A 192,282-nucleotide genomic window follows, 5' to 3' on the forward strand; every position below is an offset into this window, starting at 1 on the left:
TCAACTACCTGGCCCTGGTGCAGGTGGCGCTCATCTTCTCCTACCTGCGCCACCTGCATCCATCAGACACGGCCTAGGTCCCCTACCCCTTCGAGTGCGTTCTTGACCTCCTCCGAGACAATGAACGCCGTCTTGAACTTCTTCAGCCGGAAGACGTGCGCGCCCTCGGTCTTCAACGGATCGATGCGCAGTCCGTAGATCCAGTTGTACTCCCCAGGGTAGTCAGTGGAGGGATCGTCCTCGTCATAGTGATGCACCTCCCGGCATCCTGCCTCGTCTATGGCATCAACCACCTTGATTGCATTGACGACAAAGTACCGCTCGGACTCTCCCTCCACCGTCACCGGAAACAGTTGGACGTCATCGGGAGCCAGTGTTTGGAAGACGTTCGCGAGTGCTTCGCTGACGATAGGCGTGCGTTCAACCCCTCCAAAGACAAAAGCGCGCTTCGTGCCCGGATGTGAAACCTGAGATTTGATGGAGCCAGGGTCTGGAAGGACATGCCCATCTGTGAACAGCCAAGGTTCGTCGAACTCTTCGCCGGATGTCCGCGTGGGCGTCTCAATGAGCCATCGAGGCATGTCAGCCAAGCCAACCCAATAAAAGTTCCGTTCCACCCTACCCTCCTACTTCACGATGAAGCTGCGCAATTCCGAGCCCGGCGTAAGCAACTCGTCTGCAATCTTCGCGAGTTCCTTCCGCAAGCTGGCCCGGCAGCTCTCCGTCGTTCTGCACCGCCCAACAGAACGCTCAAGACGAGTCATCACCTGATTGTGATAGAATTCGGGGTGAGGCCCCTCGTGCCCATTGAGCCGCACCTTGTTTGCTGCATCCTCAAGGGTCATCCCAGCCTTCTTGAAAATCCTCTCGCACTCTGGCGTCCAAGGACCGCCTGAAGCAGGCGAAATCGGGTTCCTGCTCGTGCAAATATGGTGAACCGGCCCCCCCAGCATCGCCCGGAAACCGCCCCTCTCCGTACATCGCAAGAGTCGCAGCAGCCCCCGGAGCCAGCGCCACGTTGAGCACTCCAGCGGCGGGCATCGCGATGGACGACACCCCACCGTTCAGCGCCGCTCCGAGCTGGAATCCCGCCTCTGCCTCCGCGCGAAGTGCCGCCTGGGAGAAGCCCGGGAGCTTGGGCCCTTGGGACGCCATCGCGCTCTTTCCGCCCAGGGCCGCAGTGACGAGGAGCACCAGGACGCGCGTGCCGTTCGTGCCGAGCACCTTCCCGAAGCGATGGCCGATGTCCTGTAGCTCGATGACGCTCGTTGCCCTCCCCGCATCATCCCACAGCCGGACGAAGCCCCGTCCAATCTCCCAGACCGGCACAATGCCCAGGTAGGCCACCATCGCCGCCGTCAGCGCCATCGCGATGACCTTGGTGACAGGCTCGGGCAAGGTCATCGTGAGAAGAACGCTCAGGGCCGCCGTGGTCACCATGGCCTTGAGCGCGGCCGGGTTCAGCATCTTGCCGAGTTCACCCTCCACAGCCCCCCCACACGGCATCGAGAGCGAAGGACAGGGCCATGAGCGTCCGGTCCTTCCGCGAGAACGTGAGCCCTGTCCCGCCCACCAGGGACAGGCACCCGTCCGAGTCGGGGCAGATGCGTGCGTACAGCGACTCGGGCGAACTCCCCGAGCCTGAGTCCGCGAGGCCACTGGAGGATGCAAGCAGCGATCTGGATCGCACCCAGCCTCGTTCATCCGCCTCGTCGGCTTCCCGAAAGGCAACGTCCATCCGCATGTCGAGGATGAGCCGCGCAAAGGCAGACTTGAACTCCGCCTCGTTCACCTCGACCGGGTCAACGTCCTCCGACTCGTGAGTGACTCGCTGACCAGTCCCAACATCGATTTGGACAACACGCGTGGTCGCGCATCCCGACACAAGCAACAGCAGAGACACCACCGCAATCCACCTCATGGAATCCCCCCGTGGGTGCCCCCGGGAATCAGCGGGCATGGAATCCTGACTCCGAGGCCTGACAGCTTCCCTGAGGCCGGGAGGCGCGACTCGAACCTCCGCCCCGGGTCCGCGGCGCGGCACGGTCATCAAGCCCATCCGGGAGCTTGAATCGCTCGCCCGTCGCCACCGCCCGGCCTGAATCGGTGGGGCCCCGCGAGCCGCGCGTCACATCAGCGCCGCGGGCCTTGCCGGAGAGGACGGAGCGCGCCGAAAAGAAAAAGGGCTTGGGTGCCAGAAGCACCCAAGCCCTTGATTTCCTGGAGCCGACATCCGGATTTGAACCGGAGACCTACTGATTACGAATCAGTTGCTCTACCAACTGAGCTATGTCGGCGCACCGAAAGCGGCGCGTAAGTACCACCCGCATCCGGGCCCGGCAAGCAGTTTCTCCGCGCCCACCGCCAACCCGGTCGCCGCCCCCGCTTCTTTCACCCAGAAGCCCTGACATGCATGACACAGCGCATCTGTCGGGGTGACACACCGCGTCGGCTAAGTACCCGACTTTTCTCTATTATTTGGAGAAATGGGGCGGCTCCGCAGCGGTTGAACTCGCGGGGCGGCTGTGCACATAAGGGCCCGGCTTTCCCCAGCGGCCCCCATTCCAGGTGGGCCCCCAAGGAGCACGTTCCATCATGGCCAGCGAAGAGACTTTCATGCGCGCCCCGGCCCCTACGCCCAAGCGCACCATCTACACGGAGGCGATGGAGATCTTCCACTTCGCGGCGGATCTCATCGGCCTGGACAAGCGGGTGCGTCTGGAGCTCGAAGAGCCCGACTACGAGCACATCTTCTATGTCACCGCGAAGCTGAAGGACCGCCTGGTCCCGCTCCTCCCCGAGGAGGCGAAGTCCTTCGCGGACCTGTCCGTCACCCAGGTGCGCAACCCCGAGGGCCTGGAGCGCCTGGCCAACGGCAACATCATCCTCAACGGCCGCGCCCTGCTGGGCTCCGACGTCGCCATCCGCCACGGCCACCTGCGCCTGCCGGACGGGCTCGTCTACCAGCTGGTCCCCGGTGAGTCGCAGCGCTTCAAGGCCTACCGCGTCCAGCACAACCAGGCCCGCGGCCCCTACAAGGGCGGCCTGCGCTACCACCGCGAGGTCTCCCTGGATCTCTTCAAGGCGCTCGCCGCGGAGATGACCTGGAAGACGGCCATCGCGGAGGTGCCCTTCGGCGGCGGCAAGGGCGGCATCCAGCTGGATCCGCGCGAGTACGGCCGCGAGGAGATCGAGGCCATCACCCTGCGCTTCATGTACCGGCTCAAGAGCCTCATCGGGCCGAACATCGACATCCCGGCGCCGGACGTGGGCACCAACCCGGAGATCATGGCGCTGCTCTACCGCCAGTTCTCCGACGGTGAGCGCGAGCGCCACAACCTGCGCGGCATCGTCACCGGCAAGGACGTGCGCATCGGCGGCTCCGAGGGCCGCGGCAAGGCCACCGGCCAGGGCGTCGCCTTCTGCATCGAGGACTACTACGCCGACCGCGGCGAGAGCGTGAAGGGCAAGACCTTCGTCATCCAGGGCTTCGGCAACGTGGGCAGCCACGCCGCCATCATCCTGGGCAACATGGGCGCCCGCCTGCTCGCGGTGAACGACGCCGACGGGTCCATCTTCAACGGCGACGGCATCGACGTGAACGCCCTGGCCGCCTACGTGGCGGACCCCAAGAACCTCAAGCGCTCCGTCGTGGGCTTCCCCGGCGCCCAGCGCATCGAGAAGAAGGACCTCTGGGACGTGCAGGCGGACATCCTCGTCCCCGCCGCCCTGGGTGGCGAGATCACCGCCGACGTCGCCGAGCGCCTCAAGGTGAAGCTCATCGCCGAGGGCGCCAACGGCCCCACCACTCCGGAGGCCGACCGCGTCCTGCAGAAGCGCGGCATCGAGCTCATCCCGGACATCATCGCCAACGCCGGCGGCGTGACGGTGTCGTACTACGAGTGGATCCAGAACAAGCGCATGGAGCGCTGGAGCGAGGCGGAAGTCGATCAGCGCCTCGAGCGCGCCATGAAGCGCAACTACCGCATCATCCGGGACATCTCGCGCAACCAGCCGCGCAAGACGGAGATGCACGACAGCCGCCCGTACTGCATCGGGAAGACGGTGGACAGCCGCTGCGCCGCGATGATCCTCGCGCTCAAGCGCATCGAGGCCCACTACCTCCTCGAGGGCTTCTCGCAGTAACCGGCGCGTCCCAACCGCCGTCACACGCCCGGGGCACGGTGTCTTCCCTCACGAGGGGAAGGGCCGTGCCCCGCGGTCTTTCAGTGCATCACCCGCTCGCGGTCCACCAGCAGCAGCGGCGCGTCATCCATGGTCTCGTAGGCCACGATGCGCAGCCCCACCCCGCGGCTGTTGCCCGGCCGCCCGTCCTTGCGGCCGAAGGCCAGCGCCACCTGGTAGCGGACCTCGCACAGGCACGTCATCTCCGTGCCGTCCTCGCCCGCGAACGTCACCTTCAGCTTCTCGCCCAGCCCCAGCGAGTCGCGCACCTCGATGAACATGCCCCGCGCGCTGATGTTGCGGCCAATGCCCCGCATCATCCCGTCCTGCGTGGACAGATACACGGTGAAGATCTTGTCGAAGCGCAGGTGGGAGCGGCGTTCCTGGGGCTGCGTGTTCATGCGGGGAGGGCTCCGAAACAGGGGGTGACAGGGGCAAACTACACGGTAGCCAGATGTAGGCAACTTCTTCACCTACATCCACTCTGACACACCATGCCATACGCATGGGAAAGCGCTGCCCCCGGCGCGGCGGGAGTGGCAGCATCCGAGGGGCCGTCATCCCCCTATTTCCCGGGAGTTCCTCTCCGTGAACCGCATCCTGGCCGCCGCCTTTGCCCTCCTTGTGCCCACGCTCGCCCTGGCCGACGTGGACTCGCGCTTCGCGAAGCTGCGCGACGAGTCCGAGCCCCTGGGCGGGCTGGGGGCCTTCCTGGAGAAGTACGTGGGCGAGTGCGACGGGGCGCTCGTGGAGCCGCAGTGCAAGTCCCAGGCGGAGGCCTTCCGCAAGAAGTACACGGGCAAGCGCCTCTACATGATCATCACCGAGGACGACGCGACCATGCTGGCCGCGGGCGACTTCAACCCCAGCAGCAACGACTACACCATCAACATCACGCCCTTCTTCGGGGGCGGGAAGTACGCGCTCACCCACGGGGCGCCGAAGAAGACGGACTCGCAGGGCAACCCGGTGCTGAACCTGCTCACGGTGAGCGGCACCGCGCCGAGCATGTGGAACGGTGGAACCTTCCAGCGGGTGTTCACCTCCCGGGGCGTGCGCGCGCAGGTCGTCTTCACGCCGCAGAGCGTGTGGACGCTGCCCAAGAAGGGCGGCGGGAAGATCTCCGGCGTCAACGCCCGCATCGAGGCCATCCTCGTGACGGAGGGGCGCACCGGCGGACAGATGGGCCTGTGGATCAACGGCAAGGACGCGGCCGCCAAGTAGCGCGGCCCCGCGGGCAGGCTCAGCGGGCGATGGCGATGTACTGGAGCGCGTCGCCCCGCTGCACCCGCAGGAGGATGCTGGCCCCGGCGCTGCCCCGCTCCAGGGCGGCCTTCACCGCGGCGGCGTCCTTCACCCGGCGGCGGTTCACCTCCGTGACGACGTCGCCCGCGCGCAGGCCGGACTGCTCCGCCGGGCTGCGCGGCACCACACCGGACACGAGCGCGCCCAGGAACGCCTCGTAGCCCAGGGGCGCGGCCACCTCCGGCGTCAAATCCCGCAGCACCAGCCCCAGGTCGTTCGCGTTGCTGCCGCCCCGGTTGGCCAGGCCCTCGGTGGCCTCCTGCGCGGGCCGGGCGACGAGCCGGACCGACACCTCCTGGGTGCCCCCCTCGCGCAGCAGCGTCAGCTTCGCCTCCGTGCCCGGAGCCAGGAGCGCCACCTTGCGCAGCAGCTGGAGGTAGCTGCCAATGGGCCGGCCATTCACCGCCACCAGCCGGTCGCCCGGGCGGATGTGCGCCGCGGCGGCGGGGCTGCCCCGGTAGACGTCCTTCACCACCGGCGCCGTGGCGGTCGCGTCCGCGCCGTCCTCGTTGATGACGACGCCCAGCCACCCGCGCTCCAGCTTGCCGTTCTCCCGCAGGTTGGGCAGCAGGTCCTTCACCAGGTTGATGGGCACCGCGAAGCCGATGCCCTGCCCCTCGCTGATGATGGCGGTGTTCACGCCAATCACCTCGCCCTTCATGTTGAAGAGCGGGCCGCCGGAGTTGCCCGGGTTGATGAGGGCGTCCGTCTGGATGAAGTCGTCGAACTGGCCCACGCCTAGCACGCGCTCCTTGGCGGAGATCATCCCGTGCGCCACCGAGTGGTCCAGGCCGAACGGGTTTCCAATGGCCACCACCCAGTCCCCCACCTCCAGCCCGTCCGAGTCCCCCAGGAACACCGCCGGCAGGCTCCCCAGCCCCGCCCCGTTCAGCCGCAGGAGCGCCACGTCCGTGGACGCGTCGCGGCCCACCACCTCCGCGGGGAACTCGCGGCCGTCCGCCAGGCGCACGGACACCTGCTGCACGGGCACCTCGCGGGGGCCGTCCTTGCTGGCGGTGACGCCGCCCGGGTCCAGCACCGGGCCCTGGGCGTTGGCCACCACGTGGTTGTTGGTGACGACGAGTCCGTCGGGCGTCAGCACGAAGCCAGAGCCGGTGGAGCGCTTCACCGCGCCCGCCACCGCGCCGGGGCCCACCGTGGTGATGTTCACCACGCCCGCCTCCACCGCGCGGATGAGCGGCGCCAGCGACGTGGGGGGCGTGAAGCGCGGCAGGCCCGAGTAGCCCGCGGGGCGCTCGCGCCAGAGCGAGGACACGCCCGGGGTGGCGGGCTCGCTCGCGGGCAGCGGGGCGGCGAAGTAGGCGATGTGCTCGCGAACGCGGGCCTGGAGCCAGGGCGTGAGCGGATCCTCGGCGGCCCCCGCCACCGGGGCGAGCGCCACCACGCAAAGGATGCTGAGCAGTCGGACGGACACGGGGTGGCAGCTTACACGGCGGGCCATGACGTCAAGGCCCAACAGACCGGCGGCCACGCCCCTTCCCCGCTCACGCCCACCCGGACCCGGGCGGGCGCGGAGGCGGGGGCCCTCAGGCCTGGGCCGGGGCCACGTACCGGGCCACCTTCACCCGGGCGGGACGGATGACGCGGTCCTTCAGGCGGTAGCCCGCGCGGAACTCGGCGACGACCTTCTGGTCGTCGTCCTGCACGGGCGTCACCTCCATGTCCGCCGCCTCGGCCACGTTCGGGTCGTAGGGGCGGCCCATCACCTGGATGCGCTCGATGCCGGTGGCCTGCGCCTTGGACAGCAGGCTGTCGCGGATCATCCGCACCCCCTGGGCCAGGGGCGAGGCGTCCTGGTGGCTGGCGGCCATCGCCAGGTCCAGCTCGTCGATGGCCTCCAGCAGCGTGCGGGCCACGTTGCCGCGCTCCACGTCGAGCATCCGCTCGCGCTCCCGCGTCAGCCGCTGCTTGAACTCCTCCCGGTCCTTGGTGAGGTCCTGGAGCCCCCGCGCCAGCTCGTTCACCCGGCGACGGGCCGCCTCCAGTTCCTGCTGGAGCCGCGCCACCTCGCCGTCCTGCTCGGCTTCGGCCGGGGCCTCGGCGGAGACCACTTCAGCCTCCTCGGTGGTGTTGGCGGAGGCCTTCGCCTCCGGGGTTTCGTCGCTGCTGGGATTTCCGGCCATTGTCGAACCTGCGCAGGGGTTGAAGGAAGCGGACCTCGATGAGCGGCGCGAACGTAACCGCGAGGGCGGCCCTGTCAACGCGCCTAGTGATTGGACGGAGCCGAGGGCGGTGCCTCGGCCATGAAGCCGTGATCGACCTGCCCCGTCACCTCATCGATGATTTCCACCTGCGCGGCTCGGAGGGAGTAGTAGAGAAGCCACCGCTCGGCGGCCGTCAGCGTCCCCGGAGGCAGCGCCTCCTCGATCTCCTGCACCGTGAGCCGGCCATCCTTCAGGCCCTTGGCGAACAACGACTTCCGCGCGACGTAGCTCTTCCCAATCCGGTTCTCCACGGCGACGCCTCCTTGTCGACCAAAAGTAATTTCGCCCACCGGCCACCGCAGGCTGGCGGTGGATCCGGTGGGCGAAGGACTGCCCGGAGAGCAGGCAGGCGCCCCTCTAGGAGTCGAGCTTGCCTTCCGCGTGCTGCGTCGGCGGAACGGTGGGCTCCGACTCCGTGCCGCCCACCGGGTGCGCGGAGATAACGGTGCGCGCCTCCGGGTGCAGCAGTCCGCGCTGCGCGTACACCTTGGGCCCCAGGATGGTGATCATCGCCTCCTCCTCGATGACCTCCGTCGCCAGCAGCCGCGCGGCCAGAGCCTCCACCTTCTCGCGGTGGATGTTGAGGACCTCACGGGCGCGGTCCAGCGCCTCGGAGACCATCTTGCGGACCTCGTCGTCGATCATCCGCGCCGTCTGCTCGGAGTAGCTGCGCGACTCCGGCAGGCCCGCGGACCGCAGGAAGCCCGGCCCCTGCTCACCGCTCAGCGCCACCGGCCCCAGGGTGCTCATGCCGTAGTCGCGGACCATCATCTTGGCGATCTCCGTCGCCTGCTTGATGTCATTGGAGGCGCCCGTGGAGACCTCGCCGATGAAGATCTCCTCCGCGGCGCGGCCCCCCATCATCCCCGCCATCTTGTCGCGCAGCTCGTCCAGCGACATGAGGTAGCGGTCCTCCAGCGGCAGCGACATGGTGTAGCCCAGCGCCGCCAGGCCTCGCGGGATGATGGACACCTTCGTCACCCGCTCCGCGTACGGCAGCATCCAGCCCACCACCGCGTGGCCCGCCTCGTGGTGCGCGACGATCTCCTTCTCGCGCTCGTTCATGCGGCGGTTCTTCTTCTCCAGCCCCGCCACCACGCGCTCGATGGCCTCCTCGAAGTCCGCCCGCATCACCGCGTCGCGGTTCTTGCGCGCGGCGAGCAGCGCCGCCTCGTTCACCACGTTGGCCAGGTCCGCGCCAGCGAAGCCCGGCGTGCGCGAGGCGATCTGCTTGAGGTCCACGTCCGGGCCCAGCTTCACGCCCTTGGCGTGGATCTCCAGCACCCGCTCGCGGCCGCGCTTGTCCGGGCGGTCCACCAGCACCTGCCGGTCGAAGCGGCCCGGGCGCAGCAGCGCGCTGTCCAGGATCTCCGGGCGGTTCGTCGCCGCCAGGATGATGAGGCCCGCGCGGCTGTCGAAGCCGTCCATCTCCGCGAGCAGCTGGTTGAGCGTCTGCTCGCGCTCGTCGTGACCGCCGGCCACGCCCGAGTTGCGGCTCTTGCCAATGGCATCCAGCTCGTCGATGAAGATGATGCACGGCGCCTTGGCCGTGGCCTGGGCGAAGAGGTCGCGGACCCGCGCCGCGCCCACGCCCACGAACATCTCCACGAACTCCGAACCGGAGAGGTTGAAGAAGGGCACGCCCGCTTCACCCGCGACCGCGCGCGCCAGCAGCGTCTTGCCGGTGCCCGGAGGCCCCACGAGCAGCACGCCCTTGGGGATGCGTCCGCCCAGGCGGCGGAACTTCTCCGGCGTCTTCAGGAACTCGACGATTTCGCGAAGCTCGTCCACGGCCTCGTCCACGCCCGCGACGTCCTTGAAGCCCACGCCGGTGTCGTTCTCCGCCTGCACCTTCGCGCGCGTCTTGCCGAAGCTCATGACGCTCTGGGGGCCCTGGCCCATGCCGCCGGACATCCGGCGCATCATGAAGCTCCAGAAGAGGATGAGCAGGCCCATGGGAATGAGCCAGATCCACAACACCTCGCTGAAGCTGGACTGCGGCACGGCCTCGAACTGGATGCCCTTCTGCTCCAGGAGCGGCACCAGCCCCTCGTCGCCGGGGACGCGGTAGGCCATCCACGGCAGGGCGCTGGGCTCGCTGCGCAGCGTTCCGCGCTCGCCCGGGGGCGGTTGGGCGTTGTCCTTGAGGAAGCCCTTGACCCACTCGTTGGAGATCTGCACGCGGCTGAACTGGTTGTTCTCCACCGCGTCGCGAAGCTGGCTGTACGACACACGGCGGACGCCCGCGTCCTGAAACACGTTCCGGAACAGCAGGAACCCCAGGACGAGCAGGAGGATGTAGCCCAGTGGTGAGCCGAACTTGAACCCACCTTTCGTGGGTGTTGGCTTGTCGCTCTTCTTTCCGCGCGGGCCCATCCCCGGCGGCAGGTCCTGTGGCTTCATCGTCGGCACGCTCGCCCTCCCCCTCCCCCGTACACACCGACACCATGTCGTGTGACGGTTCCCTCAGCCGGCCAAAGATGGTCACCCCCGCCAAGCCGTCAACCGCAGGGCGTGACAGGGCGACGACGAAGGCGTGCCGGACTGTCCACTCAGCGGCAGTCCACGCGCACCAGGGGCTCCCCTGTGAACTCACTGCCCAGCAGATAGCCGCGGCCGTCCTGGAGAAAGGTGACGGCCTCCGCCTGGGCCTGGCTCGCGCCGGGGACCTCCACCACCTGCGCCTGGATGAAGTCCTCCAGCCGCTTCGCGCCCGGGCGGCGCAGCTCCCAGACTCGGGTGTACGTGCGCACCAGCAAGCGCTCGCCCGAGGGGTGCAGCGCGGCGGCGGTGGCCAGGCGGTCCACGTCGTCGGGCACGCGCAAGGTGCCCAACCTGGTGGCCGTGCCCGTCGCGCCTGGCTTCAGGCCCTCCACCGCGTAGAGGTCGCCCAGCGAGGCGCGCGTCTTCGTCAGGATGGCGATGCGGCCGGAGCGCTCGTCGATGATGAGCGACTCCGCGTCGTGCGCGCCGTCCGCGTACGTGAAGGCAAGCGTCTCCACCGGGAGCGTGGCATCCACGAGGGTCTGGGGCTCCGCCACGCGGAACAGGCGCACTTCCTTGCGCCGCTCGAAGTTGTCGCCGGTGTCCGCCAGGTAGACGCAGGGGGTCTTGTCCCCCGGCGCGCACGGGCCCACCGCCACGTCCTCGATGTCGCGCGGATCCGCGCCAGTGAGCGTCAGCGTGGCCTTCACCGCGCCGGTCTCATCCAGGGCGAACAGCGCGAACGCGTTGTTGGAGTCGTTGTGAGCCCAGAAGATGCCCGGGTGGAGCTGGCTCGCGGCCAGCCCCGACAGCTCGGGCACCTGCCGGGGCACGGTGCCCGTCTTGCGCCCCTCCGCGTAGAGCACGCAGCCCTCCATCCCCAGGGCGGGCACCTGGAGCATCCCGGCGTCCGGCGCGTTGGCGGCGGTGGGCGTGGGGCGGGCGCTGGAACAGGCGGCGGACAGGAGGAGGCCCGCGACGGCGAGCAGGCGCGAAGACGGGCGCACGGTCAGTGGTCCAGGTCCAGCAACCGGGCCAGCGTCTTGGCGTCCGCGTCGGGGAAGCGGTACTGCCCCATCTCCTCCAAGGACACCCAGCGGTGGTCGTGCACGCGCAAGTGGTGGATCTCCGCCTCCGGCCGGCTCAGGCGGCAGCGGAACACCCGGAAGTCGATGTCATAGGTCGGGTACTCGTGATGGGTGTGCATCACCTGCTCGAGCACCTCGATCTGAACCCCCATCTCCTCCTGGAGCTCCCGGGCGAGCGCCACCGCGTCGTGCTCCCCCTCCTCCACGCGACCGCCAGGGAACTCCCACATCAAGGGGAGCGACGCGGTGGGGGGACGCTGGGTGATGAGGTAGTGACCCATCTCGTTCTGGAGCATCGCGCCGACGACTCGCACGTGACGACGGGTCATTCACTTCTCCTCGATTGGGGTCCCAAAGATGGACGACAGGGAGCGGCGGCCTAACACAGGCCCCGCCCGGCGCCAATGCGCAAGGCCCCCTTAGCAGGCAGCGTGCGCATGCCCGGGACGCGCGGCCACCCCCATTCCACCCCACCCTCCAGGGTAGGCCGGAGCCTTCCACGCGTCGGGAGCCCGCGCGGGAATGGGGCCGCGGCGGGGACCGGGCCTGGGGGTGGCGAGCTGTTGGGGACTTCACGCCTGGAGGGATCCGCCCCCTGGGGGGCCCACCGTCCATGAGGGGTGCGTGTGGGATTCAAGTGACGCGAGGGCCGGATGGCGCCATGCTCGGGGAATGACACAGAGTCGGAGAGAGCGGGCCGAAGCGCTTGGCGCGGCGCTGAAGGCAGCGCGGCAACAAGCGGGGCTCTCCATGGAGGAAGTCGCCGAGCATCTGGAACTGGGCGTGGAGGTCCTCGCCCGCGTCGAGCGAGGGGTGATGGTCCCCACCATCCCCACGCTGAGCCGGCTGTGCGCCCTGATGAAGCTGGATCCAGACAGCCTGCCAGACCTGCCGGAGCTGAGTGACTGACACGCCTGGCGGGCCGCCCTCCGGCCCGCCGGCGTGTCGCCCGCGCCTCAGCCCAGCCGCCCCATCAGGTGCGGCTTCCCCTCCTCCGACATCACCCGGAACGCCACGCCCGCGGACTCGCGAGCTGTCTGGAACGTCACGCGGGATGGAAGGAAGAGGGGCTTCTTGAACTCACACTCCAGGGCCAGCGCGTCCGCGTGGGCCACCTCGCCCAGCTCCGCCACGCAGCGCGCGAGCGTCCACATGCCGTGCGCGATGGCGCGAGGAAAGCCAAAGGGCTTCGCGCTGAGGCCGGTGAGGTGGATGGGGTTGTAGTCGCCGGAGGCCCGCGCGTAGCGGCGCCCGGTGTCGGCGGGAATCGCCCAGGGGGCGGGCCGGCTGGAGGCGAAGCGCGCGTCGACGGGCGGAGGCGCCTTGCGCGGGGCCTCCGCGTCCTTCTTCACGGCGTGACGGCGCAGCAGGGTGCTGACGGCCTGCCACAAGAGCTCCCCGGAGTCCTCCGCCTCCACGCGCGTCAGGAGGTCGAACTCCTGGCCCGCGGGCACCTCCCGCAGACCGTCGAAGCGGCAGGACACGGTGAGCGCGGCGGTGTCCGGCAGGCGGCGGTGCTGCTGGATGCGGTTGCGCACGTGAACCGTGCCCAGCACCGAGTACGGGAAGTCGGGCAGGCCCAGCAGGCCCAGGTGCAGCGGCGTCGCGAGCACCTGGGGGTAGGTCAGCGGCAGGAAGCCGTCGGCGTCGAAGCCGCACACGGCGCGGTAGCGCTCCAGCAGCACGGGGGACGCACGGCAGCCGTGCGCCCGCAGGGTCATGGCCGGAAGGGTCGTGCCCCGGGTCTTCCCGAAAGGAAGTGCCGCGCGCAGGAGCGCGGCGGGCATCGCCGGGAGCGAGTGCAGGTCGAAGATGGGAGCGGACATGGGGGGGATTCTCCGCCACCTGTCCGCTCCCCACGCGCGAAAAATCGGCTCAGCGGATCGCGAAACCCCAGGTGTAGGGAACGCCGCGATACTGGCAGGTGGTGCCGTTGCTCCTCGCCTCCACCTGCCCGGCGCGAACCAGACCTCAGCTCTTGAGCCCGTGGCGGCGCAGGAGCCGGTAAAGATAGACGCGGTCCATGTCCGCCGCCGCGGCGGCCTGGGAGACCTTGCCTCCGTGCAGCCTGAGGAGCGCTTCGATGTAGTCGCGCTCGAAGGCCTCCAGCGCCCGGCGACGGGACTCCGCGTACGTCAGCGAGGCGTCGACGGCGCGGGGGACCGGCGGCGACAGGGACCCCGCGTCGGGGGCCGGAGGCGGCAGCGCACTCTGGAAGACGAGGCAGCGCTCCAGATGGTTGCGCAGCTCACGCACATTGCCTGGCCACGCGGCGTGCTGGAGCCGGGTGAGGAAGTCCGGCGCCGTCAGCGTCGCCATCTGCTCGGGCGTGGCGCCCAGCCCCGCGAGGATGCTCTCGACGATGAGCGGGATGTCCTCCGGCCGCTCCCGCAGGGAGGGAATGGGGATGCCCACCACGGCGAGGCGGAAGTAGAGGTCCGCGCGGAAGCGGCCCTCCCGCACCTCCGCGCGCAGGTCGCGGTGCGTGGCGGCGATGACGCGCACGTTGACCGCCTGATAGGTGTTGGAGCCCAGCCGGCGGATCTCCCGGTTCTCCAGCACGCGCAACAGCTTGGGTTGCAGCTCCGCGGGCAGCTCCCCAATCTCATCCAGGAAGATGGTGCCGCCGTCGGCCTCCTCGAACGCCCCCACGCGCCGCTGGATGGCACCGGTGAAGGCCCCCTTCTCGTGGCCGAACAGCTCGCTCTCCAGGAGGTTGGCCGGGAGCGCGCCGCAGTCCACGACGAGGAAGGGCGCCCTCGCGCGCGCGCCCTCGCCGTGGATGGCGAGCGCGGCGCGGCTCTTCCCCGTGCCCGTCTCCCCTTCCAACAGCACCGTGGCGTTGCTGGCCGCGGCGCACGCCATGCGCTCGAAGCTGGCCCGCGCCGCGGCGGACGTGGCCACCAGCTCCCCGAACGCCGTCCACTCCGGCAGCGCGTCCTTCCGTGGCGACAGGAGGGTCCCCGTGCGCTCTGGGCGTGCCGCCGGCTCCGCCCCTGTTGGCTTTCCCGAACGCACCTCGCCGTGCTCCACCTCCGGGCCCGTCCGCGAACCCGAAAGCGACGCGTCATGCTCCGCGAGCGCCCCCGGCTCCGTCGGCGACCGCGGGCCCCCCGGATGGAGTCCCGCGGGCGACAGTCCATGCCCCTCCACCGGCTCCACGACGACCTCGGTGGGGGCGTCGTCGCGCGGACCCCGACGCGGCGGCAGGTAGCCCAGGCTGGAGCCGGTTCGCGCCTGTGCCCGCGACTGACGCCACCGCACCCCGTCCACGAGTGTCCCCGGACGCTCCTCCTGAACCCGCGCGCGCGCGCCCTTGCGCTCCGCCTTCACCTCGCAGTGGAAACGTGACACGGCGGACTCCTCGTTCGACAGGTTCATGGACCGGGGCACGATGCGTCGCGACAGCGCTCAGTAGGCGCGCAGGATCTTCAGGCGCCAACCCTGCGGCCACAGCTCGTCGTAGCGGCCGCGGTAGCTGCTGTAGCTGGCGTCGTACCACTGGGTCTCACCCGTGGTGCCCGGCTTGAAGACCGCCGTATAGAAGACCTGGCCGTTGACCACGTACGGCTCCAGCATCTTCAGGCGCCAGCCCTGCGGCCAGAGCGAGTCATACGTCGCGCGGTACGACGCATACGTGGCGCCGTATGTCTGGATTTCGCCCTCCGTGCTCGGGCGCCACACGGCCGTGTAATACGTCTGCCCATTCACCACGTAGGGCTGGATCAGCTTCAGGCGCCAGCCTTGCGGCCAGAGCGAGTCATACGTCGCGCGGTATGAGGCATACGTGGCGCCGTACGTCTGGAGTTCGCCCTCCGTGCTCGGGCGCCACACGGCCGTGTAATACGTCTGCCCGCTCACCACGTAGGGCTGGAGCAACTTCAGACGCCAGCCCTGCGGCCACAGCTCGTCGTACTTCGCCTTGTAGGTCGCGAACGTGGCGCCGTAGAGCTGGATCTCGATCTCCGTGCTCGGGCGCCACACGGCGTTGTAGAGCACCTGCGTGCCCACCACGTAGGGCTGCAGCGTGTGCAGGCGCCAGCCCTGCGGCCAGAGCTGATCATACTTCTCGCGGTAGTCCGCGTACGTGCGGGCGTAGACCTGGATCTCCGACTGCGTGCTCGGCTCCCACACCGCGGTGAAGGTGCCCGGGAGGTTGGGCACGCCCACGTCCGTGTACTGGGTGATGCGGCAGGCGGAGGTGTCGGGCAGCGGCACCTCGGTGCGGCGCAGCGCGCAGGCGCGGATGGCCGCGGCGGAGCTGGCGTTGGCGGCGTCGTAGTACGTGGAGCCCGGCGTCATCCAGATGGGTGAAGCGGGCGAGTGCGGGTTCTTCGCCACCTCCGACGTCGCGGTCGCGCGGATGCCCAGATCCAACGCCACGCCATCGTCGTCGCCGAACTGGTTGCTGGTGCCCATGCGGTGGCAGCCCAGACACGCATTGCCGGCGACCTCCACCTTGAAGGCCTTCCACGACGCGAAGTCCGCGCCGATGAAGCGATAGGGCTGGTCGCGGTTGGCGCCATAGTCCCCCGCGCCCGGCAGCTTGTTCACGCCGGTGAGCTGCGTCAGGTACGGCGAGCGGACGAAGGGGCCGTTGTCATGGCAGCGCACGCAGCGGATGCCCGCGGTCTGGGTGGGCGTCAGCCAGTTCCACACCCCCGTGCCCTTCGAGGGCGCCTTCACGGCCGCGCCGTAGAGCGTGCCCAGCGCCTGGTAGAAGCAGGTGGCGCCGGTCTTCTTCTGGGTCTGGATGACGGCGATGTCGCCGTAGTAGTTCGTCGCCTGCCCTTGCTTGCGGCAGTGCGCGACGATGGCCACGTCCGCCGTGTCCACCAGCACCTGGAAGCGGCTGCCCGGATCACACTCCTGGTTGAGCCGGTTGGGCCGGTCACACTTGCCGTTGACGTGGTTCGTCGTGGGGACGAGCGTGCCCAGATCGCAGTTGAAGTCTGGCACCGTGGCGCCGATGGCCGCGTCGCACCTGGCCGCGTACTGCTCCAGCGTGTCCGACAGGGCCGACGACTGCTGCGCGAGGACGGGCTCGCTGGACGGCGAGAGGAGCCGGTGCTCGGCGTTCATCCCAGCGCCCTCACCGCAGCCCCCCAGCCCGACGGTCACGGCAAGGCCCAGCAGCGCCCATGCGGCGCGCAATGGAGTCTTCATGATGGATGCCTCTCGCTTCCCTGGAGACACGGCGCGCGGCGCGCGTGGAGGCATGCATCCCGTCAGCGGACGGATGGATCTGGCTCCAGGGCCCCCGCCCCGGACGTGTTCCCGCACCCCTCATCCGCCTTTACGCCGGGGCTTCCAGATATTCCCGAGCAATTCCCCGAGCCATTTCCGCGGGTCAGCGCACCGTGAGGTCCACCACGAACTCCGCGGCGGAGTCCCCTTCACAGGCGGCCGTCACCACGTCAGGGCGCTCGTCACCCACCCAGAGGCCCAGCACGTCGTACACCAGCCACTGCGCCAGGGACCGGGACGCGCCCTGCACCGCCTCGCGGGGCACGCCAGACAAGGCGCCCTGCGTGTCCATCAAGGCCCGCGCCAGCCGCGCGGGCACCACCCAGCACTCGGAGCGCACGAAGGCGGGCACCAGGAAGAGGCAGAACGCGGCCTCGGTGTGCGCGAGCAGCGCGTCCAGGCGCTCGCGGCCCAGACGGAAGCCGGGCAGCCACTGGCCCTCCCCGCGCTGCTCCAGCTTCGCCACTGGCACGCGGACGACGCGCCGGGTGCGCACGAAGCCCTCGCGCTCCACCGACACGACGATGGCCACCTCCGCGGCCCCCTCGCGGGGCGGCGAGGGCTGGCGGCGGACGGCCATCGCCAGGGACAGCGGCGGGGACCTCCCCGGGCCCAACAGGGATTCCAGGTCCACCCGCACGCGCTCCAGCTCCGAGCGCAGGCCTTCCAGCAGGTCCGCGACCAGCTCCGAACACTCCTCGCGGAAGCGCTCCGGGTGGCGCTGGGCGGCCTCCGCTTCCACGCGGCCCACCGCGCCCACGAGCAGGTCCTCCAGGTCGCGGTCGCGCAACCACGTGCGGCCGCCCACGGGCACCGCGCGCGTCGCGTGCAGGTGGCGGAGGGAGGCGGTCAGCGTCGCGGGCTCCGTGGCCTCCACCGGCGCGGGGGACTTCCCCTGCCCTGCCCCGGCCTGGAGCCAGGACTGGAGCGCGCGGGCGCGGAAGCGGGCCCGAGGCGACGGGTGCTCCAGCATGCGGCGCACCAGCCGCCGGTCCGTGGCGGTTCGCACCAGGGCCAGCGTCGCCAGCTCCGCCTCCGAGGAGGCCTCGTCCGGCGCGCACCACAGCAGGAACTCGATGGCCGCCTTGCGCAGCACGGGCTTCTTGCCCATGCGCTGAGCCACCTCCGCCCGCCACGCCACCAGTCCGTCCAGGCCAGGACGCGCGGCCGTGCGGAAGCGCGGCCACATCTCCGCGCACTCCTCCGCCAGCCACACCAGGTGCGTGAAGCCGGGCAGCGCCGCCAGCTTCGCGCGGGCGCGGGTGCGCCGCTCGAAGGCCTCCGGCACGCCCCTCCGCACGGACGCGCGGAACAGCCGCTCCTCCAGCCACAGCAGCGCGAGCGCCAGCGCGGGCTCGTTCTTGCGCATCGTGCCGTGGCAGTGGTCCAGCACGAAGCGCGCGTGGCCCAGGTCCGCCGCCGCCTCGAAGTCGCTCTGCACGAGCGCGCCCAGCGCCCCGCGCAGTCCGTCCACCGGGGGCGCGTCGAAGAGCGTGAGCAGGTCGCAGAGGTTCTCCACCACCGCGGGCGGCCCCCCCACTTCCACGGTGCGCGCCAGGAGGAGCCCCGCGCGCGAGCACCAGTCCGGCTCCTTGCGCCCGTTGGGGTAGCACGCGAGGAAGCCGCGCATGCCGCTGCGTCCGTCCGGCGACGTGGCCAGCGCGAAGAGCCGCTCGCCCAGCACCTCGCTCGCCTCTCGCCACGGGACACGGGCGGCGCGGGTGCGGATGAACTCGGAGAGCCGGTCGCGCCCCTCCTCGCGCGTGTCCGGCAGGAGCGCGCGCAGCTGCTCCAGGAGCCCCACTGACTTCGGCCCCGCGCCCAGCACCTGCTTGAGGTCCACCTCCACCGCGTCCTGGAAGCGCAGCGCGCGGCCGTCGAAGGTGCACGGCACGCCGCGCACCAGCGCCGACAGCGCGTCCGGGTGGCGCTTCAGGTAGCGCGTGAGCACGGTGGACAGGGCCGCGTCCGTCTCACGCTGGATGCGATCCGCGCCCTCGGAGTCCCCCGCCTCGCGGAGCGCGCTCACCGCGTCGTGCTGCCGCGCGAGCAGCTGTTTCAACAGGCCCGGGGGCGGCTCCGCGTAGGGCCAGAGCAGCTCACTGCACGTGGAGAGGAGGAACAGCAGCTCGCCCGGGGTGCGCTCCCCGGGGGACAGCCGCTCCCACGCGGCGGCCTGGGCCCGCGTGCGCTCCTCCAGCGAAGCACCGCGTACCCAGCGGGCGAAGTCGTCGCGCCAGTCCGCGCTCGACGCCACGGCCTCCTGGGGCGACGCGGCGGCGACGCGCGCGTGCAGGGCCTGGAGCGAATCCGGCCAACTGGCTTCAACCGACGGCGACATGGGATCTCGACCAGCCTACCTGAACCTCGCGATGGCTCCGAGCGTGGGTCACTTCGAGGCGGGACACCGGGCCAGAGGAGCGTGCCCCCGGCGTCAGCCCAAGTCCCTCACGCCGGCTGCACGAATGTGCCTCCGCGAAGCGGGACCCGGAGCCAGCGCGGTGATAGCCCGCTCCCTTCCAGCGGCTGCACGCATGTGCCCCCATGAAGCGGAACCCAAAGCCAGCGCGATACAGGCCTGCGGCATCCCGGCGGCCGCCCGCAGGTGCCCCCGCCAAACGGAACCCGAAGCCAGCGCGATGCTGGCCTGCCCCCTTCCAGCAACGGCGCGCATGTGCCCCCATGAAGCGGAACCCGGAGCCAGCGCGACGAAGGCCTGCGGCCTCGCGGCGCGTCCAAGCACGGGCCCTCGCGGGCCCAGCGCCCAGGGCATGCGGACACATCGGCCTCACCCGGGCCTCGTGGCCGTGGCGGGAACCAGGGCCCCGGCCTCCGGAGTCGGCGCCACGGTGATGACGACGGACTTCGACGTGGGCGTGCGGCTCTTCTCCGCGAAGCTGTCCACAGGCACCAGCACGTTCGCCTCGGGGAAGTACGTGGCCGCGCACCGGCGGGGGATGTTGTACGGCACCACCAGGAACTCGCGCGCCACGCGCGTCTCACCCTGGAAGTGGCTGGTGAGATCCACCCGCTGCCCGGCCGTCAGTCCCCGCGCCTTCACGTCCTCCGGATGGAGGAACACCACGCGCCGCCCCTGGCGGATGCCCCGGTAGCGGTCGTCCAGCCCATACACGGTGGTGTTGTATTGATCATGCGAGCGCAGCGTCATCATCAACAACTGCCCCGGCTCCAGCGCGATGCGCGGCATCGTGTGCACGGTGAAGTGCGCCTTGCCGTCGCGCGTCGGGAAGCGACCCTCGCGAGGACCATTGGGCAGCGCGAACCCGCCGGGCTCCCGCACGCGGCGGTTGAAGTCGTCGAAGCCCGGGATGCAGCGCTGGATGAGCTCGCGCACGCGATCATAGTCCTCCACCAGCGCGAGCCACGGCACCTGGGAGCGCGCCCCCATCACCGCATGCGCCAGCCGGGCCACGATGACGGGCTCGCTGAGCAGGTGCTTGGACGCGGGCGCCACCGCGCCGCGCGACGCATGCACCATCCCCATCGAGTCCTCCACCGTGACGAACTGCCGCCCCGCGGCCTGCACGTCGTGTTCGGTCCGCCCCAGGCACGGGAGGATGAGCGCGCGCTTGCCGTGGACCAGGTGCGCGCGGTTGAGCTTGGTGGAGACGTGTACCGTGAGCCGCGCGCGCCGCAGCGCCCGTGCCGTGAACTCCGTGTCTGGCGTGGCGGACAGGAAGTTGCCCCCCAGCGCGAAGAACACCTTCACCTGACCGTCGTGCAGGGCCTTGAGCGTCCCCACCGTGTCCAGGCCGGTGTGCCGCGGCGGAGCGAAGCCGAACTCCCGGGCCAGCGCGTCCATGAACTCCGGCTTCGCGTGCTCCCAGATGCCCATGGTGCGGTCGCCCTGCACGTTGCTGTGGCCCCGCACGGGGCACACGCCCGCCCCCGCCTTGCCGATGCTGCCGCGCAGGAGCGTCAGGTTGACCACCTCCTGCACGTTGCCCACCGCGTTCCGGTGCTGGGTGAGCCCCATGGCCCAGCAGAAGATGGTGCGCTCGGAGCGCGCCAGGATGTCCGCCGCCGCTTCGAGCTGCTCGCGCGGCACGCCGCTCTGCTCCACGACGTCGTCCCATGACACCGTGGCCAGGTTCGCCGCGTACGCGTCGAAGCCCGCCGTCCGCCCCTCGACGAAGGCCCGGTCCACCACCGTGCCCGGCGCCTTCGCCTCGCGCTCCAGCAGCGCCTTGCCCAGCCCCTGGAGCAGCGCGACGTCGCCGTTGATGCGCACCTGGAGGAACAGCTTGTTGAGCGCGGTGCCCGGACCGAACAGGTGCAGCACCTCCTGCGGGTGCTTGAAGCGGTTGAGCCCTGTCTCCGGCAGCGGGTTGACGCTGACGATTTCACAACCCCGGCGCGCGGCGGCCTGGAGCGCCGTCAGCATGCGCGGGTGGTTGGTGCCCGGGTTCTGCCCGATGACGAAGATGGCCTGCGCGTGGTCGAAGTCCTCCAGCGTGACGGAGCCCTTGCCAATGCCCAGCGTCTCCGTGAGGCCCGTGCCGCTGGACTCGTGGCACATGTTGGAGCAGTCCGGCAGGTTGTTGGTGCCGAACTGCCGCACGAACAACTGGTAGAGGAACGCGGCCTCGTTGCTGGTGCGCCCGGATGTGTAGAACGCCGCCTCGTCGGGCGAACCCAGCGCGTTCAGCTCCTCCGCCACCAGCGCGAACGCCTCCTCCCATGACAGGGGCTCGTAGTGGGTGGCGCCCTCCCGCAGCACCATCGGGTGCGTCAGCCGCCCCGCCTTGCCCAGCCACAAGTCGGACTGCTCCGCGAGCCGGGCCACGCTCCACTGGCGGAAGAACTCCGGCGTCACGCGCTCGCGCGTCCCCTCCTCCGCCACCGCCTTCGCGCCGTTCTCGCAGTACTCCTGCACCGACCGGTGCGACGGATCCGGCCACGCGCACCCCGGACAGTCGAAGCCATCCTGCTGGTTGATCTTCCAGATCAGCTTCCCGCCGCGCCACGGGCCCGCTTCGCCCAGCACATGCTTGAGCGCGCTCAGCACCGCCGGCACGCCGCCCGCCACCGTCTTCACCGGGCCCACATCCGGCGGCTGGACCTCCAGCGGCGGCTGGGCCGAGCGCACCGCCAGGGCATCCCCGGCCCCGTCCCCGTCGTCCTCTCCCTGTCGCGGCGCCTGATCCATGTCCCACCTCTTCTTACGAAAGCGGACTCTACCGCGCCTCCGCCGCCCCGACAGGCCAGGGGCGGAGCCCGCCCCTCCAGGCATCACCGCCAGGCAGCTACTACAAGTTCTACGACACCAGCGGTGTGTTCCACGTCAGCGCCTCAGTGGACGCGCGCAAGGACTGCTGACGCGGGGCGTCCAGCCGCTCCCTGGCAGGCGAGCCTGCACGGCGTCCCCCCGCGGCCCCGGGGGTTCGGTTAGGGTGCCCGCCCGGGCGCCCCTTTCACGCGCCTCTATTTCCAGGAGCCTTCCGCATGTCCCGCATCATCCGCGCCTCTCGCGGCACCACGCTCTCCTGCAAGGGCTGGGTCCAGGAGGCCGCGCTCCGGATGCTGATGAACAACCTCGATCCGGAGGTGGCCGAGCAGCCCGGCGACCTGGTCGTCTACGGCGGCACTGGCAAGGCCGCCCGGGACTGGCCTTCGTTCGACCGCATCGTCTCCAGCCTCCAGAGCCTCACCGACGACGAGACGCTGCTCGTGCAGTCCGGCAAGCCCGTGGGCATCCTGCGCACGCACCCGGACGCGCCGCGCGTGCTCATCGCCAACTCCAACCTCGTGGGCCACTGGGCCAACTGGGAGCACTTCCACGAGCTGGAGAAGAAGGGCCTGATGATGTACGGCCAGATGACGGCCGGCTCGTGGATCTACATCGGCACGCAGGGCATCCTGCAGGGCACCTACGAGACCTTCGCCGCCGCGGGCCGCTTCCACTTCGGCAGCGAGGACCTGGCGGGCCGGCTCGTCCTCTCCGGCGGCTTGGGCGGCATGGGCGGCGCGCAGCCCCTGGCCGCGACCATGAACAACGCCGTGTTCCTGGGCGTGGAGATCGATCCGCACCGCGCGCAGCGCCGCGTGGAGACCCGCTACCTGGACGTGGTGGCGAAGGACATTGACGAGGCGCTGGCCCTGGCCAAGGACGCCCAGGCGAAGCGCGTGGGCCGCTCCATCGCCATCATCGGCAACGCGGCGTCGGTGTTCCGGGAGCTGTACCGGCGCGGCATCAAGCCGGACCTCGTCACGGATCAGACGAGCGCGCATGATCCGCTCAACGGCTACATCCCCACGGACCTGTCGCTGGAGGCCGCGGCGGAGCTGCGCAAGCGCGACCCCGAGGGCTACGTGAAGCGCGCCCGCGAGTCGATGATCATGCACGTGCAGGCCATGAACGACTTCCAGGCCGCCGGCAGCCACGTGTTCGACTACGGCAACAACCTGCGCGGCCAGGCGAAGGTGGGCGGCATGCAGAACGCCTTCGAGTTCCCCGGCTTCGTGCCCGCGTACATCCGCCCGCTGTTCTGCGAGGGCCTGGGGCCCTTCCGCTGGGTGGCCCTGTCCGGGGACCCGGAGGACATCCGCCGCACGGACCGCGCGGTGCGCGAGCTGTTCCCGCAGAAGGCGTCGCTCAACCGCTGGCTGGACATGGCCCAGGAGCGCGTGGCGTTCCAGGGCCTGCCGGCGCGCATCTGCTGGCTGGGCTACGGCGAGCGCGCGAAGGCGGGGCTCGCCTTCAACGAGCTGGTGCGCAAGGGCGAGGTGAAGGCCCCCATCGTGATTGGCCGCGACCACCTGGACTGCGGCAGCGTGGCGTCGCCCAACCGCGAGACGGAGGCCATGAAGGACGGCTCGGACGCGGTGGCGGACTGGCCCATCCTCAACGCGCTGGTGAACGCGGTGAACGGCGCCTCGTGGGTGTCGTTCCACCACGGCGGCGGCGTGGGCATGGGCTACTCGCTGCACGCGGGCCAGGTCATCGTCGCGGACGGCACGCCCGAGGCCGCGCGCCGCATCGAGCGCGTGCTCACGTCCGACCCGGGCATGGGCGTGCTGCGCCACGCGGACGCGGGCTACCCGGAGGCCATCGACGTGGCGAAGGAGCGAGGCGTGCGCATCCCCGGCCTCACCGCCTAGAGTGCGCCGGATGCCAGTTCGCGTCCGAGCAGTCGTTTCGACAGCGGTGTGCGGTGTACTCGCGGGCTGCACCCCCACCACCGCCGGGCCCATGGTGATGCGCATGGGCCCGGGCATGCCCCGTGAGAACTACTTCCAGCTGGGCCTGCGCGCGGGCCCCCGCCTCAACGCCCCGCAGCTCGCGGAGCGCGGGGAGGAGGACCCCTTCGAGGGCGACGCGAAGCCCTTCGTCAGCGAGCAGTGGGGCATCGACCTGGACGGCTCCGTGACGGTGCCCGTGAGCGAGCGGCTGTCCTGGCACCTGGGCCTGCAGGGTGAGTTCGTCGGCCTGCCGGCGCCCGCCTACGGCATGTACACGGGGCTGTCGTATTACATCGGCTCGCGGACGGTGGGCCTGGCCCCGGCCCTCTCCTTGAGGGGCGCGTCGGACTTCGGCCTGGGCGACCGGAACAGCACCAGCAGCCTCTTCGGCCTGGAGGCCACCTGCGCGTTCACCGTGCAGCCAGAGGACGGCATGTCCCTGGGCCTGGTGCCGTTCATCAGCGCGCACCAGGCGCTGGTGAATCCCGGCTCGCAGGTGACGACCTATTTCTACGGCGCGGTGGTGGCCGCGCAGTTCAAGTTCGGCGAAAGCCGCACGAGGCTGGAGCTGTCCGGTGGCTATGGCCGGGCCCACTCGGGCGGCACATCCTGGAACGCGCCCGTCGCGGGCGTGCGCGGAGGACGGTGACCATGGAAGCCCTGGACCTGTGGGTGCGCAACGCCTCCGAGGTGCTCACCGTGGAGGGCACCCACCGCGAGCCCGCGGAGCAAGCCCTCACCCCCCACCCCGGCGCGGGCCTTGGCCTGCGCGCGGGCCGCGTCGCCTTCGTGGGCCCGGAGGCGGCGCTGCCCCGGGGGGCGCTCACGGACGCGACGGAGATCATCGACGCCGAGGGCGGCTTCGTGGGCCCGGGCTTCGTGGATCCGCACACGCACCTGGTCTTCGCGGGGGAACGCTCCGCGGAGTTCGACCTGCGCAACCAGGGCGCCACGTACCTGGAGATCGCCAAGGCCGGCGGCGGCATCGTCAACACCGTGAGCGCCACGCGCGCCGCGAGCGAGGAGGAGCTGGCCCGGCTCGCCCTGCCCCGCATGGAGCGGCTGCTCGCGCAGGGCGTGACGACGGCCGAGGTGAAGAGCGGCTACGGCCTGTCGCTCCAGGACGAGCTCAAGATGCTGCGCGCCGTGCGCCGCCTGGGGGCGCTGTCCCCGCTGGAGCTGGTGCCCACGCTCCTGTGCGCGCACGCCGTGCCCGTGGAGTACCAGGGCCGCCGGGGCGACTACCTGGACCTCTGCATCAACGAGATCCTCCCCGCGGTCGCCCGCGAGGGGCTGGCCCGCTTCTGCGACGTCTTCACCGAGGAGAGCGCCTTCACGGTGGAGGAGTCGCGCCGGCTGCTCCTGGCGGCCAAGGCGCTGGGCCTCACCCCGCGCCTGCACGCCGATCAGCTCACCGCGTGCGGAGCCTCCGCGCTCGCCGCGGAGGTGGGCGCCGCCAGCGCGGACCACCTGGAGCAGGTGACGGACGAGGGCATCCGCGCGCTCGCCGCCGCGAACGTCACCGCCGTGCTCGTGCCCACCTCCACCCTCTTCCTGCGCATGCGCCCCTATGCGCCCGGCCGGAAGCTGCGCGACGCAGGGGTCAATATTGCTTTGGGTTCAAACGTGAACCCTGGTTCTTCCATGACGGAGAACCTGGCGCTGGTGCTCGGGCTCGCCTGCCTGGAGAACGGCCTGTCAGCCGCGGAGGCTTACTGGGCCGCCACGCGAGGGGCCGCACAATGCTTGGGGTTGCAACAGCAGGGGCGACTGGCCGTGGGTGATGCGGGCGACCTGGTTGTCTTCGGGTGTCGCGGTTACCGGCATCTGCCTTATCATCTGGGGGTCAGTCACGCGCGAGTGGTGGTGAAGGGTGGACGGGTGGTGTTTCGCGCGCGGATGAATGTCTGTCCCTGAGTGGGTGCCGCTGAACAACGGGCATCGTCCGAGGGGGCAGGTGGAACTTCCCTCGTGGGCCGGCCGTTGTAGAAATCAGCTGCCACCATGTGCCGATTATTTGGTTTCAGATCCGCTGTCCCCGCTGCTGTCCATACCGCCCTGGTGACGGAGAGGAATTCCCTCCTCATCCAGTCGCGTGAGCACAAGGACGGTTGGGGCATCGCCACGTACGGTCCGGAGTCCTCGCCCCTCGTCGCGCACGGCGTGGGTCCCGCGCACAGCGACCCTGACTTCGAGCGGGTGTCGAGCCAGGTCTCCGCGCGCACGGTGGTGGCGCATATCCGGCTCGCGAGCGTGGGGGCGGTGGAGCTGCGCAACTCCCACCCGTTCCATTTCGGCCGCTGGTCCTTCGTGCACAACGGCACGCTGCGCGAGTTCGCGAAGCACAAGGCCGCCGTGGAAGCGCTCATCCACCCGGAGCTGCGCTGCAACATCAAGGGCACCACGGACAGCGAGCGCTGCTTCTACCTGTTCCTGTCGCGGCTCTCGGCGCGAGGACCGCTCGACGGAGTGGTGAGCGTGGAGGCGATGGCGCAGGCGCTCGCGGAGACGATGACGCTGGTGTCCGCGCTGACGGACGTGCCGGGGAGCCGTGAGCCGAAGGAGCGCTCCGCGATGAACTTCCTGGTCACGGACGGCGAGGCGATGGTGGCCACGCGCCGCAACCGCACCCTCTTCATCTCCTCCGGCCTGGGCGGCTGCCCCGAAGCGCTCCGCACCCCGAGCACGCGGGTGCCGCTCCAGCAGTTCCTCATCGCCAGCGAGTCGCTGTGCGGCGGGCCGTACTGGGTGCCCGTGGAGGAAGAGGACGTGGTGGGCGTGGACTCCAGGCTCGTCTTCCACCGCTGGAGCGTGCAGACGCTGGCGGATGCCGTGCTCCCCGCGCGGCCCTCCGTGGCCTGAAGCGGGCCCTCTTCAGCCCAGCCACGCGTCGAGCAGCGCGGCCGGACGCGCGCCGAAGGCCTCCACGTCGAGGCTCCGCGCGTCCTCCCCCACATGGCGGAGCGTGACGCGCAGGAAGTCGCGCGGCGCGGCCTGGGGGATGCGGTCCAACCACTCCACCAGCATCGCGTGGTCGCCGCCCACCAGGTCCAGGAAGCCGGTGGCGTACAGCTCGTCGTAGTCCGTCAGGCGGTACAGGTCCGCGTGGTACAGCGGGATGCGGCCCTCGTACGGGTACACGATGGCGAAGGTGGGGCTCGCGACCTCGGAGCGCGCCACGCCCGCCCCTTCCGCCACGCCGCGCACCAGGTGCGTCTTGCCGGCGCCCAGCTCGCCCACGAGCCCCACGAAGTCCCCGGGCTGGAGCAGCCGCCCCAGCTTCACGCCCAGCTGGTGCGTCTGCTCCGGGGACGGGGACACCTGGCGCCGCGAACGGGTGGGCTCGCCGCTCATCGGCCCCACCGCACCCAGACCTCGCCCAGGCCCTTGTGGAGGTCCGTGGCGATGAGGCCCATCAAGCCGCGCTTCTGGGCCACCAGGTCCCCCGCCAGCCCATGCGCGTACACGGCCGTCCACGCGGCCTTCGGCAGCGGGATGCCCTGCGCGAGCAGCGCGCCGCACACGCCCGACAGCACATCCCCGGTGCCGCCCGTGGCCATGCCCGCGTTGCCGGTGGGGTTGATGAACACGCGGCCGCTGGCCTCCGCGATGAGCGTGCGCGAGCCCTTGAGGACCACCGTGACGTTGAGCGACGTGGCCATGTTGAGGGCCACGCCCACGCGGTGGGCCTGGACGTCCTTGGTGGTCCGCCCCCACAGCCGGGCCATCTCCCCGGGGTGGGGCGTGAGCAGCACGGGCCCCTTCGCCCGCCGCAGCACCGTGAGGTCCTCGGCCACCGCGTTGAGCGCGTCCGCGTCCAGCACCGCGGGCATCTCCAGCGACGCCAGCAGGTCGCCAATCAGCGCGCCCGTCTCCGGGCCCCGGGGGATGCCGGGCCCCATCACCAGCGCGTCCTTGCCCTCCAGCGCGGCCTTGAGCGCCGCCAGGTCGCCCTTGCCCAGCGGCCCCTCTCCAGGCAGCGGGATGCCCATGATCTCCGGCGAGTGCGCCATCACCCACGGCAGCGCCTCCGCGCGCGTGGCCACGGTGACGAGCCCCGCGCCGCTGCGGAGCGCCGCCAGGGCCACCATCGCCGCGGCGCCCGTCTTGCCCGGGCTGCCCGCGACCACCAGCACGTGGCCGTAGGTGCCCTTGTGCGAATCCGCGCGGCGCTTCGGAAGCGCTTCACGCGCGTCCTTCTCCTCCACGCGGAACAGCTCCGGGCCGGACACCGCGCGCGAGGACTCGCCGCCCAGGCCGATGTCCACGCGCCGCACGTCGCCGCACAGCGACGCGCCCGGCTCCAGCTCATGCGCGGGCTTCACGAAGCCGAAGGCCACCGTGACGTCCGCCTCCACGCACGTGGGGAAGGGCTCCGCGGTGTCGCTCTGGAGGCCTGACGGCACGTCCGCCGCCACCACCTTCGCCCCGGCGCGCCGCCACCGCGCCACGGTGGCGATGGCGTCCGCGAAGGCCCCTTCCGGCGCGCGCTTCAGGCCGGTGCCGAAGAGGGCATCCACCACCACGTCGCCCGGGCCCGCCTCCGGCAGGGCCTCGAAGGCCCGGGGAGACTCACCGAAGCCCTCCAGCGCCTGGAGGTTGCGCTTCGCCTCGGGCGTGAGCTTCGCGCTGTCGCCCACCAGCGACACCACCACGCGCCCGCCGCCCTCCAGCAGGAAGCGCGCGGCGACGAGCCCGTCCCCGCCGTTGTTGCCCGGCCCGCAGAGCACCGTGAAGCGCCCCCCTGGCCCCGCCACGCTCCGGGCGGCCTCCGCGAGCGCGCGGCCCGCGTTCTCCATCAACAACCCGGACGGCATCCCATGGCGGTCCTGGGCGGCCGCTTCGGCTTCACGCATCTGGACGGCGGTGAGCACGCGCTGCATGGCTTCCAACCTCCCCTACTTCGTCTGGAGCACCACCGTGGCCGCTGCCACGCCGGCATCATGGGTGAGCGCGAGCATCGCCTCCCACCCCCGCGCTTCCATCACTTCACGGGCCACGCCGGAGAGCACGAAGCGCGGCGGACCGCCCTCGCGCACGACCTCCATGTCCCGCCACTTCACGCCCGGAGGCACGCCCATGGCCTTCACCAGCGCCTCCTTCGCCGCGAACCGCGCCGCGTACGCGCTGGCCGCGTCATGCCGCGGGGCGCAGTAGGCCCGCTCGCCGTCGGTGTAGACGCGCGCGAGGAACGCCTCCGCGCGCGGTCCGGCGAGGATGCGCTGGATGCGTTCGATGGAGCAGAGATCCAACCCCAGGCCGACGATGGACATGGCGGGCTACCCCGGGTCGCGCATCAGTTCCAGCATCTCGCGCACCGCGCGCTCGAAGCCCACCAGCACGGCCCGCGCCACGATGGCGTGACCGATGTTGAGCTCGTCGATCTCCTGGATGCGCGCGATGGCCTGCACGTTGTCGTAGTTGAGCCCGTGGCCGGCCGCCACGCCCATGCCCAGCTTCGCGCTCGCCTTGGCCGCGTCCACGATGCGCGCCAGCTCCCGCGCGCGCTCCTTCTCGTTGCGCGCCTCGCAGTAGCGGCCCGTGTGCAGCTCCACCCGGTCCGCGTTCACCTTGTGGGACGCGCGCACCTGATCCAGGTCTGGGTCGATGAACAGCGAGACGGCGATCTCCCCGTCCTTGAGGTTCTTGATGATCTTCGCGATGGACTCGCGCTGGCCCGCCACCTCCAGGCCGCCCTCGGTGGTGAGCTCCTCGCGGCGCTCCGGGACCAGCGTCACCACGTCCGGCTTGTATTCGTAGGCGATCTTCACCATCTCCGCGGTGGCGGCCATCTCCAGGTTGAGGAGCGTCTGCACCGTGTCGCGGAGGATGCGCAGGTCCCGGTCCTGGATGTGGCGCCGGTCCTCGCGCAGGTGGATGGTGATCTGCCGGGCGCCGGCCAGCTCCGCCATCGCCGCGGCCGTCACCGGATCCGGATACACGGTGCGCCGCGCCTGCCGCAGCGTCGCCACGTGATCCACGTTGACACCCAGTCGCTGTCCCATCGTCCCGCTCCTTGCGCTGGCGCGGTGCGGGATTGTCCGGGGCCCGGGCCCGCGCCGGCCCCTCTATTCGTGGCCGGCGTCCGGAAGTCAACCGCTGTCGCTACCCGTTGAGCGCCTTGGAGAGCGCCTCGACGATCTCCCGGGCGTACGCCTCGTTGCGCGTCGCGTCCTCGCCCTCAATCAGGACGCGGGCCTTGGGCTCGGTCCCGGAGAAGCGCACCAGCACCCGGCCGGCGTTGCCCAGCTTCTGCTCCACGTTCTTGATGGCCTTCATCACCGTGGGCAGCTCGCCCAGCTCGCGCTTGTGCTTCACCACGACGTTGAGCAGCGTCTGGGGCACCGGCTGGAAGATGGAGGCCAGCTCGCTCAGGGGCTTCTGCTGGCGGCACATCACGGCCAGCAGCTGGAGCGCCGCGAGCGTCCCATCGCCGGTGGTGGTGTGGTTCAGGAAGATGAGGTGGCCGCTCTGCTCGCCGCCCAGGCTGTAGCCATTGCGGCGCATCTCGTCCACGACGTGCCGGTCGCCCACGCGCGTGCGGGCCACCTTCACGCCCCACTGCGACACCGCGCGCTCCAGGCCGATGTTGCTCATCACCGTGGCGACGAGCGTCTTCTTCTTCAGCTCCTTGCGCGCGACCAGCTCACCCGTGCAGATGGCCATGATGGCATCGCCGTCCACGACGCTGCCCTTCTCGTCCACGACGATGAGGCGGTCCGCGTCGCCGTCCAGCGCGATGCCCAGGTGGGCGCCGTGCTTCACCACCGCCTTGGCCAGGCCCTCCGGGTGGAGCGCGCCGCACTTGTGGTTGATGTTCTTGCCGTCCGGGGACACGCCCAGCGCGATGACCTTCGCGCCCAGCTCCTCCAGCACCGACGGCGCCGTGCGGTACGCCGCGCCGTTGGCGCAGTCCACCACGATGGTCATCCCCTCCAGCGTCAGCTCGCGGGGGAAGGTGGCCTTCAGGTAGACGATGTAGCGGCCCCGCGCGTCCTCCAGGCGGATGGCGCGGCCAATCTTGGTGGCCGTGGGGCGGATGTTGTCGATCTCACCGCTGGAGACCAGCTCCTCGATCTTGGCCTCCGTCTCATCCGGCAGCTTGAAGCCGTCGCGCCAGAAGAACTTGATGCCGTTGTCCTGGTACGGGTTGTGGGACGCCGAAATCACGGCGCCCGCGTCCGCGCGCATGGACGTGGTGAGGTTGGAGATGCCGGGCGTGGGCAGCGGGCCCACCTGCTCCACGTCGACGCCCATGGAGATGAGGCCGGCGGACAGGGCCTGCTCCAGCATGTAGCCGGACAGCCGCGTGTCCTTGCCCACAATGACGCGGTGGCGGTGCGGGCCGTTGCGGATGAGGTACGCGAGCGCCCGTCCGAGCTTCATCGCGACCTCGGCCGTCATCGGATAGACGTTGGCGACGCCGCGGACGCCGTCCGTGCCGAACAGCCGCTCCGTCTTCGGTGCTTCCTTGGGGGGCATGTCCATCCTGTACGCCATGTGTGCCGCTCCACCTTTCCCATTGCCGGAAGGGCTCCGGCCACTCACGTCCGGGGGCTTATACCCCGTCCGGCACGTGGGCCCGAAGCTAGGGATGCGGTGCCCCCCAGGCAAGCACCCGTGCGGGCGCGCCTGGAGCCTCCCGGACATCCGAGCTTGCGCGCGTCAGCCGCCGTACAGGTCCCCGCCACCCCGGGCCCAACGGATGGCCTCCGCCACCGCCAGCGCGTCGCGCGCCTCCGCCACGTCGTGCACCCGGACGACGTCCGCGCCCCCCATCACCGCCATCGCCGCCACGGACCCCAGCGTGGCCGCCAGCCGTTCGGTGGGGCCCTTGCCCCCCGTCAGCGTCCCCAGGAACGACTTGCGGCTGGTGCCCACGAGCAGCGCCTGTCCCAGCCCGCGCAGCTCCTCCAGACGCCGCAGCAGGAAGAGGTTGTGCTCCAGCGTCTTGCCAAACCCGATGCCCGGGTCCAGGAGGATGCGCTCGCGCGGGATGCCCGCCTCGGTGGCCTGGAACATCCCCTCCTCCAGGTAGTCCATCACCTCGCCCACCACGTCCTCGTAGTGGGGCATCTGCTGCATCGTCCGGGGCATCCCCTGGGTGTGCATCAGGCAACAGGCGGCGCCCGCGGCGGCCACCACCCCGGCCAGCGCCGGGTCGAAGTGGAAGCCGGTGACGTCGTTGATGAGGTGCGCTCCGGCCTTCAGCGCCGCCTGGGCCACCGGGGCCTTCATCGTGTCCACGGAGATGGGCACGGTGGAGCGGGCCCGCAGCCCCTCCACCACCTGGAGGACGCGCGCGGTCTCCTCCTCCACGGACACCGGGAGGGAGCCCGGCCGGGTGGACTCGCCCCCCACGTCGAGGATGTCCGCGCCGGCGTCCACCAGCTTGAGCCCGTGCTCCACCGCGCGGGCCGCGTCCAGGAACTGCCCCCCGTCGGAGAAGCTGTCGGGCGTCACGTTCACCACGCCCATGAGGTACGTGCGCGTGCCCCACTCGAAGCGACGGCCGCTCAGCGTCAGCGCCGGCAGGGGCGCGGGCGAGAGCACCTCCTCCAGGGCGCGCGCCAGGCCGTCCGTCCGAGGGGACTTGCGGGCCAGCGAGATGAGCCGGTCGAACTGCTGGCGGCTGCCGGACAGGAGCACCTCGCCGGGATGGTCGCGGTGGAGCCCCGCGGTCCAGGTGGGCAGCTTCTCCCGCTCCTTGGAGCCATGCGGCGGCACCAGCTCCTCCTCATAGGAGGGCCGGCCCCCGGTGACGAGCACGTGCGCATGGCCCAGCTCGCGCGTCAGGTGCTCGCGGTTGCGGGGAGACAGGTTCAGGCGGCGGAGGACGAGGGACAGGTCGTCGGGACGATCACGGGCGATGAGGCGGGCGCGCAGCACGGTCAGGACCCCTTCAGAGCGTGAGGGCGGCGAGCGGTCAGTGTCGCCGCTTCTCCGGGTCCAGGGAAGATGGCTTGCGCACCGGCGGGCGACGCCAGCGGCGCCGGCCCCCCATGAAAAAGGCCCTCCCCGCTTGAGCGGAAAGGGCCTTCGTCACTTCAGGGAGAACCGGAGGGCGCTCAGGCCTTCTTCGGCTCCATGTTGGGCAGCCCCTCGAGCGCGTCGAGGATCTTCCGCTTGTCCTTCTTCTCCGTCGGCTTCGGCGTGGAGCTGATGCGCGGCGCCGGACGCTCGCGGGTGAGCTGGCCACCCTGGAGGATGATGTTCACGTCCTCGGCGTCGAGCGTCTCGTACTCCACCAGCGCGTCGGACACGCGCTGGAGCACGTCCAGCTTGTCCGTGAGCAGCTGCTTGCCGTGCGTGTAGCAGCCCACGACGATGCTGCGGACCTCCGCGTCGATCTGCCGGGCGGTGTCCTCGGAGTAGTCCTTGGACGCGTTGAAGTCGCGGCCCAGGAAGACCTCACCGTCGCTCTTGCCGAACGCCAGCGGGCCCATCTTCTCGCTCATGCCCCAGCGGCACACCATGGCGCGCGCCGTCTCGGTCGCCCGCTCGATGTCGTTCGCCGCGCCGCTGCTCATCTCGTTGAACATGAGCTCTTCGGCGATGCGGCCACCCATGGCCATGGTGATCTGGTCGAGGATCTGCTTGCGGTAGCCGTTCACCTTGTCCTCGGTGGGCAGGCTCCAGGTGACGCCCAGGGCCTGACCGCGCGGGATGATGGTGACCTTGTGCAGGGGGTCGCACCCGGGCAGCAGCTTGGCGAGGAGCGCGTGGCCGGCCTCGTGGACGGCCGTGTTCCGCTTCTCCTTGTCGGTCATGATCATGGACCGGCGCTCCGGCCCCATGAAGACCTTGTCCTTCGCCTGCTCGAAGTCCGCCAGGTCCACGCGCTCCTTGTTCTGGCGCGCGGCCATCAGGGCCGACTCGTTGACCAGGTTCTCCAGGTCCGCGCCCGTCATGCCGGGCGTCCCGCGGGCGATGACCTCCAGCTCCACCTCCGGGGCCAACGGCACGCGGCGGGTGTGCACCTTCAGCACGCCCAGGCGGCCCTTGAGGTCCGGACGGGGAACGATGATGCGGCGGTCGAAGCGGCCCGGGCGCTGGAGCGCCGGGTCCAGCACGTCCGGACGGTTGGTGGCGGCGATGAGGATGACGCCGTCGTTGGACTCGAAGCCGTCCATCTCCACCAGCAGCTGGTTGAGCGTCTGCTCGCGCTCGTCGTGACCGCCGCCCAGGCCCGCGCCACGGTGGCGGCCCACGGCGTCGATCTCGTCGATGAAGATGATGCAGGGGGCGTTCTTCTTGCCCTGCTCGAACAGGTCGCGCACGCGGCTGGCGCCGACGCCCACGAACATCTCCACGAAGTCCGAGCCGGAGATGGAGAAGAACGGGACGCCCGCTTCACCGGCCACCGCGCGGGCGAGCAGCGTCTTGCCCGTGCCCGGAGGCCCCATCATCAGGACGCCCTTGGGGATGCGGCCGCCCAGCTTGGTGAACTTCTTGGGGTCCTTGAGGAAGGCGACGATCTCCTCCAGCTCCTCCTTGCACTCGTCCACACCCGCCACGTCCGCGAACGTGACCTTGTTGTGACTTTCGCTGAGGAGCTTCGCCTTCGACTTCCCGAACGTCATCGCCTTGCCGCTGCCGCCCTGGAGCTGGCGCATGAAGAAGATGAAGAACAGGAACAGGAAGACGACCGGCATCCACTGCCCGAGGATGGTCAGCCAGAGGCTGTTCTGCTCCTCGCGCTCGTACTTCACGTCCACGCCGCTGGCGCGGAGCTGGTTGAGCACCGCCACATCCGGCGCGGGCCCCGTCGTCCGGAACTTGTCGTTCGAATCGCTGAACGTGCCGGAGTAGGTGTTGCCCTTGACGGAGACGGCCCGGACCTTCTTCTCCTCCACCTTGGTCAGTAGCTGGGTGAAGGTCGGTTCCTGCACCTGCTCGTTGCCTTGCGAGAAGAAATTGTAGAAGGCGACGAAGAGGACGATCAGGATGACCCAGAGCCCGATGGTCTTGTAGGTCGAACGCACGTTTCAGCTGCCCTTTCGGTACTCGGCGGGATGAGGGCCGTGCCAGGAGAATCCCCGGCGAGGTTCGTCATGTGCCCGGCGCCCGCCCGTATGCAGGCCAGCGACGGACCGTATCAGCAACAGTAAAAAGCCCTCAACTATTTAGGGGTCCGCGACCATCCCCCGTTTTGAAGCATCGACTCTATAACGGAGGGGTCTTCGGTTCGCTTGCGGCCAGAGGGACGGCCCACAGCGTCTGTCGGGAAGCCACCGCGTCTGGACGTGACTCCAGCCCCGGTCCGGCGAAGCGCGGCGGAACGCCCGGAAGCCACAGCGGCTCCCCGCGCGCATCCACCACCACCGGTTGCCCCTCCCGTGCCTCCGTGGGGACGCGGGCGTCCACCAGCACGTCCTGCACCTTGCGGTGCCCCGAGCGCGTCCGGATGCGGTCCCCCGGCTTCCGGGAGCGCACCGTGAGCGGCCAGGCCGTTTCCCCATCCAATCCCAGGGCCAACACACCCGGGGGCGCGGAACCTTCCGCCACCTGGAAGCGCCAGGCGCCGAAGGTCCCCTCCGCGCCCGGCCCGGAGAGCTCCAGCGCCTCAGGAGCCGCTCGCGCCCCGGGCGGCACGCAGCGCACCCGCCCACCGGTGGCCCTGAGCAGGAAGCCGCCGCTCAGCGTCGCGACACCCCCTCCGCGCACCGCCTCACCACAGCGCTCCAGCGTGGCGTGGTCCACCCGCACGCCCGCTCCTCCCAGCAGCCGGGCGAGCACGCGGCGAAGCAGCGGCGGCTCCAGGGCGCGCAGCCCCACGGCGTCCAGCCCGCCCCCTGGCAGCGCCAGCCGCTCCCAGGACGCGTCCGCCCAGCTGGCGAGGAGCGCCTCGTCCTCGGCGGCGAGGCGCGCGAAGGTGGCCAGGTGCGCCACGGTGCTGAAGCCCGCGGCCCGGTGGAGCGCGGGCAGCACGTCCTGGCGCACGCGGGTGCGGAAGAAGGACGGGTCCGCGTTCATTGGATCGCTCACGAACCCGACCCCCTCGGTGGCCAGGAAGGCGAGCACGTCCGCGCGCGAGCACGTCAGCAGCGGCCGGAGGAGCGTGGGCGCGCGAGCGTGGACGCCCCGGGCGCCCCGGAGGGCTGTCCCTCGGGCCAGGCGCATCAGCAGCGTCTCCGCCTGGTCCTCGAGCGTGTGGCCGGTCGCCACCGCGTCCAGCCCGCGCTCCAGGCGCAGGACCTCCAGGGTCGCGTAGCGTGCCTCGCGGGCGCGGGCCTCCACGCCCGCCCCGGGCGACAGCGCGAGCCTGCGGACATGGCAGCGCAGGCCCAGGCGTGCGGCCAGTCCGGTGACGCACGCCACCTCGTCCGCGGCCTCCTCCCGGAGGCCATGGTGCACCGTCGCCACCTCCACGCGCATCTTCAGGGTGTCGCGGACGCGGGCGGTGCCCACGAGGAGCGCGGTGGAGTCCGCGCCTCCGGAGACGGCCAGCAGCACCGAGCGCGAGGCGAGGCCGTGCTCCGCATAGGAGCGGGCGAGCGCGGCGGGCAGCGGGGGAAGTTCAGGGGACGCGCGGGGCATGGCGACTGCGGTGGAATGGAGGAGCGGGAGGCCGGGTTACAGAGTCGCGGTGGCAGGAAGGCGTGGGGATGGATTCCATGATCCCCACAACGGATGGACGCGGGGCGGAAATAGAACGGCGCCTCACGGTTGTTGGCTGGACGTTCTGGACTTCATGACGTTGGGCCTAGGGGTCCCCCCCCTCCCCCTCTGGGCCCACGGGGCCGCTTGGAGATTCGCTCCTGGCGGTCCCTCTTTCCGAAACGCCCCGGCTTCCCTCGTGGAGGCCGGGGCGTTTGCTTTTTTCGCGCGCCACGCTCTTTTTCACCGGCACACCGCACGTCCGCGCCATGCAATGTCGGAAGCGGAGCGTTCAGCCCGCGTGCGCACGAACGAGTGCTCCGAAACCGTTGACCCTTCAGGGAGTCTGTCGGATAACCGCTCCGGTGTGTTCAGGTCGTCACCTCGAATCCGCCCCGGAGACCCAGGTATGGCAGGCACCGACAAGCGCAAGCAGTCGCTGTACTTCCCCGAGGAGATGCTGAAGGAGATCCAGGAGGAGGCGAACCGGCAGGACCGTTCGCTCTCGTGGGTGGTGCAGCAGGCCTGGAAGATCGCTCGCGACCGCATCAAGTCGTTCCCCGCGGTGAACGACGTCACTGGCGATGAGCGCCAGGACCCGCGCGAAGAAAGGCCGTAGTCAGGCAATGGCCACCACGGATCATCGCAAGCAGTCACTCTATTTTCCCGAGGACATGCTGGAAGAGATCCAGCGCGAGGCGACGCGGCAGGACCGTTCCCTGTCGTGGATCGTCCAGCAGGCGTGGAAGGTCGCCCGCACCGACATCCGTCGGATGCCCTCGGTCAACGACGTGTTGGGCCCCCTGCCGCCACGGCCGGCGGCCCCCGTGGCGTCTGCCGCCGCTGCCGCTCCCGCGGCGGTGGTGGCCAGCGCCCCGGCCTCCTCGGACGAGCCCTCCAAGACGTAAGGGCCCTTCCGCCCCCGGCCCCGGAAGTCCGCACCCGCGTGGAGTCAGCGCGGCGCGGGCCGGGAGGGCCGGGCACAGTTGTCGAAGATGACGCGCGGGGCTTCCTTCAGCGCCTGGACCGGGCTGGGGTAGGTGCTCTTCATGTACGCCGCCGTGATGTTCGCGTCGGTGCCGCCCAGCTTTCGCGCCTGCACCGGGTTCCTGTCGGGGTCCTGTCCCGCGTTGCCCAGGATGCCACCGTAGCCGTCGCCCCCCTTCAGCAAGAACGTGGACATCGCCACGCGGTAGCGGATGGACGCGTCGTCACGCGCGGGCAGGGACACGGCGCGGCCCTTCACGCGCAGCTCCTTCACGCGCTGACCCGCGGGCCGCGCGCAGTCCACCCGCAGCGTGGTGCCGTCGGACACGTGGAGGAAGGCGCCGGACGGCGACACGATGGCCTGCCCTTCCACGGCCAGCGTCTCCACGGCGTGTTCGAACAGGGCCACGAGCTGCTTCTCCGTGAGGTCCACGGTCACGACGAGGTTCTCGAAGAGGATGACCTCGTGGAGGACGCCGTCGGTGAGCGCCCCCGGGCGCAGCGACGTGCGGGTGACGCACAGGCCCTCGTCGCGCAGCGAGCCGCCGTTGATGATGCCCAGCTCGGTGGGCTTCGCGGCGCCGTCCTCGGCGTGGAGGAAGGCGTCCGCGGCCAGCTGTCCCAGCGCGTTGTTGTCGTGGCGGGTGAACGCCTTGTCCAGGAGGACCTCCTCGCCCAGGTAGCCGACGACGGCGTCGGGGTCGTCCACCAGGGGGGCGCAGGAATCGTTGTAGGCGAGGCACCCGGGCAACAGCGTGAGCCCGGCGAGCGCGGCGGCGAGGAAGCGGCGGTCCATCAGTAGAAGGCCCTCAGCGTGAGGTAGCCGGACACGCCCTCGCGCGGCAGGAGCGCGGTGATGCGGTCGGGGCGGGGCACGTCGTCGCGCAGGTCGTGGTCGAAGAGGTTCTGCGCGAACAGCGTCACCTCGAAGTGGTCCCAGATGGGTTCGGTGCGCAGCTGCGCGGTGATGAGGCTGTAGGCGGGAATCTTGTAGCGGCGGATGAGCTCCAGCGTGGAGCGGCTGTTGTTGCGGCGCTCGGCGCCGGAGCGCACCACCACGTCCAGGTTCACCCAGTCCCCCAGGGGCATGGACACGCCCGCGTTGAAGCGCGCCTGGGGCACGTCGGTGAGCAGCCGGGCCTGGTCCGGCAGCTCCAGGTCCTGCGCGCGCGACAGGCTGGCGTTGACCCACGCGGCGGCGCGCTTCGACGCTTCCAGGCGGGCCTCGGCCTCCACGCCGTACACGCGCACGCCCAGCTCGCGGTTGCGCAGCGGGACGATGTTGCCGCTGGTGTCCACCGGCGTGATGGGCGACGCGAAGTTCTGGAGGAACGCGTTGGCGCGCACGCGCACGCGGGTGTCGCCAGCGGCCTGGACCAGGTCCGCGCCCAGCTCGAAGGTGTCCACGGTGGTGGGCTGCAGGAGCGGGTTTCCCTCGAAGCGGCCCTGGTTGTAGTCGGTGTCGGGGATGCGCTCGACCAGCTCCTGGGGCGTGGGCGGGCGGAAGGCGCGGCCGTAGAGGGCCTTGAGCACGAGCGCGTCCGTCGCGGCGATGACCAGGCCCACGCGCGGGTTGACGCGCACCACCGTCTTGCGGCCGTCGAGCACGCCCTGGTCGTTCACGTCGGGCAGCTGGGTGGCGTCCACACGCAGGCCGAAGGTGAGCGTGAGCGCGGAGAGCAGGGTCCACTGGTCCTGCGCGGACACGCCCAGGTTGAGGCGGCGGGAGGCCGCGCCATCGGCGAGCTGGGTCAGGTCCACGAGGCCCTCGGGCGCGGCGGGGCTGGGGCGCAGGCGGCCGTCGAGCGTGTAGTTCGTCGTGTAGTCGTAGCTGGCCAGGGACTGCTGTTCGGCGACGAAGCCGAGGGTGAGGTGGTTCTCCTTCGCGAGCGCGAGGTCCGCGTCCACGGAGGCCGTCACCGTGCGCACGGTGACGCTCGTCTCCTCCTGGAGTCCCTGCGGGAACAAGCGATCCGCGCCCTCGCCGGTCCGGAAGCCCCTGGGCGTGAGCTGGAAGCGGCGGTCGGTGGACTGTTGATCGAAGCCCAGCCGGGCCCGCACCTGCCCTCCGTCGGACAAGGGCCGGTCCCAGGTGAGGTCGGCGAGGAGCACGTTCCAGGACAGCGCCGAGTCATTGCCCACGGTGTCGAACAGCCCCACGAGGGCATCGCGCTTCTCCGCGAGGTAGCGCGCGCTGACCCCCACGCGTCCGGCGCTGTCCAGGCCGTAGGACACGCCCGCGCCGGCATTGACGAGGAAGCGGCCGTCGCTCGTGCGGCCCGCGGGGTCATCCACGTCACGCAGGCCCTGGTCCACGGCTTCGGCGTCGAGCGCGTCGTGGTCGATGATGAGCGAGTCACCCTCCTGGGTCCACAGGTCCAGGTCCGCGAAGAGGCGCAGATCGCCCGAGGTATGCGCGGCGGCCAGGTGGCCGTCGGTGGAGAGCGCGAGCCGGCCATCATCGCGAGGGACGCCGCCGGTGGTGATGGCACCGCGCACGCCGTCGGCGTGGTTCATCACCAGGTTGACGACGCCCTGGAAGGCGCCGGCGCCGTAGATGGCGGAGCCGGGCCCGCGGATGACCTCGATGCGCTCCAGGTTCTCCACCGGGAGGTTCATCAGCGCCTTGCCGTCGAAGAAGTTGTTGAGGCGGTGGCCGTCCAGGAGGAAGAGCACCTCCGCGTCGTTGCGCAGGCCCCGGATGGCGGTGCGGTGGAAGCCCTGCACGTCGCGGCTCACGGACACGCCCGGCACGACGTCCAGCACGTCCGCCACCGTGCGGGCGCCGAGCGCGCGCATCTGCGAGCGATTGAAGGAGGCACCGATGGCCGGCACGGTGCGGACGGCTTCCTCCTGGAGTGTCGTCACCGCGAGCACGTCCTCGGCGCTGTAGAGCGCCAGGTCGTCCTCCATCGACGTGCGGCCAGAGGCAGCGGGTTCGCGGGAGGAGGCAGGCGCACGGGCTGTGCCACCCCGGGTGTCCGGAGGAAGGTCCGCGTTGAGCGCGGCCATCGCGTCGTCCGAGTCCGATGCGCGGGAGGTTCGAGAGGAAGACCGCGCGTCCGAGCGGGCCGGGGCGCGCGCGTCGGCCGCATCCGGGCGCACCGTGGAACGAGCATCCCCTGCCTCCACGCGAGCCGAGGAACGCGCGTCAGGGGTCTCCGGGCGGGTCGAGGAGCGTGTATCCGCGCCGCTCGTGCGGCCCGAGGCGCGCGGGTCGGCTGCCTCCGGGCGGGTCGCGGAGCGTGTATCCGCGCCGCTCGTCCGGGCCGAGGCGCGCGGGTCGGAAGCCTCCGAGCGAACCGTGGAGCGCGCGTCCCCTCCCTCCGCGCCGTTTGACGTCCGCGCGTCGGTGGTTCCCGCGCGGGTCGTGGACCGCGGATCGGTCGCTTCCGTGCGCGTCGAGGAACGCGAGTCCGGACCGCCAGGAGAACGGGGGTCCGTACCCTCCGTGCGGCTTGCTGCGCGTGGGTCGGACGCATCCGGGCGGGGCGCCGCGCGGACCTCCGTGGCGTCCGTGCGTGAGCCGCCCCTCGCACCGGACATCCCCGTGGTCACCGGGGCCTGGGCGCCTCGTGGACCCGAGGCCCCCTCGCTGTTCTCCGCCCCGCCCGAGGGCGGAGAGAAGGCATCGATGTTGGGCGCGGACCGCGAGTCCTCACCGGCCCCCCTGCGTCCACCTGACGAGGCGCGGACGGCCGGTGGCTCCGGGGCCTGCGCTCCAACGACGACCCGCGCGGGCCGGAGCGCGGACATGAAGAGCGGCGTGCGCTCGCCATTCAGCATCGAGGCCTCGACGAAGTACTCCACGCCGGGCGGCACCATGTGCTCTGCCGGAATGACGGCGCGGTACAGGTCCCCGTACTGCCGCTCCATCACGACCTGGATGTACGGCTCTCCGGGACCTCGGTAGCGGACGAAGACCTCCAGCACCTTGCCGCCGTCCACCAGCGTCGCGTCCAGTTGGAGGGGCTGACGAACCTCCGCGCGCGGCGGTGACGCGTGCAGCAGCGCAGGCTCCTGCGCGTGAACGGAGGCCGCGACGAACACCACGGCGCAGAGGATGAGCGTGCGAGGAAGTGCGGTCCGCAAGATTGACAGCGATGGTCCGTTGCAGGGCCATGCGAGTCAAGCAACACACCCGTTCGCTTCCCGCTGATTTTTTGCCGGCCCTGCGAGCGCATGCGACGGTGCCTCCCGCTCCATGCGCGCGTCGCTTGCCCTTCACCTCGCCCTCTTCCGTCGCCAACGCGCCCAGATTGCCCGGGTGGTCGAAGGCCGCACCGAAGCCTTCCGCGCCTACGAGGCCCGCTACCGCCGGCGCACGAGCGCCTATCAGCGCGTGGTGCCCCTGACCCACGTGCACCAGCGCATCGCGGCGTCGGACCTCGTCTACGTCGGTGACTATCACACGCTGCCCCTCGCGCAGCAGACGTACCTGGACCTCGCCGAGCGCGCCCTCGCCTCCGGACGCCGCGTCGTGCTGGCGCTCGAGTGCGTGGAGGGCCGGCACCAGGCGGCCCTGGACGCGTACCTCGCGGGGCGCATGCCGGAGCGCACGCTCCTGTCACGCCTGGGCCATGGCCCTACCCCGGGCTTCGGTCCCGGCGCCGGCATCCGCGCCGTGCTGAGCTTCGCGAAGCGCCTCAAGCTCGAGGTCGCCGCCATCGACCGTCGGGCCCAGGGAGAGCGCTCGCTCGCGCTGCGCGACGCCTTCGCCGCCGAACGCATCGCCCGCGTGGCCCGAGCGGAGGACGTCCCGCTGGTGATGGTGCTGGTCGGCCAGTTCCACGCCGCCCCCTGTCACCTGCCCGCGCAGGTGGAGCGCGCCCTGGGTGACGCCCACCCGCGCCGGAGCCTCGTCGTGTACCAGAACGCGGAGGGCCTCTGGTGGCGGCTCGCGCGAGAGGGCCGGCTGGGCGACGCGGAGGCCGTGGAGCTGGCGGACGGCGCGCTGTGCCTGATGAACGCCTCGCCCGTCCTCTGTCAGCAGAGCTTCCTGGACTACCTGGAGGCCGAAGGCGACGACGCGCCCCTCCTGGACCGCAGCGCCGCGGAGCGCTTCCGCGAGATGGCGGAGCTCATCGGCCGGCTCGCCGGCGTGCCCGTGGGCCGCGAGCTGGACTCCGTCGAAGTGACCACGGCCGCGGACGGAGACGTGCTCGCGCGCATCCGCCGGCGCGGCCGCTTCACCCAGGCGGAGCTGTCCCAGCTGCGCAAGCACATCCTGTCGCGTGAGAGCGGCTACATCCCGCGCGCGCGCACGGCCTGGCTTGCGTCGCTGTCGCTCAACCACGCCGCGGAAGAAGCCGCCCACTTCGTGCGCCACTGCGCCGTGGGCGACGCCATGGACGCCCCCCGCGGCGCGTCCGAGGCCTTCTACGCACGCTGCCTGGAAGAGGCCCTGGGCTTCTTCGGCTCCAAGCTGGTCAACCCGCGCCGCACCTGCCCCACGGTCGCGGAGTGGGCGAAGCGGTTCGGTGAGTCCAGGGGCCTGGAGCGGCAGACCGCCGCCTTCGTCCTCGCCCACAAGGCCACGGAGTCCGAGGCCCCCGACGAGGCCGTGAAGCTCCTGCCCCTGCGCCGCGACCGCCTCTTTCACGGCGTCAGCCACGCGCTCGGCTACCTGCTGGGCGACAGCCTCTACCGGGCCTTCGACGCCGGACAGGTGGACACCGCCGACATCCGCGCCCTCTTCCGCGACCCGCTCGACGATCCCCGGGCCGCGTACCTCGCCTGGGCCGCACGCCTTCGCGGCGTCTGATCCACCCCCTCCGCCGGGGAGCACTCCCCGGCAACGCCGACGGTCCACGAGCAGCACGACCGCCGGCGGCGGGAGCACGGCGCGACTCAGGCCTTGTTGACGATCGTCTTGGGCGGCAGCTTGAGCACCTGGCCCACCTTGATGTGGTCCGGGTCCTTGAGCTGGTCCTTGTTGGCCTCGAAAATCTTCGTGTACAGCTTCATGTCACCGTAGATGTCACGGGCCAGCTTGCTGAGCGTGTCGCCGGACTTCACGGTGTGCACGCCGTAGGGCTCGGCATGGGTCACGGTGAGCATGACCATGACCTCGTCGTTCCACTTCGGGTGCTTCGCCTTGATCTGATCCCACATGCGATCGCGGTCGAAGGCGTGTTCGACCGAGCCCTTGATGATGAGCTTGCCGTTCTCCTCGCGGGTCTCGATCCGCGCGCCCACGTTCTTCGCCACGTCCAGCACGTCCTGGTAGTCGCTCTGCAAGGCCATCGCGTCCTCCTGGGGGACACGGGGGACATGCGGTCGCGACTGGCAGCCCCCGTGAGGCCGCGAACTCTAGGCCCGGGGCCCGGGGGGCCTGACGGGCGCGGGCGACAGGGCTGGTGGAAGCTCAACAGTGCGGCGTCAGGAGCTGTTCACAGCACCACGTCCGAGCCCTCCTCCGTCTCGGACTTCAGGGCCTCGGGCGGAGCGAAGGTGCCGTCCGGACGCAGCTCACGCAGGACCTCTTCGCGGCTCAAGCGCACGGCGCGGATGGTGCCGTCGGTCGACAACGCGTAGACGCAGTCCTGGTCGGCCGCGCCCACGAACAAGCCGCCCAGGGACGGATAGAGCATCACCAGCGCGAGCTCCGTCTCCAGCGGTCCCGGGAAGAGCACGTGGGCGTGCGCGGAGAACGGTGGCCGCTCCCCGTCCGGGTCCGGCGCGACGGACACGGGGATGAGGCCCTGGTGAAGCGGCAGCTCCTGGAGCTTCTGGCGGCCGTCCTTGCTGAAGCGGAAGCGGAAGTCGCCGCCCAGCAGGTACAGGTTCGAGTCGTCGAAGCCCTGGAGCACATACACGGTGATGCCGTCGTCCTCCTCCACCACGACGGGGTTGAGCTGCTTGCGGCCGTGCACCTGGAAGACGCGCTCACAGGCGGTGCTCACGGCGCGAGCCAGGGCCTCCATGCCCTCGGGGAGAGATTCGACGGGGAAGTCCTCCATCTCACCGGAGAACTCGATGGGCGCGCGGTACGCATACGCCGGGACGAACACGTCCTGGGGGTTGAACCGGCCGAACACGGAGTACCAGGCGTTGCCGCGCGGCACGGTGAAGAACCAGTTCATCCGCGTGCGGTCCAGGTCCGGGCGCGTGAGCAGCAGGTCCGTGGCGCGGATCGCGCCCTGCTCGGACTCGACGATGTAGCGCGCGCGCTTCTGCACTCGCTGCAGCTCCGCATCCGCCACCAGCACCACCGGCGGCGCGTCCACGTCCACGTCCGGAGCCGACGCCGGGGCCTGCGTCACCGGCCCTTGCGTCGCGCCGGAGTGCGCACGGCAGCCTGCGATCAGGGCCACGACGGCGACAAGGAGACTGCGAAGCATGGGGACTCCCACGGGACGAAGGGGCCCACCCAGTCTGTGCTGGCCAGGGCCCTCCCGTCACGTCCCCCGTTCACGGCGGGACCTCAGGCGCCCTGCTGCGTGGGCGCCAGCGCGGCCTTGATCTTCTCGTGCAGCGCGCGGCGGCGCTCCTTGAACTGCGCGCGGGTGGCTTCATCCACCTGCCCGTTGCTGGAGGCGCGCGCGGCCTTCATCTCCTCGTGCAGCTGGCGCGCCTCGGCCTTGAAGCCATCCGCCTGGGCCTGCGTCAGGCGGCCCTCCGCCACCTGCTTATCCAGCCGGTGCTCCATGCGGCCGAACTTGTGGCCCCCGTGCCTGCCCCCCTGCCCTCGCTCGCACTGGCCCGCCTGCTTGGGCGCGGACTGCGTCGTCGGGGCGGTCTGGGCGAACACGGGCACGGCGAACAGCAGCGAGGCGACGGCGGTACCGCGAAGAATGGACTTCAGCGACATGGTGGTGGACTCCAGGTTCGGGTCAGGAGCGCGCTGGAAGCAGCCGTGCAGGCCTGCTCCCATCGCCCTCTGACACTCGAAACCCCGGAGCCCCCCAAAGGTTAAAGCGCGCTCCGGACGCCGAGCGGCCTACTCGCAGTCATCCATGCTGTAGTTGAAGTCCTGGCGCGGCGTGTGGCCCGGGTCCTGGTTGATGGCCGCGATGCTCAGGTCCGTGTACGACACCGTCTGCGTGCCGCCGATGACCATCTGCGTGCGCTGCACGCGCGTGGTGGACAACACCACCTTGCCCGTCGTGCCGTTCGGCTCGATGCGGAAGCAGTTCAGGATGCGCGGATCCACCGTGGACCGGTTGCACTGCGTGTACTGCCCCAGCACCACGCGCTGCTCGTACGTGCAGCGACAGTCCCAGGGGTCATACGCCTCGCGCACCGTGGCCGCCTCGTACCCCGTCGCCGTCTGGACGACCTCCAGGTAGCTGCCGTCCCGAGGCTCCGTGCAACGCAGCACCGTGTCGCCCACCGCGCGCTGCTTCACCTCCGCCAGCTCCGGCGCCACCGCGACCTGAGCGCCCGCCTCGAGGGCATTCAGCGGATCGCGCGAACCCGCGCCTTCACAGCCCAGGCCCAACATCGACACGCCCGCCAGCAACACCGCCGAAATACGCAGGAACCGATTCATGGATGACTCCTACAAAGGGGGGGATGTCCGGTTGGACCCGGACAGCACTCCTGTAGGCTTTTTCGGCTCCCAAGCGCAACGCACTTCTGCGTCACGAACGTGGGGCCCCCTTCACCGCGCGCGTGGCCATGAAGGTGGAGAGGAACGTGGAGAGCAGGTCCTTCTCCTCGTACCGGTCCTCGAAGAGGTGGGTGAGCACGAAGCCCGCGTCCAGCTGACCTCCCAGTTGATCCTCCAGCGAGTGGCCCACGCACAGCGGCTCGCCCTTGTCCGTGTAGCGGCGGCGCTCCTCATTGGAGAGGCTGGTGAAGTCCGAATACGGCATCGGGTACTTGAGCCGCATGACGCCCTGCTCCTCCTGCGCGGGGTCGAAGAGGTAGCGGACCGGGTTGCACAGGCCCGACAGCAGCACGCCGCCCGGGCGCAGCACGCGGTAGGCCTCGCGCCACACCGGCCGCACGTCGTCCACGAAGCAGTTGGAGCACGGGTGGAAGATGAGGTCGAAGCTGCCGTCGGCGAACGCGGAGAGGTCCTTCATGTCGCCCTCCACGAGCTTCAGCTCCAGCCCCTCGCGCTCGGCGACCTCGCGGTCCTGTCTCAGCTGCGCGGGGGAGTTGTCGAACACGGTGACGTGCGCGCCCGCCGCCGCGAGCACCGGGCACTGCTGGCCGCCCGCGCTCGCCAGGCCCAGCACGTCCCGACCGTTCAGGTCCCCGAACCACGCGCGCGGGACGGGTTTCGTGGGCGTGAGCACCACGCTCCAGTCTCCCCGGCGCGCGGCGGCGATGACCTCCGGCGACACCGGCACCGTCCACCGGTTGCCCCGGCCCACCTCGCGGTCCCACGCCTCGCGGTTGTACGCCCGCACGTCCATCTCAGCCTTCATGCAGCACCCGTCCTTCCATGCCTCCCGCCACGGTGACGACTTCCCCCGTCACGTGGCCGGAGATGCGATCCGACGCCAGCGTCACCACGACGCGCGCCACGTCCTCTGGCTGCCCCACCTTGCGCAGGGGCATCGTCCGCGTGACGCGGCCGACGAACTTCGGGTCGTCCAGCTTTTCGCGGTGGCGGTCCACCGCCGTCCAGCCCGGGCACACCACGTTGACGCGGCCCATGGGCGCGATGCGGTGCAGCTCGTTCTTCAGGCTCTTGACGAAGCCGCTCGCGAGCGCGCCCTTCGCCACGGCGTAGTCGGTGTGGCCCGCCTCCCCGAAGAGGCCCGCGGTGGAGCTGATGATGACGATGTTGCCCGTGCCCGTGGTCTCCACGTGGCGCAGGAACGCGCGGCAGCTGAGGAACACGCTGTCCAGGTTCTCCGCCAGCGTGCGGCGCCAACGCTCCAGCGACAGCTTCCACACCGGCTCGTCGGGCGCGGGCCACACGCCGGTGTTGCACACCAGCACGTCCAGCCGGCCCAGGTCCTTCACCGCCTGGGGCACCAGCGCGTCCACGTCCGCCTCCACCGTGAGGTCCGCGCGCACGGACGTGCCGCCCACCTCGCGCGCGAGCGCCGCCGCCTTCTCCTGGCTGCGGTGGTAGTGCACCGCCACCTTCGCGCCCTCGCCCGCGAACGCCCGCACCAGCGCGGAGCCGATGCCACCCGCGCCGCCCGTCACCAGCACACCCTTGCCCTGCAGCTCCGTGTCCATCGCTTCGCGACTCCTCGTGGGCTCCCGTCAGGCCGGGAGGAATGCGCGGCATGATGCCCGAGCCCGCCGGGGCGGACAGGGAGGATCCGGAGGAGTGTCGTGGGAGACGCCGCTCGCGGGGGAGCGTGACGAAATCGCCGGAGCGAACCTGACGGCGATGGGTGTCAGCCGAGCGGCGCGAGCGGGCGGACGTGCGGCTACCGCGGTGGCAGCCGGGCGCGGAGGCCGGCGACGAGCAGCTCCAACCCGAAGGCGAAGCGGCGGTCGAAGTCGCGATCCAAGATGGCGTCCACCGCGCCCGCCGCGTGGGGGTAGCGGGCCGCAGCGAGATCCCGCAGCGCCACCTCCCGCGCCTTCACCTCCGAGTCCTGTGCGATGAAGCCCTGCTCCTCGATGGTGAAGCCCAGCACGTAGTCGAGCGCGGTGAAGGCCGCCCAGCTCGCCTCCTGAGGCCCGAGCCCCGCCCGGCCCAGGGAGCCGATGACGGTGTCGGCGACACGCAGCGTGTGCTCGGACACGACGAGGGTGCCTGCGTAGACGCGCGCACCGTCTCGGTGGGACCTGAACGCGCGCCGCAGCTCCTCCGCCACGGTGCGCACCACCGGCTCCCACGGCGTCTCCGCCGTCAGCGTCGTCGCCACGTCTCGCACCAGCGAGTCCGCCATCGCGTCCAACAGGGCCTGCTTGCCCGGGAAGTGCCAGTACAGCGATGGCGCCTGGATGGAGAGCGCCTTCGCGAGCACGCGCATCGTCAGCCCCTCCAGGCCGTGCTCATCCAGCAGCGCCCACGCCGCCTCCACCACTCGCTCCCGCTGGATTCGCATGCCCCGCTCCACCCTCTCTGACTTGACAAACTAACACCGTTAGAAGATCCCTAACAACGTTAGTTTGACGCCTTCGGGCAGGAGGTCGGTCATGGCGGAAGTCCTCGAGGTAGCAGTGGTGGGAGCAGGCCCCACCGGGCTGTGGCTCGCGTGCGAACTGGCGCTGGCGGGGGTCCGGGTGGAGGTGTTCGAGCGGCGCGCGGAGCCGGTGCGAGAGTCGCGGGCCCTGACGCTGCACCCGCGTTCGCTGGAGGTGCTGGCGCTGCGAGGGCTGGAGGGGCGGTTCCTGGAGCAGGGACGTCCGCTGCCCACGGGCCACTTCGCGATGCTGGACACGCGGCTGGACTTCAGCGTCCTGGACACGCGCTTCCCTTACACGCTGTTCATCCCGCAGGCGGTGACGGAGGCGCTGTTGGAAGCGCGGGCGCGGGAGCTGGGCGTGGCCGTGCGGCGAAGCCACACCGTGGAGGCGCTGCGCCAGGAGCGCGACGGCGTGGAGCTGGAGGGCGCTGGGGACACAGGCGCGTTCCGGATCCGCGCGCGCTTCGTGGTGGGCGCGGATGGAGCCCGGAGCGCGGTGCGGAGGCTCGCGGGGATCCCGTTCCCGGGGACGGACGTGACACGCACGGCGATGTTGGGGGACGTGACGCTGGGAGCGCCGCCTTCGCAGCCCGCCATCGGCATCTCGAACGCACGGGGAGGCGTGATGGTGGTGCCCATGGCCCCGGGCATCCACCGCATCGTCGTCAATGATCCGCTCCGGGAGCAGGTGCCGCTGCGCGAGCCCGTCACGCTGGAGGAGCTGCGGGACAGCGTCACGCGCATCACGGGCAGGGACTTCGCGATGAGGGAGCCCCGGTGGCTGTCGCGCTTCGGCAACGAGACCCGGCTCGCGGAGCGCTACCGCGAGGGCCGCGTGCTGCTCGCGGGGGATGCCGCGCACATCCACTTCCCGGCCGGGGGCCAGGGCCTCAACGTCGGCCTGCAGGACGCGATGAACCTGGGGTGGAAGCTCGCGGCGGTGGTGAAGAACGGCGCACCGGAGGCCCTGCTGGACAGCTACTCGCGCGAACGCCGTCCCGTGGGTGAGGCGCTCCTGACCAACACGCGGGCGCAGACCGCGCTGATGGGCGCCACGGAGGAGACGCTGGCCCTGCGCTCGCTGCTGAGTGACCTGCTCCGTGAGCCCTGGCTGAACCGCCAGCTCGCGAACAACATTGGAGCCCTGGACGTAGGCTACGCGCCGCTGGAGGTCCCCGCGCCAGAGGTGGACACGCCCCTGCTGCCCGGCTGGAGCGGCCGCCGGCTGGCCGACATGCCCCTCCCGCAGGAGGACCGCGCGGAGGTGCCGCTCTACGCGGCGCTGCATGCCGGCCAGTGGCTGCTGCTGGGCCTGGGCACGGACAGCTCACGCCCCCTGCCCCGCTGGGAGCCCGGCTGGCGGCCCCCCGTGACACGGCTGCGGACACGAATCCCCGCCGCACGCGAAGACCTCCAGGGCCTGGGGGGAATGCTGGTGCGCCCCGACGGGCACGTCGCCTGCGCCTGGGCCGCGTGAGGCCTCCAGGAACACGAAGGCCCGGGGCGTCGTCCGCTCCCGGGCCTCGCGTAGATGCGCCCGGGCTCAGCCCAGGCGCAGCAGCTGCCGGGCCTGCTCCGGCGTCGCGGGCTCACGGCCCGCGGCGCGGGCGCGCTTCGCGGCCTCCGCCACCAGCTCGAAGTTGCCCTTCGCGAGCACGCCCTTGGACAGGTAGATGTTGTCCTCCAGGCCGACGCGCGCGTTGCCGCCGCGCTTCGCGGCCTCGTCCACGAACGGGAGCTGCTGGCGCCCCACGCCCGCCACCGTCCAGGAGCTCCCCTCCGGCAGCGAGGCGATCATGAAGTCCAGCACCTCCGGCCGCGCCTGGAGCGTGCCCGGCACGCCCAGCACGAAATCGAAGTGCGCCGGCAGCTCCACCAGCCCCTCCTTCGCCAGGTAGCGCGCCTCGTCGATCATCCCCACGTCGAAGCACTCCAGCTCCGGCTTGAGGCCAATCGCGCGGATGCGCTTCGCGATGTCGCGCACCAGCGGCCTCGGGTTCCAGAACACCTCTTCCCCGAAGTTGACCGTGCCCGTGGTCAGCGTGGCCATGTCCGGCTTGTCCGCGCCGGTGAGCGTCAGCCCGCCGCACCGCTCGTCCACGCCCATGCCTACCGCGCCTCCCGTGGACACCTGGACGAGCACGTCCGTGCGCTTGCGGATGGCGCGGATGGCCGCTCGGAACAGCTCCGCGTCCTGCGACGGCTTGCCGTCCGCCGTGCGCACATGCAGGTGCACCATGGCCGCGCCCGCCTCACGGCACTTCGCCGCGTCCTCCGCGATCTCCTCCGCGGTGATGGGCAGGTGCGGCGTCTGCTCGCGCGTCGTCTCCGCGCCCACCATCGCCGCCGTGAGGACCATGGGCCGGCTCATCGCTGCCCCCGCTGCTTGTCCTTGGGGACCACGCACGTGCCCGTCGCCCGGCACACCACCACGGCCTCCGGCAGCACATCCGCCGCCGAGTCATTCACGTCCGGACGCGGACGGATGACCTTGCGCGCCTCGAAGCGCATCTTGCGGGACGTGTTGCCCGCGCTGAGGATCTCCCCTTCCGCCTCGATGAAGTCGCCCGCGTACACCGGCGCCAGGAACTCCACGGAGTCGTAGGCGCGAAACAGGCCCTCGTCGCCGTCCGAGCGGATGCACAGCTCCGTGGCCACGTCCCCGAACAGGCCGAGCATCCGCGCCCCGTCCACCAGGTTGCCGCCGTAGTGCGCGTCATGGCTGCCCATGCGCAGCCGCAGAACCGCCTTCACGCCAGTGCTCACGTGGGTTCTCCCTGGTAGTGGGAGTCCTGGGACTCCGTGCCCTCTTTCTTCATCACCGCGTGCACGATGTAGTTCGCCACGTCCGACGGCTTGGTGCCCGGCCCGAAGCCCGCGTCGAAGCCCAGCTCCAGCGCCAGCTTGTGGTCCACGCGCGGCCCGCCCAACAGCAAGAGCGTCTTGCCGTGGATGCCGGCCGCCTTCGCCGCGTCGATGAACTGGCGCGAGTTGTCCTTGTGCACGTCGCGCTGCGTGACGACCTGCGACACCAGGATGGCGTCCGCGTGCTTCGCGGTGGCCTTCTTGATGAGGTCCTCGTTGGGCACCTGGCTGCCCAGGTTGAAGGCCTCGAAGCCCGGGTAGCGCTCCAGGCCGTAGTCGCCCGCGTAGCCCTTCATGTTCAGGATGGCGTCAATGCCCACCGTGTGCGTGTCCGTCCCGGTGCACGCTCCGAACACGACGATGCGGCGGCGCACCTTCTCCTTGATGAGCGCGTTGAGGTCGTCGAACCCCATCTTGCGCACCACCACCTCAGGCACGTCGATCTCCGCGTAGTCCAGGGCCACGCTGGAGCGGGCGTAGACGACGAAGAAGGTGTACTGGTCCGCCGCGCGTTCGGCGGCCGCCACCTTCACGTCCGTGAAGCCCATCTTCTTCGTGAACTGGGCGGCGGCCTCCTTCGCCTTCTCCGACAGCGGCACGGGCAGCGTGAACGACAGCTGCACCATCCCGTCGTCGCGACGGTCGCCGTAGGGGCGGATGATCTGCTTGCTCGGCTTCACCATCGAACTACCCCTTCTTGGGCGGCGTGAACGACACGCTGGTGCCCACCTTCTCGGCGACCTGGGCGAAACGGTCCTTCTTGCCCTGCTCCATGTAGAAGACCACCGACCACGTCGTCTTCCCGTTGCACCCCACGTACGTCACGGTGTCCACGTTGCCGCTGCCGTCCGGCGCCGCGTCCGTGTCCGTCTTCGTGGCCGCCGGCTGGCCGCCCACCTTCATCATGGTCCAGCCGTCGCCGCCGATGTTCGCGAGGATCTTCGTGCGGCACAGCTCCGCCCGCATGCCCGCGGTCTGCACCGTGCCCACGTCCACCAGGAAGTAGGCGTCACCGGAGGGCGCCAGGAACTTCTCCGTGCCGTCCATGTTGGAGCGCGTCCACGCCGCCGGAGCCTTCAGCGCGATGTTCTTCACCGTCACGCTGCTCAACGCATCCGCGCTGCCGCCCGCGGACAACATCACCGCCACAAAGGTACTCAGGATCATGACGCCTCCAGCATTTCCAGGAACGGGTTGAAGTAATCCGGCGCCTTCTCCAGCACGCCGTCCAGGCCCTTGCCACCGGTCTCCTCGCGCTTCACGTCACCGAAGCGCCCCTTGCCGATGGCGGCCACCATGCCCTCCGAGTGGCACTCGCGCAGCAGCTCCTCCGCCTTGGCGAAGACCTCGCGCGCCCGGTTGGCGATCTTCCCGTCCTCGCGGACGGTGAACTCCTCGTCGATGCCGCGCGCCGCGCGGTGGATGTACGACGCGGACTTGAGCGCCACGTACCGGTCCGCGAGCAGCGGTGTGTGCATGGCCTCCGTCATCATCCCGAGCAGCTGGATGCCCTGCCGCGTCCAGATGGCCACCAGGTCCGCCATCACGTCGTACGCGTGGCTGAAGAAGATGTCCGTCTCCTTGTGCTTCGTGGGCGGCATGTACTTGAGCGGCGCGTCCGGGAAGCAGCGGCGCACGAGCATCGCCTGGGACAGCTCCAGCAGGAGCGTGTCGTCCCGGTACGGATCGATCTCGTACGAGTGGCCAATGCCCAGCTGCCAGTCCTTCAGGCCCGCGCGCTTGGCGAAGGACTCGTTGATGAACTGGCTGGCGATCACGGTGTGGGCCGCGTCGTACGCGTCCGCGGTGGTGATGTAGTTGTCCTCGCCGGTGTTGATGATGATGCCGGCCAGGGCGCAGATGCGGCGGCTGAAGTACTGGTCGATGAACGTCCGGCGCATGTTGATGTCCCGGAACAGGATTCCGTACATCGCGTCGTTGAGCAGCATGTCCAGCTTCTCGTAGGCCGCGCAGAAGGCGATCTCCGACATGCAGAGGCCGGACGAGTAGTTGGTGAGCTGGATGTAGCGCTTGAGCTTGCGGCTCTCGTCGTCCAGGGCCTCGCGCATCACGCGGAAGTTCTCCTGGGTGGCGTAGGTGCCGCCGTAGCCCTCCGTCGTCGCGCCGTGGGGCACGTAGTCCAAGAGCGACTGCGCCGTGGAACGGATGACCGCGATGACGTCCGCGCCCGCCTGGGCCGCCGCGCGGGCCTGATCCACGTCGTCGTAGATGTTGCCGGTGGCCACGATGACGTACTTGTGCGGCGCGGGCGACATGGGGAACTGTTCGCGCAGGGCGTTGCGCTGGGCGATGCGCGCCTTCAGCTCCGTCATCGCCGCCCGGGCCTCCGCGCGCACCTCGTCGCGCAGGTTCGCCTCCATCTCCGGCGACAGGGGGCCCATCTTGTCCATGGGCAGCGCGGTGAGGCGCTCCACGGCCTCCAGCGGGCTGCGGGCGCCCAGTTGCAGCGCCCGGCCATACCAGTACGCGGCGCCCCGGTTGAGCACCCCGGCGGACTTCAGCTTGTCCACCATCAGGTTGGTGAGCGGCACGCCGCGCGCGCCCGCACCGGAGATCCCAAAGAAGCGCAGCACGGTGCGCTCATTGGAGACGGTGGTGTTGTGTTGGATGAGGTCGAAGATCGGATTGACGATCTCGGCCGCCAGCTTGCGCGCCTCGGCAATCCGCGCGTCGTCGATAAACGGGCCTGACATGCGCGCACCCTACCCGAGCCCCGCGCGCTTCGGCTCAAGAACCCGGGGCCTCCGCCCGCCAGGGGACGATGCCGCACCGCGCCTCTTGGATGGCGAGACGCATCACGCCGCGAGAGTGCGCCCCGCGCCCCGGGCGACCCCACCGAAACTTCGTTGCAGGCGCGAGTACCGAAAAATCAGGCACGAGCACCGAAAAAGCGAGGGTGCCTCCCACCCAAATGACGGTGAAAACACCGCCACGTCGGTGACAGCGGCCACACTCAACATGCCAACTTATTGAAATAACTGAAAATGAGTACGCGGCATGGGACGTGCTCTGTGGCTGCCCGCGGTCCCCGCAACCCAAGGAGTCCCCTTGAACCGACGCTCCCTGCTGCTCGCGATCCTGCTGTCTGGCACTCCCGCCCTGGCCGCCGGCAATCCTCCTCCCATCACCACCGACTCTGGCGCGCCCCTGGGCACGAACCAGAACTCCAAGACCGCGGGCCCTCGGGGCGGCGTGCTCCTGGAGGACTTCGCCCTCATCGAGAAGCTGGCGCGCTTCGACCGCGAGCGCATCCCGGAGCGCGTGGTGCACGCGCGCGGCGTGGGCGCCTACGGCACCTTCGAAAGCTACGGTGACTTCTCCGGCCTCACGCGCGCCTCCGTCTTCTCCCAGAAGGGCAAGAAGACGCCGATGTTCGTGCGCTTCTCCACGGTCATCCACCCCAGCGGTTCACCGGAGACGCTGCGCGATCCGCGCGGCTTCGCGCTGAAGTTCTACACGGACGAGGGCAACTGGGACCTGGTCGGCAACAACCTGCCCGTGTTCTTCATCCGCGACGCCATCAAGTTCCCGGACATGGTGCATTCGCTGAAGCCGTCCCCGGTCACCAACCGGCAGGACCCGAACCGCTTCTTCGACTTCTTCAGCCACCAGCCTGAAGCCACGCACATGATCACCCAGCTCTATTCGGACCTGGGCATCCCGGCGAGCTACCGGCAGATGGACGGCAACGGCGTGCACGCGTTCAAGTTCGTCAACGCCAAGGGCCAGGTGAAGTACGTCAAGTTCAACTGGAAGTCGCAGCAGGGCGTGAAGGGCCTCACCGTGGAGGAGGCCACGAAGCTGGGCGGGCAGGACTTCCAGCACGCCACGCATGACCTCTACACGAACATCCAGGCCGGCAAGTTCCCCTCGTGGGAGCTGAGCGTGCAGGTGCTGGATCCCAAGGACCTGGACGGCTTCTCGTTCGATCCGCTGGACGCGACCAAGGAGTGGCCCAAGGACAAGCTGCCGCCGGTGAAGCTGGGCAAGTTCACCCTCAACAAGATGCCGGACAACTTCTTCGAGGAGACGGAGCAGTCCGCGTTCTCCCCGGGCGTGACGCCGCCGGGCATCGAGCCGTCCGAGGACCGGCTGCTGCAGGGCCGCCTCTTCTCCTACGCGGACACGCAGCGCTACCGCATTGGCGCCAACTACCTGTCGCTGTCCGTGAACCACGCGCGCAGCGCGGTGAACAACAACAACCAGGGGGGCGCGCTGAACAGCGGCAACACGAAGTCGGACGTGAACTACGAGCCCAGCATCACGAACGAGACGTCGGACACGCCCTCCGCGCTCCTCTCCAGCGCGCCCCTGTCCGGCACCACGCAGCAGCGGGCCATCGACAAGACGGACAACTTCTCCCAGGCGGGCGCCTTCTACGCGGCGCTCGACGCGGGCGGCAAGGAGCGGCTCATCCAGAACCTGGCCGGCGACCTGGGCCAGGTGCGCGACGCGAAGGTCCGCGCGCGCATGGTCGGCTTCTTCTACACGGCCAACGCGGACTACGGCACGCGGCTGGCCAAGGCCGTGAACGTGAAGGTGGACGACGCGAAGGCCGCCATCGCGCCGCTCGCCACGCGCGACCAGCCGTGACGTAGCCCCGGGGCCCCGGAGGTCCTCCGGCGGCCCCGCCCTCCCCCTTCTTCCCGCCCCCGTCCCCGGTCCCCTTTCGGGACGGGGGCCCCTGGAGACGCCCTCATGCTTCGCAAGCTGCTGCTGGGTTCGTTGGGTCTGTTGACGCTGGTGTGCACGCTGCTCGTCGCCGCGTGGATGTCCCTGCGCGCACCGGCGGCCCCCACCGGACGACTGCTCGCCACCAGCGACGCGGAGCGCTACCTGCTCGCCGCCGCGCGCGAGGGAGAGACGGACATCGTCACCGGGCTCGTCAAGGCCGGCACGCCCGTGGAGGCCCGCGACAACCGCGGCTTCTCCCCCCTCATCCTCGCCGCCTACCACGGCCACACGGACACGGTGAGGGCGCTGCTCGCCGCCGGGGCCGACGCGTGCGCGGGCGACAACCGGGGCAACACCGCCCTCATGGGCGCCGCCTTCAAGGGCTACGCGGACGTCGTGAAGCTCCTGAACGCCCAGCCCTGCGCTGTGGACCAGACCAACCGCCTGGGCCAGACCGCCCTGATGTTCGCCGTCCTCTTCGGCCGCACCGAGGTCGCCGACGCGCTCCGCCACCGCGGCGCCTCCCCCTCCCTGCGCGACACCAGCGGCCGCTCCGCCGACGACTGGGCCCAGACCCAGGTCCCCGCGGCCCCCGTCGCGCCCGCCTCCACCCCTACGGCTCAGGTGCGCTGAAGTCCGACATCTGAAATCCCCGCGCGCCTGCTGGGTGCCTCTCACACCAGCCGTTCTTGCTGGGTGATTTCCCATCCACTGAGGTTTCGTGATTCGCTAGTGGGATGGGATTAGTCGGGTTAATACGGGAATTGCCATTCATACAAAAATACCGCATTTTTCCACTTAGGCTTGACTCGCCTGGGGGGTCCGGCCGCATAACATGCCGCGTCCTTCCAGGAGCGCAGGGATGATCAGCCATCGGGCAATGCCAGTGCGTGGGTGGGTGGGTCTGACCCTCGTGGTGATGTTGAGCGGTTGCGATTTCGGCGGGGGGCCGGACAAGCCGGAGGTGCCGCTCACGGCGCCGGAAGCCCCGAAGCAGGTGGTCGCGCAGCCGGGGGATGCGTCCGCGTTGGTGACATGGTCGGTGCCCCCCAGCGACGGTGGCAGCCCGCTGCTCTACTACGTGGTGCGCTGCGTGCCCGAGTGCGGCGGCGCGCTGGTGAAGGTGCCGGACACGCAGGCGATGGTGCGGGGCCTGAACAACGGCCTCACCTACGTCTTCAAGGTCGCGGCGGTGAACGCGATGGGCGAAGGCACCGCCTCGGTGGAGACAGACCTGGTGACGCCGCAGGCGGGGATGAGCATCCCGAACCCCACGGCGCCGGGACAGCCGCGCTCGGTGGTGCCCACCGCGGGCAATGGCCAGGCGTACGTGAGCTGGCTGGCGCCGGCGAGCTACGGCGGCCGGCCGCTGTCGTACTTCAAGGTGATGACGGAGCCGAGCGGCCGGGTGCAGCGCGTGGACGCGCCCGCGTCGGGCATGCTCATCGACGGCCTCGCGAACGGGACGGCGTACACCTTCACCGTCTGCGCGGCCAACGAGGTGGGAGAAGGCCCGTGCGTGCGCACGGCCTCGGCGGTGACGCCGCGTCCCGGGGGCGCGCCCGCCAGCTGGGTGATGGGCTACTGGGTGGGCTACCAGCGCGACCTGTACCCCGTGGACGCGGTGGACATGTCGCTGCTCACGCACGTGGTGGTGGGCCGCATCCGTCCGCGCATCGACGGCACGCTCTATACGGACTTCGACGTGGACGCCATCGAGGGTCCCAAGATGGCGAAGGCGCTGGCGCAGCGCGCGCATCAGGCCGGCAAGAAGGCGCTGCTGATGCTGGGCGGCATGGGTGAGTACGACGGCTTCAAGGCGGCGACGGAGACGCTGGAGAAGCGCCGCAACCTGGTGCGCAACATCATCAACGTGATGCGCGAGCTGGAGTTCGACGGCGTGGACGTGGACTGGGAGCCCATCCTCCTGCCGCAGGACAGCGCGCCGGTGCTGGCCCTCCTGGATGAGCTGCGCGCCGCGGATGAGAAGATCATCCTCACGGTGCCCGTGGGCTGGGTGAACTCCAACTTCACGCTGGGCAAGGTGGACGCGGAGTTCCACCGCCAGCTGGCGGCCCGCGTCGACCAGATGAACGTCATGGCCTACAAGATGAGCGGCCACTGGGGGCAGTGGGAGAGCTGGCACTCCAGCGCGCTGTTCGGTGAGAACTCCGGCCACCCCAGCTCCGTCGCCAGCTCCGTGCAGGCGTTCCTGGACGCGGGCGTCCCGCCGCAGCGCCTGGGCGTGGGCATCGGCTTCTTCGGCACCTGCTGGCAGGGCGTCACGGAGCCGGGCACGCCGCTGGACGGGCGGCCGGACGTGAAGGAGGAGCAGAGCGACAACGCGATGAGCTACGCCAACATCCAGTCGCTCTACTACTCGCCGGAGGCGTACCGCTGGGATGAGCGGGCCAAGGTGCCCTACCTCTCCTTCCCCACCGCGTTCGGCCCGCAGTCGTGCAACTACATCTCCTACGAGGACATCCCGTCCGTCACGGAGAAGGGCCGCTGGGCGCGCGAGAAGGGCCTGGGAGGCGGCATCATCTGGACCATCAACCAGGGCCACTTCCGGCAGGCCCTGGCAGGCCAGCAGGACCCGCTGATGCGGGCCACGCACACGGCCTTCCTCCAGCCCTAGACGTAGCGGGACTCGAAGAGCTGGCGCAGCGACGGTTCCGTGCGCAGGAGCTCCAGCGTGAGGGTCGCGTGGCCGGGCACGTAGCCATTGCCCACGAGCATGGTGACGTCCTTGCCCACGCCCTCCGCGCCCAGGGCCGCCGTGGTGAAGCTGGTGGCCATGGAGAAGAAGATGACCGTGCCGCCGTCCTTCACGGACAGCAGGGACGCCATCTCCGTGTTGCCCACGCTGGCGCAGTTGACGACCAGGTCGCAGAGCTGACCGTCCGTCGCCTTCCGCACGGCCTCCATCACGTCCACGCCCTGGGTGGCATCCACCTTCAGCGCCTCGTCGCACAGGCCGATGGCGGACAGCGCGTCCAGCGCCTTCTGGGAGATGTCCAGCGCGAGCAGCCGGCCGCGGCTCTCCAGGCTGCGGCGCGCCTGCGCGAGGCACAGGGCCCCGCTCTTGCCCGCGCCCAGCACCGCCACCGTCATGCCCGGGCGCACGTGGCGCGCCACCAGCGCGGGCGCGCCGCACACGTCCAGCGCCGCCAGCGACAGCGTGTCCGGCATGTCCTCCGGCAGCTTCGCGTAGATGCCGCTCGCGAAGAGCAGCGCGTGCCCCCGGATGTCCACCCGGTCGATGTCCACGTGCACCGCCTTCACCTCGTCGATGACGAGCGGCGTGAGCGTCAGGCTCACCAGGGTGGCGATGCGGTCCCCCGGCTTGAGCACGCCGTTGGCGGGGTGCTTCGCGCCCAGCTCCTTCACGCGGCCAATGAGCATCCCGCCCGAGCCGGTGACGGGGTTCTGCATCTTGCCGCGCTCGCGCACGATGTCCTGGATGCGCCCCGCGATGCGCGCGGGGTCACCGCCCACGTCGTCCTTGATCTGCTTGAAGGACGCCGCGTCGATGTTGAGGCTCTCCACGTCGATGAGCAGCTCCGCCTCGCGGCACGGCAGCGAGGGGTCCAGCTTGCGCGCGCGCTGCGGCAGTACGCCCTTCTCACCGACGACGCGCGACAATCCGTACGAATCCGTTCCCATGGCCTTCCCCCATCAGTCCTGCGTCAGGCGCGGCACCAGCACCGCGAGCGACCGCTCGAAGCGGTACGACACGCCCGAGTGCCCGTCCTCGAACTCCTCGTGCACCACGTCCACGCCGCCGCCCTTGAGGTCGTCCGCCACCATGCGCGTCCCCCAGCGCAGGTTGAACTCGTCGCGGGTGCCGGCGTCCAGATAGACGGTCTTCAGCTTGCGGAAGGAGTCCAGGAACTTGGGCACGAAGCGCACCGGGTCGTGCACCAGCCACCGGTTCCACACGTCCAGGCGCAGCCTCGCGTTGTGCTGTTCGAAGGGCAGCTCCAGGTTGAGCGGCTCGCCCTTCTTCGGCGAGTACGCCGCCGCCATCGCCAGGATGTTGATGACCGGGAAGTCGTCGCCGCGCACCTTGGTGTCGCGCGCGCGCTGACGCAGCTCCGTCACCCAGGACTCCACGCCGCCCGCCTTCAACAGCGCGGCGGCCGCCTTGGGCAGGTCGGGCATGTAGGAATACTCGAAGTAGGAGTCCGGCGCGTGCGCGCCCACCAGGGAGAAGACCTCCGGGTGGTAGCGGCCCATCACCAGCGCGCCGTAGCCGCCGGAGCTGTGGCCCACCACCGCGCGCGAGGCCGCCTTGGGCAGCGTGCGGAAGGTGCGGTCCACGAACCCGACGACGTCCTTGACCAGGTAGTCGCGGTAGCGGCCGATGGCGTCGCTGTTCACCCACTGGCTGCCGCCCAGCTTCGTCCACGCGTCCGGGAACACGCCGATGACGGGGGGAATGGCGCCCTGTTCGATGAGCGCATCCAGGCGGTCCGGCACGGAGGGCGAGAAGCCGGACGCGTTCGTCCAGGAGCCGGCGCCGTTGCCGAAGGCGTGCAGGAAGTGGACGACCGGGTAGCGCTGGGTGCCCTCGGCGTAGCCCGGCGGCAGGTACACGGTGAGCCGGCGGCGGGCCGGATCTCCCAGCGGATTGTTCTCCAGCGCGGGCGACTGCACTTCGCGCGTCTCGAGCACTCCCTTCATCGCGGTCTCTCCTGGTCGCCGTGCGCCGCGCGGTTCACGCGCTGGAGCCCGGATGCTTGCCGAACAGCTTCATCACCTGTTGCAGGTCCTCCCACGCCTTGCGCTTCTCCGCGCTGTTGCGCAGCAGGTAGGCCGGGTGGAAGGTGGGCATGAGCCGGATGCCCTCGTATTCGCGCCACGCGCCCCGCATGCGGGTGATGGGCGTGGTGTCGCGCAGCAGCGTCTGCGCCGCGAACTTGCCCAGCGCGACGATCACCTTCGGCTGGAGCGCGAGCAACTGGGAGCGCAGGAACGGTTCGCACGCGGCGATCTCGTCCGGCTCCGGGTTGCGGTTGCCCGGCGGGCGGCACTTCACGACGTTGCAGATGTAGACGTCATCGCGGGTGAAGCCCATGGCGCCGATCATCTTGGTGAGCAGGTCGCCCGCGGCGCCCACGAAGGGCACGCCCTGGATGTCCTCGTTCTCACCGGGGCCCTCGCCCACGAACACCAGGTCCGCGCGCGGGTTGCCGGAGCCGAACACGATGTTCTTGCGGCCCGTGCACAGCTTGCAGCGGCGGCAGTCGCCCAGCTCGCGGCGGATCTGATCCAACGTGGGGCGCTCGCCCTCCACGACGCCGGGCAGCGCGCCGCTGGAGCGGGGCGTCGTCCGGGGCACGTCCAACAGCATCCCCGGGGACGGCGCTGGCGCGGCGCGCGGGGCTCCCTCGTCGGCGGCCAGGGGGCGCGAGGCCATCACCGGAGGCGGAGCGGGGGGCGGGGGGCGGGGGGCGCCCAGCGGCTGCTTCATCGCGGCGTGCAGGGTGTCGCGCGAGGGGGACTCCACCGGGGGCCGGGGTGCCGGGGGGGCGACGGCCGGCTCGGGGGGCCGGGCTCGGGCGATCATCGAGCGCACCGACGAGGCGGCCGCGCGCTGCTGCTGGAGCTCGGCGGCGACCCTCGCGTCCACGAGGAGGGCGCGGCCACCGGTCTCCTCCTGCCAGAGGAGGTGGCGGCGCACGTCCTGGAGCACGTCGGCCAGCTCCTGCGCGGAATCGAGCGTGTCGTCGGTCACGGTGTTGGATCGGTAGCGGAGGGGCCGCCCCGGCGCAAGGAAGCAGCCAGGGAAGTTGCCTGTACGCTTAGCCCAGGGCCGGGTCCTCCGCCACCTTCCGAGCACAAGGGCGGCCTCTGGTCGAATCAGGACACACCCCAGGCGAACCACCTTTGCCTCCGGGAGGCCGCGCGGGAGAAGGTCCGGCGGCACGCACATGCCCTCTTTCCCAGGAGCACCGTGGATATGATCAAGGTGGCCATCGTCGTTGGTAGCACGAGGCCGGGCCGCAAGGCGGACACCGTCGCCCGGTGGGTCCATGACATCGCGAAGAAGCGCACGGACGCCACGTATGAAGTGGTCGACATCCAGGACTTCCAGCTGCCGCTGCTGGACGAACCGGCCCCCCCGTCGATGGGCAAGTACACGCAGGCGCACACCCAGAAGTGGGCCGCGACCGTCGCCGGGTATGACGCGTACGTCTTCGTCACGCCCGAGTACAACCACGGCACGTCCGGCGCGCTGAAGAACGCGCTCGATTTCGTCTACGGCGAATGGAACAACAAGGCTGCGGGCTTCGTGGGCTACGGCAGCGCGGGCGGTGTGCGCGCGGTGGAGCAGCTGCGCCTCGTCGCCGCGGAGCTCCAGCTCGCCACGGTGCGCGCGCAGGTGCAGCTGTTCCTCTCCACCGACTTCGAGCACTACACCATCTTCAAGCCGGACCCGGCCAAGGAGAAGTCGGTGAACACGCTGCTGGATCAGGTCGTCGCCTGGGGCACCGCGCTGCGGACGGTGCGCGTGAAGCCGTAGCCCTCAGGTGTCCTGGCGGGCCCGCTCCGAGGCGGCCCGCCGCAGCACCTCCGCCGTGTCGGGATCCGCCGGGAAGAACGACTCGATGGCCAGCTCCGCGAGCGTGATGTCCACGGGCGTGCCGAACACAGTGGTGGTGCTGAACAGGGACAGCCGCCCCAGCGACGTACGCACGCGCAGGGGCACCACCACGCCCGCGAAGTCGCGGGCCTTCGCGTCGCCAGGGGCCTCCGGCACCGGGTAGCCGCGCAGCTCCTCCAGGAGCGCCGCGAGCGTGGCGTCCGCGGTGATGTCCACCTGCCGGTGCAGCCGCATGAGGACGTGGTCGCGCCACTGCCGCAGGTTCTCGATGCGCGGCGCGAGGCCGGAGGGGTGCAGGCTCAGGCGCAGGACGTTGACCGGCGGCTGGAGCATCTCCGGGGCCACGTCCGCCAGGAGCGCGCCCACCGCGCGGTTCGCGGTGACGAGCGTCCAGTGCCGGTCCACCGCGAGCGCCGGGTACGGCTCATGGCCCGCGAGAACCAGCTCCACGGCCTCGCGCGTGGCGCGCAGCGCGGGATCATCCAGGGGGCGCTCGGCGAAGACGGGCGCGAAGCCCGCCGCCACCAGGAGGCCGTTGCGATCTCTCAGGGGCACGTCCAGCTCCTCCGCCAGGTGGAGCAGCATCTCCCGGCTGGGCTGGGAGCGGCCGGTCTCCAGGAAGCTGACGTGACGGGTGGAGACCTCCGCGCGCAAGGCGAGGTCCATCTGGCTCAAGCCCCGCCGCTGCCGCCAGCCGCGCAGCAGCTCTCCCACGGGACGGCTCTGCTGAAGGCTCGTCATGGCGGTGAAGATAGGGGGCCCACGTCAGCGCTTCCATTCCCTCGGAGGTAATCGACAGCGCGCGGGCCGGCTCGCATCTTGACGCTCAGCGACGGACGGCCTCGCGGCCCACTCCGCCGTCTCCACCTCTTCGCGAAGGAACGCGTGCCATGAGCCACAAGAACATGTCGGGAAGCCTGTTGCGCCGTGCGCTGCTGCTGGATGGTGTCGCCAGCGGGGCCATGGGCCTGTTGATGGCGGTGGCCGCGGGCCCCATGGGTCCGCTGCTGGGCCTGGAGCCAGGGCTGCTGCGCGCGGCGGGGCTGGGGTTGATTCCCTTCGCCCTGATGCTCGGGTTCCTCGCGTCGCGGGCCACCCTGCCCGCCTGGCCGGTGTGGTTCGTGGTCGCCGTGAACGCGCTGTGGGTCGTGGACAGCGTGCTGCTGATCACCCACGGCCCGACGGCGCCGACGGGGCTCGGGGTGCTGTTCGTCACGGCCCAGGCGCTGGCGGTCGCGGCGTTCGCGGCGCTGGAGTACGCGGGGCTGCGGCGCGGCGACACCGCGGCCCTGGCCTGAGCGGGCTCAGGGGCCGCGCGGTGGCGCCCCACGTCGCGCCGCGCGGGCCCTGCGTCAGCCCATGCCCACTTCGCTGAAGTAGTCCAGGAACGCTCGGATGCGCGCCGGGAGGTGCTTCGCGGGATCGAGGAACACCGCGTGGAAGACCACGGTGTCCCCCGGATTGCGATCCTCCAGCACCGCGACGAGCCGCCCCGCCTTGACGTCCTCGCGCACCTGGAAGGCCGCGATTCGCGCGAGGCCTGCCCCCGCGAGCGCCAGGGTCCGCAGCGCTTCGCCGTCGCTGGCCGACAGCGTGCCGGAGGTGGGCACGCTCACCCCGGCGCCCCGTTCGACGAGCGGCCACTGCTCGAGGGCGGGCGTGTGGCTGGCCGCGATGCGGGTGTGTCGTTGCAGGTCGGCCACCGTCTTCGGCGTGCCCACGCGCTTCAGGTAGGCCGGCGCGCCGATGATGATCTTGCGCGTCTCCCCCAGCCTGCGCGCGATGAGGTTGGAGGACTTGAGCGGGCCCGCGCGGATGGCCACGTCCGCGCGCTCCTCGAGCAGATCCACCACCTGATCCGTGAGCCCGATGTCCAGGCTGATGCCCGGGAAGCGTTCGCGGAACGCCGGCACGTGGGGCAGCAGGAAGTGCGTGCCATAGGGGACGTTGGTGTTGACGCGCACGCGGCCTGAAGGCGCGTCGTGCGAGGTGACACCGCGCTCGGCGGACTCCAGTTCCGCGAGCACCTGGACGCTGCGCTCGTAGAAGACACAGCCTTCGGCGGTGAGCTGGAAGCCCCGGGTGTTGCGGTGGACGAGCCGCGCCCCCAGGCGGGCTTCCAACCGGGCGACGAGCTTGCTGACCGCCGACGGCGTCATCCGCAGCGTGCGCGCCGCCGCGGAGAACCCTTCCTGCTCGACGACCCGGACGAAGACTTCCATCTCTCCGGAGCGATTGATTTCCAGACGCGCCATTGAATTGAACTCACAAGTCCTGTGCCTGGCGGTGCCCTACCCCGCGTCATGGCACGCGAATACTAGACCTCTCGCGGACCCGAGACCGTCCCGTCCCGAGCCGCACGGAGGACACCATGAACCCCCCCAAGAATGTGGCCCTGGTCGTCGGGGCCAACGGAATCGCCGGACTCAACCTCATCGCCCACCTGGAGACACTCGAAGGGTGGGAGGTCATCGGACTGTCGCGCCGGGGAGGCGAAGCCCGGGAGCGCGTGCGCTTCATCTCGGTGGACCTGCTCGACGCGGAGGACAGCCGAAGGAAGCTGGGCGGGCTGACGCAGGTGACCCACATCTTTTATGCCGCGTACCAGGACCGGCCGACACCCGTGGAGTTGGTGGCGCCCAACGTCGCCATGCTCGTCAACGTGGTGAACGCGGTGGAGCCCATCGCCAAGGGGCTCCAGCACATCAGCCTGATGCAGGGCTACAAGGTCTATGGCGCGCACCTGGGCCCGTTCAAGACGCCCGCCCGGGAGACGGATGCGCATCACATGCCCCCCGAGTTCAACGTGGAGCAGCAGGACTTCCTGGAGCGCCTTCAGAAGGGCAAGGCGTGGACCTGGTCCGCGATCCGCCCCTCCGTCGTGGTCGGCTACGCGATGGGCACGCCGATGAACGCGGCGCTGGCCATCGGGATATACGCCTCCATGTCGAAGGAGCTGGGACTCCCGCTGCGCTTCCCCGGGCCGCCGGCCGCCTACGACATCCTCCTGGACGTCACCGACGCCCGGCTGCTGGCGCGCGCCACCTTCTGGGCGGCGACGAACCCCAAGAGCGCCAACCAGGCCTTCAACATCAACAACGGCGACCAGTTCCGCTGGAGCGAGATGTGGCCGAAGATCGCCCGCATGTTCGACATGGAGGTCGCGCCGCCCCTGCCCCTGTCACTGGTCGACGTGATGGCGGACAAGGGACCGCTCTGGGACACGATGGTGGCGAAGCACGGGCTCGCGCGAAACGCGTACGCGGACATCAACCCGTGGCGCCATGCCCACGGGGTGTTCTCCACGAACTTCGACTTCCTCGCGGACACCACCAAGGCGCGGCGGTTCGGGTTCCAGGAGCACATCGAGTCGGAGGTGATGTTCCGCGAGATCTTCGCGGACTATCGCCGCCTCAAGGTCATCCCCTGAGCGCTTGCGTGTAGCAGCGAGGAGCTGCTCAGCCGCGCGGTGGCACCAGCAGCAGCGACAGGATCTCCGCCGCCACCGCGCGCTTGCTGCCCTCCAGCATCCGGTCCGCCCCCGAGCGCGTGAGCACCGTCACGCGGTTCGTGTCCGTGCCGAACCCCGCGCCCTCGGCGGTGACGTCGTTGGCGACGATGGCGTCCAGGCCCTTGCGCTCCAGCTTCTCGCGCGCGTGCTCCACCACCCGCTCCGTCTCCGCCGCGAAGCCCACCAGCACCGGGCGCTTCGCCCTGCCCGCCACCTTGCGCGACGCCTCCAGCAGCACGTCCGGCGTGCGCACCAGACGCAGGTTCTCCGGGCCCTCGCCCTTCTTCACCTTCTGCGGGGCCCGCGTCTCCGGACGCCAGTCGCTCACCGCCGCCGTGGCGATGAACGCGTCCGCGGACTCCACGCGCGCCAGCACCTCGCGCGCCATGTCCTCCGCGCTCACCACGTCCACCACCTCCAGGCCCGTGCGGTCCACCGGGCCCACCGGCCCCAGCACCACCGTCACCGTGGCCCCCAGCGCCCGGGCCTCGTGCGCGAGCGCCAGGCCCATCTTCCCCGTGGACGGGTTGGAGATGAACCGCACCGAATCCAGGTACTCGCGCGTGGGGCCCGCCGTCACCAGCACCTGCTTGCCGCTGAGTGGACCGCCGCCCAGCCGCGCCGCCACCGCGGACACGATGGCGCCCACGTCCGCCAGCCGGCCCGAACCCACGTCGCCGCACGCCAGCATCCCCGCGCCCGGCCCCACCGTCGTGAAGCGCGGATCCGCCACCAGCGACGCGACGTTCTCCTGCGTCCGGGCGTTCTCCCACATCGCCACGTTCATCGCGGGCGCCAGCACCACCGCGCCCTTGAAGGCGAGCAGCGACGTCGTCACCGCGTCCCCGCCCAAGCCCGCGCGAATCTTCGCGAGCAGGTCCGCCGTCGCCGGGGCCACCACGTAGGCCTCTCCCCAGCGGGCGAGGTCCAGGTGGCCGAAGTTTCCCTCTTGCGCCGGGTCGAAGTAGTCCGTGAGCGGGGGATGCCCCACGAGCGCCTGGAAGGTGAGCGGGGTGACGAACTGGCGCGCGGCCTCCGTCATGGCCACCCGCACCTCCGCGCCCGCGCGCCCCAGCTCACGCACCAGCTCGCAGGCCTTGTACGCCGCGATGCCGCCACCCACGCCGACGATGATCCGGCGACCCTTCAATGCCGATGCGTCCATGCGGCTTCATTACGCGCCAGCCCGTCCGGTCGCAACACGACTACCGCAGGGACACCTCGCCCTGGGAGGGCACCTCCACCGCGCGCACCACCGGGCCCGCCCCCGGCGTCTCCACGTGGAAGGAGCCCCACACCAGCGTGTAGCGACCCGGCCTCAGGCCCTGCACCACCACCCGCTCCGTCATCGGCTGGTAGACGAGCTGCGCGTAGCGCGAGCGCAACAGCTCCGCGGGAGGGTTCCCCACCGCTCCCACGTCGCCCGGCACCACCCACAGCGCCTTGCCCCGCTCCGGCTGGAGCAGCACCGTGAGCGACCCCGTGCCCGGCACCGGCCCCAGGTCCAGCGTCATGTCCGCGCCCGCCACCTGCACCACCACCGCCGGCTCGCCCACGCCCCCGCGCCCGCCCACCACGAAGCGGTAGCTGCCCGGCGACAGGTCCGCGCTGTAGCGGCCGTCCGCGCCCGTGATGAGCGACACGGTCTCGCTGCGGTCCGCGTTGAGTCCATCCACCTGGGACCCCGCCGCGGGCCGCCCGTCCGACAGGTACACCCGGCCCGTCAGGTGCGTCGCGGGCTTGAGCGTCAACTCCACCGGCGCCGTGCTCCCCCGCGGCACCTCCTGCGTGCCGCTCACCTTGCCCTTGCGCGCGGACACGGTGAAGCGCGGCACGAAGGGCGGACTCGCCAGCGTGAAGCGGCCGTCCGGCCCCGAGAGCACCGACCCGTCACACACGTCGCACGTCACCACCGCGTCCGCCACCGCGCCGCCCGACGCATCCCGCACCTGACCGGACACCGATGGCGCCTTCACCAACACCACGTCGCCCATGTCCGGCGTCTTCGACGGGCGGTCCACCACCTGGGGCTCGTAGCCCGGCGCGTCCACCGCGACGATGAGCCGGTCCCCCGCCGTGGACAGCGGCAGCTCGAACCGCCCGTCCTGGCTGTTCACGTCGTGCTCGTCCACGCGGAAGCGGCGCACCGGCTGGCCGGAGTCGTCCACCACGCGGCCCCGGAACGTCGTGCGCCGGCGCATCTTCACCTGCACCGGCGGGCCGCCCGGCTTGCCCTGCGGCCGCTCCATCGCCTCGTAGCCGGTGTGCCGTGCCTCCACCACGTAGGTGCGGTCCGGCCGCAGCGCGCGGAACTCGAAGTGACCGCTCGAGTCCGACTGCACCGGCTCCGCCACGCGCGGCATCACGCTCATCGCCGCGCCCACCACCGGCTGACCGTCCTCGTCCACCACGTCGCCCGCCAGCTGCGCGCCGGGCTCCAGCGTCACCGCCACCTGCTGCGTGGCGCCGTCCTGCATCGTCACGGAGCGGGGCGTCGACTGCAGGTACTCCGGATGCGACGCCATCAGTTGGTACGTGCCCGGCGGCAGCCCGCGCATGGGCACGACGCCGTCCGGGCCAGAGGGACGGTCGCTGCGGAAGATGTTCTCCGGGTCCGCCCACATCACCACGTCCGCGCCCTCCACCCGCCGGCCGCCGCTGGACACCGTCACGTCCACGCCCGCCTTCGCCTCCAGCGACAGCGTCACGTCCGTCGCGGGCGCCGTCACCTGCACGCTGCCGCCGCCCCACTCGGAGTGGTGCGCGTGGAGCGTGTAGAGGCCCGCCATGGGCACCTGCGCCGCGAAGCGGCCGTCCTCGCCCGCGTGGGTCACCTCGCCGGTGGGCTGCACCAGGATGGACACGTTCGACGCGGGCCGGCCGTACTCGTCGATGACCTGCCCGGTGATGAGCAGGGCCTTCGCCAGCTCCAGCTCCAGCGGCGTCTCCCCCTGCGCCACGCGCGCGGGAAGCTGCGCCGTGGTGAAGCCCTCCGCCTGCCCCTCCAGCACGTACTCGCCCGGCGCCAGCGGCCCCAGCTCCGCCAGCGCCCCGGTGGGCACCGCGTCGCGGCGGATGAGGTCGCCCGCCACCGTGCGCAGCAGGAGCTGCGGGTTCGGAACGGGCTGCCCCTCCTCGTCCACCACCGTGACGAGCAGCCGGCCCGCGGCCTCCAGCTCCAGCGTCACCTGCGTCACCCGCTGCGACAGCGTGAGCATCTGGGGCGCGGATCCGAAGCCCGGCGCCTCCGCCGTCACCACCACCTCGTCCGGATACAGGCCGTTGAAGCGCACGGGCGCCCCCTGTGCCTCCGTGTGCTCCTCGCGAGTCAGGTGGTCGCCCCGCAGCCGCACCGTCGCCGCCGCGGGCGCCCCGTCGCGCGTCACGCGCACCTCCAGCGTGCGCGACGGCGTCAGCTTCAGGCGCAAGGGCTGCGAGTCCGCCTCCACCTGCTGCGCCACCGCGGGCTGGAAGCCCTCCGCGTCCGCGAGCACGTAGAAGGGGCCTTCGCCCAGGCCCGACAGGGTGAAGGCCCCGCCCGCCCCCACCACCGCCTCGAAGGGCAGCGGCACCTTGCGCGACACCGCGCGCACCCGCGCCCCAGGCCTCGGCTGGCCGGAGTCATCCACCACCGTGCCGGTGATGCTCCGCAGCGGCGGCAGGTACAGGTCCACCGGCTCTCCCGGCGCGGCCCGCGTCCGGAGCGCCACGCCCAGCCCCTCCGCCTTCGCCCAGACGGAGAAGGACACGCCCGACAGGTGCTCGAAGCGGAACCTCCCCTGCGCGTCGGTGCGCACCGTGGCGCGCGGCGTGAGGAAGCCCTGCTGCTGTTCGAAGAAGGCCCGCGTGTGCAGCGCCGTCTCATGCGCGGTGCAGGCCAGCAGCGCCTGCCCGCATTCATCGCACCGCACGTCCGCCAGCGTCCGCTCCGCCGTGGCCGCGAGCGACACCTCCGCGTCCGCCACCGGCTTGCCACCGCCGTCCAGCACGCGCCCGGTGAGCGTCAGCCCCTCCTGCGACCCCGACGAGACCGCCACCGCGTTGAACGCGGGCATCCCCTGGCGGATGGAGTTGGCGGGAACGGGCGACACGGAGCGCGCGGACGCAGCGCCCCACCGGGGCCCCCACACGATGGCGGCGAGCGCCACCACGGCGGCCACTCCGATGACGAGCCATTTGCGCATGCGGATGCGGGGGGAAACCCTACTCCCCGGCCGGCCCCCCAACGACGGTTTCCCCCGGGAAATTCCGGAGCGTCCTGTTGAGGACGCCCCAGCGGACACCGGGGGTCCCGCTCAGTCCTCGGCGAACGGCTGGATGGCCTGGGCCACGGCCAGCTCCTGCCGCGCCTCGCTCAGCTCCGAGTTCGTCGCGCGCAGCCGGTCGCTCAGCACCTGGACGAAGCTCCAGAGCATCTTCACCGCGAGGATGGCCTCGCGCTTCATCAGCCCCATCAGGTCCGAGCGGGCGATGACCATGGTGCGGGTGGGCTCCGTGGCGCGCACCGTGGCGGAGCGGGGCGCGTTGTCGATGAGGCCCATCTCGCCAAAGTGACCGCCCGAGCGCAGCTCCGCGATCTCCACGCCGTTCTTCTCGATGGCGACCCGGCCCCGGATGACGACGAAGAGCTCCTCGCCCGGCTGGCCCTCCACGACGATCTCCCGGCCCGCCGGGTAGGTGCGCGTGGTGGCGATGGACAGCACCGCCGTCTGTTCCTTGTACGTGAGGTGGCGGAAGAGCGGGATCTTCCGCAGCGCCTCCATGCGCGACTGCGCCTCGCTCGTCTCCTCGCTGGCGAGCGCCGCGCTGTCGCCGGCCACCTTCACCACCACCGCGGTGATGTTGTCCTTGCCGCCACGCTCGTTGGCGATCTCCACGAGCTTGCGCGGCAGGTCCCCGGGCTGCAGGCCCGCGACGAGGGGGAGCATCTCCTCGTCCTCGAGGTAGCCGTGCAGGCCGTCGGAGCAGAGCAGGAACACGTCGCCGGGCATCAGGTCCACGATGAGCGTGTCGACCTGGACCGACTCCTGGATGCCCACCGCGCGCGTGATGACGTTGCGGTACTGCGAGGTGGCCGCCTGCTCCTTGGTGATGGTGCCGGCCTTGAGCTGCGCGGCGACGAGCGTGTGGTCCTCGGTGAGCCGGTGGCACTGGCCGTGGCGCACCAGGTACACGCGGCTGTCGCCCACGTGGCCGATGACGCCCTTGTTGCCCCCCACCGCCAGGCACACGAACGTCGTGCCCATGCCTCGCTTGGAGGCGTCCGTCATCGCCGCGCGGTAGATGTCCGCGCACGCGCGCTGCACCGCCACCTCCACCAGCGCGGCGGCCGCGGAGCGGCTGTCCGCCGTGGGGTTCTGGGCCAGGTCCTTGAGCAGGTGCCGGTTGGCCGCGATGTGCTGCTTGACGACCTCCGTGGCCCGCGCGCTGGCGACTTCACCCGCGGCGTGTCCGCCCATGCCATCGGCGACCATGAACAGGCCGAGCGACGCGTCCACCATCATCGCGTCTTCGTTGTGCTGCCGTTTCCGGCCGACATCGGTCAGCCCGAAGGCTTCTGTGGTCAAGGCCACCGCGAACGCTCCCATCCGTGCCTAGAGGGTGACTCCGCACGTTACGCAGGCCGCCGAAGACGTGGCAAGGCTTCAGGGTTGCAGTCGCACCGCCAGCAGGCGCGCGAAGCCGCCTGCCGTGTAGAAGCTGACCTCCACCTGCCCGAAGCGCAGCCGCATCCCCTCCCCCACCGGCGTGGGTTTGCGGGGCAACAGCCGTCCTCCGGCCGCGTACGAACCGTTCTTCGACCCCGCATCTGTCAGTACAAAACCGGTATCCCCGGCGTCCCGCGAAAACCACGCGTGAAACCGGGACACACTGCCATCATCCAGGACGACGTCGTTGTTGCCGGTGCGCCCCACGGTGATGCCCCGGCCAAAGGCATTGCCCGTGGACTTGACGAGCGGGAAGACGATGGGTTCGTCCTGACCGAGCGTCGGCGGCCCCGCGTTCGTCACGGTGCGCAGCGGGTAGTCCTCCTGGTCGGAGGAGGGAGCCGAGCCCAGGGCGGGCATGAACAGGAGGATGCCGGCGGGGAGCCCCCGCTCGAACTCCTCTCGGTTGCGCAGGTAACGCGCGACGTGGGCACTGAGCAGCTCTGCCATGGACGTGAAGGGGGACGCGGCATCCGGCGCCCATACCGGGCGGCCGGTCCGCGCTCGCTCACGGAGTGTACCCGGTCCCTACCGCCAATCCGCGAAAAATCCGATGTTCACGCCACCCACGAAGTCACGTGCGAAGCTGCGGTTCTTCAGGCCGAAGGGCTCGGCGTAGCCCACGGCGACCCCCAGGCCCAGGTCCTGGAGCTGGTAGCCAATCTGGAGGCGGCCCTGGACGGTGCCCGCGATGCGCCGGTCCGCGGGCTGGGTGGTGAAATGGGCGCCGTAGAAGGTGGGGCCCCCCGTCACCTGGAAGCCCCAGTGGGCCTTGCCGGGCAGGTGGTTGCGGTAGCCGAACCCCAGCTGCGCGGTGTGCTCGTAGTAGGACGTCACCGGCAGCACGAAGCCCTCCCGCGCGGTGTCGGGCAGGGACGCCGCCCACCCCACCCCGCCGTCCAGCACGGCGATCCACGCATCCTTGCGGTCCTGGAAGAGGGTGAACTCCCACGTCAGGTGCAGGTTGGGGATGACCGCGCCGTTGCGCAGCTGCGTGCCCAGGAACACCCCCCGCGGCAGCCACGCGACCGTGGGCGAGACGTGACCTTCCAGTTCGTTCGACCCGCGCGACTGCGCGGACGCGGTCGTGGAAACCAGGGCAAGCGAAATAACCAGCAATGCGCGAGCGAGGAGCGTCATGGGACTCTATCCCCCATGGCAGCGCGCGCTTGTCAACGAAGTGTTCCGTTGGCTATGACACGCGGCGCCCTCCGTGAATCGCGGGAGGGCTTTCTAGGAGCGGGACACCGCATGCCAGTCGTCACGGTCCGGGCCAGCAGCAAGCAGGGTCCGGCGCAGCTCGACACCCTGGTCCGCAAGGTCACCCAGACGACCTCGGGGCTCCTGGAGGAGAACGACCGGGTGCTGGTTGTCTACCGCGAGGGACACGCCAGCCTGTATTACGAGGGTGCGCCCCGCCCGCGCGCCGTGCCGCGCCCGGCCTGAGGCCCGGCTGCTTTCAGCCCACCGACCCGCGCCGTCGCTCGACCTGCCCCCCAGGACGTCCTTGGCATGGCCGCGGGGGCTGCCCACCTTCGCCCCGGCGGCAATGCTCCCCACGCACCGGCCGTGAAAGGCCCGCCATGCCCGCGGGGTCACCGTCGCACCGGCCGTGACCGGGCGCGGAGGGACGGCGAACGCCTCGAGCCCTGAGCCAGGGCAGGCTCCCACCGGAGCCTGGTGCGGGGGCGAAGGTGCGGCGGGCTTCGAGGCGAGGAGGCGGGGGGGATGGGACGAGCGAGGCGTGGGTCCCTGCGCATGGCCCTGGGACTGACGCTGGCGCTGGAGGCGGCCACGTCAGCCTGCCTGCCTGAAAGCCCCTGGGCGACCGACGTCCCCGAGTGCACGCGGACGGCGGGCGCCGCGCTCGAGCAGGAGGAGGATGGGCTGCCGGTGATCCACCTCTACATTGCGCAATCGCTGCCCGACGACGACGACTACCGGCCCGCGCGCGTCTTCTTTCGCGGGCGCTGCTACGCCATCCGGGCCCGCTATCGCGGGGAAACGTCGCAGGCCTTCCCCAAGCGCAGCTTCACGCTCGACTTCGACGATGGGCAGACCCTCGACGCACCCCTGCTCGCGGGCGGGCTCTCCGGGCGGCGCAAGGTGGCGTTGATCAGCCCCTTCAATGACAACTCATACATCCGCACCCGGCTCACCTTCACCCTGTGGAGCATGATGTCCTCCGAACACCTCCAGGTGAAGGCGTTCAGCGCGGTCGTCTATCTGGACGGGCAGTATCACGGGCTCTTCACGGTGGTGGACCACGTCGACCGGCACTCGCTGGCGGCGCAGGGGATGGATCCCGAAGGGGAGCTCTTCAAGGCCGTGGACAAGAGCGCGAACTTCTCCCAGTGGGATGAGGTCGGCAGGCTCAAGAGCACGCTGCATCAGGGCTATGAGAAGAAGGAAGGCGATCCCAAGAAGGGCGACCAGGCCTACGCCAGCATCGAGCAGCTCACCGCCTTCGTGGCGAACGCCCCTCCGGAGCGCTTCCGCGCGGAGCGGGGCGCCTGGATGCGCGTGGAGGACTACGAGGACTGGTGGATGCTGGCCCACCTGGCGGCGCTGTCCGACTCCGTGACCAAGAACGCCTACCACTTCCGTGCGCAAGGGCCGACGGGCTCATGGCGGTACATCCCGTGGGACACGGATGCCAGCTTCGGACAGGACTGGAACACCCTGCGACGGGCCCCTCGGCCGATGGCCACGTTCCCGGAAGAGAACCGGCTGTTCGCCCGGATGATGGAGGATCCGGCCATCCGCCAGCCCCTGCGAGAGCGCTTCCACACCCTGCTCCACACCTCGCTTCACCGGGACGTCGTCCAGGGGCTCATCGACACCTACGCCGCCGAGGTCGACCGCGCGGCCCGGAGGGATGAAGCCCTCTGGGGCGAGGCCTACCGCCACTTCCCGCGCTGGAGCCGGCGCGCGGACATCAACGGCTTCGAGGGCGAGGTGAGCTACATCCACTCCTGGGTGGACGCCCACTGGGATCTCCTGGAAGAGGAGCTCCGCTGAGCGCGACACGGCGGCACCGTCCGCCGGATGGACGCGACGGTCGCCTCCGGGCCGGCATCAATCCTCGGGGCCCAGCCTGCGGGAGCGCAGGAAGAGCGCCGGGGGATCGCGCTCCACGGCGGCGATGAGGCGCGGGCCCAGCAGCTCGTAGGTCTCCGTCTCGATGGGCCCCCGGCCCGGGGCCTCCAGGCCGTCGAAGTTGCCCACGCGGTAGCGCGCCGCGAAGACGAAGTGGAAGTCCTGCGGCGCGAAGAGGTGCTCCGGGTCCCCCGCGGGGTGGACGTCCATGGCCCAGCGCGCGTTGAGGGACGGCGGGTGGATGCCTCGCTCCACCATCTCCATGTGCTCTCGGGTGTAGAGGCCGGTCATCTCCTGGAGCGTGGCGCCCGCCTCGAAGGGGACGTGCGGGTAGAAGCGATAGCAGGGGTGCTGCGGATCCAACGCGTAGAGCCAGCCGCCCGGTGGAGTGAGTTCGCGGAAGACGGCGAGCATCCGCTCCGCCAGGTCGCGGTAGAGCTCCAGCCGGGCGTCATGCTCCAGGCGGAAGAAGGCATCGTCGACGACGAAGCGCACGCAGCCCTGCTCCGGAGCGGGCCACGGGTGATCCAGCGCGTGGCGCTCCTCTTCGCCCGCGAGGGGCATCCAGGCTTCGGGTTCCGGCTTGAGTTCGAGCACGACGACGCCCCCCGCTTCACGTAGGCCCGGGGTATGGCGCGCAACGCGGGGACGGCGCAAGCACCTGTCAGGAGGGGTCGGGGCCTGTGCACGGCATCCGACGTCCCCGGGGCTCGGGCCGGGCGCGGCGGACACAAGGCCGTCACCGGGTGTCGCGCGGTGGACGCCGCGCCGCCGGGCGCCGGGCCAGGGCACGGAGCCCGGGGATGGGGTTCGTTGGGGTCAGAAGGGCGCGGCGGACGTGAACTCCAGCCGTTGACCGGTGCGGGGGTGGACGAAGTCCATGGCCTCGGCATGGAGCATCAGCCGGGCGTCCGGCCTCCCGAAGCGCGCATCCCCGGCGATGGGGAGTCCCAGCCCCAGTCGGTGCGCCGCATGGATGCGCAGCGACTGGGGAAGCTGGAGCGCCGGCACCCACTCGACCCGGGTGCGTGAATCCTCGCGAACGAGGACCTTCCACGCGCTCAGGGTCCGCCTGCCGTGGCGCGCATCGACGCAGTCCTCCAGCGGCGCATGGGTCGTCCCCCGCAACGGCAGGTCGATGACGCCGGAGTCGCCCGCGACACGACCGTCGACCCAGGAGACATGGCGCTGTCGCGCTTCACCCCGGGAGAACTGGCGCTGGAGCGCGGCCCGCGTCGCGGCGTCCCGAGCGATCGCCACCAGGCCGGAGGACTCGGGCTCCAGGTCCTGGATGAAGCCCGCGCTGCTGAGGTCCGGGAACCGGGGCTGGAGGCGCACGAGCACCGAGTCGCGCGAGGGCGCGTGACGGCCGGGCAGCGTGGGCAGTCCCACCGGCTTGTCGACCACGAGGAGCCACGGGTCCTCATGAAGGATGCGCGGCCCATCCATGGGGGACGGAGGCGGTGGCCCGGGGCCCACCGCCAGCCCTTGAAGCATGTACGGCAGGACCGTGCCGCATTTGTTGTCACACGCCGGGTAATACGCGCCGGACTCACGGCGGCCATCCAGCGGCGGCGCGCCCCACCAGAACTCCGCCAGCACCCGCGGCGTCAGGCCCTGGCGAAAGGCATACGCCAGGAGCTTGGGTGCCGCGCAATCCCCCGCCCCGCCCGGCGGAGGCCGTGGCGCGAAGAGCGCCGCCAATGTCTGTGTTTCTCCCCGCGCGTTGGGAATCACATACCCTTGTGTCACCTGACGCCAGAGCGCGCGCGAGCGCTCCGCGCGCAGGTGCTCCACCTCCGCGCGGAGGGTGTCCACTTCCCGCAGCGCAGGCGCGGCCGGAGTGCCTTGGGCGCGCAACGCGTCCGCGTCCCGGAGCAGCGCCGCGTGCCGCGCCTCCAGCGCGGCCAGCTCCGCCTCCCCCGCCGGCCAGTACGCGTCGCGGGCCACCGGATCGAACAGCGGCGGAACGAAGCCCTCCACGTTCCAGGCGCCCCCCAGCATCCCGGAGAACGCGCTCAGGAACCCCAGCCGCTCCCCAGGAGCCTCCACCACCAGCACGCCGAACATCTTGCCGCCCCCGGGCCGCCACAGCGCCTCCCAGCGCGTGGCCCCGTGCAGCAGCCGCCGCTGGAGCGCCTCCGCCGCCCTGCGGCCCCAGGGGCCTGGAGGACCCGGTTGGAACGGGCTCGCCAACCGGACGGGGAGCGCCCCGTCCCTGGGAGGCAGTCGTTCGATGAGCGTCACGTTGTCGCCACTCGGAGTATTGCGGACATTTCTTGACTTCACAGGATGGGCCGAGCCCTGGCGGATCCGCCACCGGGCCGGATCTTCCTTTGAATCTTCTTAGAGAAGACGACTTCCTCTGTCCCGGCCTCAACAAATCCGGAGCGTTGAGCGGACTGTTTACTTCATGGCACCACCTCCCCTAGTGAACTGACGACACTCCATGTGTGTCTGTGTTTCATCCAATTCCTCCCTGTGCGGGAGGGGATCCTGAGAGCCTTTCTCATGAAGAAGGCTCTCATCCATGGCATCGAGCAACGTCGAGGGGGCGTCTTGTTTCCAGTCCACCAGAGAAGCATTGCGTCAAGGTTCAGGCGAACCGCGATGTTCGCGGCGCTTAGTGGCGTGATGGCCTGTGGGTCGAGCGAGCCGGGTCAAACCCCGGAAGGCGCCACGGCCACGGGTGCCAACACGCAGGGCATCCAGATCGTCAACGGGCCGTTCCGGGACAAGATCCTCCCCTCGCCCGTCCCGCCCCCCTCTCCGTCCTGCAAGCGGACCCTCCTGGCGGAGGTGGTCGCGTTCGATCAGGTCTACACCTACAACCGCCTGGGCTCCTACAACCCCACGGGCATGATGTACGCGCTCCTGGACGACGTGGAGCCCATCAACGGCAAGTCCAAGATGGGGCCGGGCAACGTCCGGCTGAAGACGGACAAGCGCCCGCGCCCGCTCACGCTGCGGGCCAACGTGGGTGACTGTCTGACGGTCAAGTTCCAGAACATGTTGGCGCCCACGCGCTCCGCCATTCCCAGCCCGTCCCAGTCGCAGCCGGGCGTGAGCCGGGCCTCGGGCTCCAACAACGGCTGGACGTTCCTGCGCAAGGTGCTGCCCGCCTGGGTCCTGACGCCCACGTACAACCGCGTCGCGTCGCTGCTGGAGAACACCGCCATCGGCGGCATCTGGTTCGGGGCGGGCGACGAGGCGAAGTTCGACGACACGCACCGCGAGGACTCCCCCGCCACGCGCACCGCGTCCCTCCATGTGCAGGGGCTCCAATACCTGTCGATGAGCTCGGACGGGGCCTACGTGGGCAAGAACGCCAGCAGCCTGGTGAGCCCCGGCGGCAGCACCACGTACACCTGGTACGCGGACCACGAGGGCGTCTTCTTCTTCTACAGCATGGGCGCGTCGTTCGGCGGCCAGGGAGACGGCGGCTCCACGGTCCACGGCCTCTTCGGCGCGGTCAACGTCGAGCCGCCCGGCGCGCGCTGGTACCGCTCCAAGGTCACCGCCAAGGCGCTGGAGGCCGTCACCACGGCCCGCAATCCCGACGGCACGCCCATCATCGACTACGAGGCCACGGATGGCTCGGGCCGTCCGGTGCTGGCCATGCTCGACAGCACCAACAAGATCCGCCACGGCGACCTGGAGGCGCTCATCACCGACTATTCGAGCACGGTGGTGGGGACGAGCACGTCGCGCGACACGGGCAGCTTCCGTGAGTTCACCGCCATCTACCACGACGAGATCAAGGCGGTTCAGGCCTTCGACGAGCTGGAGTGGAACCCCACGTTCCACAGCGTGCGCGACGGCTTCGGCATCAACTACGGCGTGGCCGGCCTGGGCGCGGAGTTGCTCGCCAACCGCGCGAAGATCGGCCCCACCAAGGACTGCGTCACCTGTGAGTACGAGGAGTTCTTCCTGGAGTCGTGGGCCAACGGCGACCCGGCCATGAACGTGGAGAAGGACGCCGCCGGCCGCGCCACGCAGGCGCTCTACCCGGACGACCCCACCAACGTGCACCACAGCTACCTGGGCGACCCGGTGCGCATCCGCAACATCCACGCGGGCCCCGCGGAGACGCACGTCTTCCACCTGCACGCGCACCAGTGGAAGTACTCCCCCAGCGTGGAGACCTCCAACTACCTGGACTCGCAGACCATCGGGCCGGGCTCCACGTTCACCTACGACATCAACTACGGCGGCTCCGGCAACCGCAACTTCACCGTGGGCGACTCCATCCACCACTGCCACCTGTACCCGCACTTCGCGCAGGGCATGTGGGCGCTGTGGCGCGTGCATGACGTCTTCGAGGCCGGCACGTCCGACCGCCTCCTGCCTGACGCGGAGATCAAGAACGGCACGCCCAACCCGGCCGTCATCCCGCTGCCCAACCGCCCGATGCCGCCCATGCCGACCTACGCGGACACGGTCGTCACGGACGGCAGCGGCAACCTCGCGACGCGCCCGGCGTTCCCCGGCTACCCCTTCTATATCGCCGGCATGACGGGCCGCCGCGCGCCGCAGGCGCCGCTGGACCTGGAGTACGACGGCGGCCTGCCCCGCCACATCGTCACGCGCGCCGTGGGCACCGTGGCGTACGGCGTCTCCGGCCGCTTCGACGTGGACCCCAGCGCGCTCAACATCAAGCTGCTGCCCCAGGACGGTACCCGGCTGGAGAAGAACGCCATGGCGTTCCACGCGGGCGAGTTCCCCAACGCCTCCAGCGTCACCACGCTCTACGGCGACACGGCCGCGGGCTACGCGGCCTACACGCCGCAGGGCTCCTCCGGGAAGTTCACCGTCAACGGCCGCAAGCCGGTGGCGGGAGCGCCCTTCGCGGACCCCTGCCCGGCCGGCGCGAGCGTGCGCAACTACCGCGCGACCTACCTGCAGATCGACATGCAGCGCATCAACCGCGCCGGGTGGCATGACCCGCAGGCCCGGCTGATGGTCCTCAACGAGGACGTGCCCGCGACCCAGGACGGCCTGCGTCCGCCGGAGCCCTTCTTCTTCCGGGCCGAGTCCGGCGAGTGCATCAACTTCTACTCGACGAACCTCATCCCCAAGCACCTGGAGCCGGACGCGTTCCAGATCTACACCCCCACGGACGTCATCGGGCAGCACATCCACCTGGTGAAGTTCGACGTGACGGCGGCGGACGGCGCGGGCAATGGGTGGAACTACGAGGACGGCACGCTGTCCTCCGACACCGTGGCTGAACGCATCCACCTGGCCAACGCCGCCGGCGGTGCCTTCGCGGCGGACGGCAACGTCAGCGAGACGGGCACCCGGGTGACGCTCTCGGTCCCCGCCCTGGGTTCGCACCCGCGCGTCAGCCGCGCGCCGCTCACGGCGCAGACCACGGTGCAGCGCTGGTGGGCGGACGACCAGTCGGCGAAGCGCACGCTGGAGACCGTGTTCACGCACGACCACTTCGGCCCCTCGTCGCACCAGCAGCACGGCTTCTTCGGCGCGCTCATCGTGGAGCCCAAGGGCTCCAAGTGGCGCGACCCGCGCACCGGCATCTACTACGGCTCGCGCGTGGCGGACGGCGGCCCCACCAGCTGGCGCGCGGACGTCATCACCGCGGATCCCGCGGAGAGCTTCCGCGAGTTCGCGCTGGGCTTCATGGACTACAACCCGCTGCTGGACGAGTGCGGCCAGCCGGTGAACCCTCCCAACTACAAAGAGGACGCGCTGCCCTGGGCGGTCGGCTTCGAGACCACCCCCATGCCGGAGGCCATCAGCGCCGCGGATCCGGGCGGCATGATGGTCAACTACCGCAACGAGCCCATCCCGCTGCGCATCTCCAAGCGCTCCACGCGCTGCGGCACGCGCAAGCTGCTCAGCACCAAGGAGGGTGAGATGTCCAACGTCTTCCGCTCGGACATCCACGGCGACCCGTACACGCCGCTGATGGCCGGCTACGAGGGCGACCGCATCAAGATCCGCCTGGTCCAGGGCTCGCAGGAGGAGCAGCACAGCTTCAACCTGCACGGGCACAAGTGGCTGCGCGAGGGCGGCGACCCGAACAGCGGCTTCCAGAACGCCCAGGCCATTGGCATCTCCGAACACTTCGAGTTCGAGCTGACCGGCGGCCTGCCCGCCATCGGCGGCACGTACGAGACGGCGGACTACATGTACATGAGCGCGTCCAACGGCGACCTCTGGAACGGCATGTGGGGCCTGATGCGCACCTACCGCCACAAGCAGAAGGGCCTGCGCACGCTGGGCGACGTGGCGATGCTGGCGGTGGACTTCAACCCCCGGCTGGACCTGGCGGTGTCGGCGGGAGGCAAGGAGCAGCTCCAGGCCTATCCCCCGGTGGAGCTGCTGGAGATGCCCGCGCGCTCCGGCCTGCCCCGGCTGAGCGAGTCGGACGAGACCATCCAGCCCTCCTTCGAGACCAACGACAAGGGCGAGGACGTGAAGCAGCGCACCGTGACGTTCGCCCTGGAGGCTCGCGAGGCGATGATGAAGATCGACCCGGACCTGGTGCTCCAGTACGAGAGCACCGGCAAGCTGGGCATCAAGCCGGTGAAGATCGACTCGTGTCCGCGCAACGCGCCGGTGCGGCTCTACACGGTGTCGGCCATCGACGCGCGCAACTGGTTGCCCGGCGGGAGGCTGGTCTACAACAGCAAGTACGGCCTCTATGATCCGGACGCGATCATCTTCGCCCGCGACGAGTACCTGTCCGACCTGAAGCTGGGCAAGCGCGCGCCGGAGCCGCTCATCCTCCGCGCGCGGGCCGGTGAGTGCGTGCAGGTGGTGCTCACCAACCGGCTGCCGGCGACGGCGCTGACGAAGAAGGACGTGTGGGCGCACCACTCCGCCATCACGTCCAGCTTCAACGTCAACCAGACGCGGATGTCGAACCACGTGTCGCTGCACCCGCAGCTGGTCAACGTGGACGTGAACACGGATGACGGCGCGAACGTGGGCCTCAACGCGCAGCAGACGGTGGCGCCTGGGACGACGCGCACCTATCGCTGGTACGCGGGCGAGTTCAAGAGCTCCCCGTGGACGGCTCCGTTCCCGGTGGGCATGGTGACGCCGACGGAGTTCGGCATCATCAACCTGCGCAACATGGCGGACGTGGTGAACCACGGCATGCACGGCTCCATCGGCGCGCTCGTCGTGGAGCCCGCGGACGCGGACTGGAGCGCGGACACCGGCACGGACGCGCAGGCGCGCGTGCGCTACACCCGCAAGGACGGCAGCAAGCAGACGTTCCGGGAGTTCGTCCTGCTCTACCAGGACGACCTGGGCCTGCACACGGACAACACCCGCTTCCAGGACACCAACACCAGTGGCCTGAACAGCGGCACGGCGCTGCGCAACACCAACGGCATCGACGACTCGCAGGACACCGGACAGAAGGGGTTCAACTACCGCACCGAACCGCTCTGGGCCCGCCTGGGCGTGCCGCCGCAGACGCCCCCTGAGCAGACGAACAACTACGACCTCACGTCCATCCTCAGCACCAGCGTGTACGGAGACCCGGCCACGCCGGTGTTCACCGCCAAGGTGGGCGAGCCGCTGCGCTGGCGCGTGGGGCAGCCGTCGGGCCACTCGCGGCAGCACGCCTTCAGCATCCACGGCGCGGAGTGGTCGCGAAACCCCTGGGCCGCGGGCATGCAGTCGCGGGTGATGGGACCCAACCCCAGCTCGCCCATCGTGTCCACCCAGGGAGGCTCGTCGGTGATGCACCACTGGAACATCGTCCCCGAGTACGGCGCGGGCGGTGCGTACGGCGTCCCGGGTGACTACCTGTACCGAGACATGCCCAGCTTCCTCTGGAGCAGTGGCGGTCTGTGGGGCGTGTTCCGGGTGGAGTAGTCCCGGCGCTCCTGGCAACACCTTGGGCGGCGCGGCGGTGGAAGGTTCCTTTCCCCTCGCGCCGCCCCCTTTCCTTCCCTGGCAGCACCGCTTCGAGCCGCCCCATGCGCAAGCCCTACGTCCTCGCCATCGCCGGCCTGCTGTCCACCGGCCTCATCGCCGCGGGCGGACACTTCCTCTTGCGGCGTGCCCCCGCCGCGCCTGAGTCACCCACCGCGCCGGTCCCCTCGCGCGCCCCACCAGCGCCCATCACCGCGGCCCCCGTGAAGGTGACGCGCGACGGGGTGTCGCTCGCGTTCGGCCTCACGCTGACGCCCCGACCGGTGGAGACCGAACAGGGCTCGCCGCTCCAGGCCGTCGCGCGCGTCACCCTCGCCGATGCCCGGACGGGAGAGCCGCTGACGGGGCGCCGGCCCCTGGCGTGGATGCGGCTGCGTCCCCCAGGGGAGGCCGCGCCGGACGACGCGGCCTGCCGCACGCAGGTGAAGACCTATCTGGGTGGCCTGTTGTCCGCGCAGGCGGACGTGGACTTCAACGCGTACTGGTTCCTCACGCTCAACCACGACCAGACGGTGTCGGTCATCAACCCGCAGATCGCCTTCGACCGCACCAAGCTGCAACACCTGGTGTCCGTGGGCGGCGCCGCGGCGGACTGGGCGCTGCTGCCGGACCGCTCCGCGCTGTACGTGACGCTGCCCGGGCAGGACACGGTGTCCGTCGTGGACGCGCAGCGCTTCGTGGTGACGCGCCCCCTGCACGTGGGCCGGCAGCCGGGCCGCATCGCGCTGGCCCCGGACGGCCTCACCGCCTGGGTGAGCAACGACGGCGACGGGACGGTGACCATCATCGACACGCCCACGCACTCCGTGCGCGATCCGGTGGATGTGGGGGCGGGACCGCACGCGTTCGGCTTCTCCGAAAGCGGGCGCACCGCGTGGGTTTCGGCGCGTGAGGCCCCCGTCCTCACGGCCCTGGACACGGCCTCTGGAGAGGTGTTGGGCCGGGTGGAGGTGGGGACGGGCGTCACCGAGCTGGCCTGGAGTGACGTGGCCCGGGCGCTCTTCGTCGCACGGCCTGGAGCACATGAAGTCCTGGTGGTGGACACCACCCGCCGCGAGGTGTCCCTGCGCATTCCGGTGAAGGGCAGCCTGGACGCGCTGCGCTTCGACAACACCGGCCGGTGGGCCTTCCTGGTGCACAAGGACACCGACACCGTGGACATCGTGGACGCGGCCACCAGTCAGGTGGCCCACACGCTCCCCGGCTTCTCCGCGCCGGACTCCGTCGTCTTCACCGACGCGTTCGCCTACGTGCGCAACACCACGGACAGCCGGGTGACGCTGGTGGAGCTGAAGACGCTGGAGGGCACGGGCACGCCCGCGCTGGTGCGCGTCACCATGGGGCAGCGGCCCGCCTCGGAGGCCCGGGTGCTGGGCCGCTCGGATCCCATCGCGCCACTGCCGGAGGGCAACGGCGTCATCGCCGCGGGCAACGCGGACCGCGCGCTGTTCCTCTACCAGGAAGGCATGATGGCCCCGCGCGGCACCCACCTGAACTACGGCCGCGAGCCGCGCGCGGTGAAGGTGTTGGATCGCTCGCTGCGCGAGGTGGAGCCCGGCGTCTTCACCGCCCGGGGCAGCGTGCGCGAGAACGGCACCTACGACGTCCAGGTGCTGCTGGACAACCCCCGCGTCGTGGCGTGTCTGGAGTGGAAGGTCGGCGAGGTGCCCGTGGATGCCTCCTTCGCGAGGACGCTGCCGCTGAAGCTCACGCCGGAGTTCGACGCCAAGCGGATGTACGCGCCGGGCCAGACGGCGCCGCTGCGCTTCCGCCTGGAGCCCACGGCCGGCGCGGGCCAGCCCGCGGTGGCCCCGGAGGAGATCCGCGTGTTGATGTTCCGCACGCCCGGCACCTGGCAGGTGCGCACCGAACCCCGCCGCGTGTCCGACGGCGTCTTCGAGGTCGACTTCAATCCGCCGACCGAAGGCCAGTACAAGTTCGTGGTGGGCGTGGAGGGCCGGGGCGTCGACCTGGGCCGCCTGCCCACGTTCACCCTCGGCGTGTCGCCCCCGCTCGCGGCCGCCCTCACCTCCGAGTCCGCACCATGATGCCTCCCTCCCTGAAGCAGGCGCTGTTCGCCCTGGCGCTGACGTGCGCGCCGTTCGCCCGCGCGCAGGAGGACGTCCGCGTTCCCCTGCCCGCTCCGGCCGCGGCGCCGGCCCCGGGCTCGCTGGAGGTGACGGTGCCGGACGTCCCGCTGGTGGATCAGCATGGCCGGCAGGTGAAGCTGTGGACGGACCTGGTGCGCGGACAGACCGTGGCCATCAACTTCATCTTCACGCGCTGCAAGACCATCTGCACGCCGATGACCGCCACGCTCGCGCGCGCACGCAAGGAGCTGGGGGAGAAGTCCAACGCGCGCTTCATCTCCATCACGCTGGACGTGAACAACGACACGCCGGAGCGGCTGGCGAAGTTCGCGGAGCCCTTCCACCCCGGGCCGGACTGGTCCTTCCTCACCGGAGAGCCCGCGAAGGTGAAGGAGGCGCTGGTGGCGCTGGGCGGGTACGTGCCGGACAAGGAGTCGCACCGGCCGCTGGTGCTCATCGGCAACGCGCTCACGAACAAGTGGACCCGCGTGGACGGGCTGGGCAGTCCCTCGCGAATCGTGGAGGCCCTGCGCGAGGCCCAGGCCTCCTCCGCCGCCCCCTCCGAGCTGACGGCCCTGGACGGCACCGCCGCCCAGGACGCCGCGGCCGCGAAGTACTTCACCAACACGGAGCTGGTGGATCAGAACGGCAAGACCCACCGCTTCTACGAGGACCTGGTGCGCGGCCGGACGGTGCTCATCAACTTCGCCTTCACGTCCTGCAAGGGCGCGTGCTCCCCCATCACGCAGCACCTGGCGGAGGTGCAGAAGAAGCTCGCGGGGCGCATGGGCAAGGACCTCCACATGCTCACGCTCTCGGTGGACCCCACGAACGACACGCCGAAGAGCCTGGCGAAGTTCGCCAAGAAGTTCGGTGCCCAGCCAGGGTGGTACTTCCTCACGGGCTCGCGGGAGAACATCACGCTCGTGCTGAAGAAGCTCGGCGGCTACGCGGAGAAGCCTGACGAGCACAACACCACGCTGCTCATTGGCGATGCGGCCACCGGCATGTGGGTCAAGTCGCCGGCCATGGCGATGGCCGATAACATCGTCGCCGCGGTGGAACACCTGAACGATCCGAAGTGAGGGAGCGCTGCATGCGGCGGATGCGCGGTGGTGGGAGGGGGCATGACGGCGTGCTCCGGTGGAGCGCGAGGTTCGCGCTGGTGGCGGCGCTGCTGCTGTCCGCATGCAAGCGCGAAGCACCGCGCCCGGCCGTCACGCCCGCCGGGTTGAAGCAGGGGCGCGGGCTCTTCCAGCAGGGCCAGTCCCCCCACGGCGCGGCGCTCACGGGCTTCCTGGGCCCGGAGCGCGTGGAGCTGGAGGGGGCCGTCGCCGCGTGCGCCCGCTGCCATGGGCCCTCCGGCCGGGGGAGCCGCGAGGGTGGCGTGGAGGTGCCGGACATCACGCCTGGCTCGCTCCACCATGCGCGCGCGCGGGGGTTGGAGGACACCGTGGACCGCTCGCGACCGGCGTACACCCGCGCCACGTTGCTGCGCGCCATCACGGAGGGCACCTCCGCCAGCGGCCGGCCCCTGGGCGTGGCCATGCCGCGCTACGAGCTCGCGGAAGCGGATGCGGACGCGCTGCTCGCGTACCTCCAGGCGCTGGACGTGGCGACGGACCCCGGCCTCTCCTCGACGACGCTCACGGTGGGCGCGGCGCTGCCGTTGAGCGGACGCCTGGGGCCAGTGGGACAAGAGGTCCAGGCGGTGGTGCGCGCGGTGTTCGCGGACGTGAATGCCCGGGGCGGCATCTTCCGGCGCCGACTGGAGCTGGTGGTGGAGGACGACGCGGCGCTGTACGCAACGGCCGCGTCCTCCGAGGGCGCGGACGCGACGGCGCGGCTGCTGGACCGGGACGTCTTCGCGCTGGTGGCCAGCGTCCGGCCCGCGCGGCTCGCGTCCGATACGCGGTTGGAGCGCGAGGGCGTGCCGCTGGTGCTCCCCCTGCCCTTGGACTCCGGACCGCTCCCGGAGGAGGGCCCGGTCTTCTTTCTCTATCCGGAGGCCTCGGCCCTGGCGCGCATCGCCGTGCAGCACCTGGCCGCCACGTCCGAGCCGGAGCTGCGCCGCCAGCCTCTCGCGGTGGTGCACCCAGGGGATGAGGCCGGCCGCGCATGGTGGGAGGCCGTGCGCGCGGAGGCGGGGCGCAGGGAGCTGGCCCCTCCGCTCGACTGGGGCGCGGCGTCAGCGGTGGAGCGGACCGCGGCCACGCCGCCCTTCGCGGTGCTGTACACGGGCACCCCGGAGGGCCTGAGCGCGCTGCTGAAATCCCTGGAGGCGCGTTCGCTCCGCGTCCCGGTGTTCGCGCCCGCGACGCTCGCGGATCCACGGCTGCCGGGGCTCATGGACGGGCGCCTCACCTTCCTGTCCCCCGTCGGGTTGGGCGCGCGCGCGCCCGACATGGAAGTGCTCACGGCGTTCATGGATCGCCATGGCCTGAAGCCGGCGCATCCCGCGTTCCAGCTGGGTGCCTACGCGGCGGCGCGGGTGTTCGTGGAGGCCGTGACCCGCGCGGGCGCGGACCTCACACGCGCGGGCCTTCAGCTGCAACTGGAGGCCCTGCGGGACTTCGACACGGGGGTGTCGCCACCCGTCAGCTTCGGCGCGAACCGCCGGGTGGGCGTGCAAGGCGCCCAGCTCGCGAAGATGGACGCGGCGACGGGTCGGCTCGTGGCCGCGTCGGATTGGATTCCGCTGTCGCCCTGAGCGTCACGTGCCGGCTCGCGGCGCGGTGGGGAGCTCCAGCACCATCTCGGTGCCACGCCTCACCTCGGGTGCCACGTAGGCCCGGCCGCCGTGGCGCCGCGCGACCTCCTGGACGATGGCGAGGCCCAGCCCCACGCCGGGCATGGCCTCCGCGCTCGCCACGCGATGGAACGGCTCGAAGACCGCGACATGATCCGACGGGGGAATGCCCGGGCCTGCGTCCGCGACGCTCACCCGGTGGAGCACACCATCCAGGGTCAGCCGGACGTGGATCTCCCCACCCCGGGGTGAGAACTTGAGCGCGTTGCCCAGCAGGTTGTCCACCGCCTGCCGCAGGCTGCCCGCGTCGAACCACGCCTCCGCGCGGTCCGGGGCCTCCAGGTGCACGAGCAGGCCGCGACGCTCGGCCTCCGCGCGGGAGCCTTCCACCGCCTGCGTCAGCAGCGCGCACAGGTCGCCCTTCTTCCGGTCCCACGAGCCGCGCCCCGCGGTGGCCATGTCCAGCAGCGTGTCCGCGAGCAGCGCCAGCCGGTCCACCTCCGACCTCGCGTCCTGGAGCGCGTCTCGCAGCTCCTCCGGACTCCGTTCGCGCCGCAGCCCCAGGTCCATGCTGGTGCGCATGAGCGCCAGCGGCGTGCGCAGCTCATGGGCGGCGTTCGCGATCAGCCGCTCCTGCGCTTCGCGCGCGCCCCGCACCCGGGCGGTGGCCTCCGCGAGCGCCGCGCTCAACTGGCCAATCTCATCCTGCCCCGCGTCGGCCTCCGTGGGCGGAGTGAGGTTCCCTTCGCGAAGCCGCTCGAGGTTCAGCCGGATGGCCGCCAACCGCCGCGACAGCCGCCGCGCCTGGAGCGTCTGCACGCCCAGCAGCAACAGCCCCGTCACCGCGGCCAGCGAGAACGCCAGACGGAAATACGAGTCCACCGAGCGATCCACCTGCCCCAGCGACGCCAGCAACCGCAGCCCGTACCACTCGCCCTGCGGCGAGGACACGTTGACCATCACCTCGCGCCAGCGGCTCCCATCCCGTGCCACCCGCGTGGAGAGGACGGGAGGCCCCTCGTGGGTGCCCGGCACACGGCGCGGCTCCTCGGGAGCGCCCTCGGCGATGGGTGGATAGCGCATCACCAGCTTGCCATCCGACTGATACAGGTAGCCCTGGGGCGCGAAGGGACGCACCTGCTCCACCAGCGGTGAGACGGCCATGTGCAGGTGCACCTTCTGCCCCGGCCCGTCGAAGAGGCTCACGCTCTCCACCGCCGCCTGGGCGAGCAGGGCCCGGTCCAGCGAGCTCTCCAGGTCCGCGCGGAACAGCTGCCCCGCCACGAGCAGCGCCCCCAACGTTGCCAGCGAGGGCAAGAGCGCCCCGAGCAGCCACAGGCGTCGGGTCAGCCTCACGCGACGGGCCGCCCGGAGGACTCCACCACGAGCTTGTAGCCCACGCCGCGCACGGAGCGGATGGCCACGTGCGCGGCATCCAGGCGCTCCAACTTCGCGCGCAGGTAGCCCACGTACACGTCGAGCACGTTGGCGCTGCCGTCGAAGTCCGGCCCCCACGTCTGCTCCATCAGCCGCGCGCGCACCTGCGGTTCACCAGGATGGCGCACGAGCGCGCTGAAGAGCGCGAACTCCCGCGCGGTGAGCGACTCCTCGCGAGCCCCCATGCGCAGCAGCCGGCGGCCGGGCTCCAACACCAGCTCCCCCATGCGCACCACGCCTTCCTTCGCCTCGCCCCGGCGCCGCAGCACCTCCAGCCGCGCCAGCAGCTCCTCGAAGTCGAAGGGCTTCACCAGGTAGTCATCCGCGCCCGAGCGCAGCCCCAGCACCTTGTCCGCCGTGGTGCCTCGCGCCGTCAGCATCAGCACCGGAGTGCGGACGCCCGCCTCGCGCCAGCCCTTGAGCAGCGTCATGCCGTCGGTGTCCGGAAGCGACCAGTCCAGGACGATGACGTCGTAGTCTTCCGGGTGGCCCAATGCGAGCGCTTCGCTCCCTCGCGAGCAGACGTCCAGGGAGTGCCCCTCCTCCTCCAGGCCCCGGCGGAGAAGGAGCACCATCTTCGCTTCGTCTTCGACGAGCAGGAGTCTCATCCGCCGTACCGCCTCCTCGAACCGTGCCATTCGAACCCGCGGTGTTACGGATTGTTTCATGACCCCTGGAGTGGGGCCAGCATCCGCACGCCGAGCCGCGGCCCCCCTTGGCGAAGGGGGCCTGGTTCCTCGACGACCTGAAGGGCGCCCACGAGCGACCGCGCCTGCGCACAGCGAGGCCGACCCTCCCCCCGCGTGAGTGACACTTCGCGGACTCGGGGTTGTCGTCCCTGGGGCGGAGGCCGCGGACCTGCGGCAAGCTGGGCCCTGGATGGGGGATGGATGACGGGTGCCCTGCCCTGCGTTCATCCCTGGGACCGGGAGGCATTCGTGTCGGACGACGTGGTGCAGGCGCTTTCCAGGGTGTTGCCGGCGGAGTCCCTTGTCACCGACCCGGACGTGCTCGCGGCGCACCGGAACGATCAGGCGGAGTGGGCCCCCTCCGGCATGCCTCGCGTGCTCGTGCGGCCCGCCTCCACGGCGGAGGTGCAGGCCGTGCTTCGCGTCGCCACGGCCCTGCGGGTGCCGGTGGTGGCCCGGGGCGCGGGCTCGGGCCTGTCCGGGGGCGCGAACGCCAGCGAGGGGTGCATCGTCCTGTCGCTCCTGCGGATGAACCGCATCCTGGAGGTGGACCGGCGTGCCCTTCTGGCGGTGGTCCAGCCCGGGGCGCTCAATGGCGCGGTGAAGGCCGCCGCGGCGGAAGCGGGCCTCTGGTACGCGCCGGATCCGGCGAGCTGGGAGTTCTCGTCCATTGGCGGCAACCTCGCGACCAACGCGGGGGGCCTGTGCTGCGTGAAGTACGGCGTGACGGGCGACGCGGTGATGGGCTTGGAGGCGGTGCTCGCGGACGGCTCCGTCGTGCGCACGGGTGGGCGCACGGTGAAGAACGTCGCGGGCTATGACCTCACGCGGCTCTTCGTCGGCTCCGAGGGCACGCTGGGCATCCTCACGGAGGCCACGCTGCGGCTGCGCCCCCGGCCCCCGAAGGCGACGACGCTCGTGGCCGCGTTCCCCACGCTCGTGGCCGCGGGCACGGCCGTCTGCGACATCATGGAGCGGACGCGCCCCTCCCTGCTGGAGTTGATGGACCGGACCACCGTGCGCGCCGTCGAAGCCTGGAAGCCCATGGGCCTGGATGTGGACGCCGCGGCCCTGCTGCTGGCGCGCTCCGACGCGGGCGGCGCGCAGGGCGAGGAGGAGCTGGGGACGATGGTGGCCGCCTGCGAGCGGGCCGGAGCGACCTTCGTGATGAACACCGCGGACGAGGCGGAGGGCGAGCTGCTCATGGGCGCGCGCCGGTTCGCCTTCCCCGCGCTGGAGCAGCGCGGGGCGACGCTGCTGGACGACGTGGGCGTTCCCGTCTCACGCATCCCGGAGTTGCTGGAGGCGGTCGAGCGCATCGCGGAGCGGCACGCGGTGGTCATTGGAACGTTCGGCCACGCGGGCGATGGGAACATGCACCCCACCGTCGTCTTCGACCGGAAGGACCCCGAGGCGCTGGCGCGGGCGAAGGCCGCGTTCGACGACATCCTGCGCGCGGCGCTGGACCTGGGGGGCACCATCACGGGTGAGCATGGCGTTGGGTCGCTCAAGCGCGCGTTCCTGGGTTCCCAGCTGGGCCCGGAGACGCTGCGCCTCCACCAGGCGATCAAGGGCGCGCTCGACCCGCTGGGCATCCTCAACCCCGGGAAGCTGTTGTGATTCCAGGTGGATAGCGGCGGAGGCCGGGAAAATAAATCCGGTGTCGATCCCGTGCGCGCACGTTCGTCGTGAGGGTGAAGGCGACGTTCGCCTCATCCCCTTTCGAAGGAGACACACCATGGGCACGAAGATCTTCGTCAACCTCCCCGTCGAGTCGCTGGATCGCGCGGTCGGGTTCTTCACGAAGCTGGGCTACAGGTTCAACGCCCAGTTCACCAACGACAACGCGACGTGCATGGTCATCACCGAGGACATCTACGCGATGTTGCTGGTGAAGCCCTTCTTCAAGAGCTTCATCAAGAAGGAGATCGCGGACGCGAAGAAGTCCACCGAGGTCATCATCGCCCTGACGGCGGAGAGCCGGGCCGCGGTGGACGCGCTGCTGGAGAAGGCGCTGGCGGCGGGCGCGAAGGAGAGCAAGGAGAAGATGGACCAGGGCTTCATGTACCAGCGCAGCTTCGAGGACCTGGACGGGCACCAGTGGGAGAGCTTCTGGATGGATCCGGCCGCCATCCAGCCGCAGCAGTAGGCCCGAGCCCCGCGTCAGAGCGGGCGCTTCATGCCTTCATGGCTCGCCTCGAAGCCCAGCCGCTTGTAGAAGCGATGGGCATCGAGGCGGCGCTTGTCGGTGGTGAGCTGCATCACGCCGCAGCCCCGCGCCCGGGCGCGCTCCATCGCATCCAGCATCAACGCCTCGCCGATGCGCTGTCCCCGCAGGTCCGAGCGCACGCGCACGGCCTCCACCAGCGCGCGACGCATCCCGCCCTGGCTCAGGCCCGGGATGTACGTGAGCTGCAAGGTGGCGAGGATCTCTCCATCCCGCTCGCCCACGATGAGCTCGTTGTTCGGGTCGGCGGAGATCTCATCGAACGCGGCGCGCACGGCGGGGACCGGCAGCTCGGTGTAGCCCGTGCGCGTTCGCGCGATGGCGTCATCCGCGAGCAGCTTGAGGATCGCGGGCAGGTCCGCGACGGTGGCGTAACGGAAGGTGACGGGGGACATGGCGGTGAGTCTACTCCTCCGAGAAGAAGTCGGAGTCCACGCGCTTGAGTTCGTAGGAGCCCACCGCGTTCACGCCGATGCCGAAATCGAACATCAACCCCGAGAGCCGCGCGCCGTCGATGAGGACGATCTTCTTGTCGATGCGCGCCACGTACTCCCGCGCCTCCTTGGAGAAGCTGGAGGTCGTGATGAAGACGCCCTTGCGCGCGCGCTCCCCTTCGAGCGACCCCGCGAAGCCCTGCACGTCGGGACGACCCACGGTGTTCTGCCAGCGCTTGGCCTGGATGTAGATGACACCGAGGCCCAGGGGGTCCTCCTTGATCATCCCGTCCACGCCGCCATCGTGGCTGCCGCCCAGCGCCTTGCCCGCGTCCTCGAGGGAGCCGCCGTACCCCATCTTCACGAGCAGTTCGACCACGAGCCGTTCGAAGAAGCGGGGACTGGCTTGCAGCGTCGCGGCCAACAGCTCCGCCTCGGTCTTCTTGCGCAGGTCCTTGTAGGCACGCTCCAGCGCCTCCTCGGGGGTGATGGCCGCGGAGTCGACAGGCACGTCCAGGGCGGTCCGGGATGCGTCGGCCACGTCCCCCTCGGTGCCGCGCGTGACGAAGTCCTTGAACCCGTCGAAGCGCAGCAGCGCCTCCGTGTCGAGGGCCGCGGGCTTCTGGTCGAGCACGTTCTTGCCGCGTTCGGTGATCTGGAACACGCCACGGCGGACCGAACGGAGCAGGCCCGCCTTGTCCATGTAGGTCTTGGCCCAACCGAGCCGGTTGTCGAAGACGGCCTGCTTGCCACTGGGGAGCAGCTCCGTGCGTTCCGCCTCGGAGAGGCGCAGGGCGAGGGCAACCTCCTCGCGCACCTCGCGCACGAGGTGCTCCTGTCCATCCGCGAGCCGCTCCAGGAGCGGGAGCATCAGGGACTGGTAGTCGGGGACGGGCATGACGCCCATTCTAGGCGACTGGCCGCCATGGACCCCGGCCAGGTCGCCGGGCCGGCACGGCGGACGGTCCCGCCGCGGCTCCCCGTGGGGCTGTCAGCGAGGGGGCCCAGCCCCGTCCGAAGTTCTTGCGGTCACGGCTCCGTCCCGGTATACGGGCCGGGCTTCACGGCCAGGTAGCTCACCTGGTTAGAGCGGCGGTCTCATAATCCGCAGGTAGTCAGTTCAAGTCTGACCCTGGCCATCAAGCAGCCCCGGAGTCACTTTCCCAAGTGATTCCGGGGCTTTTTTCGTTTCGTGGGGCCGCCTCCCCCTTTTGGGGCATTGGCGGGTGCCTCGCGTCGCGGTCCCATCCTCCCCGTCCGGGCGCGCATCGCCACCGCTCCGGGGGGAGTCCGCACGATGCTGGAGGATGGAATCGAACAGAAGGCCCGGGACGCCGCGGTGCGCTGGGCGCGCTGGCGGCTGGGGCCCGCTGGCTTCGCGGACCTGCTCACCCGGGTGGATACCTCGGTGCTCCGCTATGGGCGCCTCGTCACCCGCTACGCCATCCGCACCGGGACCTGGGCGGAGGAGCCCTCCTCGGGCGGCGCGAACACGAGCCGGCAGGCTCACGCCGGGGCTCCGCCCCAGCTCGAATCCCTGGACCTGTGGAGCGCGTCCCCGGAGGCGCTGGCGGAGCAGTCGTCGCACCTCGCGGAATGTCGTGGCTGCCAGGGCGCGGGACAGGTGACCTGCCCCACCTGCGGCGGGTCCCTTCGCGCGAGCTGCTCCGGCTGCGGCGGTTCGGGGCGGCGGATGAGCCGGGCTCGCAAGAGCTACCGGATGGTCAACTGCTCCGACTGCCGGGGCAATGGCACCAAGAAGTGCGTTCGTTGCTCCAAGGGGCTCGTGGGTTGCCGCCCCTGCCGGGGTTCGGGAACCCTTCGCCGGTGGTTGAAGGTCACGACCGTCCAGCGCACCCAGGTCCGCGCGTGGCCGGATGCGAAGGCCCTCTCCGCGCACAAGGGCCTGCTCGAGGATTCGAACCGGGCCCTCCAATGGCAGGACGCGCGAACCCTGGCCTCCGTCGAACACCCGGGCCCCCTGCCCGACTCCATGCCTGGCGAGGAGGCCCGTTCGGCGGGGTTCCCCACCGCCCGGTCATCGCTGGAGCCGGAGCTTGAACCACTGCGCGGGCGCATCCTCTCCCAGACCTTGGATGTCTTCGAGGCCCCTTCCGCCACTGTCTGTTTTGAGTTCGCGGGCAGGACGGGCTTCGTCCACATGCTGGGGCGGAAGCTCCAGCCCACCGCGGCCCGCGACACAGCGCCCTTCCACCGGCGCTTCTGGGCCCTGCTGGGCATGGCCATCGCCGGCTTCTTCGCGATGCCCTTCCTGGGCGCCGCGTTCACGGAGCGCCACGCCTTCTACCAGGAGCCCTCCCGGAGCGCCCTCGCGATGCTCGCGATCCTGGGGCTCTGGCCCGGCACCTGGTGGTGGACCGCGACGTGGCTGCGCCGACGCCGCGTCGGCGGCGCGAAGTCCCCGGCCCGATGGCACGACTGGATCGGCAGCGGCCTGACGGGGAGCTGCGCGCTCGTGCTCACGGGTTGCTTCCTGTTCATCCGTCCTTCGGTGTCGGAGCTGGCCCGACTGACGGCCGCGGGAAAACTCCGCGAGGCGGAGCCGCACGCGGACCTGCTGGAGTCCAGCGGTGAGGCCAGTCCGGCCTTTGTCGAGGCTCGGAACGCGTTCGTGCTGGCACGACTCCAGGGCATGGAGAACCGCGCCGCCATCGCGTTGATCCAGCGCTACGCGGACGCCCATCACGGAACCGAACCCCTGGAGGCCGAACGCCAGAGACTGCGCGAGGCCTGGACGCTCTCCGCGTTGGCGCGAGGCGAGGAGGGTCCGGTGGAAGCGGAGCTGCACGCCCTTTCGGAGGAGCGGGCCCCAGCCGCGCTCGTGGACCGTCTTCGCGCGAAGCTCGAGGACGTCCGCATCGCGAAGGGCAAGGCGGCGCTGGAGAAGGGCGAGGCAGCGCAGGCAGTCCAATTCCTGACGCGCATCCAGGCTCCCGCGCTCGCCTCCGAACGGCCCGAACCCCTCCTCGCTCGGGCGTATCTGCTTCAGGAAGGGAGCTGTCCTGCCCGCGATCTTCGCTGCCGGGCCACCGCGCTCCAGCATGCCGTGGCCATCGACCCGGGCGAGCAGGCCCGGACGGCCCTCGCGTCCTTCCGCACGGCGGAGCTCTCCCGGCTGTCCCGGGCCGCGAAGGTGTCGGCGGGGGTTGGCCCCGCGCTGCGGGAGCTTCAAGGCGCGAACCAGGATGCCAGCCTGCTGCTCTCCGTCCTCGAAAACGACGCGGAGCTGAGCGCCGCGCGAGCCCTCCTGCTGGACCGGCGGCAGGAGCTGCTGCGCGACCGCTTTCCGCTCAACGAGCCCGTGGAGGTCGCCCAGGCGCTGCTCGGTCCTTCCGGATGGGTGTTGCAGCGCCCGGACCTGCTTCGTGTCATGGACCCTCCCTCCGGCGCGATCGCGTACCTGTTCATCGGGCAGGGCATGACGCGAGGGCTCTACGTCACCTCCCCGGAGCATGGGAGTCAGGGGCTGTCGACGGCGGCCCTGCAACAGGCGGTGAAGCGCTTCACCGGACAGGAGTTCTCCGCGAAGGACCTCGTGCGCGTGGGCAAGGGCGTGGCCCATGTCCCTGCGCGCGTGGGCCGCCACCCGGCCTTGTTGGGCTGGCACGACACGACGCTGGTCGAAGCACAGATTGGACGGGTGGAACCATGAGGCTCGACAAGAAGACATGGCTCGGAATGACTGTCATCACCGGGCTGGTCTGCTCCCACTTCGCCTGGGCGCATCCGGGACGGACCAACAGCTCCGGCTGTCACAATGAAAGACGCACGGGCGGATATCATTGCCATGGCGGTGGTGGTTGGAGCGCACCCGCGGCCGCGGCCGCGCCCGCGCCCACGCGGATCCAGGTCATCGCCATCCCGCGCGCTCGGGTGTGGATCAACGGCACGTTCGTCGGCATGTCCCCGACGCCCGTGGTCCGGGTCGAGGGCACGAAGAAGGTCCAGGTGCTGCTGGAGCACGCCGCGCTGGGCCGCCACGAGACGACCACGACCCTGGATGCGGGGGAGACGACCCTCCTGACGGTGAGGTGGTAGGCGGGCCGCCGCCAGTCCGGCCACACAGGGGAGAACGTCCACGTCCGAAAACGGCCAGACATCCGGGCCCCGCCGTGGGACGTTTCTCCCATGAACGGCCTGGACCCCGCCGCTTGCTACCGTGCGCTGACCACGCGGGACGCCCGCTTCGACGGGCGCTTCTTCACCGCCGTGAAGACGACGCGCATCTACTGCCGCCCCATCTGCCCGGCCCGCCCCCCGCGCTTCGAGAACTGCACGTTCTTCCCCACCGCCGCCGCCGCGCAGGAGGCCGGCTTCCGCCCGTGCCTCCGGTGCCGGCCGGAGACCTCGCCCACCCTGGCCCCGTGGCGCGGCACCTCCGCCACCGTCTCCCGCGCCATGGCCCTCATCGCGGACGGGCTGCTCGATGCCGATGACGCGAGCGTGGAAGTGCTCGCCGCCCGGCTCGGCGTCGGCGGTCGTCAATTGCGGCGGCTCTTCCAGCAACACCTGGGCGCCTCGCCCCTCGCCGTGGCCCAGACACGCCGCGTCCTCTTCGCCCGCCAGCTCATCCACGAGTCCTCCCTGTCCATGGGAGAGGTCGCCCTCGCGTCCGGCTTCGGGAGCGTCCGGCGCTTCAACGCCGTCTTCCAATCCCTCTACGGCCGCCCACCCGGCGCCCTCCGCCGTACCCGCGCCGCTCCCGCGACCTCCTCCGTCCCCACGGTGACGCTCCTCATCCCCTACCGGCCGCCCTATGACTGGGAGGCCTTGATGGCCCACCTGGGCGCCCGCTCGCTCACCGGCATGGAGCACGTCGAATCCGGGCGCTACCTGCGCGCCTTCTCCAATGCCTGGGGCCAGGGTGCCGTGGAGGTCTCCCCCGCTCCGGGGCTCGACGCACTGAGCGCCACCCTGCGCGTCAGCGACGTGAGGATGCTGCCCTCCGTCGTCGCCCAGGTCCGGCGCGTCTTCGACGTGGGCGCGGATGTGGAGGCCATCCATTCGCACCTGTCGACGGATGCCCTGCTCGCTCCCCTCGTGACCGCCCGCCCCGGGCTTCGCGCGCCCGGGGGCTGGGATGGCTTCGAGCTCGCGGTCCGCGCCATCCTGGGTCAGCAGGTGACCGTCTCCGCCGCCCGGGGACTGGGGCAGCGGCTCCTCGCCGTCCACGGCGAGCCCCTGGGCCTGGAGCTCACCGGCGATGCTCGGCTCCAGCGCGCGTTCCCCAGGCCGCAGGCGCTCGCCACGGCGGACCTCACCGGACTGGGCATGCCAGCCGCCCGGGCCCGCACGCTCTCCCACCTCGCCGCGGCGGCCGCGGCGGATCCCGCCCTCTTCCAACCCGGCCCCTCGCTCGCGGACACCGTCGCGCGCTTCACGCGCCTGCCTGGAATCGGCGAATGGACCGCCCAGTACATCGCCCTTCGCGCCGTCCGGGAGACGGATGCCTTCCCGGCCTCCGACGTCGCCCTGCTGCGCGCCGCGACGGAGGCCGACGGCCCACGCCCCACGCCGGAAGCCCTCCTCCAGCGCGCTGAAGCATGGAGCCCGTGGCGAGCCTACGCCGCCCAGCACCTCTGGACCGCGGATGCGACCCGTGCGCGGACGACGGCCGCGCCCCTCGCCAACGCCAGCCAGCGAAAGCGGTCCCCTGCCACTCCCGCGCCGGCCTCGGACTCCACCCGGCCCGTCGCGCCCGCCCCCGCCAAACGAGACGCCCATGCCCGCACGCCTGCGCTTCTTCATTGATTCCACCCCAACACCCGCCGGCGTGGCGCTCCTCGTCTGCGATGAGGAAGGCCGCCTGCGCGCGCTGGACTGGGAGGGCTACGAGGCCCGCATGCAGCGGCTCCTGCGCCTGCACTACGGCGAGAACGGCTGCGTCCTCGAGACCGCGCGAGACCCTGCCGGCCGCACCTCCGCGCTCCAGGCCTATCTGCGCGGAGAGCTGTCCGCCATCGAGGCCCTTCCCGTGGAGACCGCGGGCACGCCGTTCCAGCGCGAGGTCTGGCGTGCCCTCCGGGACATCCCCGCTGGCACCACCACCACCTACGCCCAGCTCGCGGAGCGCATCGGCCGTCCCAAGGCCGTGCGCGCCGTGGGCGCGGCCAATGGCGCCAACCCCGTGAGCATCGTCGTCCCGTGTCACCGCGTCGTCGGTGCCAATGCCTCACTCACCGGCTATGCCGGTGGGCTGGAACGCAAGCGCTGGCTGCTCGAGCATGAGCGGACCCACGCTTGAATCCCTCTCACCCCTTCCGGAGTCTCCTCGCATGACGACCCGTCCCGAAGCCGCCAGCACCTTCCGCGCGCTGCACCAGGGCCCCGACCTGCTCCTGCTTCCGAACGCCTGGGATGCGGGCAGTGCTCGCCTCTTTGAAAGCCTGGGCGCCCGCGCCATCGCCACCACCAGCGCCGGCGTCGCCTGGGCCCTGGGCCACCCCGATGGGAACGCGCTGCCCGTGGAGGCATTGGTCGCGACGGTGCGCGCCATCGCCAGCGTCATCCGCATCCCCCTCACCGTGGATGCGGAGGGCGGCTACTCCGACGACCCGGCCACCGTCGGAGAGAACGTGGCCCGCCTCCTGGCGGAGGGGGCCGTGGGCTGCAACCTGGAGGATGGCAACGGCTCTCCTGAACAGCTCGCGGCGAAGATTGAACGCGTGAAGCAGGCCGGCGCGCGCCTGGGCGTCGACGTCTTCGTCAACGCGCGCACGGACGTCTACCTGCGCAAGCTCGTGCCCCCCGAGCGCCGCGTGGAAGAGACCCTGGCCCGCGCCGCCCGCTATCAGCAGGCCGGCGCGGACAGCCTCTTCGTCCCCGGCGCCACGAGCGCGGCCGACCTCCAGGCCATCACCCGGGGAACGCCGCTGCCGGTGAATGTCCTCGCGCATCCGGACCTGCCCAGCGCGCCGGAGCTTCAACGGCTGGGAGTTCGGCGGCTCAGCGCGGGCTCGGCCATCGCGGAATCGCTCTGGGGGCGAGCCGGGGCGCTCGCCGCCACCTTCCTCCGCGAGGGCCACTCCGCGCCCCTCTTCGAAGCCGCCGCCAGCTATCCATCCCTCAACGGGCTGATGACCCGGCGTTGAGCCGCGACGCCGGAGGCACCGTGTCCCACGACGACCGTCAGCGCTGGAATGAGCGCTACCAGCAGCGGGCACCCGCGCCGCGCGAGCCCTCCGCGTTCCTCCGCTCGCTCGAGGACCGGCTGCCGCGCACGGGCCGGGCGCTCGACCTGGCCGGAGGCCCGGGGCATGACGCGTGCTGGCTCGCGAAGCGCGGGCTGGACGTGACCCTGGCGGAGATCTCCGACGTGGCGCTGACCCAGGCGGAGGGGCTCGCGCGCGAGGCGGGAGTGGCCCTCGCGCTCCTGCGCCTGGACCTGGAGGTGGAGCCGCTGCCTCCCGGTCCGTTCGACCTCGTCGTGTGCCTGAACTACCTCTGGCGGCCCCTGTTCGCCTCGCTGCCCCAGGTGCTCGCGCCGGGCGGGCTGTTCGTCTTCGCCCAGCCCACCCGGAGCAACCTGCGGAAGCACCCGCATCCGTCCGCCCGCTTCCTCCTGGAGGACGGCGAGCTGCCCACGCTGCTCCAGGGCCTCCAATCCCTCTCCATCACCGAGGACTGGGCGGAGGACTCCGGACGACACGAAGCGCGGGTGCTCGCCCGTCGCCCCAGCAAAGACAGACATGGCGGCGCGCGGCCGTAGTGCCGCCCCCTGTCAGCTCCGGCGGCGGTACTGGATCTCGATGGCCTTCTGCGCATCCTCCCCGGGCTGGATGTTGAAGTGCGTGATGAGCAGGGAGTCGGGACCGCGCACCTCGATGTCCGTGCGCCAGCCCCAGCGGGGCGACTGCTCCCCCGTGAAGTAGCTGCCGAGCACGGAGAACCGGTCGCTCACCCCGGGAGTGCCTACCGAGTTCAAGATGTCCGTACCCACGTGGAAGGTGTCGACCCACACCATGGTGAAGTGCCCACCGTCCAGGTGGTAGCCCAGCGTCGCCATCCCAGCCAGCGGCTTGCCGCCCATCGCCGACGTGTACTCGTGCACCACGAAGCGGCCGTCGAGCACGCCGCGAATGGTGCCTGTGATGGGCGACTCATCGGCCACCGTGTCGGGCTCGAACCACGTGCGCGCGACGCCCTCCCACGCTCCGACCAACTGGGAGAGGAAGTGATGAGGGCCACCGGCGGACTGGGATTGCTGGAGACGTTCCTGGCTCATGGGCGCGGAGTCTCCTGAATTCCGCCGCCGCGGGTCCACCCCCGTGATTTCCCCCGGCGACGGCAGGGCCCGTTCATTAGATTGACGCCCCGCTTCCGGACCACCCCGGAGGCCGCCTGCCTCGATTCCTTCCAGGAGCCCGCCGTGCCCACCACCCCCGCCTATGCCGCTCCCAGCGCCCGCGCCGCGCTCGGTCCCTTCACCGTGGAGCGCCGCGAGCCACGCCCCCACGACGTGCTCATCGACATCCTCTACTGCGGCGTGTGCCACTCCGACATCCACCAGGCCCGCGACGAGTGGGGCGGCGCCACCTTCCCCATGGTGCCGGGCCACGAAATCGTCGGGAAGGTGTCCAGGGTGGGCAGCGCCGTCACCACCTTCAAGGCGGGCGACACCGTGGGCGTGGGCTGCTTCGTGGACTCCTGCCGCGAGTGTCCTCAGTGCCTGCAAGGCGAGGAGCAGTACTGCGACCAGGGCATGGTGGACACCTACAACAGCCACGACCGCGACGGTCAGCCCACCTACGGCGGCTACTCCACCCGCATCACCGTGGACTCGAAGTACGTGCTGCGCATCCCGGAGGGAATCCCCCTGGAGCGCGCCGCGCCGCTGCTCTGCGCGGGCATCACCACGTACTCACCCCTGCGGCGCTTCGGCCTCAAGGCGGGAGACGCGCTGGCCGTCGTGGGCCTGGGCGGCCTGGGCCACATGGCCGTGAAGCTGGGCAAGGCGCTGGGCGCGGAGGTGACGGTGCTGAGCACCTCGCCGTCCAAGCGCGAGGGCGCCCTGGCGCTAGGCGCGACGCACTTCGCCGCCACGTCGGACAAGGCGACGTTCAAGACCCTGGCGAACAAGTTCGACTTCGTGCTCGACACCGTCTCCGCGCCGCACGACTACAACGCCTACCTGCGCCTGCTGAAGACGGACGGCACGATGATCCTCGTCGGCGCCCCGGAGGCCCCCACCCCCGTGGCGGCGTTCTCGCTCATCGGCCGGCGGCGCAGGCTGGTCGGCTCGCTCATCGGCGGCATCCGCGAGACGCAGGAGATGCTCGACTTCTGCGCGAAGCATCAGGTCGCGTCCGACGTGGAGGTCATCCCCATCCAACACATCAACGACGCCTACGAGCGCATGCTCAAGGGCGACGTGCGCTACCGCTTCGTCGTGGACACGGCGAGCCTGAACGCGAAGTAGCTAAGCCCGCGCGAAGCCCCGGCACCGCCTGCGCGCGCCGGGGCCTTCGCGTGCGCTCAGCCGCGCCAGGCCGTCCAGAGCGACGCGACGCCGAAGAGGAAGAAGAGCGCGGCGGTCCCCCAGCGCATGTACTTCATGTTCACCTTCCCCGACAGCCGGTCGCCCAGGAAGACGGCCAGGCCGTCCGACACCATCATTCCCGCGGTGGTGCCCAGCGTCACCAGCACGGGGGCCTGATAGCGCGCGGCGACGGCCATGGTGGCCAGCTGCGTCTTGTCCCCCATCTCCGCGACGAAGAAGAGCGCCACCGTGGTGAGGAAGGGGCCGAAGCGCGGAGGCTTGTCGGCGTCCTCGTCCAGCGTGTCGGGCTTGAGCGTCCACAGGCCGAAGCCCAGGAACAGCGCGCCCAAAATCAGCGCCATCACCCGCGCGGGCACGTGGGTGGACACCCACGTGCCCACCGAGGACGCCAGCGCGTGATTGGCCACCGTGGCCACGAAGATGCCGCCCAGCACGACCCACGGCTTGCGGAACTTCGACGCCAGCGAGAACGCCAGCAGCTGCGTCTTGTCACCCATCTCGCTGGCGGCGACGAGGACGAATGAACCGGCGATTGCTTCCCACGACATGAAGGCACCCCTTCCCAGTTCCTGGCGCGGGGGGTCGTGAGGAAGCGCTTCAGGGAGGAGCGCGCACGACGGACCTCGGCCAGGGAGCGTTGAATCCCTGTCCGAAGGTCTCGTTCGCCTCGCACTCCAGCGAGGTGGGGGCCCGGGCTGTCACCAGCCAGTGTGTCGAGCGCCCCTCCGCCCCTGGTCCCGGGCGGGAACTACTCCCCTTACGTGAGGAGGCCAGTAGCAGCGCCCCTGGTGTGAGTCAACCGGCCACGCCGGGTGTCCCTTTTTTTGACGACACGAGAGCCTGCCCCCCTAATGCCCGGGTCAGGTCGGTAGCGGCCTGTAGCAGCAGATTTCCTGGAGGAAGCCCCGATGCAGGATGGAAGCGCCAGCCCACTGAGCCCCGACGCTCCGTCGTCCCCCTCCGTGGTGGAACCCGGTGAGGTCCGCAGCCCCGAGGCCGACATCGTCTCCACCCACGTCCTCGTCCCCGAGGAGCAGGTGCACAAGCTGCGCGAGCTGGCGCGGCGCACCCGCATCCATCAGAGCGAGTACCTGCGCGAGGCCGTGGAGGACCTGCTGTCCAAGTACGGCCGCATGCCCGCCAAGACGGAAGGCGAGTCGTGAGCGGCCCCCTGCCCCGCCTCCGTGTCCGCTCCCTGCGGGAGCGGCTGCGGCGCTGGTTGGAGCAGGAGCTGTAGACCCCCGCACGCGGGCTCCAGGGCCTCCCTGGAGCCGCCCGGGTGGAACACGCTAGGGTCGGCGCATCCTCTTCCAGGAGCCCGGCCATGAAGCGTCCCTCCCCGCTGCCCCTGGTCCTCGCGCTCGCCGCCACCGGCTGCGCGGCCCCCGGCTTCGACAAGCTCTACCCCGGCATGACCGCCGCCCAGGTGGCGGACGCCATGGGCAAGGGGCCGGCGCGGGCGCAGGAGTTCCAGGACGGTTCGTCGGCCTGGTACTTCGACGAGGACCACTGCGTGCTGATGCGCGACCAGGTGCTCGTGGCCAAGTCCACCACCGAGACGCGCACCGCCGTGCGCACGCCCGTGGGCACGCTCGAGGACCAGGACAAGGCCTGGTGCGGCCCGCCGGGCACCGACGCCCAGGGCCGCCGCGAGCAGACCGTGCAGACGCCCTTCGGAACGTTCAAGGGCACCGTGGACCCGGCCGCCGTCACCGAGCAGGTGAAGAACACGCTGCGCGGCCAGCAGGGCGCCCCGGTGGCCACGGACGGCGGGCAGGCCACGCAGCCCACCCCGTAGCGCGGCGGGCTCTCAGGCCACGGACGAGCGGGTGACGGCGCCGTCGTCGCCGTCCTTCTTCATGTTGCCGGCCAGCTCACGGAAGGACATGTGGCTGACGGACAGCAGGATGAGGCCGAAGCCGATCTGCTGCACCGTCTGGCACAGCCACAGCACGTTGGCGTAGGCGAGGCCGTGGGCGTTCACCAGCGCGGCGGGCAGGAACAGCCCCAGGCCCACCTTGGTGGCGGCCTGGAAGGTGCCCATCATCCCGGGCGCGGCCGGAATCATCACGCCCACCACCAGCACGCACATCACGATGTACGACTGGAACAAGGACAGGCGCATGGGCTCGCAGGCGACGCCCGGCGCGGCGCCGGAGCAGTCGAAGGCGCGCGCGAGCAGCGCCATGCCCAGGCCGTTCACCGCCCAGTAGCCAATCGTGTAGAGGAAGAAGAGGGCGATGTGGCGGCGGTCGGGGAGCTGGCGCATGGCCCCCACGAAGGTGTCCACCACGTCCGCCACCTTGTCGGCGATGCCGGGCGAGAAGCGGCCCACGGTGGCGCGCACCAGCCGCACGGTGCGCTCCTGGTGCCACAACCCCAGCAGCAGGAACACGAGCCCGCCGCCGAACACGGCGAACATCAACCACGAGCCCAGCTTCACGTACCGGACCTCGGGGGTCTCCACCGGGACGAAGAAGAGCAGCGCGCGGAACAGCGCCGCGACGAAGAGGCCGTCCACGATGCGCTCCAGCACCACGGACGTCATGGCCGCGCTGCGGCGGATGGAGCTGCGCTGCGCGATGAGGAAGGGCCGCGCGAACTCTCCCAGGCGGAACGGCAGCACCAGCAGCATCATGAAGCCGATGCCGGACGCTTCATTCAGCTTGCGGAACGGGACGCGCTCCAGCCCCGACAGCAGCGCGCCCCACCGCAGCGCGCGGAAGACGTGGATGACGGTCAGGCACGCGAAGTACGGGAGGATCCACGCGTAGTTGGCCGCCTTGAGGCTGGCGATCTGCGTGGACACATCCGTGTCCCGGAAGGCCCACCACATGAAGGCAACAGTGACGAGCAGGCTGGCGATGAGGTTGACGGCGCGTTTCACGGCACGCGGGTATAGCGTCACTCTCCCTGCGACTCCAGCGGTACGCCTGCCTCCCGCCCTCCGGGGCGGACGGGCGTGAGCCCCGCGGCGGCGCGTCCCCCTGCCCCGTCATTCAAACAGGCAGGGAATATTTCAATGGCAGGCAGCAGCACTGCCTCAGGCGTCGTGCCTGCGTGTGTCGCCGTCGGAGGGCAGCTCGTCCTCCTGCTGTTCGGCCTGACGGTCGGGCACGCGATACTCCTCGCCCAGCCAGCGGCCCAGGTCCACGGCGCGGCAGCGGCGGGAGCAGAAGGGTTGGGAGGTGTTTTCCGGGCGCGGAGGCACGGGCTTCTGACAGATGGGACACGGCGCGAGTGGCATGGTGGATGGAGTCCTAGATAAGCCTTGACGCTCCGGCGGGCCAGGACGTTTCGTGCCCCGGGCGCGCAGATGCCTCCCGAGACCGCTCACACGCTCTTGCAGGGCGACCGGCTGTCCCGGGACTTCACCGCCGTGGGCGTGGAGGACACGGTCGCCCAGGCGCTGGAGAAGCTGCGCGCCCACCCCGGCACGGGCGAGGTCTTCTACTGCTACGCGTGCGACCCCGAGGGCCGGCTGGTGGGCGTGGTGCCCATCCGCAAGCTGATCCGCGCGGGCCCCGAGGAGCGCATCGCGTCGCTGATGTTCACCCGGGTGGTGAAGCTGCCGGTGGACGCGTCCGACGCGGTGGTGGAGGACTTCTTCGTCACCTACCGCTTCCTGGCGTTCCCGGTGGTGGACGCGGACGGGCGCATCGTGGGCGTGGTGGAGATGAACGCGTTCGTGGACGCGTTCTCCGACACGCTCTTCGACGAGGTGGAGGGCCGGGTCCGGGACGAGGTCTACCGCTTCGTCGGCCTGCCCCAGGGGGAGCTGAAGGAGACGCGGCCCACGCGGCTGGCGCTGAAGCGCTTCCCGTGGCTGCTCGTGAACATCGCGGGTGGGTTCCTGGCGGCCACGACGACGCGGCTGTTCGAGCACACGGTGGCCCATCTGGTGGTGGTGAGCGCCTTCATCCCCATGGTGCTGGTGCTGTCGGAGAGCCTGGGCGTGCAGACGACGGCGGTGGCGGCGTCGATGGTGACGCACGGAGAGGTGGACCTGAAGGTCGTGGCCAGGGAGGTGCTGGCCGCGAGCCTGGCCGGGCTGATGGCGGCGGCGGTGGTGGCGCTGCTGGGGCGCCTCTATTCGCCGGGGTTCGCGTTCCCCCTGGCGCTGTTCGGGGCGGTGGCGGTGTCCGCCACGCTGGCGTCGTGCCTGGGCGGGGTGCTGCCCTTCCTCTTCAAGCGGCTGAAGGTGGATCCGCATCTGGCGTCGGCGCCGCTGGTCCTGGCGGTGTCCGACAACGTGTCGTTGCTGGCGTACTTCGGACTGGTGACGAAGCTGTTGTTGTGAGCGGCGGTGGGTCTCTTCACGGTGGGAGCAGGGTCATGAAGGTCGTGCGCATCACGAAGCCGGGCGGTCCAGAGGTCCTCGCGTTCGAGGAGCGGGCCGCTCCCGTCCCCGGTCCCCATGACCTCCAGGTGCGCGTGCGGGCGAGCGCGCTGAACCGGGCGGACCTGCTCCAGGTGCGGGGCGCCTATCCCCCGCCGCCCGACGTGCCCCAGGACGTTCCGGGCCTGGAGTACGCGGGCGAGGTGGTGGCGGTGGGCCCGCGCGCGCGGAAGTTCCAGGTGGGCGACAGGGTGATGGGATTGGTGGGCGGGGGCGCGTGGAGCGAGGTGATCACCACGCACGAGCGCGAGGCCTTGCGCATGCCGGACGGCCTGGACTTCGCGGACGCGGCGGCGCTGCCGGAGGCGTACCTCACGGCGTACGACGCGCTGGTGCTCCAAGCGGACCTGCGGCCCGGGGAGACGGTGCTGGTGCACGCGGTGGCGAGCGGCGTGGGCTCCGCGGCGGCGCTGCTGTGCCGGGCCATGGGTGCGCGCGTGGTGGGCACGGGGCGCAACGCACCGAAGCTGGCGCGGGCGTCCGAATGGGGCGTGGGCCGGACGGTGCTCTGCGAGGCCAGCCCGCCCGTGTTCGCGGACGCGGTGCTCGGCGCGACGGAGGGCCGGGGCGCGGACGTGTGCCTCGATTTGGTGGGCGGCCACTACCTGCCGGAGTCCCTGAAGGCGATGGCGCAGCGGGGCCGGCTGATGCAGGTGGGCTCGGTGGCGGGGAGCCGGACGGAGCTGGACCTGGGGCTGGTGATGCGCAAGCGGCTCACCCTGAGGGGGACGGTGCTCCGCAGCCGGCCGGCGGAGGAGAAGATGTTGCTCACGCAGGTGGCGGAGCGGCAGCTGCTGCCGCTGTTCAACAGCGGCGCGCTGCGGGCCGTGGTGGACGCCGTCCTGCCCATGGCGGACATCCGCTCCGGGCTGGAGCGGATGGCGGGCAACAGCACCGTGGGCAAGCTCGTGTTGCGCTGGGACTGAGCCGCTACACGCGCTTCTTGCGGGGCGCCGCCTTCTTCGCCGCCGCCCCCGGAGCCTCCAGGGCCTTGAGCACCTTGGGTGACGCGCACCGGCGCCAGGCCTCCTTGAGCAGGGATTGCAGCAGCGGCCGCCCCACGGTGGTGAGCTGGACGATGACCATGGGCCAGTCTTGATAGTGCGGCGTCACGCGGAAGATGTCGGGCTGGGTTCGCAGCAGCGCCTCGCGGTGATCGAAGTCCACCTTGATGACGATGGAGTCCTCATCCAACACGCGCGCGAAGAGCGTGTCGCTCACCCGGAACCCGGGCGTGCCGTAGGACGGACGCTCCTCCGTCGCGGGCAGCGCCAGCGCCAGCTCGCGTACGTCGTCCACCGTGAGCCGGCTCCCGCGCTTCGCGGGCTTCGGCTTCGCCACCGTCTTCTTCCGGGCCGCCATCCGTGCCTCCCTGCCCCCTTGCTACCTCGCGGCCCGGCGGCACGGAAGCCATTGCGCATGGGATGCGGAACCGTATCCTGCGCCGCCATGGCTACCCCCTTCGACCCCGCCGCCGCCGCGCAGCCGGACTCCGGCATCTTCGGTCTGCCCCACTCGCCCGACGAGGCGCACGTCGTCGTCATCCCCGTCCCCTTCGAGGCCACCACCAGCTACGGCGGCGGCACGTCCCAGGGCCCCGCCGCCCTGCTGGAGGCCAGCAAGCAGGTGGACCTCTTCGACGTGGAGACCGGCCGTCCCTACGAGCGCGGCATCGCCATGCTGGAGGTCCCCGCCGAGCTGCACGACTGGAACGCCCGCGCCAAGGAGCGCGCCCAGGTCGTCATCGAGGCCGGTGGCATCGAGTCCGGCGCCCCCGAGCTGCTCGCCGCCGCGAAGGACGTCAATGCCTTCAGCGAGAAGCTCAACGAGCACGTCTACCGCACCGCGAAGCACTGGCTGGACCAGGGCAAGCGCGTGGCCGCCGTGGGCGGAGACCACGCCATCTCCTTCGGCATCATCCAGGCCCACGCGGAGAAGTACCCCGGCATGGGCGTGCTCCACCTGGACGCGCACGCCGACCTGCGCGTCGCCTACGAGGGCTTCACCTGGTCGCACGCGTCCATCTTCTACAACGTCGCCGAGCGCATCCCCGGCGTGAAGACGCTGGTCCAGGTCGGCCTGCGCGACATGAGCGAGAACGAGCACCGCTACATCGAGGAGTCGAACGGCCGCATCCACGCGTTCTTCGACGCCGTCCTCCAGCAGAACCGCTTCGACGGCCTGCCCTGGAACCAGCAGGTGAAGCAGATCGTCGACAAGCTGCCGCAGCAGGTCTACCTGTCCTTCGACATCGACGGCCTGGACCCGGTGCTGTGCCCGAACACCGGCACCCCCGTCCCCGGCGGCCTGTCCTTCCCGGAGGCCACCGCGCTCGTCGCGGGCGTGGTGCGCTCGGGCCGCACCATCGTCGGCTTCGACCTGACGGAGGTGGCCCCCGACCCCGAGGGCGGCGAGTGGGACGCCAACGTGGGCGCCCGCCTGCTCTACAAGATGATCGGCTGGATGCTGAAGTCGCAGAAGGCCTGAGCGTCAGGCCACGCGCGGCAGCGACACGCTGAAGGTCGCGCCCCGGCCGGGCTCCGACTCGGCCGACAGCGCTCCGCCATGCAGCTTCGCCAGCTCCGACGCCACATAGAGCCCCAGCGCGTCCCCTCGCGCGGGGCCGTCCGGGAAGGGCTGGAACAGCCGGAGCAGCTCCGCGGGGGGGATGCCCGGCCCGGGGTCGCTCACCCGCACCAGCACCTGCTCCGGGGAGGCCCGCAGCTCCACGCGCACCCCGCCCTTCCTCGCCGCGTTCGACAGGAGCACGTCGAACACCTGTCCCAAACGCTCGGGATCGAACCGCAGGTCCACCGACTCCGGGGGGACCTCCACCTCCACCGGGACGCCGGGCCCCGTCGTGCGGCAGCGCGCCACCGACGCCTCCAGGTGCGAGCGCAGGTCGCCCTCCACGGGCCGCAGCGTCACGCTGCCCGCGCTCAGCCGGGCCGCGTCCTGGAGATAGCGCCCCAGCCGCTCCAGCGATTGGAGGTGCGCGCCCAGCGCGTCCACCGCGCCCTGGCTGGCCGGCGACAGCGACTGGAGCACCCTCAGCTGTTCGCGCGCGGCCTCCAGCGGCCCCTGGAGCGAGCGCGCCACCCACTGGCCCAGGGCCTCCACCGGCGTCGCGGGCTCCGGATCCACGGCGGGGACCTTCTCCAGCGCGTCGCGGACCAGCGTCTCGAAGTCGGTGATTTCAAAGGGCTTGTTGAGGAACGCGGACGCGTCCGGCGACCCCTGCTGGAGGACGGCGCTCAACAGGATGATGGGCACGTCCCGCAGCCCGGGCTCCTGCCTCAGCCGGCGGCACAGCTCCATGCCGCTCATGCGCGGCATCATGTGGTCCGTCACCACCAGCCGGGGCCGGCGGGCCCGGGCGAGCATCAGCGCCTCCTCGCCATCCCGCGCGCGCACCACGTCGTGCCCCAGGTCCTCCACCACCTGGCTCAGCACCTCCAACACGGCCGGTTCGTCATCCGCGACCAGGACGAGACTCATGCGCCACCCCTTCCTCGGCCCCCGCGGGCTTCAAGCAACACGCCGCGCCAGAACGCCGCGGCGCCGTCCTGTGTCCCCAGACCGCAATCAGGCAGGCTCCAGGACGTGGTGCCTGGAACGCGTTCGATCCCGGTCGCGGCTTCTGGTCTATGAAGACCCGGACGCCGCTTCCAGACATCCCGGGAATGGCTGGGGCCTTCCCGACATTCAGAGTGTCTTCCGGGAGACAATTCCCGGCGGCGTATGGAGGAAGGGCATGAGGGCAGGACACATCCGGTGGGGGCTCGTGCTGGTGGGGCTCGTGCTGGCGCTCCCCGCGCACGCGGATCGCTCCCGGCGGCGCAGCGACGTGGTGGAGGTGGTGGAGAAGGTCTCCCCGGCGGTCGTCTACATCGGCACCGAACAGGAGGTGGAGTCGCGCTTCCGGGGCCGCTCCCGCTCACCGCTGGAGGAGTTCTTCGGCCAGGGCATGGCGCAGCCGGAGACGCGCCAGCGCATCCAGGGGCTGGGCAGCGGGGCCATCATCGACCCGTCCGGCATCATCGTCACCAACGACCACGTCATCCGGGGCGCGTCCGCCATCCACGTGGTGCTCGCGGACGGGCGCACCTTCGACGCGGAGGTGGTGGGCAGCGACGCCAACAACGACCTCGCGGTCCTCAAGGTCAACGCGAAGGATCCGCTGCCCACCGCGAAGCTGGGCACCAGCTCCGACCTGATGATTGGCGAGACGGTGGTGGCGATTGGCAGCCCGTTCGGCCTGAGCAAGACGGTGACGGCGGGCGTGGTGTCCGCCACCGGCCGCACCTTCCGGGCGGACGACCGCGTCTACAACGACTTCCTCCAGACGGACGCGGCCATCAACCCGGGCAACTCCGGCGGGCCGCTGCTCAACGTGGACGGGGAGATCATCGGCATCAACACCGCCATCTACGCGAACGGCCAGGGCATCGGCTTCGCCATCCCCGCGGACAAGGTGCGGCGCATCGTGGAGGAGCTCACGCGCTTCGGGAAGGTGCGTCCCGCGTGGGTGGGCATGGACACGGCGGACCTGCCCGCGCAGGTCGCCGCGCGCCTCGGGTGGGACCGCACGTACGGCGTCGTCGTGACCCGCGTGGAGCCAGACAGCCCCGCCGCGCAGGCCGGGGTGCAACGCGGGGACGTGGTCGCGGAGCTGGGCGGTTCGCGCATCCAGGACGCGGAGGACTTCGACTCGCGCGTGCGTGGCTATCCGGCGCGCTCGGTCTTCCCCCTGGTGCTCTTCCGAGCAGGTTCAAGCCGCACGGTGCAGGTCACGCCCATCGAATTTCCTGCTCGCCTGCTTGAAACGCTGGCGTGGGAGAAGCTGGGACTGCGCGTGAAGGAGAGCAAGGGCGGGATGGCGATCGCCGCGGTGCGAGCGGGCTCCGCCGCGTCGGAGATTGGCCTGGAGCCGGGGGACCTGATGCTGCGGATGAACAACCAGCCGGTGCCCACGGGTGACACCTTCCGTGAAGCCCTGCTGACGGCGCGACGGGGACGTAGCGTGCTGTTGCTCGTGCGGCGCGGGCGTTACGGCTACCACCTGACGTTGCCTTTCGAAGGGCAGCGGCTGTAGTCGCCTCCCGGGGATTCCAGGATCGGCGGGAAGGGCACTAGCATGCCGTTCCCATGAGTTCGCCTCGCTACCAGTCACTCGGACCCCTCCTCGCCGGAGAGGGCTCGCGTGCCTTCCTCGGACTGGCGCTGGAGGATGGCGCCACGCCCCGCCCCGTGGTGCTCATCTGGGCACCGCCTGAGATTGCCCAGAGCCCGGAGCTGGTGGCGCGCCTGGAGCGCGAGACGAACCGCGCCATCGTCTTCGAGCACCCGAACATCCTGCGCGTCCACGGCCTGGAGAAGCTGGACGGCGGGCTGGCGCGCGTCACCGAGTTCGCGGATGGCGAGCCGCTGCGCCGCGTGCTGGAGGCGCACCCGCGCATGTCGCCCGCGTTCGCGGCGCTGGTGGTGGCGGACGCGGCGATGGGCCTGCACTACGCGCACGTGGCGGGCAACGACGACGGTTCGCCCCTGGTGCACGGAGACATCCGCCCCGAGACGCTGATGGTGTCCTTCAGCGGCTTCACGAAGGTGACGGGCTACGGGGCGCTCTCCGTGGCGCCCCGCGAGCGCGGTGGCAAGCGGGTGAAGAACCGGCGCGCGTACACGTCCCCGGAGCAGCTGCTGGGCGGGCGCGAGGCCGTCAACGTGCAGTCGGACGTGTTCCTGCTGGGGCTCACGCTGCACGAGTGCCTGACGGGGAAGATGCCGTTCAAGGAGTCGGCGGATCCGGACAAGGCGGTGCTCAACCGCGCCCTCCCGCCGATGCCGTCCGACGTGCCGCTCAAGCTGGATGCCGTCGTGCGCCGCGCGACGACCAAGCGCGCCCTGGAGCGCTACCCGTCCGCGCTCGCGTTCCGCGAGGCCGTGGTGGATGCCCTGGGCAAGCTGCCGACGCACGAGTCCTTCGCGGAGCATCTGGCGAAGCTGTTCCCGCCGGAGAGCGATGCGCGGGCGGCACGGCGCAAGACGATTGAGCTGGGCATCGCGGATGCGCTGGCGAAGGCCGGGATGCCCCCGCCGCAGATCGCGGAGATCATCGCCCAGGGCGCGGGGCTCGCGGAGCCCGTGAAGAGCCGGGTGCCGGAGATTTCGACGGCTGGGGCGGCGCCCACGCAGGCGGCGAGCCCGCAGGCTCCGGCGTCCGTGACGGCGGCTGGCTCCGCGCAGGCGGCAGGCTCCGCGCAGGCGGCGGCTTCGAGCGCGCAGGCAGCGGGCTCGGCGCGGACGGCGCAGAGCGCCCAGGTTTCGGGCGCGGCACAGGCGGCGGCTCCGGGCACGCAGGCTTCGGGCTCCGCGCAGGCGGCGACCTCGGGCACGCAGGGCTCGGGCTCCGCGCGGGCGGCGGCTCCGGGCTCGCAGGTTTCGGGCTCCGCGCAGGCCGCTCCGAGTGCCCAGGCTTCGGGCGCGGCACAGGCGGCTCCGGGCTCGCAAGGCTCGGGCTCCGCGCAGGCCGCTCCGAGTGCCCAGCCTTCGGGCTCCACGGGCACTCAGGGCACGGGGTCCACGAGCGCTCCGTCCGCCACCGCTTCCGCGGACGCGCGGCCCGCGGGTCCCATCTTCGGCGGGGCCGCGAGCCCCACCCCGCAGGTGGCGGAGAAGAAGCCCTCCCGTTCCTGGGTGCCCTTCGTGGTGGGCGGCTTCGCGCTGACGCTCGGGGCGGGCGCGGTGGTCATCCAGCGCCAGCTCCAGGGCACCATGACCGTGGAGACGCTGGACGCGGGCGTGCCCGCGGTCGTGGCGGCGCCCTTCGACGCGGGCGTCGAGGACGCGGGCATCCTCGCGGATGCGGGCGTGGACGCGGGCCCGGTGATGGGCATGCTGGACCTGACCGTGGATCCCCGCGTGGAGGTCACGCTCAACGGCGCGCTGCTGGGCCGCACGCCGCTGTCCGCGCCGCTGCCGCCGGGCCGGCACCTGCTCACCTTCACCAACGGCACGCTGGGCATCTCCGTGTCGCGCACGGTGACGGTGGCTCCCGTGGGCCGCTCCGCCTTCCAGTTCTTCCTCAACAAGGCCTTCGTCAACGTACGCGGCCCCGCCGGCGCGAACGTCTCCATCGACGGGAAGCCCGTGGGCGTCGTCCCGGTCGAGGAACTGGACGTCTACGAGGGCTATCACCGGCTGAACGTCACCGTGGGCCCGTCGCACTGGCAGAAGACCTTCACCATCGAGCCCGGCCAGCGCGTCAACTTCGACGTGGACTTCCAAGCCCCTCCTGAGAGCGCGGAAGAATAGCTCTCAGTGGAGGCGGCGCCCGCGGCTCGCCCCGGTCGCCGCCCTCACTTCGGGAGCGGTTCCCGCACTTGCTCCAGCTCGAGGGTATCGATCTGGGCCAGCAGGCTCCGCGCGGCCTGACACGCGGGGTCCTCCAGCCCATACTTGCAGGAGCGCCCCAGCACATCGCGCGCCTTCTTCATGTCTCGCGGCATGAGCTTGCCCTGCACGAGGTTGAGGCCGTGGATGGAGCATCCCCACGGGTCTCCCTGTGCGCACGTCTTCTCGAAGGTCCTCGCGGCACAGGACAGCACCTTGTCGTCGGATTCTTGCTCAACCTGGAGCCCCGCGGCCCGGTTCGAACAGCCCGAACTCACCCCCAGCGCACAGGAGCGGTAGAAGAGCGGCTCCGCCCACTTCGCGGTGGCGGCGTCGTTCTGAAGGGCCAGGGCGAGGGCGTAGCAAGCCGTGGCATCCGACTCGAAACACTGCCTCGCGCACTTGGAGAGCCGCGCGTCGCAGTAGGTCGTGAAGTCCTTGAGCTTCGCCTGTCGCGCGGAAACAACATCCGCGGGGCACCCCTCGCGCTCGGCGACGCTCGCGCGGGTCCGCACGAAGTCGACCGCATGCGCGCGGTCCTCCTCTGGCGTCAAGGGACGCTGGCAAGCGCCGACTAACACCAGCATCGCCGTGAGGGACACCCATCGAAACATGACTCGCCCACCCGTTCAGTCCGTACGCCCCCTCTCCCTAGCTGAACTTCGGTAGCTGCGTCACGCGAGTCGAAGCCACCCCTGCGCAGGGGGGGCGTCAGGTCACTTCGTTTCGTCAACGACGCGCATCTGCAATCGGACTCGACACCCGCGGTAGCGTTGTGGGCCTCCGCGACGACGGACGCGGTCATCGAAGGCGGGGCACGGCAGGGACCGGGCTCACGTACGCATTCGAACCCATGGTGCAGGAGCAACTGCGCACCGGACGGCTGAAGGTGGTGCTCGAGGCCTATGCACCCTCCGTTCCCGGATTCTTCCTCTACTTCCCCAGTCGTGCGCAGCGCTCCGGGCCGCTGCGCCTCTTCGTCGAGGCGGCTCGCGAGCTCGCGATCAAGTCCGTGTGACGGAGTCACGAACCCAGCTGGCGCGATGCCTCAATCCAGCGTCCCGCACTCGGCGATCCGCTGAACCCGGAGCGCGGCCAGCCGCTCCAGTGGGGCCGCCGCCTCGGGCCCCTCCAGCATCGACACCGCGCGGGCGACCGCATCCAGGGTGGACATCCCCGCCGGGTGCGAGGGGTCTCTCAGCCGGAGCATTCCAGGCTCGGGCGCGGGCAACACCAGACGGGGGAGCCCCCGAAGCAAGGGGAGCCGCTGGGTCATCCTGCGGGCCTGTGACCAGCTCGCATCCAGCACCACCAGCTGCCTCGGCGCGGGAGCGTCTGGCGGCGCGAGGGGCCCGTCCGGGTAGAGCAGCCAGGTGCCCGCCTCCGACAACCGCGCGGTGTCGAGGAACTCCACCGGGGAGCCGTAGGTGAGCAGCTGGACGTTCGTGAGGGTCAGCGCGGCCAGCCGCCCGGTGTTGCTCTTCTTCCCGCCCTCCATCACGTGCTGGAGGAGGAGGAACCGGGTCCGCGTCTCCACCCGGGGGATCTCGGCACACAGGCACAGGTGCACCGGGAGGTTGCACTGCTGACAGCGGGGGCGGCGGTAGACGCGGTGAGACATCTCCATCGCTTGTAACCCAAAGGCGCGGTGGACGGTCACTTCGCCGGAGCAGGCTCCGGGGCCTTCACCGTGACGACCGAGACCTTCCCCTTGTCCTGCTGAAGGGTGTGCGTGCTGCCGATCGCGAAGCGCTGGAACTCCTCCAGGGTCTCCGGCGTGTACGCGACTGGCGGATGGCCTTCGCCCTGGAAGGCCACGGTGTACTTCGCGCCGCGTGAGTTGCGTTCCTTCTCACCCTTGGGCAACGCCCTGGCGGGGCGAAGCTCCGCGTCCGAGGGCCAGCGTGTCTCCAGCGTGGTGCCGCTCGCCTTCACGGTCCTCTCGAAGGTCCAGTTCCACTCCTTCCACGCGTACCACTGCGCGTCGCGCGACACGGTCCGGTAGCGAGGCTCCTGCCGCGAGAGCCGCACGTCGACGTAACGCGGCTCCTTGCGCGTCTTCGTCACCGAGCAATAGCGGGTGGTGCAGCGCCTCCCGCCGCCGGTACACGTGGTCTTGCACGTGGCGAAGCCGTTCCGGTTGCTCGTGCAGTTCTCCTTGCACGTCTCGGGCGTGGTGGAGCAGTCCTCGCCGCAGGCTTCCTTCTCCCGGTAGGTCTCGGTGGTGTACCCGGACTGACGCTGCTCCGTGTAATAGACGGTCTCGTAGCCGTCTGGCACCTGGTCGTCGTGGTGGTGGCGCCGGCCCTGGGCTCGCACCTGGAGGGCGCCCTCCGGCCGGTCCTCGGCGAAGCCCTCGTGGTCGACCAGGTGGTAGCGCTCCACGGTCACGGTGTGCTCCCAGGCGACCTCCTTCACCTGGAGCGCCCGCGTCCACTCCGGCCCGGCCGGGACAACCTGCTCGGAGATCGCCGCAGCGGACGGCGCAGGGGCGTTCCAGGCGCCGATCCCGAAGGGACAGCAACACCCGAAGAACACCACGACCAGCAGCGCGTAACCGCACCCGCGCCGGAACGACGATTGCGTCTTCTGCCCCGCGGCCGGAGCCGGAGAGGCGCCCTCGCTCGCCGGCGCTGCGGCACCGCAGTTCCGGCAGCTGCCGTCGAAGGCCCGCTGGTCGCTGTCGCAGTAGGCGCAGCGCCAGTTCGGTCCAGCGGTGGCCATTCGCAGGAGCGCCGCGTCGGTCACGGTCACGGCGGAGGCCGTGTCCTCCGGCATCTCGTACTGCTCGCTGCCGTCCTTCGCGTTCTTGCAGAACTGGCACACCGTATGGCGACCGAGGTTGCGGTGGGTGCAGTTCGTGCACCGCCAGAACATCTCAATCTGCCGCTCCGACATCCGTGTTCCCCCTCTGGAACAGGCACTGACTGCCGAGCCCTATACCATGTTCCACCCGCGCCGCCCGGATGCGGAGACTCCGGGCGGCGTCCGTCGTGGAGCGGGGACCGTCACACGCAGGGGCGCGGCGGCCCCGAGCGCTTGGACTACGGGTTCTGCGGCTCCTGCGGGCCAGGGAGGCAGTCCGCCGTGCACCAGCCCACCTCGTGGAAGTCGCAGAGGCCGTCACCGCACGTCTGGCTCCCGCAGTCCGCCAGGCAGGTGGCCACCGTCTCGCCGCCATTGCAGATGCCGTCGCCGCACCAGGTGGAGGGGCCACAATCCGACGGGCACGTGGCGTGGGTCTCACCGTTGTTGCACCAGCCGTCCCCACAATAGGCAAGCGGGGTGCAGTCTTCGGCGCAGGTGTCGATGGACTCTCCATGGGCGGCGTCACAGAAGCCGTCACCACAGATGAAGGCACACGGCAGACAATTGAACGGGCCCACGCCCCCACACGGACATTCGGTCCCGAGCGCGGCCTCATCCCGCGCCAGCGCGGCGGAGTCCACGTCCATGTTGCCGCACGCGGCGAACAGCCCCAATGACAACCCAGCCAACATCACCACCAGACGCACTTTCACGGGAGACTCCTGGTTGGAGAGACCCATTGTGATAGCACAGCCTGTTTAAGCAGTTAAACCACCCCACCCGCCCTACCACGCCCAGGCTGAAACCCAGGCGTGGCGGGCCATCGTGCGTCCCCGCTCAGTCGTAGCGGCTGGTCAGCTTCAGCGTCCACTCGCGAAGCCGGCCATTGCCCACGCCGGACGGGTTGACCACGTGCAGCTTCCACAGGCCGTTGATGGTGCCGTCGCGAGGAATGCCTCGCGTCACCGGGATGCGCTTGGGCGGCGTGCCTTCGTTCGGCCCGTCCCACAGCAGCGCCGTCTCACCGCCTGGATCCTCCAGCGTCAGCACCAGCTTGGACGGGTTGTTGTGCACCAGGTCCAGCTCCACGGTGATGTCCTCCGGCACCGTCGCCTGCCCCACCACCGACTGCCACGACGACTGCGGCGTCGTGTTGCCATGCAACGCCAGGTCCGAGTACGCCGTGAACTCACCCGACATCCACGCCGGCCGGCACCAGCCCTCCGTCGCGCCCGACGCCAGTCCGTGGCACGTCAGCCCCGCCTGACACGGCACGAACAGCGAGCACGCCGCGCTGTCCCCCGGCAGGCTCGCCGTCGTCACACAGCGGCCGTACGGGCTGGAGGCGTCGCCCGGGATGCCCTCGCACGCGAGCCCTGACTGGCAGGTCGTCGCGCCCGTGCACGGGTCCCCCTCCGCCCCCTGCCGCGTCGCCGTCTTGAGGTTCTGGAGCGACGTGCCATCCACGCCCGGCAGCCGCCCCAGCTTCAGGATGTGGAGGAACGGCCGCGCCGCCACCACCGCGTTCGCCGCCACAGCCGACAGGCCGTAGGTCGTCTGCAACGCCCCCACCGACTGCGCGTTCACCACCGCCAGCGCCCGGCGTGCCTCGGCCACGTTGAACGGCACCCCCTGGAACGTCCCCACCGCCCCGTCCACCGGCAGCTCCACCCGGCCCGTGCCCCGCGCGTACATCTCCAGCAAGGAGAGCGCCACCGGCCCCACCTGGTTCAGCGCGGCCACCTGCTCGATGGAGACGAACCGCCGGTCGTCCCCCGTGTGCAGCACGCCGTCCGGGCCCTCGCGCCAGTCGATGATGCTCTGCGCCGCCTGCGAGTTCAGCGGCACCTGCGTGTCCAGCACGGAGAACGTCGTGGACGGATCATTGAGGAACGACACCACGCCGTTGCCGGCGGGCGTGCCCGTGGCCAGCTCCTGCCCCTGGGCGGCCAGCGCGGGCACGGCGTTGTCCGACACCGCGGCGGCGCCGCAGCTCAGGAGGAATGGAATCGAGGAAAACGACAGAAAACGACGGAGTCTGGAGGTCATGCCCTCCATGTACTCCATGGCGCGCTCCCTGTCGGCGACCGGTCAGGTCCTGTCCTGATAGAGGGCGATGACGCCGTGCACCTGATCCGTGACGTGCTGGAGGCTGTCGGCCGCGGCGTGGGTGGCCTCCACCCGCGCGACCGACGCCTGCATCAGCTCCGTCAGGTCCGACACGGCGTTGAAGATCTGCGACACGCCCGCGGACTGCTGGCTCACCGACGCCGAGATCTGGCGCACGGCGTCCGCGTTGCCCTGCACCAGCCCGGACAGCATGCGCAGCCGGTCTCCGGAGGCGCGGATGGTCTCGATGCTCCGCCCCATGCGCTCGCCGCCCTGACGGGTGAGGTCCACCACGCCCTGGATGCGCGAGCGCGTATCATCCAGCACGGCGCGCACCTGCTGCGTCGCCGTCACGGACTGGGACGCGAGCCCCCGGATCTCCCGCGCCACCACCGCGAAGCCTCGCCCCGCCTCCCCCACCCGGGCCGCCTCGATGGCGGCGTTGATGGCGAGCACGTTGGACTGGTCCGCCAGGTCCTGCACCGTCCGGGTGATGCCGGCGATCCGCTCCGTGTACGCCGCGAGCGCCTGGACGCGCTCGGAGAGGTCCGTCGCCTGCGCACGCAGGTCCGCCAGTCCCTCCACGCTCCGGCCCATGGCCTCCTCCACCGCCGCGCCCACGTCCCCGGCCTCCTCCGTGCTCCTCAGCACCTTCGTCGCCTGCGCGGAGGCCAGCAGCGACGTCTGGCGGATCTCCTCCGCCGTCACGCGCGTCTCCTCCAGCGCCCGCGCCTGCCGGGCCAGCTCGTGGCGCTGCTCACCCGTGGACTCCGACAGCGTCCGCATGGAGTCGCGCAGCGCATCCGCGGACCCCACCAGCGGCCGGACCACCCGCTCCTCCACCGCCTGCCGCGACAGCTCCAGCTGCGCCTCCCGCTCCGACGCCGAGCGGAGATCCCGCTGGCCCTGGACACAGGAGACAATGAGGAAGAAGTCCTCGAAGGCCACCCACGCCAGGTGCTCCATCCACCGCCAGGACTCCCGCGCGTGCATGCCGAAGATGGACTCCGGCCAGAAGGCGCCTCGCAGGAAGAGGTCCGCCCCCACCACGCCGCTGAAGGTCAGCAGCACCCTCCAATCCCGGTAGATGGCGAGCAGCGCCAGCGAACCGAAGATGTGGAAATGCGTCTCGATGCGTCCCCCCGTCAGGTGGACGAGCAGGCCGGACATCATCGCCTGCCCCACCGCGATGATGTGCCGCGTGGACTCACGTCCGGGGCGCGCCAGCGCGAGCACCACCGGCGGCCCGCCGAAGAGGAGCCCCAGCCCCACCGCCACCTCGACGTGGAAGTGGACCGCGCTCTCCAATCCCTCCCAGGCCCGAGGAGACACGGTGAGCGCCGCGATGATGCCCGCCAGCCATTGCAACACCATCAGGACCACGAAGGTCCGGTCCGTGCGCCGGCCCAATGTCAGACACTGCTCCTCGAAGAGCTGGCGCGACCGCGCGGACACATCGGCTTCGGACAGTTGGATTCTCATCGCGGGGTTTCACCGGAGGAACGCGGGGGCGCCGTCAGCGCACGACCCAGGACGGGGACGGAGGACGCCGGGGCCGAAGCCCACGGCGCATGGATGGCCCGGGCCGCCCACGACAACCCCGTCGGCGCGAGCCCTCCACCGCTCGACCACGGCAGGGCCCTGCGCCGGAGCGCGATGTGTTTCAGACCCGCTTCAAGGGACGCCCGGGCCGGGGCATCCCTGGGGCCTTGCGCGACAACCGGGGCGGCCATTCGCCGCCATGCTGGTGAGTTCCCGTGTCATTGGCAATCCGGAAACAAGCAGGCGGGGATGGACAAACGCCAAACTCGAATAGCAATCAACTCCGGAACCTGACGTGAGACAGGAGAGAACATGCGACGTCCCCCTGGATAGCCCGGAGATTCAGCGTCCTCACGCGCCAGGATGGCGAACCCCCGGGAGGCGCCTTGCTTCAGCCGTGGGCCTCGCGCCACTCCAGGGCCGACTCCTCTTCTTGCGCCGGGAAGCGAAGCAGCGGGAGCAGTTGCTCGCGGATGAGCGGCTCCCAGCCCAGCCGCTCCGAGAGCGCCCACCCCGTCGCCAGGAGCAGGCGGCCTTCATGCGCGTCGCGCGGGAGGCGGCGGACCACCTCCTCCGCCACGCGCTCCGCGGTCCTCAGCTCCTGCTCGCGGAGCACCGCCGGGGCCAGCGCCTTCCAGGCCTCCACGGTGTGCGCGAGGCCCGCGTCCCTGGCGTCCGCCACCGGGTCCGCCACCACCAGGTTCGGATGCGCCGACTCCGACAGGCGCTGCCGCTCGCACACGGCGCGCAGCGCACGCCGCGCGCCACTCACCCCGGAGATGACGCAGATGGCGCCGCACCCCAGCGCCTCCAACTGTGCGAGGCCGTAGGACTCGTAGAGCGACTGCCCCAGGGACACCTCCGTGGCCCGGTGCAGGTCGTCCCGCGTGAAGTCCAGCCCCTCGGGCCACGCAGGCTGGTTCACCAGCGCGATGTGCACGCCGGTGTCCTTCGCGTTGAACGCCTCCACCCTCGCCTTCACGCTCCGCAGGTTGTCGGACGGCTCCGCCTCGTTCCATTCCGTCACCATCACCAGCAGCGCGGGCTTCCGCTCCGGCGGCAACAACGTGGCCAGGTGCTCGCAGACGTCCACGTCCCGCCACAGGCCCTTGCAGACCTCGTCCCGGGCGATGTGCGTGAGCAACAGCCGGAAGTCCTTCCCCCAGTGCTTGCGCGCATGGCGCAGCACCCGCGCCCGAGCCGCCTCCTTCGCGTCCCAGCCCGTTTCAATCGGCCGATGCCCGTGGGGCACCACCGTCACCGGATGGAGCGCGTAGCGCGTGTCCAGGAAGCGCAGCTCGTCCGCCACGGACGCGCTCACCGCGCCCACCCGGTCGCACAGGTGGCCGTTGCGGAGGATCTGGAAGCTGGGCCACGCGCCAACCGGATACACCTCGTCGAGCGTGCGGCCCGCCTCCAGGCCCAGGCGCTGGATGTTGTAGTAGCGCGCGTCGGACGCGCCCTGCCCCTGCTCGCCGGACTCCACGAGCGCCCGGGGCGTGCGCACCTCGCCCGCGTAGTACACCGTGCGGCACCAGTCCCGTCCGTCCAATAGCGCCTTGTACGCGAGCGGCAGCGACAGGTGCTCCTGCGCCAGGAGGACCGTCCCCGCCCCGTCCCTGGACCGCAGCCGCTCCAGCGCGTCGAAGACGGGCTCCGCGAGCGTGACGGCCAGCATCGCGTCGTGATCCAACGGCGGCGCATCCACGAGGCCATGGCGCACCGCGCGCCGGAACAACCGGTTCACCCACGGTGCCGCCCCCAGCCGCGTCCCGTGGCGCTGGCGCCAGACGCGCGACAGCATCCGCCACGGCGCTGGACGCCGCCCCCGGCAGTCGAACACGAGGTCCACCCCGAACAGGGTGTGCAGCCGCGCCAGGAACCGGGGCAGCGTCCCCATCCGCACCCGGTGGCCCCGGAGCACGTCGGTGACGTCCACGAGCAGCACCTCCACCGGCCCGCCCGGAGCGTCGCGCCGCCCGTAGACGAACGACACGTCGTGCTTCTCCTCCAGCGGCCGGAAGACGCGCGTCCACCGCTCCGGGTTGTTGCGCCGCAGGCCGCTGTAGAACACCTCGCCGTGCGCCTCCAGGTCGTGAACGAGTGACGCCTCCGACGCGTAGCTCCCCGGCCCGCACGGACGCACCGCCGGGCTCACCAGCAGCGTGCGCGGGAAGGCCTGGCGGTACTCGGGCGCCGCCAGCAGGTGCTCCAGCACCACGCCCATCCCGCCGCGCGTGCGCGTGGCCTCGTGGGAGAGATGCACGAGCAGGTCTCCCCGAGCCCCCAGGTCCACCGTGCTCATGGCGCCACCGTCCAGACCCGCTCGCACAGCCCCCTGCCCGCCCCCAACCGCCTCGCGTGCGCCTCCACCGCGGGCAGCGTCAGCGGCTCCAGCTGGCTCGCGTAGAACGACAGCCCCCGCAGCTTCGCGGGCCACAGCGCCGTCACGTCCAGACACCGGGGCGACAGCCCGAGCGCCCACGCGTAGTCCACGATTTCATCCTCGGGCGGGTGCGCGGAGTACGGCAGGTCATCGTAGTAGACGACGCCCCGGTCGCCGCGCAGCGCGCGCACCGCGTCGCGCACCAGCAGGTGGTCCACATGGCTGGAGATGCCCAGCGGCACGTAGCAGACCGCCTCCGGGGACACGCAGGCCAGCACCTCCTCCAGCGCCAACCGGAGGCGCGTGGCCAGCGCCGCCAGGGCCGCCTCCGGCTCCGGCGCGCCCCCCGGCGGCGCGCGCAGGCTCGTGTCCCGGAAGCCCAGGTGCACGAGGTCCGCGCCGTGCGCCCGGGCGAACCGCCGGTCCTCGCCCATCCGCAGCGACGACACCTGCAGCGCTCGCGACGGGTCCACCGGCAGCTCGAACTCCCAACAGCTCTGCGAGAAGACCGTGACGAGCGTGGGCACGATGCCTCGGGGCACGCCCAAGAGGCTCGCGTACGCGCCCAGCGCCACGTCATCCGGATGCGGTGAGAAGAACACGTGCTCCGGCCCGCCCTCGTCCCGCCGCTGCCGCGCTCGCTCAGACACGGGCGCCTCCCACTCGCGCCGCCGTGGACCTCGCGTCCAGCGGCGAGGCGCTCAGGTCGCCCTTGAGCATCGCGAAGCCCAGGAGGCCGGCGCGCCCGCCACCGTTGACCACCGTGCGCCGGAGCGCCCACACTGGCGCTTCCCGTCCGCGCGGCGGCCTCTCCAAGAAGCGGCCCGCGGTGCGGAGGAGCGGCTGCGACAGGAGCACACGCGGGGCGGTGGCCTCGTGGCGTTGGGACAGCCCCTCCAGCGGGTGGCGCGACGCGGAGCCCCCGAGACGCTCCAGGTTGAAGAAGCCTTGCGTGGCACGGTGCGCGCCGCGTCGCCACGCGAAGGCCCTCCGCGGGCTGGGCGTCCCGGCCCCCGAGCCCTCCACGCGCGGCGGCCGGAGGTCCATGGCGCGTGGTGTCCGCCTCCGGATGAGGCCCTCGCGCCCTGAAGGGAACGGCCTTGCGTGGGGGGACGGGACCGGAGTCCTGGACGCGGCGTCGGGCATGGGATGTCGGGTCGTCATGGGTGGGATTCAGGCTGAGACGTGTCGCAGATTACGGGTGGGCTCTGACATGCCCGGACCCGTCCCGACCTGGACCCGCGTCCAATGCCTCTCAATTCCAGCCACCTCCCAGGTCACCTGGCACACCCGTCACGGAGGCCGTGGCGGCGGCGTCCAGGAGCGGTCCGTCCAGCGGGAGACACCGGCTGTCTCCACTCGGAAAATGGATTCATTCGCGCGGGGCGTTCGGCACACTCCGAGACATCCGGAGGCCCGGCTGTACGGGTGGAGACAGCCCTTGCGACGCGGGGGCCGGTGCCTTGACGGAGGCCCCGCCGCTCGCGCTCCAATCCCTGTCATGTCTCCGCCCCCGACACGTCTGCTCATCGCGGTGCTGCTGGCCGGAACCTGCGCCTGCGCGCGCGCGCCCGTTTCGAGGGACAGCGACGCCCGGACGCTCCCGCGGATGGAGGCGATGCGCCCCGCCGTTCCCCTGGGCCCGCCGGCGCGGGTGGAGCAGCGCGTGCGTCCCACGGGTCTGCGCTTCGACGTGATGCCAGAGCGCGCCCGCGTGTTCGTGGATGGCCGGGCGGTGGGGCTGGCACGTCAGCTGGGGACGCTCCTTCCCCTGGCGCCGGGCGTCCATCAGGTGAGCGTCCAGTTGGAGGGCCATGCCACGTGGCGGGCCGAGGTGATGGTGGGCGACCGCCCCGAACCTATCGAGGTGACCTTGACCGCGTCGCGGTGAGACGCGGCCCTTCGGGATGTGAAGCGCGGCGCCATTCAACGGGGGAGGAGACCGGCGTGAAGCTGCCAAGGAAGAAGGGCCGGCTGTTCCGGTTGCCGTTCGCGGATGCACCGGAGTCGCGCGCGCGGCTGTGGAAGAGCATGACGGAGCACGGGCTGTTCGTCCCCGAGGATGCGCCGCAGCCCATCGGAACGGAGTTCCCGCTCCAGGTCGCCTTCCAGGGCGCCGGGCCCGCGGTCTCCGGCCGCGTCCGGGTGATGGAGCACGGCGTGTCCGGCTGGGTGCGCGGCTACTTCGTCAAGTTCGTCGCGCTGGACGAAGGCAGCCTCCCGCTTCCGCTGAGCCCTCGCGGCGCGCCGCCGAGCACACCGCCCGGGGCGCCGCCCACCGACCCACCCGGGCCCGTGGCCCCGGGGAGCGAGGGCCCCTGGCGCGAGGAGCCGACGCCGGTGGGCATCCGGCCCCGTTCGACGGCGGACGCCACGTCGGCGTTGAACGACTACTCGCATCTGGAGCTGTTGCACGCGCGCGACCCGGAGGCATGGCAGGGCGGCCTGAGGCCGTTCGACGCGTTCGGCCCGTACCAGCTGCTCAAGCGCCTGGGGACGGGCGGCATGGCGGAGGTCCTCCTCGCGCGGCGCACCATGGCCGAGGGCGTGGACAAGCTGGTGGCGCTCAAGCTGGTGTTCCAGGAGTACGCGCGCCACCCGCGCCTGTCGGAGCTGTTCCTCACCGAGGCGCGCCTGAGCGCCACGCTGCAACACCCCAACGTCATCCAGGTGTTCGACGTGGGGAGCGCCGCGGGCCGGCCGTTCATGGCCATGGAGTACGTGCACGGCCGCAACGGCGCGGACCTCCTCCAGCGGCTCCAGGACCGCGGGCGGCAGCCCCCCGTGGCGCTCGCGGTGAGCATCGCCATCGAGCTGGGCAAGGCGCTGGAGTATCTGCACGGGCAGCGCGACCTGGACGGGCGCCCGCTGCACCTGGTGCACCGCGACGTCAGCCCGGGCAACCTCCTCATCGGGCTGCACGGCGAGGTGAAGCTGGTGGACATGGGGGTGGCGTCGGCCAGCATCGCCAGCGGCAATGATCTGCTGGTGGTGGGGAAGCGCGCGTACATGGCGCCCGAACAGGCGGCGGGGGGACGCCCGGAGCCCGCCTGGGACATCCACGGCATGGGGCTGGTGCTCCACGAGCTGCTCACCCTGCACCGCGCCTCCGAGGGGCCTCCCGGAAAGGAGACCGCGCCCGCGGGGGTCCTGAAGCCGTCCCACTTCAATCCGCAGGTGACGCCGGAGCTGGAGCGACTGGTGCAGTGGGCCACCGCGCCGGAGCCCTCGGGCCGCGCGCCCAGCGCCAAGGTGCTGCGGCAGGCGCTGGAGCGCGTGCGCAGCACCCTGCCCCCCTTCGACCTGGAGCAGACGCTGCGCGAGCTGTTCGGCGAAGCGCTCGACCGGTCGCAGCGGGAGACGGAGACGCTGATCGGCATCGCGCGGGGCAAGGACCGACCTCACGCCTTCCCGCGCTACCACCGGTGGCTCGATGCCGCGGCGAAGCGGATTCCGGGGGCGGTGAAGCTCGCGGCCTCGCGTCACGTGCGCGCGCTGCGCTGGGGCGCGCTGGCGCTCACCCTCCTCCTCGCGACCGGTGGGGCGCTGCTGTGGCCGCTGCATGCGAGGGAGCGGGAGGTGGCCGGGCATCTGCTGCGCGCGGATCAGCTCATCGCGGTGGCGAAGCTGTCGGGCTCGGGCGAGGACACGGCGCTGGCCCAGTTGCAGGCGGCCCGGGCGCTCCGGCCCGAGGACCCGCGCGTACGCACGCGGCTGGCGGCGCTGGCGGATGCCTTTGAACGGCTGGCGGCGGAGGCCACGCAGCGGGGCGACGTGGCGGAGGCGATGGCGCACCTGCGCGGCGCGCTCGAGGCCGCGCCCGAGCGGAGCGCGCCACGGGTGCGGCTCCGGTTCCTGGAGGGCGAGGTGCGCCGGGCGCCCTCCGGATGGAGGGGGCGATGAGCGAGCGCGTGCGGCGCTGGATGGCTCCGGTCCGGGGCATCACGCGCCCGCGCTGCTCCCGGAAGAAGGGGCCCCGAGCGCGAGGGGGGCCTTGGGCCGGACCGTGGAGAATGGCGAGGCTCCGGCTCGAGGCGACGCTCCAGGCCTCCCGGCGACCTCGCGGGGCCTTCATGGGGTTGGTCCTGCTGTTGATCGTCGCGGGTTGCACCCGGACCTCGGAGGGCGAGGGCGTGTCCGAGGCCGCATCGCGGGAGCTGGCCGCCATCGTGGCCACCTGCGCGGCGGCCCAGGGGCCCGTGGACACGATGCGCACGACGAGCGCGTACTGGGAGCCGTTCGAGGCGGGGGCCACCTTCCGCGCCGGGGACTGGGTGCGCACCGGGCCGGGGGCCTTCGTGCGCATCGAACTTCGGGGAGGCGGCCGCATCGAACTGGAGGAGCTCACCGTGGTGGTGGTGGAGCGCCCTGCCCCGGAGGAAGGGAGCGGCCCGGTGGTGACGCTGGAATCGGGGAGCACCCGGGGCGTCCTCGCCGAGGATGCGCCGAGGAACGGCCCGCTGGTGCTTCGGGGGGACGACGGACGGCAGGTGACGCTCACGGCGGGGGCGCACACCGGGCCCACGGAGTTCCGCGTCACCCGCACCCCGCGTGGCATGCGTCTGAGCGTGTCCCGAGGCCGGCTGGTGCTGTCGGAGGGCGGGAATCGCCGCACGCTCGACGCGGGCGGCTGGCTGGACGTGAGCCGGGGGTTGGAGGACTCCGAACCCGACGGCCCGCCCTTCCCCGCGAGCCTCTCACCGGGAGTGGACGCGCGGATCGCGTGGAGCCCGGAGCTGCGCATCCCGCTGACCTGGAAGGCGCTGGACGGCGCGAAGGGCTACCAGGTGCAGGTGGCGCGCGACCTGGGGTTCACCCGACGCGTCATCGACATGCGAGTGGAGGCACCGGGCTTCATGTTCATCCCGCCAGAGCCCGGCATGTTCGCCTGGCGCGTGGCCGCGGTGGATGCCTCCGGACAACCGGGGGAGTCTGGCTTCGCGCGCCGGATCTTCGTGGACCGCAAGCGACCGCGCGCCATGCTCGTCGCCCCTCGCGACGGCTACGAGACGCCGGATGCGACGGCCGCCGAGGAGATCGTCTTCGCGTGGCAGTCCACCGGTGGAGCGCCGCGCTACCGGCTGGTCGTCGCGCGCGACCGCGAGCTGCGCCACCCGGTGCTCGTGCGCGAGGGCAGCCCGCAGCAAGTGGTCCTGCCCGGGCTCGCCCCCGGTGAATACTACTGGGGCGTGTACGTGGCGGAAGATCCGCCGGTGCCGCTGTTCCAGAAGGCGCGGAAGCTCGTGGTGCCCGAGACGTCCGTGGCGCCGGCCGCAGTGGCGCGCTAAGGGCCGCTGACAAGACCTCGCCCTGGCGAGGAAAGTGCTCAGCGCGCGCGGCTCGCGAACCACCTCGCCGCGGCGCGCGTGACGTCCTCGGGATTGGGAGTCGCATCGCTTGCCCACGCGACGAACCCATCCGGACGCACGAGCAGCGCACTCAGTCCAAGGCGCTCCTTGGCGTCCTGGGCCACGTATCTGACCTGGTCGCCCCAAAGGCCCCCCAGCGCGTGGAGCGACGCCTGCCGGCCGAAGTCCAACAGCAGACCCTGACCATCTCGGAGCAGCGCGCCGAGCCTCGTTCCATCCTCCAGCTCGAAGTCCGGGCAGCTGCGGCCCACCAGCGGGTGTTCATCGCCGAGCTCGTAGCGCAGGGCCGCCCCCCAGACGCGTTCAGCGAAGTAGGTCGCGCCGTCGCGCGTGTCGATCAGGTCGCGCAGGATGGCTTCGAGCGCACGGGAATGTCGGCTGGGCCGCATCAGCGCCACTTGGGCCCGCGACCAATCGAGGATGCGCGCCCCGACCGGATGCCGCTCCGTGGTGTAGCTGTCGAGCAAGCCCTCGGGGGCATCGCCTCGAATGGTCGCGGCAAGCTTCCACCCGAGGTTCATCGCGTCTCCAAGTCCGAGGTTCAAACCTTGTCCGCCGAGTGGTGAATGAATGTGCGCGGCGTCGCCCGCCAGCAGCACCCGTCCCTTGCGGTAGGTCGTCGCCTGGTACGCGCGGTCGGTCCATGTCGTGGCGACGTGCAACGCCTTGACGGTCACGTCCGTGCAGGACACGCGCCGCAAGACGGCTTGCACGTGCTCGAGCGTGACCGGTTGGGTGCGATGGAACGCGCCGCCGTCGAAGTCGGCCATCGCGATCACCCCTGGCTGCCCCTGGTTGTACATCCCGGTCGGCGTGTAATGACGGCCCGGGCGGAGCATCTCGGGGTCGGCGAGTTCGACCTGGACCGAGTAGCCCGTGAACTCAGGCTCGGTCCCGACGAACTCGAAGCCACCCTGCTTGCGGACGGTGCTGCGGCCGCCGTCGCAACCCACGAGCCACCGCGCGCGAACGCGCTGCTCGCCAGCATGGACGGTGACTTCATCGTCCGAGGACTCGAAGCCTTCGACACCCTGGCCGCGCTGGAGCTCCACTCCGACGGAGAGTGCATGCGCCGCGAGGACGCGCTCGAGGTGCTCCGTTTCGATCCCCAATTGGGTGTCCGCCGGGCTCGGGAGCCGGTACGTCCACCGCGACGCGTCGATGTTGCCGTAGTCGAACGCGATGCCCGCGAAGTGTCCGGCCGGCCCGCGGAGCTGCGCTCCGGACGCCATGGAGCCAGGTCCCGGCTGGCCCGGGGCCCTCTCATCGGCGCGACGTCTCGACGCAAGCTGCTCCAGCAGTCCGCGCCGGTAGAAGGCGTCGACGCTGGGGCCCCAGAGTCCTCTCCTTCCAAACGGGAGCCGCTTCAGGGGTGAGTGCGGATCCTCCGCCTGTTCCAGCACCAGCACGGAGAGCTTCGCGAGCCGCAGCTCGCACGCGAGGAACAGGCCGACCGGGCCGGCACCTGCGATGATCACGTCGTAGACCATGGGGCCCTGCTCTTTCTTGTGAGCCACCCAAGGATATGGAGTGACTCCAAGTTTTGTGTCAACCCAAGTGGCAGCCCGGCGATTCATCGACACGGATGCTCTCGCGGCTGCCAGGCATCCAGGGAGCGCCGCGCTGAAGCTCCGCGACCGTCCTCGCGCGCCCTATGATGCGCGGGTCGAACCCAGCCGTCCGCCGCGAGGCTCCGGCGCCCTTCCGCAGCAGGTGAACCCATGTCCGTGGTCCTTGGAGTCGTCGCAGGCACCGCCGCTCTCGTGGCCGGCCTGCGGTGGTGGTTGATGAACCGCGAGGGCTCGCCCCGCACGACCGAGCCCTTCGACGGACACATCCACCGGGTCGGCAAGGCGGTCATCGCCGAGCGGCGCTGTGAGCAGCCCCGCGCCACGGTCATCGCCATGCACGGCTTCGTGGCGGACATGCGTTACTTCACGCGCCACTACAGCGCGCCGGACGTCCAGCTCATCCTGCTGACGAGCTGTGACTACCACCTGCCCATCACCGGCCCTCGGGAGCAGCCCGCGCCCTGGGCGAAGGTGCCGGCCGAGCCCGAGGGAACCATCGCCCATGACGCGGCCGTGCTGGTGCAGGCGCTGGAGCACCTGCCGAGGACGGACCTCGTGCGGGTGCATGGGCATTCGCGAGGAGGCGCCGTGGTCCTGGAGGCCGCGACGCAGCGGCCAGAGTTGTTCGAGCGGGTGGAGGTGGTGCTGGAGGCGCCCGTCCTGCCCCAGGGGCGCCCCTACAGGAGCCTGACGCGGCCGCAGGTGTGGCTGTTGCCCTTCCTCATCCCCCTGTGGCGGCTCGCGCCCATCGCACGGCACAACCGGGGGGCGTGGGGACCGCTGGAGGATTCGCGCAAGCGCGAGCTCATCATGGCCTTCCCCTTCAACCCGAAGCGGGTGGCGACCCTGATGGCCAACCTGCTGGACATCGACGCCTGGAGTCAGGGGCGGGATGCGTCCCTGTTCCAGAACGTGCGGCGCGGCACGGTGCTGGTTCCAGGAAAGGACCGGGTGCTGGAGTCGTCCTCCATGCACGCGAGCGCCCGGCTCGCCGGGCCTGGAGTCGAGGTGGTGACCCTGGAGGGCTGCAGCCACTTCGTCCTGTGGGACCGTCCCGACGCGATGCCCGCGTTGGGCCTCCCGGTGGCGCATCCCACCGGGAACGGCTGAGCGGTCGCCGCCGGGGCCGCGAGGCTAGGCGCTCTTGCGCCGCCGCATCATCGCCTCGTACGAGCGGCCTACGCCCTGCGAGAGGATGAGCAGTTCGCCCACGTCCGGCGGGGTGAGCTGGTCGGGACCGTTGTCCACGTAGAGCAGGTGCACGACCTTGCCGCGCACGAGCAGCGGGAGGATGACCGCCGTCGTGGGGAAGCCACCGCCCAGCAGCCGGTAGAACATGCCCATCGCCGCGTCCCGCTTCACCGGGCCCACGTAGTGCGAGCGAAGATCGCGCACGAGACGGAAGGTGCTCTGGTCGCGCAGCGGGACACCAATGCGGCGGACGCCTTCGTCGTTCACGCCCTGCCCCATGCCGTGCCAGCCCGTCACGAGGTTGCCTTGCACCGACAACAGCAGGCACCGGCGCCACTTGCCCAGCGCGAAGCGCAGCACCGTGCGAGCCACGTCCTCGCGGTCCGAGCTGCGCGCCAGCTCCGCCTGGGCCTCCGGGAACGTGAGCGGGGTCGCGGGAGGCGCCACATGCGCGGACCCACCCAGCGCCCGGCCTTGGGGCGCCGTGCGAGCACGAGCTCCCGGCACACCCGCCTGCGCGGGCGCTCCCGGCACACCCGCCTGAGCCGCCATGTGCACGGGGACGCCTGGCACGCTTGCCTGAGCCGCGACATGCGCGGGCACGCCTGGAGCATCCGCCCGAGCTGCCGCGTGCGAGGCCCCACCCAGCGCACCCGCCTGAGCCGCGACATGCGCGGGCACTCCCGCCTGATCCGCGACGTGCGCAGGCACTCCCGGCGCACCCGCCTGAGCCGCGACATGCGCGGGCACTCCCGCCTGAGCCGCGACGTGCGCAGGCGCTCCTGGCACACCCGCCTGAGCCGCCACGTGCGAGACCCCACCCAGCACACCGGCTTGAGCCGCGACGTGCGCAGGCGCTCCTGGCGCACCCGCCTGAGCCGCCACGTGCGCGGGCACTCCCGGCGCGCTGGCGCCCTGCCCCACCGTGCTCGTAGCCGCGGCGCGGGCCGCCTGCGCGGGCATGCCCTGCACCGGAACGGGCGGAGCCACATGCGCGGGGATGTCCACGCGCGGTGACACGGGTCTCTGGCCCACGGGGGACTGCGCGGGCGCTCCGGAACGCGGCTGCGCCGCAGGATGAGCGGGCAGCGCGGCAGGCGCCTCCTGCACCTCCTCGCCCGTGATGATGAGCTCCCCCTCCAGCACGTCCGCGTCGGTCTCCGAACCGCCGCGCAGCGCCTGCGCGTAGACGGACTGGAACTCCTCCTCGCTCATCAGGTCGGGAGGCCGCTCCTGCGCCTTCGCCAGCTCCGCCGCCGCGCCCTTCGCCGGCCGCGCCTGGACCGCGTTCATGTCGATGGCGCGCAGCTGCCGGAACGCCTTCGCGTACCGCCGCAGCAGCTGGTTCATCCGGAACTCGGGGATGACCACCGGCACCACCCGCTTGCCCGTCTTGAACGCGATGGCGTCCAACGTCGGGAAGTCGTGCGGGTTCACCACCGCGACGCTCAACCGCGTCGCGTCCGAACGCATTGGCAGGAACTCCTTGTCGTCCGCCTCGCTCAGGTTCACCAGCGCCACGGCCTTCGGGTCGGGAACCATCTCACCGGACGCGTAGGCGCAGTTGTGGAGCCGGCCCAACACCTTCGCCAGGTCCTGCTCGGACAGCAGCCCCAGCTCCACCAGGTTCGTTCCCAGCCGACCGCCGTGCACGACCTGCGACTCCAGCGCCTCCTCCAGCGCCTCCGCCGACACCAGGCCGTCCTTCACGAGCAGTTCACCCAGGCGCATGGGGCCCGCTTGTAGCCATGCCCCCTCACCCTCCGCAAGCATCCGGCCAGGCCCGCTCGCCCCCTCTAGTCCTCTGGGTGATGGCTCAAGCCCACCCGGTTGCCCTCCGGGTCGCGCACGTAGAGCGTCCAGCGCGTCTCATGCTCCAGCGGCACCCCCGCACGGGCCAAGGTCTCCACCACCCCACCTCGGGCCTCGCGCGGAATTCGGAACACCAACATCAACAGACCCGGCGCCGGATGGCGGAACGGCACCGGCTCCGGCAACCCCTCCACCGCTTCAATGGCCAGGAAGGCCCCTCCGGGGACGGCGACCCAGATGCTCCGCAGGGTGCCGTCCTCGCGCAGGTGGCGCTTGAGCTCAGGAAAGCCCAGCAGGTCCCGATAGAACGTGGTCACCCGCTCCACGTCGTTCGCTTGAATCGCCACATGGTGGAAGCCCTGAACGTCCTTCATGGCGTTGATGGTAGGGTCTGCCCGCCCATGGCGCGACTGCTCATCGTCGAGGACAACCAGGAACTGGCCTCCCTCATCGCCACCGTGGCGCAGAACCGGGGCCATGAAGCGCTCACCGTGTTCACGGGCGAAGCGGCGCTGGAGGCCCTGGGGCCCGTCACCCGCTTCGACGCCGCGCTCGTGGACCTGCTGCTGCCGGACATCCGCGGCAGCGAGGTGCTGGCCGCGCTGCGCGCCCACGCCATCCCCGCCATCGCCGTCAGCGGCGTCTACAAGGGAGACCGCTTCGCGCAGGAGGCCACGCAGGTCCACGGCGCCCTCGCCTTCTTCGAGAAGCCCTTCGAACTGGACGCCGTGCTCGAGGCGCTGGAGGAGGCCGCGGGCGTGCCGCCGGTGACGCACGGGGAGCTGCTCGACGAGGTGGACCTGCTCGTCCTGGAAGAGCTGGTCCAGGAGGATGCGGCGGACCTTGAGCCGGTGCCCGCGCCGTCCGCGCAGGCCCCGTCCTCCGAATCCACCGAGCCCGCGCCCCCCGGCGACGCGGAGGCGGAGCCGGACGTCTCCGAGGCCCTGCCCCTGCCCTTCGCCCAGCGCGCCGCCGTGTGGACGGAGGCGGCTCCCGCCCCCGCGCGCCGCCGCCGCCAGCTGCCGGAATGGTCGCTCAGCGGAGACCTGGCGCACACCTCGGTGCCGCGCCTGCTCAACGCCTACTACGAGGCGCGCCACCACGGAGAGCTGAAGCTGCGCCAGGGCACCGTGCTCAAGGTCGTCTACTTCGAGGCAGGGCGCGTCGTGTACGCCGCCTCCAACCTGGCCCCGGAGCGCTTCGGCCGCTTCTGCCTGCGCAAGGGCGCGCTGACGGAGGCCCAGCTGGCGGAGGCCACCAGCTACGCGCGCGAGCACACGCTGCGCACCGGCGACGCCCTGCTGAAGCGCGGCCTGCTGAGCCCCAAGCAGCGACGCCGGCTGCTGGAGGATCAGGTGAAGGAAATCCTCTGGTCCACCTTCGCCTGGACGGAAGGAGGCTACGGCTTCAGCCCCATGCGGCCGCAGCGCGCGGACCTGGTGCCGCTGTCGCTCTTCCCCGGCGACCTCATCCTGGAGGGCGTCACCCGCACGGAGACGCTGGTGGCCCTGCGCCAGCGCATGGCGCCCGGGCGCCGCCTGTTCCCCGCGGCGGATCCGCCGTACGGCCTGCACGAGCTGAAGCTGGAGGGCCCGCAGGCGCTGCTGCTCGCGTTCGCGGATGGAACGAAGACGGTGGAGGACCTGCTGGCCCTCACCGACATGTCCGAGCGCGAGACCCTGGCCACCCTGCGCGGGTTGGAGCTGTCGGGCGTGCTGGAGGAGCGTCAGGAGACGCCCAACCGCCGCCAGCGCATCAGCTTCGGGCTCTGACGCCGCGCCGCCGCCGCGCGGCCCATGCCAGCGCCCCCAGCCCGAAGGCCGTCACGCCCGAGCCGCCCCCGGAGCACCCGCAGCCCGACGTGGAGGGCCGGGGCACCTCCTCCTCCGACACGGCCACCCCGCGCATCGTCGTGACGCCCTGGTATCCGGGCGTGCTCAGGAGCGCCGGCCGCACCACGTACGTGAGCGTCGCGGTCGCGCCCGCCGGCAGCGGCACCGACTCCACCGCGAAGCCGCTGTCCGTCACGTCCGTGGGCGTCACCGGATGGCCGTTCAACGTGACGCTCCCAGGCACCACCTGCGCGCCGGTGACGGCCTCCGCGTGGCGCACGGCCGTCACGCCACAGGCGGTGTCATTGCGCAGCGTCACCCGGACGCCCACCTGACCGGAGTCGGTGCCGGGCCCTGTCTCGGTCTGGCGCTCCACTCCCACGAAGGGCCGCGCGCCAATCCGCACCGCGTGCGCCCGCGTCGCGCCGGAGGCCCCCGTGGCCGTCGCCGTCACGTCCAGCGTGACGAACTCGCCCACCAGCGTCTCCAGCTCGGTGTCCGTCGTGGCCAGCACCACCGAGTCGCCGCTCGCCAGGGGCGGCGCCAGCTCCGGCCCCCCGGCGTGGGCCCAGGCGAGGTCCACCACGGAGCACGAGCCCTCCGGCAGGGTCTGTCGCAGCGTGCCCCGGGCGCCCTCGCCGCAGACGGCGACGAGCTCGCCGCTCACCTCGCCCAGCTGTACGGGGCGCGCGGGCCGGTCGAAGGTCAGGACCGCGTCGGGGGCGAACACGGGCCCGCTCACGGACGCCTCCTGGACGCGCGCCCGCAGGGTGTAGGTGCCACTGCCGCAGGTCGCGGGGAGGTCCAGCTCGAACTCGCCCGCGGCCCCGACGAACGTGCGCGAGTCCAGCACCCGGCCCGGGTCGGCGGGGTCCTCCAGCGTCACCACCGTGGTGAGCGGGCGCATGCCCGTGCAGTTGAGGGTGGGCGTCGCCACGCGGCCGTGGACCTTGCGCTCCTCGAGACGCTCCACCGCCACCGTGGGCACCACCATGCTCAGCGGCACCCAGCGCGGCTCCACCGACACGTCGAGGTCGGACGAGGGCCCATCCAGGGCGTAGCCATCCACCGTGATGCGGTTGAACGCGCGCAGCCGCAGCTGAAGCGTGTCCACGCACGTCGCCGAGGTGAGCAGCACGGAGGTGCCCTCGACGGGCGACGCTCCCACCGGATTGCGATCATTGCCCAGCAGGGCCGCCACCGCCACGCCTGACGGATTGTCGAGGACCGACCACCACGTCGTCACCGCCGGCAGCCCGGCGACCCCCGCGCACGTATGGGTCCCCTGGGGCGACAGGGCCGTCCCGGAGAAGACCGGGCGCGAGCCGCTGGTGAACGGCGCGTCCGGGGGCCCCCATGGGTGGAGGTCCACCGGGACCGTCGTGGGACTGGACGTCAGCGCGCCGTCGTTCGCGCGGACCTCGTAGTTGAAGACGTTGGGGCCCGGCTTGCAGCGCTCCGCCCGGCTGGAGGGCGGCGTGAGCGTGGCCACGCCCGCGGCATCCACCTCCAGCGCCGGGGCCTTGCTGGGCGTCATCCACGCGTACGTGACGGGCTCGCACCCGGAGGCCCCTCGCACCGGGGTGAGGGTGCCCGTGGGACCGCCCATGAAGAAGGCGCCGCCGACCACTCCCACCGCGGCCTTCTGCGGGGGTGAAGGCGCGACGGTGTGCCGCATCTCCAGCTCCACCGTCTTCGCCGTGTCGTGCGTCCGGAGTCCATCGGAGGCCACCAGATCCAGGAAGGACGTCTGGGTCGTGCAGATGCCCGGGGGCGCCGTGAGCGTCAGCCTGAGTCCGCTGTCCTCGCGCGAACCCAGCGGCGCCTGCACGACGTTGAGCGGGCTGCCCTGGGCCCGGACCGAGGCCGACACGCGCACTGCATCCCCGTCCGCGTCCCGGAGCTTGAGGTCCACGACCTGCGTCGTGCCTTCGTCGACGGGGATGCGCGCCGGCAGGGCGCTCACGTCCGGCCGGTTCAGGTTCTTGTAGATGAGGACGTTCTGCGCGGGGCCATTGAGGATGGCGACGCAGTAGGACGCATCCGCGCACGCCAGCTGCAACGCGGACTGGGTGACGCCCACGGGCAGGTCCGTGTTCTGCCGCCAGAGGCTGCCCGGCAGCGCGGACCGCTCCACCGGCTCCGCGCTGAACGCCGCGACCTTGCCGTCCGGCTGCTTGACGAGCATCAGGCCGAAGCCCGTGCCCGCATCCGAGCCGCTGGCCACGTCGAAGGCGAGCGCGTCGACCGAACCGGCGCCCACCGGAATGGGCTCGAAGGGCGCGGGGGAACCTCCCAGCGTGCCCCGGAACAAGCCCCCGTCGTTGCCGAAGTAGGCGACCGGCTGCGCCGGATCCACGCCGGGCACCAGCGCCACGCTGCGGGCGGAGAGCGGCGGGGTGATGCCCGTCGCGGGGTAGGGGGTGCTGGAAGTGCCCCGGTACCAGACGAAGGTGGCCTTCTCCGACGACACGGAGAACAGGGCGTGGGGCACACCATCCGACTGGGGGGGGAGCACCGCGAGCCGCGACTCGGTGGCGACGCCCGCCAGCGGCATGTCGAGGGCGCCCCAATCCGCCGTCCCATCCGGCGGGAGGAGCGACGTTCGGAACTCCGAGTTCATCAGCGGAAGCACGGACGCGGAGGCGTAGCCCACGCCACCATCCGCCGTGACGCGCACGGCGCGCACCACGTAGTCGTTCCCCACGTCCGGAAACAGGTGCCGGCCGTCGTCGGCCGGGGAGCAGGCGCCCACGCTCTTGAGCGTCCCATCGGTGCGGATGCCCACCACGCAGTTGGGGCCGCGCAGGAAGCTGCCGGCCATGCCCTCATTCAGGGTCGTCACGCCGCCGTCGCGGGAGACGTAGAGCTGCGTGCTGGTGGCCACCGCGAAGAAGCCGGGCCCGAAGACGGCCACGTCCTTCGGGACGCCCGTCTGGGTCTGGACGTTCGTCCACTCCGCGCGCGCCACGCCCGCGCACAGCGCCAGTCCCAGGATGATCCGCCAGACTCGCACGTTCGACGTCCCTTTGCCCGGCGCCTACCAGGCCACTTCCGCCCGCAGGTAGAGGCGGTCCGGAGCATCCTCCGATTCGGCTCCCAGACCCAAACCGCTGAAGCCCAGGACCGTGTACCCCAGGGCAATCCGCAGGCGCTCGTCGAGCCGGTACGCCACCTCCGGACGGAGCGCGCTCAGCCCCTGCCCGTCCGCGGCCGAGGTGCGCCTCACGCCCTCCACCGCGACCTCCAATCCCCCCAGCACCCGCACCGACGGACGCAGCGTGCCCGTCCACACCCACCGCGCGGAGTCCCCCAGGCTGGAGCGCCCGACGTGCAGGCCCGACGCGACGGAGAGCCGGTTCCCCAGCCGCACCGCCGGCATCAACGACAGCGTCTGGAGCACCCGGTCCCCGAAGACGGAACGCGCCCCGGGGGACAGCTCGCGCGTGAGGCCGTAGCGAGCCACCACCAGCCAGGGCCCGGGCCGCCAGACGAGCGCCGCGAACCCCTCCGCGAACCGCGCCTCCAGGCCATCCCGGCCCGCGGTGTGCGCGAAGTCCAGCCGTCCGGAGGCCGTCACGTCCTTCAGGAGCTGCGCCTCGGCGGCCAGCGCCAGCACCACCTGGGTGCGGTCCACCGGGCCCGGGGCGCCTCGCGCGGGGGTGCCCTCCTCGTGACGAAGTTCAGCGCGCACGTCCGCCCGGAAGCGCTCCCGCAGCCACTGCGCGGACACACTGGCCACGTCGCGCCGCAGGTCGCTCTTGATGTCCAGCGGCTGGCGCACGCCGCGCTCGTAGCGGGCGCCCGCGCTGAAGCCGCTCTGGCCCGCCGCCCACTGGAACCCCACCGCGCGGGCCAGCCGCAGGGCCGTGGCGTCGTGCGCGCTCACGTCCTCCACGAACAGCGTGGTGCCATCCCCCACCTCCGTGCGCGCGCCCGTCACCGCGCGGGCCGCGCCGAAGTCCGGCCCGTCCACGTCCACGGAGTAGCCGCCGTAGTACGTCTCCAGTCCGCGCCGCACCCGCGCGTCCAGCCACGCTTGTGGGCCCAGCTGAGGGCCCCAGCCGCCCTTGACGCCCACGCTGGCGTCCTCGTCCAGCATCACGTCCACGCCCGCGGAGGTGAAGGTGTCATCCATCCGGCCCGGGCCCGCGCCCCGCTCGTTCACCCGCTGCCGGTGGCCCACGGTCACGGTGATGCCACGAGACACAGCGTAGGAGCCCGCCACGCCCAGGGACGTCCGGCCGCCCTCGAGCGCCTCTCCCACGCCGGCCACCTCCGCGGCGCGCAGCCAACTGTCGCGCACCTCCACGCTCACGCCCAAGGGGCGGAACTCGTAGCCCACCGCGGCCCCCAGCGTGCGGGCCGCGAAGGGCGTGTCTTCGAAGGGCAGGCGTGGATCCGCGGAGCGGCGATCATCGCCCAGGAGCGTGAGCGACACCGGCCCCAGGGGCTGCACCACCCGCAGTGACAGCTGCCGGAAGCGGGCGGCATCCAGGTGAGCGCCATCCGAGAAGCCCTTGGAGCGCTCGCGCCACGCGGCATCCAGGGAGCCTCCCTGGCCCAGGGGATCCGACCCGCTCACGCGCAGGCCCACCGCGCCGCCATGGTCATCCTGGGTGCCCACGGGGCGGAGGAAGGACAGGCCTCCGTCGTCGGAGACGCCCAACACGCTGGACTCCACCGCGAGGCCCCGGCTGGAGGCGGCCTCGGCGATGAGGGAATAGCCCCACAGCGACGTCTGGCCGCGTCCGGACAGCAGCTGGAAGGGCGCACCCATCCGGCGCTCGCGCACCGCGGCCAGGCCCACGGTGGAGCCGCGCCAGCGCGCCCAGGCCTCGCCCCCCACCGAGTCGCGCGGGTCGCCTGTTCGCAGCACGGCGTAGTCCACGACGAGCACCGGTTCGGGCCACTGGGTGAGCGCGTCCGTGCGCAGCAGCGAAGCCCCGGCGAGGAACGACAGGGGGCGCGCGAGCAGGATGCGCCCCGCGAGGTAGTCGATGTCGTAGTCGCGTCCCCGCATTAGGTGCTGCTCGCCCAGTGGCAGGCCGGTGACGCCGTCGCGCACCTCCACGCGGATCAGCTCCGACCCCTCCGCCACGGCGCCGCCCCCGAGGTAGTAGAGGCTGCCCCCGGTGGCCCGCAGCTCCTCATGCGCGGGCACCGCGGCCAGTCCGCGCGTCGGGTCGACCAGTCCCCCCGCGAACATGTTCAGGCCCACGCACACCTCGCCCAGTTGTTCGCGCAGCTCCGCGTAGGGGCCGAAGAGGGGGCGGTGGTAGCGGCCCACTTCGCGGTCCTGGAGGAGCGCGCGGTACGTGCCGAAGCCCGCGCGGCCGTACTGCTCATGGCGGGCTTCCAGGCGCAGGCGCCCCTCCGAGGGGTTGGGGGTGAGGGACACCGAGTCATCGCCCCACTGCGCCGGAACGAGGTCGGGATCCGGCCAGCGGTCGAAGCGCTCCGGCAGGCGAGGACGCAGCCAGTCCACGAGGGGCGCGTCATGCAGCTGGCGCACGTCGATGTCGCTCAGCTCCAGCTCACCCACCACCTGCACCGGCCCCACCTGCGCTTCGCCATGGACCGCGCCCCGGCCCCGGAGACGGAAGCCGCCGCCCGCTGGCGCGATGCTGGCTTCCACGTCGAGCAGACCCACGGCAAAGGGCTGGGCGCGCGCTTCGACGGACACCGTCGCGGAGCCCGAGGTCCCGTCCGGAGGGCTCAGGGTGAGGGGGATGTCGTTGCGTCCTGGCCCGAGCCGCACGGGCAGGCGCGCCTGGCCGTCCGGGCCCACGAAGGACGTCTCGTCAGGTGACGTCACGCTCGTGCCGGGGGCCGCCTCGATGCGCAGGGACGTGTCCCCGGTGGGCAGAGGGCCCTCCGCGGAGAGCCCGCGCACGGTGCCCAGGCGGGACACCTTGCCCGGGATGACGAGCCAGCCGCGCGCGCCGCGTCGCACCACGTCGAAGCGCTGCTGGAGGAAGTCCACCGCTCCGTCCGCGGAGGTGGTGGTGAGGGTGATGACGTTCGCACCCGGCGTGAGCGGCACCCTCGCCTGCCATGCACCGGAGGCGTCCACGGTCGCCTCCACGTCGCCCGCGCGGATCCGATCTCCGGCGGAGGCCTGACCGCTGATGAGGAAGCGAAGTCCACCTGGGGCGACGCGCGCCTCGGGGGGGCGGCTGGGCGCGGTGGCGAGCGGCACGGGCGGGCGCTCGGGAGGGGTACGCACGGCGAAGTCCTGGAGGACGGCGGCGCCCCAGGGCACCTCCACGGTCGCGGTCCTGGGGATGACCTGACTGGCCGGCGGCAGACTGCGCACGTCGACCTTCAGCTGGTGACGTCCGGGACGCAGGTGCGGGCCGTCGGTCAGGTCCGGCACGCGGGAGTCCACGCCGGTGAGGTGGTAGCGGCCGGCGGCGTCGGTGCGCACCTCGCGGCCGGTGGCCAGCACCAGCCGCACCTCCGCGAGTCCGGGCTCGTCGAGAGCGCAGAGCCCGTCGCCATTCACGTCCACGCAGACCCGGCCCGCGATGGTCGAGGCCTGCGTCGGAGGCTCCGACGCCAGCGTCTGCGCGGAGGCCACCGGCGCGAGCAGCAGCACGAGGACGACGAGGCTCACCAGGCTCGACAGCCCGCGCCCAGCCCGTCCGGGCGCACCCACGAGGACGACGTGGCGCATCAGGCTCGAAAGCCCGCGCCCAACCCGTCCGGGCGCATCCACGAGGACGACGTGGCGCGTCAGGCTCGACAGCCCGCGCCCAGCCCGTCCGGGCGCATCCACGAGGACGACGTGGCGCATCAGGCTCGAAAGCCCGCGCCCAGCCCGTCCGGGCGCACCCACGAGGACGACGTGGCGCATCAGGCTCGAAAGCCCGCGCCCAGCCCGTCCGGGCACTTCCGCCTCGCGCCATCTCGCGAGACACGAACGCGCATCCCCGCCCCACTCGGGCGCGGTCGTCGCGGCGTGCGCGGGACACGGGCACTTCAAGGCCGCACCTCTTCAATCGCGGTCACGCCCGTGCGCACATCCGCCACGGAGACGCTCACGGGGCCACTCGCGCCCCGCACCGTGAAGCGCGTGCGCCCGTCCCGCACCGACTCCTCGCTCCGCTCGCCCCCGGACAGCGCGACGTGCACCGGCCGATCCACCAGGACGTGGCCGAGCGAGTCCTCCACCCAGCACGTCACCCGCGCGCCCTCCACGTGCACCCGCACGTTGACCGGGAGCGGCGGCCCCAGCTCCACCTTCCGCACGACGGGCGCGGGCACCAGCGGCTCGGACTCCGGGAACACGGGCCCCCCGGGGGCCAGGACGTGCACCGTGACGGAGAGCCCCGGCCACACGGCATGCGACACGCGCAGCCCGTCGGTCGACCCCGCGCCCTGATCCAACGCGCCCAACCGCAGCGTGCCATCCTCCCCCGTCACCTTCTCCACCGCGCCCACGCGAAGCGGCTGCCGCGGCACGGGCCAGCCCGCCAGATCCACCACCCCCGCCACGAGCCCCCCCTCCAGCCGCCACACCGCGAGCCGCGCGGGCTCCGTCCCCAGCGGCCCGAACGCACGCACCGTCAGCTCCGCGCTGGAAGCCCCGGTCCCTGTCGGCGCCCGCCAGGGCAAGGTGAAGGTCCCCAGCGGAGCCTCCACCGCCTGGCCCGGCGTTCCCACGGAAGAGGCGATCTCCACCTTCGCGTCGGGGCGAGGCTGGCCCGCCGCGTCGCGCGCCACCACCACCACCTCGCCCGTCGTGCCCTCGTGGATCAGCGGCTCTGGCAGCGACACCGCCACGTCGCGCACGGCGCCCTGCACCAGCTGCATGGGCAGCGACTCGCGCGATCCGGGGCCGCGCTGAGGCCACGCCGCGTCGATCCGCTCATCCGCCGCCAGCGTGCGCGGCGCCGTGTAACGCCACTCCAGCATGCCGTTCGGATCGCGCAGGGGCCCTTCCAGCCGGCCGTACTTCGCCTTCACGGTGACGCGGGCATCGCCCACCGGGAGGCCCTTCGCGTCGCTGGTGGCGCACAACAGCCGGGCCTGGGACACGCCGTCCGCGGGCAGCCGCTGAGGGTTGAGCACGCACGCCAGACCGTCCGTGGGTGGCAGCTGGAGATCGATGGCGATCCGCTCCTCGTTGCCCGCGCGATCCTCCACCACGCCCCGGGCCATCGGGTAGCCAGGAGGCACGACCAGCGGCAGCACGAAGCGCCCATCGGTGCCCACCTGCACGGGCCCGAAGCGCTTGCCCGCGACCTCCAGGGACACCTGCGCCCCAGGCTCGCTCTTGCCCGGCAGGTCCACCGAAGCCGCCAGCGGCACCAGCAGCCGCCCGTAGGCGCCATGGACCGACTGCGGATGCGGCCACGCGGACAGCGCCACCAGGATGGCCGCCTCGGGCAGGCGCGTCTTGGGGAGCACGTAGCGGGCCACGTAGGTCCCGGGGCCCGAGTGCGTGAGCCCCTCCACCTGCCCCGTGCTCGCGCGCAGCACCGGGGGCGCGCCGCTGTCATCCGGCGTGCCGTCCGGACGCAGCCGCCTCACGGTGAGCGTCGCCTCCGTGTCGCGCCCCTTCACCGGGAGGGCGGGCTCCAGCGACAGCTCCATGCGGCTCGCGGGCGGCCCCACGTCGTAGCGCGCCTGGGCCTCCTCCCCTTCCCCCTTCGCGTGCACCACCACCTCACGCGCCTGGGGCAGGGGCACCACCACGTAGGTGCACAGCGGCGCCGCCGTCGGGCCGGGCCTCACCTGTGCGCCGTCCGCCGTCACCGTGGACAGCGTGAACGGCACCGGCCGCCCCTGGGCATCGCGGCGCACCACCGCCACCGTGAAGCCTTCCGGCGGCACGGGCACATCCGGGCCGAGCAGCTCCAGGGAAGCCGCCCAGACCGGGGCACAAACCAACACCAGCGCGGTGATCAGAAGACGTTCCAGGGCCACCCGACTCTACAAGGCCCTCCGCGGGGACTGCACCACTTTGCTGCCACCCGCGCGCGGATCCCCCAGCCCCTCGGCCCGGGCGTCCTCCCCGGCGGCGGGCCCGACCCTCCAGGTGGAACCGCCCCCGCAGGACCTCCCGCGGCTCACGGAGGGGCGTCGCCGGCCCGCTTCCAGAGGTCCTCGGTCTTGACCTGCATCCTGGGCGCCTTCGTGTCCACCAGCACGTCGCGTTGATCCTCTTGACGCACGCCGCCCACGCCGCGGGCGACCACCTTCACGGTGTTTCGGCCCTCCTTGAGGGCCACCTCGCGCTCGAAATGGCCGTCCTTGTCCGTCGGCACCAGGACGCCGTCCACGACCACCCGGCTGCCCGGATCCGTGTCGCCGGTGACGGTGACGGTGCGCTTGCGCAGCGCCTTGTCGTCGGGCCAGGCCATCTTCAGGAAGACGGTGCTGGGGATGGCCGCGGGCTCGCTGGGCGCCTGACCGGGAAGGATGGTGGACCGCTGGCCCGCGCGGACGATGACGAACTTCCCCTCCTTGCCCGTGAGCTTCACGTCACCCGCGCGCGTGCCCACGCTCACGGTGCCCGCGCCGTTGTTGGTCATGGTGAACGTGCCTCCGGTGGTGCTGGCCTCCGCGTCGCCGCCCTTCGCCTTCAGCTCGAAGGTATGGCGCTTGTTGGCGCGGCCCCGCACGGTGGCGGTGGCCTCGCCGTTGTTGAGGAAGAACCGCGACAGCGAGTCCGTCAGCGCCGCCACGGACACCTCGGTGCCATCCTCCAGGCGCACCTCCGCGAGGTCCCCGTTCACCAGCACCGCGAAGGAGTTGTCCCCCGTGCGAACCACGTCCGTGGGGCGCAGCGGCATGTTGCGGGTCGCGGGCCCCCAGGCCCCGTCACCGTGCCGCACGTCCACGGTGCCGTCGAAGTCACTCAGGACCAGCTCCACCGCCTTCGCGGGCTCCACCGGCGCGACGACGACGGGCGGGGGTGTGGACGGGGGCGTGGGGACGGGCGGCTCCCGCAGGAAGACGAACCAGCCCACCGGCAGCGCGGCCAGGATGAGCACGAGCCCGACGAGGAACGGCACCGGTCGTCTGCGGGAAGAAGGAGCGGCCATGCGAAGGCCTTAGCTAGCACACGCGGTGGGCTTCATGCCCGGGGCAGCACGATGGTGAACCGAGCCCCCTGCCCTGCTTCCGAGCGGACCTCCAGCGTCCCCCCGGCCTCCGTGATGATTCGCCACGCGACACTCAGGCCCAGGCCCACATTGGACCAGACGTCCTTGGTCGTGAAGAAGGGCTCGAAGATGCGCGGCCGGATGTTCTCCGCGATGCCCTTGCCCGTGTCCTCCACCTCCAGGGTGCACATCCCGTCCCGCTCGCCGGTCCGCAGGGTCAGCCGCTTCACCTGCGACTTCAGCATCGCGGTGCGCGCGTTGGACAGCAGCGCCAGCAACACCTGCGACAGGTGCCCGGGGTCCGCCTTCACGCGAGGCAGCTCCCCGCTCAGCTCCGTCACCAGGTCGATGCCCTCCCCACGCGTCTGGTTCTCCGTGAGGCTCAGCGCGTCACGCACCACCGCGTTGAGGTCCACGGGCCGCAGGTCCGGGCGCTCGCGCTGTTGGGAGAAGCGCAGCAGGTTCTGGGTGATGTCCTTGCAGCGCTTGGCGCTCTGCTCGATCTTCCGCAGCGTCTCGATGTCCGCGTCGTCGCCGCCCCGGTCCAGCAACAGCAGCTGCACGTTGCCGAGGATGCCAGCCAGCGGGTTGTTGATCTCGTGCGCCACGCCCGCGCCCAGCTGGCCCACCGCCGCCAGCTTCTGCGCCTCCACCAACTGCGCCTGCGCGGCGCGCAGCTCCGCCGTGGCCTCCTCCACCCGGACGCGCAGGTCGTCGTTCCAGCTCATCAGCCGCGCGCGTGAAGCCTCCAGCTCCGCGCCCATGCGGTTGAAGGTGGACGCAAGCTCGCTCAGCTCGTCCTGGCCCTCCACGCGCAGGCGCCGCTCCAGCTCCCCGCGGCCATAGGCCTCCGCGCCCTCCACCACCTCCCCGAGCCGGCGGTCGAGCCGGCGGGTGAACAGCGTGCCCAACGCCAGCAGCACCGCCAGCGCGCTGGCCACGGACGCGAGCACCGTGGTGCGCAGCTCCCGCACCGGCATCAGCGCCAGGGCCTCGTCCACCGTCAGGACGACGCCCATCTCCAGGGCCTCCACCCGGGCCACGCTCACCCGGCGCGCGGGATCCTTCAACCGGAAGCTCTTCGCGGTGTCCGACCCCTGGACGGACTTCAGCGCCTCGCGAAGCTCCGGCTCCAGCGCCACCATGCGCCGGGTCGGCAGGGAGCTGGCCAGCACGCGCCCCTCGCTGTCCACCACGTCCAGCCGCGCCAGCCCCTCCCCCGCGCGCCGCAAGAGCAGCGCCTCCAACTGGGTGAAGACGATCTCCGCGACCGCGAAGGGCGCTTCGGCCCCTGCTCCCAGCTTCACCGCGACCGCGACGGCGGCGGCGCCGCTGCCTCCGTGCGGATACGCACCGCCCAGCGCCGCCTGACCCTTGCCGCCCTGGAGCGACGCCACCGGCACCGCGTGCGCCAGCCGCTCCAGCTCCGCGGAGTCGAAGCCCGGATGGCCCTGGGCCGGCTCCGCGCGGTACACGGCCGGCCCCAGGGGCTGTCCCTCGGCGTCCGTCTGGATGACGGCGCTCACCGTGGTGGACTGGCCGTACAGGAGCAGGAGCATGCCGCGCACCTCGTCGGGCGTGGCGTGCTCCCAGGGCAGCAGCTCCGCGGACCGGGCCAGGCCGTTGACGACCTCCATCAGGCTCGCCTCCACGGCCTCGGCGGTGGCGGTGGCCAGCGCGCGCTGCTGCGCGTCGATGTGGTCGGCGACGGCCGTCTCCGCGCGCGACAGCAGGAGGAAGCCCACGACGGCCAGGGGCAGCACCGTCGTGGCCAGCATGAAGAGGATGAGCTGCTGGTAGAGCCTCATCCGGTGACGGAGCGGACCACGCGCTCCAGGTCGCTGCGCAGGAAGACGGAGCCCGGGATGGCCTTCGCCCGCTTCTTCATGTCCGCGGCGCGGCGCGCGAGCTCCGCGTGGTCATGCGCGACGCCGTCCGTCATCACCGCCACCACGGACACGCTCATGATGGGGAAGTGGCGCTTCTCCCCGAAGCGATCCTCCGCCTCGATGTGGCCGCGCTCCCGGTCCTGCCGGTCGTAGTAGAGCGGGATGATGCGGTCGAACGCCTCGATGGCCCGCTGACACACCCGGTCCACCGACTCCACGGACGTGATGAAGACGAAGTCGTCGCCCGCCACGTGGCCCAGGAAGTCTCCGGTGGCGCCCTCCTGCTGGAAGATCTCCCGCATCAGGTCCCCCGTCTGGCGCACCACGCCGTCCGCCTTCGCGAAGCCGTAGTAGTCGTTGTAGGCCTTGAGGTTGTCCAGGTCCAGGTAGCAGAACGCGAACGGCTGGCGCGCGGTCAGCCGCCGCTGCACCTCGCGCTCGATGGCGGTGGAGCCGGGCAGCTGCGTCGTGGGCGACGAGGACAGCTCCTGCTCCTTGCGCCGCAGCATGCTCTCCACGCGCGCCCCCAGCTCCAGCGCGTCGAAGGGCTTGGTGATGTAGTCGTCGCCGCCCAGCTTCAGCGCGCGCACCTTGGAGGACGTCTCCGTGCGCGCGGAGATGAAGATGACGGAGATGTGGCCGCTGGCGCGCTCGGCCTTGATCTCCTCCAGGAACGCGAACCCGTCGCCGTCCGGCAGCGTGACGTCCAGGAGCACCGCGTCCGGCCTGCGCTCGCGCAGGGAGCGCCGGCCCTCCTCCACGCTGTGCGCGACGCCCACCTCGAAGCCCAGCCCCTCCAGCACCTCGCGGCAGATGAAGGCGATCTTCGCGTCGTCGTCCACCACCAGCACGCGCCCGTGCTGGCCGCCGCCCCGGCCTCGAGACAGCGAGTCCACCGTGGCCATCAGCTTGTCGCCAGCCAGGGGGCGCACGAGGAACGCATCCGCGCCCGCGCGGAAGGCGCGCTGGCGCTCGTCGAACGCGGAGGTGAGCAGCAGGGGCGCGCGGCGCGTCTCCGGATCATGCCGGAGGATCTCAGCCAGCCGCAGGCCGTCCACGTCCGGCAGCCGCACCGACACGAGCAGCACGTCCGGGTGCATGTTCCGGGCGGCGCTCAGGCCCTCCTCCGCGGACCCGGCCAGGCGCACGCGGTAGCCTCGCGCGCCGAGCAGGGCCTTCATGATGTGGCCCACCTCGGGCTCGCCTTCGATGATGAGCACCTTGCCGCGCGAGTCCGAGCGCACCGGCTGCGGCGCGGGCAGCGTGTCCACGCCCGCCTGCGACAGCACGTCCTGGGGCGGTTCGGTGGGCAGCACGGCGATGAAGCGCACGCCGTCATGAGAAGGCTCGGACCAGATGCGGCCGCCGTGGGCCTCCACGATGTTGCGGCAGATGGCCAGGCCCAGGCCGGTGCCGCGCACGGTGCGGTTGGCCTGGGTGCGCGCCTGCTCGAAGCGGTCGAAGATGCGCTCCAGGCTGTCCTCGGCGATGGGGTCGCCGCTGTTCCAGCAGGAGAGCACCACGTAGCCGGGCAGGCTGGAGGTGGCGCGCAGCTCCACGCGCACCTCGCCGCCCTCCGGGGTGAACTTCACCGCGTTGTTGAGCAGGTTGTTGAGCACCTGGTTCACGCGGTTGGGGTCCACCATGGCGCGCAGCGGGTGCTGCGGCAGCTGGGGCAGCACGCGCACGCGCTTCTCCGCGAAGGCGGGCCCGTACTTCTCCACCACGCGCTGGACCAGCTCCTCCAGGTAGATGCGCTCGAAGCTCATCCGCAGCCGGCCCTGCGCGAACTTCGACAGGTCCAGCAGGTCATCCACGATGCTGTTGAGCTTCTCCGCGGAGTCCTTGGCGAGCGACAGGTAGCGGTGCTGCCGTTCGTTGATGTCCCCCGCCATCCGGTTGAGCACCAGGTCCAGCGCGCCGGTGATGGAGGTGAGCGGCGTGCGCAGCTCGTGGCTCACCATGGAGACGAACGCGTCCTTGCGCTCCTCCAGGCGCTTCTGGTCGGTGATGTCGCGCAGCACCACGCACACGCCGCGCAGGGTGCCGCGCGCGTCGTTGACGGGCGTCACGGTGGTCTGCACGGTGCGCTCGAAGAGCTTCACGTCCTCGCGCAGCACCTGGTGGCCGCTGTACTCCAGGTTGCGCACCAGCTGGAACGGCTGGAAGCCCAGGCGCTCCTCCAGCAGGCGGTTGGAGGGCACCTGCCCGCCCTCCTCCACCGTGCGCAGGATGCGGCGGGCCGCGGGGTTCATCACGACGATGTCGTTCTTCTCGTCGGTGAGCACCACGCCGTCCGCCATGGACGCGACCATGCGCTCCATGCGGTGGCGGGCCTCCTCCTCCGCCGAGCGCAGCGACTGGATGGCGTCCGCCGTCTGGTTGGCGAGCACGTCCAGGAGCAGCCCGTCGTCCTCGGTGAACGCGTCCGCGCGGTGGGAGAACAGCGACAGCATGCCCACGGGCCGGCCCGCGGCGGTGAGGTTCACCGTGAGCTGGTTGGGGTAGACGACGGGCGACGCGGCGTCCTGGGTGGTGGTGCCGGTGACGCGGGTGATGACGCGGTCCTCCGGCAGGGCCAGCCCGCTGCTCTTGCGGTACGCGCCGAGCATGGACTCCTTGACGCCCAGGAGCGCCTGCTCGCCCACGTTGCCCACGCACCGCAGGCGCAGCGTGGCGCCGCGCTGGCCGTCCGGCGCGATGAGGGCCGCGCCGCAGTCGTACGGCAGCACGCGGGCCACGGCGGTGAGCACGCGGTCGATGATGGCGTCGTAGCTGGCGGGGTCGTTGGCGCTGGCGCGGCTGACCTCGTAGAGGACGAAGAGGGCCTCCACCCGCTGGTGCAGCTGGCGGATGAGCTTCTCCTTGTCCTTGCGCAGCTGCGCGAACTCCACCGCGTTCTTCACGGTGATGAGCAGGTCGTTCACGTCCCAGGGCTTGGTGACGTAGCGGTAGACCTGCCCCTGGTTGATGGCCGCGATGATGTCCTGAGGGTCCGTGTAGGCCGTCAGGAGCAGCGTCGTGACATCGATGCCTTCCGCCCGGGCGGCGGTGACGAGGTCGATGCCCGTCATCTCTGGCATGCGTTGGTCGGTGACGAGGACGTCCACGGCCTCGGTCCGCAGGATTTCCAGGGCTGCCCGGCCGTTGGGGGCGGTGAGGACGCGATAGCGCCGCTGGAACATCCGACTGAGGATGTCCAGGACGTCGGCCTCGTCATCGACGAAGAGCAGCGTGTGGCGGAGGTCGGACACGGCGGTACCAAGTGTACGCCGAGATCAACGCGCCTCCTCAAGTTGCAAGAAAGTCGGGTTGAGGGCAGCACGCACGGTATGGGTGGGGGCACTGAACGGATTGACTCTACACGTATGTTCAGGGAGCATGGGGTACTGAAATTCTGTTGCCCATCACCGCCGGAGCGGGCGGGCAGGCGGGCGAAGGAGAGCGGCCATGGAAGAGCTCACGGAGCGCCAGCGGGAGATCCTGACCTTCATCGTGAAGGAGTCGGAGGTCCGAGGCTTCCCCCCGACCATCCGGGAGATTGGGGAGCACATGGACATCCGCTCGACCAACGGGGTGAACGACCACCTGAAGGCCCTGGAGCGCAAGGGCTACCTGACGCGAGGCGAGCAGCAGAGCCGCTCGCTGGTGCCCACCAAGCGGGCGAGGCTGCTCCTGGGCCTGGGGATGAAGAGCCGCGAGTCCGGGATGATCGAGATCCCCCTGCTGGGCAAGGTGGCGGCGGGTGCGCCGGCGCTGGCGCAGGAGCACATGGAGGACTCGGTCAAGATCGACAGCTTCCTCCTGGGTGGGGTGAACGGCCGGGAGGTGTTCGCGCTCCGGGTCAAGGGCCAGTCGATGATCGACGACGGCATCCATGACGGGGACTACCTCTTCGTGAAGAAGACGCCGTCGGCGCAGCCGGGGGAGATCGTGGTGGCGCTCATCGAGGACGAGGCCACGGTGAAGCGCTACTACCCGGAGGTCGACCGCATCCGCTTCCAGCCGGCGAACGCGACCATGCAGCCCATCTACGTGAACCGCACGGACTTCCGCTCCACGATGATTTTGGGGCAGGTCGTGGGCGTGTACCGGAAGCTGCAGGGCGGCCGGACGTAAGCCGCCGTGGCAGGAAGGGCGCGCCAGCGCGGCACGCCCTTCCCCGCCGGTACTGCTACATCGGCGTGCCGTTGTCCTCGCAGCGGCAGCCAGCGGAATTGCAGACATAGACCGTATTGGGACCGCAGCCGTCCTTCTGGCCGCACTCCCCGGTCCGCAAGGCACAGGCCGTACCTACCGGACAGGTGCCGCACGAGTAGTTGGTAGAGCATCCGTCTGAGAAGGTGCCGCACTGCCGACCCGCGCAGACCTGACTCTCGGTCCTCGGAGCACAGATGCCGCAGACGTTCTGAGTGCCCGCGCCACCGCACGACTCCGGGCTCGTGCAGGTCCCGCAGTCAATGACGCCCCCACAGCCGTCGGAAACATAGCCGCAATTCTTGCCCAGCTGCGCGCATGTCTTCGGCGTGCAGCAGCTGCCACCGCCCAGGCAGACCTGCCCCTGGCCACAGACGCCGCAGTCGACAGTCCCGCCGCAGCCGTCGGCGGCAGGGCCACACGTCCGGCCCAGCTGCGTGCACGTCTTAGGAGTGCAGCAGTTCCCTGCACTCAGGCAAACCTGTCCCTGGCCACAGACGCCACACTGAATCGTGTTGCCGCAGCCGTCGGATGCCGGGCCACAGATGCGCCCCTGCGTCGCGCACGTGCTGGGCGTGCAGCACATGTTGTCCGTCTTGCAGAGCTGGCCGGCAGGACATTCGCCGCAGTCAATGCGGCCAATCGTCGTCTCCGGAACCACACCGCATTGTTTGCCAACGTCGTCGCAGATACCGGATGCCACCCGGAGGGAGATGAGCGTGTCCATCAGCGCCTGATACGTGGGGTAAGGCGTCCTCGGCGCATTCGCGGGCGGAGTATGGATGTTGACGCCAGAGCTGGCACCAAGCGACAGCGCACTCTTCTGTTGGACACGCAGGCTGGCCCCCCCCAGACTCCGCGCATCCACGCCGAGCTCCGTCATCCACAACGCGACGTCCACGTCCGGGGGCGGTGCGTCCATCAGAAGCACGGCCTTCCCCGTCTCGAAGGGCGTGAGCAGCATCAGCCCCACACTGTCTCCCAGGACGAACAGCGGCGGCGTGAGGGCCCGGGGAAAGAACAGGCCCTGGTTCGCGACATCGACACGGATCAACAGGCCGTCCTGCGCGATGGCCTCCTGCCCGTTGCGCCAGACGGTGAAGCCTTCGGCGATGTGCACGGCTTCGACAGAGGTCACCGTGCCGAGCCCGGAGTTCTGGGAACGGACCCGGACAGGCGCTTCCGGTGCACGGGCAGCGGGTGCCCGGTCGGAACAAGAGACGGTCAGCCCCACGAGGAGCAGCAGCCACATGCGGTTCATCAGAACTCAATCTCCAGGTCATCCAGGGCCACACGGCCCTGGGCGGTTTCACCACTGTCCGCCAGACGGATACGGACCTTCGTGATGTTCCCAAGGTCGACGTCCGCGGCCGTGCCAGCGAACCCCGCGACCGGCAACCGGAACGTCTTGAAGGCAGCGGACGTCGTATTCACGTACGGCACCGAGGGATCGATCCCCCCCCCCGGCTTGAAGTGCTGTCCCCACCAAACGCCAGCCGGATAGACGGGCGCGATTTGGTCGAAGCCCTTCAGGGACATGACTTCGCGGTGGCCCGCCCCATCCTCCAACTCCACCTGGAAGCTCAAAGGCCCCCCCGTGGAAGTCAAAGCGTGGAACGGGGCCTGCGCTACCCGGAAATTGAGACTGCGCGCCAGGCGCAGATCCCGCCCCGAGGGAGGCACGGTCTGCTCGTAGGCCATCGCCGTGGTCCACGAGAAGAGCACGCCGCGGGTTTGCTGGAAGAAGCGGTTGGTGGGCTCGGTTTCGAGGGCAAGGTTCGAGTCCAGAAGGAGTTCCTCGGTGACGTCGCCCACGGTGAACGCCACCGGCTGCCCCTGACTGGAGAGGTTGAGGGACGGAGTGGTCTCGAAGTCATCCAGGGGCGTCCTGCGCCGGGTCGTCAACTGGGCCTGAGAGTACATGGAGACTCCAGCGGGCGTTCCCAGCGGGGCCAGCGTCGCCGGCTGCTGCAGGAAGTACTCGCCCGCGGCACGCGAATCCTTGTCGACCATCTTCAGGAATGCCGAGATGTAGGCCGTGGCCACCTGCCGCTGCGCTCCACCGGGGAGCAGCGTGGCGGTCGCGCCCACGGGAGTCGTCAAGGACATCAGCGTGTACTCCAGACCGCCGGCCGGACGTACCGCCATGGGAACCGGCTGCTGGCTGGCATCGCTGTAGGCCCAGCTGGTGTTGAAGAAGTTGTGGTTGGCCCCCTCGATGCGAAGCGCATAGCGGTCCGCCTGCGCGCGATCGTAGTGGATGAACGGGCGCACGAATGAGCTTGCACCGTTCACATCTCCATCCGCGGAGCCATAGATCAACAAGTACGGCACCGTGGGCGACAGGATGTTGAGGCGCTCCACCGCCGAGCTCACCGGTGACAAGCTGATGATGCCACGGATGTTGCTCGCTTGCAGCCCCACCAGAGTCCCTCCTGGAGGAACAGAACCGGGGATCGGCGTGGAGGACGCCAGGTTCTTGAGTTGGTGCTGGGCCACGATCACGGCCTCTCCTCCTCGCGAATGGCCCGCGAGGTAGATACGGGACGCTTCGACCTTCCCAGCGATGTCAGGAACGACGGCCGGGTTGGCGAGCAACAACTCGATGTTCTTCAGGAGGATCCACGCACGAGCCTGGATGCCCGAGCCGTTTGGCAGGGCGGGATAACCGACGTGTGGATCGCCATACAGCGCGTCCAGGTCCACGCTGATGGTGATGAAGCCCTGCGACGCCAGGTGCTCCTGGAGATAGGTGTAGCCGCGGAAGTTCTCATCCGACGTCAGGTCTGAGTCGACCGTCACCTCGATGCGGCTCGGGCTTGAGGAAGTCGGGACGTAGATGAGGCGGGGCATGTGATTGCCATGCGCGATCACCACCAGGGGCCGCTTGACGGACATGTCCACGGGGTAGACCGCCCGGCCACGGAGGGGAACGGAGAAGCCGGCGGGAACCACTCCATCCCACCTCCCTGGCAGCCGGGCCGTGTACGGCGCCCCAGCGTATTTTCCGCCATAGTCAAAGGTCCGGAAGGCGAGCGGGCCCGGGGCCACATAGGAGCCTTCCACTTCGACCGCGGGCGCCCCGGCGGGGCTTACCAACAGGTCTCCCGGATCCAACCTGCCATCCCCCACGAAGTCACCGGGTGCGTCCGCGAAGTTGCCGAAGTCATAGACCACGTCGTAGGCGCCCTCGATCGCCGCCGCCCAGAGCGAAAGGATGACGGGGTCCGCGTTCGCGGCACCGACATCGAGCCGCTTCGCGTTGCCCGACACATTGGTGAGGCTGGGGTTGGCCGCCCACGCGACCGCATCCCGGTGCGCCACGAGGTAGACGTCCGCGCGGCGGCCCGTGCGCTCACGCTGCCGGGTCCGGTCGAGCGCTGCGCGAATGGGACTGCCTGCATTGACGGTCCGCACCTCCCGGAAATGGGGTGTGTGCGCCGTGTTTTCGATGCCCACGCTCGCAGCTGGGGGCGCGAGCCGGTACCGCACGCGCTCCTCGGCCACGATCGTCCCGTTCACCCGATAGGTCATCTTGAAGGTCGCATCACCGGTCAATCCCTTGCCGTAAGCCAGGAGGCGGAGGCCCGACGAGGGCACCTCCGACCACTGCCCGGGCAGCGTGCCCACGGGCTTGTACCCACCGCCCTCTTCGAAAAACTCCACACTCAAGGCCTGGCCACTCTCCTGTTCAAGCGTCACCGTTCCGCCCTGCAGCGTGGGCTCGATCTTGAGCAGCATTGGACTCATACGCAGGCGCCGCTGCGCGAAGTTGGCGCTCGTGACGGCGATCGCCGCGTCATTGCGCTCCAGGTGGATCCAGTCCGGCGCCTCCCCGGGATTCGCGGGAGCAATCACAACCGGATCCAGCGTCAGGCTAAAGAGCGTGAAGGGATGAGGCTCGCTCTTCCCAAGGGAGACGCCATTGCGCGCGGCCTCCGCCTCGAAAGTATAGTCACCCGGCGGAGGCACCACCCCCCCGGCCCCCCGCCCGTCCCAGCTCACGGTCTGCGTGCCACCGGTGCCCCCCGGCAGAGGGCCCGTGGCCACAGTGGTGCCTGACGCGTTCTTGATGCGCCACGTGAAGGAGTCGAGCGCGAGCGCCCCAACGATGCCGGACGCGGAAACCTGGAAGGATGCGGTCCCCGTGGACGACGTCAGCTTCTCACGCTGGACGTATCTGTCACTGGACGCGGCCACCTGCGTCTTCACATCCTCCACCACGATGACCCGCGGACCGGAGGCCACGGCGATCTGCAGACCTACTCCTGTCTGGACGGACAGGATGATGTCGAACGTGCCCGGCAGCAGCGCGCCCGCGCTGTTCCTGCCATTCCAGAACAGGAAGAGCGGCAGGCCTCGGCTGGCCTGGTTCAGCACTGGCGTCACGGCCTCGAAGGCAACATTCGTCGTCCCAGCGTAGACGACATCCATGACAATGGCCGCCCCGGTGGCGAACGCCAGCTCATCGTAGAAAGCGGAGTCCAGGTGCGTCGCGATGAGGACGCCCGCCGTATCGTCCTCGTGGAGGATGCGCTCGCTGCCCGGAACAGGCGCATCGAGACAGGCCAGCGACGCGCAGTTCCCAATGGAGACCAAGGCCGTGTTCGACGACTGTTGCCCAGCACTGTCGTCGTCCTTAACCGTGAGCGTCACCTGCCAGCGCCCCTGGCACGCGGGGGGTACCATCGCACCGGCCGGGAACAGCAGGATGCTTGTCGCCTGGGGCCCACTCGGGAGCATGGGGACGGGACAACCGGGAGTCGGCGGCACAGCGGTCCACTGGTAGTGGGTGATCCCCAGACCTGGAGCCGGCATCGTCCCGTCAAAGGTGTTGTCGACGTCGATACTCAGTGAGCCATCCACCACGATATTGGTCAGGCTGAGCCCCGACAGCAGAACCGTGGGGCGAATTGCGGGTCCAACCGCGCGGGCCTCGGGCGCGGTATCGGGAGGCATCACGCTGACAACGATGCGCTTGGTGCCTGGGTTGCCTTCACCATCCATTCCACGCGCTTCGAACGTCCACTCGCCGGCGGGAAGGGTTTCGGAGCCAAGGTTGAGCACTGGACCGCTGGTACCATACCCCGGGAACAGGGTTTCGATACGCTCCAGCGGATGCTGGGTCAGATCCTGGCTGGCGTACCACTCGTAGATCCCGGTCATGCCAGGGGACACGGTGACGAAGCGACCGTCGGTCAGATGGCAGCGCCCCGCGTCGGTAGGGCATGGCGAGTCCGGATCCTCGGAGAGGCTGACATCCAGGACCAGCGGTCCTGAGCCGATGATGTGCCGTACGGGCGGGTTCCGGAAGATGATCTTGGGCAAGCCATCCAGCAAGACGGTGGCCTCCTGGGTCACCGACTCGTTCTCATCGTCCGTCGCCGTCAGGCGGAAGATCCACGTCCCAGGGACTGCCTGCGCGCCAGTGCCAGCCAGCGCGAAGCTCGTCGAGGTGGCTGCGGGCAACGTCACACCCGCGGACGTGGCGAGGACCGAAGGCACCAGCACCCCTGCGGACTGGGGCGCCTGGACCACTTCCCACTTGAACGTGAGCGAGCCACCATCCTCATCATCCAGGATGCTCGTCTCCAAGTGGATGGGATTGCCCTCGTCCACATGCGTGGCGCCAGACAACTGGATGCGCGGCTTGATGTTGACCACCGTAACGGTGATCTCCTTGGACACCGAGGCGCCCTCGTTGTCGCGCCCTGTCACGCGAAAGCGCCAAGTCCCGACTTCCTTTCCAGTAGTCGGGATGCTGATGCTCGGCTGGGTGGAGTATCCGTTGACAACCCCAGGCGTTGCACCCGCAGGCGCCTGTAGGATGTCCCAACTAAAGGTCAGGTCGCCGCCATCGACGTCCGTGGTGGAAGTGACACCCAACTGGATGTTCTTCTGAACCACCACCTGAGAGGCGCCGGAGATCTCAAAAATCGGAGGAACATTGGGTACGGTGAACTGGACGGAGTAACTCCGTGTCTCTCCTTCGTCGTCATCCACCTCCAGCCGGAAGACCCAGGTACCGATGTCCTTCTCATTGCCGAACGCAATCGACGGAGTAGCGGTCCCCGCGTTGGTGAGTGAGGCCGTGGACGCAACCGGCTTAGAGGTGACCGACCAGCGGTGCACCACGTCGCCGCCGTCGAGATCGTTCGAGTTCGCGTTGAACTGGACCCGCGAGGCCCAATTCGGGCTGGTAGGCGTGAAGGTTGGATTGGCGGACGGCGGGTAGTTCAAAACATTATAGATAACGGTGAATGATTGACGAACCGCGACGCTCGCCTCACAGACGTAATTGCAGGGGGGCCGGTTGATGACGTTCCAGCACCAGCCAGCGTGCGGCACGGTATCAATCCAGCACGAGAACTCATGCTGCCCGATGTCCCTCAGTGAGCGCGGATGAATGATGACATTGTAATCGACGGTGCCATCGCCATTTGCGTCATAAAACGAACAACCGCTTCCCAAATAGAAGAAGTTCGACTCCGTCGTTGGAGTCCTGGGGTCATTGCTATAGCTAGAAATAGGCACACTCGCGCCCGGCGTGAACCGGGTGCGAGAACAATAGGCCTGAGCGGGGAAACGCCCCGGAACATACAAGGCATCGTAGGCAGGACGCCGGGCGAGAATGTTCGCACCAAGAACACTTTGTAGTGCCTGGGATTGCATGGGCACGTCGCCCGCGGGAATATCCAAGGGGAGGAGTCGCGAGAGATAGCTCCCCTGCGTGGACTGGGGTGTGGGAGCGGTCGCGAGAAGATACACGACGAGCAGGGCGGCGGGATTCACGGTCGGATTCCGAAGGTGGCCGTCAGCGACGGGAAGAGGGGCGTCACTCGTGCTTCCCAGCCGGGGCCGGCTGGGGCAGGGACAAGGCAGGCGCGTCAAGGCATGCGTTGGACTGAGGGCCCACCCGCAGCAACTGACGCTTCGTCAGGCTGTTTTCGATGAGAGCCGTCGACCGCAGTTCCTGCATCAATCCAGCGCGGCGCAGCTCAAGCAACTGGGCACGCATCACCCGCTGCACCCGCTCACGCACCACGGAGAACGGCGGCGACAGCAGCGGCCCTCGCTCCACCAGCCGGTAGATGTGAAAACCCTGCTCCGTGCGGAGCACCGGAGAGACCTCCGACGCAGAGAGGTCGCTCAGCCGGTCCCAGACAGCCGTAGGGACACTCGCGGGCGTGAGCCTGACGCGAGCCCCGCCGGGCAGCGGGGTCTCCGTCAGAGTGGATGAACGACCCACGACCGAGAGACTACCGGGAGCGCCGGTCAAAGCCTGTTCCCTCAGCGCCTCCGACTCCTGCTGACGGGCAAGCAACTCCGCGCCCTCCACTTCCGGAGAGACAGCCACGAGCAGGTCCTCGACCTCGACGTAGCTCGGAACCTGGAAGCGCTCCGGGTTACGTTCATGGAAGATGTGGAGGGCATCTTCTGGAAACGTTCGGGCAACCCGTCGCTCCACGAGTTTGTCCGCCAGCAGCTCAAGGCGCACCTTGCGACGGAACTCCTCCGGGGCGGGATGCAGGACAGGCTTCAAGTCGGCCACAGGCAACTGCTTGCGGCGCGACTCCATGGCCGCGTCCAGTTCCGCTTCGGTGATCAGGAGTTGTTCCTGCTCGGCGGCGTGCTCGATGAGGACCTCGTCAATAAGCTGCTCCGCCAAGTGGGCCTTCTGGGCCTCCGCCATGGACTCCGTGACATGGCCGTCCTTCATTCGAAGGAGCTGGGTCAGGGGGCGCCAGCGCTCGTTGAAGCGCTCGCGAGAAATCTCCTCACCATCAACGACGGCGATGGACTCCGTCTCGGGTGCCTCATGACCGGAGGGACGGGCCTCGGTCTGTCCAGTGCCTATCCAAAATCCGGCAATGATGAAGCATGACAGCGTCAGGAACCGCCAACGCCAGGAGTGAGCAAGGGTTGCGATAAACCGAGTCAGGGATTCATGTCCGAGCACGGTGCGGTCTCTTAGCAGCACGCAATTCAAAATATCCAGTGCCCCCGCAAACAACTTGTCGTGAGCAACTACATCACGGCGGTCCCTTCAACTTAGAACCTATTTCGGTAGGGAAGAAGGTCGGCCTCCAGTCGTGTTGAAGCGGTAGGAGGACGCGGCCATGGGGTAGTGAAGCAGGACGACGGCTGGCGGGTGCCGGACGAGCTGTGGCGCCGTATTGAGCCGCTGCTGCCGGCACGTCCGGAGCACCCGCTGGGGTGCCATAACCCGCGAGTGCCTGACCGACAGGCCTTGGATGGAATCCTCTTGGTGCTGCGCACGGGGATGCAGTGGGGCGCGTTGAAAGCCACGGCCCTGTGCCATCCGTCCTCTGCCTACCGACGCTTCCGGGAGTGGTTGTCCCCGGGCGTCTTCCGTGAGTTCTGGCGTCAGGGGCTGCTGGCCTATGATGGCTTGGCGAAGATTGATTGGCGCTGGACGGCACCCAGGGCAAAGCGCCGCTGGGTGGGGGAAAAAACCGGCCCCAATCCCACCAACAGAGCGAAGCGGGGCACCAAGCGCAGTCTGCTAACGGACTCGCGCGGCGTCCCCGGTGAGCGTCAAGGTAGTTGTCGCGTGAGAGGGTTCAGCCGATGTGCTTCAGCTCCTGCACTCCCGATGAGGGGTTGAGGCGCACGGGGCCTGCTGGAGTCCAGTCGCGGTGAGCGTCAAGGTAGTTGTCGCGTGAGAGGGTTCAGCCGATGTGCTTCAGCTCCTGCACTCCCGATGAGGGGTTGAGGCGCACGGGGCCTGCTGGAGTCCAGTCGCGGTGAGCGTCAAGGTAGTTGTCGCGTGAGAGGGTTCAGCCGATGTGCTTCAGCTCCTGCACTCCCGATGAGGGGTTGAGGCGCACGGGGCCTGCTGGAGTCCAGTCGCGCGTGTCGCGGCTCCAGCGCTCGGGGTGACGGGCGCGGGCGCGCTGGTACACCTGGTGGCGCTGGGCGAGCAGCGCGGCGTCGAGGCCGAAGTGTCTGGCGTCCGGCGTGACGAAGCGGATGGCGGAGTGCTGGTGCTCGGTGTTGTACCAGGCGACGAAACGCACCACCCATGTGTGCGCAGCCTGCGTCGACGTGAAGGCTCGTTGGGGGAAGCAGGGGCGGTACTTCAGCGTACGGGAAAGGGCTTCGGAGAAAGCGTTGTCGTCCGAGACGCGGGGCCGGCTGAAGGAAGGCGCCACGCCCAGCCATTGCAGCGTGGCCAGCATCGTGGCGCCCTTCATGGGGCCGCCGTTGTCCGAATGCAGTACCAGGCCCTCGGGGCAGCCCGCCTCGCGCCAGCTGTCGCGAATGAGGGCCGCGGCATGCGCGGACGACTCCTCCTCGTGGACACGCCAGCCCATGATGCGGCGGCTGAAGACGTCCACCACGAGGTAGAGATAGAGGAAGGTGCCCTTCACCGGCCCCTTCAAGTAGGTGATGTCCCAACTCCACACCTGGCAGGGGGCGCTGGCCGTATGCTCGGCCTTGGGGCGCGGCGTGGGTGGCTTCGCGGGGCCACGGTGCGCCAGCTGTCCCGCCTCGCGCAGCACCCGGTAGAAGCTCGCCTCGCTGGCCAGGTACTCGCCCCGGTCGGCGAGTCTGGGCACCAGTTGCTTGGGCGAGACGTCGCGGAATTCCTCGCTGTTGGCCACCGCCAGCATGCGGCGCTTCTCGCCTTCGGATAGTCGGTTGGCGGGTCGGGTGCGCGGTCCGCACCGCCCGTCCCGGGCCGTTTCCGGCTTCCTCCAGCGTTGAATCGTGCGCGGAGCCACCCCGAGCCGCTCGCAGACGGCCTCCAGCCGCACGCCTTGCAGGAGGGCCGCTTCCACGTGCGCGAGCGTCATTTCCCGCGCTTCTCGTCCGCTGCGTCGTCCTCGTCGTCCTCGTCGTCCACGTCCTTCTCGTCCCAGCCCATCGCCTGAAGTTTTTTTTCGAGCACCAGCAGCGCCGCCGTCTCCGCCAGCGCCTTCTCCTTGCGGCGCAGCTCCCGCTCCAGCTCCTTCACCCGTTTCTCCGACGAGGCCAGCCGCCGACGCTGGCTGGCCGTCAGGGCCCCGGCGGCAGCCGTCTGCGCGCCTTGGGAAAGGGCTCCAGCGGCTGCGGCCCGCCACTCCCCCAACTGCTCTTCATGCAGCCCTTCCCGGCGCAGAAGCGCTCCCAGCGTCTCGCCCTCCAGTCCGTGCGCTTCCGCCAGCACGCGCAGTTTCTCCTCGGGCGTCCACTTCTTCGGACCGGCAGGCTTCTTCTCCTCGGACGGGGGCGTCATTGCCGCCAACTTATTCGCCTCGCGCAACCACTGCGACAACGTCGGCTGCGAGACGCCCACCTGGCGGGCCAGCGCCGCGGCACTTACCGCGCCCGGGCCCACCATCCGCTTCACCATCTGGGATTTGAATGCATCCGTGTACGGCACTGCGTCCTGCCTGCTCTCGCCCCCAGGGCGTGGTCATCCCGGCCGCTCAGCCGAGGCGACAACTTCCCTGACACAGGGGGTCCCCCTCGGCCTCGTGGTCGCTGGAGCCAACACGAACGACTTCAAGCTGGCGCGCTCCACGCTTGAATCGATTCCAGTCCGAAGGCCCCTCCCGAGTCGGAGCCGTCGTCAGACGCTATGCGTCGACCTGGGCTATGCCTTCAGGCCCGTACGCGAGCTGGCTCAGGAGTATGGCTTCACGCTCCAGGCACCGAGACGACGCTCCCAGCTCGGTTCCAAGCGCGTGCGGCGTCGACGCCCTTCGCCGCGATGGGTCGTCGAGCGAACCCACTCCTGGCTCAACCGCTTCCGACGTTTGCTGGTGCGCTGGGAGAAGCGAGAGGACACCTATGTCGCGATGCTGCACTTCGCGCTGGGCATCATCACCTGGTTCCACTCGCTCCTACCGAAATAGGCTCTTAGAGTGCGACCCAGCAACACAACATCGCTCAAGGACACTTCGCCACGCCGCCATCCGCCGCGGAGGCAACCCGGGCGCACGCCGCCTGCACGGTGGCGGTGTCCTTCAACTCCCGCGCGAGCCTCGCGGTGGCGAGCTGCAGGTCCACGTTCTTCGCGTGCCCCGGCTCCGCGCCCAGGCTCGTGAGGATGCGCAGGGCGTCCTGCTTGCGCCCCAACGCCGTCAGCAGCTCCGCCAGCTCCTGCATCTCCCGCACGTCCGACCCCGACACCGTGTCCAACGCCTTCTGCAGCTCGCCTTCCGCCGCCGCCCGGTCGTTCGCGGCGAGGTGCGCCCTCGCCAGCTCCACGTGGACGATGGCCCGGTCCTTCACCTTCAGCGATTCACCGTAGGCCTTCAGCGCCTCCTCGCGCTTGCCGAGCTTGAGCTGGATCTCCGCCACCAGCTCCCACAGCGTGGGGTCCTTCGGCGACTTCTTCGCGGCCTCCTCGTACGCCGCGGCCGCTTCCGTCAGCTGGCCCGCACGCACCTCCGCGTCCCCCAGCGCGCTCAGCACGTCCGGAGTCCGGACGCCCTGCCCCGTCGCCTTGCGCAGCAGCCCGAGCACCTCGTCCTGCCGCCCCTGCTTCGTCAGCACGTCCACGGCTCGCACCAGCAGGTCCGCCTTCGACGCGTCCGGCGCGGCTTCGGCGGCCTGCGTGAACTGACGCACCGCCTCGTCGTGGTCGCCCCGGTCCTCGGCCAGTTCGCCCAGCTGCTCCAGCGCGTTGAAGTCGCGCGGATGCAGCGCCAGCGCCTTCTGGAGCGACTGCCGGGCCTCGTCCTTCTTGCCCAGCTGCGCCTGGATGAAGCCCAGCCGGCTCCAGTTCGTGGAGCGCTTGGGATCCAGCCGCAGCGCCGCCTCGAACTCCTTCGCGGACTCCTCCAGTCGGCTCATCGACAGCAGCACCTCGCCCCTCGCGGCGGGCAGGCGTGGGTCGCCGGGCGACAGGGCCTTCATCTCGTCGAAGGACTTGAGCGCGGCGTCGAAGCTGCCCTGGAGGTATTCGGAGTTGCCTCGCAGGTAGAGCCCCTCCGCCTGGTCCTTCGGGTCGAGCTTCGGCGTGTCGGTGCAGGCCCCGGAGGCCAGCAATGCGAGGAGCGGCAGGGCGCGCAGGCGCGAGTACATGGAAGCTCCGTTGGACTTCAGAAGTGGTACGCGATGCCAGCGTTGACATCCAGATTGAGACCATCGCCCGCGCCGTCGTCGGCGAGTCCCAGCACCGCCTGCGCGATGTTCGTCCCCAGCTCCAACTGGAAGCCCACGCGGCCCACCAGCAGGTACTCCAATCCGACGAAACCCACGACGGACGGCAGCGGGCCCGTGTTCTGGAAGATGCCGTAGTCGCCGAACGACAACTGCACGCCCAGACCAAAACCCCAGTAGGGGCGCAATGACGTGTCCAGACGGTGGTAGTGCCGTGCCCCCAGGATGCTCGGAAGCACGTTGAGCTTGCCATCGCCGCTCTCGCCGCTGGCCCGGACCAGCGTGAAGCCCACCTGGAGGAAGCCCTGCCATTCCGGGTGGAACCAATACCCCAGCTCCAGGTCCAGCCCCGGATTCAACGACGACAGCTTGTCGATGAAGCTGTTGTTGAAGCGCAACCCCAGCGTCAGCCCGCCCCCCGGCGACGACGCGACCGCCCCGCCCAACAGCGGCCGGGCCGTCACGGTCGCGCCGGGAGACTCCAGCGCGGCGCTCAGGTCATCGGACACAGCGACGGCCGTGCGAAGCAACTCTCCGTCATCGGAGGCCTCCGCACGAGGTCGAGCGAGGCTGCGTCCCTCCTGCGTGTCCACCAGGCTCGCGGTGAGGAGGTACTGGTCCCCGAAGCGGTCCAGCCGGCCGGTGAGGATGAAGCGGGCCCCCGTCAGCGTGGACAACTCCTGGAGGCAGTGGCCCTTCTCGCACGTGGTGTCGCCCAGGAGCTGCCGCTGGCGCTCGGCGCTGAGCCGCGTCTGGAGGTCGCGCTGGGACAGCACTCGCAGCCGAGGCGACTCCGCGATCCGGCTCGCGATGAGGGACGTGATGCCCGGCGCGGCTTCCTTCCCCGCCGCGTTGGCTTCGAACGGAAGCACGGCCACGGTCGCCGGGGCCTGCGTCACCTCCACGTCCGGGACCATCGCCCCCGGAGCGCCCGCCCCCGCTCCGGATGAAGACTCGCCGGGCAGGGCCTGCGTCCCAGCCTGCGCTGAAGCGGGGGGCAAGGCCATCCCCTCCTGCGCGAGGGCAGGCACCGCCAGCGACATGAGGCACGGAACGAGGAACCAGGGGGTGCGTGACACGCGCGACACTCTACCCTCCTCCAGGCCCGCGCCCAGCGCCTCCGTGCCGCGCGGCCCGACACTTCCGCCTTGCGCGCCCGCTCCCCTGCCCGCTCAGGCCTGCTGGTTGAGCTTCGCCGCGACGAAACGCACCGCGGCACGGGGACTGAACCGCAGCGAGAACGCGGCCAGCCAGTTGAGGACGCCGTGCACGGCGAGGACCCGCCCCTTCATCATCGCCCCATAGGCATGCGCGGCCACCTCGGGCGCCTCCGCCACTCCCGACCGCTTGAACAGACGCGACTCCGCGTTGCCCGCGCGCGCCGTGAACTCCGTCCGCGTGGCCCCCGGGCAGTGACAGGTCACCGTCACGCCCGTGCCCTCCAGCTCGAACGCGAGCGCCTCCGTGAGCGACAGCACGAACGCCTTCGTCGCGTAGTACGTGGCCATGTACGGCCCTGGCTGGAAACCCGCCGTGGACGCGATGTTGAGGATGCGCCCCTGCTTGCGCTCGCGCATGGGCCGGGCGAACAGGTGCGTCAACTTCAGGAGCGCCGTGCAGTTGACCTCCACCATCTCCGCCTCGCGCGCCAGGTCCTGGTCGAGGAACGCCCCGGACGAACCAAAGCCCGCGTTGTTGACCAGGAAGTCCACCGCGAGCCCCAGCTCCTGGACCCGCGCGAAGAGCTGCTCGGGCGCGGACGGCTGACCCAGGTCCGCTGGCAGCACGTGCGCCTTCACGCCATGCGCCTGCTCCAGCTTCCGAGCCAGCGCCTCCAGCTTCGCCACGCCCCGCGCCACGAGGATGACGTCGTGGCCGTCCTTCGCGAAGAGCTCCGCGAACTGCTCCCCGAGTCCCACTGACGCGCCAGTGATGAGCGCCACTTTCCGCGACATGGTGAAGCCTCCCAGCGAGCGATATAGCAGCTCGTCCGCACGCCGCGCGCCGTGCGGCCAGGGAACCCGGTGCTTCATGGCGGATGGCCGGCCGCCGCCCCCCGACGAAGCCATTGCACGAACGCGCCGAGGACCGTATCCGGGAAGGGCACCGGAACGGGAGCGTGGCCATGGAACGGACGAACACCCTCGAAGCGCTGCTCGCGCAGGGACGCGCGGAGGATGACGCCCTGGGCGCTCCAGGACGTCCGGGGCTGACCTACGGCGCGCTGAGGGAGCTCACCTCGCGGGTCCGTGAACAGCTCAATGCGTGGGGCCTGGGGCAGGGAGATCGCATCGCGCTGGTGCTGCCCAACGGGCCGGAGATGGCCTCCGCCTTCCTCGCCGTGGCCAGCGCCGCGACGACGGCTCCGCTCAACCCCGCCTACCGCGCGGACGAGCTCGCCTTCTATCTGGACGACCTCCAGGCCCGTGCCCTCGTCGTGCTGGAGGGTGCGGAAGGCCCTGCACGCGAGGTCGCTCGTGCCCGGAGCCTCCCGCTCATCGAACTGACGCCGACCTCCGGAGGACCGGCCGGGCACTTCAGCCTCCGCTCGGAGCCGCCCCTGGCAGGGACAGCGCGGCGCCCCGGAGCGCCCCGCGAGGAGGATGTCGCGCTGGTGCTGCACACGTCGGGCACCACGGCGCGACCGAAGCTCGTGCCGCTGACCCACGCCAATCTCAGCGCCTCCGCGAGGAACATCGGGACACGGCTGGGCCTGGGCGCGGGTGACGCGTGCCTCAACATCATGCCGCTGTTCCACATCCACGGCCTCGTGGCGGCGGTGCTGTCCAGCCTGGGCGCTGGAGGCCGCGTGGTGTGCACGCCGGGCTTCAACGCCCTGCGCTTCTTCGCCTGGTTCGAGGAGGTCCGCCCCACCTGGTACACGGCCGTTCCCACCATGCATCAAGCCCTGGTGGAGCGCGCCCGCCGCAACACGCGGAGCCTCGATGGACACCGCCTGCGCTTCATCCGCTCCTCCTCCGCGTCGCTCCCACCCCAGGTGATGGAAGAGCTGGAGCGCGTCTTCGGCGTGCCCGTCATCGAGAGCTACGGCATGACCGAGGCCGCGCACCAGATGGCCTCCAACCCGCTTCCTCCGATCCCCCGGTACGCGGGCTCGGTGGGGCTCGCCGCCGGGCCCGAGATCGCCATCATGGATGGCGCCGCGGGCGCGCTGCTTCCCTCGGGGGAGCTCGGAGAGGTGGTCATCCGGGGCCCCAACGTCATGTCTGGCTATGTGAACAACCCCGAAGCCAACGCGCGCGCCTTCACCCACGGGTGGTTCCGCACGGGCGACCAGGGCACGCTCGACGCACAGGGCTATCTGCGGCTCACCGGCCGGCTCAAGGAGCTCATCAACCGCGGCGGGGAGAAGGTGAGCCCGCTGGAGGTGGACACCGTGTTGCTGGATCATCCCGCCGTGCTGCAGGCCGTGACGTTCGCCCTGCCCCACCCGAAGCTCGGTGAGGACGTGGCCGCCGCCGTGGTGCTGCGCGAAGGCCAGGCCGCCACCGAGCGCGAGCTGCGTGACTTCGTGGCGGCGCGCGTGGCCGACTTCAAGGTGCCCCGACGCGTCGTCCTCCTCACGGAGCTGCCCAAGGGGCCCACTGGCAAGGTGCAGCGCATCGGGCTCGCGGAGCGGCTGGGGCTCACGTCATGAGGATCGCCATCTTCGGCGCGGGCGCCATCGGCGGGTTCCTCGGCGTCAAGCTGCTCCAGGCTGGCGCGGACGTCACCTTCATCGCGCGAGGCGCCCACCTGGACGCGATGCGCGCCAACGGCGTCACGCTCACGAGCGGCGGCGAGACCGTCACCGTGCATCCCCCCTGCACCGACTCGCCCGACGAGGCGGGGCCCCAGGACTACGTGTTCCTCACGATGAAGGCCCACGCCCTGCCCGCCGCCGCGCCACAGGTCGCCCGGCTGCTGGGCCCGGAGACGGCGCTCGTCACCGGCATCAACGGCGTGCCCTACTGGTACTTCCACGGACTCGAAGGCCCCTACGCGGGCCGCCACCTCGAAAGCGTGGACCCCGGGGGCGTGCTGCTGCGCACCCTCCCCCCGGAGCGCGTCATCGCCACCGTGGTGTACCCGGCCGCAGAGGTCGTCGCCCCGGGCGTCATCGTCCACACGTACAACGACCGCGTGACGCTGGGCGAACCCGACGGCAGCAAGAGCCCGCGCGTGCAGGCCCTCTCGCGGATCATGATCCAGGCCGGGCTCAAGTCACCGGTGCGCCCGCGGATCCGCGATGAGATCTGGGTGAAGCTCTGGGGCAACCTCGCCTTCAACCCGCTGTCGGTGCTCACCGGTGCGACGCTCGACGTGCTCTCGCGCCAGCCGGACCTGCGCGCCGTGGCCCGCGCGATGATGGTGGAGGCCCAGGCCGTGGCGGAAGACCTCGGCACCCGCTTCCTCATCGGCGTGGACGAGCGCATCCAGGGCGCGTCCCAGGTCGGCGCGCACAAGACGTCCATGCTCCAGGACCTGGAGCGCGGCCGCCCGATGGAGATCGACGCGCTGCTGGGCGCCGTCGTGGAGCTGGGGCAGCTCGTCGGCAGGCCCATGCCCACCTGCGAGAACATCCTCGCCCTGGTCCGTGAGCGCGCGCGCCACGCGGGAGGCTACCCGCCCCGCGCGACGCCGGACGCGTCCTAGGGATTCGCGGGCGGCATCACGCCCAGGTACTCCAGCGGATCCACCGGCTTGCCATCCACGCGCACCTCGAAGTGCACGTGCGGGCCCGACGTGCGGCCGGACTCACCCACCGTGGCGATGACCTGATCGCGGCGGACCTTCTGCCCCGTGCGCACGCGCAGGTCGCGGTTGTGCGCGTACAGGGTGATGAGCGGCGGGGCGTGCTCCACGATGACGATGAGGCCGTAGCCCTTCTGCTCGCCCGCGTAGAGGACCGTGCCCTCCTGCGCCGTCTTGATGGGCGTGCCCGCGGGCGCCGCCAGGTCGATGCCGTCGTGCGGCTCGCGGCCCTTCTTGCCGAAGCGGCCATACAGCACGCCGCGCAGCGGCCAGTCGAGCAACCCCTGCGTCGCGAGCTTCGGACGCGACGGCGCTCCCGGACGCCCTGACACCACCCGCGCTCGCGGAGGGTCCTCGCGGCGCGACACCGCCGGCACGGAGCGACGCGGCGTGGACACCGGCGCCTGCCCCGGCTTCGACAGCACCAGCTCCGGCTCCTCGTCCGACAGCGGCCCCGGGTCTCCGTAGGTCGGCGGTTCGCTCCCGGGAATCGTCAGCTCACGGCCCACCGACAGCTCGCGCGGATCCTTGATGCCATTGGCCTGGGCGAGCTCCTCCACCGTGATGCCGTACGTCTTGGCGATGCGGTACATCGTCTCGCCCGCGGCCACGCGGTGGCGCACCGCCACCAGTTCTGGCTCGTCATGCGTGGACCGGAGCGCGAACGCCAGCGGCTTGCCCGAACCCGGGGACTCGGGCAGCTCGCCCGCGGTCCCCAGGTGCGAGGAGGAAGCGGCCTGGGTGCCCACGCAGCCGCTGAACAGCACGGCCGCGAACAACACCCAGAGCGCCCTCCCCGCTCGGCTGGAGCCGCCCGGCCCCAACCTCAGGCACCGCCGCCCGGACCGTGCCGCGTGAAGCCTGGCAGGTTCCACCCCGACAGCTCGGGGATGCGGCCGTGGTCGGTCATCTCGAAGTGCAGCGGCGTCACCGACACGCGCTTCTCATCGAACACGGCGTTGCAGTCACTGCCCGGGATGTTCTCGTGGGCGTACTCCGTGCCGCCAATCCAGTAGTACTTGCGGCCGCGCGGGTCCTCCTTCTCCACGACGTTGTAGCCGTAGGAGTGCCGACCCTGCCGGGTGATGGCGTAGCCGTCCGGCTCCACGCCCCCCGGGATGTTCACGTTGAGGAGCATCCGGGGCGGCAGGGGCCGCGACAGCGCCTCCGTCACCAGCGCGCGCGCGAAGCGGCCCGCGGGCGCGAAGTCGAAGGGCCCTCGCGACACCAGGCTGAACGCGATGGCGGGGATGCCCAGGAAGGCCGCCTCCATGGCCGCCGCCACCGTCCCGGAGTAGGTGACGTCGTCCGCCAGGTTCGCGCCGTGATTGATGCCGGAGACCATGAGCTGGGGACGATTGTCCTTCAGCAAGTGGTTCACCGCCAGATACGAGCAATCCGTGGGGGTGCCGTCCACGGCGAACCACCGCTCGCGCACCTCCTTGATGCGCAGCGGCCGGTGCAGGCTGATGGCGTGGGAGGCGGCGCTCTGTTCCCGGTCGGGCGCCACCACCCACACCTCGCCCAGGGGACTCACCGCCTCGACGAGCGTCTGGAGCCCTTCGGAGAAGTAGCCGTCGTCGTTGGAGACGAGGATGCGGGGGCGAGACGTACTCACAGTCACTGCTTCTTCGCGAGCGAGCGGAAGGCGGACCGGCCCGCGTACCGGGCGCCGGCGCCCAGCTCCTCCTCGATGCGCAGGAGCTGGTTGTACTTGGCCACGCGGTCGGACCGCGACGCGGAGCCCGTCTTGATCTGCCCGCAGTCCAGCGCCACCGCGAGGTCCGCGATGGTGGTGTCCTCGGACTCGCCGGAGCGGTGGCTCATGATGGACGTCATGCCCGCCTTGTGCGCCATGCGCACGGCGTCGAACGTCTCCGTCAGCGTGCCAATCTGGTTCACCTTCACCAGGATGGAGTTCGCCGTGCCGGTCTGGATGCCCTTGGACAGCCGCTCCACGTTGGTGACGAAGAGGTCGTCGCCCACCAGCTGCAGCTTGTCCCCCAGCGCGTCGGTGAGCTTCTTCCAGCCCTCCCAGTCATCCTCCGCCATGCCGTCCTCGATGGAGATGATGGGGTACTTCTGCGCGAGGGCCCGGTAGTACTCCAGCAGCCCCTGCGAGTCGTACTCCTTGCCCTCGCCCTTGAGCTTGTACTTCTTGGAGCCCTTGTCGAAGAACTCGCTCGCGGCCACGTCCAGCGCCAGGAACAGCTGCTCGCCCGCCTTGAAGCCCGCCGCGTCGATGGCCTCCATGATGAGCTTGAGCGCCTCCTCGTTGGCCGGCAGGTCCGGGGCATAGCCGCCCTCGTCGCCCACGCCCGTGGCCAGCTTGCGGCCCTTGAGGATCTTCTTGAGCGCGTGGAACACCTCCGCGCCCCAGCGCAGGCCCTCCGCGAACGTCTTGGCGCCGGCGGGCACCACCATGAACTCCTGCACGTCCACGCGCGTGTCCGCGTGCGCGCCGCCGTTGAGGATGTTCATCAGCGGCACGGGCAGCGTGCGCGCCTGGAGGCCGCCCACGTAGCGGTACAGCGGCAGGCTGTGCGCGTCCGCCGCGGCGCGCGCGGTGGCCATGGAGACGGCGAGGATGGCGTTGGCGCCCAGCTTGGCCTTGGTGGACGTGCCATCCAGCTCGATCATGCGCTGGTCCACGGCCACCTGGTCCACGGAGTCCATGCCGATGATGGAGGGACCAATCGTGTCGCGCACGTGGTCCACGGCCTTCAGCACGCCCTTGCCCAGGTAGCGGTGCTTGTCGCCGTCGCGCAGCTCGTGCGCCTCGTGCTCGCCGGTGGAGGCGCCGGAGGGCACCGTCGCACGGCCACGCGCGCCGCCCACGAGCAGCACTTCGGCCTCCACGGTGGGGTTGCCACGGGAATCAAGCACTTCACGCGCCACGACTTGAGCGATCTCGGTCATAGGGCGCCGTTTCTACGAGGCACGGCCGGAACGGGCAAGCACGCTCGCACCGTCGCCCTGCTACAGTGTCCAGCCGCCGAATGCCTCCTCCTCCCAAGCGCCGCGCCACGGGTCCCGACCCGCTTCCCGGGCAACGCGCCCGGGGTGCCCTGCTGGGGCTCGCCATTGGCAATGCCCTGGCCGTCCCCACCGCGGGCAGACCCTTCTTCGCGCCGTCCTTCCCCCAGCTCGCCGAGGGGCCCTACCTGGACCTGCACGGTGGCGGCCCGCACGAGCTGCGCAAGGGGCAGGTGACGGAGCCCACCCAGCTCGCCGTCGCGCTGACGCTCAGCCTGCGCGACGTGAAGCGGTACGACGCCGCGGACGCGCTCCGGCGATACCGGGCCTGGCAGTCCCACGCCTTCGCCGTCAGTGAACCTATGAAGGAGGTGCTGCAGGAGTGCGAGGCGGGCATGACCAGCCAGGTCAAGGAGGCCGGCCGGCGCGTCTGGTTGAAGAACTTCCGCCGCGTGGCCCCCGCCGGAGCCCTGCCGCGCGTGGTGCCCCTGGGCGTCCACCTGACCAAGGACCCCTTCGCGCTGGCCAAGGCCGCCCTCGAGGACACCGCCCTCACCCACTTCGACCCCCGCTGCCAGCTCGCCAGCGCGGGGCTGTGCGCCGCCATCGCCAAGGCGGTGACGGGCGGCCCCACCCTGAAGGCCGCCGACCTGCTGCCCGCCGCGGAGGTCGGCATCTCCCTCGCGGGCGCCGCCCTGGGGCGCCAGGAGAAGGACCACGTCCAGGAGGTGGCCCGCGCCTCCGCCCTCCTGCGCGAGGATCTGGCCCTGGCGGCCCAGGACGACCCGCAGCTGTATGGCCCGGAGCTGCACCTCCACCGGCCCGGCAACAACGCGGTTCGCGCGGCGTTCCGGCTGGCCTTCTGGGAGCTGCTGCACGTCCCCACCGTGGAGCGCGCGCTGGTGGACGTCATCCACCGGGGCGGCGACACGGAGGTCCACGCCTCCATCACCGGGGCGCTGCTGGGCGCCTTCCACGGTGAGGATGCGCTGCCAGCGGAATGGCGCCAGAAGGTCCTGCTGGCCCTCCAGCCCTACAACCCCCTCCAGAAAGGAACGGTGCTGTGGGAGGTCTACCACCCCCGGCACCTCCTGCTGCTGGCCCCGGCCTAGCCGTCCCGCGACGGCCACCGCCCGCAAATGAGAAGCCCGCGGGGGGCCGCCCGGTGAGGGACGGCTCGGCCGCGGGCTCCAGGACACGCCGTGGCGCAGGGGCCACGGGGGGTTGCGTCATTCAGGCGAGCAGGTCGATGACGACGACGCCCCGAGACGGCTTCTCGTCCTCGGTGTCCGTCCTCCGGTGGGGACGGTCATCCGGTGCGGGCAGTGGGAGCTCCACCACCGGCCGCTCGTAGTCCTCGCGGCGGAGCCGCTCGCGGCGCTTGATTTCTTCGATGATGAACGCGTCGAGCATGGGTTCGGTCTCTCCCTCAGCCTACGTACCCCGATGTACGCCCGCCGTCCCGCCCCCTTACCACTTCCACATCTCTCTGATGCAAATTAAGAACCCCGGTTTCTTTCTGGGTGCGCCGCCATGATTCCGCATGGCTGCTCGTCCACCTCCCGACACCGGGGCCATGGCAACCGTGGCACGCATGTCATGGGAACCGCAGCGGACGTTTGAAATCCGCCTGATCCTAATGCGCTCAACGCGCGCCGCAACCCGACTCGTTTCAAGTGGGTCCCCACCTTTCCTACCGCACGGTTCCGGCCAAAAAGGGCCCGCCTGCCCTCCTGCTCCCAACGCGGCAGGGGCCGGGTGGGAAGACAGGCAGGCAGGCGGAGGCTGAGGCAGGCCGTCGGACGGCGGGGCTTCAGGGGGCTTCGGCGCGGCGCTTGAACGCGTCCAGCATCTTGGGGAGCTGGGATTCCGTCAGGGTGTTGATGATGGTCTTGGGGATGAGGGCGCCCAGGGCCATCTCCACGTTGTAGGTGGCGCGCGTCTTGCCCTCGCCTTCGGGCTCCAGGGTCCAGCTGCCCTTGTTGTCCTTCATCACCTCACCCTCGACGAAGGTCCAGGACATGCGCTTGGGGCGCTCCTCGGTGACCTTGATGGTGTAGCGGATGCGCTTCACCACATCGACCTCGTAGTGCACCTGGACGGTGTTGCCCTGGCGCTGGGAGGTGGAGACCTTCTTCACCTCCGGCAGGAACTCCGCGTAGCGGTCGTAGTTGGTGATGATGTCGAAGACCTTCTCGACGGGGGCGTTGATGGTGATGGTGCGCGTGGCGCCGGCCATGGCGGTGTCTCCTGGGTTGAGCGACGAAGCGAGGGGGACAGCTTACGGCGCGTAGCCCGGCTTCTTGTCGAACTTGTGAACGGACTGGATGAAGCGGACCGTCCCCGTCTTGCTGCGCATGACGACGGAGTGCGTCTCACAGCCGCCGCCGAAGAAGCGCACGCCCTTGAGGAAGTCGCCGCTGGTGACGCCGGTCGCGGCGAACATCACCTCACCGCGGGCCAGCTCCTCGGCGGTGTAGATCTTGTGGATGTCGCTGATGCCCATCTTCTTGGCGCGATCGATCTCCCCCTGGTTGCGCGGGACGAGCCGGCCCTGCATGTCGCCGCCGGTGGCGCGGATGGCCGCCGCGGCGATGACGCCCTCGGGCGCGCCGCCAATGCCCATCAGCACGTCCACGCCGGTGCCCTCGAAGCAGGTGGCGATGGCGCCCGCCACGTCACCGTCCTCGATGAGGCGCACGCGGGCGCCCGCGGCGCGGACCTCCTTGATGAGGTCGGCGTGGCGCTCGCGGTCGAGCGTCATCACGGTGAGGTCCTCCACGTAGACCTTCATGCGCTCCGCGATGGCGCGCAGGTTCTCCGTGGGGGACCTGGTCAGGTCGATGGCGCCCTTCGCGCGCGGCCCCACGGCGAGCTTCTCCATGTACGTGTCGGGCGCGTTGAGCAGGCCGCCCTGGCTGGACATGGCGACGACGGAGATGGAGCCCGGGCGGCCGTAGGCGCACAGGTTGGTGCCCTCCAGGGGGTCCAGGGCGATGTCCACCGCGGGGGCGCCGTCGTAGCGGCGGCCCACCTTCTCGCCGATGTAGAGCATGGGCGCTTCGTCGCGCTCGCCCTCACCGATGACGACGGTGCCGTCGATGTTGAGCGCGTCGAAGGCGCGGCGCATCGCGTCCACGGCGGCTTGGTCGGACTCGTTCTTGTCGCCGCGGCCCATGAGCCGGGCGGAGGCGATGGCCGCCATCTCGGTGACGCGCACGACCTCCATTGCCAGGTTGCGATCCATTGTGGGGTGCTCCTCGTTCGGGAATTCGGGAAGGGAAACGGTCAGGTGTCGGTGTCGTCAGCGGCCTTCAGCCGGGCGAGGGCTTCGGGAAGGCGCTGGGGTTTTCCGTCGCGGCCCACGCAGGCGTGCATCGTACGGCCGGTGCACAGGAGCGTGGGGGTCTCCGCGTCGCGCAGCAGCTCGTAGGTGAACACGAGCGACGCGCGGCGCAACTCGCGCAGGGTGGTGCGGATGAGGAGCAGGTCGTCGTAGCGCGCGGACGCCTTGTAGTGGGCGCTGGCCTCCACGACGGGCAGCAGCAGTCCGGTGCTCTCCAGTTCGCGGTAGCTGCCCCCGTGAGCGCGGAAGAACTCACTGCGCGCGAACTCGAAGTAGCGGAAGTAGTTCGCGTAGTAGACGACCCCCATCTGATCCGTGTCGCCGTAGATGACGCGCAGCCGTGCCTCGACCATTGGGCCGCCCATATCAGGGCGGGGTGACGTGTCCAAGCGGTGGGCGCGCATGTTGGTTGCTTCTGACCATCCGGCCGGGGAGGCTGCCCCCATGTCGCGCATCCTCGCCGCCCTCCTGGTCCTGTTCGCCCTGCCCGCTTCCGCCCGAGCGCCGAAGCTCACGCTGTTCATCAGCGTGGACGCGATGGGCAGCGACCTGCTGCTTCGCAGCCGTCCACGCCTCACCGGGGGGCTGGGAAAGCTGCTTTCCACGGGAGCCTATTACCCCTATGCCCGGTACGCCTACGCGGAGGCACGCACCGCGCCGGGCCATGCCACGCTGGCCACCGGGGCCAACCCCTGGCGTCACGGCATCGTGGACAACGACATCTACGACCGCGCGGCCGGACAGGCGGTGCAGGTCTATACGGACCCGACGCATCCAGTGCTGTACGGGGACACGCCCCCTGGGTCCGACACGAGCCCGGAGAACCTGCTCGCGGAGACGCTGGCGGACCGGCTGCGTGTGTCCACGCAGGGCCGGGGCAAGGTGGTGGCGCTGTCGTTCAAGGCGCGGGCGGCGATCCCGCTGGCCGGGCGAACAGGGCAGGCCTGGTGGTTCGACGAGGCGACGGGCCGGATGGTGACGAGCACCTGGTACACGAAGGCGGAGCCCGCCTGGATGCAGGTGTTCAACGCGCGGAAGCTGGCGGACGCGGGGTTCAGCAAGTCCTGGGAGTTGTTGCGTCCGCGTGCGGAGTACGTGGGGGACGACGACCGCCCCATGGAGCCGGAGGCCTATGGCATGGGGCGGGTGTTCCCGCATCCGCTGAAGGGCGGGCTGGAGGCACCGGGCCCGGCGTCATACCGGGCCTTCGCGGTGTCGCCGCTGTCGCATGACCTGCTGGTGCAGGCGGCGAAGGCGGCGCTGGTGGGCGAGGGCCTGGGCAAGGACGACGTGCCGGACATCCTGGCGGTGAGCTTCAGCGGGACGGACGCGGTGTTCCACGCGTTTGGTCCGTACTCGTGGGAGATGCAGGACACGATGCTGCGGTTGGACCAGGCGATGGGCGAGCTCATCGCCGCGGCCGAGCGCGCGGCGGGGGGCCGGGAGAACCTGGTCATCGCGCTGTCGGCGGACCACGGTGGCGCGGAGATTCCGGAGGCGTGGGCCCAGGCGGGGCTGCCCGCGATGCGGCTCAACCCGGTGGAGGCGGCGAAGGGGCTGGCGCAGGAGCTGCGCGCGAAGTTCGGCGTGGACGTGACGGTGAAGCTGCTGGAGCTGGACGTGTACCTGGGCGGCAAGGCGCTGGAGTCAGGACAGGTGGACGGCGTGGCGCTGCGGCGCGCGGCGGCGGCGTGGCTGGCGAAGCAGCCGTACGCGGTGATGGCGGTGGCGAGGGACGACCTGGACACGGTGGCGGACGCGGGAGGGCTCGTGGCGCCGATGCGGCGCGGCTACTACCCGATGCGCAGCGGGGACGTGCTGTTCATGTCGAAGCCGTTCCAGGTGATGAGCGACTACCCGCGCGGCACGAACCACGGCACGCCGTATTCGTATGACACGCAGGTGCCGGTGGTGTTCGCGGGCAAGGGCGTGAAGCCGGGGCTCTACCTGGAGGAGATCAATCCCGTGGACGTCGCGCCCACGCTGTCCGCGCTCCTGGAGATGGGGATGCCCGCGTCAGCGGAGGGCAAGCCTCGCGCGGAGGCGCTTACAGGGGCTCGGTGAGAAAGCCGCCCACCGGGTCGGACCTTCGCACCGATGGATGCCCGCCAAGGACAAAGGGCAGGTCGAGTCGTCTTCACCGACCCGGCCTGCCCACGGAACTCCTTGGAATGAACCTTCGCGTCAGCCCTGCGCGGAGCGGGGCTTTCGCGCGGGCTTCTTCGTCGTCTGGATCTCCAGCGACAGGTCCATGGCCCGCGCCGAGTGCGTCAGCGCGCCCATCGACACGAAGTCCACGCCCAGCTTCGCCAGCCGAGGCAGACGGTCCAGGGTGACGCCTCCGGAGACTTCGATGGGGACCCGGCTGGCCGTCAGCTTCACGGCCTCGCGGATCTGCACGTCGTCCATGTTGTCCAACATGATGACGTCCGCGCCGGCCGCGATGGCCTCCTCGAGCTGCTTGAAGTTGGTGACCTCCACCTCGATCTTCACCAGCCGCGGGCCATTCAGCTTCGCGCGGCGGACCGCTTCGGTGATGTCGCCGCCCACGGCCGCGATGTGGTTGTCCTTGATGAGGATGCCGTCGAAGAGGCCGAAGCGGTGGTTGGACGCGCCGCCCATGCGCACCGCGTGCTTCGCCAGCCCTCGCATGCCCGGCGGCGTCTTGCGCGTGTCCAGCACCTTCAGCTTCGAGCCTCGCACGGAGGTCATCGCCTGCTGGGCCAGTGTCGCGATGCCCGCGGCACGCTGCACCAGATTGAGCGCGGTGCGCTCCGCGGCCAGCAGCGCGCGCAGCTTGCCGTGGACGCGCGCGGCGACCACCTTGGGCTTGATCTCCTCGCCGTCCTGCTTGAGGACCTCGACCTCCACCTCCGCGTCCACCATGTGGAAGACGCGGACGAAGGCATCCAGGCCCGCGACGATCATCTGCTCCTTCGCGACCAGCTCACCGCTGCCCTCCGCGTCGGCGGGGACCACCGCCAGCGAGGTGACGTCCCCCGCGGCACCCAGGTCCTCGTCGAGGGACAGCGCGATGAGCCGATCGAGATAATCCTGCTGCACTTCCGCCTCCTACCTGCGCGCCTTGCGTGCCGGCTTGCCCCGGGTGGTCTTCTTCGCGGCGGTCTTCTTCCCCGCCGCCTTCTTCGCGGAAGCCTTCTTGCCCGTGGCCTTCTTCGCCGCGGACTTCTTCCCTGCCGCCTTCTTCGCGGAAGCCTTCTTGGCCGGCGCCTTCTTGCCCGTGGCCCTCTTCGCCGCGGACTTCTTCCCCGCCGCCTTCTTCGCGGAGGCCTTCTTGGCCGGCGCCTTCTTGGCCGCGGCCTTCTTCGCGCCCGACTTCTTGCTCGCGGCCTTCTTCGCGGGCGCCGACTTTCCGGCGGCCTTCTTCGCCGGCGCCTTCTTGCCCGCGGCCTTCTTCACGGGCGCGGAGGTGCCCTCCGGCGCCTCGCGGGAGTCTCCCCCCTCCTTGGCCCGGTCGAACTCGCGCATCGCGTCGTCCACGAGGCCCATGCTCATGTACGCGACGCCCAGGTCGTGGTGGTCCGCGGCGGACAACCCTTCCTTGGTTCCCTCGCGCAGCTTGTTGAGCGCGTCCTCCACCACCGGGTCGGCGGCCTGGGGCGCCTGCCCAGCGGCCTCCGCCTCCATCTCGCCCTTCAACTCCTGCCCCAGGTTCACCTCTTCACCCTTCGGCGACGAAGGCTCGGCGGCCACCTTCACCTGGGCGTTCTCGGGTGCGGGGCTCTCGGACACTTCAGGGGCTTCGGACTCGGTGCTGCCCGGCAACGACGACGGCGTCTCGGACATGGGGGGCTCCGGGGCGATGCGCTGGAGGTGATCCTGCAGCTTGACCGCGCGCTCCTGGAGCTCCGCCACCCGGGCCTTGTCCTTCTCCACCACGTCCGGCGGAGCACGGGCCACGAAGTTGGGGTTGTCCAGCTTGCGCTGCAAACCGGTGAGTTCCTGCTCGGCGCGGGCGATCTCCTTCTTCAGGCGGTCGCGCTCCGCGTCCAGATCCACGAGGCCCGCCAGCGGGACGTAGATCTCCAGATTGCCACTCACGAACGCCGCCGCCTGCGGGGGCTTGGCGCCCGGCGGGCCCACCACGACCTCGGACAGGCCCGCGAGCGGCATCAGGTACGCGCGCCAGCGCTCCAGCAGCTCGCGCGTCGTCGCGTCCGGGCTCTGCACCACCGCCTTCACCTTGGCGGACGGCGGCAGGTTGCTCTCGCCGCGCAGCGTGCGCAGGCCCTCGATGGCCGCGATGACCGGCGCCATCTCCGCTTCCGCGGACGCGTCCACCCGCGCCGCCTCCGGCTCCGGGTACGCCGCGATGCAGATGCTCTCCGTGGACCGGGACATCGGCAGCTTCTGCCAGATCTCCTCGGTGATGAACGGCATGAACGGGTGCATCAGCCGCAGGATGCGGTCCAGGCAGTGCACCAGCACCGCGCGCGTGGTGTCCTTGGCCTGCGCGTCCTCGCCGTAGAGCGAGCCCTTCGCCAGCTCGATGTACCAGTCGCAGAACTCCGCCCACAGGAACTGGTACAGCGTGGACGCGGCCTCGGCGAAGCCGTACGCCTCCAGGGACGCGCGCGTCTCCAGCGTGGCCTTCTGCAACCGGGAGAGGATCCACCGGTCCGCCAGCGTCAGCGCGCGGCCCTCCAGCGGCGTCCGGTCCAGGTTGAAGTCGCCCATGTTCATCAGGGCGAAGCGGCTGGCGTTCCACAGCTTGTTGCAGAACGCCTTGTAGCCACCCAGGCGGTCCATCGACAGCTTGATGTCACGGCCCTGCTGCGTGAGCGACGCGAGCGTGAAGCGCAGCGCGTCCGCGCCGAACGCGGGCATCCCTTGCGGGAAGCGGTTGCGCAGGGACGGCTGGAGCGCGTCCGCCTTGGCGCCCAGGATGACGTCCAGGGGATCGATGACGTTCCCCTTCGTCTTGGACATCTTCTCGCCCTTCTCGTCGCGCACCATCGCGTGCAGGTACACGGTGCGGAAGGGCACGTCGTTCATGAAGTGCAGGCCCATCATCATCATCCGGGCGACCCAGAAGAAGATGATGTCGTGGCCCGTCTCCATCACGGACGTCGGGTAGAAGGTGTTCAGCTCCGGCGTCTGGCGCGGCCACCCCAGCGTGGAGAACGGCCACAGCGCGGACGAGAACCACGTGTCCAGCACGTCCGGGTCCTGCACCAGCTGCGTGCCGCCGCACTTCGGGCAGGACTCCGGCGTCGTGCGCGACACGATGACGTCCGCCGTGTCCAGCGACCGCGCCTCGCCCGCCGGGCTGCACGCCGCGCAGTACCACGCGGGAATCTGATGGCCCCACCACAGCTGGCGGCTCACGCACCAGTCGTGGATGTTGCGCATCCAGTGGAAGTACGTGTTCGTCCACGTCTCCGGGACGAACTTCGTGCGGCCCTGCTCCACCGCCTCGATGGCCGGCTTCGCCAGCGGTTCGATCTTCACGAACCACTGCGGCGACAGGCGCGGCTCCACCACCGTGGCGCAGCGCTGGCAGGTGCCCACGTTCAGCTTGTGCGGCTCCTCCTTCTCCAGCAGCCCCAGCTCCGTCAGGTCCGCCAGCACCTGCTTGCGTGCCTCGGTCCGGTCCAGGCCCGCGTACTTGCCGGTGTCCTTCGTCATCCGCGCCGCTTCGTCCAGGATGGACAGCATCGGCAGCTTGTGGCGCAGGCCCGTCTGGTAGTCGTTGAAGTCGTGCGCGGGCGTGACCTTCACCACGCCGGTGCCGAACTCCATGTTCACCAGCTCCCCGTCCGCGATGATGGGAATCTCGCGGTCGGTCAGCGGCAGCGCCACCGTCTTGCCCACCAGGTCCGCGTAGCGCGGGTCGTCCGGGTGCACCGCCACCGCGGTGTCGCCCAGGAGCGTCTCCGGACGCGTCGTCGCCACGGTGAGCGTGCGGTCGCTGCCCTTCACCGGGTAGCGGATGTGCCAGAGCGAGCCGTTCTTCTCTTCGTGCTCGACCTCCAGGTCGCTCAGCGCCGTGCGGCAGGACGGACACCAGTTGATGAGCTTCTGGGCCCGGTACATCAGGCCCTCTTCGTACAGCCGGACGAAGACCTCGCGCACCGCGGCGGAGGACTGCTCGTCCATCGTGAAGCGCTCGCGGCTCCAGTCCAGCGACGCGCCCAGGTAGCGGTGCTGCTCACCGATGCGCGCGCCGTACTTGCCCTTCCACGTCCAGACGCGCTCGAGGAACGCCTCGCGGCCCAGGTCGTGGCGGCTCTTGCCTTCCGCCTTCTTCAGCTCCTTCTCCACCACCATCTGCGTGGCGATGCCCGCGTGGTCGGTGCCCGGCAGCCAGAGCGCGTTGAAGCCGCTCATGCGCTTCCAGCGCGTGAGGATGTCCTGGATGGTCGCCGTGAGCGCGTGGCCGATGTGCAGGCTGCCCGTCACGTTGGGCGGCGGCAGCACGATGCTGAACGGCGGCTTGGAGGAAGTGGCCTCGGCGCGGAAGTAGTCGCGCTCCAGCCAGTGGTTGTACCACCGCGCCTCCACCTCGGAGGGCTCGTAGGCCTTGGACAGTTCAGTCGTGTCAGTCATTGAAGACGGCCGGCCCCCGACGGGGCCGGCGGGGAATCAGAGGGGACTGCGAATCAATGCTGGGTCTCGCGGTCCTTGATGAGCCGCTCCAGCTCCTGCCGGATGATCGTCTCCGCCAGCTGCGGGACGACCTCCCAGGCAATCTTCTCGATAACGTCGCGGGACGCCTTCGACAGCGCCTCGCGAAGCAGCGCCTCGCCACCATCCGCGGCCGGGCGGGCGCGCTGCGGAGGGGCGGCCGGCCCGGGGCCGCCGATGTCCAGGGAGATCTCCTCCGCGCCGCTGGGCTCGGGCAGCGAGTCCTCGATGCGGATGCTCTCCTGCCGGGCCTGCATGCCGGCGGGCGCGGACGGAGCCCCCAGCCCGAACGGATCCCGGGTGCGGGCCGCCGGCGGAGCCGCGGCGGGAGGAGGCGCGGCCGGCAGCGGCGCGGCGCCCGGAGGCCGAGGGAAGCCACCCGGGATGTTCGGTGCACCCGGAGCCGGAGGGCGCGCGGCCATGCCCGGGGGCGGAGCGCCCGGAGGACGCGCTCCCGGAGGCGGAACGGCGCCCGGCAGCGGACGCGCCATGCCCGGAGGCGGCGGCACGCCCGGCCCCGGGGGACGCGCGCCCGGAGGAGCGGCGCCCGGCGGCGGACGCGCTCCCGGAGGCACGGCGCCCGGTGGAGGCGCACCCGGAGGACGCGCGCCCGGCGGAACAGCGCCCGGCGGAGGACGCGCCATGCCCGGAGGCGGCGGCACGCCCGGCCCCGGAGGACGCGCACCCGGAGGAGCAGCGCCCGGCGGAGGACGCGCTCCCGGAGGCACGGCGCCCGGCGGAGGCGCACCCGGGGGACGTGCTCCCGGAGGCGCGGCGGCGGGCGGCGCGGCGACGGCCGTGGGCGCGGCCGTCTGGGGCAGCACGCGCGTCGCGGCGGAGGCGGGCATCGTGTTGGACTTCTGGCCCACCAGCGCCTTCACCTTGTCGAGGAGGATCTGGCTCTCGAAGGGCTTGGTGATGTGGTCGTCCGCCCGGGAGGCCTTCGCGCGGTTCTCATCGAACGCCTCGAAGGTGCCGGCCAGCAGCAGCACCGGGATGGCCTGCGTGGACGGGTCGCTCTTGAGCGCCTCGCAGACCTCGTAACCGCTCTTGCCGGGCATCGTCACGTCGGCGAGGACCACGTCCGGACGCAGCTCGCGCGTGCGGGAGATGGCGTCCAGCCCGTTGTCCACCGCGGTCACCTGGAAGTCTTCCGTCGCGAAGATCATCCCGATCACCTTGCGGATGGTGAGCGAGTCGTCGGCGATCAGCAGATTCTTGGGCATCGGCTCCGGCCTCGGGGGGCGCATACCCCCCTGAATTCGTTTGAGATTTCGGACGAGCAAGCCTGCCTGCTGGTCCTGTGTCAATCGGAGAAGCTTAGGATTCGCGCGTCGGGCCGATCAAGAAAACATGCGCTGCAGGTCCAGTAACATCACCGGATCCGGCAGCCCCGGCGCCCGGAAGGTTCCCATCAGCTCAGCTGGCTTGAACTTCTGCAGCACGCCGAGCACCCGGGTGGCCGCCAGCCCTACGTTCCGGCCAGCCAGCTCCGTGAGCACGAACAGGTCCTCCACCTGCGCCTGGGCCCCCAGCAACGCCGGGACCGAGCAGATGGGCCAGAGCGCCTGCGCGTGCGGGAAGACCCCCGCCACCGGTCCGCTCTGGACCGGGAGCACGCTGAAGGCCTCCCCCTTCGGCACCACCTGGGAGACGCAGCCCAGCGGGACGCCGAACAGCACGCCCTGGGACTCCAGCACCAGCGCTCGCTCGGGCGGCTCGTCCGCCCAGTGCACCGGCCGGGGCTCCGGAGGCGCGGCCCGGGGGCCCGCCCGGTGGGGCAGCGCCTCCACGATGAGCTCCAGATACAGCCGGTCCTTGTGCAGCACCGCTCCCCGGCTCAGGGGCGCCAGCGAGTCCGCCAGCCCCGGGGGCAGGAGGAAGAAGGGGTCGCGCGCGACGTCCGCCACCTCCACCACCGAGCGTACGCGCACCGCGAGCGTGGGGCTGACATCCAGCACCACCACCATGCCCGGCACGTCCTCCGGCGGCCCGCCGAGCAGCGCGGAGAGGTCCTTCACCTCCAGCACGCCGCGCAGGCTCGCGCCGCGAGCGCCCGGCATGGCGACCTCGATGACGGAGGTGGCCTCCACCGCGTAGCGCGTCTCACCGGCCTCCACCAGCAGGCAGAGCCGGCGTCCGCTTTCAAAGGGCGACACGGCCGGGGACCCTAGCAGCACTCCGGGGTTGGGTGCTAAGCCGTGAACAGTCATGGCGCGACTGCTCCTCGTCGACGACGAAAAGATCGCCCGCAATCTCTACGGCGACTACCTCACGGCCGCGGGACACATCGTCACCGCCGTGCCCACCGTGGCGGACGCGAAGTCCGCCCTCGCCGCGGAGCGGTTCGACGCGGTGGTGACCGACCTCATCCTCCCCGGCGGCGACGGCATGGAGGTGCTCCGCCACGTGCGCGAGCGCTACCCCGGCGTGGAGGTGGTGGTCATCACCGGCCTGGACAAGGTGGCCCCCGCGGTGCGCGCCATCAAGAGCGGCGCGGCGGAGTACCTGGTCAAGCCGGTGGCGCCGGAGGCCCTGCAGCACGCCCTGCGCCGCGCGCTCACCACGCGCGACCTGATGCGTGAGAACGCCTCCTTGCGCCAGCACGTCGCGCTGCTGGAGGCGGGCCAGCGGATCGCCACCACGCTGGACCGGGAGCGGCTGGCCACGGCCGCCTCGGACGCGCTGGAGTCCATGGCCAACGCCTCCGCGGTGATGCTCCTGGAGCGCGACCCCGGCTCCGGCTTCCGCGCGCACGGCATGCGCGGCCTGCCGGAGGACCTGCACGACACGCTGCTTCCGCAGCTCACGGAGCGCCTGTCCGTCACCCGCACGCCCGCGGAGCTGGATGGGCTCCAGGTCCCCTGGCCGCGCACCCTCGCCTTCCCCGCCGTGGACGGCGACACGGTGCTGGGCCACGCGGTGCTCTTCCACGACACCGCGCCCGCGGAGCACCACGCGGAGACCGTGGGCTTCCTCGTGCGCAACTGGGCGCTGGCCCTGCGCAACCTGGGCCGCTTCGCCGCCGTGGAGGACCTGGCGTACGTCGACGACCTCACCCGCCTGTTCAACACGCGCTACCTGCACCTCGTGCTGGACCGCGAGGTGAACGAGGCCCGGCAGACGCAGCGGCCCTTCTCCCTGCTGTTCCTGGACCTGGACCGCTTCAAGGCCATCAACGACACGCACGGGCACCTGGTGGGCTCGCGCGTGCTGGTGGAGGCCGCGCGCGTGCTCAAGGGCTGCGTGCGCGACCCGGACGTCGTCGCGCGCTTCGGCGGCGACGAGTACGTGGTGCTGCTGCGCGGCACCGACTCCGGCGGCGCCCTCAAGGTGGCCGAACGCATCCGCCGCACCATGGAGACCCACCAGTTCCTCGGCCGTGAGGGGCTGGCCCTCAAGCTCACCACCTGCATCGGCGTCGCCAGCTTCCCGGAGCACGCCCAGGACAAGGACCACCTGCTGGACCTGTCCGACCGGGCCATGTACCGGGGCAAGCGCGGCAGCCGCAACGTCGTCTACATGGCGGCGCAGGACCTGGAAGCCACCCCGGCCGAGCGCCGCCACGGCCCGCCTCCCCAGGGCTGAACGTCCACGCCCGGGGAGAGAAGGCCCGGGGCCCGCGCTACTTGCGCAGGTTGCCCACGGTGAGCCGCTTGGGCAGCTCCACGTCCGGCGCCTCCGCGGCACCGCCCTCCCCCACCGCCTCCACCTCTTCGTGGGACGCGCCGGTGGTGATGAGCTGGTACTTCTGGGACGCCTCGCGGTCGTGCTGCGCCTGCTGCGGATCCAACCGCGCGATGAGCTGCCAGAACAGCGCGGCGTGCTCGCGCTCCTCGTCCATGACGTGGCGCAGGATGGCCTTGGCCTCCTCGTTGTCCGTGGCGTCCAGGTGCGCGGCGTAGAGGTTGATGGCGTCCAGCTCCGCCTCGATGTTGAGCCGGATGGAGCGGGCCAGTTCGGAGTCCGTCAGCTTCCGGGGCGTCAGCGAGTGGAACGGGTTCGTCTGCGGCATGCGGACCTCTGCGACAGGGAGAGCCCCCAGCGAGCGGGCGGGCACGCACGTCCCCCGTGCCCGGCTGGAAGGCGCCGCGAGCATCCGTTCGGCGGAGGATCCGGTCAACCGAATCCCGCGGGGGACGCGTTGCGCGTGAACACCCGCCTCCGCCATGCTCCCGACGCATGGAGACCCCCTCGCCGCTCGCGCAACTGCTCCAGGCCCTGGATGCAGGGGATTTGCCCGCGGCCCGACTCGCGGCGGCGGCCCTCCAGCGCGCCAACGCCCATACCCACCAGGTCGCCGCGGAGGTCCTCCACGAGCTGCGCCAGCCCCTGCTGGGCGCCAAGGCCTACGCCCAGCTGCTGGCGGAGGAAGGCGGCTCCAGCGGCCCCTTGAAGCTGCTGCTGGCGCAGGTGGAGCGGATGGAGCAGATCGTCTCCGACTTCATCCGCCTGGCCAGCGAGCGGCCCGCCCCGCAGCAGCGGCTGTCCCTGGCCGCGCCCATCTGGGCCGCGGCGAAGGTGTTCAGCGTCAATCCGGACTCGGCGCGCATCTCCCTGGAGGTGGAGGCGCCCGAGGACCTCCCCATCCAGGGCAACGCGCGGCTCATCGAACAGCTCACCCTCAACCTGCTCAACAACGCGCGCGACGCCATGTCCGGCCGGGGCCGGGTGAAGGTGACGCTCGCGCGCGAGGGCGCGTCCACGGCCCTCTACGTCTCCGACTGGGGGCCGGGCATCCCGGAGGAGCTGCGCGCGCGCATCTTCGAACCCTACGTCTCCGCCAGCAAACGCGGCACCGGCCTGGGGCTCGCGGTCTGCCGCCGCATCGCGCAGGAACACCACGCGCAGATTGCCCTCGTTCCGCCGACGACGCTGCGCGACGTGCCGCCGCCCGCCACCGTGTTCCGAGTGCTCTTCCCGCCCACGGACGCGCCCCGCCCCCCGCGCAAGCGGCTGCTGGTGGTGGATGACGAGGGCATCATCCGGATGGTCTTCAAGGACCTGATGGACAAGGAGTGCGAGGTCATCGAAGCGGCCACGGGCGAGGCCGCGCTGGAGCTCCTGCGCTCCTCGAAGGTGGACCTCATCGTCACGGACAAGAACCTGCCCGGCCTGTCCGGGCTGGAGCTGGCCCAGCATGCGCGGCGGTTGGACCCCACGTCGCGCGTCATCCTGATGACGGGCTACCCGTCGCTGGTGACGACGCAGCAGGCGCTGCAGCTGGGCGTGGTGGACTACCTGCTCAAGCCCTTCGACGACATCCGCCAGGTGCGCGCGCTGCTGCGCCAGGCGCTGTACACGCCCCCGGCACCGCCCGCTCCCGCCTCCACCACCGCGACGCGGCGGGTGGACGTGTTGGAGGACCACCCGGCCACCGCCCGGCTGATTTCCGAGGCCCTGGCCCTGCTGGGGCTGGAGGCGCGCGTCGTCCCGGGCGCGGAGGTGGCCGCGATGGAGCCCCCCGTGGGCGTGGTGGTGTCGTGGGACTTCGCGCCGGCCTACGGGAAGAAGGCGCTGGAGCTGGCCCGGGGGCTGAGCCAGGGCGCGCCCTTCGTCGTCCTGGCCGAGCACCTCACCATGGAGACGGCGCTGGCGTCGCTGCGCGCCGGGGCCGCCGCGTGCCTGCCCAAGCTGCTCTCCGACACCACGGCGCTCAGCCGTGAGCTGGGGCTCGCCTTCAAGAAGGCCCAGCCCTGAAAAGACTCCGGCCCCGGGCGCCCCGCGTCGCGCGAGGCCCACCGGGGCCGGAAACCCGACGGGTGGCGGACCCGTGAGGCCCGCCGCCCTTCAGTGACTGCCTGAGCCGGGGTGGCTCAGTAGTCCATGTCGTCGCCGCCGTACTCCGGCATCCCGCCCGCGCCACCGGCGCCGCCCTTGGCCTTCTTCTTCGGGCGCTCGGCGATCATCGCCTCGGTGGTGAGCAGCAGGGACGCCACGGACGCGGCGTTCTGCAGCGCGGTGCGCTCGACCTTGGTCGGGTCGATGACGCCCGCCTTCTCCAGGTCCTCGTAGGTCTCCGTGCGGGCGTTGAAGCCGAACGCGCCGGTGCCTTCCTTGACCTTGTTGATGACGACGGCGCCCTCGACGCCCGCGTTGCTGGCGATCTTGCGCAGGGGCTCCGTCACCGCCTTGCGGATGATCTCCACGCCGAAGTCCTGCTCGCCGCCCAGCTTCAGGGCGTCCAGGGCCTTGAGGCTGCGGATGTAGGCCACGCCGCCGCCGGGGACGATGCCCTCTTCGACGGCCGCGCGGGTCGCGTGCAGCGCGTCCTCCACGCGGGCCTTCTTCTCCTTCATCTCCACTTCGGTCGCCGCGCCGACGTTGATGACCGCCACGCCGCCCACGAGCTTCGCCATGCGCTCCTGGAGCTTCTCGCGGTCGTAGTCGCTGGTGACCGTCTCGATCTGGGTGCGGATGAGCTTGATGCGGCCCTCGATCTCCGACTTCTGGCCGGCACCGTCCACGAGGGTGGTGTTGTCCTTGTCCACCGTGATGCGCTTGGCGCGGCCCAGGTCATTGAGGGTCAGGTTCTCGTACTTGTGACCCAGCTCCTCGCTCACCACCATGCCGCCCGTCAGCGTGGCGATGTCCTTGAGCATGTCCTTGCGGCGGTCGCCGAAGCCCGGCGCCTTCACCGCGGCCACGTTGAGCACGCCGCGGATCTTGTTGACCACCAGGGTGGCCAGCGCCTCGCCCTCGATGTCGTCCGCGATGATGAGCAGCGGCTTGCCCGAGCGCGCCACCGCCTCCAGCACGGGGATCATGTCCTGCATCGACGAGACCTTCTTCTCGCTGATGAGGATGTAGGGGTCGTCCAGGACGACCTCCATGCGGTCGCGGTTGGTCACGAAGTACGGCGACACGTAGCCGCGGTCGAACTGCATGCCCTCCACCACGTCGAGCGTCGTCTCCAGGCCCTTGGCCTCCTCGACGGTGATGACGCCCTCCTTGCCCACCTTCTCCATCGCGTCCGCGATGATGTGGCCAATGGTCTCGTCGCCGTTGGCGGAGATGGTGCCCACCTGCGCGATGGCGTGCTTGTCGGTCGTGGGCTTGGAGAGCTTCTTCAGCTCCGCGACCACCACCTCCACCGCCTTGTCGATGCCGCGCTTGAGGTCCATGGGGCTGTGGCCGGCGGCCACCAGCTTCAGGCCCTCCTCATAGATGGCGCGCGCGAGCACCGTCGCCGTCGTCGTGCCGTCGCCCGCCTTGTCGGAGGTCTTCGACGCGACCTCCTTCACCATCTGCGCGCCCATGTTCTCGAAACGGTTCTCGAGATCGATCTCCTTGGCGACGGTGACGCCGTCCTTGGTGATCGTGGGCGAGCCGAAGCTCTTCTCGATGACGACATTGCGGCCCTTGGGACCGAGCGTCACCGCGACCGCATCCGCGAGGATCCGGACGCCGCGCAGGATGGAATCGCGCGCGGACTGATGGAAGAAGATTTCCTTCGCTGCCATCGCAACCTCCGATAATACTTGGGGAATTTCTACGAATGGGGATGGCCGTTAGCACTCGGCCATGTCGAGCGCCAACATAAGGGTCGCATCGACGATGTCAACGGAAAGGGGCAGGCGTGTGACCCTGAGGACGCCTTCTGGCCCGCCCGGGTGGGGGCCCCGGCGACCGGGGACGGCGGCTATTCCGCGAAGCGGACGAGGTTGAGCAGCTGCCCCATGTCCAGGGGTTTCTGCAGGGTGATGGCCACCCCCTTGCGCAGGCCCCGGTCGGAGATGTTGGCGTCGGTGCTGGCCGTCATCATCAGGACGGAGATGCTCTGGAAGCGGGGGTCCGCCTTCAGCATCTCCGTGAAGTGGATGCCGTCCAGGTGGGGCATCAGGTAGTCGGTGATGACCAGCCCCACGGGGTGCCGCTCCATGATGTCCAGGGCCTGGAGCGCGTCCGACGCCGAGAACACGGTGTACCCGTGCATCTCCAGGTAGCGAGAGAGCATGGTGCACAGCTCGTAATCGTCGTCTACGACCAGGATGTTCACGGGGTTCGGGCCGAAACGGGGCGCTGGAAGGTAACAGCCACGCCGGTCGTTGACAACGCGAAGGACGGCTTCTTAGCTGCCTGCCCGAATGGCGAAGCGCACGGCGAAGCAAGGGGAGGCGCGAGGCGTGGACGCGCGACTGGACGGGGTGGCGGACGCCTTCGAGGCCCAGGACTTCGAGGCCGCGCTCGTCGGCGCCGACGCCCTCCTCCGGGACGTCCCGGAGTCACCAGAAGCCCTGCACTACCGGGCCGCGGCGCTGGTGGAGGTGGGCCGGCTGGAGGACGCGGGCCGGGCCTACGGCGCCGCGCTCAAGGCCGCGCCGGAGGACCTGGAGATCCTCTTCGGGGCGGCGGAGTTCCTCGTCTGCCGCACGGGTGAGGACCGCGAGGCGGTGGAGGAAGGGCTGGAGTGGTGCGGCCGCGGGAGGAAGCTCGCGCAGAAGGCCGACGACGTGGAGCTCGTCTACGAGTTCCTGCTGCTGGAGGGCATGGGCCTCAACCAGCTGGGCGAGTGCGAGTCCGCGCTCAAGAGCCTGGACGCGGCGCTCATGCACATGCCTCGCTCGCCGGACGCGCAGCTGGAGCGGGGCATCGCGCTGTTCGAGCTGTGCCGCTTCGCCCCCGCGCAGGAGTCCTTCGAGCGGGTGCTGAAGGACGCGCCGGACGAGGCCTGGGCGCACCACTACCTGGGGCTCCTCGCGGAGCGGCGCGGGGACGGGCGCGAGGCGAAGAAGCGCTTCGGGCGGGCGCAGACGCTGGCGCCCGAGGAGCTGCCGCCGCCGGTGGCGCTGGAAGAGGCGGCGTTCGACCGCGCGGTGGAGGACGCGATGGGCGCCCTGCCCTCGCAGGTGAAGCAGTACATGGACAACGTCACCCTGGCGGTGGAGGACCTGCCGTCGGACGAGGACCTCTTGGGTCAGCAGCCGCCCCTGTCCCCGTGCATCCTGGGGGTGTTCCGGGGCACGCCGGTGGGCGAGCGCAGCGTGATGGACGCGGCGGATCACTTCCCGCCGTCCATCGTGCTGTACCAGAAGAACCTGGAGCGCTTCGCGCGCACCCGCGAGGAGCTGATCGAGCAGATTGGCATCACGGTGATGCATGAAGTGGGTCACCTGATGGGTCTGGATGAAGACGACCTCTGGGAGCGGGGACTGGACTAGCCCCGCGCTCCCCTGCCCTGATGCGTGCCATGCATGCACGGATGAGGCTGGGGCTGATGGCGATGCTGGGCATGGCGGGGTGCACGGGCGGAGGGAGCGAGGTGCCGCGCGAGTGTCCACGGGTGAAGGTGTTCGCGCGCTCGGCCAGCGGCACGTGCCAGGGCTTCGAGACGCCGTGTGACGTGCCGGACGGCTATGTCGCGTGCTGTGGCGGGCTCTTCGGAGGCTGCGCGACGGATGTGTCGGGGACGCACTGCGTGGATGATCCATCCGACACGTGCACGCCCGGCTCCGGGGCGGACTGCCCCGGCATCTGCCAGGCGAGCAGCGGCGGCTGAATCGAAGACGGTGGCGGTGGGACGCCATCCATCCGGCAGCTTCGTGAGGTTCGTGTTCACGAGCGCCGGCTGCGCGTCGATGTCGCTGAACTGGACCCAGGAGTAGACGGGCTGTCAGCCGGGAACCTTGTCCTCGGTCGTGACGGCGGGCACATGCCGACGCTCCAGGACGATTTCACGCTCTTCCAGTGCGACGAGTACGCGCTGATCTCCGCGCGGAAGGCGTGACCGCGGTTGACGGACCGGGCGCAAGCGGCGGTAATCGGAGTTGGTAGAGCCTCCGGACCTGGTGGCCGGCCCGGTCTTCAAAACCGGTGAGGGGCTGCGAGAGCAGTCCCTGGCGAGTTCGATTCCCGTGCTCTACCGCCAATACTTCCGAGGGGTTACGCCCCCATACTGCCATCTTCGCAGTATCGGACCCGTCCAGCAGCGTCCGGTGGAGTCTACCTGATGTCGTTAGCGCGTCGTTAGCGGCAACGGCCTGATGGGCCCCTTGAATCGCGTCTCCACGGGGTGATGGGCGCTACGCCGGGTCCAGGTTCCAGGCCCCCTCCTCCCATCGCTTCAGAACCTCTGATGCCTCAAACGCCGCCAACCCCTCCCCGCCTGCGGCGTGCTCCAGGACGGCCTTCGCTTCGTCAGTCCTGTAGCGGAGGAGATACGCCGCTGCTGCGACTCGTACGTCCATCCGAGAGTGTCTCAGTAGAACCGTGAGCGCTTCGCGACCTTCGTCCCCGAAGTCTCGGAGCTTCTTCATCGCAGTTTCGTACTTCTTTGCGTGCTTGTTGCCGGTCTTGGCATCTCCTCGGAAGATCGCGTCAGTCTGCGCCTCAACGTGATAGGCGAAGTCATCGACGAGTGCTGTAGGCGTCATCGCCAATATCCTTTCTTGATGTTCTCGATTGCCCGCAGACCGAACGCTCGTTGTGCTTCGAGTGACTGGGCACTCAGCCACTGCCTCACGGTCAGCGACTCTGCGCCGGTAATGAACTGGCGCTTGGACGAGTAGAATGCGCTCACCGAGTTATGAAGTGCCTTGTCGAGCGGGATGATGTTCTCGGTGTTGTGGAGCGCCTGCGGTCCGAAGCGTGCCGCGTTCCCGTCCGTCTGCTCCACGATGTGGTGCCACTCCTTGCCCTCCCCTGCTGGCCCCATGGCCCTCTTGAACGACTTGAAGGACGAGTAGCCCTTCGGCCCGCTCGACGGCGCTGCACCCTGTGCGCCTTCACCGCTTCCGCCACCTGAACCCGCCGAATCCCCTGCCTTCAGAAGGATGATGGCCGCCCCCGGCCCTCCGCTCAACACCGACGCCGCGCGTCCTACTGGCACCGCGACGCGCTCCAACGCTAGTGCGCCCTCCGACGACAGCGAGAGCACCGGCAACGTGGCTTCCGCACCCGCCGACAATCCCGTCAACGTGCGCGTCGTGGCCGAGGCCGCCCCCCAGGTCGCGATGACGTTCGTCGTCAGCCGCGCCACCTCGCGGACCTGCTCGCCCTGCGTCATGTACCGAAAGCGCTCCCAGTACGCGGGCGATGACGCGATGAGGGCCGCGACGCCAGCGGGCAGGTTGCTCAGCGCCGCGACGCTGTCCATGGGGCGGGAGAGGGTCTGTCCCAGCGCGTGGTACAGCTCCACGAAGGCGTCCTGTGCCCCATCCAGCGAGCGACTGATGACATCCGCGTCGCTGTAAACCTCGGCCAGGGGCCGCCAGTCCGAGGCCTGGAGCTGCGCGTCCACGGCGCGGAAGACACCGCCCTTGCCGCTGTAGAAGCGGCCCAGCTCGAAGTTGCCCGCCCGGAAGGCGCCGTCCTTCCATTCGACGGGTGCCACCTTCTGCTGCGTGTTTCCGTTGAGGGCCCATGCGAGGTAGCCATCCGGTCGGAGGACAGCCACCTGCTCCCGGGCGAATCGCTCCACGCGGCGCAGCAGCTCCTCGCGGGAGACTTCGCCACGCTCCAGCACCTCGCGCAGCAGGAAGCCCGCCGCCATGCGGGGCGGAAAGTTGCCCAGCGTCACCGGCTTCTGCATCAGCTGGCCCAGCAGCCTCGCGGCCTGCGCAGGAGTCAGCGCCCCGCCCGCCAGGGGACGCACGTCCTGGGCCTCCAGCCCGGCGTCCGTGAGTAGCTTCTCCCAGGAGTCCTCTTCGGACGCGCTGCGCGGCATGGCATCGCGGACCGGCCCTGCCACACTGCCGCCACCGGCCCCCGTTGCTTCAGCCAAGGGGGCATGTCGGCGCGGTAGCCGCCCCTCGTCCTCGAAGCCCGCGCCTCCACCCACCGGGCCACTCATGTGCAGTGTTCCGCGATGCCGCGCGGAGGGCATGGAAGCGCAGCCCGTCGTCAGCACCGCCAGGGCCAGCAGCAAGGCGTCAGCGCGCATTGTCCACCCCCAGCCCCACCGAGG

At 70.6% G+C, this 192,282-nt stretch carries 151 protein-coding genes, 3 tRNA genes and 4 pseudogenes; 58 read left to right on the top strand and 100 right to left on the bottom strand.

Annotation, left to right across the window (positions count from 1 at the left end):
- Positions 1 to 62 precede the first annotated feature (62 nt).
- The 3 genes and pseudogenes from GTY96_RS38015 to GTY96_RS30695 form a co-directional block, all read right to left on the bottom strand.
- A complete protein-coding gene (locus GTY96_RS38015) occupies positions 63 to 617 on the bottom strand; it encodes an imm11 family protein (RefSeq protein WP_328701064.1) in 555 nt (184 codons plus the stop codon).
- A 9-nt stretch (positions 618 to 626) separates the two neighbouring features.
- A pseudogene (locus GTY96_RS30690) lies at positions 627 to 1,921 on the bottom strand (AHH domain-containing protein).
- Positions 1,922 to 2,221: 300 nt separating this feature from the next.
- Positions 2,222 to 2,297: transfer RNA gene (locus GTY96_RS30695), tRNA-Thr, on the bottom strand.
- A 298-nt stretch (positions 2,298 to 2,595) separates the two neighbouring features.
- Here GTY96_RS30695 and GTY96_RS30700 point away from each other — a divergent pair.
- Positions 2,596 to 4,146: a Glu/Leu/Phe/Val family dehydrogenase gene (locus GTY96_RS30700; RefSeq protein ID WP_143904965.1), complete on the top strand. Its 1,551-nt coding sequence runs from the start codon at positions 2,596 to 2,598 to the stop codon at positions 4,144 to 4,146.
- An 80-nt stretch (positions 4,147 to 4,226) separates the two neighbouring features.
- On the opposite strand, the gene GTY96_RS30705 is transcribed toward GTY96_RS30700, so the two are convergent.
- On the bottom strand, positions 4,227 to 4,586 hold the full coding sequence (locus GTY96_RS30705; protein ID WP_014396384.1) for a PilZ domain-containing protein: 360 nt from the start codon (positions 4,584 to 4,586) through the stop codon (positions 4,227 to 4,229).
- A 187-nt stretch (positions 4,587 to 4,773) separates the two neighbouring features.
- Between GTY96_RS30705 and GTY96_RS30710 the strand changes: the two genes are divergently transcribed.
- Positions 4,774 to 5,409, top strand: coding sequence for a DUF6066 family protein (locus GTY96_RS30710; protein WP_143904964.1), 636 nt, complete (start codon positions 4,774 to 4,776; stop codon positions 5,407 to 5,409).
- Positions 5,410 to 5,428: 19 nt separating this feature from the next.
- Here GTY96_RS30710 and GTY96_RS30715 read toward each other — a convergent pair whose 3' ends face one another.
- The 6 genes from GTY96_RS30715 to GTY96_RS30740 form a co-directional block, all read right to left on the bottom strand.
- On the bottom strand, positions 5,429 to 6,952 hold the full coding sequence (locus GTY96_RS30715) for a trypsin-like peptidase domain-containing protein (RefSeq protein ID WP_143904963.1): 1,524 nt from the start codon (positions 6,950 to 6,952) through the stop codon (positions 5,429 to 5,431).
- Between the two features lie 85 nt (positions 6,953 to 7,037).
- Positions 7,038 to 7,634 carry a nucleotide exchange factor GrpE gene (locus GTY96_RS30720; protein ID WP_161666581.1) on the bottom strand — a complete coding sequence of 199 codons (597 nt, stop codon included), beginning with the start codon at positions 7,632 to 7,634 and terminating at the stop codon, positions 7,038 to 7,040.
- Positions 7,635 to 7,717: 83 nt separating this feature from the next.
- Positions 7,718 to 7,966 (bottom strand): RNA polymerase sigma factor region1.1 domain-containing protein, encoded by a 249-nt coding sequence (locus GTY96_RS30725; RefSeq protein WP_120533571.1) that lies wholly within the window; start codon positions 7,964 to 7,966, stop codon positions 7,718 to 7,720.
- 106 nt (positions 7,967 to 8,072) lie between these two features.
- Positions 8,073 to 10,118: an ATP-dependent zinc metalloprotease FtsH gene (gene ftsH, locus GTY96_RS30730; RefSeq protein ID WP_370456606.1), complete on the bottom strand. Its 2,046-nt coding sequence runs from the start codon at positions 10,116 to 10,118 to the stop codon at positions 8,073 to 8,075.
- A 149-nt stretch (positions 10,119 to 10,267) separates the two neighbouring features.
- The gene (locus GTY96_RS30735; RefSeq protein ID WP_143904961.1) at positions 10,268 to 11,206 is read right to left on the bottom strand and encodes a hypothetical protein; all 939 of its coding nucleotides are present in this window, start codon (positions 11,204 to 11,206) and stop codon (positions 10,268 to 10,270) included.
- Between the two features lie 2 nt (positions 11,207 to 11,208).
- Positions 11,209 to 11,616 (bottom strand): (deoxy)nucleoside triphosphate pyrophosphohydrolase, encoded by a 408-nt coding sequence (locus GTY96_RS30740; protein ID WP_143904960.1) that lies wholly within the window; start codon positions 11,614 to 11,616, stop codon positions 11,209 to 11,211.
- A gap of 343 nt (positions 11,617 to 11,959) precedes the next feature.
- Here GTY96_RS30740 and GTY96_RS30745 point away from each other — a divergent pair, with 343 nt between their 5' ends.
- Positions 11,960 to 12,196, top strand: a complete 237-nt coding sequence (locus GTY96_RS30745) for a helix-turn-helix domain-containing protein (protein WP_043321491.1) — start codon at positions 11,960 to 11,962, stop codon at positions 12,194 to 12,196.
- 47 nt (positions 12,197 to 12,243) lie between these two features.
- On the opposite strand, the gene GTY96_RS30750 is transcribed toward GTY96_RS30745, so the two are convergent.
- The 5 genes from GTY96_RS30750 to GTY96_RS30775 all read right to left on the bottom strand — a co-directional run bounded on the left by GTY96_RS30750 (position 12,244) and on the right by GTY96_RS30775 (position 21,704).
- Complete coding sequence (locus GTY96_RS30750) at positions 12,244 to 13,113, bottom strand: MaoC family dehydratase (protein ID WP_161666582.1); 870 nt, start codon at positions 13,111 to 13,113, stop codon at positions 12,244 to 12,246.
- A gap of 145 nt (positions 13,114 to 13,258) precedes the next feature.
- The gene (locus GTY96_RS30755; protein ID WP_235685989.1) at positions 13,259 to 14,668 is read right to left on the bottom strand and encodes a sigma-54 interaction domain-containing protein; all 1,410 of its coding nucleotides are present in this window, start codon (positions 14,666 to 14,668) and stop codon (positions 13,259 to 13,261) included.
- Positions 14,669 to 14,698: 30 nt separating this feature from the next.
- Positions 14,699 to 16,453: a hypothetical protein gene (locus GTY96_RS30765; RefSeq protein ID WP_161666583.1), complete on the bottom strand. Its 1,755-nt coding sequence runs from the start codon at positions 16,451 to 16,453 to the stop codon at positions 14,699 to 14,701.
- 184 nt (positions 16,454 to 16,637) lie between these two features.
- Positions 16,638 to 18,875 carry a hypothetical protein gene (locus GTY96_RS30770; protein ID WP_161666584.1) on the bottom strand — a complete coding sequence of 746 codons (2,238 nt, stop codon included), beginning with the start codon at positions 18,873 to 18,875 and terminating at the stop codon, positions 16,638 to 16,640.
- A gap of 447 nt (positions 18,876 to 19,322) precedes the next feature.
- A complete protein-coding gene (locus GTY96_RS30775; protein ID WP_201756553.1) occupies positions 19,323 to 21,704 on the bottom strand; it encodes an FdhF/YdeP family oxidoreductase in 2,382 nt (793 codons plus the stop codon).
- A 296-nt stretch (positions 21,705 to 22,000) separates the two neighbouring features.
- Here GTY96_RS30775 and hutU point away from each other — a divergent pair, with 296 nt between their 5' ends.
- The 4 genes from hutU (at position 22,001) to GTY96_RS30795 (ending at position 26,599) form a co-directional block, all read left to right on the top strand.
- A complete protein-coding gene (hutU, locus tag GTY96_RS30780; RefSeq protein ID WP_143904956.1) occupies positions 22,001 to 23,656 on the top strand; it encodes a urocanate hydratase in 1,656 nt (551 codons plus the stop codon).
- Between the two features lie 10 nt (positions 23,657 to 23,666).
- The gene (locus GTY96_RS30785; protein WP_143904955.1) at positions 23,667 to 24,386 is read left to right on the top strand and encodes a hypothetical protein; all 720 of its coding nucleotides are present in this window, start codon (positions 23,667 to 23,669) and stop codon (positions 24,384 to 24,386) included.
- Between the two features lie 2 nt (positions 24,387 to 24,388).
- Positions 24,389 to 25,654, top strand: coding sequence for an imidazolonepropionase (gene hutI, locus GTY96_RS30790; protein ID WP_143904954.1), 1,266 nt, complete (start codon positions 24,389 to 24,391; stop codon positions 25,652 to 25,654).
- Between the two features lie 87 nt (positions 25,655 to 25,741).
- A complete protein-coding gene (locus GTY96_RS30795; protein ID WP_143904953.1) occupies positions 25,742 to 26,599 on the top strand; it encodes a class II glutamine amidotransferase in 858 nt (285 codons plus the stop codon).
- Between the two features lie 12 nt (positions 26,600 to 26,611).
- Here the strand turns inward: GTY96_RS30795 and tsaE are convergent, their stop codons facing one another.
- From tsaE to tilS, 8 genes are all read right to left on the bottom strand, one after another.
- Positions 26,612 to 27,091: a tRNA (adenosine(37)-N6)-threonylcarbamoyltransferase complex ATPase subunit type 1 TsaE gene (gene tsaE / locus GTY96_RS30800; RefSeq protein WP_143904952.1), complete on the bottom strand. Its 480-nt coding sequence runs from the start codon at positions 27,089 to 27,091 to the stop codon at positions 26,612 to 26,614.
- Positions 27,088 to 28,620, bottom strand: coding sequence for an NAD(P)H-hydrate dehydratase (locus GTY96_RS30805; RefSeq protein ID WP_161666585.1), 1,533 nt, complete (start codon positions 28,618 to 28,620; stop codon positions 27,088 to 27,090). Before GTY96_RS30805 ends, tsaE begins: the two co-directional genes overlap by 4 nt.
- A gap of 15 nt (positions 28,621 to 28,635) precedes the next feature.
- Positions 28,636 to 29,010, bottom strand: coding sequence for a holo-ACP synthase (locus GTY96_RS30810; protein WP_161666586.1), 375 nt, complete (start codon positions 29,008 to 29,010; stop codon positions 28,636 to 28,638).
- A 6-nt stretch (positions 29,011 to 29,016) separates the two neighbouring features.
- Positions 29,017 to 29,742: a pyridoxine 5'-phosphate synthase gene (locus GTY96_RS30815; protein ID WP_143904949.1), complete on the bottom strand. Its 726-nt coding sequence runs from the start codon at positions 29,740 to 29,742 to the stop codon at positions 29,017 to 29,019.
- A 100-nt stretch (positions 29,743 to 29,842) separates the two neighbouring features.
- Positions 29,843 to 31,237, bottom strand: coding sequence for a phosphoglucosamine mutase (gene glmM / locus GTY96_RS30820; protein ID WP_143904948.1), 1,395 nt, complete (start codon positions 31,235 to 31,237; stop codon positions 29,843 to 29,845).
- Positions 31,238 to 31,402: 165 nt separating this feature from the next.
- On the bottom strand, positions 31,403 to 32,626 hold the full coding sequence (folP, locus tag GTY96_RS30825) for a dihydropteroate synthase (protein ID WP_161666587.1): 1,224 nt from the start codon (positions 32,624 to 32,626) through the stop codon (positions 31,403 to 31,405).
- Positions 32,627 to 32,805: 179 nt separating this feature from the next.
- On the bottom strand, positions 32,806 to 34,722 hold the full coding sequence (gene ftsH, locus GTY96_RS30830) for an ATP-dependent zinc metalloprotease FtsH (RefSeq protein WP_143904946.1): 1,917 nt from the start codon (positions 34,720 to 34,722) through the stop codon (positions 32,806 to 32,808).
- Between the two features lie 181 nt (positions 34,723 to 34,903).
- Positions 34,904 to 36,277: a tRNA lysidine(34) synthetase TilS gene (gene tilS / locus GTY96_RS30835; protein WP_143904945.1), complete on the bottom strand. Its 1,374-nt coding sequence runs from the start codon at positions 36,275 to 36,277 to the stop codon at positions 34,904 to 34,906.
- A 469-nt stretch (positions 36,278 to 36,746) separates the two neighbouring features.
- Between tilS and GTY96_RS30840 the strand changes: the two genes are divergently transcribed.
- Both GTY96_RS30840 and GTY96_RS30845 read left to right on the top strand, forming a co-directional pair.
- A complete protein-coding gene (locus GTY96_RS30840; protein ID WP_143904944.1) occupies positions 36,747 to 36,956 on the top strand; it encodes a TIGR04563 family protein in 210 nt (69 codons plus the stop codon).
- A 7-nt stretch (positions 36,957 to 36,963) separates the two neighbouring features.
- Entirely contained in the window at positions 36,964 to 37,245 is a 282-nt protein-coding gene (locus GTY96_RS30845; protein ID WP_143904943.1) for a TIGR04563 family protein, read from the top strand.
- 44 nt (positions 37,246 to 37,289) lie between these two features.
- Here GTY96_RS30845 and GTY96_RS30850 read toward each other — a convergent pair whose 3' ends face one another.
- On the bottom strand, positions 37,290 to 38,120 hold the full coding sequence (locus GTY96_RS30850; RefSeq protein ID WP_143904942.1) for a 5'-nucleotidase C-terminal domain-containing protein: 831 nt from the start codon (positions 38,118 to 38,120) through the stop codon (positions 37,290 to 37,292).
- Positions 38,120 to 41,416: a TonB-dependent receptor plug domain-containing protein gene (locus GTY96_RS30855; protein WP_201756554.1), complete on the bottom strand. Its 3,297-nt coding sequence runs from the start codon at positions 41,414 to 41,416 to the stop codon at positions 38,120 to 38,122. The genes GTY96_RS30850 and GTY96_RS30855 overlap by 1 nt, the downstream gene beginning before the upstream one ends.
- 112 nt (positions 41,417 to 41,528) lie before the next feature.
- Between GTY96_RS30855 and GTY96_RS30860 the strand changes: the two genes are divergently transcribed.
- Positions 41,529 to 43,088, top strand: a complete 1,560-nt coding sequence (locus GTY96_RS30860) for a ChaN family lipoprotein (protein ID WP_143904940.1) — start codon at positions 41,529 to 41,531, stop codon at positions 43,086 to 43,088.
- Between the two features lie 86 nt (positions 43,089 to 43,174).
- Here GTY96_RS30860 and GTY96_RS30865 read toward each other — a convergent pair whose 3' ends face one another.
- The 7 genes from GTY96_RS30865 to GTY96_RS30895 form a co-directional block, all read right to left on the bottom strand.
- Positions 43,175 to 43,570, bottom strand: coding sequence for a LysM peptidoglycan-binding domain-containing protein (locus GTY96_RS30865; protein ID WP_143904939.1), 396 nt, complete (start codon positions 43,568 to 43,570; stop codon positions 43,175 to 43,177).
- Between the two features lie 146 nt (positions 43,571 to 43,716).
- Positions 43,717 to 44,667: a hypothetical protein gene (locus GTY96_RS30870; protein ID WP_143904938.1), complete on the bottom strand. Its 951-nt coding sequence runs from the start codon at positions 44,665 to 44,667 to the stop codon at positions 43,717 to 43,719.
- An 83-nt stretch (positions 44,668 to 44,750) separates the two neighbouring features.
- Positions 44,751 to 45,137, bottom strand: coding sequence for a hypothetical protein (locus GTY96_RS30875; RefSeq protein WP_161666588.1), 387 nt, complete (start codon positions 45,135 to 45,137; stop codon positions 44,751 to 44,753).
- A 129-nt stretch (positions 45,138 to 45,266) separates the two neighbouring features.
- Positions 45,267 to 45,818, bottom strand: coding sequence for a hypothetical protein (locus GTY96_RS30880; RefSeq protein WP_143904936.1), 552 nt, complete (start codon positions 45,816 to 45,818; stop codon positions 45,267 to 45,269).
- Positions 45,819 to 45,909: 91 nt separating this feature from the next.
- Complete coding sequence (locus GTY96_RS30885) at positions 45,910 to 46,704, bottom strand: class I SAM-dependent methyltransferase (RefSeq protein WP_201756555.1); 795 nt, start codon at positions 46,702 to 46,704, stop codon at positions 45,910 to 45,912.
- Entirely contained in the window at positions 46,694 to 47,470 is a 777-nt protein-coding gene (locus GTY96_RS30890) for an SDR family NAD(P)-dependent oxidoreductase (RefSeq protein WP_161666589.1), read from the bottom strand. Before GTY96_RS30890 ends, GTY96_RS30885 begins: the two co-directional genes overlap by 11 nt.
- Positions 47,471 to 47,667: 197 nt before the next feature.
- Positions 47,668 to 48,294, bottom strand: a complete 627-nt coding sequence (locus GTY96_RS30895; RefSeq protein WP_161666590.1) for a TetR/AcrR family transcriptional regulator C-terminal domain-containing protein — start codon at positions 48,292 to 48,294, stop codon at positions 47,668 to 47,670.
- A gap of 91 nt (positions 48,295 to 48,385) precedes the next feature.
- On the opposite strand from GTY96_RS30895, the gene GTY96_RS30900 reads away from it, so the two are divergent.
- Positions 48,386 to 49,852: an FAD-dependent monooxygenase gene (locus GTY96_RS30900; RefSeq protein WP_161666591.1), complete on the top strand. Its 1,467-nt coding sequence runs from the start codon at positions 48,386 to 48,388 to the stop codon at positions 49,850 to 49,852.
- A 66-nt stretch (positions 49,853 to 49,918) separates the two neighbouring features.
- Here the strand turns inward: GTY96_RS30900 and kce are convergent, their stop codons facing one another.
- The 5 genes from kce to kamD are packed head-to-tail and all read right to left on the bottom strand — an operon-like array spanning position 49,919 to position 53,954.
- Positions 49,919 to 50,746: a 3-keto-5-aminohexanoate cleavage enzyme gene (gene kce / locus GTY96_RS30905; protein ID WP_143904932.1), complete on the bottom strand. Its 828-nt coding sequence runs from the start codon at positions 50,744 to 50,746 to the stop codon at positions 49,919 to 49,921.
- Positions 50,743 to 51,141, bottom strand: coding sequence for a 3-aminobutyryl-CoA ammonia lyase (kal, locus tag GTY96_RS30910; RefSeq protein WP_221938248.1), 399 nt, complete (start codon positions 51,139 to 51,141; stop codon positions 50,743 to 50,745). Before kal ends, kce begins: the two co-directional genes overlap by 4 nt.
- Positions 51,138 to 51,923 (bottom strand): lysine 5,6-aminomutase subunit beta, encoded by a 786-nt coding sequence (gene kamE / locus GTY96_RS30915; RefSeq protein WP_143904931.1) that lies wholly within the window; start codon positions 51,921 to 51,923, stop codon positions 51,138 to 51,140. Before kamE ends, kal begins: the two co-directional genes overlap by 4 nt.
- A gap of 4 nt (positions 51,924 to 51,927) precedes the next feature.
- On the bottom strand, positions 51,928 to 52,407 hold the full coding sequence (locus GTY96_RS30920) for a hypothetical protein (RefSeq protein ID WP_143904930.1): 480 nt from the start codon (positions 52,405 to 52,407) through the stop codon (positions 51,928 to 51,930).
- A complete protein-coding gene (kamD, locus tag GTY96_RS30925) occupies positions 52,404 to 53,954 on the bottom strand; it encodes a lysine 5,6-aminomutase subunit alpha (RefSeq protein WP_143904929.1) in 1,551 nt (516 codons plus the stop codon). Before kamD ends, GTY96_RS30920 begins: the two co-directional genes overlap by 4 nt.
- Positions 53,955 to 54,309: 355 nt before the next feature.
- Here kamD and GTY96_RS30930 point away from each other — a divergent pair, with 355 nt between their 5' ends.
- The 3 genes from GTY96_RS30930 to GTY96_RS30940 all read left to right on the top strand — a co-directional run bounded on the left by GTY96_RS30930 (position 54,310) and on the right by GTY96_RS30940 (position 58,573).
- A complete protein-coding gene (locus GTY96_RS30930; RefSeq protein WP_161666592.1) occupies positions 54,310 to 55,854 on the top strand; it encodes a catalase in 1,545 nt (514 codons plus the stop codon).
- 105 nt (positions 55,855 to 55,959) lie between these two features.
- Positions 55,960 to 56,568, top strand: coding sequence for an ankyrin repeat domain-containing protein (locus GTY96_RS30935; protein ID WP_143904927.1), 609 nt, complete (start codon positions 55,960 to 55,962; stop codon positions 56,566 to 56,568).
- 265 nt (positions 56,569 to 56,833) lie between these two features.
- Positions 56,834 to 58,573: a glycosyl hydrolase family 18 protein gene (locus GTY96_RS30940; protein ID WP_328701068.1), complete on the top strand. Its 1,740-nt coding sequence runs from the start codon at positions 56,834 to 56,836 to the stop codon at positions 58,571 to 58,573.
- Here GTY96_RS30940 and kdd read toward each other — a convergent pair.
- The 3 genes from kdd to GTY96_RS37325 are packed head-to-tail and all read right to left on the bottom strand — an operon-like array spanning position 58,570 to position 61,675.
- A complete protein-coding gene (gene kdd, locus GTY96_RS30945) occupies positions 58,570 to 59,601 on the bottom strand; it encodes an L-erythro-3,5-diaminohexanoate dehydrogenase (RefSeq protein WP_143904925.1) in 1,032 nt (343 codons plus the stop codon). The genes GTY96_RS30940 and kdd overlap by 4 nt on opposite strands.
- 12 nt (positions 59,602 to 59,613) lie before the next feature.
- The gene (locus GTY96_RS30950; protein ID WP_161666593.1) at positions 59,614 to 60,621 is read right to left on the bottom strand and encodes an alpha/beta hydrolase; all 1,008 of its coding nucleotides are present in this window, start codon (positions 60,619 to 60,621) and stop codon (positions 59,614 to 59,616) included.
- A gap of 34 nt (positions 60,622 to 60,655) precedes the next feature.
- A complete protein-coding gene (locus tag GTY96_RS37325; RefSeq protein ID WP_161666594.1) occupies positions 60,656 to 61,675 on the bottom strand; it encodes a uracil-DNA glycosylase in 1,020 nt (339 codons plus the stop codon).
- 225 nt (positions 61,676 to 61,900) lie between these two features.
- Between GTY96_RS37325 and GTY96_RS30960 the strand changes: the two genes are divergently transcribed.
- Positions 61,901 to 62,464 (top strand): NADPH-dependent FMN reductase, encoded by a 564-nt coding sequence (locus GTY96_RS30960; RefSeq protein ID WP_143905119.1) that lies wholly within the window; start codon positions 61,901 to 61,903, stop codon positions 62,462 to 62,464.
- Between the two features lie 3 nt (positions 62,465 to 62,467).
- Here the strand turns inward: GTY96_RS30960 and GTY96_RS30965 are convergent, their stop codons facing one another.
- Positions 62,468 to 63,286: a helix-turn-helix domain-containing protein gene (locus tag GTY96_RS30965; RefSeq protein ID WP_143904922.1), complete on the bottom strand. Its 819-nt coding sequence runs from the start codon at positions 63,284 to 63,286 to the stop codon at positions 62,468 to 62,470.
- 149 nt (positions 63,287 to 63,435) lie between these two features.
- Here GTY96_RS30965 and GTY96_RS30970 point away from each other — a divergent pair, with 149 nt between their 5' ends.
- Positions 63,436 to 63,843 (top strand): hypothetical protein, encoded by a 408-nt coding sequence (locus GTY96_RS30970; protein ID WP_143904921.1) that lies wholly within the window; start codon positions 63,436 to 63,438, stop codon positions 63,841 to 63,843.
- 54 nt (positions 63,844 to 63,897) lie between these two features.
- On the opposite strand, the gene GTY96_RS30975 is transcribed toward GTY96_RS30970, so the two are convergent.
- Positions 63,898 to 64,800, bottom strand: coding sequence for a LysR family transcriptional regulator (locus GTY96_RS30975; RefSeq protein ID WP_143904920.1), 903 nt, complete (start codon positions 64,798 to 64,800; stop codon positions 63,898 to 63,900).
- A 116-nt stretch (positions 64,801 to 64,916) separates the two neighbouring features.
- Between GTY96_RS30975 and GTY96_RS30980 the strand changes: the two genes are divergently transcribed.
- Positions 64,917 to 65,975, top strand: coding sequence for an SDR family oxidoreductase (locus GTY96_RS30980; protein ID WP_161666595.1), 1,059 nt, complete (start codon positions 64,917 to 64,919; stop codon positions 65,973 to 65,975).
- A 28-nt stretch (positions 65,976 to 66,003) separates the two neighbouring features.
- On the opposite strand, the gene coaBC is transcribed toward GTY96_RS30980, so the two are convergent.
- The 5 genes from coaBC to GTY96_RS31005 all read right to left on the bottom strand — a co-directional run bounded on the left by coaBC (position 66,004) and on the right by GTY96_RS31005 (position 72,904).
- Positions 66,004 to 67,221: a bifunctional phosphopantothenoylcysteine decarboxylase/phosphopantothenate--cysteine ligase CoaBC gene (gene coaBC / locus GTY96_RS30985; protein WP_161666596.1), complete on the bottom strand. Its 1,218-nt coding sequence runs from the start codon at positions 67,219 to 67,221 to the stop codon at positions 66,004 to 66,006.
- Positions 67,222 to 67,261: 40 nt separating this feature from the next.
- Positions 67,262 to 70,240 carry a carboxypeptidase regulatory-like domain-containing protein gene (locus GTY96_RS30990; protein ID WP_161666597.1) on the bottom strand — a complete coding sequence of 993 codons (2,979 nt, stop codon included), beginning with the start codon at positions 70,238 to 70,240 and terminating at the stop codon, positions 67,262 to 67,264.
- A gap of 111 nt (positions 70,241 to 70,351) precedes the next feature.
- A complete protein-coding gene (locus GTY96_RS30995) occupies positions 70,352 to 71,644 on the bottom strand; it encodes a Stp1/IreP family PP2C-type Ser/Thr phosphatase (protein ID WP_143904916.1) in 1,293 nt (430 codons plus the stop codon).
- A gap of 57 nt (positions 71,645 to 71,701) precedes the next feature.
- The gene (locus tag GTY96_RS31000) at positions 71,702 to 72,214 is read right to left on the bottom strand and encodes an FHA domain-containing protein (RefSeq protein WP_143904915.1); all 513 of its coding nucleotides are present in this window, start codon (positions 72,212 to 72,214) and stop codon (positions 71,702 to 71,704) included.
- Between the two features lie 78 nt (positions 72,215 to 72,292).
- Complete coding sequence (locus GTY96_RS31005) at positions 72,293 to 72,904, bottom strand: hypothetical protein (protein WP_161666598.1); 612 nt, start codon at positions 72,902 to 72,904, stop codon at positions 72,293 to 72,295.
- A gap of 111 nt (positions 72,905 to 73,015) precedes the next feature.
- Between GTY96_RS31005 and GTY96_RS31010 the strand changes: the two genes are divergently transcribed.
- A complete protein-coding gene (locus tag GTY96_RS31010; RefSeq protein WP_161666599.1) occupies positions 73,016 to 73,210 on the top strand; it encodes a hypothetical protein in 195 nt (64 codons plus the stop codon).
- A gap of 312 nt (positions 73,211 to 73,522) precedes the next feature.
- Positions 73,523 to 74,785 (top strand): CotH kinase family protein, encoded by a 1,263-nt coding sequence (locus tag GTY96_RS31015; RefSeq protein WP_161666600.1) that lies wholly within the window; start codon positions 73,523 to 73,525, stop codon positions 74,783 to 74,785.
- Positions 74,786 to 74,842: 57 nt separating this feature from the next.
- Here GTY96_RS31015 and GTY96_RS31020 read toward each other — a convergent pair whose 3' ends face one another.
- Both GTY96_RS31020 and GTY96_RS31025 read right to left on the bottom strand, forming a co-directional pair.
- Positions 74,843 to 75,460: a DUF2716 domain-containing protein gene (locus GTY96_RS31020; RefSeq protein WP_143904911.1), complete on the bottom strand. Its 618-nt coding sequence runs from the start codon at positions 75,458 to 75,460 to the stop codon at positions 74,843 to 74,845.
- A gap of 222 nt (positions 75,461 to 75,682) precedes the next feature.
- Positions 75,683 to 77,110: a pseudouridine synthase gene (locus tag GTY96_RS31025; RefSeq protein ID WP_161666601.1), complete on the bottom strand. Its 1,428-nt coding sequence runs from the start codon at positions 77,108 to 77,110 to the stop codon at positions 75,683 to 75,685.
- Positions 77,111 to 77,473: 363 nt separating this feature from the next.
- Here GTY96_RS31025 and GTY96_RS31030 point away from each other — a divergent pair, with 363 nt between their 5' ends.
- The 4 genes from GTY96_RS31030 (at position 77,474) to GTY96_RS31045 (ending at position 87,577) form a co-directional block, all read left to right on the top strand.
- The gene (locus GTY96_RS31030) at positions 77,474 to 82,717 is read left to right on the top strand and encodes a cupredoxin domain-containing protein (protein ID WP_235685990.1); all 5,244 of its coding nucleotides are present in this window, start codon (positions 77,474 to 77,476) and stop codon (positions 82,715 to 82,717) included.
- Positions 82,718 to 82,821: 104 nt separating this feature from the next.
- Positions 82,822 to 84,825, top strand: coding sequence for a YncE family protein (locus GTY96_RS31035; protein WP_161666602.1), 2,004 nt, complete (start codon positions 82,822 to 82,824; stop codon positions 84,823 to 84,825).
- A complete protein-coding gene (locus GTY96_RS31040) occupies positions 84,822 to 85,952 on the top strand; it encodes an SCO family protein (protein WP_235685991.1) in 1,131 nt (376 codons plus the stop codon). The genes GTY96_RS31035 and GTY96_RS31040 overlap by 4 nt, the downstream gene beginning before the upstream one ends.
- A gap of 11 nt (positions 85,953 to 85,963) precedes the next feature.
- Entirely contained in the window at positions 85,964 to 87,577 is a 1,614-nt protein-coding gene (locus tag GTY96_RS31045) for an ABC transporter substrate-binding protein (protein ID WP_235685992.1), read from the top strand.
- 3 nt (positions 87,578 to 87,580) lie between these two features.
- Here GTY96_RS31045 and GTY96_RS31050 read toward each other — a convergent pair whose 3' ends face one another.
- Both GTY96_RS31050 and GTY96_RS31055 read right to left on the bottom strand, forming a co-directional pair.
- On the bottom strand, positions 87,581 to 88,972 hold the full coding sequence (locus GTY96_RS31050; protein ID WP_161666603.1) for a sensor histidine kinase: 1,392 nt from the start codon (positions 88,970 to 88,972) through the stop codon (positions 87,581 to 87,583).
- On the bottom strand, positions 88,969 to 89,661 hold the full coding sequence (locus GTY96_RS31055) for a response regulator transcription factor (protein WP_143904907.1): 693 nt from the start codon (positions 89,659 to 89,661) through the stop codon (positions 88,969 to 88,971). The genes GTY96_RS31050 and GTY96_RS31055 overlap by 4 nt, the downstream gene beginning before the upstream one ends.
- A gap of 282 nt (positions 89,662 to 89,943) precedes the next feature.
- Here GTY96_RS31055 and GTY96_RS31060 point away from each other — a divergent pair, with 282 nt between their 5' ends.
- Both GTY96_RS31060 and GTY96_RS31065 read left to right on the top strand, forming a co-directional pair.
- Positions 89,944 to 91,362 carry an FAD-binding oxidoreductase gene (locus GTY96_RS31060; protein ID WP_201756556.1) on the top strand — a complete coding sequence of 473 codons (1,419 nt, stop codon included), beginning with the start codon at positions 89,944 to 89,946 and terminating at the stop codon, positions 91,360 to 91,362.
- Between the two features lie 118 nt (positions 91,363 to 91,480).
- A complete protein-coding gene (locus GTY96_RS31065) occupies positions 91,481 to 91,891 on the top strand; it encodes a VOC family protein (RefSeq protein WP_143904906.1) in 411 nt (136 codons plus the stop codon).
- A gap of 14 nt (positions 91,892 to 91,905) precedes the next feature.
- Here GTY96_RS31065 and GTY96_RS31070 read toward each other — a convergent pair whose 3' ends face one another.
- Together GTY96_RS31070 and GTY96_RS31075 are read right to left on the bottom strand one after the other, a co-directional pair.
- Positions 91,906 to 92,364: a GNAT family N-acetyltransferase gene (locus GTY96_RS31070; protein WP_143904905.1), complete on the bottom strand. Its 459-nt coding sequence runs from the start codon at positions 92,362 to 92,364 to the stop codon at positions 91,906 to 91,908.
- A 10-nt stretch (positions 92,365 to 92,374) separates the two neighbouring features.
- Entirely contained in the window at positions 92,375 to 93,301 is a 927-nt protein-coding gene (locus GTY96_RS31075) for a restriction endonuclease (protein ID WP_161666604.1), read from the bottom strand.
- Between the two features lie 167 nt (positions 93,302 to 93,468).
- On the opposite strand from GTY96_RS31075, the gene GTY96_RS31080 reads away from it, so the two are divergent.
- The 7 genes from GTY96_RS31080 to GTY96_RS31110 all read left to right on the top strand — a co-directional run bounded on the left by GTY96_RS31080 (position 93,469) and on the right by GTY96_RS31110 (position 100,132).
- A tRNA-Ile gene (locus GTY96_RS31080) sits at positions 93,469 to 93,542 on the top strand.
- A gap of 158 nt (positions 93,543 to 93,700) precedes the next feature.
- Complete coding sequence (locus GTY96_RS31085) at positions 93,701 to 96,076, top strand: hypothetical protein (RefSeq protein WP_161666605.1); 2,376 nt, start codon at positions 93,701 to 93,703, stop codon at positions 96,074 to 96,076.
- Positions 96,073 to 96,462, top strand: a complete 390-nt coding sequence (locus GTY96_RS31090) for a YHYH domain-containing protein (protein WP_161666606.1) — start codon at positions 96,073 to 96,075, stop codon at positions 96,460 to 96,462. The genes GTY96_RS31085 and GTY96_RS31090 overlap by 4 nt, the downstream gene beginning before the upstream one ends.
- Positions 96,463 to 96,552: 90 nt before the next feature.
- Positions 96,553 to 98,175 carry an AlkA N-terminal domain-containing protein gene (locus tag GTY96_RS31095; RefSeq protein WP_161666607.1) on the top strand — a complete coding sequence of 541 codons (1,623 nt, stop codon included), beginning with the start codon at positions 96,553 to 96,555 and terminating at the stop codon, positions 98,173 to 98,175.
- Complete coding sequence (gene ogt, locus GTY96_RS31100; protein ID WP_186002036.1) at positions 98,147 to 98,668, top strand: methylated-DNA--[protein]-cysteine S-methyltransferase; 522 nt, start codon at positions 98,147 to 98,149, stop codon at positions 98,666 to 98,668. The genes GTY96_RS31095 and ogt overlap by 29 nt, the downstream gene beginning before the upstream one ends.
- A gap of 31 nt (positions 98,669 to 98,699) precedes the next feature.
- The gene (locus GTY96_RS31105) at positions 98,700 to 99,515 is read left to right on the top strand and encodes an isocitrate lyase/PEP mutase family protein (protein ID WP_161666608.1); all 816 of its coding nucleotides are present in this window, start codon (positions 98,700 to 98,702) and stop codon (positions 99,513 to 99,515) included.
- A gap of 20 nt (positions 99,516 to 99,535) precedes the next feature.
- A complete protein-coding gene (locus GTY96_RS31110) occupies positions 99,536 to 100,132 on the top strand; it encodes a class I SAM-dependent methyltransferase (protein WP_161666609.1) in 597 nt (198 codons plus the stop codon).
- Between the two features lie 12 nt (positions 100,133 to 100,144).
- Here GTY96_RS31110 and GTY96_RS31115 read toward each other — a convergent pair whose 3' ends face one another.
- Entirely contained in the window at positions 100,145 to 100,648 is a 504-nt protein-coding gene (locus GTY96_RS31115) for a DUF1579 domain-containing protein (protein ID WP_161666610.1), read from the bottom strand.
- 144 nt (positions 100,649 to 100,792) lie between these two features.
- On the opposite strand from GTY96_RS31115, the gene GTY96_RS31120 reads away from it, so the two are divergent.
- Positions 100,793 to 101,842, top strand: coding sequence for an NAD(P)-dependent alcohol dehydrogenase (locus tag GTY96_RS31120; protein ID WP_161666611.1), 1,050 nt, complete (start codon positions 100,793 to 100,795; stop codon positions 101,840 to 101,842).
- A gap of 56 nt (positions 101,843 to 101,898) precedes the next feature.
- On the opposite strand, the gene GTY96_RS31125 is transcribed toward GTY96_RS31120, so the two are convergent.
- Positions 101,899 to 102,471, bottom strand: coding sequence for a TMEM165/GDT1 family protein (locus GTY96_RS31125; protein WP_143904897.1), 573 nt, complete (start codon positions 102,469 to 102,471; stop codon positions 101,899 to 101,901).
- A gap of 360 nt (positions 102,472 to 102,831) precedes the next feature.
- Between GTY96_RS31125 and GTY96_RS31130 the strand changes: the two genes are divergently transcribed.
- Together GTY96_RS31130 and GTY96_RS31135 are read left to right on the top strand one after the other, a co-directional pair.
- Positions 102,832 to 103,086 (top strand): ribbon-helix-helix domain-containing protein, encoded by a 255-nt coding sequence (locus tag GTY96_RS31130; RefSeq protein ID WP_143904896.1) that lies wholly within the window; start codon positions 102,832 to 102,834, stop codon positions 103,084 to 103,086.
- Between the two features lie 161 nt (positions 103,087 to 103,247).
- Positions 103,248 to 103,721, top strand: a complete 474-nt coding sequence (locus tag GTY96_RS31135) for a hypothetical protein (RefSeq protein WP_143904895.1) — start codon at positions 103,248 to 103,250, stop codon at positions 103,719 to 103,721.
- Between the two features lie 12 nt (positions 103,722 to 103,733).
- Here the strand turns inward: GTY96_RS31135 and GTY96_RS31140 are convergent, their stop codons facing one another.
- Positions 103,734 to 104,810: a lysylphosphatidylglycerol synthase transmembrane domain-containing protein gene (locus GTY96_RS31140; protein ID WP_143904894.1), complete on the bottom strand. Its 1,077-nt coding sequence runs from the start codon at positions 104,808 to 104,810 to the stop codon at positions 103,734 to 103,736.
- Between the two features lie 156 nt (positions 104,811 to 104,966).
- The gene (locus GTY96_RS31145) at positions 104,967 to 105,170 is read right to left on the bottom strand and encodes a DNA gyrase inhibitor YacG (protein WP_143904893.1); all 204 of its coding nucleotides are present in this window, start codon (positions 105,168 to 105,170) and stop codon (positions 104,967 to 104,969) included.
- Positions 105,171 to 105,239: 69 nt separating this feature from the next.
- Between GTY96_RS31145 and GTY96_RS31150 the strand changes: the two genes are divergently transcribed.
- Both GTY96_RS31150 and GTY96_RS31155 read left to right on the top strand, forming a co-directional pair.
- Complete coding sequence (locus tag GTY96_RS31150) at positions 105,240 to 106,223, top strand: magnesium transporter (protein ID WP_161666612.1); 984 nt, start codon at positions 105,240 to 105,242, stop codon at positions 106,221 to 106,223.
- Between the two features lie 35 nt (positions 106,224 to 106,258).
- Complete coding sequence (locus GTY96_RS31155) at positions 106,259 to 107,248, top strand: NAD(P)H-quinone oxidoreductase (protein WP_161666613.1); 990 nt, start codon at positions 106,259 to 106,261, stop codon at positions 107,246 to 107,248.
- Positions 107,249 to 107,252: 4 nt separating this feature from the next.
- On the opposite strand, the gene GTY96_RS31160 is transcribed toward GTY96_RS31155, so the two are convergent.
- Positions 107,253 to 107,684 carry an MmcQ/YjbR family DNA-binding protein gene (locus GTY96_RS31160; protein ID WP_161666614.1) on the bottom strand — a complete coding sequence of 144 codons (432 nt, stop codon included), beginning with the start codon at positions 107,682 to 107,684 and terminating at the stop codon, positions 107,253 to 107,255.
- 87 nt (positions 107,685 to 107,771) lie between these two features.
- Here GTY96_RS31160 and GTY96_RS31165 point away from each other — a divergent pair, with 87 nt between their 5' ends.
- Positions 107,772 to 108,809: an agmatinase family protein gene (locus GTY96_RS31165; RefSeq protein WP_161666615.1), complete on the top strand. Its 1,038-nt coding sequence runs from the start codon at positions 107,772 to 107,774 to the stop codon at positions 108,807 to 108,809.
- 3 nt (positions 108,810 to 108,812) lie between these two features.
- Here the strand turns inward: GTY96_RS31165 and GTY96_RS31170 are convergent, their stop codons facing one another.
- Complete coding sequence (locus GTY96_RS31170; protein ID WP_143904888.1) at positions 108,813 to 109,820, bottom strand: ATP-binding response regulator; 1,008 nt, start codon at positions 109,818 to 109,820, stop codon at positions 108,813 to 108,815.
- A 256-nt stretch (positions 109,821 to 110,076) separates the two neighbouring features.
- Between GTY96_RS31170 and GTY96_RS31175 the strand changes: the two genes are divergently transcribed.
- Both GTY96_RS31175 and GTY96_RS38435 read left to right on the top strand, forming a co-directional pair.
- A complete protein-coding gene (locus GTY96_RS31175) occupies positions 110,077 to 111,417 on the top strand; it encodes a trypsin-like peptidase domain-containing protein (protein WP_143904887.1) in 1,341 nt (446 codons plus the stop codon).
- Between the two features lie 53 nt (positions 111,418 to 111,470).
- Positions 111,471 to 113,636 (top strand): protein kinase domain-containing protein, encoded by a 2,166-nt coding sequence (locus tag GTY96_RS38435; protein WP_161666616.1) that lies wholly within the window; start codon positions 111,471 to 111,473, stop codon positions 113,634 to 113,636.
- 44 nt (positions 113,637 to 113,680) lie between these two features.
- Here GTY96_RS38435 and GTY96_RS31185 read toward each other — a convergent pair whose 3' ends face one another.
- Positions 113,681 to 114,328: an SEL1-like repeat protein gene (locus tag GTY96_RS31185; RefSeq protein WP_161666617.1), complete on the bottom strand. Its 648-nt coding sequence runs from the start codon at positions 114,326 to 114,328 to the stop codon at positions 113,681 to 113,683.
- A 209-nt stretch (positions 114,329 to 114,537) separates the two neighbouring features.
- Here GTY96_RS31185 and GTY96_RS31190 point away from each other — a divergent pair.
- A pseudogene (locus GTY96_RS31190) lies at positions 114,538 to 114,732 on the top strand (LysR family transcriptional regulator); the annotation flags it as partial.
- Between the two features lie 30 nt (positions 114,733 to 114,762).
- Here the strand turns inward: GTY96_RS31190 and GTY96_RS31195 are convergent.
- From GTY96_RS31195 to GTY96_RS31230, 8 genes are all read right to left on the bottom strand, one after another.
- Positions 114,763 to 115,335: a tRNA-uridine aminocarboxypropyltransferase gene (locus GTY96_RS31195; RefSeq protein ID WP_143905113.1), complete on the bottom strand. Its 573-nt coding sequence runs from the start codon at positions 115,333 to 115,335 to the stop codon at positions 114,763 to 114,765.
- Positions 115,336 to 115,370: 35 nt separating this feature from the next.
- Complete coding sequence (locus GTY96_RS31200) at positions 115,371 to 116,612, bottom strand: hypothetical protein (protein WP_143904882.1); 1,242 nt, start codon at positions 116,610 to 116,612, stop codon at positions 115,371 to 115,373.
- 146 nt (positions 116,613 to 116,758) lie between these two features.
- A complete protein-coding gene (locus GTY96_RS31205) occupies positions 116,759 to 117,235 on the bottom strand; it encodes a tenascin-X (protein ID WP_161666618.1) in 477 nt (158 codons plus the stop codon).
- A 124-nt stretch (positions 117,236 to 117,359) separates the two neighbouring features.
- Positions 117,360 to 118,571 (bottom strand): proprotein convertase P-domain-containing protein, encoded by a 1,212-nt coding sequence (locus GTY96_RS31210; protein ID WP_161666619.1) that lies wholly within the window; start codon positions 118,569 to 118,571, stop codon positions 117,360 to 117,362.
- 42 nt (positions 118,572 to 118,613) lie between these two features.
- Positions 118,614 to 120,113 carry a methyl-accepting chemotaxis protein gene (locus GTY96_RS31215; protein ID WP_143904879.1) on the bottom strand — a complete coding sequence of 500 codons (1,500 nt, stop codon included), beginning with the start codon at positions 120,111 to 120,113 and terminating at the stop codon, positions 118,614 to 118,616.
- Positions 120,114 to 120,564: 451 nt separating this feature from the next.
- Entirely contained in the window at positions 120,565 to 122,478 is a 1,914-nt protein-coding gene (locus GTY96_RS31220; protein WP_161666620.1) for a glycosyltransferase family protein, read from the bottom strand.
- Positions 122,475 to 123,209: a PIG-L deacetylase family protein gene (locus GTY96_RS31225; protein WP_161666621.1), complete on the bottom strand. Its 735-nt coding sequence runs from the start codon at positions 123,207 to 123,209 to the stop codon at positions 122,475 to 122,477. The genes GTY96_RS31220 and GTY96_RS31225 overlap by 4 nt, the downstream gene beginning before the upstream one ends.
- Positions 123,202 to 123,606 (bottom strand): hypothetical protein, encoded by a 405-nt coding sequence (locus GTY96_RS31230; protein ID WP_161666622.1) that lies wholly within the window; start codon positions 123,604 to 123,606, stop codon positions 123,202 to 123,204. The genes GTY96_RS31225 and GTY96_RS31230 overlap by 8 nt, the downstream gene beginning before the upstream one ends.
- A gap of 454 nt (positions 123,607 to 124,060) precedes the next feature.
- Here GTY96_RS31230 and GTY96_RS31235 point away from each other — a divergent pair, with 454 nt between their 5' ends.
- The 3 genes from GTY96_RS31235 (at position 124,061) to GTY96_RS31245 (ending at position 127,847) form a co-directional block, all read left to right on the top strand.
- Positions 124,061 to 124,450 (top strand): PEGA domain-containing protein, encoded by a 390-nt coding sequence (locus tag GTY96_RS31235; RefSeq protein ID WP_161666623.1) that lies wholly within the window; start codon positions 124,061 to 124,063, stop codon positions 124,448 to 124,450.
- A 56-nt stretch (positions 124,451 to 124,506) separates the two neighbouring features.
- On the top strand, positions 124,507 to 126,462 hold the full coding sequence (locus GTY96_RS31240) for a serine/threonine protein kinase (RefSeq protein ID WP_161666624.1): 1,956 nt from the start codon (positions 124,507 to 124,509) through the stop codon (positions 126,460 to 126,462).
- Positions 126,463 to 126,632: 170 nt separating this feature from the next.
- Positions 126,633 to 127,847, top strand: coding sequence for a FecR family protein (locus GTY96_RS31245; protein ID WP_161666625.1), 1,215 nt, complete (start codon positions 126,633 to 126,635; stop codon positions 127,845 to 127,847).
- A 38-nt stretch (positions 127,848 to 127,885) separates the two neighbouring features.
- Here GTY96_RS31245 and GTY96_RS31250 read toward each other — a convergent pair whose 3' ends face one another.
- Entirely contained in the window at positions 127,886 to 129,418 is a 1,533-nt protein-coding gene (locus GTY96_RS31250; RefSeq protein WP_161666626.1) for an FAD-dependent monooxygenase, read from the bottom strand.
- A gap of 231 nt (positions 129,419 to 129,649) precedes the next feature.
- Here GTY96_RS31250 and GTY96_RS31255 point away from each other — a divergent pair, with 231 nt between their 5' ends.
- Positions 129,650 to 130,609, top strand: a complete 960-nt coding sequence (locus GTY96_RS31255; protein WP_161666627.1) for an alpha/beta fold hydrolase — start codon at positions 129,650 to 129,652, stop codon at positions 130,607 to 130,609.
- A gap of 24 nt (positions 130,610 to 130,633) precedes the next feature.
- Here GTY96_RS31255 and GTY96_RS31260 read toward each other — a convergent pair whose 3' ends face one another.
- A complete protein-coding gene (locus GTY96_RS31260) occupies positions 130,634 to 132,421 on the bottom strand; it encodes a GspE/PulE/PilB domain-containing protein (RefSeq protein ID WP_161666628.1) in 1,788 nt (595 codons plus the stop codon).
- A 65-nt stretch (positions 132,422 to 132,486) separates the two neighbouring features.
- The gene (locus tag GTY96_RS31265) at positions 132,487 to 132,876 is read right to left on the bottom strand and encodes a VOC family protein (protein ID WP_161666629.1); all 390 of its coding nucleotides are present in this window, start codon (positions 132,874 to 132,876) and stop codon (positions 132,487 to 132,489) included.
- Between the two features lie 27 nt (positions 132,877 to 132,903).
- Between GTY96_RS31265 and GTY96_RS31270 the strand changes: the two genes are divergently transcribed.
- Complete coding sequence (locus tag GTY96_RS31270) at positions 132,904 to 134,274, top strand: response regulator (protein WP_161666630.1); 1,371 nt, start codon at positions 132,904 to 132,906, stop codon at positions 134,272 to 134,274.
- On the opposite strand, the gene GTY96_RS31275 is transcribed toward GTY96_RS31270, so the two are convergent.
- The 6 genes from GTY96_RS31275 to GTY96_RS31300 form a co-directional block, all read right to left on the bottom strand.
- Complete coding sequence (locus GTY96_RS31275; protein ID WP_143904868.1) at positions 134,258 to 137,350, bottom strand: hypothetical protein; 3,093 nt, start codon at positions 137,348 to 137,350, stop codon at positions 134,258 to 134,260. The genes GTY96_RS31270 and GTY96_RS31275 overlap by 17 nt on opposite strands.
- Positions 137,351 to 137,374: 24 nt before the next feature.
- Entirely contained in the window at positions 137,375 to 141,013 is a 3,639-nt protein-coding gene (locus tag GTY96_RS31280; RefSeq protein WP_407926990.1) for a flagellar motor protein, read from the bottom strand.
- A 305-nt stretch (positions 141,014 to 141,318) separates the two neighbouring features.
- Complete coding sequence (locus tag GTY96_RS31285; protein WP_328701069.1) at positions 141,319 to 143,268, bottom strand: hypothetical protein; 1,950 nt, start codon at positions 143,266 to 143,268, stop codon at positions 141,319 to 141,321.
- A gap of 143 nt (positions 143,269 to 143,411) precedes the next feature.
- The gene (locus GTY96_RS31290) at positions 143,412 to 144,389 is read right to left on the bottom strand and encodes a FecR domain-containing protein (protein WP_143904867.1); all 978 of its coding nucleotides are present in this window, start codon (positions 144,387 to 144,389) and stop codon (positions 143,412 to 143,414) included.
- Positions 144,390 to 144,421: 32 nt separating this feature from the next.
- Positions 144,422 to 146,257 (bottom strand): sensor histidine kinase, encoded by a 1,836-nt coding sequence (locus GTY96_RS38440; protein WP_143904866.1) that lies wholly within the window; start codon positions 146,255 to 146,257, stop codon positions 144,422 to 144,424.
- Positions 146,254 to 149,592, bottom strand: a complete 3,339-nt coding sequence (locus tag GTY96_RS31300) for a response regulator (RefSeq protein ID WP_161666631.1) — start codon at positions 149,590 to 149,592, stop codon at positions 146,254 to 146,256. Before GTY96_RS31300 ends, GTY96_RS38440 begins: the two co-directional genes overlap by 4 nt.
- 196 nt (positions 149,593 to 149,788) lie before the next feature.
- Here GTY96_RS31300 and lexA point away from each other — a divergent pair, with 196 nt between their 5' ends.
- Entirely contained in the window at positions 149,789 to 150,457 is a 669-nt protein-coding gene (lexA, locus tag GTY96_RS31305) for a transcriptional repressor LexA (RefSeq protein WP_143904864.1), read from the top strand.
- Positions 150,458 to 150,512: 55 nt separating this feature from the next.
- Here the strand turns inward: lexA and GTY96_RS31310 are convergent, their stop codons facing one another.
- The 3 genes from GTY96_RS31310 to GTY96_RS31320 are packed head-to-tail and all read right to left on the bottom strand — an operon-like array spanning position 150,513 to position 158,495.
- Positions 150,513 to 151,796 carry a hypothetical protein gene (locus GTY96_RS31310; protein WP_161666632.1) on the bottom strand — a complete coding sequence of 428 codons (1,284 nt, stop codon included), beginning with the start codon at positions 151,794 to 151,796 and terminating at the stop codon, positions 150,513 to 150,515.
- Positions 151,796 to 157,327: a FlgD immunoglobulin-like domain containing protein gene (locus GTY96_RS38635; protein ID WP_161666633.1), complete on the bottom strand. Its 5,532-nt coding sequence runs from the start codon at positions 157,325 to 157,327 to the stop codon at positions 151,796 to 151,798. Before GTY96_RS38635 ends, GTY96_RS31310 begins: the two co-directional genes overlap by 1 nt.
- Before the next feature lie 43 nt (positions 157,328 to 157,370).
- On the bottom strand, positions 157,371 to 158,495 hold the full coding sequence (locus GTY96_RS31320) for a peptidylprolyl isomerase (protein WP_161666634.1): 1,125 nt from the start codon (positions 158,493 to 158,495) through the stop codon (positions 157,371 to 157,373).
- Positions 158,496 to 158,687: 192 nt separating this feature from the next.
- On the opposite strand from GTY96_RS31320, the pseudogene GTY96_RS31325 reads away from it, so the two are divergent.
- Positions 158,688 to 159,086: pseudogene (locus GTY96_RS31325) on the top strand (transposase); the annotation flags it as partial.
- Between the two features lie 250 nt (positions 159,087 to 159,336).
- Here GTY96_RS31325 and GTY96_RS31330 read toward each other — a convergent pair.
- Positions 159,337 to 160,925: pseudogene (locus tag GTY96_RS31330) on the bottom strand (IS3 family transposase).
- Between GTY96_RS31330 and GTY96_RS31335 the strand changes: the two are divergent.
- Positions 160,915 to 161,400 carry an IS5 family transposase gene (locus GTY96_RS31335; protein WP_161666636.1) on the top strand — a complete coding sequence of 162 codons (486 nt, stop codon included), beginning with the start codon at positions 160,915 to 160,917 and terminating at the stop codon, positions 161,398 to 161,400. The pseudogene GTY96_RS31330 and the gene GTY96_RS31335 overlap by 11 nt on opposite strands.
- 34 nt (positions 161,401 to 161,434) lie before the next feature.
- On the opposite strand, the gene GTY96_RS31340 is transcribed toward GTY96_RS31335, so the two are convergent.
- The 3 genes from GTY96_RS31340 to GTY96_RS31350 form a co-directional block, all read right to left on the bottom strand.
- Positions 161,435 to 162,574 (bottom strand): tetratricopeptide repeat protein, encoded by a 1,140-nt coding sequence (locus tag GTY96_RS31340; protein ID WP_161666637.1) that lies wholly within the window; start codon positions 162,572 to 162,574, stop codon positions 161,435 to 161,437.
- Between the two features lie 17 nt (positions 162,575 to 162,591).
- Positions 162,592 to 163,659, bottom strand: coding sequence for a hypothetical protein (locus GTY96_RS31345; protein ID WP_407926991.1), 1,068 nt, complete (start codon positions 163,657 to 163,659; stop codon positions 162,592 to 162,594).
- Positions 163,660 to 163,824: 165 nt separating this feature from the next.
- Positions 163,825 to 164,607: an SDR family NAD(P)-dependent oxidoreductase gene (locus GTY96_RS31350; protein ID WP_161666638.1), complete on the bottom strand. Its 783-nt coding sequence runs from the start codon at positions 164,605 to 164,607 to the stop codon at positions 163,825 to 163,827.
- Between the two features lie 170 nt (positions 164,608 to 164,777).
- Here GTY96_RS31350 and GTY96_RS31355 point away from each other — a divergent pair, with 170 nt between their 5' ends.
- Both GTY96_RS31355 and GTY96_RS31360 read left to right on the top strand, forming a co-directional pair.
- A complete protein-coding gene (locus GTY96_RS31355; RefSeq protein ID WP_161666639.1) occupies positions 164,778 to 166,310 on the top strand; it encodes an acyl--CoA ligase in 1,533 nt (510 codons plus the stop codon).
- Entirely contained in the window at positions 166,307 to 167,308 is a 1,002-nt protein-coding gene (locus GTY96_RS31360) for a 2-dehydropantoate 2-reductase (protein WP_143904860.1), read from the top strand. Before GTY96_RS31355 ends, GTY96_RS31360 begins: the two co-directional genes overlap by 4 nt.
- On the opposite strand, the gene GTY96_RS31365 is transcribed toward GTY96_RS31360, so the two are convergent.
- The 3 genes from GTY96_RS31365 to eno are packed head-to-tail and all read right to left on the bottom strand — an operon-like array spanning position 167,305 to position 170,326.
- Entirely contained in the window at positions 167,305 to 168,189 is an 885-nt protein-coding gene (locus tag GTY96_RS31365; protein WP_328701071.1) for a M23 family metallopeptidase, read from the bottom strand. The two genes, GTY96_RS31360 and GTY96_RS31365, sit on opposite strands and share 4 nt — an antisense overlap.
- 44 nt (positions 168,190 to 168,233) lie before the next feature.
- Positions 168,234 to 169,025 (bottom strand): 5'/3'-nucleotidase SurE, encoded by a 792-nt coding sequence (gene surE, locus GTY96_RS31370; protein ID WP_143904859.1) that lies wholly within the window; start codon positions 169,023 to 169,025, stop codon positions 168,234 to 168,236.
- A 2-nt stretch (positions 169,026 to 169,027) separates the two neighbouring features.
- On the bottom strand, positions 169,028 to 170,326 hold the full coding sequence (eno, locus tag GTY96_RS31375) for a phosphopyruvate hydratase (RefSeq protein ID WP_143904858.1): 1,299 nt from the start codon (positions 170,324 to 170,326) through the stop codon (positions 169,028 to 169,030).
- An 80-nt stretch (positions 170,327 to 170,406) separates the two neighbouring features.
- Between eno and GTY96_RS31380 the strand changes: the two genes are divergently transcribed.
- Positions 170,407 to 171,495, top strand: a complete 1,089-nt coding sequence (locus tag GTY96_RS31380) for an ADP-ribosylglycohydrolase family protein (RefSeq protein WP_143904857.1) — start codon at positions 170,407 to 170,409, stop codon at positions 171,493 to 171,495.
- Between the two features lie 121 nt (positions 171,496 to 171,616).
- On the opposite strand, the gene GTY96_RS31385 is transcribed toward GTY96_RS31380, so the two are convergent.
- The 4 genes from GTY96_RS31385 to GTY96_RS31400 form a co-directional block, all read right to left on the bottom strand.
- Positions 171,617 to 171,796, bottom strand: coding sequence for a hypothetical protein (locus tag GTY96_RS31385; protein ID WP_143904856.1), 180 nt, complete (start codon positions 171,794 to 171,796; stop codon positions 171,617 to 171,619).
- Between the two features lie 400 nt (positions 171,797 to 172,196).
- Positions 172,197 to 172,622: a type II toxin-antitoxin system RatA family toxin gene (locus GTY96_RS31390; RefSeq protein WP_143904855.1), complete on the bottom strand. Its 426-nt coding sequence runs from the start codon at positions 172,620 to 172,622 to the stop codon at positions 172,197 to 172,199.
- A 42-nt stretch (positions 172,623 to 172,664) separates the two neighbouring features.
- Positions 172,665 to 173,630 carry a class II fructose-bisphosphatase gene (gene glpX / locus GTY96_RS31395; RefSeq protein WP_143904854.1) on the bottom strand — a complete coding sequence of 322 codons (966 nt, stop codon included), beginning with the start codon at positions 173,628 to 173,630 and terminating at the stop codon, positions 172,665 to 172,667.
- Positions 173,631 to 173,671: 41 nt separating this feature from the next.
- Complete coding sequence (locus GTY96_RS31400; RefSeq protein ID WP_143904853.1) at positions 173,672 to 174,082, bottom strand: acyl-CoA thioesterase; 411 nt, start codon at positions 174,080 to 174,082, stop codon at positions 173,672 to 173,674.
- 91 nt (positions 174,083 to 174,173) lie between these two features.
- Between GTY96_RS31400 and GTY96_RS31405 the strand changes: the two genes are divergently transcribed.
- Complete coding sequence (locus GTY96_RS31405; RefSeq protein ID WP_143904852.1) at positions 174,174 to 175,793, top strand: alkaline phosphatase family protein; 1,620 nt, start codon at positions 174,174 to 174,176, stop codon at positions 175,791 to 175,793.
- 120 nt (positions 175,794 to 175,913) lie between these two features.
- On the opposite strand, the gene nadC is transcribed toward GTY96_RS31405, so the two are convergent.
- The 4 genes from nadC to GTY96_RS31425 all read right to left on the bottom strand — a co-directional run bounded on the left by nadC (position 175,914) and on the right by GTY96_RS31425 (position 182,536).
- A complete protein-coding gene (nadC, locus tag GTY96_RS31410) occupies positions 175,914 to 176,792 on the bottom strand; it encodes a carboxylating nicotinate-nucleotide diphosphorylase (RefSeq protein WP_328701072.1) in 879 nt (292 codons plus the stop codon).
- A gap of 9 nt (positions 176,793 to 176,801) precedes the next feature.
- Positions 176,802 to 180,299: a valine--tRNA ligase gene (locus GTY96_RS31415; protein ID WP_143904851.1), complete on the bottom strand. Its 3,498-nt coding sequence runs from the start codon at positions 180,297 to 180,299 to the stop codon at positions 176,802 to 176,804.
- A gap of 53 nt (positions 180,300 to 180,352) precedes the next feature.
- Positions 180,353 to 181,603 carry a response regulator gene (locus tag GTY96_RS31420; protein WP_143904850.1) on the bottom strand — a complete coding sequence of 417 codons (1,251 nt, stop codon included), beginning with the start codon at positions 181,601 to 181,603 and terminating at the stop codon, positions 180,353 to 180,355.
- Positions 181,604 to 181,720: 117 nt separating this feature from the next.
- Entirely contained in the window at positions 181,721 to 182,536 is an 816-nt protein-coding gene (locus GTY96_RS31425; RefSeq protein ID WP_143904849.1) for a chemotaxis protein CheW, read from the bottom strand.
- 52 nt (positions 182,537 to 182,588) lie between these two features.
- Here GTY96_RS31425 and GTY96_RS31430 point away from each other — a divergent pair, with 52 nt between their 5' ends.
- Positions 182,589 to 183,965: a GGDEF domain-containing protein gene (locus GTY96_RS31430; RefSeq protein ID WP_143904848.1), complete on the top strand. Its 1,377-nt coding sequence runs from the start codon at positions 182,589 to 182,591 to the stop codon at positions 183,963 to 183,965.
- A gap of 37 nt (positions 183,966 to 184,002) precedes the next feature.
- On the opposite strand, the gene GTY96_RS31435 is transcribed toward GTY96_RS31430, so the two are convergent.
- A complete protein-coding gene (locus tag GTY96_RS31435) occupies positions 184,003 to 184,392 on the bottom strand; it encodes a demethoxyubiquinone hydroxylase family protein (RefSeq protein WP_143904847.1) in 390 nt (129 codons plus the stop codon).
- A gap of 167 nt (positions 184,393 to 184,559) precedes the next feature.
- Between GTY96_RS31435 and sinK the strand changes: the two genes are divergently transcribed.
- Positions 184,560 to 186,077, top strand: coding sequence for a hybrid histidine protein kinase/response regulator SinK (gene sinK / locus GTY96_RS31440; RefSeq protein ID WP_161666640.1), 1,518 nt, complete (start codon positions 184,560 to 184,562; stop codon positions 186,075 to 186,077).
- Positions 186,078 to 186,193: 116 nt separating this feature from the next.
- On the opposite strand, the gene groL is transcribed toward sinK, so the two are convergent.
- Both groL and GTY96_RS31450 read right to left on the bottom strand, forming a co-directional pair.
- Positions 186,194 to 187,840 (bottom strand): chaperonin GroEL, encoded by a 1,647-nt coding sequence (gene groL, locus GTY96_RS31445; protein ID WP_143904845.1) that lies wholly within the window; start codon positions 187,838 to 187,840, stop codon positions 186,194 to 186,196.
- Positions 187,841 to 188,019: 179 nt separating this feature from the next.
- Complete coding sequence (locus tag GTY96_RS31450) at positions 188,020 to 188,376, bottom strand: response regulator (RefSeq protein WP_143904844.1); 357 nt, start codon at positions 188,374 to 188,376, stop codon at positions 188,020 to 188,022.
- A gap of 88 nt (positions 188,377 to 188,464) precedes the next feature.
- On the opposite strand from GTY96_RS31450, the gene GTY96_RS31455 reads away from it, so the two are divergent.
- The 3 genes from GTY96_RS31455 to GTY96_RS31465 all read left to right on the top strand — a co-directional run bounded on the left by GTY96_RS31455 (position 188,465) and on the right by GTY96_RS31465 (position 190,245).
- Positions 188,465 to 189,538 carry a metallopeptidase family protein gene (locus GTY96_RS31455; RefSeq protein ID WP_161666641.1) on the top strand — a complete coding sequence of 358 codons (1,074 nt, stop codon included), beginning with the start codon at positions 188,465 to 188,467 and terminating at the stop codon, positions 189,536 to 189,538.
- 29 nt (positions 189,539 to 189,567) lie between these two features.
- Positions 189,568 to 189,876 carry a hypothetical protein gene (locus GTY96_RS31460; RefSeq protein ID WP_143904842.1) on the top strand — a complete coding sequence of 103 codons (309 nt, stop codon included), beginning with the start codon at positions 189,568 to 189,570 and terminating at the stop codon, positions 189,874 to 189,876.
- 270 nt (positions 189,877 to 190,146) lie between these two features.
- Positions 190,147 to 190,245, top strand: a tRNA-Sec gene (locus GTY96_RS31465).
- Positions 190,246 to 190,399: 154 nt separating this feature from the next.
- Here the strand turns inward: GTY96_RS31465 and GTY96_RS31470 are convergent.
- Positions 190,400 to 190,750: a DUF2019 domain-containing protein gene (locus tag GTY96_RS31470; protein WP_161666642.1), complete on the bottom strand. Its 351-nt coding sequence runs from the start codon at positions 190,748 to 190,750 to the stop codon at positions 190,400 to 190,402.
- Positions 190,747 to 192,168, bottom strand: a complete 1,422-nt coding sequence (locus GTY96_RS37330) for a hypothetical protein (RefSeq protein ID WP_456318759.1) — start codon at positions 192,166 to 192,168, stop codon at positions 190,747 to 190,749. Before GTY96_RS37330 ends, GTY96_RS31470 begins: the two co-directional genes overlap by 4 nt.
- Between the last annotated feature and the right edge of the window lie 114 nt (positions 192,169 to 192,282).

Source organism: Corallococcus silvisoli, from assembly GCF_009909145.1.
GTDB classification, from domain to species: domain Bacteria; phylum Myxococcota; class Myxococcia; order Myxococcales; family Myxococcaceae; genus Corallococcus; species Corallococcus silvisoli.

Excerpts from the sequence above, each read along its gene's own strand:
- hutI (WP_143904954.1), top strand. The coding sequence starts at position 24,389 with ATGGAAGCCCTGGACCTGTGGGTGCGCAACGCCTCCGAGGTGCTCACC.
- ftsH (WP_370456606.1), bottom strand. The coding sequence starts at position 10,118 with ATGAAGCCACAGGACCTGCCGCCGGGGATGGGCCCGCGCGGAAAGAAG.
- GTY96_RS31405 (WP_143904852.1), top strand. The coding sequence starts at position 174,174 with ATGTCGCGCATCCTCGCCGCCCTCCTGGTCCTGTTCGCCCTGCCCGCT.
- sinK (WP_161666640.1), top strand. The coding sequence starts at position 184,560 with ATGGAGACCCCCTCGCCGCTCGCGCAACTGCTCCAGGCCCTGGATGCA.
- GTY96_RS31045 (WP_235685992.1), top strand. The coding sequence starts at position 85,964 with ATGCGGCGGATGCGCGGTGGTGGGAGGGGGCATGACGGCGTGCTCCGG.
- GTY96_RS31135 (WP_143904895.1), top strand. The coding sequence starts at position 103,248 with ATGAAGCGTCCCTCCCCGCTGCCCCTGGTCCTCGCGCTCGCCGCCACC.
- GTY96_RS30795 (WP_143904953.1), top strand. The coding sequence starts at position 25,742 with ATGTGCCGATTATTTGGTTTCAGATCCGCTGTCCCCGCTGCTGTCCAT.
- GTY96_RS31400 (WP_143904853.1), bottom strand. The coding sequence starts at position 174,082 with ATGGTCGAGGCACGGCTGCGCGTCATCTACGGCGACACGGATCAGATG.
- GTY96_RS31430 (WP_143904848.1), top strand. The coding sequence starts at position 182,589 with ATGGCGCGACTGCTCCTCGTCGACGACGAAAAGATCGCCCGCAATCTC.
- GTY96_RS30965 (WP_143904922.1), bottom strand. The coding sequence starts at position 63,286 with ATGACGAGCCTTCAGCAGAGCCGTCCCGTGGGAGAGCTGCTGCGCGGC.
- lexA (WP_143904864.1), top strand. The coding sequence starts at position 149,789 with ATGGAAGAGCTCACGGAGCGCCAGCGGGAGATCCTGACCTTCATCGTG.
- GTY96_RS30775 (WP_201756553.1), bottom strand. The coding sequence starts at position 21,704 with ATGGATCAGGCGCCGCGACAGGGAGAGGACGACGGGGACGGGGCCGGG.
- GTY96_RS31210 (WP_161666619.1), bottom strand. The coding sequence starts at position 118,571 with ATGACCTCCAGACTCCGTCGTTTTCTGTCGTTTTCCTCGATTCCATTC.
- GTY96_RS31000 (WP_143904915.1), bottom strand. The coding sequence starts at position 72,214 with ATGGCAGAGCTGCTCAGTGCCCACGTCGCGCGTTACCTGCGCAACCGA.
- GTY96_RS31175 (WP_143904887.1), top strand. The coding sequence starts at position 110,077 with ATGAGGGCAGGACACATCCGGTGGGGGCTCGTGCTGGTGGGGCTCGTG.
- GTY96_RS30705 (WP_014396384.1), bottom strand. The coding sequence starts at position 4,586 with ATGAACACGCAGCCCCAGGAACGCCGCTCCCACCTGCGCTTCGACAAG.
- GTY96_RS31005 (WP_161666598.1), bottom strand. The coding sequence starts at position 72,904 with ATGACGCTCCTCGCTCGCGCATTGCTGGTTATTTCGCTTGCCCTGGTT.
- GTY96_RS31270 (WP_161666630.1), top strand. The coding sequence starts at position 132,904 with ATGGCGCGACTGCTCATCGTCGAGGACAACCAGGAACTGGCCTCCCTC.
- GTY96_RS31420 (WP_143904850.1), bottom strand. The coding sequence starts at position 181,603 with ATGCCCAAGAATCTGCTGATCGCCGACGACTCGCTCACCATCCGCAAG.
- GTY96_RS31070 (WP_143904905.1), bottom strand. The coding sequence starts at position 92,364 with ATGTCCCCCGTCACCTTCCGTTACGCCACCGTCGCGGACCTGCCCGCG.
- GTY96_RS30810 (WP_161666586.1), bottom strand. The coding sequence starts at position 29,010 with ATGTCCATCGTCGGCCTGGGGTTGGATCTCTGCTCCATCGAACGCATC.
- GTY96_RS31130 (WP_143904896.1), top strand. The coding sequence starts at position 102,832 with ATGCAGGATGGAAGCGCCAGCCCACTGAGCCCCGACGCTCCGTCGTCC.
- ogt (WP_186002036.1), top strand. The coding sequence starts at position 98,147 with ATGCCCGCACGCCTGCGCTTCTTCATTGATTCCACCCCAACACCCGCC.
- GTY96_RS31150 (WP_161666612.1), top strand. The coding sequence starts at position 105,240 with ATGCCTCCCGAGACCGCTCACACGCTCTTGCAGGGCGACCGGCTGTCC.
- kamE (WP_143904931.1), bottom strand. The coding sequence starts at position 51,923 with ATGGTGAAGCCGAGCAAGCAGATCATCCGCCCCTACGGCGACCGTCGC.
- GTY96_RS30960 (WP_143905119.1), top strand. The coding sequence starts at position 61,901 with ATGATCAAGGTGGCCATCGTCGTTGGTAGCACGAGGCCGGGCCGCAAG.
- GTY96_RS31185 (WP_161666617.1), bottom strand. The coding sequence starts at position 114,328 with ATGTTTCGATGGGTGTCCCTCACGGCGATGCTGGTGTTAGTCGGCGCT.
- GTY96_RS31435 (WP_143904847.1), bottom strand. The coding sequence starts at position 184,392 with ATGCCGCAGACGAACCCGTTCCACTCGCTGACGCCCCGGAAGCTGACG.
- GTY96_RS31355 (WP_161666639.1), top strand. The coding sequence starts at position 164,778 with ATGGAACGGACGAACACCCTCGAAGCGCTGCTCGCGCAGGGACGCGCG.
- GTY96_RS30750 (WP_161666582.1), bottom strand. The coding sequence starts at position 13,113 with ATGTCCGCTCCCATCTTCGACCTGCACTCGCTCCCGGCGATGCCCGCC.
- GTY96_RS31160 (WP_161666614.1), bottom strand. The coding sequence starts at position 107,684 with ATGGCGGCCCGGAAGAAGACGGTGGCGAAGCCGAAGCCCGCGAAGCGC.
- GTY96_RS30980 (WP_161666595.1), top strand. The coding sequence starts at position 64,917 with ATGAACCCCCCCAAGAATGTGGCCCTGGTCGTCGGGGCCAACGGAATC.
- tilS (WP_143904945.1), bottom strand. The coding sequence starts at position 36,277 with ATGCCCCGCGCGTCCCCTGAACTTCCCCCGCTGCCCGCCGCGCTCGCC.
- GTY96_RS31085 (WP_161666605.1), top strand. The coding sequence starts at position 93,701 with ATGCTGGAGGATGGAATCGAACAGAAGGCCCGGGACGCCGCGGTGCGC.
- GTY96_RS31060 (WP_201756556.1), top strand. The coding sequence starts at position 89,944 with ATGACGGGTGCCCTGCCCTGCGTTCATCCCTGGGACCGGGAGGCATTC.
- coaBC (WP_161666596.1), bottom strand. The coding sequence starts at position 67,221 with ATGGACGCATCGGCATTGAAGGGTCGCCGGATCATCGTCGGCGTGGGT.
- GTY96_RS31010 (WP_161666599.1), top strand. The coding sequence starts at position 73,016 with ATGCCAGTCGTCACGGTCCGGGCCAGCAGCAAGCAGGGTCCGGCGCAG.
- GTY96_RS31145 (WP_143904893.1), bottom strand. The coding sequence starts at position 105,170 with ATGCCACTCGCGCCGTGTCCCATCTGTCAGAAGCCCGTGCCTCCGCGC.
- eno (WP_143904858.1), bottom strand. The coding sequence starts at position 170,326 with ATGACCGAGATCGCTCAAGTCGTGGCGCGTGAAGTGCTTGATTCCCGT.
- GTY96_RS31055 (WP_143904907.1), bottom strand. The coding sequence starts at position 89,661 with ATGAGACTCCTGCTCGTCGAAGACGAAGCGAAGATGGTGCTCCTTCTC.
- GTY96_RS31265 (WP_161666629.1), bottom strand. The coding sequence starts at position 132,876 with ATGAAGGACGTTCAGGGCTTCCACCATGTGGCGATTCAAGCGAACGAC.
- GTY96_RS31230 (WP_161666622.1), bottom strand. The coding sequence starts at position 123,606 with ATGGACCTCCGGCCGCCGCGCGTGGAGGGCTCGGGGGCCGGGACGCCC.
- GTY96_RS30770 (WP_161666584.1), bottom strand. The coding sequence starts at position 18,875 with ATGTCGCCGTCGGTTGAAGCCAGTTGGCCGGATTCGCTCCAGGCCCTG.
- GTY96_RS31155 (WP_161666613.1), top strand. The coding sequence starts at position 106,259 with ATGAAGGTCGTGCGCATCACGAAGCCGGGCGGTCCAGAGGTCCTCGCG.
- GTY96_RS30860 (WP_143904940.1), top strand. The coding sequence starts at position 41,529 with ATGCGCGCGTCGCTTGCCCTTCACCTCGCCCTCTTCCGTCGCCAACGC.
- GTY96_RS31460 (WP_143904842.1), top strand. The coding sequence starts at position 189,568 with ATGCATGCACGGATGAGGCTGGGGCTGATGGCGATGCTGGGCATGGCG.
- GTY96_RS30700 (WP_143904965.1), top strand. The coding sequence starts at position 2,596 with ATGGCCAGCGAAGAGACTTTCATGCGCGCCCCGGCCCCTACGCCCAAG.
- GTY96_RS30715 (WP_143904963.1), bottom strand. The coding sequence starts at position 6,952 with ATGGCCCGCCGTGTAAGCTGCCACCCCGTGTCCGTCCGACTGCTCAGC.
- glpX (WP_143904854.1), bottom strand. The coding sequence starts at position 173,630 with ATGGATCGCAACCTGGCAATGGAGGTCGTGCGCGTCACCGAGATGGCG.
- GTY96_RS31125 (WP_143904897.1), bottom strand. The coding sequence starts at position 102,471 with ATGTCGTGGGAAGCAATCGCCGGTTCATTCGTCCTCGTCGCCGCCAGC.
- GTY96_RS38435 (WP_161666616.1), top strand. The coding sequence starts at position 111,471 with ATGAGTTCGCCTCGCTACCAGTCACTCGGACCCCTCCTCGCCGGAGAG.
- kce (WP_143904932.1), bottom strand. The coding sequence starts at position 50,746 with ATGAGCCGGCCCATGGTCCTCACGGCGGCGATGGTGGGCGCGGAGACG.
- GTY96_RS30805 (WP_161666585.1), bottom strand. The coding sequence starts at position 28,620 with ATGCAGCGCGTGCTCACCGCCGTCCAGATGCGTGAAGCCGAAGCGGCC.
- GTY96_RS31310 (WP_161666632.1), bottom strand. The coding sequence starts at position 151,796 with ATGAACCGCATGTGGCTGCTGCTCCTCGTGGGGCTGACCGTCTCTTGT.
- GTY96_RS30950 (WP_161666593.1), bottom strand. The coding sequence starts at position 60,621 with ATGAAGGGAGTGCTCGAGACGCGCGAAGTGCAGTCGCCCGCGCTGGAG.
- GTY96_RS30870 (WP_143904938.1), bottom strand. The coding sequence starts at position 44,667 with ATGCTTCGCAGTCTCCTTGTCGCCGTCGTGGCCCTGATCGCAGGCTGC.
- GTY96_RS31215 (WP_143904879.1), bottom strand. The coding sequence starts at position 120,113 with ATGAGAATCCAACTGTCCGAAGCCGATGTGTCCGCGCGGTCGCGCCAG.
- GTY96_RS30755 (WP_235685989.1), bottom strand. The coding sequence starts at position 14,668 with ATGAACCTGTCGAACGAGGAGTCCGCCGTGTCACGTTTCCACTGCGAG.
- groL (WP_143904845.1), bottom strand. The coding sequence starts at position 187,840 with ATGGCAGCGAAGGAAATCTTCTTCCATCAGTCCGCGCGCGATTCCATC.
- GTY96_RS30865 (WP_143904939.1), bottom strand. The coding sequence starts at position 43,570 with ATGGCCTTGCAGAGCGACTACCAGGACGTGCTGGACGTGGCGAAGAAC.
- GTY96_RS30875 (WP_161666588.1), bottom strand. The coding sequence starts at position 45,137 with ATGTCGCTGAAGTCCATTCTTCGCGGTACCGCCGTCGCCTCGCTGCTG.
- GTY96_RS31075 (WP_161666604.1), bottom strand. The coding sequence starts at position 93,301 with ATGCCCGTCCCCGACTACCAGTCCCTGATGCTCCCGCTCCTGGAGCGG.
- glmM (WP_143904948.1), bottom strand. The coding sequence starts at position 31,237 with ATGGCGTACAGGATGGACATGCCCCCCAAGGAAGCACCGAAGACGGAG.
- GTY96_RS30815 (WP_143904949.1), bottom strand. The coding sequence starts at position 29,742 with ATGGGACAGCGACTGGGTGTCAACGTGGATCACGTGGCGACGCTGCGG.
- GTY96_RS31165 (WP_161666615.1), top strand. The coding sequence starts at position 107,772 with ATGGCTACCCCCTTCGACCCCGCCGCCGCCGCGCAGCCGGACTCCGGC.
- GTY96_RS30895 (WP_161666590.1), bottom strand. The coding sequence starts at position 48,294 with ATGCGAATCCAGCGGGAGCGAGTGGTGGAGGCGGCGTGGGCGCTGCTG.
- GTY96_RS30740 (WP_143904960.1), bottom strand. The coding sequence starts at position 11,616 with ATGACCCGTCGTCACGTGCGAGTCGTCGGCGCGATGCTCCAGAACGAG.
- GTY96_RS31105 (WP_161666608.1), top strand. The coding sequence starts at position 98,700 with ATGACGACCCGTCCCGAAGCCGCCAGCACCTTCCGCGCGCTGCACCAG.
- GTY96_RS30990 (WP_161666597.1), bottom strand. The coding sequence starts at position 70,240 with ATGCGCAAATGGCTCGTCATCGGAGTGGCCGCCGTGGTGGCGCTCGCC.
- hutU (WP_143904956.1), top strand. The coding sequence starts at position 22,001 with ATGTCCCGCATCATCCGCGCCTCTCGCGGCACCACGCTCTCCTGCAAG.
- GTY96_RS31040 (WP_235685991.1), top strand. The coding sequence starts at position 84,822 with ATGATGCCTCCCTCCCTGAAGCAGGCGCTGTTCGCCCTGGCGCTGACG.
- GTY96_RS30995 (WP_143904916.1), bottom strand. The coding sequence starts at position 71,644 with ATGGGAGCGTTCGCGGTGGCCTTGACCACAGAAGCCTTCGGGCTGACC.
- tsaE (WP_143904952.1), bottom strand. The coding sequence starts at position 27,091 with ATGAGCGGCGAGCCCACCCGTTCGCGGCGCCAGGTGTCCCCGTCCCCG.
- GTY96_RS31345 (WP_407926991.1), bottom strand. The coding sequence starts at position 163,659 with ATGGCCTTGCCCCCCGCTTCAGCGCAGGCTGGGACGCAGGCCCTGCCC.
- GTY96_RS31415 (WP_143904851.1), bottom strand. The coding sequence starts at position 180,299 with ATGACTGACACGACTGAACTGTCCAAGGCCTACGAGCCCTCCGAGGTG.
- GTY96_RS31095 (WP_161666607.1), top strand. The coding sequence starts at position 96,553 with ATGAACGGCCTGGACCCCGCCGCTTGCTACCGTGCGCTGACCACGCGG.
- GTY96_RS30970 (WP_143904921.1), top strand. The coding sequence starts at position 63,436 with ATGAGCCACAAGAACATGTCGGGAAGCCTGTTGCGCCGTGCGCTGCTG.
- GTY96_RS31255 (WP_161666627.1), top strand. The coding sequence starts at position 129,650 with ATGTCCGTGGTCCTTGGAGTCGTCGCAGGCACCGCCGCTCTCGTGGCC.
- GTY96_RS30885 (WP_201756555.1), bottom strand. The coding sequence starts at position 46,704 with ATGAAGGCTGAGATGGACGTGCGGGCGTACAACCGCGAGGCGTGGGAC.
- GTY96_RS38440 (WP_143904866.1), bottom strand. The coding sequence starts at position 146,257 with ATGAGGCTCTACCAGCAGCTCATCCTCTTCATGCTGGCCACGACGGTG.
- GTY96_RS31470 (WP_161666642.1), bottom strand. The coding sequence starts at position 190,750 with ATGACGCCTACAGCACTCGTCGATGACTTCGCCTATCACGTTGAGGCG.
- GTY96_RS30720 (WP_161666581.1), bottom strand. The coding sequence starts at position 7,634 with ATGGCCGGAAATCCCAGCAGCGACGAAACCCCGGAGGCGAAGGCCTCC.
- kdd (WP_143904925.1), bottom strand. The coding sequence starts at position 59,601 with ATGGGAACGGATTCGTACGGATTGTCGCGCGTCGTCGGTGAGAAGGGC.
- GTY96_RS31350 (WP_161666638.1), bottom strand. The coding sequence starts at position 164,607 with ATGTCGCGGAAAGTGGCGCTCATCACTGGCGCGTCAGTGGGACTCGGG.
- GTY96_RS31195 (WP_143905113.1), bottom strand. The coding sequence starts at position 115,335 with ATGTCTCACCGCGTCTACCGCCGCCCCCGCTGTCAGCAGTGCAACCTC.
- GTY96_RS30745 (WP_043321491.1), top strand. The coding sequence starts at position 11,960 with ATGACACAGAGTCGGAGAGAGCGGGCCGAAGCGCTTGGCGCGGCGCTG.
- GTY96_RS30845 (WP_143904943.1), top strand. The coding sequence starts at position 36,964 with ATGGCCACCACGGATCATCGCAAGCAGTCACTCTATTTTCCCGAGGAC.
- GTY96_RS31245 (WP_161666625.1), top strand. The coding sequence starts at position 126,633 with ATGGGGTTGGTCCTGCTGTTGATCGTCGCGGGTTGCACCCGGACCTCG.
- GTY96_RS30935 (WP_143904927.1), top strand. The coding sequence starts at position 55,960 with ATGCTTCGCAAGCTGCTGCTGGGTTCGTTGGGTCTGTTGACGCTGGTG.
- GTY96_RS31260 (WP_161666628.1), bottom strand. The coding sequence starts at position 132,421 with ATGCGCCTGGGTGAACTGCTCGTGAAGGACGGCCTGGTGTCGGCGGAG.
- GTY96_RS30785 (WP_143904955.1), top strand. The coding sequence starts at position 23,667 with ATGCCAGTTCGCGTCCGAGCAGTCGTTTCGACAGCGGTGTGCGGTGTA.
- GTY96_RS31015 (WP_161666600.1), top strand. The coding sequence starts at position 73,523 with ATGGCCCTGGGACTGACGCTGGCGCTGGAGGCGGCCACGTCAGCCTGC.
- GTY96_RS30840 (WP_143904944.1), top strand. The coding sequence starts at position 36,747 with ATGGCAGGCACCGACAAGCGCAAGCAGTCGCTGTACTTCCCCGAGGAG.
- GTY96_RS31090 (WP_161666606.1), top strand. The coding sequence starts at position 96,073 with ATGAGGCTCGACAAGAAGACATGGCTCGGAATGACTGTCATCACCGGG.
- GTY96_RS37330 (WP_456318759.1), bottom strand. The coding sequence starts at position 192,168 with ATGAGTGGCCCGGTGGGTGGAGGCGCGGGCTTCGAGGACGAGGGGCGG.
- GTY96_RS30880 (WP_143904936.1), bottom strand. The coding sequence starts at position 45,818 with ATGAATCGGTTCCTGCGTATTTCGGCGGTGTTGCTGGCGGGCGTGTCG.
- GTY96_RS30765 (WP_161666583.1), bottom strand. The coding sequence starts at position 16,453 with ATGAAGACTCCATTGCGCGCCGCATGGGCGCTGCTGGGCCTTGCCGTG.
- GTY96_RS31200 (WP_143904882.1), bottom strand. The coding sequence starts at position 116,612 with ATGTCGGAGCGGCAGATTGAGATGTTCTGGCGGTGCACGAACTGCACC.
- kamD (WP_143904929.1), bottom strand. The coding sequence starts at position 53,954 with ATGTCAGGCCCGTTTATCGACGACGCGCGGATTGCCGAGGCGCGCAAG.
- GTY96_RS31290 (WP_143904867.1), bottom strand. The coding sequence starts at position 144,389 with ATGGCCGCTCCTTCTTCCCGCAGACGACCGGTGCCGTTCCTCGTCGGG.
- GTY96_RS31390 (WP_143904855.1), bottom strand. The coding sequence starts at position 172,622 with ATGGCCGGCGCCACGCGCACCATCACCATCAACGCCCCCGTCGAGAAG.
- GTY96_RS31065 (WP_143904906.1), top strand. The coding sequence starts at position 91,481 with ATGGGCACGAAGATCTTCGTCAACCTCCCCGTCGAGTCGCTGGATCGC.
- GTY96_RS31280 (WP_407926990.1), bottom strand. The coding sequence starts at position 141,013 with ATGCGCCACGTCGTCCTCGTGGGTGCGCCCGGACGGGCTGGGCGCGGG.
- GTY96_RS31340 (WP_161666637.1), bottom strand. The coding sequence starts at position 162,574 with ATGTACTCGCGCCTGCGCGCCCTGCCGCTCCTCGCATTGCTGGCCTCC.
- GTY96_RS31250 (WP_161666626.1), bottom strand. The coding sequence starts at position 129,418 with ATGGTCTACGACGTGATCATCGCAGGTGCCGGCCCGGTCGGCCTGTTC.
- GTY96_RS31385 (WP_143904856.1), bottom strand. The coding sequence starts at position 171,796 with ATGCTCGACGCGTTCATCATCGAAGAAATCAAGCGCCGCGAGCGGCTC.
- GTY96_RS31035 (WP_161666602.1), top strand. The coding sequence starts at position 82,822 with ATGCGCAAGCCCTACGTCCTCGCCATCGCCGGCCTGCTGTCCACCGGC.
- GTY96_RS30920 (WP_143904930.1), bottom strand. The coding sequence starts at position 52,407 with ATGATCCTGAGTACCTTTGTGGCGGTGATGTTGTCCGCGGGCGGCAGC.
- GTY96_RS31030 (WP_235685990.1), top strand. The coding sequence starts at position 77,474 with ATGTTCGCGGCGCTTAGTGGCGTGATGGCCTGTGGGTCGAGCGAGCCG.
- GTY96_RS31455 (WP_161666641.1), top strand. The coding sequence starts at position 188,465 with ATGGCGAAGCGCACGGCGAAGCAAGGGGAGGCGCGAGGCGTGGACGCG.
- GTY96_RS31170 (WP_143904888.1), bottom strand. The coding sequence starts at position 109,820 with ATGAGTCTCGTCCTGGTCGCGGATGACGAACCGGCCGTGTTGGAGGTG.
- GTY96_RS31220 (WP_161666620.1), bottom strand. The coding sequence starts at position 122,478 with ATGAGCACGGTGGACCTGGGGGCTCGGGGAGACCTGCTCGTGCATCTC.
- GTY96_RS31360 (WP_143904860.1), top strand. The coding sequence starts at position 166,307 with ATGAGGATCGCCATCTTCGGCGCGGGCGCCATCGGCGGGTTCCTCGGC.
- GTY96_RS30900 (WP_161666591.1), top strand. The coding sequence starts at position 48,386 with ATGGCGGAAGTCCTCGAGGTAGCAGTGGTGGGAGCAGGCCCCACCGGG.
- GTY96_RS31115 (WP_161666610.1), bottom strand. The coding sequence starts at position 100,648 with ATGAGCCAGGAACGTCTCCAGCAATCCCAGTCCGCCGGTGGCCCTCAT.
- GTY96_RS31380 (WP_143904857.1), top strand. The coding sequence starts at position 170,407 with ATGCCTCCTCCTCCCAAGCGCCGCGCCACGGGTCCCGACCCGCTTCCC.
- GTY96_RS30850 (WP_143904942.1), bottom strand. The coding sequence starts at position 38,120 with ATGGACCGCCGCTTCCTCGCCGCCGCGCTCGCCGGGCTCACGCTGTTG.
- GTY96_RS30975 (WP_143904920.1), bottom strand. The coding sequence starts at position 64,800 with ATGGCGCGTCTGGAAATCAATCGCTCCGGAGAGATGGAAGTCTTCGTC.
- GTY96_RS31235 (WP_161666623.1), top strand. The coding sequence starts at position 124,061 with ATGTCTCCGCCCCCGACACGTCTGCTCATCGCGGTGCTGCTGGCCGGA.
- GTY96_RS30890 (WP_161666589.1), bottom strand. The coding sequence starts at position 47,470 with ATGGACACGGAGCTGCAGGGCAAGGGTGTGCTGGTGACGGGCGGCGCG.